Genomic DNA, 225,967 nt, shown 5'->3' on the forward strand with positions numbered 1-225,967 from the left:
CGTTGGTGATGTCGTTTCGACGTTTGACGCTGGAGGCGCCGCATTGTTTGCAGCGCCATCTGGTGGTGCCTTTGCTGGTGGTGCCGTTGCGTTTCATTTCACCGCCGCAGTGGCAGCGTGGTTGGTTCTTCGACATTGCGACACCACACCACGCCGCGCATAGCACATCACGGCTGCCACACCGAGGATTTCCCGTCGGGGGCTAGATATATGCTTCCGGAGCATATACTTTCCGGAAACCTACAGGTCAATCCGTGAAAATCCGCGATTCCGGACACACTTTTTGACCCTTAACCCCCGAAAGGTCTCCGGATACATGATCCGGAGACCTTTCGGCACATAAGAGGGACTCGCGTGCCCGTTTCGCCAAAGACTGGAAATAGAAAAGAGCCCGTCCTCTTGAAGGAGTCGGGCTCTTTGTGACTGCGCTGAGCTAATCAGCGAGTCCGCGTACTAATTAGCGGCGGAAGATCGGGTCCAGCACGTGTGCCGGGATGATGTGGTTGTACACAGCGAAGTTGTACGCAGCGAACAGGGCACCTGCAATGGCGGAGCCGATAGCAGCGTAGGTACCCTCACGCCAAGCCTTAGCCCAGGTCGGGTTGGTGGTGTCATCAGCGGTGTTCTCGCCGAAGAGGTCGGCGCCGGTGACCTTCTTGTCACCCTCGGTAGCGTCGCCCCACTTGGAGGACAGGGTAGCGTCGCTGTCGTCCTCCTTGACCTTCTCGTTTGCGGAGGACAGCTCGGAGGAGAGGGAGGTCTTCTCGGTGTTGTCCTCAGCAGCGAAAGCAACGGAGGTGCCAGCGAAAGCAACGGAAGCGGCGGTTGCAGCAGCAACAGCGGCGGTGCGGAAGTTACGCATGAAGTTTAAGCCTTTCGGAAAGTGTGAGTGGGGCGTCTTAGAAGGACGGGCCGTGGACGAAGAAGTTGTAGACCACGCCGATGAGGCCGGCGATGGAAGCGACGGCACTGGCAACGCCTACGCCGTAGAAGGTCTTGGCCCAAGTCGGCTGGTCGCCGATGGTGGTGCACTCGCCAGCTTCGCCCTCATCGCAGTGCTCAGACTTGGAGGAACCAAAGATGGCACGGCCGTCAGCCTCGGTGCCGATGTTGTCGTCCTCGTCGACGTTGAACCAGCCGCCAACCTTGGAGGACAGGGAGCCCTCAGGCTTGTCGTAAGGCTGACCGCCCTTTGCGTCTTCGACAGCTTCGGTGGTGTTGGAGCCGTCGAAGGTGGCTGCGGTGGCAACGGTGGAGCCGCCGAAGGCAACTGCGAGAGCGGTAGCGCCGGCGAGGGCTGCATTGCGGATACGCATATCAAAATTCCTTAATGTCGTACGTGCAAGGCCTCCTGGCGGAGGAGCCTCGATTCACAGGGATAGGGATGAGTTTGGTATCCCCAAAACACACTGAGCCGACAGAGACCATCGACTCGTTCCGGTGTCTGTATAAAACCTATCCAACGGTCAGCCAAAATGCACGCTAGTTGGAGCGTTCTTTTACGCGAGCGGCAGAGGTACCCCCAAATTGGGTTAAACCCTGAAAGCTGGCTGAGTGATGTTGCGGGCGTTAAGGCGGTCTTGTAATGCCAATAGGTAAATAAGGGGAAATTAGTTCAATCGCAGTGTGAAATAAATCACTGAACTATCTGTAACGATCACTCTAGCCACTCTAGTCCCAAAACGGCATTTTCGACGACCTCCGGCAACGCCGGGTGGATCCAATACTGTGAACGGGCGAACGTGCGCATGTCGAGGCCGCAGCTCATTGCGGTGATTAACTGTTGTATGAGAGTGGAGGCTTGCGGGCCCATGAGGTGAGCGCCGAGGAGCTGACCGGTCGAGCGGTCGGCCACGAGCTTGCAGACGCCCGTTGAATCCTCCATGGCCCAGCCATAGGCGACATCGCCGAAGTTCTGTACCTTCACTGTGACGTCGTAGCCCTGCTCGCGGGCCTGGGCTTCGGTGAGGCCCACGGTCGCAATCTGCGGGTGGGTGAAGACGGCGGCGGGAACGTGCTCGTGGGGCATGGGCTGAAGATCCTCTGGGTGCAACAGATTGTGCTGCACTGCTCGCTGCTCCGCGTTGGCGACGTGCTTGAGCATGTAGGGCGAGGAGACGTCGCCCAGCGCCCACACGCCCTCACAAGTGGTGCGGCCGTACTCGTCGACCTTGATGCGTCCGTCCTCGTGCATCTCGATCCCACTGGCGGAGAGATCCATCAGGTCGCCGTTAGGCTGGCGGCCGGTGGCGACAAGGATTGCCTCTGCTTCCAGGACGTCACCGTTATCCAAGGTGAGGCGCACACCGTCTGCGGTTTCTTCCACCGCCGTGGCGCTACCGATGCGGACATCGAAACGCTCTCGCAGGATGTCGTTGAAGCGTGAGCGTAGCTCTTCATCGAGGAAGCGGAGGAATGTCTCCGAGCGGTTGACCACGGTTACCTTGGTGCGCAGGCCGTCAAAGACATGGGCGAACTCCATAGCGATGTAGCCACCGCCGACAACGATGAGGCTGCGGGGCTGCTTATCCAGGCGCATGATGTCTTCGTTGGTATGGATCGGGGCAGTTGCGCTGGCATAGGGCTCAGGTAGTACCGGGCGCGAACCGGTAGCGATGACGATGTTGTCGCCAGTGATAATGTCATCGCCCACCTGCAGGGTCTTTGGTCCGATGAACCGCGCGTGTTGGTCAAAGACCGTAATATTTGGGGTCTCCTCGCCGCGGCGGTACTCTTCGCCGCCTTGGGCGATCAGATCAATGCGGTTGTCGAAGACGCGCTTGACAATGCCCTCCCAGTCCACAGCGTCCACGTGGGCGCTGACGCCAAGGCGCGTGGCTTCACGCGCAGCAAGCGCAACGTCGGCCGCATAGACGTACATTTTTGTAGGGATGCAGCCTACGTTGAGGCAGGTGCCTCCGAAGGTTCCCTTTTCAATGATGGCAATAGATTTATCGTCAAACTCGGGGGAGGGGATGGAGTTTCCCGACCCGGTGCCGATGATGACGAGATCAAAGTGCTGTGCAGAAGTCATGGCGACCATTGTAAAGGTTCTACAGCCGCGGCTTCTGGAGGTCGAAGAGCGCGCAGTGCGCACACTTACTGAGCACGCTGTTCTGCGTTTATCGGCGCAACGACGCGAAGCCACTCGGCCGCGGCATTCAGCGCGTCCTCCAACGGTTCGGGCCGAGAGAGGAAAAGGTCGTGGCGGCCATCTTGGACGACGTGGAGGGTGTAGCGCGAGCTCAGCTCCTTAGCCCAGCGCTGACTTTGCCGGACATCGACGACGACATCGGCCGTGTTGGAGGACTCGCTATAGGGCTGATCAAGTTGTGAGCGCGCCGAGGTCATCGTCAGCAGTGGAACTCCAATGGTGATACGCCCGGAATGGATGGCGTCGAAGCCGTGGAAAACAGCAGCGACCCAGCCCAAGTATTTCGCGTGCCCGCCCAGCGGTTTCAAGCGGCGATCAAAATCCCACTCGCCCTGTTCGTGGGAATGGATGGATTCCCCGTAGGTGGTGAGATCCCCGGCGGGTAGCTCGACGCGTGGAGCGATAGCAGCGCCGGCATAAACTATGCGCTTGACCACCTCATAAGCGCCGTCCGACATTCCCATCATGGCCAGCCAAGGGCTGTTGAAAACGACACCGGCGATACGGCTGAAACGCGCGGGGTCGTGGCGGCGAAGACGATCAAGCCACAGAGCGATGATGGTGCCGGCTGTGGAGTGTCCCATGATGACGACACGTGGGTTGGGGAGGGCGTCGAGGGCCGCGTTGAGGTCGGCATCGTAATACTGCACATCACTGATGTAGTGCCAGGTTTGTCCCTCCCGGCGGGAGCGACCACATTTGCGCAAATCGACTGCATAGAAGGCGTAGCCGAGCTCATAGAAGTAGCGGGCAACGTGCTCGTGGAAGAAGTAGTCTGTCATGCCGTGGACCCACACTAGAGCGGGGCGATCGTCGTGGGCGTTGGCGGCGGGGCTGTAGCGCACGAGAGTCGCGCAGACATCGCCTTCGCCATCGGGATCGGTGCCGAGCTCGAGCGTGGCAGCCTGAAAGTCTGGGCCGAGAAGATCTTCTGACCATTCGAGTTTGTCAAATGTCATGGAGTTCATGATAGGTCGTGCGGTCAGATCCGTTCGGATGGGCGGGGAGCTGAGCTGATATGCCCTGCACCTCAAAAGGGGTGGTGGTTTGGGATTCGGGCATTTATGTTTCGAGGAATGCCTATTTCGCAGGAAGGGGCGTAAGGTGGAATTAATGCTTGACGGATCTTCCTGAGTGGAGGTCTGTATGCCGGCTTGGCCTTAGCATCGTCGAGCGCTTTCTCACCGCGCCCTGCGCACCCACATGCGCAGGGCATTTGACCACATCGAATACATCGACTCTAAGAGGTAATAAGTACAGTGTCCTCCGATAAGAAGACAGCACAAGTAGTAGACGAGGTTGAGGTCGCACTCATTGGTGCAGGTATCATGAGCGCCACCCTCGGCGCCATGCTGCGTGAACTCGAGCCCAGCTGGACTCAGATGGTGTTCGAGCGCTTGGACGGTCCTGCTCTTGAGTCCTCCTCCCCGTGGAATAACGCCGGTACGGGCCACTCTGCACTGTGCGAGTTGAACTACACCCCGGAGAAGAACGGCCGCATTGACGTTTCCAAGGCCCTGAACATCAACGAGAAGTTCCAGGTTTCTCGCCAGTTCTGGTCCCACCAGCTCAACAACGGCATCCTCACTGACCCGAAGGCCTTCATCAACCCGGTTCCGCACGTGTCCTTCGCGCAGGGTTCCATTCAGGTGGATTACCTGAAGCGCCGTTTCGACGCGCTGAAGGACAATCACATGTTCCCCAACATGCAGTTCAGTGATGATGACGCCACCTTCCAGGAGAAGCTGCCCCTGATGTCTGAGGGCCGCGATTTCGGCTCCCAGAAGGTGGCCATTTCGTGGACCGATGCCGGTACTGACGTTAACTTTGGCGCCCTGGCTAAGCAGTTCTTCACCGCAGCTAAGGCTGCAGGCACCGAGATCCGCTACGGCCACGAGGTCGTCGATATTAAGCGTGACGGTTCCAAGTGGCGTGTGGTAGCAAAGAACCTGCACACCGGTGATTACGAAGCTGTCCACGCCAAGTTTGTCTTCGTCGGCGCGGGCGGTTATGCGCTCGATCTGCTGCGCAAGGCAGGTGTCCGTGAGGTCTCTGGTTTCGCGGGCTTCCCGGTCTCTGGCCTGTGGCTGCGCTCCAAGAACCCGGAGCTGGTCAAGCAGCACCACGCCAAGGTCTATGGCAAGGCTGCCGTCGGTGCTCCGCCGATGTCCGTGCCGCATCTGGACACCCGTGTCATCGACGGTGAAGAAGGCCTGCTGTTTGGCCCCTATGGTGGCTGGTCCCCGAAGTTCCTGAAGAAGGGCTCTTACCTGGACCTGTTCAAGTCCATCCGTCCGGACAACATCACCTCCTACCTGGGCGTGGCAGCACAGGAGTTCGGCCTGACCAAGTACCTGGTTACTGAGGTCCTCAAGGACTTCGACAAGCGCGTCGAAACCCTCAAGGAATACGTCCCGAGCGCCGATCCGGCCGATTGGGAGACCGTCATCGCTGGCCAGCGCGTCCAGGTCATTAAGCCGGCGGGTGCACCGCAGTTCGGCTCCTTGGAGTTCGGTACCACCCTCATCAACAACCCCGAGGGCAGCATCGCCGGCCTGCTCGGCGCTTCCCCGGGTGCCTCCATCACCCCGGCCATCATGGTCGAGCTGCTGGAGCGCTGCTTCGGTGAGCACATGATTCAGTGGGGCGACAAGATTCAGGAAATGATTCCGTCCTACGGCACCAAGCTCTCCAAGGACAAGAAGCTCTACGAGGAGATGTGGGAGTACACGCAGAAGACCCTGCAGCTTGAGTCCAAGTAGTCCCGCTTTTCGCTTCGCAGGTAACTCTCAGTAACTGGCAGGAAGCGTCCAGTGCATCGGAACGCTTCGCCAAGGAGGATGCTCCATACTTATGTTGTGCGTTTGAGAGAGCGCATGCGAGAGATAGAGAGAACCCCAGCCGCGCGGGGCGGTCGGCCTGAGAAACCGACTGGGAGCGTGGCAGTGAAAGATAGAGACACACCACCGCCCCGAGACTCCGTTTCCTTTCCTACGGAGAACTCGGGGCGGTGGTGTGTTCCCTTCTGTTTTGCACTCTTAGGTGCCGCAGTAGGTGAGATACCCCTCCGTGCCACCGGGCTGTTCATAGTCCGGTGCGGGGTCGAAGGGGTGGGTCGTGGCCTGGAGAAGGCGGGAGAACTCATCAAGATCGCCCAGCGCGGCTTCGACCAGACGCGGGCGGGGAATCACACGCGGCACGCTTCGCTCGAGTCGCGCAACGTCGGGGCCACTCGCGCAGTAGGCGTCAACGAACTGCGTGCCCGCGAACGCCTCATAAGCGGCTGCCGGTGTACCTGCCGCGGCGCTGACGAGAGCTCGGTGGGCCTGAGTGAGGTCTGGGCTCGCCTCAGTGAGTGCGGTGCTGTAGTCCCGAAAAAGCTCTTCAGGCATCTGCAAGCGCTGCAGTGCTTCGGCTCGCCGTGCTTTCTCGAAGCGTTCCGCAAAGGAATTGATGGCTTCCTGGGCCCAAGCGAGGGCGGAGTCAGGGGAGTCGTCGAGAAGCGGCAGCAGGGATTCAGCGAGCCGCGCGAGGTTCCATCCCACCATGTCGGGCTGGCGGCCAAAGCGGTAGCGGCCCTGCGTATCGATGGAACTAAACCAGGTATCGGGATCATAGTTTTCCAGGAATGCGCAGGGGCCGTAGTCGATGGTCTCGCCCGATAGCGTGGTGTTATCCGTATTCATCACGCCGTGGATAAAGCCCAGCTGCATCCATCCGGCGACCGTAGCGGCTTGCGCATCCATGGCACGGATGAACAATTCCTGATAGTCGGCACCGGGGTAGTGGCGTTCAATGGTGTAGTCAGCGAGCTGTTCGAGCAATCCGGGCCGCTGAGACTGCGCGGCGAAGTGAAAGGAGCCGACGCGAATGTGGCTTGCGGCCACGCGCACCAGCACGCCCGCCTCCTCCACCACTTGGCGTTGAATGGGGCGGCCGGTGGCAAGGACCGCGAGGGGCCGAGTAGTGGGTACCCCCAGGGCATGCATCGACTCGGAGAAGAGATACTCGCGCAGCATCGAGCGCAGTGTGCCACGACCATCAGAGCCGAAGCGCGAGTACGGTGTGGGTCCCGTCCCCTTGGCGTGCAGATCCCACAGACCTGCCGGGTTATGGGGAGCGGTGGGGCCTGTGACCTCTCCCAGTAGGAGAGCGCGGCCATCACCCATGGATGGGTTGTACTGCCCGAACTGAAAGCCGGCGTAGGCCATGGCGTGGGGAGCGATGGGGCCGCGGCCGAGGAGAAACTCCACGCCTTCGTCGCTGCGCAGCCAGTCTGGGTCGAGCCCGAGCGCAGAAGCCAGCTGTTCATTGAGCACCACGATCCGCGCCGCGGGCTGTTCCTCCCCTCGGGCCTCGGAGACGAAGTGGGGCAGGCGGTGGGCGAACTCAGTGTGCAGCTCGAAGGGAAGGGAAGGTTTAGGCATCGCAGGACTCCAGAGTGCCGCGAACGCGCACGTGGACGTTGCCGCCCACCCAGATGTTCCCGCCGTCGTCATCGATGAAGACTCGACCAGCGCGTCCTACCTGGCGACCTTGGGCCGCGGTGTAGCGAGCAGGAACTGCATTCTTGGCGCGGAGGAATTGGGCAGCCCCGCCGTTGAAGGACCCGGTGACGGGATCCTCGAAGTGCCCGGTAATGGCTCGTACTTCATACGCGGGGGCATCACCACCGGTGAGGCCGACCACGCCGACCTTCACGCCAGGCGTGGGTGTGGGGTTGAGTTCGCGTACTGCCTCGGCGGAATCCAGCTGGATGAGGCGCCATCCGGGGCCGTTGTCTACCCAGCCGGAGTCAACGATGCGGTCGACGTCAACTCCGAGAACTGCAGCTGCATCGGCTCGTTCGGCATCGCTGAGAGCCCCCTCGCGCACCAAGGGTGGGGTAGCGAAGGCGAAGCGTCCGTCCTCCTGGCGTACGGTGACTAGGCCTACACCGCATTCCTGAATTAAGGTGCCGCTTTTTTCAAGCAGCTCTGCTGCCACCCGGGCGGTGCCCAGCGTGGGGTGGCCGGCGAAAGGAAACTCTTCGTAGGGGGTAAAGATCCTCACCCGGTAGTCCGCGCGTGGATCCGTAGGCGAGCACAGGAACGTCGTCTCAGAGAAATTGGTCCAGTGCGCGATGCGCTGCATCTCTTCGGTGCTCAAGTCATCGGCATCCGCGACCACGGCGAGGGGATTTCCGCTGAACGGACCAGTGGCGAAGACATCTACTTCAAAGAATCGGTGCTGCATGGACCCCAAGCCTAGTCGCACCGGTGGGTGCGGAGGTCTACGCTGGGCTGCATGAGCGAAGCACTCTTTAGCCGCGTCGAGCCCATCCAAACCATGGCTGATGGGACCGTCAAGCAGGTCAACCCCTTCTCCGGAACGGAGGTGTGGACGGTGCCTGGCCGCGGCAACCGCCCGCTCGCGCATCCAGCACAGGACCCACAACCGCTGGCGGCCGATGCTTTCACGCACACCTGCGCCTTTTGCTCAGGCCGCATGCTGGATACCCCACCGGAAAAGTCCCGTATTCTGGCTTCGGGGGAGATTCAGCGCGGCCTCCTTCCTCACGAGCTGGATGAGTCCGTACCAGCCTTTCGCCGCGTGCCCAACCTTTTTGAGATCGTGTCCTATGACTATTGGCACGAGAACTATGGCTTCACCATGGACCCCGACGTGGCCCGCCACAAGGAGCGCTACGAGTCCGACGAAGCTGGGCGCCTGCATGTGCTCAATGTGGTGCGCACCAAGCTCAAGGCGGCGGGGAAGGATGCCGCGCTGGACGACGAATCCCTGCTCGCCCTCGCCGATGGCTTCTTCGGAGGTGGCCACGACGTCATCATTTCTTCGCGCCACTTTGTGGAGGGTGCGGTCGATGATAGTCAGCTCGCGTCCTCCGGCACGCTGAGCCCCGATGAGCACTTCCTGCTGACAACATTCACTGCGGAATCGACGCGCGAGCTCTACCAGCGCAACCGCTATGCCTCTTATGTCGCCGTGTTCCAGAACTGGCTAGCACCGGCGGGCGCGTCCTTCGATCACCTGCACAAGCAGCTCGTCGCTATTGACGCCTTAGGTATGGCTGCCCACCAAGAAAACGCGATTCTGCGGGCGCACCCGAATATGTACAACGATTGGGCGGTTGGCTACGCGGCAAAGCGCAACCTCGTTATCGCCGAAAACGACTATGCGGTTCTCTTCGCCGGCTTTGGCCACCGCTATCCCACACTGGAGATCTTCTCCAAGTCGCCGCGCTGTGAGCCCTGGGAGCAGACCCCCGGTGAGGTTCGCGGGATGTCGGACCTTATCCACGCAGCGCATGCCGCTGTGGGTCCGGATGTGGCCTGCAATGAAGAGTGGCACCACCGCCCGCCCAGCGTGGATCTGCCGCAGCCGTGGCGTGTGATGATCAAGCTCAGGGTATCGACCCTGGCCGGTTTTGAGGGCGGCACGAAGGTGTACATCAACACCATCGATCCCTGGGGATTGCGCGATCGCATCGTGGATGCCATGTTCCGCCTGCGCGAGCGCGGCAAGATTGCCTCCGGTATCGCGATTGCCACTGAGTGCGAGCTCAAGCGCAACAGCTTGCGCTATAACCCATTGGTTTGAATGGCCCCGCTTCTCCGGAGGCAGATAAATTGATAAATAGATAAATCGGCGAGCGTTGATAAATTGATAAATAGATAAATCAGACCACGAGCACGAGCTCGGTGCCGCGCAATTCGGTGCTCATGCCTGCCTCCTGCGCAATACTGGCCGCATCCTTGAGGGAGGAGACACGCTCACCACTCAGGGCCAGCACGCGTGCGAGCTCCCCTTTGTAGTGCTTGTTGAAGTGAGAGACCACCTTGCGGGAGCCATCCTCTTGCACCGTCTCCACGCGCACGGTGGCGGCGTCCTTGAGCTTGCCCAGTTGCTGGTAGGTGCCCGAGCGCATATCGATGAGGAACTCGTCGGCGTCGACAAGCGCGCGCAGCTCCTCCGTAATGGCCGTACCCCAGCGCGACTTCAGCGTCCGCCCGTCCAGTTTCGTACTACCGGAGAGTCGGTAGTGCGGGATGAGGTCATCGGCTCGCACCAGACCAAATAGTGCATCGCCCACGGCGAGGTAGCTCCGCGCTTCCGGGGGAAGGGTGGGGGCGTCGAGGGCGTCGTACAGCACGCCGGTGAAACGCTCCAGCGCGGGCATGGTCGGGGAGGATGCCAACTCGCGGTTAGACTCGGCTTCCCCACGCAGCTTCTCAGAGAGTTTGAGCACTTCCAGCGCTTCATCGACGTCGAGGGACGACAATTCTGCAGCGATTTCTTGGCGGATCGGATTCAACGCGGGAAAAGAAAGCTCGTCCCAATTCAGGGCCGCGCCGTTGCCGCCGTGTGCTTTGGTCTCAGAAGGAGGGAGGATGATCAGCATGGCTACATGCTAGCGATGTAAACTGAGCAACCATGATTACACGTCTTTCTGAGCTTTTCCTCCGCACTCTTCGTGAGGATCCGGCTGATGCCGAAGTCCCCAGCCACAAGCTTCTCGTCCGCGCAGGCTATGTGCGCCGCGTTGCGCCGGGTGTGTATACCTGGCTGCCATTGGGGCTGCGCGCCATGCGCAAGATTGAAGACGTTATCCGCCAGGAGATGAACGCCATCGGTGGCCAGGAGATGCTGTTCCCGGCGCTGCTGCCGCGCGATCCTTATGAGCAGTCGAACCGCTGGACGGAATACGGCGATAACTTGTTCAGGCTTAAGGATCGCAAGGGCGCAGACATGCTGCTGGGCCCGACCCATGAGGAGATGTTCGCCACCGCGGTGAAGGATATGTACTCCTCCTACAAGGACTTCCCGGTCACGCTGTACCAGATTCAGACTAAGTACCGCGATGAGGAGCGCCCGCGCGCTGGCGTGCTGCGCGGCCGCGAGTTCACCATGAAGGACTCCTACTCCTTCGACATGACGGATGAGGGGCTCGATGAGTCCTATGCCCGCCACCGCAAGGCCTACCAGAACATCTTTGACCGCCTGGAGATTGATTACGCGATCTGTAAGGCCACCTCCGGTGCGATGGGTGGCTCGGCCTCCGAGGAGTTCCTGGCTGTGTCCGAGGTGGGCGAGGATACCTTCGTCCGCGCCACCGAGGGTGATTACGCGGCCAACGTGGAAGCGGTGGTGACCCAGGCGCCGGAGGAGATTCCCTTCGATGGTCTGCCGGAGGCCCAGGAGCACGAGACTCCGAAATCCGAGACCATTGAGTCCCTGGTGGAGTGGGCTAACAGCGCCGGCATTACTGTCGACGGCCACGAGGTTACCGCAGCGGACACCCTCAAGTGCATGATGATCAAGGTGGCCGCCCCCGCAGCTACGGAGGAAGAGAAGGAATGGGAGCTCGCCGCCGTCCTCATTCCGGGTGACCGCGAGCTGGATGAAAAGCGCCTGGAGGCCTCTCTTGAACCGGCTGAGTTTGAGCTCGCCGGTGAGGGGGACTTCAAGAAGAACTCTTTCCTGGTCAAGGGCTATGTTGGACCGCGTGTCCTGAATGCTCACGACGTGAAGGTCTACGCAGACCCACGAGTGGTTTCTGGTACCTCCTGGATTACCGGTGCCGATGCCCCGCAGCGTCACGTCGTTGGTTTGGTGGCTGGCCGTGACTTCACCGTGGATGAGTTTATCGAGGCCGCCGAGGTCAAGGAAGGGGACCCGGCACCGAACGGCCAGGGCACTCTGACCCTGGAGCGCGGCATCGAGCTGGGCCACATCTTCCAGCTGGGCCGCAAGTACACCGAGGCTTTCGACGTCCAGATTCTGGATGAGAACGGCAAGCGCGCCGTGCCGACCATGGGTTCCTATGGCATTGGTGTTACGCGCATGCTCGCGGTGCTGGCGGAGCAGCGCCACGATGAGAAGGGCCTCAACTGGCCGGTGGCTGTGGCCCCGTACCAGGTGCACGTGGCCGTAGCGAACAAGGATGCCGCTGCCCTCGAGGCAGGCCAGAAGCTGGTGGAGGATCTGGACCGTGCGGGCGTGGAGGTGCTTTTCGACGATCGCCCCAAGGTTTCCCCGGGCGTGAAGTTCAAGGACGCGGAGCTTCTGGGCATGCCGTTCATCGCCATCCTGGGCCGCGCCTTTGCCGACGGCATCATTGAGCTGCGCATCCGCGGCGGCGAGACCCGTGAGGTCCCCGCAGACTCCATCGTGGACACCTTAACGGAGCTCATCCGCGGCTAGGTGCGTTAAGCGCGTAGGCTCGCGGGTATGAGTTCTCACAACCCCGCAGTGACATATTCAATGGCTGCAGCACTCTCTGCCATGGGAGTGCTGCATTTTGCTAAGCCGAAGCCCTTCGAGTCCATCATCCCGCCACAGCTTCCAGGGTCGGCTCGCTTCTACAACTTCACCTCTGGCGCCTGGGAAGTGGTGACCGGTGCACTCCTGTCGAACCCATCGACGCGGCCTGCAGGCGGCCTTTCAGCCCTAGCTTTGCTCGCTGCCGTGTGGCCGGCGAACTTCTACCAGGCCTACAGGGACTTAGAAAGCGGCAAGGCATCAACCGGCAAGAAGATCTACCACGCGGTGCGTCTGCCGTTGCAGATTCCGGTCATGCGCTATGCCTGGTCGCTGTACGCCGAAAAGAACGCCAAACGTCGGTAGCTCAGGAAAATCGAGCTCGCGAGGGAGGAATTAAGCTGCACTGATGCGGTGAGATTGGGCGGCTACAGAAATAAGCCAGCTTCGCCATTCAGCATTGGGTGCCGCTTGGTCGGGCACCTCCTGTGAAGCGGCGGAGGCCCATGTCACCGTGTCACTATGCGCGACGTCGTCAAGGAACGCGCGCGCTGAGGCGGCGTCTACGGGCAGCTCACCGGAGGTCGAGGTGTAGGCCGCTGCGGGCTGTGGCACTGGTCCGATTTTGGCTACTGCTTCTTGGAGCGCGAGGACGCGGTTCTCGTGCAGAGCGAGGCGCTCATCAACCAGCTCTTCGACGTCAGGTGTGACATAGGAACGAGCAAAGTCCAAGGCATACACCTGCCGGTATTCCCAGTCCAAGAGTTCGGTGGCGAGGTCAGCGTCATCCTCCGTCAGCTCCGGCACAGCGCCCGGTTCATCGGTGGAGCGGGCCTCCATTGCGATGGCTTGGGCGACGAGCAAGGGCCGAGATTCCGGGGAGACCGCGTCAAGTTGCTCTTCAATCGATGAAGAAGCTGCGGCAAGCACGGCAGCCGCATCAGTGGCCTCGTATGCTTCACCCTCACGATTCACTTCGCAGGAGCGCGGAACGTGTCCTTCCTCGTCGCGGCCGCAGAGGCGCTCAATTTCGGAGTAAAGCTCGTCTGCGTGCTGCGCGCGCAGGGACGCGGCATCGGGATCGAGTTCCTGCAGTGCGTGGGCGTCGGCGCTGGCATCGTGAGCCAGAGAGGTCAACGTAGGGTCCGCGTGGGGGCCAAAATAGTCCACGATCGCGTCGGTGGCTTGGCAGCCGCCCAACCATGGGGCGGCGCAGACAAGGAGGGCGGGCACAACTACTCGGCGGTTCACGCGATAGACCCTACCCGTGTGACCTAGTCTAGAGCGCATGGCATTCCCAACACCCGCACAACTGACCGAAATCCTCCAGCCTGTTGCCGCCGCACGCGGCCTCGACATCGAAGATGTGAAGACTACACGAGCTGGTAAAAAGTCGCAGGTTATCATCCGCATTGATGGTGATGAGCGTCCGAGCTCCGATCTCATCGAGGAACTTTCGCAGGAGATTTCCGAGTTTTTTGATGCACAGGAGGAAGCGGGCACTCTTAACTTTGGGGCAGGCTACACCCTAGAGGTCTCGACCCCCGGCGTGGATTTTCCGCTCAGCGCACCACGCCATTGGCGTCGGAACCAAGGAAGGCTGGTCGGCTATGCGTTGAGCGACGAGCCCGGCACCACCCGTGTCGCCAGAATCGGTGCTCTCTCCGCGGACGAAGAATCAGTGGCGCTCATCACGACCGTGAAGAAGGAGGTGCGCTATCAGGTCGAGCGATTGGAAAATGTGAGCCGTGCAGTGGTAGAAATTGAATTTGCTCAACCTTCAGCACAGGAGCTGGAGGCGGCAATGCAGACGTTCGACTTCGCCGAGCAGAACTCGGCAACCCGAGAGGACTAACAAGTGAATATTGATCTAGAGGCACTCCGCACGATTCAGCGCGAGCGAGGCGTCCCGGTGAAGGACCTGCTCGAGGCAATCGCGGGTGCCCTTTTGTATTCCTACCTGGATCACCGTGCTGAGTCCGCTGAGACGAAGGCGGAGGGGACAAAGTCCCGCGTGGATATCGACGCCGATACCGGCGCCGTTGCCGTCATCGTGACGGAAAGCGATCTGGAGACCGGAGAGGTCGTCAGCGAGTACGACGACACCCCGGATAACTTTGGGCGCATCGGCGCCCAGGCTGTCCGCGATGCCATCCTGCGCAAGCTGCGCGAAAACGAAGCGGAGCGGACCTATGATTCCTATTCAGAATTGATCGGCACGGTGGTGTCGGGCGTCGTCCAGCGCGATATCCATGCCAACAAGCGCGGCGTTATCGTGGTGCAATTGGGTACCGAGCACGATTCGCAGGATGCTTTCCTGTTGCCGGCCGAGCAGCTGCCGGGGGAGAAGCTTGAGCACGGTGACCGCGTTAAGGCTTATGTCGTGGGTGTAAACCGCAACGGGGCGAAGGTGCAGATTACGCTGTCGCGTACCCACCCAGAGCTGGTTCGCGGCCTCTTCGAGCTGGAGGTCCCTGAGGTGGCCGACGGCGCAGTAGAGATCATCGCCATCGCCCGTGAGGCAGGGCACCGCTCCAAGATCTCCGTTCGCGGCCAGGCCAAGGGCCTCAACGCCAAGGGTGCATGCATCGGCCCGAAGGGTTCCCGCGTCAGCAACGTGATGCGTGAGCTCGGCGGTGAAAAGATCGACATCATCGATTACAACGAAGACCCAGCCGTCTACGTGGGTAATGCTCTCGCACCGTCGAAGGTCGTGCGCGTAGAAATCCTCGACGAGGAAGCACAAGTAGCCAAGGTAACCGTACCGGATTACCAGCTCTCGCTCGCTATCGGCAAGGAAGGGCAGAACGCTCGCCTCGCAGCTCGCCTGACCGGATGGAAGATTGATATTCACTCCGATGCCGCTCGTGACTAGCTTTCCAACCAGCCTGCGGTGGGATTAAAGGTTTGGCCTATTTTCGCGTAGACTAGACAACGGCCCACATGCAGGAATGCTGTGGCGTAGTAGTAGTGGTGATTCGACGTAAGGAGTGGGATGTCTCAGGGACAGCGACTCCGCACCTGTATCGCCACGCGTCAAAAGCATCCCGACACGGAATTGCTCAGGGTTGTCGTCGATAGGGACGATCCCACAGGAAGCCGTGTTGTTCCGGATCCGTGCCGCCGCCTCCCCGGCAGGGGGGCGTGGATTAGGCCAGATCTGGAGGCAGTAGAGCTGGCGGAGCGAACCCGTGCCTTCAGGCGCGCGCTCCGATTGTCCACAGACGTGGACACAGGTCACGTACGTGAGTACCTCGCTGCTCAGCAGCAGGTGCAGTCGGCGGGCAACAGCCCGTTCGACCCAGAGTTAAAAAGGAAGACCGAACACTGATGAGCGCACAACCATGAAGCAGCATCAGCGATGAAAGTCCATAGCCATTAACTAGGGGTCAAGCCGTATTCCGCGGCCTTGGCTCCTAGAAAGATTAAAGAGGAGACAAGTGCCCGGAAAGCTACGTGTACACGAGTTGGCAAAGCAGCTCGGGGTAACCAGCAAGGAACTGCTCGCCACGCTGAAGGAACAAGGCGAGTTCGTCAAGACCGCATCCTCGACCATCGAACCGCCGGTGGTCAAGAAGATGCGCGCACATTATGAAGCTAAGGGTGGCAACGACAAGCCGGCGGAGAAAACCGCGCCGGCAGCCTCCCCGGCCTCTGCTGCCAAAAAGGCGGCAGAGAAGAAACCAGCAGAGAAGCAGCCGGCTACCGCCGCTAAGCCTGGTCCGAAGCCGGGGGCAGCGCCGAAGCCGGGTGCCGCTCCCAAGCCGGGCGGCGCCCCGAAGCCGGGAACTGCGCCTAAGCCGGGCGGTGCCCCGAAGCCGGGTGCACAGCGCAAGAATGCGGACAAGCCTGGCGAGCGCGCAGTTACACCGCGCTCCATGCCGAAGCCTGGTGGTACCCGTCGCGTCGCCAATAACCCGTTCTCCACGGGCGGCTCGAGCGATCGCCCCAGCCCCGGACCACGTCCGGGCGGCAGCAAAGGGCAGCGCTCCGCCGGCAAGCCTGGTGATAACCGCGGTGGCAAGGGCGGAGCACGCCCGCAGGGTGATGGCAATCGCAGCGGCGGACGCCGCCCATCGCCGGCCATGATGCCTTCGCACCCGAACCCGGCCAGCATGCCGTCGAAGGCCGCAGGCAGCGGCGGTGGCGGTCGCGGCCGCGGTGGTCGTGGCGGCGGACCGGGCCAAGGCGGCCCAGGCCACGGTGGTTTCCGTGGCGGACGCGGCGGTCGCCGCGGTGGTACCGCGGGTGCATTCGGTCGTCCCGGTGGCGCACCGCGTCGCGGCAAGAAGTCGAAGCGTCAGAAGCGCCACGAGTTTGAAGAGCAGCAGAAGCATGAGGTAGGCGGCGTACGCCTGCCTGACGGCGGCGGCAAGGTAGTTCGCCTGCGCCGCGGTGCTTCCCTGGCTGACTTTGCCGAGAAGATCGGTGCGGATCCCGCAGCATTGGTTCAGGCACTGTTCAACCTCGGCGAGATGGTGACGGCTACGGCCTCCGTATCCGAGGACACCCTGCAGCTTTTGGGCTCGGAGATTAACTACGAGGTCCAGGTCGTCTCGCCGGAGGATGAGGACCGCGAGCTGCTCGAGTCCTTCGACCTGCAGTTCGGTGAGGACGAGGGCGGCGAAGAAGCCCTTGAGAAGCGCCCGCCAGTCGTTACCGTGATGGGTCACGTTGACCACGGTAAGACCCGCCTTCTGGACACCATTCGTAAGACCAACGAAGGTGCGGGTGAGGCCGGTGGCATCACCCAGGGCATCGGTGCCTACCAGACCACGGTGAATCTCGAGGATGGCCCGCGTACCATCACCTTCCTGGATACACCGGGCCACGAGGCGTTTACCGCCATGCGTGCCCGTGGTGCCAAGTCCACCGACTTGGCCATCCTGGTGGTCGCCGCTGATGACGGCGTGATGCCGCAGACGATTGAGGCGATTAACCACGCGAAGGCAGCGGACATCCCAGTCGTTGTCGCGGTCAACAAGATTGATAAGCCGGAAGCTTCCCCGGATAAGATCCGTGGTCAGCTCACTGAGTACGGTCTGGTGCCGGAGGAATACGGCGGCGACACGATGTTCGTGGACATCTCCGCGAAGAACAACATCAACATCGACGAGTTGCTGGAGGCTGTCATCCTGACGGCGGACGCTGCACTCGAGCTCACCGCTAACCCGGATATGGATGCGCAGGGTTCTGCCATCGAGGCTCACCTCGACCGTGGCCGCGGTCCGGTGGCTACCGTCATCATTCAGCGCGGTACGCTGCGCATTGGTGATTCCATCGTGGTTGGCGATGCGCACGGACGTGTGCGTCGTATGCTCGATGAGTTTGGCAACGACGTGGAAGAGGCCGGCCCGTCCCGCCCGGTCCAGGTGCAGGGTCTCAACGGCGTGCCTGGTGCCGGCGACAACCTCTTGGTTGTCGAAGATGACCGCGTCGCTCGCCAGATTGCCGCACAGCGTGACGCGCGTAAGCGTTCTGCTCTGCAGGCCAAGGCCCGCAAGCGCGTCTCCCTCGAGGATCTGGATGCAGTGCTCAAGGAAACTTCGACGCTCAACCTCATCCTCAAGGGCGACAATGCCGGTTCCGTCGAAGCTCTGGAAGATGCCCTGCTGGACATCGAGGTCGACGACGAGGTTCAGCTCAACATCATCGACCGTGGCGTCGGTGCTGTGACGCAGACCAACGTCAGCCTGGCTGCGGCTTCCGACGCCGTCATCATCGCCTTCAACGTTCGCGCTGAAGGCAAGGCGACGGAGGAAGCGAATGCCGAGGGCGTTGACATCCGCTACTACACCGTGATTTACCGCGCCATTGAAGAGGTTGAGGCAGCTCTCAAGGGCATGCTCAAGCCCATCTACGAGGAGCGGGATACCGGTGCGGCGGAGATCCGCGCGCTGTTCAAGTCCTCCGCCGTCGGCACCATTGCCGGTTGTATGGTCACCGAGGGCAAGGTCAAGCGCAACGGCAAGGTCCGCCTCGTGCGCGACGGAAACGTCATCGTCTCCGATGCCAAGATCGAGTCCCTGCGCCATGAGAAGGATGACGCAAACGAGATCAACGCTGGCTACGAGTGCGGTATGGTCCTGTCCTACCCGGACATCCAGGTAGGCGATATCATCCAGGCCTACGAGGAAGTCGAGGTCCCGCGCGACTAATCACATCCGAGCTCTCAGTTCACTAAGAGCGCTCAGATGATAAAGCCCAGCCAGGAAACTTTCCTGGCTGGGCTTTAATCATTTCGGCCGAAAGGTGCAGAATCGGTATCCTAGACTAGTTGCCAGTACCCGTACGCAAAGGAGCTTCACCATGGTTGATCACGCACGCGCCGCGCGCATGGCAAAGCGCATTCAGACAATCGTTGCCAGCGCTATTGAACGCCAGATTAAGGATCGTCGCCTTGAGCTTGTGACTATCACGGATGCCCGCGTTACGGGTGACCTGCACGATGCCACCGTGTACTACACGGTGCGCGGCGCGGATATCGAATCCGAGCCGGATTACGATCAGGCTGCCGAGGCTCTCACGCGAGCTAAGGGGCAGTTGCGCAAGATCGTGGGCGACGAACTGTCGGTTCGCTTTACGCCGACGCTGTCCTTTGAGCTTGACACTGTCCCCGAGGCGTCCGCTCACATGGAGGATTTGCTCGCCCGCGCCCGTGCCCGCGATGCGGAGTTGGCCAAGTTGAAGGAAGGCGCGCAGCCGGCTGGTGATGCGAATCCGTACAAGACCTCGGATAAGGAAGAGGACTAAGTGTCACGAACCAACTACGAAGCCGCAGTTGATGCGCTGGTGCAGGCCAGCAGTATTTGCATTATCACGCACTTGCGCCCAGACGCCGATGCTGTCGGCTCTGCGGCGGCCCTCACCTTGGCGCTGCGCCAGCGCGGGAAGCAGATCCGCACCGTGATCGGGCAGCGCCGCGATATTTCCGCCAACCTATTCTCCATTCCTACCGTGGACGAGATTGAGTTGGTGGATGAGCTTCCGCAGGGCTACGACCTTTATGTCACTGTGGACTGCGGCTCGATAGATAGGACGGGTTCGGTGGCCCGGGAGATCGAGAAAATGGCCGCCGTCGGCCGCGTCCTATGTATCGATCACCATGCTTCTAACGACGGCTTCGGCGCCATCAACGTGGTGGATCCAGTGTGTGAGTCCACCACGGTGGTTCTTCTCGATATCCTGGATAGGCTTTCCATCCAGATCGATCGCGTCATCGCGCACTGCCTGTACGCGGGCCTTGTTACCGATACCGGTAACTTCCGGTGGGGCCGCCCAGCGATGCATGATATCGCTGCGCGCCTGATGCTCTATGGGCTCGACACCAAGCAGATTGCGCTGGAACTCATGGACTCCAGCACGGCCGATGACCTGCAGATGATCGGACGCGTGCTCTCAGGCCTCAGGATTGAGGAAGCAGGGGAGCACCGCCTGGCTGTTCTCTTCGTGCCGCATGAGGAAGTCGCGTCTCATGCCGATTCCGCCATTGAGTCTTTTGTCGACTATGTACGCGCATTGAAGGGCACTGACATTGGAGTGGTCTTCAAGGAACAGGCGCCCAATGTGTGGGCAGTATCTTTGCGTTCCTCTGCGGTCAACTGCGCCGAAGTGGCCCTCACCTTCGGCGGCGGTGGGCATGTTCCGGCGGCTGGCTATACCGCGCACGGAACGCCCGAGGAGGTTATCGCGCAGCTGGTAGGTGCGTTGTCCTAAATGGCTTCCGAGCAACCAGTCAAGGTATCTGCCGCGGAGGTTTTCCGTCTTGCCGTGCCCGCTCTGGGAGTTCTCGCGGCGATGCCGCTTTATTTGCTCCTGGATACCGCGGTGGTGGGCCGGCTAGGGGCGGAGGATTTGGCCTCGCTAGGGGCTGCGGCCACGCTGCATTCCGTGGTCACTACACAACTGACCTTCTTGTCTTATGGCACGACCGCGCGAGCCTCTCGTTTATTCGGGGCGGGTAAGCGGGAAGAGGCCGTGGCGGAGGGCGTGCAAGCAACGTGGGTTGCCGTGGGCGTGGGGTTGGTGCTCGCTATCATCATGTGGCTCTTTGCCGGCGTCTTCGCGATGTGGTTGACTGGCAATCCAGATACGGCGCGGGGGACAGCACAGTGGCTGCGAATCGCGGCCGTCGCTATTCCTTTTACCCTCATCAACATGGCTGGCAACGGCTGGATGCGCGGTGTTCAAAACACCCGCAAGCCTCTCTACTTCACCCTTGCAGGTATGGTTCCTGGCGCCATCGCGGTGCCTATTTTCGTGCACTTCTGGGGGTTGCCGGGCTCAGCTCTGGCCACGGTGCTGGGCATGGGGATCATCGCGGCGTTCTTCGTGGCGGAGCTGCGCCGCGAGCATGTCGGTTCGTGGGAGGTCCGCTGGAGCGTTGTGCGTCGGCAGCTCGTGTTGGGGCGTGACCTCATCGTGCGTTCGTTGAGTTTCCAAGTGGCATTTTTGTCGGCGGCAGCGGTGGCCTCGCGTATCGGAACCGCCCAGTTGGCTGCGCATCAAATCATGATGCAGATGTGGAACTTCCTGTCCCTCGTTCTGGATTCCCTCGCTATCGCTGCCCAAGCATTGACCGGCGCGGCATTGGGGGCAGGGTCAGCGCGCTATGCCCGCACGGTGGGAACCAAGGTGACGCTCTACTCGACGTCCTTCTCCCTCGCGCTCGCAGCGGTACTAGGCCTCGGCGCCGGTGTCATCCCGCAGATTTTTACTACGAGCCCGGAGGTCCTCGAGGTCATTTCCGGCCCGTGGTGGGTTATGACTTTCCTCGTCATTATTGGCGGCGTCGTTTTCGCCCTGGACGGCGTCCTCCTAGGCGCTGGGGACGCAGCCTTCCTCCGCACGCTCACCCTCGCATCGGTGCTCTTGGGCTTCCTCCCCGGTGTCTGGTTGGCCCTGGTTTTCGGCACCGGCCTGACCGGGGTGTGGGGCGGAATCGCCGCGTTCATCCTCATCCGCATGGTGGGCGTGGTGTGGCGCTTTTACTCCATGCGGTGGGCGCAGGTCTAGCCCTGTGGTAAAAGTAGAGAGAATGTTTGTGTGAAGGAGGCGCTATGACCACGTTGTGGGCTGTCTCCGATCTCCACGCGGCGGTGCGAGTCAACGGGGACCGTATCGAGGAACTCGTTCCGCCGAATCCGAATGACTGGTTGATTGTGGCGGGCGATGTGGCCGAGCGCATTGACCTTGTCATCAACACCTTGGCGCGGCTGAAAAACCGCTACGCCACCGTGATCTGGGTGCCCGGCAATCACGAGCTCTTTTCCCGCGGCCAGGACGCGTATCAGGGACGTGAAAAATACGATCGGCTCGTGGAGGGCTGCCGGGAGATTGGCGTGGTTACCCCAGAAGACCCTTTCCCGGTTTTTGGAGGGGTTACTGTCGTCCCGCTTTTTACGCTGTATGATTACAGTTTTCGTCCGCCGGGAACAACGGTAGAGCAGGCGCTCGCGAGCGCGAAGCAGAAGCAGATCATCATGACCGATGAATTTGCTATCGCCCCGTTCGTCGATGTCCGCGCGTGGTGCTGGGACCGCTTGGCGTATTCCATCAAGCGCCTATCACGGGTTGAGGGCGAGACCGTCCTGATCAATCACTGGCCGCTGGTGCAGGAGCCAACCTTGTACCTGCGCTGGCCCGAGGTGGCGTTGTGGTGTGGAACCCGCCACACGCGTTCCTGGCCGCGGCGCTACAACGCCAAGGCGGTCATCTACGGTCACCTCCATATGCCTAACCGAGCCAACATTGATGGAGTAGACCACATTGAGGTGTCTTTGGGCTATCCGCGTGAGTGGCAAGCGCACGGACATCTCCAGCCGTGGCCATATCCGGTGCTGAGTATTGATGAGAAGACAGGGAGGGCAGAGCATGCTTGAGCCGTCCCTCTTCCCGGAGTCAGCGCGATATTGCTATGTGCGTACAGACGAGTCGATGACCGATCTGCTCAATTACAACCACCTATCCCCGGAGGAGCGCTCCGTGGTCTCCCAAGCCGTGGACGTGCGCAAGTCCGAATTTGGGGATGCACGCTGGTGTGCCCACCAAGCCTTGAAGGAGCTCAACTACACCGACAATGAGCCGATTCTGCGCGGCGAGCGAGGCATGCCGCTGTGGCCGGAGGGCTATACCGGATCGATGACGCACACCGAAGGCCTGCGTGCAGCGGTAGCAGCGCCAACCACCCACGTGCGCTCGATGGGGCTGGATGCCGAACCCGCGGAGCCTTTGCCGGAGCATGTGCTGACGATGATCGCTCGGCCGGGGGAGATGCCGCAGCTGGCTCAGTTACAAGCGGCGGGTATTTCCTGCCCGGACCGCCTGTTGTTCTGTGCCAAGGAGGCCACCTACAAGACCTGGTTTCCCATGACCCGGCGGTGGCTTGATTTTGACCAAGCGGAAATTGACCTGCGCCTAGACGGAACGCTCGTCTCTTACCTCTTGGCGCGGCCGACTCCAGTGCCGTTCATTACGGGGCACTGGATCATCCGGGATGGCTATGTCATCGTTTCTGCTGCCGTTCCAGCGCTCAACTTTGACAGGTAAACCGGGTCATTAAAGCGTCGAGGGCCGCGCGACGAAAACCGTGGCTAAGCGCTTTCCTTTCTCCTTGATCAGGGCGATCGAGCGTCCCTGCGGATCGACGGCCGCGTACGTGCCTTTCAACCCACGCGGCTCTAGCCACTTGCCCATAGCCAGGGCCTGGGCCTCGTCATCGGTGACTTCTAAAACCGGATAGCTGCGAGCGAGAGCCTCATCGAGGCTGAGGGACAGGGTCGGAGAGTCCTCGAGAGTAGAGAGGGGGAGGGCGTCGTCAAGCGTGAAAGGGCCCACCTCCGTGCGGCGCAAGGCGGTGAGATGCCCGCCGACGCCGAGGGCCTCACCCAGATCCCGAGCCAGCGAGCGGATGTAGGTTCCCGAAGAACACGCGACCGACACGTCCAAATCTACGAATTCGCCGCAGCGCCGCGTATCGAGGATATCGAAGCGGCTGACCGTCACTGGGCGCGCGGGGATCTCAACCTCTTCGCCTGCCCGCACCCTTTCGTGCGCGCGTTTACCATCGATCTTGATAGCGGAGACCGCTGCCGGCCGCTGCAGAATATCGCCGGTCAGCGCAGCAACCTCGTGCGCAATGGCAGAATCTTCCACACTGGTTGCCGGTTTGCCCCACGTAGCTTCACCTTCCGCATCGTCGGTGTGGGTAGCCATACCCAGCCGAATCGTCGCGTCGTAGGCCTTGGTGGAGGCCACCATGTGCGCGAGGAACTTGGTGCCACGTTCGAGGCCTACAACGAGCACTCCCGTGGCCATCGGATCAAGCGTGCCCGCGTGGCCCACCTTGCGGGTGCGGAAGAAGCGGCGGAGTTTTCCCACGACGTCGTGCGAGGTCATGCCGGCGGGTTTGTCGACGACCACGAGGCCGGAACGTTCGAGCGGATCAGTCATGCCCTGCAGTCTAGGGCACCGGCTGCGGTGGGATAGCATGGTGGCCGTGGATATTTGGTACGGAATCAATAGCATCCCCGCTGACCTTGGTCCGACATCAGTGACGATTGGTGTCTTCGATGGCCTGCACCGCGGACACCAACAGTTGGTCACAAAGGCCGTCGAGCATGCGCGCACGCATGGCCAACGCCCAATCATGGTGACCTTTGATCCGCACCCAGTCTCCGTGTTCTTGCCGGAGCGCGCGCCGCTCTCCGTGATTACTTTTGAGCGCCGCATGCAGTTGGCGGAAGAGATGGGCATCGAGGCCGTGCTCGTCATCGACTTCACCGAGGAACTCCAGGGCGTCGAGCCGCGCGAGTACGTGACGGAACTCCTGGTGGGGCGTTTGCACACAGAACACGTCGTGGTGGGGGAGAACTTCACCTTCGGCGCAGGTGCATCCGGCACCGCGGAGGCGCTAGCGAAATTCGGTGCCGAGTTCGGGTTCGACGTTGACATCGTGCCTTTGCTTGACGACGAGGGCGAGCGCATCTGCTCCACCAACATCCGCGCCGCTCTTGCTAAGGGCGATATTGCGCGCGCCAATTGGGCGCTGGGACGCCACTTTACGGTGACCGGGCCCGTTGTGCGCGGTGCAGGACGCGGCGGAAAGGAGCTTGGTTTCCCGACCGCCAACCAGTATTTCCCGGAATCCGTCGCCATCCCGGCCGATGGCGTCTACGCGGGCTGGTTCGTGGTTGAACCCACCGGCGCTCCACTCGAAGGCGACATGGAGCCCGGCGTTCCTTATCCAGCCGCTATCTCGGTGGGTACGAACCCCACCTTCGGCGACGAGGAACGCTCGGTGGAGTCCTTCGTGCTGGACCGTGACGCAGACTTGTACGGGCACGAGGCCACCGTGCACTTTGTCGACCACGTGCGAGACATGGAGAAATTCAACTCCGTGGAGGAACTCCTGACGGCTATGGAGCGAGACGTTGCTCGAGTTCGTGAGATTCTGGCACGCGAGGCCTAAATGAAGATCATCCTCGACCTCGACACCGGAATCGACGATGCCCTCGCTCTCGCCTATGCCGTAGCGCACCCTGATCTCGAGTTGATCGGGGTCACCGGCACCTATGGCAATGTGCCGGTGGCGCTGGGCGTGCGTAACTCGCTGGCGTTGCTGGAGCTTCTCGACGCCGAGGATGTCCCCGTCTTCATTGGGCCGACACGCCCGGGCTTTAACGTTGCCCCCATTTCAGCGTTCATCCATGGCCGCAATGGACTTGGGGAAGTGCTTCTGCCTCCTCCGCGCCGCAAAGCATATGAGGATGCAGTGGGCTTTCTTATCCGTTCGGTCCGTGAGCATGGTGAGGATCTGGTGATTGTGCCGACGGGGCCGTCGACAAGCATCGCAGCTGCCATGCGCGAAGACCCGGACTTCGCCCGCAACGCCCGCATCGTCATGATGGGCGGCGCGCTGACCGTGCCCGGGAACGTCACGCCCTATGCCGAGGCCAATGTCTTCCAAGACCCGCAGGCTACGGACTATGTCTTCCGGCATGCTCGCGATCTCACCATGGTGGGGCTCGACGTCACGTTGCGCACGTTGCTCACCAGGGAGCATACGAAGCAGTGGCGCGGCACGCGGACGGGCCGGATCTACGCGGACATCGTGGACTACTACATTCGTGCCTATAAGACGACCTCTCCGCACCTCGGCGGTTGTGGGCTCCACGATCCCTTGGCGGTAGCCGTGGCTGCAGATCCCTCACTGGTCACATGCCTCGACCTCAATCTGCGGTGTGAGGATAATGGCCGCACTATTGGGGATCCGGAACGACTGGATAACCCCACCGCCCGTGTCGCCGTTGCGGTGGATGATGCGCGCTTCGTTGATGATTTGATGTCGAAGCTGGGCAGCCTCTATACTTCTACTTCGGCTTGCTGACTGCGGTCCACAGTAGTCACGGGCAGCGCCTCACGGCGCATCATTTCATGTGGACTGAAATACAATAGGAGATTTTCCATGGCTTTGAGCACCGAGAAGAAGGCTGAAATCCTCAAGGAGTACGGCCTGCACGAGACCGACACCGGCTCCCCGGAGGCACAGGTTGCCCTGCTGACCACCCGCATCAACAACCTGACCGAGCACCTCAAGGATCACAAGCATGATCACCACTCCCGCCGTGGTCTGCTGCTCATGGTTGGTCGCCGTCGTGGCCTGCTGAAGTACCTGGCCGCTAACGACGTTGACCGTTACCGCGACCTGATTTCTCGCCTGGGTCTGCGCCGCTAAGCGCTTAACTTTTCAACCCCCGCACCTGTGTGCGGGGGTTTTCTCGTCTCATCTGCTAAAATTCTTGGGCGTTGTCAGAAAACATCGAAGAAGAGGCGGCACCGAAGATCGCCATGACAGCTCCAAGGAGAGTTACATCCATGAGCGCTAAAAACGCTAAGAACCAACCGAACAATTCCGTCGAGTTCCTTATCGACGACGATTACGGCATCACCGAGGCCATCGCCACCCTGGACAATGGCGATTTCGGCACGCGTACCATCCGTTTTGAGACGGGCCAGCTGGCTCGCCAGGCCGGTGGCTCCGTGACCACTTACCTGGACGAGGACACCATGCTGCTGTCCACGACCACCGCTTCAAACCAGCCGCGCGAAGGTTTCGACTTCTTCCCGCTGACCGTGGACGTCGAGGAGCGCATGTACGCCGCAGGTAAGATCCCGGGCTCCTTCTTCCGCCGTGAGGGCCGTCCCTCTACTGAGGCTATTCTGGCCTGCCGCCTTATCGACCGCCCGCTGCGCCCGACCTTCGTGAAGGGCTTGCGCAACGAGGTCCAGGTCGTCGTCACGGTCCTCTCTATGGACCCGGAGGAGTACTACGACGTCGTCGCCATCAACGGCGCTTCCGCCTCCACCCAGCTCTCCGGCCTACCTGTGTCTGGCCCGGTGGGCGGCGTGCGCATGGCACTGATCGCTGATGATAAGCACCCTAAGGGCCAGTGGGTGGCCTTCCCGAACAACGAGCAGCACGAGCGTGCTCTCTTCGAGATAGTCGTTGCCGGCCGCATCGTGAAGAAGGGCCGCAAGGATGACGTTGCCATCATGATGGTGGAGGCCGGCGCTGGTGTGAACGTAGCCGAGCGCATCAAGGAAGGTGCACCGGCTCCGCAGGAGTCCACCGTGGCTGAGGGCTTGGAGGCTGCGAAGCCTTTCATCAAGTCCCTGTGTGAAGCGCAGGCAGGTCTGGCGGAGCGTGCAGCCAAGGAGACGCAGGAGTTCCCGCTCTTCCCGTCCTACGGTGATGATGTTTACGCGGCCGTCGAAAAGGCAGCCGCCAAGAAGCTGGAGAAGCTCCTCACCATCCCGGGTAAGCAGGACCGCGATGACGCCACCAACGAGTTCATGGAGCAGGTCGAGGCTAAGCTCATCGACGATTTTGATGACCTCGATGAGGCCGATGCATCCAAGCAGATCCGCAACGCTTTCAACGCCGTGATGAAGGACATCGTGCGCACCAAGATCCTCACTGAGGGCTTCCGTATCGATGGCCGTGGTGTGACCGATATCCGTGACCTCGGCGTAGAGGTTGACCTCATCCCGCGTGCTCACGGTTCCTCCCTGTTTGAGCGTGGCGAGACCCAGATCCTAGGCGTGACCACCCTGGACATGCTGAAGATGGAACAGCAGATCGACTCCCTGACTCCAGTGGAGTCCAAGCGCTACATGCACCACTACAACTTCCCGCCGTACTCCACCGGTGAGACCGGCCGAGTGGGCTCCCCGAAGCGCCGCGAGATTGGTCACGGTGCGCTGGCCGAGCGCGCCCTGCTGCCGGTGATCCCCTCCCGTGAGGACTTCCCCTACGCCATTCGCCAGGTGTCTGAGGCCCTTGGTTCCAACGGCTCTACCTCCATGGGCTCCGTTTGTGCGTCCACCCTGTCCCTCTACAACGCGGGCGTTCCGCTGAAGGCCCCAGTGGCGGGTATCGCCATGGGCTTGGTTTCTGGTGAGGTTAACGGCAAGGAAAAGTTCGTGGCACTCACCGACATCCTCGGCGCTGAGGATGCCTTCGGCGATATGGACTTCAAGGTTGCCGGTACCTCCGAGTTCATCACCGCCCTGCAGCTGGACACCAAGCTGGATGGCATTCCTTCGCACGTGCTTGCCGACGCCCTCGAGCAGGCCCGCGACGCCCGTGCCGCCATCCTTGACACGATGTCTGAGGTTATCGAGGGCCCAGACGAGATGTCTGGTCTGGCTCCGCGCATTACCTCGGTGACTATCCCGGTGAACAAGATTGGTGAGCTCATTGGCCCGAAGGGCAAGACCATCAACGCCATCACCGAGGAAACTGGCGCCGATGTCTCCATCGAGGAAGACGGCACCGTCTACATTTCGGCCGCTACGGGTGAAGCCGCTGACGCTGCCATCGACCGCGTGAACAGCATTGCTAACCCACAGCTGCCGAAGGTGGGCGAGCGCTTCCTCGGCACCGTGGTGAAGACAGTGGCTTTCGGCGCCTTCGTATCCCTGACCCCGGGCCGCGACGGCTTGGTGCACATCTCGAAGCTGGGCGGCGATGAGCGTATCGAAAAGGTCGAAGACGTGGTCAACGTCGGCGACAAGATCCAGGTCGAAATCGCGGACATCGATAACCGCGGCAAGATTTCCCTGGTCCCGGTTGAGGAAGACTAATTCCCAAACCTCATAAGCCAGAGCCCCGCTCTCCAGCTCGTTCATGGGCTGCGATGGCGGGGCTCTTAGCTTGTTGGGTGCTAGCTGCTAGTCCTGGAAATCAAGTACAAGTCGTTTGGGGTCCTCGAGAAATGTCACCGAGTACGGAGTCCTCTTCTGCAGACCAATGATGAATTGCGATTGTGACTCAAATGAGCTGGTGTAGACGACCTCACTCACGACTCCAGTTCCAGGAGTAGTTCCCTGCTGAATATGCCGTTCCTCGAGCTCAGGCGTAGATGGCCAAGGAGTTCCCTCGATTCCGACGTCGAGAAAAGCATTTCCTTCTGCCTCAACGGGGTAACCGGAGGCCTGCTGAGTTGGGCTGTCTGTGTAGGTGGTAAACCAGCCCGGTTCGCCGTTTCCCTCGAGATCAATAACTACGCGGGTAAAGCCATTGTGAGCCCCCACACGCACCGTAGTTGGCGTGAGATCTCCAAGCCGTTCGGGCATGTGATGCCGATTATCCAGGGCTGCTGTACCCATGCCCGCAAACTGTGCTGCAGTCATCGCCTCCGAGCTGCTTTGCGCGCCCGAGTCCTCTGAGGCCATTTCTTCACTGGCTGGTGCTTCAGCAACTCGCGGGCTGGATTCAACCGAACTAAAAGCAGGTGAATTTGTGGAGTGCGAACCTCCCTCAGAGCATGCGGTGATGGTCAACGCACATCCGGCAATGATGACCCCGAAGACGGTGGTCGGTGCAATAGAGCGAGTCATATTTTCCCTTCAGCTGTGACAGCAGGATCCAGCTTCCTAGACCATCATAACGAGCAGCAACACGTGGGCATCACTGCGTAACCCCGCTGGACCCCGAGGGGCATTCTCAAGCCATCTAGCCTCCCTAACTCTTAAAAGTTCCGCTCAGTTCCAAAAACTGCGCCGACCTTTTACCATTAGGGAGGCTTTTCTTTATCTCCCTCCGGCCCCGGCTCCCGCGACCCTTCGTCGTTTGATTCGACGGCTTGGGGTTGTGCGGGGTGAGTTTTGGGTTCATCGTTTGTTTCGACGGCGCGGGGCTTATCCGTGTGTTCATCCTTCTTAGTTATGCGTACCGAACGGAGGTTCTATGGATTTGAGAGGACTTTCCATCTACTGTCATGAGTGAAGTGCATTCCCAACGCTAAGTAAGGTAAAGAATATGGTTAAAAAGTCTGCAAGAAAAGTTCGTTTGGCATTGGTTTGTGGTGCTGTCTTGGCTCTTGCCGCCCCCAGTAGCGCGTTTGCTCAGGATGCAGAAGCGACCTTGGATGGTGATACGGTTCCTGCTGCAGACAGTGAATCGGGATTTGAGTTGTCTTCCGGAGAAACCAAGACTGTAGACCTGTCGGATGCCAAGGAGAAACAGTCAGCGGAAATCCATGTGGAAGGTGAGCCGACTATAAGCTTCTATGATGCATCAAACACTGCCCCTGCGTGTGTGTCTGCTGAGCATCATCAAGCTGAGATCAAAATTCGGAATAATTGCCCTACACCTGTTCGGGTGAAAGTCATCATGACGGGTTGGGTGGGTTCTCAGGATATTGAGTGCACAGGGGTTGCCCCGGGCGCTGAAGAAACCGTTTCCAAGTTGAAGGTTCCAGGTATTACTCGCATCGATCGAGTGGAGAATTGCTAATGAAGAAATTACGTGCTTTGGCGCTTACACTCGCTCTTCCTTCTGCAGTGTTTGCTCAAACGCAAGTCGCGCAAGCAGCGGGTGTTGTTAAAAATGAACTAGGCATGATCACCATGAAATGCCAGGTAGTGGAGAATGCCCCCGGCAATCCTATTGTGGGCTTTGTCATAGGTAATCATCCAACAGATCCTAATGCTGCCAAATCCGATGCAAATTTGTATGAAAGCAAGTTTAACAATGCCCATAAGAGGCATTGCTATCCTCAGCGGAAGTACCGTCCGTCGGGTGCCTATGACACGAGTTGGAACCCTAAATGATGTCCAGCGAAATTACCCTGACAAAGACCTATTTCCTTGCGAGAGAAGAGGATTTGCCTCGGTTTTATCAGCGCTATCTTGAACGAGTGGAGCGCGTGAAACAGTTCACGACCGTCTATCTGGTCGCTGATGTGGAGATTGATGAGTCGGATTCCGTTGTGAAAAAGAACTTGCTCCATGATCTCCAGGCTCAGAGTGATGAACCGGTTAACGAGGATGAATGGAATATGTATAGCTATTCCACCGCATTAGGGACGATCGACGAGCCTATTGAGCCTGGGGCGGCTGTGTCACGTTTGTGGGAGGACATGCTTTTGACCGACGATGAGGAGTGGCCTCGGTCTTTTATCAGCTCTGTTGATTTCGCGTCGTTTATGTCACGGCCGAAGTAACGGACTGGAAGCCGTTCGGTGCAGGTGGTGAAGTTTTGTCGAGGGAGTCACGCTTAACGTGACTCCCTGAGCTATTGTTCTCTATTTTTGTGAAGCTAACCCGTTAAGAACATTTGTTCCATCTTTCCAGAGAGTGTGTCTCCCTCCTGTTATATAATCAATAGTGCTTCGCGGGTTGAGCTAAGCAGTGATCTAGGACTCGACATCCTAGGTACCTTAGCAATAGCAGTGTTATACCTGATTGCTCTTTGGATTATTGAAAGTGTAGGTCAGCCTTTTTCAAAGAAGTTTCTTGTTCGCATAAATAAAGAAAAGGAGCAGAGAATGGGTCATAACAATCGCAGTCGCATTATCGCGTCAATTGAAAATATAGGTACTGGAGCAATCGGTAGCTCACTGCTCATGCTGAACTCGTGAAGCAAAGGTTAGAAGCCCTAGAACCGTTTATACGAATCTAGGGCTTCTTTGTCGTTTTAGAAATTTCGTGCGAGATCTTCCGGGTTATGATTGCGAAGCCTTCATGACCTGATGTCCAACGAGCCGTAGGCGAGGCGGGAGAAGGATACTCGTCATGCTCCTTCAAAGCGCGTGATAATCTGTCGTTTCGTTGGCGCATTAGGGTTTGCACACTCTAACGCGACCATTACTACATGGTGAAGATTATTCATGTTTCAGACCAGAGGTTACGACCGTTTCGTACGGCCAAGCAATTTGAGTTAACTGAGCGAGATCGGCTCCTCTTGACTGTTTGGTTGCGTTTGAAGCTATGGCGCGCGACCACGTTGCCAGGCTGTGGGGAATTTACGATTCGGGAGCTTGTAAGCGTCTTCGATTGCTCCGGGACAAAGGGGTCATTGACGATAAAAGCGTTTTCACGGGCTTCCCCAGCATTCTCACCATCACCAGCAAAGGCTGCAGGCACAGTAGATGGACGCACATTACTGATAAAGGAAATGTTGTCGGGGATTTCAAGCCTCCTCGCTTTAGCGCGGGTGGAACCCTGGCACACACGCTTTTGGTTATGGATTCAGCTCTATCCTGGTCAATTTATGCGCACACGGTCGTAAGCGAGCGAGTGATAAAGGCCCAGGACCGGTAAGCATCTCAGTAAAGGAAACCACCACCCGGTAGATGCTATCGATAGGTAAAAGGCGGATGCTAGGTGCTGTTAATATCCGGATTTTTTTATCCCTACCGGACTGAAGCGTCCTGATGCTAAAGAAGGCGTCCGGCAGGATGGTGGTGCTCATTGGCGTATCCCCCGAGAAAATAGTGTTAGAAGAAGTGTTCTACAACTAATCCTAGTGCCGGCACAAACCAAGGTCTATAGCCTGCGGGGATAAACTTCACAAACCAAGAAGCATGGGGGTGTTGAGTAATGCTTTAGGTTGTGTGTTCGACTCTTGCCGAGCTGGGGGTATAGGTTTTACTCATACACAACAACGGGGGTAGGTGAATGGTGCAGGCGAGGGGAGTTAGCGCCGCGTGCCCCGTTCTGAGCCCTGGATGTCGACAGGGATAGACTGGTCGTGGCTAACAGAACGAACATAGATGAAGGGATTGTGAATGACTATCAAGGTGGGTGTCCTCGGCGCTAAGGGCCGCGTGGGACAAGCAATCGTGGAGGGCGTCAACGCTGCAGAGGATCTGGAGCTTGTTGCTGAAATCGATCGCGATACTCCGCTTGAGAAGCTAGTCGAAGCTGGCGCGCAGGTAGCCGTTGACTTCACCCAGCCTGCTTCCGTTATGGGCAACCTTGAATTCTGTACTCAGCATGGCATTCACGCCGTCGTGGGGACCACGGGCTTCGACGCCGAGCGTCTGGCGCAAGTGGAGGAATGGACAAAGGGAGACGGTGCGGGCCACGTGTTGATCGCTCCGAACTTTGCTATTTCGGCTGTGCTGACCATGGTCTTCGCGGCACAAGCTGCAAAATTCTTCGACAGCGCTGAGGTGGTTGAGTATCACCACCCGAACAAGCTCGATGCGCCGTCCGGCACCGCGGTTCATACCGCACAGGGCATTGCGAAGGCTCGCAAAGAGGCTGGATTGGATGCAATGCCGGACAAGACCGAGCAGTCCCTCGACGGAGCGCGCGGCGCGGATGTTGACAGCGTCCATGTTCACGCAGTCCGCATGCAAGGAATGGTGGCGCATGAAGAAGTTATCTTCGGTACCCAGGGCCAGTCGCTGACGATCCGTCAAGATTCTTATGACCGTTCCTCTTTCACTCCAGGCGTGCTCATGGGTGTGCGGGAAATTGAGTCTCATCCAGGGCTGACCGTGGGCCTGGAAAAGTACTTGGAGCTGTAATGGCTAAGGTCACTGAGCTTGATGTCCAGCTCATCGCGGCCACTTCTTTCCACGCGCCGCAGGGAGTGGACTGGGAGGTGGACGGGGAGGCGTCGGAAAGCGAGGCTCTTGTCGAGTTCGCTGGGCGAGCTTGTTACGAGTCCTTCGATAAGCCGAACCCACGAACTGCTTCGAACCAGGCTTATCTGCATCACATCCTCGAGGTTGGGCATGATGCGCTGCTCGAGCACGCAACCGCGACGCTGTATATCCGTGGCTTGTCGCGTTCGGCAACACACGAGCTAGTTCGGCACCGACATTTCTCTTTTTCGCAACTCTCGCAGCGCTTTGTTCATTCTGAAGAGGCTGAAGTGGTGCTGCCGAAACTCATTGCGGAGGATGAACAACTTACCCGATTGACTCTGCAGGCAGCCGATGATGCGCGTTTCGTCTACGAAGAGCTTCTCGATGCTCTTGAATCGAAGCTCGAGCAGGAACCGAATGCATTGCTGCGCAAGAAGCAGGCACGCCAGGCCGCCCGTGCAGTGCTACCCAACCTGACGGAGTCTCGCATCGTCGTGACCGGCAACTACCGGGCGTGGCGTCACTTTATCGGCGCGCGGGCGACGGAACAGGCGGATACGGAGATGCGGCAGCTAGCGGTGGCATGTCTGAAGCTGTTGAGGAAGCAATCGCCGGTGCTTTTCGACGATTTCAATATCACCACCCTGAGCGATGGCACCGAAATGGCGTCGAGTCCTTACGCCTAAGGAGAAATTTAAGACTCGCGCAACGCCCCGATTCAGCTAATAAGGTGCAAAGCGGGTAATCTTGACGCCTATGAGCACAGGTATGACAGCACAGACAGGCGTCGACACTTTCGGACGCGTGGGCGTAGCGATGGTCACCCCGTTTGACCAGGACGGTGCGCTGGACGTGTCTGCAGGGCGTCGCCTAGCAGCTCATCTTGTTGATAACGGCGTCGACTCGCTCATCCTCTCGGGTACTACGGGTGAGTCACCTACGACGTCGTTGGATGAAAAGCTGGAGCTGTTTGCGGCTGTGAAGGAAGAGGTAGGGGACCGAGCCGCCCTCTGTGCTGGTGCGGGAACCAACAACACCGCTACCAGCATCGAGGCGGCACGCGCCTTTGCTGATGCAGGTGCGGATAGCCTTTTGGTTGTTACCCCGTACTACTCCAAGCCCTCCCAGGCTGGTGTGTACGCGCACTTCACTGCCGTGGCTAACGCCGTGGATCTTCCGATTTGTCTGTACGACATTCCTGGCCGCTCGGGCATCCCGATCGAAACGGAGACGATTCTCCGTCTCGCGGACGTGCCGAACATTCAGGCCGTCAAGGACGCTAAAAGCGACCTTGTTGCGGCCGCACCGCTTATCCAGGAGACCGGTTTGGCATGGTACTCCGGGGATGATGGCCTCAACCTGCCCTGGCTTGCCCTTGGCGCATCGGGTGTCATTTCCGTGATTGGCCACCTTGCACCGCGCGCCCTGGCTGATCTCTACGTGGCCTTCGAAGAAGGCGATATCGCACGTGCACGAGAGATTAACGCGAAAACTTTAACCCCGCTCATCCAGGCGCAAAGCCGTCTGGGCGGAGCAACTCTTGTTAAGGCTGCCCTGCGTCTGCAGGGTATTGAAGTAGGGGACCCTCGCCTTCCGGTATCCGCGGCTGACGCGGAGGAGGTTGAGGCTCTCCGCCACGATTTGGAGAAGGCTGGAGTCCTTTAAGAATGACTGAATCCCGTAACCGTTCCCGCAAGGTAACCCGCAAGGCGGGTCCGCCTGCGGAGACTGAGACCGCCTCGAATGAGGCGGCTTCGCCGGTTTTCCAAGCGCCGAATGAATCGGCTGCGACTGGCACTAATTCGAACGAGTCTGATAACTCGAATAACTCGAATTCTGAGGACGGCAACCGCCGCTCCCGCTCCCGTGGTTCCCGCGGCGGCCGTGGCCGTGGTCGCGGTGGCAATGGCGGCGCTAACAACAACGGTAACAACGGCAACAACAATGGTGGCCGCAACAACGGCCGCAACCGCAATAACAACCGTGGTCGCCGCAATGTGCCTAAATCCATGCAGGGTGCGGACCTGACCAAGCGTTTGCCGGAACCGCCGAAGCAGCAAAAGGATGCCCTGCGCATCTACGCTCTGGGTGGTATCTCTGAGATCGGTCGCAACATGACCGTCTTTGAGTACCAAGATGAACTGCTCATCATCGACTGTGGTGTGCTTTTCCCGTCCTCCGGTGAGCCGGGCGTGGATCTCATCCTGCCGGACTTTGGTCCGATTGAGAAGAAGATTCACAAGGTTAAGGCCCTCGTGGTGACCCACGCGCACGAGGATCACATTGGCGCTATCCCGTGGCTTTTGAAGCTGCGCCCGGATATCCCGATCGTGGCGTCGCGCTTCACCATCGCGCTCATTGCTGCAAAATGTAAGGAGCACCGCCAGAAGCCGAAGTTCGTTGAAGTCAACGAGAAGTCTGATGTGAACTACGGTCCGTTCCGCTGCCGCTTCTGGGCAGTGAACCACTCGGTCCCGGACGCGCTTGGTGTCATGCTTGGTACTCCGGCAGGCAATATCATTCACACCGGTGATATCAAGCTGGACCAGACCCCTCTCGATAACCGCCCGACTGACCTCCCGGCACTGTCGCGCTACGGTGATGAGGGCGTGGACCTCATGCTGTGTGACTCCACCAACGCCAACATCCCGGGTGTTTCTGCCTCTGAAGGTGACATTCCGGCGACCTTTAAGCGTTTGGTTTCTGGAGCCAAGCAGCGCGTGATCATCGCGTCCTTCGCGTCGAACGTGTACCGCGTGCAGGCGGCTATCGACGCTGCCGTGGCTGCCGGCCGAAAGGTCGCATTCAACGGCCGTTCCATGATGCGCAACATGGAGATCGCGGAAAAGATGGGCTTCCTCAAGGTTCCGCGCGGCACCATCATCCCGATCGATGAGGCAGCCAAGATGGCTCCGCACAAGGTTCTGCTCATCACCACGGGTACCCAGGGCGAGCCGATGGCTGCTTTGTCCCGCATGGCTCGTCGCGAGCATCGTCAGATCACGGTCCGTGATGGTGACCTCATCATCTTCTCCTCCTCCCTCATTCCGGGTAACGAGGAAGCGGTATTCGGTGTCATCAACATGCTGTCCCAGATTGGTGCTGAAGTTATCACCAATAAGGAGGCCAAGGTTCACGCCTCTGGCCACGGCTACGGTGGTGAGCTGCTGTTCCTGTACAACGCAGCACGCCCGAAGAACGCCATGCCCGTGCACGGCGAGTGGCGCCACCTGCGCGCGAACAAGGAATTGGCTATCTCCACTGGTGTGGCACGGGACCGCGTGGTCTTGGCCCAGAACGGCGTCGTCGTCGATCTGCGCAATGGTCGCGCCGAGGTTGTCGGCCAGATCCCGGTGGGCAACCTCTACGTCGATGGCGTGTCGATGGGTGATGTCGATGCCGATACTCTTGCAGATCGCACCAACTTGGGCGCGGGTGGTGTCGTTTCCATCACCTGTGTCATCGACAACCGCACCTCCCGTCTGCTCGAGCATCCGACGGTGTCCACGACGGGCTTCTCCGACGATGACCGCGGTATCGTGCCCGAGGTAGCTGAGATGGTGGAAAACACCATGAATGACCTCGCCGCCGAGGGGGAGAACGATACCTACCGCATGGTGCAGAAGCTGCGCCGTAAGGTCTCGAAGCTCATGGATTCCAAGTACAAGCGCGAGCCGGTCATTCTGCCGACCATCGTGCCGACGAACTCGGATGTCCTTATGCCTGACGACGACGAAGTTCACGCTTCCCGCGAATCGCTATAGCGTCACGGGTTTCAGCGCCCCAGCGTTCCTACCGACCGTAGGTATGCTGGGGCGCATGTCGTTTTCTTCAGCAGAGCGCACCAAGATGGTGGCGTTATTCCATGAACTAGGCCCTGATGCCCCAACGTTGTGCGAAGGGTGGACGGCCCGCGACCTCGTGGCGCATCTCTGGATCCGCGAGAATCGCCCAGATGCCGCCATTGGCTTCTTCGTCCCAGCGCTGTCGTCCCATGCGGATAGCGTCATGACGGAAGTTCGTGCGCGAGAATTTGAGGAACTGGTGGACGCCTGGGGTAGGGGAGCAGGCAAGCTAAACCCGGCACGCTATATCGATTCAATACTTAACACTGCAGAACACTTTGTGCATCATGAAGATCTGCGCCGCGCCAATGGTCATACTGAACCGCGTGATTTCTCGGAAGCGGTGCAGAAGGAGTTGCTCACACCGCTGAAGGTGCTGGGGCTTAGGCTGTTGGCGAACTCTCGCCTTCCAATCGTTCTGGAGCCGGCTGGATTTGCGCCACTCGTCGCGGCGGATAAACATCGTGTGGCAGCAAAGGGGGACAACGTGGTGCGGGTCCGTGGGGCAGTTTCCGAGTTGCTCCTATGGGCGTTCGGCCGCGAGGCGGCTCGCGTTGAGATTGACGGGGATTCATCCGCCGTCGCCTGGTCAAGCCTGTAGGCTGAACTGTCCAAATTCTTCAGCGTACGCGTGTGGCGCATGTTGTTAATGGTGTGTTTGCTACTAAAGTGGCAGGCATGTCTGTCAAGAACGCTCCGTCTCGCGCCTCCGGCCGAGGTCGCACCGCCAATCGGTCGCGGCCGTCCGGCCGCACAAGCTATTCGCTGACCTCCGCCACCCGCGCTGCCGAGACCTCCGAAGAGAGGACCGGCAGCGCCTTTCGTGCCGTTGGCCGCGGACTGGGAACCGTTTTTGGCGCTACCGCCCGAGGCGTGGGAAGCATGGCGCGGGGGGTCGGGCACGGCCTTGCCGGTCTCAAGCCGGTAGATGCGGGGAGTCGAGATGACGACCTCTATGACTCCGCCTACGATGCTGCTCATGACGAGGGTGCCTACGATGATTACGACGAGTTGAGGGAGCCAGGGGAAATTTCTGGACGCGCGAAGAACAAGAAAAAGAGCAACAAGGCCGATAGCGCTGCTCCGGCAAAGAGCAAGGTAACGCGGGCGCGTGACGTCGAAAGCGAGATGCCCACGACGGTCATGGAGCGCCCAGCTCACACTGAGAAGAGTATCCGCGTCTCCAATCCAGACGCGGTCGCTCTTGTGCTAATCGGCGTGGCCATCATCCTTGCTTGCGCCACGTGGTTCCAGGTGGCCGGCATTATCGGTGAGTACCTCACCAACGCCGTGCGCTATGTGATTGGCGCGGGCGCCTATGTTCTTCCCGTCGCGCTGATCGCCGTCGCCATTGCGCTCATGATGGACTTGTCCGGTCCGGCGGGCCATTTCAAGCCGCGAGTGGTGGGCGGCACGGCCCTCATCGTGGTGTGCATGCTGAGCCTCATCCACATCTTTGCCGGCCTTCCGAAGCTGACCTGGAATAACAATGCTGCCGGGGAGGCAGGCGGTGCCATCGGCTTTGGAATCGGCGAGCTGCTCGTGGCGGCTTTTTCCAGCTATGTGGCGGTGCCGCTGCTCTTCCTGCTCATTGTGTATGGGGCGCTCAACATCACGGGCATTACCTTGCGCGAAGCTTATGACTTCGTGGCAGCCCAATTCTCCGCGCTCGTCGGCGGCCTGCGTGATCGCAAGAACCGTTCGGCCCAAGATGAGCTGCTTGACGACGCCCCAGCGGACGACTACGACTACGTCAGCGATGACATCGACGCCATTGCCGAAGGCCGCGAGCGCCCTGCGCGCCCGGCATATACTCCGCGCCCGCGCCCGAAGCAGACCCCGAAGCAGCCCCCAAGGCAGATGCCGGATGAGAATGTCACGGTGTCCTTTGACTCTGCGGCGCAGCCTGTAAACCAGGAGCCGGTGCAGCACGGCCGTCCGAGCTTTGATAGCCGCGTCGATGACACCGACGAGATTCCAGTGGTCCAGGATGCTGAGCCCACTGCCGTTCTGGAACCTGAACCAGCGCCGAAACCGGCGCAGAAGAAGCGCCCGCGCGTCGACGTCGGCGGTGCCGCCGGTGCGGCTCTGGGCGCAGCGGCTGCGGAGGCGTCGACAAGCGCAGTGTCTGCTGGGGCTGCCGGGGAGGACGTCGTCTCTGCCGCACATTCCGAGGCAGTGCGCATGTTCCAGGAACGTTCTGGACGTGATGCACGAACGGGCGCCAAGGTTGAAGAGGAGGCTCAGAGCGTAGCCAAAGAAGCGCCCACAGCCCCGAGTGGTGCGGAAGACACTGCCCTGGGCGGCGGCTACGATGTGCCGACGACGGACCTGCTCACCGCCGGCAAGCCAGCGAAGGCACGCACGGAGGCCAACGACCGCATCATTGAGGCCATCACCGAGGTCTTTGAAGAATTCAAGGTTGATGCCCAGGTCACCGGTTTTAGCCGTGGTCCGACAGTGACGCGCTACGAGATCGAGCTGGGCCCAGGCGTTAAGGTTTCGAAGATTACAAACCTCCAGTCCAACCTGGCTTATGCTGTGGCGACGGATAATCTGCGCCTGCTGACCCCGATTCCGGGTAAGTCCGCCGTCGGTATCGAGGTTCCCAATGCGGACCGCGAGATGGTGCGCCTGCGCGATGTGCTGGATTCCCCGGCGCTGCGCGCCGACCATGACCCGATGCTGATTGGCTTGGGCAAGGATATCGAAGGCGAGTACACCTCCTTCTCCGTAAAGAAGATGCCTCACCTGCTCGTGGCTGGTGCTACTGGTTCCGGTAAGTCGGCGTTCGTGAACTCCATGCTCGTCTCGCTGTTGACCCGCGCGACGCCGGAAGATGTTCGACTCATCCTCGTGGACCCGAAGATGGTGGAGCTCACACCGTACGAAGGTATTCCGCACCTCATCACCCCGATCATTACGCAGCCAAAGAAGGCTGCGGCGGCCCTGCAGTGGCTGGTGGAGGAGATGGAGCAGCGCTACATGGACATGCAGGCTGCCCGCGTGCGCAAGATTGAGGACTTCAACCGTAAGGTCCGCAGTGGCGAATACCAGGCTCCTGCCGGTTCCCAGCGGGAGATGCGCCCGTACCCGTACATTGTGTGTGTCGTGGACGAGCTCGCAGACCTCATGATGACGGCACCGAAGGAGATCGAGGACTCCATCGTCCGCATTACCCAGAAGGCCCGTGCGGCGGGTATCCACCTCGTGCTCGCAACACAGCGCCCGTCCGTGGACGTGGTCACCGGCTTGATCAAGACCAACGTTCCTTCCCGCCTGGCGTTCGCGACGTCTTCGCTTACGGACTCCCGAGTCATCCTGGATCAGGGTGGTGCCGAGAAACTCATCGGCATGGGCGATGGCCTTTTCATCCCGCAGGGCGGCCGCCCAGTGCGTATGCAGGGTGCGTTCGTCTCAGACGAGGAGGTGCAGGCGGTTGTCGACGCCGCGAAGGCACAGGGCTCACCGAACTACACCGAAGGTGTGACGGACGATAAGGCGTCGGAGGCCAAGAAGGAGATCGACGAGGAGATCGGCAAGGATATGGATGACCTCTTGGAGGCCGTCGACCTCGTGGTCACCTCCCAGCTGGGCTCGACGTCGATGCTCCAGCGCAAGCTGCGCATCGGCTTTGCTAAGGCTGGCCGACTCATGGACCTCATGGAGTCGCGCGGTGTGGTCGGACCTTCCGAAGGCTCCAAGGCCCGTGAGGTGCTGGTTAAGCCGGAGGAACTCGACACCATCATCTGGATGATCAAGGGTGCTGACCCAGCCGAGGCCCCGAAGGAGGTCCAGGACGCTGAAGGCTCCGGCGGCACGGACGACGCTGCAGGCGATACCCGCACCGTTGAAATCTCCGCTAACCCCTCCACAGGTGCGTTCTAAGTTCCGTGTAGGATAGGACGAGTCTTGGAGGGGAGTACCCCAATCCACGGCGTCGATCGTCAACACGGCAACTGCGGTACAGTTCCCGGTCGCGCCGGCTAGTGAGGCTTTGCATAGAGCCCGTTAGTGGGGGAGACCTCCGGTCTTTATTGTCTCGTCGACCGGAGGGATAACTCATTATGCATGTGCCACTATGGGTCTGGGCCATCACCATCGCGGTGATCTTGGGCTTCTTTATTTTCGATTTTTATAGCCACGTCCGCTCACCCCACGAGCCCAGCATCAAGGAATCTGGTGGGTGGACACTGTTCTACATGGCCGTCGCCGTTGTCTTTGGCGGAGTTGTGTGGGTGCTGTGGGACAGCGAACACGCGGCACAGTTCTACACCGGTTGGGTGACGGAACAGGCCTTGAGCGTGGATAACCTATTCGTGTTCTCGCTCATCATGGGGTCATTCAAGATTCCCCGCAGGTACCAGCAGAAGGTCCTGCTCATCGGTATCGTCCTTGCGCTGGTTTTCCGCCTCGCTTTCATCTTGATGGGAGCGGCCATTATTGCGGCATGGTCAGATGTCTTCTACCTTTTTGCCATCTTCCTTATTTACACCGCAGTCAAACTGCTCATCGATGAGATCAATGGGGCGCCCGAGACCGATCCCAATGACATGTTGGTGGTCAAGTGGCTGCGCAAGGTGGTTCACGTGACCCCGCGCTACCACGGTGACAAGCTCACCCACCGTGAGGAATCCGGTGAGAAGAAGGGCAAGTTTGCCTTGACTCCGCTTTTCGTTGCCTTGGCGGCTATCGGGCTGATCGACGTCATGTTTGCCTTCGACTCCATCCCAGCCATCTACGGCATTACTTCGGAGCCTTTCCTGGTCTTCACCACCAACGCCTTCGCTCTTATGGGTCTGCGCCAGATGTTCTTCCTCATCGACGGCCTGTTGGATCGCTTGGTCTACTTGCCTTATGGCCTCGGTATCATCTTGCTGTTCATCGGTGTCAAGCTGCTCTTCCACGCCCTGCATGAGAACAACTTGCCCTTCATTAACGGCGGCGAGAATGTCAGTGCGGTACCGGAGATTACGACCCTGGTGTCGCTGCTGGTCATCGTTGGCGTCCTCCTCGTGACGGTGTTGTTGTCGGTGTGGAAGGACAAACGCGACCAAGCCCAGGGCGGTGTGGTGATTTCCCACAACCACTACGACTGGGACGATTATGGCAATAAGATCGTTCGTAACAAGGAGGGTGAGCTCGTCGGCAAGGCGGACGAGCTTCCCAAGTCCGAGCTGCCCTAACCAAGCAGCGGGGTTTAGAAGGAATTGATAACGGGATTCCACTCGCGGAAGGCGCGTCCAGTGACAGCGCCTTCGGTGTAGAAGGGATCCTGGTCCATGAGAGCGATGACATCGGCCACCTTGACGGACTCGTCCTCAAATTGCAGCACGATGAGCGCCCCGCCCTTGGAATCGGTGTAGGGACCAGAGCCACAGATCTGGTCCTTGTCGTGGAGCGCGCCGATGAACTCGCGGTGCTGTGGGCGCACCTCAGCAATGACCGGGTTGGATGGATTGTATTCATAGGAGACTGCGAAGTACTTCATAACGACCATGGTAGTGCTCACCCGAGTGGCAGGGAGGCCACGGTAGGATGAAGAGCGTGAATGATTCTCAGGCTGCGCACAACCAATCTCGATCCACGGATGTAAACCCCGAGGTCTCCAATTGGAACCTGCCCAACATCCTGACTAGTTTGCGCATCCTCTTTATCCCGCTGTTTGCTTGGCTGGTGCTCGGCGGGCATGAGTGGTGGGCCTTCGGCTGCTTCGCGCTCCTCATGCTCACCGACAAATTGGATGGCGATATCGCGCGCTCGCGCGGGCTGATTACCAACTTTGGCAAGATTGCGGATCCGATCGCGGATAAGGCTCTGATGACCGCGGCTTTCGTGTGTCTCAACATCACTGGTGCTTTGCCCGTGTGGATTACCGTCGTCATTTTGTTCCGCGAGTTCGGCATTACCATCTGGCGCTTCTACTTGCTCCGCCAAGGCAAGGTAGTTCCGGCCTCCCAAGGCGGCAAACTCAAGACAGCTCTGCAGACGCTAGCGGCGGCGCTGTACCTGTGCCCACTTCCAGGATGGATGGACACCCCCAGCTTCCTCGTCATGCTGGCAGCTGTCGTCGTCACCGTAGTGACCGGTATTCAGTACCTTATCGATGGCCACAGGGAGAACAAGTGACTCAACCCGCAACCGTTGAAGAGCAGCTCGTGGCTAAGCTCCGCGAACGCGGAGAGACCGTGGCGTTCTGTGAGTCCCTCACAGCTGGATTGGCGGCAGCCACCGTGGCCAACGTGCCGGGTGCTTCCGCGATATTGCGTGGTGGGCTCGTCACCTATGCCACTGAGGTTAAGGCGCAGTTCCTCAACACCACCGTGGATTCGCTAGAGGCTCAGGGAGTGGTGTCGGCTGCCACCGCGGCGGAGATGGCCGAGGCGGCGCTCGTGGAGACGCGAGCTGACTGGGGGATTGGGCTCACCGGCGTGGCCGGTCCGGACCTCCAAGAAGGAAAACCTGCGGGCACGGTGTACGTGGGCTTGTGTGGGAGAATCAGCGGGGACGTCGCCAAGCGTGGCGTTCTCTATCAGCTTCCAGATGAGGGACGTAACGCGATTCGCGCTGCTGCGGTTCAGGCGGCATTGAGCCTTCTACTATCAACTCTTGAAGAAGAGTAGCTGTTTGTGGGAACAAGTAGGGGCGCTGGGCCGTTGTACAGAGTGATGAACACTTCAGTTGCACTACTTGATAAGCCCACTCAGACCACGGCGCGATCGACGCGGACTCCAGAGCCACTTTTGCGCGAGGCCCTCGGATTGACGCTTCGCGCCTTCCGTGCTGATAAGGGAGTAACACTTCGCGAACTCGCCGCCGCTGCGCGTGTGTCCCCAGGATATCTGTCGGAGTTGGAGCGCGGCCGCAAGGAGGTTTCCTCCGAGCTTCTGGCTTCCGTGTGTCATGCCCTTGACGCCAGTGTTTCCGATGTCCTCATCGAGGCGGCTGGATACATGGCGCTGCCATCGATGGATGAGGAGCTCGCATCCACCGCACCCGCTGCATCGGAACTATAGAACCGCAACGGAATACTGTCTGCTTCGCTACTATTAGGCAGGCAGGAAATATTCTTGTTACACACCTTATTGACACAACGAACTGCTGAGAAAGGCACCTCCTGTTATGGCGAACCCATTCGTAAAAGCCTGGAAGTACTTGATGGCTCTCTTCGATTCCAAGATCGAGGAGAACGCCGACCCGAAGGTTCAGATTGAGCAGGCTATCGAGGAGGCGCAGCGCCAGCACCAGGAGCTGTCACAGCAGGCTGCTGCGGTTATTGGTAATCAGCGCCAGCTGGAGATGCAGCTGAACCGTCGTTTGAGCGAGATTGAAAAGCTGCAGCAGAATACCCGTAACGCCCTAAGCCTTGCGGACAAGGCCCGTGCCGAAGGCGATGCACAGAAGGCGACCGAGTACGAGAATGCAGCTGAAGCCTTCGCCGCCCAGTTGGTTACCGCTGAGCAGTCTGTTGAGGACACTAAGAAGCTCCACGATCAGGCTCTGCAGCAGGCGGAGCAGGCCAAGAAGGCCGTTGAACGCAACGGCATGGCGCTTCGTGAGAAGGTCAACGAGCGCTCCAAGCTGCTGTCGCAGCTCGAGCAGGCCAAGATGCAGGAGAAGGTCTCCGAGTCCCTCAACTCGATGAACGAGCTCTCCGCAAACGGTAACTCGCCTTCCCTGGATGCTGTGCGTGACAAGATTGAGCGCCGCTACTCCAAGGCCCTGGGCCAGGCAGAGCTCGCCGAGAACTCAGTGTCTAACCGCATGCAGGAGATCGAGCAGGCTGGCGTGCAACTGGCTGGCCACTCCCGTCTCGAGCAGATCCGCGCGGAGATGAATAACCCGAAGGCAGTGGAGGGAAACTCCCAGCAGGCAATCGGTTCGGCAGAGGCTAAGGCTCAGCCGAACGTGCAGGACGATGCCGTCCAGGCTCGCCTACGCGAGTTGCGCGGAGAATAAGGTTTAGTCGCCGACGCCGCGGGCTTGAAGCGCCTCACCCATCGCGCGTGCTCGGCGGATTGAGCGAATGATAACCGGGGTGCCAAAGGCAGTTAGAGATGCCGTGGCACCCCGGGCTTTTCGTGCGTCCAGTACCTCGACGACTGTTCCCAGCATGAGCGGGAGCAGACGAATGGTGAGAGACATGGCCAGCGTGATGTTCTCAACAGGGACGCCCAGCCGCCCTAGGGGTGCGAGGGCGCGGTCGAGGGAGTCCATCATCTCCGACACCTTCGTTGTCAGCGTCAGCAGCACCGCCGCGCTGATCGCTGCGTAGATGGTGAGAAACATGATCGCGGCCGACAGCAAATCCTTCTGCCACCACTGAAAAGCTGCGAGCGCAACGAGGAGGTAGAGCGGAGGAACAAGCTGTCCGAGTGCGACGCGAAACGGGATGCGGGCGACGGGAAAGAGCACGAGTGGGAGGAAGAGGCTGGCCGCCGCCCAAGGAAGCGTGTGCACGGCCAGCGAGGTCACGAGGATGAAGCCGATGAGCACGAGGAATTTCACCGCGGCCGGTATGCGATGAATGATGGTATCGGCGTCGACGTAGTAGCCGAGGGGGATGTTTTTAGGCATGACTCTAGAGCGGGCGGGATTTCATGAGTTCGGTGTAGAAGGAAATGACCTTGTCGGGAGATCCGTCGGCTACGACGTGGTGGTTATCGATGCACAGAACGCGATCGAAATCAGAGATAAAGTCAAGGTCATGGGTAACCACGATGAGTTGCTGTTCGAGCTGCGCAAATTCGCGGCGAATGCGATCGCGGTTGCGCAGATCTAGCAAGGTCGTGGGTTCGTCAGCGATGATGACGGTGGGTTCCATGACAAGCACTGCCGCCAACGCGAGGAGCTGCTTCTGCCCGCCGGAGAGAGTGTGCGGGGACTGCTCAGCTAGCGGCGTCAGGCCGAAGCGCTCGAGAACGGCGTCGACGCGCGCGGTGCGCTCCTCACGAGACAGCTTGAGCCGGCGAAGGGAGAATTCCACGTCATCGCGCACGTGCGGCATGACGATCTGGTTCTCCGCATCAGAAAACACGAAGCCCACCTGGCGGCGAATCTCCTTGCCGTGCTTGGCGACGTCCACGTTATCCACCAAGACCTCACCACGTGAAGGTTCACCAAGACCGTTGATGAGCCGGACGAGAGTGGATTTCCCGCCACCATTGGCACCGATGATGCCGATGCGCTGTTCGCTTAATGAGAGGGAAATATCCTTGAGCACCGTTGTTTCGTCAAAGGTGACGGAAACGTTGCGGAAGTCAATCTGCGGCACTGGTGCTACTTTGCCTTGGTGCGGCGACCCATTAGGTCGGGGAATGCTGCGTGGACACCGACGGCGATGACAACCATCACGGCGACCTTAATGAGATCGGGGATGACGAACGGGCCCTGAGCCACGGCGGCCGCCCCGAAGGACATGTCAGAGCGGACCATCAGGCCAACAATGCCGCACAAGTACTGCACGGCCAGGCCGACGACGCCGGCGATGGCGAGGACTACCGTCATGCCTCCTTTGCTTCTCGGCGCGCGGTAGGCGATGAGGCCGGCGATGGCGGGTGAGACGACGTAGCCGACAAGGTAGCCCACGGTGGGGCCGGCAATGGCGCTCAGGGCACTGCGGCCGCCGGCAAGGATGGGAAGGCCGACGAGGCCGAGAGCTATGAAGAGTAGACCGACGAAGAAGCCCCGGCGGCCACCAAGGACGAGGCCGGCCAGGATGATGACGGCGTTTTGAAGAACGATGGGCACGCCCACGGTAGGCGTAGGGATAGAGACGAATGCAAAGACTATGATGAGCGCGGTGAAGACCGCGACGTACGCGATATCAGTCGCGACGGAATTCTTTTTCATGGGCCAAAGTTTATCTAGTATCTTAATAATGCAGCAAATAGGTACTTTTGAACAGTGTTCAAGCACGGCTTTCAGGGCTTGAAACTACCCCGAACGGGGTAATCTCGAGGCATGGCAAATAGAAAGAAGATGGAGCATGTCTTAGGGCTTGCTCGTGTCAGTGTGGTAGCGCTTCTTTCCGGTATCGCGCTGGGGAGCGTGGCTGGATGTTCGTTGATAGGTTCCGCGAATGTCATCGAAAATATCGAAGAAGCGGCCGGGGTGGAGGAAGGGGAGCCTGGCAGCGTCGACATGCGCGTCGGCGACATCTTCGATTCCGAATATCACCGCGTGATCTTTATCTGCCCTGGGGCTGTCGAGGAGGATGTCATAAACGCTAGTGGAGGAACCTGGCAGGGCGGTACCGACGAGGATGATGAATGGGTGCCGCCAAGCTCGGGGAGTGTTGAGATTTATCGGGATGCGCAGGGGCGTGGAGCGTCGAAGTATGTGAGCAGCAGGGCCTCTCTTGATGAGCTGGATGTCTGTAGCGCGCTGGGCGGGGTAGTTGCCGTACTGCCTGCCGATGAGCAGGTGTCTTTCGTCCGTGCAGAGCAGGGCGGTCCGTGGAAACTTCACTAGGCGGCGAGGCGTTGGATTAGGTCTCAGACACGCGCGTTGCTCGAATGGGCAATCGAACACTTGTGTGTGTATTGTGGGTTGTGGTCTGGTGGAAACGTTAGGGTACTTTCGTGGCATGTGATGGAACCGCAACGATGCCGGAAAACACAATGCGACGGGCCTGGGAACCGAAGTTGCTTCATGGCAGTCTAACTAGGTGCCCCCATTTAATGACATACAGCACTGCACACTAACTGACGCACGATAGTGAGGAAATAAATGGCTACGAAGAAGAAGTCCTCGGCGGCTAGCAAGGGCGATGATCGTCAGAAAGCCCTCGATGCCGCAATGGCGATGATTGAGAAGGATTTTGGCAAAGGAGCCGTCATGCGTCTTGGTGACGATGACCGCCCGCCGATCCAGGCCATTTCCTCCGGTAATACGGCCATCGACATTGCGCTGGGCGTCGGTGGCTTCCCGCGCGGTCGCATCGTAGAGATTTATGGACCTGAATCTTCGGGTAAAACCACCGTTGCTCTGCATGCCATCGCATCGGCGCAGAAGACCGGCGGCATCGCGGCGTTTATCGATGCGGAGCACGCGCTCGATCCTGAGTATGCGCGTCTGCTTGGCGTGGACACGGATAACCTCTTGGTTTCCCAGCCGGATACCGGTGAGCAGGCTCTGGAAATCGCAGATATGCTCGTGCGCTCTGGCGCTATCGACATCATCGTGATTGACTCCGTAGCCGCCTTGACGCCCAAGGCGGAAATCGAGGGCGAGATGGGAGATAGCCACGTTGGCCTCCAAGCCCGTCTCATGTCCCAAGCGCTACGCAAGATGACGGGTGCTCTGTACAACTCCGGGACTACCGCCATCTTCATCAACCAGCTGCGTGAAAAGATCGGCGTGATGTTTGGTTCACCGGAAACGACCACGGGTGGTAAGGCGCTGAAGTTCTATGCCTCTGTGCGCTGCGATATCCGCCGAATCCAAACCTTGAAAGACGGCCAGGATGCCATTGGTAACCGCACGAAGCTCAAGGTGGTGAAGAACAAGGTGTCCCCGCCGTTCAAGATCGCTGAGTTCGACATCATGTACGGAGAAGGCATTTCGCGTGAGTCTTCCATCATTGACTTGGGTGTCGAACACGGGTTCATTAAGAAATCTGGCTCGTGGTTTACCTACGAAGGCGATCAGCTGGGGCAGGGCAAGGAAAAGGCCCGCAACTTCCTCAAGGACAACCCCGATCTGGCGGATGAGATTGAGAAGAAGATCTTCGTCAAGCTCGGCGTGGGTGCTGCCGCAGCCGAAGCTGGTGAGGACGTCGCCATGGATGTGCCGGGTGCAGACGATCCGCTGACGGATGAGGCTGTGGATCTGGTACCGAACGTCGATTTCGACGATGACTAAACAGGCGCAATGGCACAACCTTCACCAGAGAAGCTAGAGAAGCTACGTCAAGCTCTCGAGTCCTATGAATCGGGGGACGCGGGTGGCCAGCTTGTTGATGCGAATGCTGAAGCAGCGAAGGCGCCCGTGCGCTCCCGAGCATTAGGCTTGCTAGATCAACGTGCACGTTCCCGCAAGGAACTGCGTGACCGGCTTGTCGCGGCGGACTTTGAGCCCGATGTGGTCGAAGACGTGGTCGATGACCTTGCAGGGGTGGGGCTCGTTGATGATGAAACCTTCGCCAAGGAGTGGGTGCGGCAGCGCCACGCGCGGCGCGGTAAGTCGGCCCGTGCCCTCAATGTGGAACTCAAGGAGAAGGGTGTTGAGGCCGCCGATCGCGCAGCGGCCCTAGAGCAGATTACCGAGGAATCTGAGGAGGCCGTAGCGCGCCGCGTAGCGGAGAAAAAGGCGCGAACCTTGAAGAGTGTTCCCGCCGACCGCCATGAGAGGGACAAATTCCTGCGTCGCATTGTAGGAACACTCGCGCGGCGCGGCTATCGCCAGGAGCTGGTGATGCGTATTTCCATCGAAGTGCTGGATGCGCGCATCGCCGAGCTCTCCTAGCTGTTTCTATTCGTCCGGGTTGCGGATTTCTGTATAGCTTTCTGAGTGCCAATCAACGTTGACCTGGTCTTTGGTGTCCAAGCCTTGGTCTGGTTGCTCCGGAACTTTAGCGATGATGTTCCGGCGCGCACGGCCCGCTCGAAGCTGACGTTCGATGCGTTCGGCCAGGAGGCCCAGCCCCCAGTTGATGAGGATCATGATGATCGCAACGACGATGAGCGAGGCCAGGTAATTCTTGTTGTAGGACGCCGATTGGATACCGGAGCGCACCACCTCGACATAGCCAATCTGGTAGCCCAACGCAGAGTCCTTGAGCGCAATAACCATCTGGGCGATGAGGGCCGGAAGCATTGCGGCTACTGCTTGCGGGAGCAGAATTGTACGCATCGTTTGCCCATGCGACAGCCCCAGCGCTCGAGCGGCTTCAGTTTGCCCCTTGGGCAGCGACTTGATTCCGGAGCGCAGAATCTCTGCGACGACAGAGCCGTTGTAGAGGGTCAACGCGAAGACCACGGCGCTAAACGCCAGCTGTTTCGACGGAACTACGTTATAGATGGCGAAAAGCTGATAGGCAAAAATCATGAGCAGCAGGACGGGGATGGCGCGGAAGAATTCCACGACCACACCACATACGCCGCGTACGATGACGTTCTCGCTCAATCGGCCGAGGCCGAAGATGACGCCGAACACGATGGCCAAGATGATGGATGCTACTGCGGAAAGGATCGTTCCGCGCAGGCCAGGGAGCAGGTACGTGGTCCACGTTTGGCTGTTAAGAAAAGGGGTCCATAACGCGGAGTCGAGTTGCCCGCGTTCGCCCAAAGTAGAGAGAACCCAATACAAAACCGCGACTGAGAGCACGACGGTGATGACGGTATAGATGAGGTTACGCCGCTTGCCCTTGGGGCCGGGGGCGTCGTAAAGCACGGTTGCGCGTACAGCCATTATTTCTTCACCGCCACAGTTTCGGAGAGTTTGCCTAGGCCCAAGCCCATGGGCAAGGTCAGGATGATGAAGCCCAACGCGAAGATAAAGAAGATGACAAAGAGCTGGCTCGCGTGCATCTCAATGGTGGATTTCATCAGTAGGGAAGCTTCCGCCACACCGATTACGGAGGCGATCGTGGTGTTCTTCGTCAACGCGATGAGCGTGTTTCCCAGGGGGACGATTGCCGCACGTACCGCCTGAGGGAAGACGATCGTGCTAAAGGTCTGTGAGAAGCTCAAACCCAGCGATCGTGCGGCCTCGGCTTGACCGAAGTCCACGGTGTTGATTCCCGAGCGCAAGGATTCCGCAACGAATGCCGAGGTGTACAAGATGAACCCGACGATGGCGAGGCGGAAGTTGTTATCCACTAGGAAGGTCGCAGAGTCCCGGCTAGCAAGCGTGAGCCCTAGGTTCTGGTACAGGCCAAAAGAACAGAAGAGGATAATGAGAGTCAAGGGAGTATTGCGCACCGTCGTGATGTACGTCGTGGCAATCCACCGCAGGATTCTTACGGGGGAGACACGCATGGCAGTGAGGATGGTGCCGAGGATCATTGCGCCGATGGCAGACCAGAACGTCAGCTGGATGGTGAGCCAAAAGGCTGGCCATAGTTCGGGGCCTAGTGCGGCCCACATGGATTCCATAGAAATCTCCTACTAACAGGCCTGCGCCGAGGCTGAATGTCCTCGGCGCAGGCTAGGTGGGGGCTAATCGAGCGTTTAGGAGTTGAGGAAGGAGAGGTCACCGACGGTGGCCTCGTCGATGCCCTCGCCCTTGTCCAAATTCTTGGCTACGAGCTTGTCGAATTCGCCGGAGGAATGAAGCTCTTCCAGGGCCTTGTTGACAGCGTCTGTCGCCTCTTGATCATCCTTCTTCAGACCCGCGCCGTAGTACTCATCGGTGAAGGGCTTGCCGTCCTTCTCCAACTCGACGACCTGGAACTTGCCAGGATTCTGAGCGGCGTAGCCGTTAAGAATCGTCGCGTCGGTAGTCATGGCGTCGACGTTGCCCTGGCTCAGTGCCTCCACACAGGAGGAGTAGGTGTCGTACTCCTGCAGCTGCACACTGGGCAGAGCTTCCTTCACCTTCTGTGCCGGGGTGGAGCCGGTGACAGAGCACAGGATCTTGCCGTCGAGGCCCTCGAGCCCGGTGATCTCCTTGTTATCAGCCTGGGTAAGAAGCGCTTGGTGGGTGATGAGGTACGGACCAGCGAAATTGACCTTTTCCGCGCGGGAAGCGTTGATGGAGTACGTTGCGGTGATGAGGTCAACCTCGCCGTTTTCGATCAGAGTTTCGCGCTGCGCGGACGGAGTCTCGCGCCACTCGATCTCCGGCTCCTCCCACCCCTTATCCTTGGCAATGTGGTTGACCACGTAGGTGGCAATGTCAACGTCGAGGCCGGTCATAGAACCATCGCCCTCGCGCAGGCCCAGACCCGGTTGGTCGAACTTGGTGCCTAGGGTGACAGAGCCAGACTCGATAGCGCCGAGAAGGCCCTCGCCTCCGCTGGCGGAGTCAGAGGAATCACCACACGCAACGAGCAGAGCGCTGGATGCGGCGATGGCGGCGGCGGTGGCAGTAATGCGGTTGAAAGTGCGGGACATGAGATTCTCCTTGATGAGGTGAGTGGAAAATGAATGAAGGTAGAGAAAAGAGGTGAACTGGTAACCGTTTAGTGCTGCAGGATCTTGCCCAAGAAGTCCTTTGCTCGTTCTGATTGTGGGTTGGTGAAGAAGGATTCCGGGTCGGTGTCCTCGACGATGGCCCCGTCGGCCATGAACAGGATGCGGTCGGCCGCGCGCCTGGCGAAGCCCATCTCGTGGGTCACCACGACCATGGTCATGCCTTCTTTGGCCAAATCCGTCATGACGTCAAGCACCTCGTTGACCATCTCAGGGTCGAGAGCTGAGGTAGGTTCATCGAAGAGCATGACTTTCGGGCGCATAGCCAAGGCACGGGCAATGGCGACACGTTGTTGCTGGCCGCCGGAGAGCTGTGCAGGGTATTTTTCTGATTGATTAGCAATTCCAACGCGGTCAAGCAGTTGCATCGCACGCTCTTCGGCCTCGGACTTCTTCATCCTGCGGACTTTGATAGGCCCCAGAGTGACGTTGTCCTTGATGGTCTTGTGTGGAAAGAGATTGAATTGCTGGAACACCATGCCCACGTCCGCACGCAGCTTGGCTAGCTCGCGTCCCTCTTCAGGAAGGGGAGTGCCGTCGATCGCGATGGAACCCTCGTCGATGGTTTCAAGCCGGTTGATGGTGCGGCACAGGGTGGACTTGCCGGAGCCGGACGGACCGAGAACAACGACGACATCGCCGCGGCCAATCTCCAAGTTGATATCGCGGAGCGCGTGATAGTCACCGAAGTACTTATTGACTCCGTCCATCTTGATCATCGGGCCGGAATGGTCGGTCACATCACACCTCCTTAGATAGAGTGAGCTGAATCATATGTAGAACAATAGGCGTGTGGATAGTGGAGGCGGGGAGGTTTGTGTAACAAATCCATAACTCTTATATGCGGTCGGGGCATTATGAGTAGTGGGGTCGTCCAGTTAGAATGTCCCCACGTGAGCTCCCCCGTAACTAATAACCAGCCCCGCACCTATGAGGTGCGGACCTTTGGCTGCCAGATGAACGTTCATGATTCCGAGCGCATTTCCGGCCTGCTCGAGGAGGCCGGCTACTCGGCGGCGCCGGATGGCGCCGAGCCTGACCTCATCGTATTTAACACCTGCGCCGTGCGCGAGAACGCCGACAAGCGCCTGTACGGCACCCTGGGTGCGCTGAAGAAGACGAAGGAAAACCATCCCGGCATGCAGATCGCGGTTGGCGGCTGCTTGGCGCAGAAGGATAAGGACACCGTCTTGGACCACGCGCCGTGGGTGGATGCGGTTTTCGGAACCTATAACATGGCGGCGCTGCCGGCACTGCTTGAGCGTGCACGTCACAACAATGAAGCGCAGGTGGAAATCGTCGATGCCCTCGAGGCTTTCCCCTCCGTACTGCCGGCAAAACGCGAATCCGCCTATGCTGGGTGGGTCTCGGTCTCCGTGGGCTGTAATAACACCTGTACTTTCTGCATCGTCCCTTCGCTGCGTGGCAAAGAGGAAGACCGCCGCCCCGGCGATATCCTCGCAGAAGTTCAGGCCCTGGTAGATCAAGGCGTGTCCGAAGTGACCCTATTGGGGCAGAACGTCAACGCCTATGGCGTCAACTTCGCGGACCCAGACCTGCCGCGTGATCGCTTCGCCTTTTCCAAGTTGCTGCGCGAGGTAGGCAAGATTGAGGGTCTCGAGCGCTTGCGTTTTACCTCGCCGCACCCGGCCGAGTTCACCTCCGACGTTATTGATGCCATGGCGGAGACATCGGCTGTGTGCCCGCAGCTGCATATGCCGCTGCAGTCTGGATCTGACAAGGTCCTCAAGGACATGCGCCGTTCCTATCGCACGAAAAAGTTCTTGGGGATTCTCGACGAGGTCCGTGAGAAGATGCCACACGCGGCAATTACCACCGACATCATCGTGGGCTTCCCAGGCGAGACCGAGGAGGATTTCGAAGCCACGATGGACGTGGTTCGCCGCGCACGTTTCGCCTCCGCTTTCACTTTCCAGTACTCGCCGCGCCCCGGCACCCCGGCCGCAGAAATGGATAACCAAATCCCCAAGAAAGTTGTGCAGGAGCGCTTCGAGCGCCTCGTCGCCTTGCAGGATTCCATTCAGGCAGAAGAAAACGCCAAGCTTGTCGGCACTGATGTAGAGCTGTTGGTGCAGGCGGAAGGCGGCCGCAAGGCCGCCGAGACCCACCGCCTCACCGGACGCGCGCGTGATGGTCGCCTTGTTCACTTTGCACCAGTCGATGCCGCGGGCAAGGACATCTCTGCGGAGATTCGCCCCGGTGATGTTGTGCACGCTACCGTGACGGATGCAGGCTCCTTTTTCCTGGTGGCTGATTCCGGCGTGAGCGAGCACCGTCGCACGAAGGCCGGCGATATGTCGGCGGCGGGGCAGACGCCCACGACGGCACCAATTGGGGTGGGTCTGGGTCTGCCGGGCGTCGGAAAGCCCAGTGCTCCTGCCGATTCCTGCGGCTGCTAAAAGGGGGTAGGCTCCGTTTTATGAGTGATGACTTGAAGTCCGTTCACGATGCCGTTGCTGCTGAGAAGCGCGCAGCGCAGACTCTCGAATTGGGAAAGCACAAATATGCGCTCATCGTGGCCGTCGTGGCGTGGGTTGCTTACTTGGTTTTGCCCTATGCCGGTGATGCCCGCGGCTGGGAAGCTCTCTTCGTCGGTGGAACGGCCGAGGGCGTGCGTATCTCCCTCATGGAAACCGTCAGCGCATGGCTAGCGCTGGGTGGAGTGGGGATCTTAACCACCGCCACGATTATCACTCGCCGGACCAAGCTGGCTCTCGTAGCGTGGATGATGACGACGATCTCTTTCTTCGCTAACCTGTGGGGATTTTGGTACAGGGACAGCGCATCGGATGGCGCTGCCATAGGTATGTACGTGGGCGTCTTCTCAACGTTGGTCGCCTTTCTTGTGTACTGCCAGGTAGCACTGCGCCGCAGTCCCGAGCAGTTGGCCGCCGCAGAACGCGTGCGGGAAGTCGCCGGCCAGCTCGATCACGTGGGAGTCCTGCAGACCGAAGCCGCTACCGAGCTGCCGGCAGAACAGAATCCGCTGCTTATCGACGACCGCCGCTCCCGCGCGGCCTCCCGCCACCGGCGCCAGCAGGACGAGGAATAAGCGCTACGAGATTCGTGTTGTGGAGTGCATGACTACACTCTTCGACTCACTTGAATTGGGACGACTGACCCTGCCAAACCGCGTGACCATGGCAGCGTTGACCCGCTCACGGGCAGGTCGCGATGGCGTCCCCACGCCCCTGCACGAGACGTACTACACGCAGCGCGCTTCAATGGGTCTTATCGTGACGGAGGGCGTATTCCCCGCAGTGACCAGCCGCGCTTTCCCCGGCCAGCCCGGTATCGAAACTCCGGAACAGATTTCCGGCTGGCGGCGAGTGGCCGATTCCGTCCACGAAGCTGGCGGACGCATTTTCATGCAGGTGATGAACGGCGGGCGCCTTTCTCATGCCAGCCTCCTCGAGGGTGCAGAACCGGTGGCACCCTCTGCGCTGGCATCGGGCACTGCGGTCCGAGATTTCGAATCCCGCAAGGAGTGCCCAGTGCCCCGCGCCCTCGACATCGAGGAGCTACCGCGCATTGTCGATGAGTTCCGCCAAGCTGCCCGCAATGCCATCGATGCTGGCATGGATGGCGTGGAGCTTCATGGTGCGAACGGTTATCTGCTGCACCAGTTCCTTTCTCCGAGCTCCAATCACCGAGAGGATGCCTACGGCGGAACCCCGGAGAAGCGCTACCGCCTGGTAGTGGAGATCCTGCGTGCCGTGGCCGAGGAGATCGGAGCCGACCGCGTAGCGCTGCGCCTGTCCCCGCAGCACAATATTCAGGGCATTGAGGAAACCGACGCTGCGGATGTGCGTGCCACCTATGGTGGGTTGCTGCGCGCTGTCGCAGACCTTGGTTTGGCCTACGTCTCCTTCCTGCATGCAGCGCCTACGGGTGAGCTCATTACTGAGCTGAGCGCCGAAGCGCGTGCTAACGGGCGTACCCGTGTCATCCTGAACTCGGGGTTTGGACAGGTGACCCAGCGCGCGGAAGCCGAGGATCTAGTACACCACGGTGATGCCGTGGCCGTGGGCCGGTTGGCCATCTCCAACCCGGATCTCGTTGGCCGCTGGCAGGAAGAGCTTCCTGTCACTGCGCCGGATGAGACCACGTTCTATGCGGGTGGAGCGCACGGCTACACCGACTATCCGTTCTCCACGGTCAACTCGTAGGCGCTGCTCGCCGAGATGACGTGCGCGCCGAGGCGCTTGTAGAGCGCATTCATCGCCGGATCCGCCTGGGCGACTGAGCAGTAAGCTCGGCGGACGTCGGGCCAGTGGTGCGCCACCGCATACTGGGCATGCTGCTTGGCATGTGTAGCCAGGCCACGGCGGCGCTGTTCGCGTTCTGTCACGGTAAGAGTCCACTCGCATACCTCAGGGTCCGCATCGCCGTGGCGGGAGAGCTCGGTGAGTGCGACGACGCGTCCCTGTTCGACAATGCCGACGAGGAGCGTATGCGCTTTGCGGGAGCGCAGCCGTGCGTGCGCTTCGTTCAGGCGCTGTCGTGTCCACACGATGGGCTCGACGCTTAAGTCACCGTAGACCGCGTCGGTGGAGGCTAGGGTGAGCAGGCGCAGGACATCATCAAGCAGCTCTTCCGGGATGTCGTAGTCGGGCCACACCTGCGCACCAACCACTGGAGGAGTGGGGGCTATTTCGACGAACATTTGGCGCTCGGCATGCTTGCGACGAAACCCGAGCTCAAGGTAGGCCTGCGACATTGGGTCATAGGTATGGTCCGCGTCTGGCGGGTACAGCATGCCAACCTGGGCAGTCGTGCGGTCCAGCTGGCGGGTAATCCGGAGTGCCTCGCGGGCGAGGGCTCGCGTCACGTCGAGAGCCTCTGGCTCTAGTTCCTCCCCAGGCAAGGGGAGGAGATCCGCGGCGAGGACGCATTCGATATCGGCGTTCTCTGTTTCCTCCAAGAGTGGAAGAGAGATGTGGATGAAGCCATCGAAATCGACTTCGGGGCTGGGCTCTGCCGCTGAGATAACGGGTAGACCCAGCTCTCCAGCCGGCCCCAAGGCGGAGTCAGTCAACCCGAAGAGATAGGTGCGAGACTCTGTGGAGCCTTGCAGTCGCTGAAGCACACGGCGTGGGGAACCGCTGGCAGCGGGATCGCCGCTGGCCTCTTGGGCGGCTAGGTTGGCGTCGAAAACGAAGCTACGCAGGCAATCCGCCGGCTCAGCTGAGGCCGAACCCGGCGGCGCGACAATCTGAACGAACACTCAGACTAGGGTGCTACTTGTCGTTGACAGCAGCCGCTGCGGCATCGGCGAATTCCTGCCACTGTTTGGCCTGGGCACGCAGATCTTCCGCCTTCTTGGTGTTGCCCTTGGCCTCGGCAGCTTCTGCCTGCGCGGTGAAATCATCGACCTTGGACTGGAACTGGGCCACGCGGGCCTGGGCCTCTGGGTCCGTCCGGCGCCATTGTGAATCCTCGGCGTCACTCACGCGCTTTTCCAGCGCCGAGATCTTGGCCTCGTACTCGCGCACCTGGTTGCGCGGAACGAAACCGATCTCCTCCCACTTTTCCTGCAGCTCCCGCAGCTTGGCTTTCGCCGAGTCGATCGACTTGGCGGGATCAATCAGGGAGTCATATTCCGCAATGAGCGCATCCTTGGCGGCGGCGTTCTCTGCGAACTGCTTGTCCCGCTCGTCATTGACGGCGTTGCGGGCATTGAAGAAGTGATCCTGGGCGGCGCGGAAACGGGCCCAGAGCTTGTCGTCGATCTCACGAGGGGCACGGCCCGCAGCCTTCCACTCCGTCATGAGATCACGGTACGCGCGCGCCGTTTCGCCCCAGTTGGTGGAGTCCTTAATAGCTTCTGCGCGCTCTACCAGTTCTTCCTTCTTGGCGCGGGCGCCGCGCGGTTGCGATCCAGTTCGGCGAAGTGGGATCCGCGGCGGCGGTTGAAGGAGTCACGGGCGCGGGAGTAGCGCTTCCACAGGGCATCATCCGTCTGGCGGTCAATGCCACGGATCTGCTTCCATTCCTCCAAGATGGCGCGGATACGGTCGCCGGCAGCCTTCCACTCCGTCGAGTTGGCGGCGATGTCCTCGGCCTCGGCAGCGAGCTTTTCCTTTTTGGCAATGGCTTCTTCGCGGCGACGAGCCTTGTCAGCCTGTGCTTGCTCACCGGCTTCCACGGAGTGTTCGATGATAGTGGCTAGGCGCTTGTCCAGTGCCGCGATATCACCGATTACTGCCTGTGTAGGTAGGGACTCTCGCAGTTCCGCAGCAGTCGCCTTGATCGACGCAGCATCGCCCGGATGGGCTGTGAGGCGGGATTCTAGCAGTTCGATCTCGGTGGACAGATCGTCATAGCGTGCATCAAAGTGCGCCAAGCCCTCTTCCGGGGTGCCGGCCTGCCACTCGCCGATTTTGCGTTCGCCTTCGGGGGCCTTGACGAATACCGATCCATCAGCATCAACGCGGCCCCACTGGGCCGGATCGTTTTTTGCGGGCTGCACGGGACGTGCTGCCGGAGCAGAGGAAGACGGGCCGGGACGAGCGCCCTTGCGAGGCATGGCTCCAGGGGAAGGAATAGCGGACATGCTAAGAAACCACCTTCGGTATTATCGCGCCGCGCGACACGGCTGCCAGAACTTATGTGACACAACACTACCGTTTCCGCCGCGCAGCCGCGTGTTAACCCCGAAAAACTAACCTTATAGGATGGGAGTTGATGCAAAATCTCATGGTTATGCCAGCCTCACCGGCCTTGGCGGAAGAATTGTCACCGAGCGATGACGCTTCGCGCGCGCTCCTTAGCGCCGCCTGCGAGCTCACACGTGATGCCGCACGCGTCAACGGTAGGGCACCGCTTAAGGTCGACATCGTGGGATCGCGCGATGCGCGCTGGCGTACCGAGCACACGGGAAGTTTGAGAGCGTGGGGCGCACCCCAGGTCGACGTCGGCGGCGGAAACTACCTGCCCGAAATCATGGCCCGCTACGTACTCACTAACGCGCTCGGGGCAGAAAGCAGTCACCACGCTTTCACGGTGGAAGACTCCCGCGCCTCCCTAGGGGAGGTGCGTTCCGGACGTTTCACAATAGTGTGCGTTGATGGCTCTGCAGGCTTGACGGAGCGCGCGCCGCTCGCTCTTGTCGAGGGTGCGCGGGACACTCACCTGTGGTGCGAGAGCGTGCTGGCCGGCGCGGAGGAAGACTGTGACGAAGAGCTGCTCCATTCGACGGGAGTGCTCGAAACGGCACTGTGGGCGCAGCTAGCAGGCGTGCACCCGCATCATGCAGAACTCCGGGCTGCAGATTCGACGTTGGGCGTGGGCCGCTATGTGGCGGGGTGGCAGTGCTAATGCCAGAGACTCTCAGTAGCGGCCCAACCCCGATTGCCGTCGTAGGGCCGACGGCCTCCGGAAAATCAGCACTCGGAGTCGCCTTGGCGCACGAGCTCGACGGGGAAGTAGTCAACGTCGATTCGATGCAGCTTTACCGGGGCATGGACATCGGCACGGCCAAACTGACGCTGGAGGAGCGCGAAGGTATCCCGCACCACCAGCTCGATGTCTGGGATGTGACCGAAACAGCGTCTGTAGCCCGCTACCAGTCCTCCGCCATCGCGGATATAGACAGCATTCGTGCCCGCGGCAAGACCCCGATTCTGGTCGGTGGATCCATGCTCTACGTCCAATCGCTCGTGGACAACTGGCAATTCCCACCCACTGATGCGGAGGTGCGCGCTCGCTGGGAGGCCCGGCGCCAAGAGATCGGCACCGATGCCCTGCACGCAGAACTTGCCAGCGTGGACCCGGCAGCCGCGGCCATCATCGAAGACAAGGACCCGCGCCGTACCGTGCGCGCACTGGAGGTCATTGAGCTCACAGGCAAGCCGTTCAAGGCCAGCCAGCCGCCGAAGAACGCACCGCCCCGGTGGGGGACAAGAATCCTCGGGCTGCGCACGGAATCCAGTTGGCTGAATCCGCGAATCGAGCTGCGCAGTCGCCTCATGTTCGACAAGGGGTTGGTCGAAGAGGTCGAGAACCTTCAGGCGCACGGCCTGAAGGCTGACTCGACGGCGGGGCGGGCCATCGGTTATGCCCAAGTCCTCCAAGCCCAGCGTGGAGAGCTCACCTGGGAAGAAGCGGTGGAGCGTACCATCACTGGAACCCGTCGTTATGTGCGTCGCCAGCGTGCCTGGTTTAACCGTGATAAGCGTATCCACTGGCTGGATGCCGCGGCTGATACGACAACGCAGGCTTTGCGTGTCCTCGAAGAGAGTTAGACTCTACACCTATGAAGTTTGCTAAAGGCCACGGAACTGAAAACGACTTCGTCATTGTGGAAGGAACCGAGCCGCTACCGCCGGAAAAGGTAGTGGCACTGTGTGATCGCCGCGCAGGGATCGGCGCCGACGGCGTCTTGCGCGTCATACGTGCAGGTGACTTGCTCGCCTCTGGAGAAATCGATGAGCTCGCGCCGGGTATTAACACCGATGACTGGTTCATGGACTACCGCAACGCGGACGGTTCGGTGGCGGAAATGTGCGGCAATGGTACCCGCGTTTTCGCGCATTGGGTGCGCTCCCGTGGGCTGGTGAACACCGATACTTTCACCGTCGGCACGCGCGCTGGGGCCAAGCAGGTCACCGTCCACTCCTTCAACGAGACTGAAGCCGAAGTCAGCGTGGAGATGGGACCTGCACAGGTGCTCGGTGTCTCCACCGCTTCGATGGCGGGGGAGAGCTTCGCCGGGCTCGGGGTAGATATGGGAAACCCTCACCTAGCGGCCGTTATCCCGGGACTGACCGCGGAGGATTTGGCGGCGAAGCGCCTTGAGCAGCCCGTCTTCGATACTGACTTCTTCCCGGCAGGCGTCAACGTGGAGCTGGTTACTCCGCTGCACGATGGCGTGATTCACATGCGCGTCTTCGAGCGCGGCTCAGGGGAGACACGTTCGTGCGGTACCGGAACGGTGGCCGCAGCGTGCGCCGCGCTTGCCGACGCCTCCCACACCACCGGCCGCGTCCGCGTCGTCGTCCCCGGCGGCGAGGTCCAGGTAGAAATCACTGAGGACGGATCTACGCTGACGGGGCCTTCGCGCATCGTAGCCACAGGCGAAACCTCGCTATAGGGTTTTCGGGACGGCGTTTAGCGTCCGTCCCCCTTTTTGTAGTTGGTCCCTAGCGCCAAGGCGGCGCGGCGGGCAGCGAGCCACGACTCCTTGAGCTCGGCGGCCCGATCATCGGCCACCTTGAGCAAGGATTCGAGTTCGCTGGTGCCAGTATCTGGCGAGTTAACCCGCGCATCGAGGCGGCGCAAGAAACGCTGCGCGCCATGCATTTTATAGTGGAACGCTTCGATAGTGGGGTTCGTGCAGTCGACGTCGGCAAGCGCTGGGCGGTGGAGCGTGCGGTCCGCCAATGCTTCAGCGTCGTCGCTCGTAGCAAATGTGGCGTAGTCCTCGAGGACGCCCGTGATGTCTTCCACCGTGAGCGCAATGGAAGCCCGCAGCGCCGCATGTTCCGAGGCATCGGGGCGGGCGCCGACAAACAGCCATAGCGCCCCGCAGATAAAGATAGCGAGAATAACTCCCGGCAGCTTCAGCGTCAGAACCAGTACCGTAGCGGTAACCCCGGCAAGGAGCAGGGCAAAACCCTGACGCTGAGATGCGGAAAAACTCATGCTTACGACTCTACGGTATGCCTAGTGGCCGCCGCAGCCTCCAGAGCCGCAGGCGCAGCCGCCGTCGCTGCCACAGCCGCCGGTGGGTAGCGCGATAGAGGCGGTCAGCATCGCCGAACCCGCAAGCACGGAATCCTTCGGCGGCAGCTCGCCAAAGCTCTCCGGCAGACACAGATCGAAGGGGAAGGTGCCATCCATGACGAGGTGCATGAAGCGCTCACCGGTGAGCTGGTTGTGGCGCCACTCGGACTCCATAACCCGAGCGGAAAAAGTGCAGCCCGGGGTAGGGGATTCGGCGCCGGAACCGGCCGCAACAACTGCCGCACCGGTGGATTCAAACGTGGCTGGGTAGGTGCCCTTCTCGGCTTCGTAGGCATCTGCGTTGTCGAACGCGGTGACATCGAGACCCATCGCAGTAAGCTCTACCTGCTGCCACTGCTGGGTGTCCTCATCAGCCAAGAGCGGGCCCTGCGCCAAGTTCGCCGTCGCTTGCGCGAGAACGTTTCCGAAAGGATCGATGATGTCCAGGTAAGCCAAGACATCGTTGATCATAGAGACGTGGGCGAAGCCTTGGGTGACGCCCTCAAACCCAATGAAGGTGGCGAAAGGTTCGACGGCAAGGATATTGAGTTGCGCCCCGGAAGGATCCGAGAACTGAATGAGTTGTCCTCCGCGAACCTCCCCCGTGACTGCCAGCTGGTTGGTCGAAATGGCTGCTTCGACGGCGTCCTGCCAGCGCTCGTAGTTGAGGCCAATGGCCTGCATCTCTGGGTGAGTGGTCTCTTTGACGGTCATGCGGCCCATTGTATCTGGCGCCGCGATGACTCAAAAATGTTGTCGGTGAGCCTTGCCGCCGGGATCGGCACAAGGTCGTGTGCAACGGAGATTCCCTGTTAAGAGGCGTGACGTGCAAGAATAGAAAGCATATGACAAAAGAAACCCATGATGATCTCCTCGCGCAGGCTTTTGGTGAGCCCGCGCCCACCTCACCGGAGCCGACTACCGGTGATCTCGACCTAGCTGAGCGCAACGCCTTCCGCCGAGTAACCCGCGAGACCACCATTCGCGCAGAAGACACCACCGACGGCTACGAAGTGGAGTACCGCAAGCTGCGCCTTGAACAAGTAGTCCTCGTAGGAGTGTGGACTGAAGGCACCGTGGCCGAGGTTGAGGCCACGATGTCGGAGCTCGCGGCGCTCACGGAAACCGCGGGAGCCGAAGTAGTAGAAGCCCTGTATCAAAAGCGCGATAAGCCGGACCCGGGTACCTATATCGGCTCCGGCAAAGTGAACGAGCTCAAGGATATCGTGGCTGCCACTGGCGCGGATACCGTGGTGTGCGACGGCGAGCTAACCCCCGGCCAGCTCTCTGCCTTGGAACGCGCTCTCAACACCAAAGTTATCGACCGCACCATGCTCATCTTGGATATTTTTGCGCAGCACGCCAAGTCCAAGGAAGGCAAAGCCCAAGTCTCGCTCGCGCAGTTGGAATACCTCTATACGCATACCCGTGGTTGGGGCGGCAACCTCTCGCGCCAGGCGGGCGGCCGTGCTGGTTCCAACGGCGGCGTCGGTCTGCGCGGCCCCGGTGAAACCAAGATTGAGACGGACCGTCGGCGTATCCGCACGCAGATGGCGCTGCTGCGTAAGGAGCTTAAGGCGATGAAGACGGCGCGTGAGATTAAGCGCTCGCGCCGTGCGTCATCGACGATCCCGCAGATTGCGATCGCCGGCTACACCAACGCTGGTAAGTCTTCGCTCATCAACGCGATGACGGGCGCTGGCGTGCTGGTGGAGGATGCACTGTTCGCTACCTTGGACCCCACCACCCGCCGCGCCGAGCTTGCTGATGGCCGCCAGGTCGTCTTCACCGATACCGTTGGTTTCGTCCGCCACCTTCCCACACAGTTGGTGGAGGCCTTCAAGTCCACCTTGGAGGAGGTCCTCGCAGCAGATCTGATGCTGCACGTCGTGGACGGCTCAGATCCTTTCCCGCTGAAGCAAATTGAGGCGGTTAATGCGGTCATCTATGACATCGTGAAGGAAACCGGCGAGGAGGCCCCGCCGGAGATCATCGTCATCAACAAGATCGACCAGGCCGATCCGCTGGTGCTGGCGGAGCTGCGCCACGCCCTCGACCGCGACAACGTGGTGTATGTCTCCGCCAAGACGGGGGAGGGTATCGATGAGCTCACCACGCGCGTGGAGCTCTTCCTCAATTCTCAGGACGAGCATGTGCAGTTGCTCATTCCGTTTACTCGCGGGGACGTGGTCGATCGCGTCCATACCCAGGGTACGGTGCGCAGCGAGGAGTACACGGGGGAGGGCACGCTTGTCGACGTCCGCCTGCCTGCCTCCATCGCCGCCGAACTCAGCGAATTTCGCGTGACTGGTGAGGACGCTTAGGTTTCGGTGCCCGCGTGAGCCATAATTATGGTTCGTGAGTAATTTTGGCTGGGCCGTCCACGGGGACGGAAAGACGATTAAGCCGGGCGCGGTTGTCGCACCCGAAGAACGATTGAGCTGGGGCCGCACCATCGGCATCGGCATGCAGCACGTGGTGGCCATGTTCGGTGCAACACTGCTGGTGCCCACCCTGACCGGATTCCCGGTCAATACGACGCTGCTGTTTTCAGGCCTGGGAACAATCCTATTCCTCCTGATCACCCGCAACCGCCTGCCTTCCTACCTGGGCTCCTCCTTCGCGTTCATTGCACCGCTGAGCGCCTCCCAGCAGTACGGCATTGGTGCGCAGGCAGGTTCTGTCTTAGTGACTGGCCTAGTCTTGGTGGCGATTGGTTTCGCGGTGAAGGCGGCGGGCCGCAAGGTCCTTGACGCCGTCATGCCACCGGCCGTGACCGGCGCCATTGTGGCGCTGATCGGCCTTAACTTGGCACCCAATGCTGCCACCAATTATTCGAGCCAGCCTCTGGTTGCCACGGTGACGCTGGCGGTCATCATCCTTGCCACCGTCGCTGGTCGCGGCATGGTTTCGCGTCTGTCGATTCTTATCGGTGTCGTCGTCGGCTGGGCTTTCGCGGCGGCCACGGGCAACCTTGGCGAAGGCGCTGTGGAATCCATCCGTGAAGCAGCCTGGATTGGCTTCCCGCAGTTCCATGCGCCGGAGTTCCATGTTTCTGCCATCGCGGCAGCCCTGCCGGTGCTGGTTGTGCTGATTGCAGAGAATGTCGGCCACGTCAAAGCGGTCTCTGAGATGACTAAGCGTGACCTCGATGATCTGGCCGGTGACGCTCTCATCGCCGACGGCCTGGCCACCTCCTTAGCCGGTGGGTTCGGCGGCTCCGGTACAACGACCTATGCGGAGAATATCGGCGTCATGGCCGCGACCCGCGTCTATTCCACGGCCGCCTACTGGGTAGCTGCTATCACAGCCATCGCTCTGGCCTTCATCCCGAAGTTTGGCGCGCTTATTTTCACCATCCCCACTGGCGTGCTAGGCGGTGCTTGCATCGTCCTCTACGGCCTCATCGGCATGCTCGGCGTGCGCATCTGGATGGACAACAAGGTCAACTTCAACAACCCGGTTAACCTCACGGCGGCGGCGGTGGCGCTCATCGCGGGTATTGGCAACCTCACTCTCGACGTCTTCGGCGTGACGCTTGAGGGCATTGCCTGGGGCTCTGTCGGCATCATCGTGCTCTACCCAGTGATGAAGAAACTCTACGGCACCGTCGGCGAGGGCCGCGGCGCGAAGTACTAGAGGCGCTTCCGCCGACTAGCGAGGATAAGGGACCGGAGTAAAGGCACCATCTGGAGGCTTTGATTTAGAAAGCCCCAGGTGAATTCGTGCAGGAATCTGCATAAGGTGCTTTTACTCCGGTCCCTCTGCGGTATGAAGACGCGCATACACATGGTTCCATTCAAACGGTTTGGCTCAGAAGGTTCTCCTGTGGCCAAACAAACCTTCAAAGCCCCACCACATGGTTTCCTTGCCCCCAACAGAACCGTTTGAGTAGAGCCTGATGACTAGAACCTTGTGCTGACAACCAAGCAACATAAAGCTCCCGCCACCCTCAGTACAAGAGGGAAGCGGGAGCTCTGCCGTTCTATAAACGGAAAGTGCTTTAGGAAGCGTCGAGGTCCTGCTCGATGAGGCCGGCGATCTTCTCGACAGCCGCCTCGTTCTCGGAGGTCACGGTGACTTCGTCGCCCTGCTCGGCGCCGAGAGCCATGATCATGAGGGAAGAAGCGGCATCGGTCTCATCCTCGTCCTCATCGCCAACGAGGGTGAGGAAGATGTCCTCGTCGAACTCAGCGGCGGCGTCAGCGATGATGGAGGCCGGACGTGCGTGCAGTCCGACGGAGGAGCCAACCTTGACGGTCTTAGAAGCCATGATGATAATCCTTTCGAATTACGGTATTTCGTGCTTACAAGTGTACGCGGCTTAAGCGCTAGGCGGCGGCCTTGGCCTTGTCTGCCTTCGCAGCAGCCTCCTCAGCAGCCTTGTTCGGCCAGAATTGCTTCATCGCGATGACTGCAATGGCGGAGACGATGACGCCAGCGAGGATGGCCACGAAGTAAGCCCACGCAGGTTCGATAGCGAAGATAACGAAGATTCCGCCGTGCGGGGCGCGAGACATGACGTCCAGGGACATCGACAGCGCACCTGTTACTGCGCCACCGAGCATCATCGAAGGGATGACGCGCAGCGGGTCGGCAGCAGCGAACGGGATAGCGCCTTCGGAAACGAAGGACAGACCCAGCAGCCAGGCCGACTTGCCGTTCTCCTGTTCCGCGGGCGTGAACAGGTTCTTGCGTACGAAGGTAGCGATGGACAGCGCAATCGGCGGAACCATGCCGGAGGCCATAACGGCGGCCATGATCTTCATGGAAGCCTCATCACCCGTGGACAGGCCAGCAGTAGCGAAGAGGTAAGCAGCCTTGTTGACCGGGCCACCCAGGTCGGAGCACATCATCAGGCCGAGGATGATGCCCAGAAGGACAGCGGAGGAACCAGACATCGAGGACAGCCAGTTCTGCAAGCCTTCCATGATAGCGGCCAGCGGGGCACCAAGAAGCAGATACATGAGCAGGCCAGTAATCATCGTGGCGAGCAGCGGGATGATGACCACAGGCATGAGGGAGCCGATCCAGCGCGGGACCTTCCACTTGCCAATCCACATCGCAACAAAGCCAGCGATGAGACCGGTGACCAGACCACCGATGAAGCCGGCGCCCAAGGTAACAGCAATAGCACCGCCGGCGAAGCCCGGCGCGATGCCCGGGCGGCCTGCCAGTGCGAAGGCGATGTAGCCGGAGAGCGCTGCGACGATGAATCCCATCGCCGCTTGACCGATAGCGAAAAGCACGGCGCCGATGTATAGGGCGAATCCTGCCTTCTGGAAGGTCATCATTTCGCCATCAACCATGACGTCATGGCCCGGCAGGTTGGTCAGCGAGTAATCGGTGGTGATGGCCTGCCAGCCGTTTGCCATGTCGTAGCCGCCGAAGAGGAAGCCCAAGGCCAAGAGGAGGCCACCGGCGGCGACGAAGGGAACCATGTAGGACACGCCGGTCATGATGGCCTGCTGAATGCGCTTGCCCCAGCCCAGTCCTTCGCCTTCTTCCGCGGAACTAGAGGAGGCTGCGCCTGCAGTGCCCGCAACCTTGTGCGCGTTAGGGTTCTTGGACGCAGCGATAGCCTCATCGAGCATCACACCCGGCTCGTTGATGGCGCGCTTGACGCCCGATTCAATGACGGGCTTGCCGGCGAAGCGCTCCCGGTCGCGAACACCGACATCGGTGGCGAAAATGACGGCGTCGGCAGCCGCGATGGTGTCTGCAGAAACAGCGGTGTTATTGGAAGATCCCTGGGTCTCTACGGTGAGCTCGACATCGTCGCGCTCCTCAGCAGTTTGGGTGAGGGCGTCTGCCGCCATGTACGTGTGGGCAATGCCGGTCGGGCACGCGGTGACGGCGACGATGCGGGTCTTCTTTGAATCTGCAGCCTTGCTCGAAGCAGGAGCCGCAGCCGCTGCACTCGTATCTGCAGGGGATGCTGATTCGTTAGCCGCAGCCTTCTTCGGCTTTTCGGCGTTAACCACGTCGAGTACCAGGGAGACGATTTCCTCCTTGGTCTGCGCGGTGCGCAGAGCCTCCAAGAAGTCCTTCTTCACCAGTGCACGAGCCAGCTTGGAGAGGATCTTCAGGTGTGCTTTACCGCCACCTTCCGGGGCAGCAATGAGGAAAACCAGGTGGGCGTCCCCATCGGGGCCAGAGAAGTCCACACCGCGGGAGAGACGGGCGAAGGCCAGGGTGGGTTCAGACACGGCAGCAGAGCGGCAGTGTGGGATGGCAACGCCGCCGGGGACACCGGTGCCGGCTTTGGCTTCACGCGCGATGGCCGGGCCTGCCAGCTCGTCCACGGAGGTAGCGCGGCCGGTGTCGTGAACAAGCGAGGCCAGATTGGTAATGACTGATTCGATGCTGCCACCGAAGTCGGCGTCGAGCGCCACAAGGTCGGTGGTGATGAGTTCTGATGACATCGGGTACGTACTCCTCAGTACTGCTAAAGGTCGGTGACGGCCTGAACCGTCGTGTGTTCAATATCGAGTTCTTCAGGGGTTGGTATTTGGGTTCCTGGGAGCGCTGCGGCAGCCGAGCCGTAGGCCACGGCCTGGCGCAACGCTTCGGGGTAGGAGGCGCCGGAGCGGCGGGCGAGGATATAGCCGGAGAGCGAAGAATCTCCGGCGCCTACGGTGGAGCGCAGGGTAATCGGCGGGGGAGTAGCGGCCCATGCTTCCTCGGCGGTGACCAGCACTGCGCCAGCGACACCTAGGGTGACGAGAACCTCGGGAATGCCGCGCTTGACGACGACCCTCGCGGCCTCGACCACACCGCTGAAATCACCGTTCTCGGCGGCAGCTTCGAGGGCCTGGCCATCAACGTTGGCTAGCTGTCCAAGCTCAAGGCCATTGGGCTTGATGAGATCGGGGCTGGCTACCTCGAGGTTCTCTCCGAGAGCCACCATAGGGGCATCGGAGGTGTCGACGGCTACATGGATGTTGGGGTTCGCCTCGCGAGAGACAGTGATGAGCTGCGTGTACCAGTCGGTGGGAACCCCCTTGGGCAGGGAGCCTGCCATGACGATCCACTCGGCGTTGGCGCAGTGTTCAGCGACGGCCTGTGCCACGTCTTGCTGAACTGACTCATCGAGCGTGGGGCCGGGACCGTTGAGTTTGGTCGTCCGGCCGTCTGGCTCGGTCAGAGTGGTATTGGTGCGCACCGCGCCGGCCGTGTGTACTGCATGTACGGGGATGGACGCGTCATCAGCAAGGGCCAAGAAAGGATCAGCGGGGGCGGCGGGAAGCAGCGCCAAGCTGTCGACGTTGGCGAGCGTTACGGCATGCGTAACGTTGACGCCTTTACCGCCAGCAACGCTGGAGACAGACTCGGCGCGGTGGACAGCACCGGGTTCGAGCGCCTCGTTCAGGCGCACCGTGGCGTCGATGCTCGGGTTGGGGGTCAAAGTAAGGATCATCGTGGACAATGTCCCCTTTCGCGGAGTGCGTATATTGGGGGCAAACGCGCCTCGGCGGCTCGAACAAGAACTTCGGTGCAGATTGCCCGTGGTCAGCGTGAAACTAATGTTGCTTAATGTTGATTATTGCCCGTATGTGTCCGAATGTCAACGGAATCACTGTGGTTTTCGTTGCATTTTTGACCGACTTGTGATGATCTGGATAGAGAAAACATCGTCTCCGTAAGGATATGTGTCATGGAAAACGCATCCCCATCCACCATTAAAGGCACCGGCGTTGTCGCCGGCGTTGCATATGCTGAGGCGGTGTGGGTCCGCCCACGCCCAGAACTGCCCACGGCGGGAGAAACCGTGCCGGAGGAGCAACGTGATGCTGAGTACGATCGCTTCCTCGAAGCGGCGGACATTGTTGCCAGCCGCCTTGAGCAGCGTGCAGCTGGGGCTGAAGGCCAGGCTGCTGAGGTTCTCGGTGCTACCGCCGGAATGGTCAAGGACCGAGGTTGGCACAAGGCAGTGCGCAAGGGTATTCGTAGCGGCAAGAACGCCGAGTATGCGGTCGTCGGCGCAACAGACAGGTTCGTCACCATGTTTGAGGCAGCCGGCGGCGTGATGGCAGAGCGCACAACCGACCTCAAGGATGTGCGCGATCGCGTGATTGCACAGCTACGCGGTGAACAGGAACCGGGCCTGCCCCTGGTCGAAGGCGAGGCGGTACTGCTGGCGGATGACCTCGCTCCAGCGGATACCGCTACCTTGGACACTACGCATATCAAGGCACTGGTCACCGAGCTTGGTGGGCCGACGAGCCATACCGCAATCATCGCCCGCCAGCTGGACCTTCCGTGTATCGTCGCAGTTGGCGCTGATCTCCGCTCGATTGAAGCGGGAACCCAGATCTTCGTAGACGGTTCGATGGGCACCGTGGCGCTGGGCGCGGATCGCGCTACCTCCCTCAAGGCGGTAGAAGAATACCGCGAGAAGGCAGCGCGAGTGGCCGAGTGGCGTGGCCCTGCCCAGACGAAGGACGGTCACCGCGTGCAGCTGTTGGCCAACGTGGCCGACGGGAACGCAGCTCGCATCGCCTCGGATTCGCAGGCAGAGGGGATCGGCCTGTACCGTACGGAGCTTTCCTTCCTCTCTGCCAGCGAAGAACCGACCGTGGAGGAGCAGGCACGCATCTACGGCAAGGTTTTCAACGCTTTCCCCGAATCCAAGGTCGTCGTTCGAACGCTCGACGCCGGATCGGATAAGCCGATTTCCTACGCCACGTTGGACTCTGAGGAGAACCCAGCCTTGGGTGTGCGCGGCCTGCGCATCGCCCGAAACAACGAGGCGCTTCTCACCCGTCAGCTCGACGCCATCGCACAGGCCGCCGAAAAGCGTGCTGATGGCGCTACCACTTGGGTCATGGCGCCCATGGTGGCCACGGCAGTAGAGGCGAAGTGGTTTGCCGAACTGTGTCGTGAGCGCGGGCTCATCGCCGGCGCGATGATTGAGGTGCCTGCAGCGGCCCTGATGGCCGATACCATCATGCCGCACCTCGATTTCGTGTCCATTGGTACCAACGATCTCACGCAGTACACGATGGCCGCGGACCGCCTATCGCCCCAGCTGGCCTACCTGACCGATCCGTGGCAGCCGGCCGTGCTGCGTTTGATCCAGCACACGTGCGTAGTGGGTCGCGATAATAATGTGCCGGTTGGTGTCTGTGGCGAGGCCGCCGCCGATCCCATGCTCGCTTGCGTGCTGACTGGCCTTGGCGTCACCTCGCTGTCCGCAGCGTCGACCGCAGTTGCGGGCGTTGGCGCACAGCTGGCTGAGCTCACACTCGAGCAGTGCCAGAAGATGGCGGAGGCGGCTATCAACGCCGAAAGCCCAGCAGATGCGCGATCCGCAGTGATTGCGCTGCTGGAGGAATACCAGACTGCCTAGTAGCTCTAGCTTGGTTTAGGCCGCTGCTGAAACAGGGAGGTGTGGTTCCCCGAGAGGCCCCTCGGGGAACCACACCGCCCTTACGCGGTCGTGGGATGAAACCGCCTATTTCTCCGAAGCGATAATCACGTCGATGCCGTGCTCGCGCAGGGCTTCGACGTAGGCGGCTGGAGCAGCGGCGTCCGTAATGACGACATCAATCTCATCGAGCGAGGCAAAGCTGACCAGATAGTCATTGCCGAGCTTCGACGAGTCACACAAGACGACGACGCGATGCGCGTTGGTAACAAAGGCCGACTTGATAGCTGCTTCCTGTGAGTCCGCCGTGGATAGCCCATGGTCGATGGTCAGGGCGTTGGTGCCGATGAAAGCAACATCTGCGCGCATCAGCGCCATGGTGCGAAGGGCGGTATCGCCGACGACGGCTTGGGTGATCGCGCGCACCGTGCCGCCTAGGAGCTGCACCTCGGAAACACCATTGCTGGCCAACGAGAGGGCGATCGGTAGGCTATTCGACACAATGCTGAACTGGCCAGCAGAATAGCGCTGTCCGATGAGGTCAGCGAGGGCGTTGGTGGTAGTTCCAGCGTCGATGAAGATACTGCCCCCGTCGGGAAGCTGCTCTAGTGCGGCGCGGGCGATAGCCATTTTCGCGCCCGTGGCGGAACGCTGACGAGTATCGAGTGTAAATTCTGCAGTCTGGAACGATTGGGAAGCAACCGCACCGCCATGAACGCGGTGGACAACTCCTTCCCGGTCTAAGACCGCGAGGTCGCGGCGAATCGTCTCAGCGGTAACATCGAAGCGTTCGGAAAGCTCAGTGACATTGACTCGGCCTTCGACGGCGGTCAATGACGCAATTTGTCGGCGACGCTCTTCTGCGTACATAGTTCCTCCCAGTGAAGTTTGCCTGTGGTAGTCGCTGCGCCCGGCGGTGATAATAAGTGGGGCCGGGGCATGTGAGCGAAGAGAGCAACGAATGTTGCGGCGATGCTTCTATTGTCCCACTGAATGCGAACAAAACGGAACCAAACAAATAAAAGCTCACATTGCTGGCGGCAAACGTGCGAGAAAAACAATGTTTATACTGCATGTTTGCAAATGTGTGATGTCGGACGCTTAAACGGCGCGATTCGGACATGTACACACACAAGGGGGTAAAAAGAAAAAATCCCTCCCTCCAGTTCGCCCGCACCGAGTGGAAATAAGCGGTGGCGTGGGCAACCGGTTGGGGGAGGGATAGTTGTGGCTTAGGGGTGCCTAAAGCTTGCGGAACACCGATACAACCTTGCCCATGATTTCGGCCTCATCGCCCTTGATGGGAGCGTAGGCGTCGTTGTGGGGGAGGAGCCACACTCCAGAAGAATCGCGGTGGAACTCCTTTACAGTTGCTTCTTCGCCTTCGAGGAGTGCAGCGACGAATTCGCCTTCTTCGGCGACGGACTGGGAGCGGATAATAACCCAATCGCCATTGAGGATTCCGGCGTCCTGCATAGAGTCGCCGACGACCTGCAGCATGTAAAGCTCGCCGCTTCCCAGGATCTCACCTGGCATGGGGAAGTAGCCGTCGATGTTTTCTTCGGCGGTGATAGGAGAGCCCGCGGCGATGCGGCCGACTACTGGGATGTAGTTCGGCGTTGCTGCATCCTCGGGGACGTCGGGAGTGGACTGCCCTGCTGTGGTGTTGGCCTGCCCGGCTTTGCGGCCCGGCTTCTTTGGATCGTCGGCGCCGGGGAAGTGGCGCACATCAACGGCGCGCGGCTTGTTTGGATCGCGGCGAAGAAAGCCCTTCTCCTCTAGTTGCTTCAACTGATAGGCCACGGAAGACGTGGACTGTAGGCCTGTTGCATCGCCGATTTCTCGAATGCTTGGCGGGTACCCGCGCAGCATGACAGCGTCATGGATGACTTCCAAGATGCGGCGCTGACGGGCGGAAAGTGAGTCGAGGGTAGGTTGGTCGCTTCGCTTCGGCTTGCGGGGCATTCTTACTCCTTGGGCTATCGGTGTGCGCAAAACAGCGCGTCGGGTTGAGGCGTGCAGGACGCTGGTGGGCATCGCGGTGACGTCTCGTTGGTTGCTCATCGTGGCGTGCGCCGTATTGGTGTTTCCGTTTCCTTTTTAGCACGTAAAGAAAAAATGTTCGACTAACGCCGCTTGGATGTGGACAAACTTTCGAGCGCCTGCTATAAATCGAACATACAGACCAAATCGAACGGTTGGTCGATGGAAGTGTTCGACGATGTCGAACCTCGCTCTTACACTTCAGGCATCACCACAATGAAGAAGAAGTCCTGGAAAGGAACTGTCATGGCCATTGCACTTAATACCAGCTCTGCTCTGCATGGAGTAACTCCCGAGAAGTCCGGAAAGGGTCCTGTGCTCGTCCCGCCCGCGGCCGTGTGGGAACCTGAGCGGTGTCACTCGTTCGCGTTAACGCGTGAAAGTGGTTTGTCGCGTGTTCGAACGCTCGAGCCGAGAGATAGAACACAGGGGCGCACAGATCGAATAGGGGATTCCTCAGTTTCATACCAGCGTGCTGCGTCCCTACCTCGCCGTAGCGGCTCGAACGTAGGTAACTATGTTCTTGGAGCAGTTTTCGGTGCAGCGGTATTTATCGGCACCGTGTGGGGTGGTCTTAGTATTGATGGTGAGGCCCCTAGCGCTAGCGGTGCATCAGCCACAGCGGTTGTTTCTTCGCGCTAGACTTCCCGAGGGGCCGGAAGGCGTCTGCGCAGCGGTCGAGAGGAAGGATACGGCACAGTGTATTGCCCGTTCTGTCACAACGAACAGTCACGAGTGATTGACTCCCGAGTGATCGACAGTGGAACGTCAATTCGCCGACGTCGCGAGTGTGCTGCGTGCCGAGGCCGGTTTACCACCATCGAGAAGGCTGTCTTGTCGGTGGTCAAACGTAATGGCTTGGCCGAGCCTTTCAGCCGGGACAAGCTAATCCGCGGCGTGAAGCGCGCGTGCCAGGGGCGGGATGTTAGCGATGATGCCTTGAAAAAGCTTGCGCAAGAGGTCGAGGAAACCGTGCGCAGTCACGGATCGTCACAAGTCAACGCCAACGATATCGGCCTCGCTATCTTGGAACCCCTGCGTGACCTCGATGAGGTGGCCTATCTGCGCTTCGCCTCGGTATACAAGTCTTTTGAGAGCGCCGACGACTTTGAATCCGAAATTCGCCTCATGCGCCGGCGCGACCGCGACAGCTTCTAACGTTTTAGCGCAGCTTGTCCGCGGCTTTTTGGATTCTCCGCACGGACACCGCATGCGCGGTACCCAGGCGTTGTGCGAAGAGCGATACGCGCAACTCCTCGATCATCCAGTAGATGTCCTTGACCTCACGGGTCTTCTCGCGGCCGGCGGGCAGCGTGCGTAAACGATTGTTCAGATATGCCTTCGCTTCGTCGACATCGGCTTGGCGGTCGGCATCCCGATCCGTGTCTAGATTCATGTCCTCGAGCCTGATGCGCGCGGCTTGGATATAACGCGGCAGGTGGCGAAGGTGCTGCATGCCGTGCATAGTGATCGCATTCGGGGGCAACAAGAACTTCAGCTGATCGCGAATATCATCGATTGCCGGCCCCTCCCACTGTTTGAGCTCAGCGTTGAGGTTCGAATACTCTGCCAAACCAGGTGCGATCGCGACCACCGCCTGGCGGACGCGGCCTGGCACCTCCGGTTTAACCGCGTTGAGAAGAGTGGTGAATTCACCAGGACTTCGTACCGGCCCGCCCTTCTCCATCATGATGTCGCGTACTGCGGCGACCCGAGCATCGTTGACGAGACCTTCGGCCCCGCCGTGCGGGTAGGCGTCGACAGCAACCCGCTGCTGCAGGGGTAGACCCTTGACCATATGCTGCGTGTTTACGGAAATCTCTCGGAGTAGCAGCGTCAGGGTGGTGGTGATCATGGAGGCGTCGGCAGCCGCCTTGGTTGGATGCACCTTCAGCGCCACGCCCTCCTTCGTAGCCACAAGCGCAGGATAAGCGGTGACCTCATGTCCATCGACCACCGTGGTCACTTCCTCATCGATAGCGCCCAGCGTGTCTTCCGACCATTCCTTGACGGAAGCGGATTCGGCGGCGCGGCCGACGCGCGACACGGAGGAAGAGATATGCCCGGCTTGGCGTTGCACGAGCGCCGTCAAATCGCGGTCGGAATCGATAATCTTGCCCCGCTTGTCCACTGCGGCATAGTTCATGCGCAAATGGGGCGGGAGCTGATCAGGGCGGAAATCAGCCGCGTTGATACCCTGGCCGCCCATGTCCCGCAACACCGCTGCGAGCTGGTCGATGAGCGCTCCTTCATAGGGAAGGAGCTTGGGCAAGGCCCGCTCAGCGAACTCGGGGGCCGGAACCACAGTACGGCGCAGCGCTTTCGGTAGCGAGCGGATCAGCTCAGTGACAAGCTCTAGACGCAGGCCCGGCACGAGCCAGTCGAATCCCTCAGTATCCAATCCAGCCAGCAGGGGAACTGGAACCCTGAGCGTGACGCCGTCAAGCGGGTCACCTGGCTCGAACTTATAGGTCAGGTCGTAATCGATGCTTCCCTTCAACCACCGATCCGGGAAGGCGTCCTCGGTGACATCGTGGTCATCCTCGAGGAGTGCTTCTGGGTCGAAGTCCAGAGAATGCTTGTTTTTCTGTTTCTTCCACCACGAGTCAAAGTGCCGGGCAGTGGTCACAGATTCCGGGATGCGCTGATCGTAGAAGTCGAAGAGCGTGTCCTCGTCCACAACGAGGCCGCGGCGCCGTGCTTTTTCCTCGTATTCGGAAGCCTCGGCAAGCTTGCGCTTGTTGTCGTGGAAGAAGTTATGGTGGGTGGTCCAGTCGCCGTCGACAAGCGCATTGCGGATGAACATGTCACGTGCCGCAACGGGATCGACGCGATGGTAGGGAACGGTTCGATCGGCCACCACAGTGACACCGTAGAGGGTCGAGCGCTGGGTGACTACCGCAGAGCCTCGCTTGCGCGACCATGTCGGGTCCGAATAGTTGTGCTTGAGCAGGTCCTTGGCCAGCTTTTCTACCCAAGCGGGGTCGATGGCCGCTACGTCGCGGGCCCACAAACGTGAGGTCTCCACCAGCTCGGCCGCCATGAGAAACTCTGGCGGTTTCTTTGCTAGTGCTGATCCGGGGAAGATGAGGAAGCGGGTATTTCGTGCGCCAATGAACTCCTTAGAGTTTCCATCGCGTGCGCCGATATTGGACAGCAAGCCAGACAGCAGGGACATGTGGATGTCATCCGCGCGGCGCTCGGTGCTCTCCTGGGTCGTCCACCCGAGCTGCTTAGCGACATCCCTGAGTTGTCGAACCAGATCAAACCACTCGCGGATGCGCATGTAATGCAAGAAGTCAGCCTTCATCCGCTTACGGAAAGCATTGCCGCTCATCTCATCGCGAGCTTCTTGGACAAAGTCCCACAGGTTGAGCATCGCCATAAAGTCTGAGGACTTGTCCTTAAAGCGAGCATGGGCCTGGTCGGCTTGGGCCTGTTTGTCGATGGGGCGCTCACGCACATCCTGGATTGTCATGGCGGCAACGATGACCATGACGTCGTGGAGGCATCCGGAGGTGTTGGCTTCAACGAGCATGCGAGCCATGCGCGGGTCGACGGGGATGCGGGCAAGATCCCGCCCAATGCGTGTCAGCACCGGCAGCCCGTCCTTCTCTTTTCCTTCTAGGGCGCCCAGCTCGTGGAGGAGCAGCAGGCCGTCGCGTACGGCTTTGGGCTCTGGGGCCTGGACGAAGGGGAAATCAGCGATGTCTCCGAGACGCAGCGAAATCATCTGGAGAATAACGCTGGCTAGGTTAGTGCGCAGAATCTCAGGGTCGGTAAACTCCGGCCGGGAGAGGAAATCCTGCTCGCTATACAGGCGGATGGCAATGCCATCGGCCACGCGACCACACCGGCCTGAACGCTGGTTAGCGCTGGCTTGGGAAATCGGCTCGATGGGCAATCGCTGAACCTTAGTACGGGTGGAGTAGCGCGAGATACGTGCGGTTCCGGTATCCACAACATAGCGAATGCCCGGCACCGTCAGGGAGGTTTCGGCGATATTGGTGGAGAGCACGATGCGGCGCCCCTTGTGTGAGCGGAAAACGCGATGTTGCTCTTGGTTGGACAGGCGCCCAAAGAGCGGAGTGACTTCCACGTTGCGCCAATGACGCCCCTCAATCGCTTCCATTGCATCGCGGATATCGCGCTCGCCCGGGAAGAAGCACAGGATATCTCCTTCCCCTTCCGCCATGAGCTCCTCGATGGCTTCACACAGGGCGTCCAGTGGATCGAGATCAATAGTCTTTCCCCCCGACTCGACTTCGAGGGGACGGTAGCGGATTTCTACCGGGTAGGTGCGCCCCGACACCTCAATGATCGGCGCAGGCTTCCCTTCAGCGTCAGCGAAGTGTTCGGCGAAACGCTCCGGATCGATCGTCGCGGAGGTGATAATGACCTTGAGATCCGGGCGCTTGGGAAGCAGCCTCTTGAGATAGCCGAGGAGAAAATCGATATTGAGGGACCGCTCGTGGGCCTCATCAATAATGATCGTGTCATAGGCGTTGAGGAAGCGGTCGCGTTGCATTTCCGCCAGCAGGATGCCGTCGGTCATGAGCTTTACGGCTGTGGTCGAGGAGACACGGTCATCGAACCTGATGGCGTAGCCAACGGAGTCCCCGATTGATTGGCCGAGTTCCTCCGCAATGCGCTCGGCGACGGTCCGTGCTGCGAGTCGTCGCGGCTGGGTATGGCCGATGAGACCCCGGCGTCCACGGCCGAGCTCTAGACAAATTTTGGGAATTTGAGTGGTCTTGCCCGAACCAGTCTCGCCGGCAATGATGACCACCTGATTATTCTCGATGGCCTCGGCAATATCGTCCCGCCGTCCGGTAACGGGAAGCTGCTCGGGGTAGGAAATCGACGGCACGTTTACGTCGATGGCGCTCACTTTTTCCTGGGCAGATGCAATATCAGCCCCGATAGCTGCAAGCGCTTTGGGGGAGCGAGCCTTGCGGAGGCGGCGGCGGAAAGCACGCTCATCACTCGAGGAAACTGTCGTGAGGGCGTTGTAGAGGTCTTCGCGAGTAGCAGTCATAATCGACCTAGAAGTCTACTCGGAAGTGCTTTTCGCTCACAGGTCGAGGTGGAGAAATTGGTACTCTCGTGGTGACCGTGTGAAAAGAGATTAAAGAAGGGCAGAAGTGTATGACCAATCCTTTTGATCCGAAACCGGATGACAACGGCTCCCACGGCGGGTTCGGCAACAATCCGGGAAACAACGCCAATAACTCCTCGGGAAACAATGGCGGCCTGCCGCGGTATGAACCCACCACGCACCCAGAGGATCAGGCTGGCTTCGGCCAGTCCGGCAGTTATGGCAATTACGGTGGCGAGTCCTACGGCGCTCAGCCCTATGGTGGCAATTCCTATGGCGCCTACAACGCCGGTCAGCCGGGATACGCCGGGGCAACCTACGGAGGCGATTCCGGATATGAGGGCCCTGGTCCGGGCGCCGGCCCTGCCTACACGGGCCCAGTCAGCGCCCTAGAGGCGATCAAATGGGGCTTCAAGGCTGCGCTGGGTAATGCGATGCTGTGGGTGCTGGGTGCCGTCGTGGTGTTCTTTATTCAGGTTATTCCACAAATTGGCATCAGCGTTGGCGAGCAGAACGCCGATGGTACGGGCGCGAGCGTCACGGTGAGCTTCTTCTCCTTTGCCGTGTCTATCCTCGCCATCGTTATCTCTTTGATTGTGTACCGCTTGGCCTATCGCGAGATCGATAAGCCAAGCCCCACGTGGGCACTCTTTTCCAAGGTGTTCGCTGGGTGTCGCCGCTTGTGGTGAACCTGGTCCTGGGTATTCTTGGCGCTATAGCCCTCGTGATTGTTGTCGTCATTGTGTTTGCTGTGGGCTTCGGCGGGGCCTCTGCAATGGATATGCAGAACGTCGAGAACCTCGGAGACGGGGAGATTCTCGCGCTCGTCGGTTCCATTTTCGGTATTCTCGCCGTGCTCATGCTGATCGGCCTGTTCATCCAGCCCTTCTTTACCCTCATGCCCTGGTTGGCAGCGGATACCTCCTCAATCGGTGAGGCGTTCTCGCAGGGGCTCAAGCTAGGCAAACAGAATTACAGCCACATCCTGCTGTTCATCGTTCTTAACGCACTTATGTTTGCCGCGTCCTTCATCACGGCGGGCCTGGCGCTGGTAGTCATCGCACCGGCTATGCAGCTTGCAACCGCGCACCTGTGCCGCCAGTGTCAAGGGCGTTATGCCCCCGCAGCCTAAACGCTAAAGGCCACAGGTAGCGCATTTAGCGCGCGCCGCCGCCCTGACTGTCCTCTTCGGATAGCCCTTTCACAGAGGAGGGCCTAGACAAGGAGGCCGGTCAGTGGCGGCTTTGGCGTTTTGAGAGTCGCGCTGGGGCAGGCGTGTTGATCAGAGGGAGCTGACTAGGGAGACGAAAAGAGGTCCCGAGAGCGCTCGACGGCGTCCTCAAATGCGCTGGTGACCAGGGTCCCGAAAGCGCGGTATTCATCGGCGCGGGCGGCAGAAGAGCGAAAAACGAGCCCCACCTGGCGCTCTGCTGTTACCGAAGGGGCAAAGCGAGCAACGGCAAGCTGCGGGTTCTGGCATTCCGTAACGAGTGCGGATTCAGGTACGAGTGTGGCGCCGAGGTTTCCCATGACAAGCTGCAAAATAGTGGTCAATGACGAGGCGCGCGTGACGGCGTTGGTGGCCTCGGAGGGGTTCACTTTCGCGCGGCGGCACAGGTCGAGGACTTGGTCGCGGAGGCAGTGGCCGTCATCAAGCAAGAGCAAATCGAGATGCTCGAGCTCCGACAGCGTGAGGTCATCGCGCCCCGCGAGTGGATGCGCCGCTGGAGTTACTGCGGTGAAGGCCTCGGTGTAGAGAGGGATCTCCACCATGCCAGGAGCCTCAGTGGGTAGCGCAGCAACGGCTAAGTCAAGGTTTCCTTCGCGCAGCTTATCCAGAAGATGCTGGGTTTGCTCCTCGACGAAGCGGGGCTCCAAATCGGGGTAAGCGTCATCGATGGATCGCAACAGGCCCGGCAAGATATAGGGCGCGATGGTCGGGATGATGCCGATGGTGAGGGGACCGGTGAGCGTGCCGTTGGCGCCGCGGGCTTGGCTCAGGAAGGCATCGGAGGCTTCGAGGGCCGCCTTTGCATAGGGCAGGAGCATCTCGCCGGTGGACGTCACGATGACCTTGCGGGTGGAGCGTTCAATGAGCTGCACTCCCAGTCCTTGCTCGAGCGCGACGAGGGCTTGGGAGAGCGAAGGCTGAGAGATATCGAGCTTGGCGGCCGCGGAGCCAAAGTGCTTGTTCTCTGCGATCGTGACGAAGGTGCGCAACTGGGCGAGAGTCGGACGATACTCCTTATTGTTCATGCCTATAACTGTAACACTTCTAATTCGTCGGTCCTATTGACGCGCGAAGCCTTCCGTGGCATACTTGGCAGGTGAGCGACCGCGTACCTGCTAAAAGGCAGATTGGCGTATGGTCGTAGAGATTTGCATCACAGTTATGCATTGTTGTGACACTATAAGGAGTTGAGCCTTTAATGCCTATCCTGACCGTTGGCGAGAAGTTCCCAGAGTTCGAGTTGACCGCACTGAAGGGCGGTGACCTCCACGACGTTAACGCTAACCAGCCGGAGGACTACTTCGAGCAGGTATCTCTGGACAAGTACCAGGGAATGTGGAAGGTCGTGTTCTTCTACCCGAAGGACTTCACCTTCGTGTGCCCGACCGAAATCGCCGCCTTCGGCAAGCTGAATGAGGAGTTCTTGGACCGCGATACCCAGGTGCTTGGCGGCTCCACCGATAACGAGTTCGCTCACTTCAACTGGCGTGCAACCCACCCGGAGCTGAAGGAAGTTCCGTTCCCGATGTTCTCTGACATCCGCCACGACCTGATCCGTGCCCTCGGTGTGGAGAACGCCGACGGTGTTGCTGACCGCGCAACCTTCATTATCGACCCGGACGGTGTCATTCAGTTCGTGTCCGTGACCCCGGATGCTGTCGGCCGCAACGTTGATGAGGTTCTGCGCGTGCTGGACGCCCTGCAGTCCGAAGAGGTCTGCGCCTGCAACTGGGAGGCTAACGACCCGACGAAGAACATCGACAAGCTCGAGGTTGTTCAGTCCGCTCTGTAAACCAGCAGTAAGCACAACCGCCCAACCTTAAAGGAGTTACATCAGTGTCTATCGAAAACCTGAAGTCCGCGCTTCCGGCATATGCTAAGGATCAGAAGCTCAACATCGGTTCCCTTACACGCACCACCGAGCTGAATGAGGAGCAGCTGTGGGGTAGCTTGGTCGCTGCTGCCGCTGCGACCCGCAATGATCTGGTGCTGTCGGAGATTCTCGAGGAAGCCCGCGAGCACCTCAGTGAGGAAGCAATTGACGCAGCTCTTGGCTCCGCCACGGTGATGGCTATGAACAACGTGGCCTACCGCGCAAAGAGCTGGTTGGGCGATGATTTTGCCCAGGTTAAGTTTGGTCTGCGCATGAATATCATTGCTAAGCCCGGCGTCGACAAGGCTACCTTCGAGCTGTGGAGCACCGTTGTCTCCGCCATCAACGGCTGCGAGCACTGCCTGTCCGCACACGCTAATACTCTCCTCGAGGAAGGCGTGACCAAGGAGCAGATCTGGGAAGGCATCAAGGTAGCTGGCGTCATCGAGGCCGTGGCCCAGGCGCTGCAGGCCGAGGCTGTGCGCACCGCTGAGTAAAGCCAGCTAGCACTTTCCTAGCTAAACGTAGAGTCCCACTGCCCGCATTTGGCGGGAGGTGGGACTTTCTGTTTTGGGGCCCGTCGGGGAGGGGCGTCGGTGCGCAGAGGGCGCGTGGGACAGCTCTCTTCCTGCCTTTAGCCGACGACCCCGCCGAACGCGACGCCGATGCCATAAGTGACGGCCAGGCCCAGTGCACCACCGATGACCAGGCGGAGCACGGAACGTCCAGTGTTCGTGTCGGCGAGGCGGGCGGAGACGTAGCCTGTGATTGCAAGAGCGACCAAGGTAACGATGGCGACTGTTGCTGCAGCCATGCTCATGGGGGCGAGGAAGATCGACAATAGGGGAAGTGCGGCGCCGGCGAGGAAGGATACTGCGGACCAGAAAGCCGCATGCCAGGGATTGGTCAGGTCTTCGCCGTCGATGCCCATTTCAAGCCGGAGGTGTGCCTCGAGAAGTCTATCCTCGGCGGCGATTTCGCGCGCTGCGGTGTCCGCGGTTTCGGTGTGCATGCCGTAGCTGGCGAGCATGGAAACGAGCTCGGCATGCTCTTGTTCGGGGATTTCCGCCAGCTCGTGGGTCTCCTTGTCGATCATCATCCGCTCGGAGTCACGCTGAGCGGACACCGAGACGTATTCTCCAAGCGCCATGGAGGCGGCACCAGACACGGTGGCTGCCAAGCCGGCGGTGAGGATGGCGCTTGCCGACGCCCCCGAACCCACCACGCCGAGTAGAAGCGCGGCGACAGAAACGATACCGTCGTTGGCGCCAAGAACGCCTGCCCGCAAAGAGTTGAGGCGCGCGTTGTGTGAAGATCCGTGGGGTTCGTTGCCATGGTGGGGCATTGCCAGCTCCTCGATGTCCAGAGTGTCCACGTCGTGCTCTAGTGCTCTCGCAATTGTCTAGAGAACTTCTTATACTCCAGTATCAATGCTGGTCAACGCCCTGTAAAGCGTGTGTAGGCTTAGCTGAATGCAGGGAGCGAAGGCTTAGATAATAGTGCCAGTCCATTCGCCACAGGCGGCACCATCCACGGACAGCCCCATGGTGAAAACCTGGTCGGTGAGTTCAAAATGAGCCGTTGGCACGGTGACAACGAGCTCCTCGGGGGTGTACGTATAGGGATAGTCAACTGGACGGTGGGCATCCCTGGTGTCCTCACCAAAAGACGCGATTTCCATGGAGACGAGCTGGTCTCGCTCGAAGTGGATGATGAGTTGAAGATCGAGGGTGTGCAGCTTAAACACGACGTCACGGTGGTGGGGAAGGCCTCCGAGAAGCCAGTGGACCGTGACGACGTCATCCTGCGTTTCAAAGTGAACGCCCGCGAGGCGAATACTGGTGGCTGGGGAGTCTGGGGTATTCATAGCGCCACCCACTGTACTCCCCACGTGGCTATGTGAAATCGAGAGAAAAGTATTCAGATTTGGTGAGATGCAGGACCTTCTCGAAGAGCCAGCAAAAGAGCAGCGCAAGGGCGAGCGGCAGGACGAGGTAGACAAAGGTGATAATCATTACGTTGCCAGCGCTCCAGCCCCAGCCTTCGTAGTTGAGGGCGGCCAAGGGGCCCATCAGGCCGGAGATGCCGAAACCAGCGGAAATCGGGGTACCGGAAATCCCTAGGGCGCCGCCGACCCCGCCCAAAACTGCCGCGGAACAAATTACCGGGAGGAAGGTCACTGGCTTGGACAGCATATTGGCCATTTGCACCTTGGGGGAACCGAGGACGTGCAGGATGGAGGTGGCGAAGCCGTTGACGCGCCAACCAGCAACCAGAAGGGTAAATCCGGCGGCCACGGCACCCAGGTTGGCGGTACCGGAGGCAACGCCGTCAATGAAGATGGCAGTGGCAATGCCAACGGTGGAGACTGGGGAGACAATCATGATGGCGAAGAGGATAGCGAGGACCACGCCCATAAGGACCGGCTGCAAAGTGGTTGCGCCGTTGACCAAGTTGCCCAACCACAGGGTGAAGACCTTAACAATGGGGTAAGTGACTACCCATCCAATCGTGCCCGCGACCAGAGTCACAATGGTGGAGAGCAGCAAGATTGAATAGTTCTTGAGTTTATCGCCGATGAAAATAAGCAGGCCCACCGCGATGGCTGTGGTAAGTCCTGAGTTAATCACAAGGCCAGTACCTTTGAGGAAGAAGCCGCCCTCGGGATTCACTGTGGCCACGCCGGAGCCGCAGAAGGAGGCAATACCCACCGCGGCGGTTTGGATGGGTGTCATCTTGAATTCGATGCCAATGAGGACACCGATCATGACGGGCAAAAGGCTAGCGGCCAAACCGGTAAGGGCCATGACGGTGGCGGCGCCAGACCAGAAGGGCAGCAGAGCCTTTGCTAGTTCGCCCAGTAGAGCTTGCGGAACCAGCGACACCACGACGGCAATGGAGATGCCGTTGAGGACCTTCATAGTGAAGGAACCGGGTGTGAGGCGCTCGGCCGCGGGGGCTGCGCTGGCGTGAGGAATTGGGGAAAGCTTGCGTTCGTCTATCTGTTGTGCCGTGCTCATTACCCAATCATACGAATAATATGCGATGAACGGAAAATATTAATGCGAAGAAGGGGGTATTAATATTCCCTGCTGATGCGCCCTAGTACTCCACGCGCAGTTCAGATAGCCGTACTTCCCCGGCTTCATCGGAGGCATCGAGATCTACGGTGCCAACCAGCTGATAGGAGTTATCCCCCTCTGGGTCCTTAAGGATCTGACGCACGGTCCACGCCCGCGAGCCGCCAACGCCACGAACGCCCGAGCCCGTGTCACCCTTATCCAAGACAAAGTATTCCTGGCCCCTAGCCGCTGGCCCAGTGTCAATGTCATCGTAGTCATCGAAGTAGTCATCGAGGGCGCGGCCGAAGTCGGGGATCTCCTCCAAGTAGTCCAACAGGTCCGCCAAGCGTTCTTCCTTCTCCAACGCAAAGAGTTGGGCAAGGCGGAAGAAGTAGTTGCGCACCATGATGCTGAAAGCCCGCTGATTCGCGGTCAAGGCCGTGGGATCCTCAACTCCAAAGGCCAACTCGCGGTCCAAATCCTCCTGGGAAATGGGGGAGTCCTCGCCAGCCATCTCAGCCCACTCGTCGACAAGCGAAGAATCTACTTGGCGGATAAGCTCCCCGAGCCAGACGATGATGTCCTCGAGTTCTTCTGTGAGGAACTCCGCGGGAATCGACTGCTTGAGCGTGCGCCAGGCATCCGTCAGGTAGCGCAAAATGACGCCTTCCGAGCGGGCAAGACCGTAGGTGGCGACGAGATCGGAAAAAGTCATGGCGCTCTCCAGCATGTCGCGCACTACAGACTTAGGCCGCAGCTCGAACTCCTTAGCCCATGGGTTGGTCTGGCAGAAGGTCTCATAGGATTGTTCGAGGAGTTCTTCCAGGGGCTTTGGCCACGTGATGTCTTCCACGATGGCCATGCGCTCGGTATAGTCCACGCCCTCCGCTTTGAGAGCTGCTATCTCCTCACCGCGCCGCTGCTTCTGTTGAGCAATAAGCACCTGGCGTGGATCATCCAGCACCGATTCAAAGACAGAGATGACATCGAGGGCATAGGTCTCGGACTCGGGATCCAGCAAGGTGAGTGCCGCTAGCGCGAAGGGGCCTAAAGGCTGGTTGAGGGCGAAATCGCGCGGCATCTCACGGACCACGTGGTAGGGGCGGCCGTAGATATCGAGCCCCTTCGTAGACTTTTGCACCACGCCCGAATTGAGGAGGCCTCGGAACAGACTCAACGCTGTGAGGATGTCCTCGTTCTGGCGGGCGCGCGTGTTGTGGCTCGTGCGGAGCAGGTGCTTAAGGTGCTCGTAGCCGTTGCCGTGGCGGGCGAGCACGTTGAGCAACATGGAGTTGGACACTCGGAACTGGGACGTCAGTTGTTCCGGCTCGGCGTCGATAAGCCGGGCGTAAGTCTGCTCCGACCACGACACTTCACCGTCGCGCGCAGACTTCTTCTTCAGCTTCTTGAGGCGGGCCGGGTCATCGCCCACACGACGCCGCGCTTTGGCGTTCTCAATCTCATACTCCGGCGCCTGCACCACGACGGTGCCTTCCGTGTCATAACCGGCGCGGCCAGCGCGGCCGGCAATCTGGTGAAACTCACGGGATTTCAGAATGCGTTGGCGGGTCCCGTCGTACTTGGCCAAACCCGTCATCAGCACTGTACGGATGGGGACGTTGATGCCCACACCCAAAGTATCGGTGCCGCAAATAATCTTGAGAAGGCCCTTCTGGGCCAGGCGCTCAACCAAGCGCCGGTACTTCGGCAGCATGCCAGCGTGGTGGACACCGATTCCCTTACGCAGAAGCTTAGAGAGGTCTTTGCCAAACGTCGTGGTGAAGCGGAAGCCCGCGAGCTCCGCGGCAATGGCCTCCTTCTCCTCGGCAGTGATGATCTTCGACAGCGAAGTGAGCGCCTGCGCACGCTCTGAGGCTTCGCGTTGGGAGAAGTGGACGACGTAGATGGGCGCCTTGCCATCGGCGAGCAATTCTTCGATTGTTTCGTGGACCGCGGAAAAAACATAAGAGAAGTCGAGGGGCACTGGGCGAGTTGTTCCCGCTACCAGAGTCGTCGTGCGGCCGGTACGCTCCGTCAAATCCTTCTCCAGCCAGGCGGTGTCACCCAGGGTGGCGGACATGAGCAGGAACTGGGCCTTCGGTAGCTCCAGGAGCGGTACCTGCCAGGCCCAGCCGCGATCGGGCTCGGAGTAGTAGTGGAACTCGTCCATGATCACTTGATCGATGGCGGCTTCCGCGCCATCGCGTAGCGCAATATTGGCCACGATCTCAGCGGTGGCGGCGATAATCGGGGCGGAGCCATTGACCGTGGCATCGCCGGTCATCATGCCGACGTTCTCGGGGCCGAAAATCTCGCAGAGAGCGAAGAACTTTTCGCTCACCAAGGCCTTGATGGGAGCGGTGTAGAAGCTGCGCTGGCCGCGTGCTAAAGCAATGAAGTGGGCGGCGTTGGCCACCATGGACTTACCAGAACCGGTGGGGGTGGCCAAGATGACGTTATCCCCGGCGAGAACACCAAGGGAGGCCTCTTCCTGCGCCGGGTAGAGCGAGATACCGCGGCCAGAAGTCCAGGACAAAAATGTGTCCCAGATGGCCTCATCAACCATCGACTCGGGGACTTCGGCGAGATCGGGCAACATCTGAGAAAGGTTCACCCGTCCCACCTTAGGCGAAAATCTCTATTAACCAGAGCGTCGGCCCTGCGCCCCAACTTCACTGCCCTGCCGCTAATTGTGCGGCTGGGTAAGACATGCTTAGACGTCGTCATCCATGTCTGAGCCGGGACCTTCATCGCGGCCGTAGTTGTCTTCGCGGTCATCGATATCTTCGGACAGAATGTCCGAGCTGTCATCGAGGCCAGCAAGAAAGGCCTCAAAGTCCGCACCGATCTCCTCGCCGGTGGGCATGTGCTCCTCACCTGGCATGATGGCCTGCGGGTGGCGGGAGCGGTAGCGCTCCATGTAGGCATCGTACTGCTCTTCTAGCTGACGTACGACGCCAGCGATCTCCTCAGAATCGGTAACCTGCTCCTCCAACTGCTGGTTGATGCGAGCAACGTCCGCTTCCAGGCTGCCCAGCGGAATGTTGAGGTCAGCCGCCGAGGCGACCGAATCCAACAGCCGTAGCGTGGCGGCCGGGTAAGGAGACGCCGCAAGGTAGTGCGGAACATGAGCGGTGTATCCAGCAACGCGGCGGCCCTTCTTATCCAAGGCTCGCTCAATATACAGGGCGGCGGCGCCCGGGACCATCATGGTGGATTCCATGCGCACCATGGAGTTAAGGAGCTCCGGCTCATTGCCGTGCGCCGTGACCACGGTGGGGCGGGTGTGCGGCACCGGCATAGGGGCCGAGTACAGCATGATGGTGTTCTTGATATCGAACTTTTCCACCAAGTTCACCACCGCGTCCGTAAATGCCTCCCAGCGCAAGTCCGGTTCCGGTCCAGAAAGCAGCAGGAAAGGTGTGCCGGAGTTATCCCGGAGCACCTTGATGCCCAGATCGGTGTTCTCAATTTCTACTGTGCGGTCGTGGTCAATGGTGACGGCGGGGCGGCGAGAGCGGTAGTCAATAAGCTCGTCATTATTAAACGAAGCCAGCTGGCGGTTCTCCAACGCGGCTTTGAGGTGATCAGCACTGGCTTCGACGGCCTGGCCCGCATCGGCATAGCCATTCATGGCCACGATCATCGTAGGGCCATTGCCTGGGGCGGAATCGTCCTTGACCACTGGTGCGGGATACTCCAGCTCATACATGCGGCCCTGTTCTTCCTGCATGATTGTGACTCCTCCTTCTATCCGTGCGTTTCTTTAGAAGCGTACGGACTTAATCAGCGTTCTGTGCCTTGCAACGCTGTAGGGCTACTACCTATTCCCAGCAGCGATTGTGCGTTCCTTGCCAAGCCGAGCTGGGATTGCTCATGGGCACTGGTGATGATCGTTCAAGCATGCCACATGGCCATCCGTTGTGCCAGCATGTCGAGTGGGTGGGTGTGAATAACTCGGCTCTTTCCCTCGGATTACAGACCAGTCCGGACTAGTTATCCACAGATTCTCCGTGTGTGGCGTGATCCCCCTAGCGTCCTGTGGCAGCCCTGGTTCAGGGTACAAGTATGAGCACATTCTCAACGCACACAGATAACACCCCACCGATTACGACACCTGGTCATCTCCTTGCTAACATCCCCGGACTCCTTGGCTTCTATCCCACCGAATCGGTGGTATTCATGGCCATTGACACCACCCCGCGCGGCCCGGCCATGGGTCCGCTCGCCGCGTCGATATCCCCGATGCCGCCGGAGCCCTGCCAGACATCGCGGCGATGCTGGCAGAGAATGCCCGCGAAGGCGTCTTCGCCTTCCTCATTTCGCAGCGCCCGCTTACTGAATTACGGGAGGTGACCCACTGGCTCTATGGCCTGGATCGTTCCTGTGACGGGTTGGAGATTGACGCGGCCTGGTACGCCAAGGAAATCACCAAACATGAGCCCTACGTTCTGTTGCACGGAACCGTCAACGCAGATGGGAGCGGGCCGATGAAAAAGTGGGTAGAAGGCACTATACCGGCGCTTACCGACGCCTCCTCGATGCGTTCCTGCGTCAATCACAATGTTGTTCCAGAGCTCAATAGGGAAGAATTCTTTGCCATTTTCGCGCCGGGAAACCCACACCTGGATTCTGCCGAAGCCGAAGCCCTGAGCCGGCAAGCACGCGATACCGCGACTCAGTTTCGCGCCCAGGTGGCCGCGGCGAAAGGGAAGAAACGCAAGGAACTCCTTGAGCACTTTGTGGATGATGCTCAGTGGGCGCTTCACCAGGTGGCGTCTGTGGAGGAAGCCGAAGAAGATGTAGAGCTGTTGGCATCATGCGCCGTGTGGCTGTCGACGACGTGGACGCGCGACCTCGTGGTGGGTGTCTGTGCGGAGGCTGGCGAAACCGGTGCGTACCTTCTCCTAGCAGCAGCGCGCACATTTGGCGAAGATTTACGGGCGAATGCGCTAACTCTGTTCGCTTTGGCGCACATGAAACAGGAGTGGGACATCCTGGCTGGACCGGCACTGCAGCTCGTCACGGAAGAGTTCCCCAGCCATCGCCTAGGCTCGCTGTTGTGCCAGGCCTATCGCCACGGATTGCACGAAAAGATACGCGCTTCGATCTACACGGGCGCGCGCAAAGCTTTTGACAACGCGGTAGGGGATACGGCTGGGGAGGGCAGCACTAACGCCGCGCGGAATGAGCCCGCTCGCCGAGCTGCCGGGTAAAGTTCCACGCATCCGTCACGATGGTGGTCAAGTCGGTGCGGCTCGGATCCCATCCGAGCTCGGACTTAATCTTGTCCGAGGAGGCCACGAGGGTTGCGGGATCTCCTGCGCGGCGTGGCGCCAGCTCAGCCGGGATGGGGTGTCCGGTGACTTCACGGCAGGCCTCAATGACCTGCTTGACAGAGTAACCGTCCCCGGAGCCGAGGTTATAGATGCGGTGTGTACCCGCAGCGTTGCTTTCAAGCGCGAGCACATGAGCGTCGGCCAGGTCACGGATGTGGATGTAATCGCGGACGGCGGTGCCGTCGGCAGTGTCGTAGTCATCGCCGAAAATGAAGATCTTGTCGCGATGGCCAAGTGCTACCTGCAATACAAGCGGAATGAGGTGGGTTTCCACCTCGCGGTTCTCGCCAATGCTGCCGTAGGCACCGGCGACGTTAAAGTAGCGCAACGACGTCGCCCCCAAGCCGTAGGCCTGGGCATAGGAGGTGATCATGTAGTCGATTGCGAGCTTGGATGCGCCATAAGGATTCGTCGGCTGCGTAGGCATCGTCTCTGTGATCGGAACCTGTGCAGGCTCGCCGTACGTTGCCGCGGTCGAAGAAAACACAAGGTTGGTGACGCCGAATTCGCGCATGGCGTTGAGCAACTGCAGCGTCGTGACGACATTGTGCTGCCAATAGTCAGCCGGAGCCTCAACGGATTCGCCAACGAGGGAGCGAGCGGCAAAATGCACAACGCCGTCGAAGCCTCCTTCAGATAGCACTTCACGAGCGACATCGGCCACGTCACCCTCGACGAGGCGGGCCTGCTCTGGGATAGCTTCGCGGTTGCCGGTGGAAAAGTTATCGATGATGGTGACGTCGTGCCCCTTCTCCACGAGGACGGCCGCGCACACGCTGCCGACATAGCCGGCACCGCCAGTAACAAGTAGCTTCATCGCCTTAGTTCTCCTTGACTCGGATAGCGTGCGCGAGGTCGTCGACAAGCTCGACGGTGTGGCCCGACTCCGTGGTCAGCGTAATCGTTCCGCTTTCATTGACCACGGTAACCTTCGAACCAACCTGAATACCGCACGAGTAAAGCTCGTGGAAAGTCGAGTTATCCGCCTGCAAAACCTCGTTGATCTGGACGATGGTGGCTGCAGTCTTTTGCCCGGTGGGAAGATCGATGGCGCGAGTCCCCAGGTCGAGTTCCGCGGGGGTCATGCCAAGCTGCGCCAAACCTGGGATGGGGTTGCCGAAGGGGGAGCGGGAAGAATCCTCAAGAACGGCTATGACTCGCTTCTCTACCTCTTCGCTCATGACGTGCTCCCAACGGCAGGCCTCATCATGAACCTTGTGAATATCGAGGCCCAGGACGTCCGTGAGCAAGCGCTCAGCGAGGCGGTGCTTGCGCATGACATTGGTGGCCAGTTCGCGACCTTGCTGGGTGAGGTCGAGGCTGCGGTCCGTGCGCACGTGGAGCAGGCCATCGCGCTCCATGCGAGCCACAGTCTGGGACACAGTCGGCCCAGATTGCTCTAGGCGCTCTGCAATGCGAGCACGCAGTGGGGTAATTCCTTCCTCTTCGAGCTCATAAATGGTTCGCAGATACATTTCCGTGGTGTCAACTAGATCCCTCACGTGGGCTTACCTTTCTGCGTTGTCGGCGGTCCGTAGCCACATAGGTTTAGGCGCGGTAATAGGAGTGTATTAAGAGAATATCTTAAACAATAGCGTATTTTTTCAGGGCTTAGCGCACGCAGCGCTGCACGCTGCGCGGGGTGAATAGGAAGATATGGACAAAGAGATTCACGGCCCTCGAGAAATGACGAAAGCCACCGAGCATCGACCTCCCCGAGCCCAGCACACAATTTAGGTGGGCAGGAGGGATGAACCTCGATGGCTAGCGCCAAGCTATGAAACAGAACTTAAAGCGCGTATTCGCGGAGACGATCGGCGCGGTTGCCCTCCCGCAGCTTGGCCATGACCTCGCGCTCAATCTGGCGAACACGCTCGCGGGAGAGACCGAACTTGCGTCCAATCTGATCGAGGGTGCGCGGAACACCATCGTCCAAGCCATAGCGCAGGCGGATGACATCCTGCTCACGCTCCTCGAGGGAGCCGATGACGGAGCGAATATCAGAGTGGCGCATGGATGCCACCACGGCGGTCTCCGCATCGGTTGCCTCGGCATCCTCAATGAAGTCACCCAACGGTGCTTCTTCATCGGTGCCCACAGGCATATCCAGGGAGACGGGATCGCGGGACTGGCGCAACAGCATTTCGATCTTGGACTCTTCGATGCCGGATTCCTCGGCCAGCTCCTCATTCGTAGCCTCGCGGCCCAGGGACTGATACATCTCGCGCTTAATGCGGGAAAGCTTATTAACCTGCTCTACCAGGTGCACCGGGAGGCGGATGGTGCGGGACTGGTCAGCCATGCCGCGGGTAATGGCCTGGCGGATCCACCACGTGGCGTACGTGGAGAACTTGAAGCCCTTGGCATAGTCAAACTTCTCCATCGCACGAATCAGGCCCAAGTTTCCTTCCTGGATGAGGTCCAGCAGCGGCATGCCGCGGCCGGTATAACGCTTAGCCAGGGAGACCACGAGGCGCAGGTTGGCCTCGAGGAGGTGGGAGCGTGCCTTCTTGCCTTCGCGGGCGAGAATCTTGAGGTCGCGCTTCTCGGCGCGGGTCAGCTTCTCGGCATTGGCGAGCTTGTACTCGGCGTACAGGCCCACCTCGATTGCCTGTGCGAGCTCAACTTCGTCTTCGGCGCTCAACAGCGCAGTCTTGCCGATTCCGTTGAGGTAAACGCGGACCAAGTCCGCGGAGGGATTGTCATTAGTCTGGTTACGGCGTGAGCCGCGGTCAACTTCCTGTCCGTCCTCGTCCTGGACGCTAGCAGCGGATGATGTGGCCATCTCATGCCTCCTAAGTTGCGGCTTGGTTCATCTCCTACAACGGACCTTCGGCGCAGATAGTTCCCACGGTTTGAAAAATGTTCACGCATCCCGGTCTGCGAGGTGGGTTTTAGGCCTTTTTGGGGGAGGCGCGCCGAGGCTACACCTCAACGAGCACGGTAAACGGCCCCTCATTGACGGAGGAGACCTGCATCATGGCTCCGAAGCGACCTTCCTCCACGGTGATCCCGCGCTCCCGCAGGCGAGCGACAACCCCTTGGATCACCGGTTCCGCCGCGTCCCCGGGTGCGGCATCTGACCACGATGGCCGGCGGCCCTTCGCAGTTCGCCCGTAGAGAGTGAACTGGCTTACCACTAGCACTGGAGCTCCACTGTCAACCACGCTGGTTTCGCCCTCGAGAATGCGCAGCTCGGCGATCTTGCGTGCCATCGTGTCCATCCGCTCCTCCAAGGATGGCCCGTCGGCAAGACCAGCTTCGGCGCCTGCTGTGACATCTTCACGAGATACACCAATGAGCGCTAGAATGCCGCCGGTGTCGGGACAGCTGATGGAACCGACAACGTCGCCTTCTACCGTAACGGAAGCTTCAGAAACGCGGGTGAGAACAGCACGCATGGACGGGGATACACAACCTTTCTTGTGGAGAAGTTTTCAGTACGCAAGGAGGCTCCTGGGGATACAGCTAACGCGAACTACTTGGTCTACTCGGTGTTGCTAAAAGCTAGCAGCTCCGTGGGGATCAGCAGACCATGGCGGATGAGATCCACGATGGCAGGAAGCGCAGCACTCACCAGTGCGGTCTCATCAAAGCCTTGTGCGGCGGCGTAAAGCTCGATGGTTTCGCCGATGCTCAACCCATGCGGATTGAGCCCAGCGACGATAGCCGCGAGGTGCTCGTCGACATCATGCTGCCAGCGCGGACCGTCGGTCCGGCTCAAACGTAGCGCTGCGCGCTCAAAGCCCATGCCAAGCTCAGCATCTGGCAGGGCCACGTCCTCCCGAGCAACACTGGGGCGCAGCTGAACGTGCTTGGTCTCCAGCTCACCCGGCACCAAAGCGCGCAGCCACTCGACGCGCGCAAAGTATTCTTCCACCTCGGGCCCGAGCGGATCGATGACCGGCTGTGACATTGTCTCCGCCAGAATGTCCGAGGGCTCGTCGTCCCCAATCCGCTGGATGGCTACGAAACCAAACCCAATGCCGGTGACCTCATGGTCGCGGAAGTGTTCGAGCCAACGGCGCGAACGCTCCCTTCCTGCAGGGCTGCGAACATCCACGGACTCATCGCTTAACCAGGTGGACACATACAGGGCAGGATCTGCCACGTCGCGTTGAATGATCCATGCGGCTACACCGGTGTCCGGTAACCACGAGGCAACCCGCTGTTGCCAGGACTCCTCGCCTTGATGAACCCACGCGGCGAGCACGTGCGCGGTTCCTCCAGGGGTGAGGTGTTCCACGGCTTGGGACACCACGAGCTCACTAGCACCATCGAGGTTGAGTCCGGAATCTCGGTACACATGGCCGACCTCAGGAAGGCCCACCACGAATGGAGGATTGGCCACGATGCGGTCGAAGCGCTCGTGTTGTACCGGCTCGAACCACGAACCCTGGCGCAGTTCGACCCGTTCCTTTGCGTCCGCTGCAGCAACGGTAGCGCGGGCGAGCTCGAGGGCTCGCTCATGGACATCAGTAGCGACGATGCGCTCTGCAGAATCCAGCTGCCCCAGGACCTGCACGCCAGAGCCTGTGCCCAGATCCAGCACCGATGACACCGGAGTAGTGGGAGTCGAATGAAGTAGGGAAAGGCTGGCAGAGCCGACACCCAAGACGTGCTCGGGACCAGGAACGTGGTCCACGAGGGAAGCATCAACATCGGAAAACACCACGCGATTCTTGCCCACGATGACGTGCGGCCGAATGTCGTATGCCACGTAGACAGTGCCGTGATCGTCGGTAAGCGCGACACCGCTGTCAAGCAATTGGGTGGCTAGGCGGGCACCGAGGACGTCGGAAAGCAGCGTGGCCGGCACGTGCTCGTGCAACACAAAGATGCGGATGAGGCGGTCGAGACGGGAGTCGCCGCTAGCACCCAGCGCCACGGCCTCGGGCTCCCCGCGATGTAGGGCTTCGGTGTACTCCGGCCCTAAGTGTCCCGCGATGCCGTCCGCGGTGAATCCCGCGTCAGCAAAGACACGGGCGAGGTCGGCCGCGACATCCGCGACGGGGTGCTCTGGGTTCATCTCCGGGCCAAAAGGAGAAGGCTGTTGTGTGCTCACAAAAGTGTCCTTACATTGCTTCGGGAGGTAAACGGTAAATGTCTAGTCTTCGTGGTCGATGGTGTTTTGCTTCGCCGTATCGTCGTGTGATGACGGCGCGCCGGGAAGCGCTCCATGGGACCGGCTTGTCAGTTGCTCGCGCTGGGCCTGCGCCATTTGCCGGGCCATAGCGGGCTTATAAACAGCCTTCTCGCGCTTGTCTTTCTTTTGACCCCGACCATTGCCAATGACCACAGCGATCCAGGGCAGTGGGAAGGTGACGGCCACGACGAGGGCAGCGGGGATCCACCACTGCCAAACATAAACCATGGCCCCGGCTATCAGGAGGGATGGAACGCGCAAAAACTGCAGTATTGAGTAGATGATCTCGCGGCGATGCCGGTCTTGACCGGGGGCGAGCTTGGCAGTCGTGATGAGGTGCGTCTCGCGGCCGAATCCGCGCCCGCGCCGCTGCCCTGAACGTGGGGTATGGCGGGGGTTATCGCGCGAGTTCGAAGGGGTCATGCCTACTAGCGTAGCTGCAGGACTCGCCAACTTCGATACCGATGCGGCATGATAGGGGGCGTGAGTACGACGACTAAGACTATTGAACGCCCTGATGTCCGCGAGGATACGTCGACCAACGACGACACCCCGAAGTTCTTCCACTACGTGAAGAAGAACCAGATCCTCGATTCCGCGGTCAACGGCAAGTACGTCGTTGCCCTGTGTGGAGAGACCTTCCCGGTGACCAAGCAAGCGAAGCCCGGCTCACCCGTGTGCCCAGACTGCGAGCGCATATATAAGAGCTTGCGCCGCCGTTAAGTCTGACGTCGACGCTCATCCTGCGTCGGCGTAAACCGAAGCGTACGAAAAACTTCACAAGAGCGGGATGTTGGGATAACTAGAGGGGGAAAGTCGCTGACCGTGTCTACTCAGACTCCAGCACAGAGATTTGCCAATAACGGTTCGCTGCGCGTATGGCAACGCGCGGCTTTGGATAAGTTCCTAGCCACCAAGCCGAAGGATTTCATGGCGGTGGCAACGCCAGGCGCAGGTAAGACCACCTTCGCCCTGCGGGTAGCCACAGAGCTCATGGCGGACCGCACCGTAGAGCGCGTCATCGTGGTGGTGCCCACCGAGCACCTCAAAGTGCAGTGGTCGGAATCCGCCTCCCGCGTAGGGCTAGCGCTTGACCCCAAGTTCACAAACTCCTCGGGAGTCAACCCCGCGATGGACGGTGTCGTGGTGACCTATGCGCAGGTGGGCATGCACCCGTACAAGCACCGCGCGGTTGCCTCAGCGCGGCGCACCCTGGTGATCCTTGATGAGATTCACCACGCCGGAGATGCCAAGAGCTGGGGCGATGGCGTGCGGGAAGCCTATGATGATGCGGAGCACCGCCTCGCACTGACTGGTACGCCCTTCCGCTCCGATGACTCGCAGATCCCCTTCGTGCGCTATGAGGAGGACGGGGAAGGCCACCTCGTATCCCGCTCTGATCACACGTATGGCTATGGCGATGCGCTTGCCGACGGTGTCGTGCGCCCCGTGGTCTTCCTCAGCTACTCCGGCGAATCCCGCTGGCGCGACAGCGCCGGTGAGGAACATGCGGCCCGTCTCGGCGATATCCTCAATCCGGAGCAGACCGCCCGCGCCTGGCGCACGGCCCTCGACCCGAAGGGCGAGTGGATCCCCACCGTCTTGCAGGCGGCGCACACGCGGCTGATGCAGATGCGCCGCAACATGCCGGATGCCGGCGGTCTGGTACTTGCTACCGACACGACAACCGCGCGCGCCTACGCCAAGATCCTCAAGCAGATCTCCAATACTCCCGTCTCCGTCATCCTCTCCGATGATCCAGGCTCCTCCGCGCGCATTGCGGAGTTCTCTGAATCCACCGACGAGTGGATGGTGGCCGTGCGCATGGTGTCGGAGGGCGTCGACGTTCCCCGCCTCGCCGTGGGCGTGTACGCCACCTCTGCCTCGACCCCGCTGTTTTTCGCTCAGGCCATCGGGCGTTTCGTGCGCTCCCGCATGCCCGGCGAGACGGCCTCCGTCTTCCTGCCCTCCGTGCCGGTGCTCTTGGGCCTTGCCGAGAACATGGAAAAGCAGCGCGACCACGTCCTGGGAGGGGAGAAGAACCCCGACAAGGAAGGCTGGGACGACGAGCTTCTGGAGGATGCCAACCAGAAGAAGTCCGAACCGGACATGCTCGAGCCTTCCTATGAGTCCCTCGGAGCGGAGGCAGAGTTTTCCGGGCTGCTTTATAACGGCTCACAGTTCACCACGGGCAACATCACCGATGAAGAAGAGGATTTCCTCGGCATCCCCGGGCTTCTCGACGCCGACCAGGTCAAGGACCTTTTGCGCAAGAAACAGTCCGATGAACTGGACCGCCGCGAGGCAGAAGAGAAAGCGCGCCGAGCTGCGGAAGCAGCGGAAGAACAACGCCGCAAGCTCTACGGCACCCCGCACGCGCCCAAGCGTGGGGCAGAGGCGTCGGCAAGCAGCGCCGGTTCCCAGTCAGGTGTGGTGGATGAGATTTCCGCACTGCGTAAAGAACTCAACACGGTGGTGTCGATTACCGCCCAACGCACCGGGCGCCCGCATGGTGCCATCCACACAGAAGCCCGCAAGGCCTGCGGTGGCCCGCCGACTGCGTTGTGCGACGCCGAGCAGCTGCGGGAGCGCATCGATTACCTGCGCAAGTGGTAGCCGGCGCGGCCGCGCTATCAACTAGTTGGTTGATGAGAAACTCAACCGGCTACGCGATGGAAACGCTGTGAGCGCGAAGCAGGATGGATAGCAGATGGTCTAAAGGCCAATCACCATCCTCGACGCAATCGCCACAGCAGCGTGGCTAGGAAGGAACACACAATGCAGTCCCTCTATAGAGCAGCCATCTTCTACCTTGTCATGGGGTTGAGCGCCGGCGTGTTCTACCGCGAGTTCACGCGCGCGAACGATTTCCCGGAGGGACAGTTCACCCAGCTAGGAGTGGCCCACACCCACCTCTTGGCGCTGGGGTTCATGATGTTCCTCATCTTCCTTGTGGTGGACAAGGTCTTCGCCGTGTCCCGCAACAAGAAGCTTTTTAACTCCTTTTTCTGGTTCTACAACATTGGCGTTGTGCTTACCGTTGGAATGCTCATCTGGCACGGTAGCTTAACTGTGCTGGGGGAGGAATCGACCGCGATGATCGCCGGAATCGCCGGCCTCGGACACATCTTCATTACGGTGGGTCTGGCACTCTTCCTCGTCGCACTTGGCCGCGCATTGAACGAGCCCGCTAACCCTGCCGCCGCAACTTCTGTGAGCGCCTAGCTATGCCCGCGGCTACAACAGAATCCAGCACGGTGGCACCAACCCGCCGTGACTGGATAAGCCTTGCGGTTTTATCGGTAGGTCTGGGCCTCATCGTCCTCGACGGCACCATCGTCGGCGTGGCATTGCCCGCCATCATCACGGACCTCAACCTGGATATTACCCAGGCACAGTGGGTCAACAGCCTCTACGCGGTGGTGCTTGCCGCACTGCTACTGTCCACAGGAAAAATCGCGGATAGTTGGGGCCGCAAACGAGCTTTCCTTCTCGGCCTCGCCGTATTCGTAGCAGGCAGCGTGTGGGCTGGTTTCTCCGAAACAGCGGGAATTCTCATCTCGGCACGTGCCGTGCAGGCAGTGGGCGCGGCTTTTATCATGCCCTCCACCCTGTCCACCGTGAACGCCGTATTCCGCGGGAAGTATCGTGCGGCCGCATTCGGCGTCTGGGGCGCCGTCATCTCAGGCGCTGCTGCCGTAGGCCCTTTAGCCGGCGGCGCGCTTACTCAGTGGGTGTCTTGGCACTGGATCTTTCTGGTCAACGTCCCCATCGGCCTTATCGTGGCCGGTGGAGCTGTCCTTACCGTCCGGGAAACCCGCAGCCCAGAGACTCGCCCTGGAGTCGACGTCGACGGCGCACAGTTGAGCGCGATTGCCTTTGGGGCCCTTGTTTTCGCCGTCATCGAGGGGCCCAGCCTTGGCTGGTGGACACCGCAAGCGGAGCTGACTGTGTTCGGGTGGACGTGGCCTGCCACCGCGCCGGTATCCGCTGTGCCGGTGGCGCTGCTCATCGCCGCGGTCGGATTCACTTTGTTTATCCGTTGGGAGAAGCACCGCGAAAAGGTTCAGCGCTCCGCACTCTTGGACTTGGGGCTATTTTCCTATCCGACGTTCTCGTGGGGAAATACCACCGCCGGTGCGGTAGCCATCGGGGAGTTCGCCATCATCTTCGTCTTGCCGTTATACCTCATTAATGCGTTGGGCTTAAGCGTAATGTCTGCCGGCCTTGTGCTCGCGGCGATGGCCGTCGGAGCCTTCATTTCAGGTGCAGCCGCACGCCACGTCGCTGGGCGGTTCGGCGCCCCTGGCACCGTACTCATCGGCCTGAGCCTCGAGGTCGTCGGTGCTCTCATACTCGCGTTAATTCTCGGTCCCGACACCAGCGGATGGCTCATCGCGCTGCCGCTTGTGATCTATGGAGTGGGCCTAGGATTCGCTTCTGCGCAGTTAACCGGAACCGTCTTGCGTGACATCCCCGTGGAAAACTCAGGCCAAGCTTCCGCGACACAGAGCACAGTTCGTCAAATTGGTTCTTCCCTGGGAACCGCGATTTCCGGTTCGGTCTTTTCCGTCTCGCTAGCGCTGTCTCTGCCGAAGGCGCTTAATACCATTGGCTTCGATGGTCCGGCTGCGGAAGGAATAGCGGAAGCAGCGCGTCAATCGGCTGGGTCGAGTATCGCTGGGCTGCGTGCGCAGGGTGCCGCCAGTCCCTTCGGAGAGGAGACTGCCGTGTTGGTCCGAGCACTCAGCGACGGTATGAGTGATGCAGCGCGTTGGTCATTGCTGACCGCAGTTGCGTTCTTAGGGCTCGGTGTTATTGGTGCGTTGCAAGTCCGCAAAGCAGCGCAGGGCTAAGCAAGGGGGCGTAGCCCACGGTGTTGGCGCAACGGTTTCAGCGAAACATCCAGCAGCGAAGGGTAGGCTCGGCAGCATTGTGAGAAGAGTGCTCTAGGCCAAAGACAACCTAAGGAGATGGATGATGAAAAAGCTCATCAACTCGCCGGACAACGTAGTAGCCGAATCAGTAGAAGGCTTCGCGTTAGCCCACGGTGACATTGTGACTCGCAACACGGAACCGCTGTTTGTTGCCCGCGCACAGAAGAAAGAACACGGCAAGGTAGCTATTGTCTCCGGTGGTGGTTCTGGGCACGAGCCTTTGCACGCGGGTTTCGTTGGCTACGGCATGCTGGACGCGGCGGTGCCGGGCGCCATGTTTACGTCGCCTACACCGGATGCAATCCAAGCAGCCACAGAGGCAGCCCATGCTGGGGCGGGCGTTCTTTACATCGTCAAGAACTATACCGGCGATGTTCTCAACTTTGATACGGCAGCCGAGCTGGCTGACTTCGATGATATTGAGGTCAGCCAGGTCATCGTCGACGATGATGTCGCGGTGGAGGATTCTACGTTTACCGCCGGACGCCGCGGCGTGGCAGGAACCTTGTTGGTAGAGAAGCTGGCAGGTGCCGCAGCCGAGCGCGGCGATGATCTTGCTGCGGTGACAGCGGTGGCTAAGAAGGTAGTGGAGAATACCGCGACCATGGGCGCGGCACTGAGCGCCTGCACGGTGCCGCACGTGGGCAAGCCCTCCTTCGACCTTGGGGAAGACGAAGTCGAACTCGGCGTGGGTATCCATGGCGAGCCGGGCCGCAAGGAAATTCCACTGGTTTCTGCCGATGACGTTACTGATCACCTACTCGACCCCGTCTTGGCAGATCTTAAGCTGAGCGAGGGGGAGCGCACCATCGTCGTCGTCAATGGCATGGGCGCCACCCCGGCCTCTGAGCTGTACGTGGTCTACCGCCGCGTGGCCCAGCGTCTCCAGCAGGCTGGCATCGCCATTGAGCGCTCCCTCGTGGGTAACTTCGTCACCAGCCTGGACATGGCTGGGTGCTCTGTTACCGTCATGCGAGCGGACGACGAGGACCTCGCGCTTTTCGACGCTCCCTGCCACACCTCCGCACTACGCCAAGGAATGTAACAATCTAACTATGACGAATTCTGAAACTCTTTCAAGCGCGTGGGCACAGGAATGGATGAAAAGCTGTGCCGAAGCCGCGCGTGAACACCGTGAGGAGCTCATCGAGCTCGACCGTGTCATCGGCGATAGCGACCATGGAGAAAACGTCGACCGTGGTTTCCGCGCCGTCGTCGACAAGGTTGCTGCGGATATCTCTTCGGATGACTCAACGGTCGCTGATGTACTCAAACTAACCGCGAAGACTCTCATGTCCACCGTCGGCGGAGCCTCCGGCCCATTGTTGGGCACCGCCTTCTTGCGTGCGGCGAAGGCCGCCGGCACCGGTGACATTGATGCTTCTACGACGGCTGCGCTTATTGAGGCCGCCCTCGAGGGAATCATGACCCGCGGCAAAGCAACGGAAGGGGAGAAGACCATGGTCGATGCCTGGGCACCAGCGGCGCGCGCTGCCCGCGACGCCGCCGATGCCGCACAGAGCCCCGCCGAGGTCCTGCGCGCGGCTGCCGACGCGGCCGCAGCCGGCGCGGACGCTACTATCCCGATGGTTGCGACTAAGGGACGCGCTTCCTACCTGGGCGAGCGCTCTGCCGGACACAAGGATCCGGGTGCTGCCTCTTCGGCACTTTTCCTCGCTGCGGCTGCTGACGCCGCCGACACTACTGGGAAGGGGGCGTAGAGCATGGCACAGCCGCGCGTTGGACTCGTTCTCGTTTCGCATTCTGCGAAGCTCGCAGAAGGATTGGCTGAGCTCGCCGCCCAGATGGCTGCCGATGTCACCATCCTTCCTGCGGGTGGCTTGGAAGACGGCAGTATCGGAACGTCCTATGACTTCATCGAAGGCGCTATCAGCCACGCCATAGGTCAAGGTCTCAGCGTTGTTGTGCTCACGGACTTGGGTTCGGCAACGATGACCGTCGAATCGGTTCTGGAGTTTCTGGACGAAGACCAAGCACTGTTCGTTGATGCCCCACTGGTCGAGGCCACTATCGCTGCGGCAACCGCCGCCCAGCAAGGCGATGATCTGGGGGCAGTTGCTGACGCCGCTAGACGAGCTATCGAGGCTTTCACTCCTCAGCAGCCTGCTGCTCTTGGGACTGTGCGCGAGCAAGACCAAGAGGAAGATCCACATCGATACTCGCTGACTGTGACCATTGCCGATGAAGCAGGACTACATGCCCGTCCCGCGTCCAAGATCGCTGAAATGGCGGCTGAAGCAGAGGGCGATATCGTCCTTACCTATAACGGTGAGGCGGTAGAAGCAGACTCCGCGATGATGCTGATGTCGCTCGGTGCTTGCCAGGGCGCATCGGTGACCATTAGCGGAGATGTCTCCGATAAGGAAGTCATCGACCGGATTGCCACGGCCATCGAGCTGGGGCTCGACGGTTAGAAGCGTGCGGGCACTGTCCCCCGTACGGAAGGACGCTCCCACTGCCTTCGAATAGGGTAAAAGGCAGCGTCCTAGTTGAGTTCTCTTGAAAGCGGGGAATCCATGAACCAGCCCGATTACGTACAGGCTTATCCGAATACTTCCCCTTACTCCTCTGCGGGGTCGTACACGTCTCCGATAGAACACCCTTCCACGCCGAATCCCCTCGCGCCGTGGGTACTGGGGCTGGCGGTGCTTCCGCCACTCGTCATCATCGTGCTGACGCTCTTGTGGGGTGCAGTGGGATTCTTGTCGTCGATGCTGACGATCTTTACCGGTTGGTGCGCGGTGGGGCTGGGGATCGTGGCGCTCATCCTCGGATCAGGGCGAAGCCCGGAGCATAGGCGAACCGGCATCACAGTGTCCGGGATGATCATCGGATTCTGTTGGAGTTGTATCGCACCGTTCGTTCCCATGGCCATGATGGTGGTCATGGGACTCAATCCCTAGAGCCGCTAGGAACCCCAGAGCCCTGGAACATACAGAAAGAAAAGTGGCGGCGAGGAAAAGATTTCCTCGCCGCCACTGTCGTGTCCGCGGGCTTAGTCGAGATAGTCTCGCAGCACCTGGGAGCGCGAAGGGTGGCGCAGCTTGGACATGGTCTTGGACTCGATCTGGCGAATACGTTCGCGGGTGACACCATAGACTTGGCCGATTTCGTCTAAAGTGCGCGGCATGCCATCGGTGAGGCCGAAGCGCAGACGAACCACGCCCGCCTCACGTTCAGACAGGGTCGTGAGCACGTCCTGCAGCTGGTCTTGCAGCAAGGTGAAGGAGACCGCGTCGACAGCAATGACGGCCTCGGAGTCCTCAATGAAGTCACCCAGCTGGGAGTCACCCTCATCACCGATGGTCTGGTCCAAGGAGATGGGTTCACGAGCGTACTGCTGGATTTCCAGCACCTTTTCCTCGGTGATGTCCATTTCCTTCGCCAGCTCCAGCGGCGTGGGCTCGCGGCCCAAATCCTGCAGCAGCTCTCGCTGGATGCGGCCCAGCTTGTTGATGACCTCGACCATGTGCACAGGAATGCGGATGGTGCGTGCTTGGTCTGCCATCGCGCGGGTAATAGCCTGACGGATCCACCAGGTGGCATACGTGGAGAACTTGTAGCCCTTGGTGTAGTCAAACTTCTCAACAGCGCGGATGAGACCCAAGTTGCCCTCCTGGATGAGATCCAAGAAGGCCATGCCGCGGCCGGTGTAGCGCTTGGCCAAGGACACCACGAGACGCAGGTTTGCCTCGAGAAGGTGGTTCTTCGCCTTGCGGCCATCACGAGCGATGGCACGCATGTCACGCTTTTCCATGGGGGAAAGCTTGGCGGCCTTGTCGCCTTCGGCACGGGCCTTTTCCATCTCATCCATGCGGTACTGAGCGTAGAGGCCAGCCTCGATTCGCTTGGCGAGGGAGACCTCTTGCTCGGCATTGAGCAGGGCGACCTTACCGATTTGCTTCAGGTAGGCGCGGACAGAGTCTGCCGACGCGGTCAGCTCCGCATCCTTGCGGGCTTGGCGCAGGGCTGCGGACTCATCCTCGTCCCAGACCGAGGAACCATCGTCCTCGTCCTCATCAGCGTCGTCGCCCTCGAGGTCATCATCGTCGTCGCCGAACTCGTCTTCATCATCCATCTCGGCGTTGTCCGGATCGAAATCGATATCGGCATCGTCAGTGGTGTCGGCGTCCAACTCGTCGGTCTGATCCTCGGCGAGATCCTCGGAAGACTCGGCAGCTTCAGGCGACGTTGCCTTTGTGGCTGCTGACTTACGCACAGTCTTCTTGGCCGCCTTTTTTGTGGCCTTTTGTGCAGACTTGCGGGTGGTCTTCTTTGTTGCCTTCTTGGCCGTCTTTTTAGCCGTTTTCTTGGCTGTCTTTTTGGCGGTCTTTTTCGCGGTTTTCTTGGCCGTTTTCTTAGCGGTCTTTTTTGCCGTCTTTTTGGCGGTCTTCTGTGCAGGTGCAGATGCCTCGGAGGTGCTCTCGCCCGCGCCGAGTACCTGGTCTGAAGAATCAGTGGCTGCCACGTACGCCCTTTCGACTTGCTCTCTGAGTGGAAACTATGGGGACGCGCAAGTTAGTCGCGACTAGTCCCCGATGCTAGCCCGCCTCCGAGATGAGCAGGGGAGGCGCGCCGCTGGATATTGGATAATCGACAGCCCAGTATAGATCATTTCTTGCACTAGGCGGTGACTGGGGTCAACTCGGAAATGCTGGCCCCGGTTGCCTTATGGGCGAATACCTTCTTGTGCTGCCATGGCTGCGCCTACTATACCGGCGCGATTACGAAGCTGAGCTGCAACGACCGGCGTTTCAATGCGGAGGTGCTCTCCCCACTTGTCAAACTTGCGGGAAATTCCTCCGCCGATGACGAAGGCTGAAGGGTTAAACAGGGCCTCATACTCGTGGAGTACTCGGTTGACGCGCTTCGCCCACTGCTTGGTTTTGAGCCCCTCGCGGTCCTTGACGGCTGAAGAAGCTTGGTGCTCCGCCTCCTTCTCGCCAACGATGAGGTGCCCAATCTCCGTATTGGGGAAAAGCTGGCCATCTAGCAGGAAAGCGGAACCAATACCAGTGCCCAAAGTGAGGAAAATGACGGGGCCGGAGCGCGCAATCTCGTCGCCATAAGCCACCTCGGCGAGGCCGGCCGCGTCGGCGTCGTTAAGCACGGTAAAAGGAACGTTGAGGTATGAGCTCAACAATTCCTGTGCATCCGTGCCGATCCAGGATTTATCAATGTTTGCCGCGCTGCGGATTACCTGGTCCTTTACCACCGCTGGCATGGTAATGCCGACGGGACCGTCCCAGTTCTTCTCTTCGATGATCTGGGCAATCACCTTGGCGACGGCGTCCGGCGTTGCGGGCTGGGGAGTAGCAATCTTGAGGCGGTCACCAACGAACTCTCCCGTTGCGAGGTCGACCTCGGCACCCTTGATGCCAGAGCCTCCAACATCGATGCCGAAGGCGTGGCCTTCGTGCTGCGGGCTCGGTTTCGTGTCCTGGTGCTGTGATTCATGGGCGGTCATACCGACAGTCTATGTGCACTCGCGCGATGATGTGGCACGATCTCAGCGATGAAAAGGGCAGCGTCGGTAATGCCCTGCGGTGTCCGGTGCGTGACGTGCTCCTTGGGCTGGAGGTAGGTGCACATTGTGACGAAATCTTCGCGGCTCGCTAAAGGGCTGGAATCAGCAGGTCACAGGGGTGAAGGAGACGTAATAGGGGGTAGGATAGTGCAGGGTTTGGTGCCCCCACGGCGGGGCGAGTGTGACACAGAGGCCAGTCTGGTTTAGGATGCCGTCGATAAATACACATACCTATCGATCTGACTCACAGGGGCAAGCATTATGGCCACGGATTATGACGCACCGCGTCGCCGCGCTGAAGACGACCTCGAGGCCGATTCCCTCGAGGGCCTGAAGGCGGCTGAAAACGATAACAATGGCATGGATGACGATGGAGAAATCGTCGAGGCCTTCGAACCGCCGTCAGTGGACCTGACCGGTGAAGAGCTCAACGTCACCGTCGTTCCGCGCAAAGAAAACGAGTTCACCTGCTCTGTATGTTTCTTGGTGCAGTCCAACAAGCGCCTTGACCATGAAGAGGACGGCGAGCCAGTCTGCATGGACTGCGCCTAACAGGCCAGTTTCACCGAGGCGTGGCTGAGGCCTTAATTCAAGCCTTAATTGCTGCGCCTTGTAGCTGCTGCGGCCTGCTCGGGGACAAAGGCTGCGAGGAGTTTTTCGGGGTTGGTGGATCCGATGAGCCAGTAGGGCGTTGGATCTTCGGGGTCATCGAGGACGAGCATGACGTGTTCGGGTACCCAGCCGTGTGTGACGAGGAAGGCAGCCGGATCGAGCTGTGGACCGAGCGCGTTGCGGCGTGCAGTGGCCGGCACCGCGGTACTGCGGGCGACAACATCGTTCGGCAGCTGCGCGTCCTTGACGGTGAGCCACCGTGTGCCGTCGGCATCCTGTTCCACCTGCACCACCGTGTTGGACCATGTCAGTAGGACCCACGCGGCGATGGCACTGAGCAGGATGGCGGGGACGATGACCCACATGATTCCACGGTTGAGGCTGACTGTGGCGGTGGAGATCGCTACAACAAAGGCCGCCATCAGCCACCAGTACCACGGCACCCATTGGCGCTCACGGTAGAGGATCACTGGGGAAGCGGCTGTTGCCGAGGGAGAAGCAGACGAAGAACTCGAAGTCATGACCTTCGAGTCTAGCCGTCGGGGAAGGGGAGAGCCCAACACGCAGAGTAGGCGCGGCTGCCAGGCCGACGCGGCTTCCGGCCCTGACGGTTGGGGATGGAGGGGACAAGGTAGGCTGGGCCGCGTGAATGAGCAACACCCTCTCGTAGATCCAGTTAGTCCCTTCGGCGACATTCAGGTCAAGCGCCTTGATAAGGAGCTTCCGATGCCGCATCGCGCTCACGGCGGCGATGCGGGCGCGGATCTCTACGCTGCTCACGACGTTATTTTGCGGCCCGGCGAGCGCGCTCTTGTCGGTACGGGCATTGCCCTTGCCCTGCCGATGGGCACGGTAGGCTTGGTCCACCCGCGCTCGGGCCTGGCGGCCAAGCACGGCATTTCCGTCGTGAATACCCCCGGCACCATTGACGCCGAGTATCGCGGTGAGATTAAAGTATGCCTCATTAATCACGACCCAGAGGAGACCTTTGAGGTCACGCGGGGAATGCGTATCGCGCAGTTGATTGTCCAACGCGTGGAGCTGGTGGGCTTCCAGGAAGTCGAGGAACTTGATGACACCGCTCGTGGCGACGGCGGGTATGGATCAACCGGCGTTAACTAAGTTCAACAAAGCAGACACGGAATGAGGAAGGCTTAAACTATGGCGATGTGGCCCTTTGGAAAAAAGAAGAAGAACCCTGCCGTCCACCAGGAAGAGGCGGCTACCGAGGCCGTGGCCGAGGACACCACCACAGTGAACCCGGCAGCGGAGAACGCAAACGATGGCGCCGCTGAGGCCGCTCCCGAGCCAACCGCTGGTCTTGTCCGTGAGGATGAAGATGATGCTCAGGCTTCTCTAGCCGTGAAGGCTGTGGCTCACGATGCCATCAACGGCGACATGGGTCCCTACGATGGCGATAATGTCGACATCGCTGAGTTTAACTTTGAGGACTTCTCCGTAGGCCTGTTGGATCTGGGCTCACTGCGCATCCCGCTGCCGAAGGGCTCACAGGTCCAGGTGGAGATGGGTCAGGAAGGCCCGCGCATGCTCCACATTCTCACCCCACACGGCCGTATGACCCCAGTGGCCTTTGCCGCGCCGCGCACGCCGGGGCAGTGGGCGGAGTCTGCGGAGGACATCATCAAAGGCTTGGAAGCCGATGGTTTCGCTGCCCACCCGGAGGATGGCCCGTGGGGTTCTGAGATCGTTGGCAGCAGCGAGAAAGGCGGCATACGCATTATCGGTGTGGAGGGGCCGCGGTGGATGTACCGCTTGACCCTGGCTGCACCTGCCGGCAAGGAAGAGGAATTGGCGCAGCTAGGGCGCGAAGTCGTTGCCCGCACCTTTGTCTACCGCGGTGAGGATCCCATCCTGGCAGGCAGCTCCCTGCCTGTCACGCTTCCGCAGCAGCTGGCTGAGCAAGTTCAGCAGGCGCTGAAGGAACGCCAGCAGCAGGCCGCGCAGGCAGACAGCGCGGATAGTGCAGCGGCAGCGGACACGGCCACGGATACAGAGAAGACCGCGGAGTCCCAGGCCCGCGAGCAGTTGCGCGACCTCGAAGACAACGAGAACAAGTAGCGCACTTCAGCCTGCCGGTCCAGACCCCTCCGGCACTACCGAAAAGGACCCCTTAAGCACGTGACCAGCCCTACTCCCGAAGAGCGCGAGCCTTACCGCACCCCGGCGTCTGCGCATGACCACGATAGCGCCGAGCGCGCTACTGAACCTGCCCCTGAGCCATCCTCGAATCCTGGCGCCGACATGGCGGCGGAACAAGCGACGGTGTCGCCAGAAGCTGATCCGGAGCCGTCGTTGCTCGACCAGATGGGTGGGCTGACCGGGCTGGTGTCTGCGACCCTGCCCGTGCTGGTTCTCATCCCGGTCAACAACGTCTGGGGGTTGGGGCCGGCGCTTGTTGCGGCACTGGGCGTGGCGCTGGCTATCAGCCTGTGGCGCCTGGCCCGCAAGGAAACCCTGCAACCAGCTTTTTCTGGTCTGCTGGGCGTGGCCATCTGCGCCGGAATCGCGTGGTTTACCGGGGATGCCAAAGGCTATTTCCTCTACGGAATTTGGATGTCGCTCGTGCTGTTCATCGTCGCGATCGTTTCCATTATTCTGCGCTGGCCGCTTGTCGGCGTGGTATGGAAAGGCCTCAACGGTGAGGACATGGGGTGGCGCACAGTGCCACGGGCGCGACGCTCCTATGCCTATGCCACCGCCGGATGGGCGACGGTGTTCATCGCCCGTTTTGCGGTGCAACGCGCGCTCTACGATGCCGACGCCACCACAACGCTTGGTATCGTCCGCATTCTCATGGGCTGGCCGTTAACGGGTATTGTCACCCTCCTCACTATCTGGATGGTGCGCCGCGCGAATGCCGCCGTGGAGGAAGCACAGGGCGGCGACACTACGTCGCAGGGCGGCGACAACTCTAAGGAGAAGATCCATGACCGCGACTGATCACAACTCTGCGAAAGATCAGAGCGCCGCTGCTGGAAGCCTGAGCAAAGGGCAGTCATTCGACACCACCATCGAACATATGGGGCACGGCGGTGTCGGAATCGGGGCGGCCCCCGACGGACGCGTGTGCTTCGTCTCGGGTGCCTTCCCCGGCGACCATGTCACGGTGACTGCGACCAAGGTGAAGAAGTCCTTTGTGGAAGCCGCGCTGAGTTCCGTCGTACAACCTGGGCCCTACCGTGTCGAATCTGCGTGCCCGGCCGCGCAGCGTGGCGCCGGCTGTTGTGACTTCGCTGAGCTCGATCCCGCGGCGGAGCCAGACATCAAGGTCGCAGTCTTGCTCGATCAGCTGCGCCGCGTGGCTCACATCGAGGATGCTCCCGACGTCGAGACCATCGATGTGGCACCGCATCGCGGGTGGCGTACGCGGGTGCGGTTGGGCGTCGACAAGCAGGGCCGTGCTGGTCTGCGCAAGCGTGGCTCCACGGAGCTCGTCACCGACGTTGCGTGCAGCCAGCTGATTCCGGGGCTCGTCGACGGCCTAGTGGGGCCTGATGCCCGTACGTTTAATCCAGGTGCAGAGGTAATCGCGGTCATGGATAGCGACGGCAATAGGCACGTCGTGGAAACCCGGAAGGCGCCGCGGGGGCGGCGAATCGAGACCATTCGAGAGGTCATCGAGGCGCCAACTGAGAATGTGGTGCAGCGTGCCGACGGCCACGAGTTCCGCTTCCCGCCCACCGCTTTTTGGCAGGCGCACGTCGGAGCACCGGACGTTTACACCAGCCTTGCACGCGAGTGGCTCGGCGCAGAAGGCCACGGGAACGGCGGTGAACCTGAGGCAGCGGACGAGTCCGCTGTACATGCAGTGGCCTGGGATCTGTATGGCGGCGTTGGCCTGTTCGTTCCCGCGCTCGCAGAGGCCACCGCACCCCAGGGCGGGCACACAACCGTGTATTCCGTCGATTATTCGCCCGCAGCAGCGGCGCCGCAGCCGGGGCTCGCAGGCATTGACGTGCACTTCCGCACCGTCAAGGTGGAGCAGGTGGCCAGCCAGCTTCCGCAGCCGGCGTCGGTGATTTTGGATCCGCCGCGTACCGGTGCTGGCAACGACGTGGTGGCCGCTGTCGCCGCGGCAAAGCCGCAACGCATCCTGCATATCGGTTGCGATCCCGCTACGTTCGCCCGGGACTTGGCTGCTTGGTCGGAGCATGGTTACCGCGCGAAGCACCTCGCCATGGTGAATGCTTTCCCCGGGACGCATCACTTTGAAACCCTGGCTCTCCTGGTTCCACTGGCCTAGGGCGCACAGGGGGCGCCGCGGGAGTGGTCGGGCAATGATTGACGCGTCACGCGTGTCAACGGGTACGGTGGTAAAGAAGAAAACGATCGATGAAGGGGTTTAAGGCAAGCTCTATGGGCATTCTGGATTCCATTCAATCACCAGGCGATCTTAAAGCCCTGAGCAAGACGCAACTGGTTGAGCTCGCGGCGGATATCCGTCAGCGCCTTATTGAGAAGGTGTCCGCTACAGGCGGCCACCTAGGCCCTAACCTGGGCGTCGTGGAGCTCACGGTGGCGATCCATCGCGTCTTCGATTCCCCGCGGGATCCCATCGTCTTCGACACGTCACACCAGTCCTACGTGCACAAAATGCTCACGGGCCGCGCCTCCCAATTCGATACGCTGCGTCAGAAAGGCGGTTTGTCCGGCTACACGGACCGCGCAGAGTCAGAACACGATTGGACCGAATCCTCGCACGCCTCGGCAGCGCTATCCACGGTGGACGGGCTCTCCAAGGCTTTCAAGATTCGGGGTGAATCCCACCGCAATGCCGTGGCGGTCGTGGGCGATGGCGCCCTTACCGGCGGCATGTGCTGGGAAGCCCTCAACAACATTTCTGCCGACAAGGACCGCAACGTTGTCATCATCGTTAATGACAATGGGCGTTCCTATTCGCCGACCATCGGCGGCCTCTCAGAGAATCTGGGGCGCATTCGTGCGCAGCACGGCTACGACGAGTTCATGGCGCTGGGCAAGAAGCGCCTCAAGTCCATGGGCTGGGTAGGCGAGCGCACCTTTGATGCATTGCACGCGGTCAAGGAGGGTGTGAAGTCGACCGTCATGCCCACGGAGATGTTCCCGGAGCTGGGTATCAAGTACATTGGCCCGATTAACGGCCACGACATTGAGGCAGTTGTGCGGGCGCTGAGCTACGCCCGCGACTATGACGGTCCCATCATCGTGCACACGGTCACCGAGAAGGGGCATGGCTTTGCTCCTGCGGTCAACGAGCCGAAGGACCAGATGCACTCCACCGGCGCCATCGACCCGGTCACCGGTGTATCCAAGGGACAGAAGCAACCGGGGTGGACTGCGGCGTTCTCGGAAGAATTGATCAAGGCCGGCCACGCCCGCGAGGACATCGTCGCCATTACTGCCGCCATGGCTGGGCCGACGGGGCTAACTCCCTTCCAAGAGGAGTTCCCGGAGCGCTTCTTTGATGTCGGCATCGCTGAGCAGCATGCCATGGCTTCTGCATCCGGTCTGGCGCTGGCCGGGATGCACCCGGTGGTGGCGGTGTACTCTACGTTCCTCAACCGTGCGGTGGACCAAGTCATCATGGACATTGCGCTGCTCAAGCTGCCAGTGACCATTGTCCTCGACCGCGCCGGTGTCACGGGCTCTGATGGTGCTTCACACAACGGTGTGTGGGATATGGCGCTCATGAGCATCGTTCCCGGCATGCGCATCGCCGCCCCGCGCGATGGTGCCCGCCTGCGGGAACTCTTTAACGAAGCCATCGCAATCGAGGATGGCCCGACCGTGGTGCGCTTCCCCAAGGGCAACCTCCTTGATGACCGCGACGAACTCAAGCGGCTCGATGACGGGGTAGACATCCTGAGCTATTCCGATGCCGCTGCTTCTGCGGAGGAAGCTACTGATGTGCTTATCGTCGCCGTCGGTGCCATGAGCGCGCGTTCCCTGGGTGCAGCTGAGCTGCTCGAAGCCCAAGGCTTCAACGTGACCGTCGTGGACCCGCGCTGGCCGGTACCGGTACCGCAATCCATCATCGCGTTGGCGGCCGATCACGATCTCGTGGTGACGGTGGAGGATGGCATCCTGCGGGGCGGTGTGGGGTCCATGGTGGCCGAGGCCCTCGACGCCGCCGATGTGGACACTCCAGTACACAGGCTCGGCGTACCCGGCTGCTTCCCCAAGCATGCCAGCCGTGGAGAAATCCTCGAGGACTTTGGCTTGACCCCGGAAGGCATTGCGAACTCAGTGCGTGAGTGGGTAGCTGCACGCGATGCTGAGGAGTCTGCTAAGAGCGCGGGCGAGTAGGGCGCATCCGGGCTAACCCGCGCTGCAGGAGCGGCGTGGCCAGTTCGACTTGCCAGTCGCGCGCGCCCTGGGAGCGCAGGAAATCGGGGATATCGGCATCTTCCGCGATCTCCCCCGCGACGCCGCCTTCTGGCCCGAACGCTGCCCACACCGCTGTACGTATCAGACTGGGTTTGAGGATCAATTCGTAGCTCATGCGCAGTTCGTCACCGAGGTCCTCGAAGTCATGGCGGATCTCGCAGTAGAGCTGCCACAGCTCGGGAAAATCCCGGTTAAATACTGATTTGGAGGGCACCGGGCGGGGGCTGCGCAGCGGCTTTGGCCACTCCTGGCGCGGGCTATCCAGCGCAGTCGTGACGGCATCGAGCCAGCGCAACGTAGCCCCACCGCGGCGGCGGGGGAAACCTTTAATCTGATTGATGTCGTGCGGGGTGCGAGGCACGCGGCGCGCTATGTCCACGAGCACGCGGTGCGGCAGCACCCGGTTGGGGGCGATGTCCTGGGAACGTGCGATGGATTCGCGGCGTTGCCACAACTCGCGAGCCACGGCGAGCTGTTCGCGTGTGCGTAGCGAAGACACACCTTTCAGCTCCCGCCACGTTCGAGGCTCAGGGCCGGTAATCCCGGCATGCTCGTCGACGATCCGGTCGAATTCTTCAAAGGCCCAGTCGAGTTTGTCTTCTTCCGCAAGGATGTCTCGCAACGTCACAGCAAGTTCGTTGAGCAGCTCCACGTCGAGCGCCGCGTAGTTGCGCCATGTCCGGGGAATGGGGGTTTGGGACCAATCGGAATCGCCGTAACCCTTTTCCAGTTCGACGTCGAACAGCTCCAGCACCATCGCCCCCAGGTTGGGATGCGCAAAACCAGCGAAGCGGGCGGCAAGCTCGGTATCGAACAGTGTTCCGGGGTGTAGCCCTAGCCAGGCCAGACAGGGGAGATCGGAAGGAGCGGCGTGGACTACCCAGTCCTGGCCGTTGAGCACCGGCGCTAGCGCGGAACTCAGTTCATGCCGACGATTCTCCGGGGCAAACAAAAGCGTGCCTGCGCCTTCCCGGCGAATTTGCACTAGAAAGGCGCGGTCATCGAAGCGGTAGGCCGACGCGCGTTCGGTATCAATTGCGAAGGGTCCAGTCCCCGCGGCCAGGCGCGCAGCACCCGCCTGGAACTCACGGGGAGAAAGCAGGACTTTTGGCGTGCCGTCGACGGGGACCTGGCGCAGTTCGCTCATGTTAGCGCCCGAGCTCGGTGACGCCCTCGGGCGGCAGGCCTGCGACGAGAGAAAGCACTTGTGCAAAAGCCTCGACGTGTGGGGCAAGATCCAGGTCGGCTGCAGTCCAGGACGCGCGCATTTCCAACTGATAGGCGCGCGGAGGGCCTCCGATCTCGCCGAAGCGCACCGAAGCAGTCGAGGTGACAGTACCTCCGAGGTTGGTGTGTGTTGCCTCGCGCACGTCGAGGGATTCGGTGAGCCACTCCCAGGCGACGTCGGGAAGCAGCGGGTCCCCGGCTACGGCATCCTCCAAGTCTGCCTGGATGTAGGCCACCAGGCGCATCGCACCTTCCCAGGCTTCCTCAGCGCCTGGGTCGTGCAACAGGATAAGGCGGCCGAAGGCATCACCCTCAGAGTCGGTGGGGATAGCCTCCTCCTGCTCGTGACGCTCAACCTCCAGGCCAATGGCATGGCTGAACGGGGCCAGTCGCTGCGGGGGTCGGATGGTGCCCAAGGTGATTTCTGGGCGCAGCTGCGCAGCGTGGAGGGACTCGACGGCCTCCGTGAAGGCAGCCGGAGTGCTCGGTTCTGCGGGGCGCGATTCGGCGGGAGAGGCGGCGGCGCGATCGTGCAGGTTGGTCGGTGCCCCTGCAAGGTTGCGCGAAGAAACGTCGGAATTGCTCACGGGGATCAAGGTATAAGCTCCGCCCGTGTGGCGGTGGAAGGCGCGCCGAAAGGCTAGTGGCGCGCGAGGGCGTCTCCAACTTATGATGGATAAGAAACTTTGTCGGTTGAAAAAAGGAGAGAGGCATGTCGAAGGTCAACTTCGCCGAGCTCAACAAGGTCCAGCGCTACTCGCAGCACGCGGTGTTCCAGGTCATCCCGGGGGCGCTGGGCACTGAGCGCGAGGAGATCGTCGCGCAGGCGCAGAAGTTCTTCTCTGAGCTCGAGGAAGCAGGCGTGGTTACCGTGCGCGGTATCTACGATCTGTCCGGAATGCGGGAGAGCGCTGACTTCATGATCTGGTGGCACGCTGAGGAATTCGCCGACATCCAGAAGGCCTTCGCGGACTTCCGCCGCGAGACCGTCCTGGGCCAGGTCTCCGAGGTGACGTGGGTAGGAAATGCCTTGCACCGCCCAGCGGAGTTCAACAAGTCCCACCTGCCGTCCTTCATTATGGGCGAAGAGCCCGGCGAGTGGATTTCCGTTTACCCCTTCGTGCGCTCTTACGACTGGTACACCATGGACGAGGAAAAGCGCCGCCGCATCCTCATGGAGCACGGCATGCAGGCGCGTGATTATCCGGACGTGCGCGCGAACACCGTGCCGGCCTTCGCGCTGGGTGACTACGAGTGGATCCTGGCCTTTGAGGCCCCGGAGCTGCACCGCATCGTGGATCTGATGTACCTCATGCGCTACACCGAGGCGCGCCACCACGTGCGCGAGGAGATTCCCTTCCACACCGGTCGCCGCGTGAAGGATGTGGCTGAGCTCATCGCGATTTTGCCTTAAAGGGTCGTTATAGCGCCGGAAGCCGGTTGAGGGTTTAGTCCTCGACCGGCTTTTCTTCTAGGTTGAGGCAGATGGAATTGATGCAGTAGCGCAGGTCCGTCGGCGTATCGTATCCCTCGCCTTCGAAGACGTGGCCTAGGTGGGACTCGCAGTTGGCGCACAGCACTTCAATGCGGCGCATGCCCAGTGAATTGTCCTCGCGCTCAATGACGGCGTTGCCAGCCAAAGGGGAGAAGAAGGACGGCCATCCGCAGTGCGATTCAAACTTTTCCGTGGAGCGGAAGAGCTCGGCGCCGCAGGCTCGGCAGGTGTACACGCCTTCGGTGGTGGTGTTGGTGTATTCGCCGACGTGCGGTGCCTCGGTGCCGGCCTCGCGCAGGACGTGGTACTCCTCAGGGCTTAGGCGCTGGCGCCATTCGGTATCGGCAATGAGCTTGAAATCAGTCATGCGGGAATCTTATCGCTCGACTGAGCTTGCCGGCTAGCCCCTCGTTCCGCGCTCCACCAGCCGGCCACGGAGGCAGCGGTCACGACGATGAGCAGGCCCCACCCGATGGTGGCGATGAACACGCTCATCCAGTGTGCGGCGGTGGGCATGCTTGTCGACGTCCACTCGAGCGGCGCCAAGAATAAAAATGCCGCGAGCCATGCTCCCCACGAATGGAACACTGAGCGGCCCAGCACCACCGTAAACAGCATGGGGATAAGCCACATGGAGTAGTACTGCTGTCCCAAGGAGGAAAGGAAGAAGATCCCGACCATGATGGCGCCACTGGTGCTCAGCGCCCAGAAGGTCGGCGCGCTGTCGCGCCAGTGCAGCAGACCGAGGATCGCCACTGCGGCTAGCGCCGCGAAAAGGATCCAGATGGGGTAGTAGATGACGCCGGGGAGATCGAAGTAAGCGCGCACACCCGGCCATGAGGCGTTGGCATAGTCGCGCGTGGTGGACAGGTAAGGAAGAAGGTTGGCGCGGAAGCCCTCCACGCCGGGGACGAACGGCCAAGCTGCAAGGTTGGCTACCAGCGGTACAGCCACACCCAAGCCTAAGATGAGCCAGCGCTTGCGCACCAAGGCGAGGAAGAGCAGCGGGGCAAATTGTGGCTTGACCAGAATTGCCAGACCGATGCACAGCCCGGCGGCCCATCCGTGCTTGTCCAACAAGACCAGAAACGCCACCATCGCGAGCAGCAACAAGCCATTGATGTTGGTAAAGACCAACGTGTTGATGACTGATTCGGTAGCGAAGGCAGCGGCGATGCTCACCGGTAACAGCGGGCCCCGCAGGCTGTGACCTACGAAGCGGGTCAGCAGGGCCAAGGCAGCGACGATGGCAGCGGCGTTGGCCAGAATGAAGGCGATGCGCGCGTGTTCCTCAGACACGAGCCCTAAGGGAGATAGCAGGACGGTGGCCCCTGGGTTATACAGGTAGAGCGGTTCCACGAAGGAATAGTTCTGTTCATAAACCGGGTTGCCTTCCCACAACCTCCGGATCGCGTGGTAGACGGTGCCGAAGTCATCAGTCACCGAGCCGTTAACAGCGAGCACGAACACGCGATGAAGGACTAAGACGATGGCGGCGGGCCACGCGGCGGCCGTCCACAGTCGCGCGGAAGCTGGGAATGAGGGAGCCGGAGAAGTCACGGCAGCAAAGTTTACGGGGTTTGTGCGCGCCGGTAGCGCAGAAACACCGTGCTGTCGACGGTGTCGATGTTCTCCAGCTCGAGCTTGAGTGCGGGGGAGGTGGCCTCGCCGTCGACGACGGGCTTTTCGACGGAAGGGGAAAGGTGCGGATCGAGCGTCAGATAAAGCTGGTCGACGAGGCTCTCTGCGATAAAGGCGGAATAAACGGATGGGCCACCTTCGCAACTGATGCGGCGCGCGCCTAGAGCGTGAAGAGCTGAAACAGCCTCGCTCATGGTTCCGGTACCTGTGCTGATGACTTCGGCGCCGGCGTCGGCCAAGCGCTGTGCCTCGGGCGAAGACGCGCGCTCTGCCGGGGTAAGCACGATGGGGCCTGCTGCAATGAAATCCTCGAAACCGGCAAAATCGAGGGAGTGGCTAAGCACGGCGAGGCGCGTGCTTGTCGACGGCCCATATTCCTCCGCCTTCACCGTGGCTGAGCCGACGACGGCAATATCGGCCCACTCGCGTAAAGCCGCCAAGAGCTCGGCGTCAGTGTCGTTACCCATGGGACCGGAAGTGCCATCGATGGTGGCGGAGCCGTGGAGCGTACTCACCGCAATCAAGCGGATTCCTTCTCGGTCTGGCCCCAGTAGGCGTTCTATCAGCGCAGTGTCACTCATGGCGCCCCACGGTACCGCAAAGGGTGGCTACTGCCTGGGGAAGTGGATCTCATGCCATTAGGCGCGCTGGAGCCGCCAAGCGCTGAAGCGCAGCGCGCAGGCTCCCCAATGGAGCAATAAGAGCACCAAGAGAACGAAGGACAACCGGTGCCAGCCTTCATCCCATGAACCTAGGCACAGTGTTCCGACCGGGAAGGTCGAGCCCCACCAGCCGGGGCTGTAGGGAGTCCACTCGAAGACCGCTCGGTAGAAGCAGTACATTGCGAATGCGACGCAGGGTGCTCCAATCGTGAACATGATGATGCCGTAGAGGTGGGCGTCAAAAAGCAGTGTCGAGGCTGCCGTTGACTGTCCAACCACGCCGAGCGGGATCCACGCTGTACCTGCAGCTGCCCCGCGCGGCCTTTCTCGGCGTTGTACAAGGGACCAGTAACAGTAGACGAATAGTGGAATTGCGGTGATGAACGTGAGGAAGAAGCATAACTCGCCGGCAAAGTGGTAGAACTGCCCGTGGTTCATAGCCAACTGACCTGCGGAGGTCGCCGCCACCATGGGGGAAACCAGCGCTAGGCCCCATGGAAAAGCGGGCTTGTCGTAGAGGCGCGGCTGTTTGAACAACCCCCATAGCTGCCACAAACAGACCACCACCGATAGCGGTGCACCAATCCACCAACTCGCCAACTGGAAGGCATTGCTTCCAGTCAACGCGGTCCATGCCGAGCCGCACGCCAGCAGCCCCATCGTGTACATGCCCCAAGCCGCCATGTTCTGGTGCCGGGGAGGCTCATTCTTCGTCCCCGCGGTAAAAATCACCAGCAGCACCGCTGCGATAAAAGCGAAGACGAACTGCGCTACGCCTAAACCATGCAACCCCGACAAAGTCGATGCAATCGAGGTACCCATCAAGGCACCGGCCCAGGCCGGGCCACACTTTGGCAACCGCACAAAATCACCCTATTCCTGCACTTGTTGCTATTGAACCCTTATGGAGCAATCGGATAAGTGTGCGAGGGGGACAGGTTCAATGTCATGCAGGCTTGTGTAACCGTGCCGTGTCCCCAACGCGTTGAGGTTTTCGTCTAGCCCTTGTGGCCAAGATGAGGCACAATGAGAAAACGCCCCCGCGAGAAACCATTAATGTAGATTTATAATCCACATAGTATCCACGCGAAGGCTTGTGCCACATGCTGCAAGTCTCTGGCCTGCAGTTATGATGGTGGTTCTAGCTGGGATTGAACCAGCGACCTTTCCGGTGTGAACGGAACGCTCTCCCACTGAGCTATAGAACCTCGGTGCAGCACTTAAGGTACACCGCGCGTGTGGTAACCCCCTAATCGTCCAGCTCAAACGCGCTTTAAACTGTCTGTGTGGGTGTTAGTGTCGTGGTGGGGTCGGTCCAGGGCTTCCTGTTGCCATCGCTGCCGCTCGCTGTAACCGCAGTCTCAATCACACTGATGTAATCCGCAGGCTTTGGGGAGTCTGGGGATTAGTGCCGTGGGCTGCGGATTTGGAAACTACGGCGGCGCACGATAAAGTTTCTTCTCGCACCACGGCATACCGGCCGGGAACGTGCAATGCGGATGTAGCGCAGTTGGTAGCGCATCACCTTGCCAAGGTGAGGGTCGCGAGTTCGAGTCTCGTCATCCGCTCCAAGACTTTCTTGACGCCAAACTTTTGGCATAAGTGAGTGGAGGGTCTTGATAAATGCATAAGCGCGATTAGCTCAGTGGGAGAGCGCTTCCCTGACACGGAAGAGGTCACTGGTTCAATCCCAGTATCGCGCACAAGGACTTTGTCCTAGAAACCGGGCCTGGTTTCGAATGCGGATGTAGCGCAGTTGGTAGCGCATCACCTTGCCAAGGTGAGGGTCGCGAGTTCGAGTCTCGTCATCCGCTCCAGCACATGTAGTGTGTGAGGCGGTATCGCCACGGTGGAATGGCCGAGTGGTGAGGCAACGGTCTGCAAAACCGTGCACACGGGTTCGATTCCCGTTTCCACCTCAAATGCTGGCGCCCAAACAGGGCGCTGCGAGCGCGTTTAGCTCAGCGGGAGAGCGCTTCCCTGACACGGAAGAGGTCACTGGTTCAATCCCAGTATCGCGCACAGGGTTTCCATTTGGAGCCCGCGACGAGCGAGAGCTCGTCACGCGGATGTAGCGCAGTTGGTAGCGCATCACCTTGCCAAGGTGAGGGTCGCGAGTTCGAGTCTCGTCATCCGCTCCGGCGAAAGTGCCCCTCCGCCATGGAGGGGCACTTTTTCAATTTCTTCGCCCTTGCGTTTGGGGGTAAGGTTTTGCCTGGGTTCGGGGCCATTCACGGTAGATAGTGGCACAAAATCGCAGATTTTTGAGGCCTTGTTTACCGTGAGCGCTCAGGTTGGATAAGTTTGCCCGGGAGGTTGCCTGGGAGATGTCCAGGTTTGAGGTGGGGGCGTGTTGGAAGGGGACTTTTCCCCGTCGGTGGCCGAGCTTTTCGCCAGCCATTTATGATGTTTCTCACAGACTTGTCATCTCAAAGAAATGGACATCATGAGAGCATTCGCCCCGTTTTTGCCTTCCAGGCAGAGCGCAGTACGCACCTTTTTCGCCGTTTTCGCCGTTGCGCTTCTCGCATCTCTTAGCACGATAGCCGTGCCAGCGTTTGCACAGAATCCCACGGGCGTCACGCGCAGTGAAGAGCCTAGTTCGGCGTCCGCGGCTGACTCCGAGTCTGCACCGAGTGGAGATTCAGCAGAGGCACAGAGCGGTGCGACGATGCTTGTGCTCGACTCCTCGGGCTCTATGAATGTCCAGGATGCTGGCGGGCAGACCCGCCTTGATGCCGCGAAGGACGCAACGAAGAAGTTCGTCTCCGAACTCGGCGGCACCATTCCGTTGGGACTCGTCACGTATGGTGGCACGGTCGACGAAGCCCCTGAGAATCAGGAAGCCGGATGCCGTGATATCCACGTGGTGAGTGGGCCTAAGGAGGACGTGGGGGATTCTTTCACTGGGCCAATCGATGACCTTCAAGCTAAGGGCTATACCCCGATTGGTGATTCCCTGAAGAAGGCCGCCGAAGAGCTAGGCGGTCAGCACGGGACGATCGTCTTGGTATCGGACGGCATTGATACCTGTGCGCCGCCGCCAGTATGTGAAGTAGCCAAGGAACTCCACGACCAAGGTATCGACCTTGTCATCAACACCATCGGCTTCAATGTCGACGAGGAAGCTCGCAAGGAGCTTTCCTGCATCGCAGATGCCGCCGGCGGCGAGTATCTCGACGCCGGGGACGCAGATTCACTGGCAGCGATGATTAAGAAGGCAGCAGGGCGCGCCGCAGACATTTACAAATCCGATGTCGAGCAGATTGAAGGCAGCGAAGATATTAGCCAACCAACGCAGCTTCCTCGCTGGGAATCCGGAGAGGACTTCATCTTCCGTGCGCAACTGGAGCCGCCGACTAACGGCGGCGAGGATACTCACAAGGATTTTCACGCTGAGTCATGGTCTATTCCCGTCAAGCCTGGGGAGCGCTATGTAGCGACGATGTACAAGACTTTGGACGGCGCGGTGGTGAGGCCGCGAAGTCTCGGAATGAAGGTTTTCTTCGGTGACGGTGCCGAGCCACCAACCGGAAATCATGGCGGTGAACAAGGCTCCATTGAGTGCACAGCCGATCAGGACTCTTTCCATACTTCCATTCGCTCAGATGCTTTGCCTAGCGCGAGTGCCTTTACCCGGGAGATGGGCTCCGAGAAATGCCCTGACGATGAAATCGTCTTAACCGCGATGCGAGCGATGACCTATAAGGCCGATGAGCCTCTAGATGTGGAGATCCTTGTTCGTCGAATCGACCCAGTGACCAACATTGATGACCTAGTCAGCGGGCTGGACAGCGAAATAGAGGGAGAACTTCACGCCAATTTTGAAGGAGCAGAGAAGGTCCGCGCGGCCAGCTGGTTCGCCGATGCCATTGAGCTGGAAAGCGGAAACACCATCGAGACCGACATCGTGCTCGGTGAGGCGCAAGTCTTCAAAGTTCCCATGAAGGAAGGTCAGCAGCTAGCCGCTGCCCTAAAGGTGGGGGAGGTCTCCGATGAGGATGCTTTACAGTACACGCACATGAATGTGGAGATCCTCAACCCCGTGCGGGAGCGTGCCGGTAAGAGTGAATCCATGACGTGGCCAAAGGAAGGCGATGAAGCCAGTACCCACTCGGAGAGTCCGACAGCCTATACGAATCGCTTCGGTGACAGTGCCCCCAACGGAGCGCAAGCTCGCGCCAACTGGCTAGAGGGTGACTACTATGTCCTAGTTACTCTGGATGCGGGATCGGATTCCAATAAAGAAGATGACGTGCTTAACGGCAAGCGAGCCACGATGAAGTACGCCCTCACCACCAAGGTCTTGGGAGACCCAATCCAAGGTCCCATCTATGAGCCGGTTAAGGACGAGACTGAGGCCCCAAAGAGCGATGAAGAAGGAGCGAAAGACAAGACGGACCAAGCAGCAAGCGCCGACGAGGATAAAGGCTTGGGTCTTGGCACCCTAGGTTTTCTCTTGGCCGCAGCCTTGGGCATCATTGCGCTTGCCGTCATCATCTTGGTGGTCATCCTTCTTCGTGGCCGCAGCCGCTAGCGTTACCTGCGGGAAGTGCGGCAGAATCCACGCTTGCGTAGGCATAGGGAACTTTTCTATCGCGTGCAACGACTACTTGATAACCCCACGCACTCCACGTGGGGTTAAGGATTGGCTAGGAGATCCCTCCCAGCGATAGGATGAGGGAACCTTCAATCAAAAGTTTCATCACGCCATCAAGGAGTCATCCAAGAAATGCAGTTGCGTCAGGTCACCACAGTAGTCGCCGCTGGGGCCGTGAGCCTCGTGATTGGGCTGTCCGCGCCACTAGCCGCGGCACATGACTCAGTCATTGGCGGCAACGTGGTGGGTGACGCACCGCTGGAAGAATTCCCCCGTGAAATCACGCTGGAGTTCTCTGGCATTCCTCGGGATGACTTCAACACTTTCGCCGTGAGCGACACAACCTCCGGCGACGTGCTCTTTGATGCCACACCCACCATTGACGGACGAAACCTCACCATTGAGGTTCCCCAGGACATCGAACCTGGTGACGGCGAATACCAAGTAGGTTTTCGCATTACCTCCTCCGATGGTCACTCCACACTCGGCTCGGTGCCGTTCAGCGTAGCTTCCGGTGCTGCCGGAGGGGAGGCAGGCAATGGGTCGTCTGGAGCCTCTGGCCAAAGTGACGCGGATGCTGCCGCGGAAGACGGCGGTGCAGAGGACTCCCAGGACCCCCTGAGCTCCCTGCCCGCAGCTGCTAAATGGATCATTGGTATCGGGGCAGTTCTCGTCGTCGGTGCGGCAGTCTTCGCCTTCGGGGCGAAAACACGTCGCTCCGATGGCGCAGGCTAGGCCACACAGGGCCTCGATGACGCGCGAGCCAATCCACCTCATCCCCTTCAGGTAATTACTCCAGAAAGGCATGTTCCATGCTGAAATCCCGTTCTTTCTTCCGTACCTCCGTAGTTGCTATCGCGGCTGTCAGCCTCACCTTGGCTGGTTGCTCGCCGAGCGAGGAGGACTCGACAGCTACCGCGACGAGCACCGCGGCCAGCGCTGACAGCAGCGCAGAGAAGGGTGCGGAAACCAGCACGTCGGCTTCTTCCTCCGCTGAGTCTGGCGTAACTTTCGAGGATGCTGTCGTGCGCGCCATGGAGAAGGACTCCGATATGACCGCTATCTTCGGCACGCTCCACAACAACACGGACAAGGACATCAACGTAGTTGGCTTCAGCTCTTCGGTGAAGGCGAAGCACTACGAGATCCATGAGGTTGTCGATGGCGTCATGCAGGAGAAGGAAGGCGGCTTCGATATTCCCGCTGGCGAATCCCTCGAGCTCGCGCCGGGTGGCTTCCACTTCATGCTGATGGGCGTGACCGAGCCCGTCATGGCCGGTGAGACCGCAACCCTGACGCTGGAGCTTGCCGACGGCTCCACGATCGAGCTCGGCGATATCCCGGTGCGCACCATTGGTGCCGGCGATGAAGACTACGGCGACATGGGCCACATGAACCACGGCGATATGGACCACGGATCCATGGATCATGGTGAGCGCATGGACCACTCGGACTCCGCAGACATGTCTGACATGAAGAAGGAAGAGCACGAGCACTAGAAACCAGCGTGCTCCGGGCCAAGGTAGGAAAGAAATCGGTTCTCACGAGATAGGGAGATATCAAAGATGAGCGGGTTCGCGGAACCTGTCAGCCGGCGTGGACTGCTCGCCGGAAGCGCTGTGGCGGCAAGCGCGGTAGCGCTTGCAAGCTGTGCGAAAGGGGATGAATCTGGACAGGCATCTGCGGATGCCTCCGCGGATGCCTCTCGCGCAGCGCAGGCTGGGGACGCCGGAAGCACCGGCCCGGAAAACCGCGAGGAGACCATGGGTGGCGATATCGTCGCCTTCGACGGCAAGCACCAAGCAGGCATCCAAACTCCGGTCCAGGCGCACGTGGAGCTGGTGGGCTTTAACCTCAAGAAGGACACCACCGCTCGCGGCGCGGCCGCGTTGATGCGCCTGTGGACGGAGGATGCCCGTCGCCTCTGCACCGGTGAGAACCCGTTGGGCAGCCTCGAACCCGAATTGTCTACCACCCCAGCAAACCTCACCGTCACGTGCGGTTGGGGAGAGGGATTCTTCGACACGGTGGACGTCGCCAAGCCCAGCTGGCTGCGCGATATCCAGGCTTTTGACCATGATGACCTCCGCCCGGAATGGGGCCAGACAGATATCGTCCTGCAGATCTGTAGCGATGATCCTTTCACTGCCGCCTTCGTGTTGCGGCATATGACCCGTGCGGGCAAAGATTACGCCGACGTTGCGTGGATCCAGCAGGGATTCAGCCATGCCTATGGATCTGCACCGAAGGGTGTTACTCCCCGCAACCTCTTCGGGCAAAAGGACGGAACGGTTAATCCCCGAAGCGAGGAAGACTTCAACGAGCAGGTGTGGATCGAAGACGGCCCCTTCGCCGGCGGCAGCGCCATGGTGGTACGCCGCATCCACATGAACCTGGACACATGGGAGCAGCTTGATCGCGCAGCACGTGAGAACTCGACTGGGCGCACTCTCGATACCGGAGCTCCTATAGGTGCTAACGACGAGTTCGACCCGGTGGATTTGGACGCCCGCAACGAGTTTGGGCTCAAAGCCATTGATGAGAACTCTCATGTCGCCAGAGCGCATCCGCCGGCGGAGCATCCAGAGCAAAAACTGTTGCGTCGCCCGTATAACTACAACCTGCCGCCGACTCCGGAGACCACCCAGCGCGGTGAGCTCAGCAACGCCGGGTTGATCTTTATTTGCTACCAGAAGGACCCTACGACCCAGTTCGAGCCTATTCAGGCGCGCCTTGACGAAGCTGATCGGCTCAACGAGTGGATCACCCACATTGGTTCGGCCGTGTACTTCATGCCAGCCGGAACTGAAGGCGAAACCTTCTGGGGCGAGTCGCTCATACGCAGTTAAGAGGGGTAGACTAAGCCGCTGTAACTTTCTCGATGAGTGCTGCTCGGCCAGGTATGTCGAGCGGCGCGTGAGCGCAAAGGAGCGCACCAAGTCATGGCGGAAATGATTCCAGCAGTCCCGGTGAACTACGACCCGATCACGGTCCCGGCCGGGACTGCCGTGGGAGCAGCGATGCGCGAGCATGAGCTGCCCAACAAGGGCCCCGAAGCAGTTGTCGTCGTCCGCGGCGCCGACGGCACCCTCTACGACCTTTCCCACACCCCGGACACGGACGCCGAGTTCACCCCGGTTGCTGCCTGCGAAGAAGATGGCCGCGCTGTTATCCGCCACTCCTGCGGACACGTCATGGCCCAGGCAGTACAGGCGGAATTCCCCGGCACCAAGCTGGGCATTGGCCCGGCCATCGAGAATGGCTTCTACTTCGACTTCCAGACCGCTGAGCCCTTCACCCCAGAGGACCTCAAGGCCATTGAGAAGCGTATGAAGAAGATCATCAAGGGCGGCCAGCGCTTCGAGCGCCACGTCTATGCCACCACCGAGGAGGCTGAGGCGGCATTGGCCAACGAGCCCTTCAAACTGGAGCTGGTCCAGGACAAGGGCAACGTGGACCCAGATTCCGATGAGGCCGCCGAGGTGGGTGCCGGAGATCTGACCCACTATGACAACGTCAACCCGCGCACCGGCGAGGTGGAGTGGTTCGATCTCTGCCGCGGCCCGCACGTGCCGACCACCAAGTACATCCCGGCATTCACCCTGACGCGTTCCTCTGCTGCCTACTGGCGCGGTGACCAGTCTAAGGCTGGTTTGCAGCGCATTTATGGCACCGCCTTCGAATCCAAGGAGGCCCTGGAGTCCTACAAGACCATGGTGGAAGAGGCCGAAAAGCGTGACCACCGCCGCTTGGGTGCTGAGCTGGACCTATTCTCCTTCCCGGATGAGATTGGTTCCGGTTTCCCCGTCTTCCACCCCAATGGCGCTACCGTTCGCATGGAGATGGAGGAGCACTCCCGCCGTCGCCACATCGCGGATGGCTACTCCTTCGTGTCCACCCCGCACCTGACCAAGGGTGATCTTTTCAAGAAGTCTGGCCACCTGGATTTCTACGCGGATGGTATGTTCCCGCCGATGCAGCTCGACGGTGAGTGGGATGAGGACGGCAACTGCACCAAGCAGCCGCAGGACTACTACGCCAAGCCGATGAACTGCCCAATGCACAACCTCATCTTCGCCTCCCGCGGCCGTTCCTACCGCGAGTTGCCGCTGCGCCTCTTCGAGTTCGGAACGGTCTACCGCTACGAAAAGTCCGGCGTTATCCACGGCCTGACCCGCGCTCGCGGCTTTACCCAGGATGACTCGCACATTTACTGCACCCCGGAGCAGCTCGAAGAAGAGTTGACCAAGGTTCTGGAGTTCATCATTTCCTTGCTCAAGGACTACGGCCTGGATGACTTCTACCTTGAGCTGTCCACCAAGGACCCGAACAAGTACGTTGGCTCGGATGAGATCTGGGAGCGCTCGACGGCCATCCTGCAGTCGGTGGCGGAGAAGTCCGGCCTTGAGCTGGTCCCGGACCCGGCAGGCGCGGCCTTCTACGGCCCGAAGATTTCCGTTCAGGCTCGCGATGCCATCGGCCGTACCTGGCAGATGTCCACCGTGCAGCTGGACTTCAACCTGCCTGAGCGCTTCGAGCTCGAGTACACGGCGTCGGATGGCTCCAAGCAGCGCCCGATCATGATTCACCGTGCCCTCTTCGGCTCCATCGAGCGTTTCTTTGGCGTGCTCCTAGAGCACTACGCGGGTGCATTCCCGGCGTGGCTGGCCCCGCACCAGGTGGTGGGCATTCCAGTCGCTGATACCTTTGCCCCGCACCTCGAGGAAGTTTGTGCGCAGCTGCGCGCACGCGGCCTGCGCGCTGACGTGGATACCTCCGATGACCGCATGCAGAAGAAGATCCGTAACCACACCACCGGCAAGGTGCCATTCATGCTCCTGGCCGGTGAGCGTGACGTCGAAGCGGGTGCGGTCTCCTTCCGCTTCCTCGACGGCACCCAGGTCAACGGTGTGCCGGTCGAGGCGGCAATCAACGTCATCGAGGCGTGGGTTCGTGAGCGCAATAACGAACAACCGACCAAGGACAGCATCGCCGAGCGCGTCTAGATGCATATGCATCTAGACAGAGGCTAGAAAGGGAGAACATACAGAGTGGCAGAGTACGTCGATACCGGCCTGGGAACGCCCGACCGCTTAGAGCGCCTATGGGCGCCGTACCGCATGAGCTACATCAAGCGTGAGGGCGGCGCCGGCGACGTGCCGAAGAAAGCCCACAATCCGTTCGTGGAGATTCCACAGATGTCGGACGAGGACGGGCTCATCGTTGCCCGCGGCGAGCTTGTCTACTGTGTTCTCAACCTCTATCCCTATAACGCAGGGCACATGATGGTGATCCCATACCGCCAAGAATCTGAGCTGGAAAACCTCACCGAGGAGGAATCCCGTGAGCTCTTCCAGTTTGCCCAAGCAGCTATCCGGGTTCTCAAGAAGGTCTCCGGCCCCGATGCCGTCAACGCTGGATTCAATCTGGGGCGCGCCTCCGGTGGATCGGTGGGGCAGCACCTGCACATGCACATTGTTCCGCGCTGGAGCGGGGACTCTAATTTCATGACTATCGTGGACGGCGTCAAAGTGCTGCCGCAGCTCCTCAAGGACACCCGCTCCCTGCTGGCGCAGGGGTGGGCAGAGCTCGCCGCCGAGGGAATCATCTTAGGAGAAGCGCATGCTTAGTGTTCATGGGCGCAAGCCCGCCGCCGTGGTTGTGGTCCCAGTGGCCAAGCTCTTCCTCAAGATGGGCCTGACCCCCAATATCGTCACCATCGTGGGGACGATTGTCACCATTGCTATCTCGGTCATCCTCATCCCGCTCGACCACCTTTTCGCCGCAGCGCTACTCTCGGGGCTTTTCGCAGCCTTCGACATGCTCGACGGCACCATGGCACGCCTGACTACGGGCGGTTCCAACTTCGGAGCTACTCTCGACGCCTCCTGTGACCGCATTACCGACGGCGCATTGTTCGCAGCGATTGCCTTTTGGATGGTGTACGTCGACAATGCTCACCCGCTTAACTTCGCCGCCTGCATGGTGGTGCTCGTGAGCTCCCAGGTCATTTCCTATGTCAAGGCGCGCGGTGAGGCCTCCGGCTTTAAGATGGTCGGCGGACTCGTCGAGCGCCCCGAGCGCCTGATTCTGGGCCTCGGCGGCGTGGGTCTGGAGGGACTGGGGGTTCCTTATGCCCTAGAAGTCTCGCTCTGGCTCCTAGCTGTCGGTTCTGTCTTCACCATTTACCAGCGCATGCGCCAAGCGGCGCGCCAGGACACTAAAGCGCGTTTCAAGAAGGATCTTTAGCCTAAGTAATCGCTCCGCTCAGCCGGCACCCGACCCCGGCCCGCACAGAAAGGCTTCTCAACCGTGGCTCTAGTGGATCGTGAACGCCTGACGGCCGCCGCGTACATCGCGTGTTGGAAAGTTGTACGTTTTCTCCCACAGCCACTGGCTGCCTGGCTGTTTGAGCGCGGCGCGGATCTGGCCAGCGACAATGGCAAGGGCATGGAGCAGCTGCGCCGCAACCTCAGCCGCGTGGTGGGCGCCGAAAACGTGACGCGCGAGCTGGTGCGTGACTCGATGCGTTCCTACATGCGTTACTGGCTCGAGGCCTTTCGCTTGCCTGCCATCCACTCGGACCCCGAGCTGCAGAAACGCCTATTGGCAGGGCTGCGCGGCAAGGAGCACGCGGACGCCTCCGTGGCATCGGGCCGCGGGGTGATCTTCGCCCTTCCACACTCCGGCAATTGGGACATGGCGGGTGTTTTCTGCGTGGGTCATTATGGCGGATTCACCACCGTGGCCGAGCGCCTAAAACCCGAGGCGCTTTTCGACGCTTTTGTGGACTACCGCGAGAGCCTTGGCTTTACCGTCTTGCCGCTGACCGGCGGAAGTTCCTCGCCTTTTCCGCGTTTGAAAGACACCCTGGAGCGCGGTGGCGTGGTGTGTTTGTTGTCCGAGCGTGACCTCACACGCACTGGTGTGCCGGTAGACTTCATGGGCGAAGAAGCCAACGTTGCCGCAGGCCCCGCCCAACTCGCCATCGAGACGGGAGCGGCCCTCCACGTGGTGCACTCGTGGTTCGATGGTAAGGAATGGGGCTTGTCCGTCAGCCCCGAGGTGGAAGTTACCACTCTTCACGAGACCTGCCAGCGGCTCGCAGAAGGCTTCGCAGAAAACATCCGAGCGCATCCAGAGGATTGGCACATGCTGCAGCCGCATTGGAACGCCGACGTAGAACGTCGGCGGGCGGCGCGCGCGAAGAAATAGAAAGGCAGAACACATCATGCGGATCGGTATCATCTGCCCCTATTCCTTCGACGAACCTGGCGGCGTTCAGGCCCACATCCTTGACTTGGCTACTGTTTTTATTGAACAGGGCCATTATGTGGAGGTGCTGGGGCCGTCGTCGGCAAGCACGCAGGTCCCCAGCTTCGTGCGCAAGGGAGGCTGGGCGGTGCCGATCACCTATAACGGATCTGTGGCCCGCCTGTCCATCGGCCCGCACGTGCGCCGCAACATCAAGCGCTTCATCCGCGAGGGCAACTTCGATATCCTCCACATTCACGAACCGAACTCCCCAAGCTATTCCATGGCAGCCTTGGCACTGGCGCGCGGGCCGATCGTGGCGACGTACCATGCATCCGCCTCCAGTTCTCTCGCGCTGACTCTGGCCAAGCCTTTCCTGCGCCCATATCTGGAAAAGGTCCGGGGTGGGATCGCGGTCTCGGAGATGGCGCGGCGCTGGCAGGTGGAGCAGCTTGGCGGTGACCCGGTGCTTATCCCCAATGGCGTGGATACCTCCGTGTATGCCCGCGAGCGGGAGCGGGCTGAGCGTGAGCGACGCGATTCGGAGATTGAAATTGTGTTTTTGGGACGCCTCGATGAACCGCGCAAGGGGTTGGACATTCTTCTCGAGGCCCTGACGCTCCTCCCAGAGCCCGTCCGCGTGACGGTCATGGGCGGAGGGCATCCGCGAAGCGCCCCAGGGGTTGAATTCGTGGGCCGGGTTAGCGATGCTGAGAAAGCAGCCATCCTCGGGCGCGCCGATATCTATGTGGCTCCCAATACGGGCGGCGAAAGTTTCGGCATCGTCCTCGTTGAGGCGATGGCCGCCGGCTGCGCGGTCGTGGCTTCAGATTTGGAGGCCTTCGCCGCGGTGTGCAACGTCGATTCGGATACACCCGCCGGTGCTTTGTTCCGTAACGGTGATGCCACGGATCTAGCCCGCGTGCTGCACGATGTGGTGAGCGATTCCGGCAAGCGGCACGCCTTGACCGCAGCGGGAATGGAGAGGGCTCGCGAATACGATTGGGACCATGTGGCCGCAGCCGTAATGCGCGTCTATGAAACGGTAGCGGACGGAACAAAGGTGCGTGTGTCTTAAATGCCGATCGAAGTTGTCATCATCCTTGCTCTGGCGATTGTGCTCGGAATGTGGGCCCTGTACACAGCACAGCGGCTCAACTCCCTCCACATCCGCACCGATGCGGCGTTAGCGCAGTTGGAGTCCACGCTCGACCGCCGTGCGGCGGTCGTGAGCGCGCTGGCGCCGGAGCTCGAGGGCATTGCGGCGAGGGCGGAGTCTACCGACCTGGCGCAGGGGAATTTCGATGAGCGTGCCACCCGGGAGCGAGAGTTGTCCGCAGCCATCCAGCAGCGCTTTGAATCACGTCCGGCTTTGCTTGCCGACGCGGAAGGGCGCATTCACCTAGCTCACCGCTTCTACAACGAAGCAGTCAGCGATACTCGTGCGCTGCGGTTGCGCCCCGCTGTCAAGCTGCTGCGCTTGGGGGGAACAGCGAAGCTGCCTGAGTTTTTCGAACTAAGTCAGATCGACATGTGAGCTGCTCGCGCTGCGCGATACTCGAGGCGGTGCCAGTAGAGAGCCAGTACAGCCATCACGAGGATGAGCTGGTTGCGCAGTACGAGGGCATACACCGGGTTGGGGTCCTCACCGACATAGAACCAGATGTAGTCATAGCCATAGGGGTAGATGACGGTTCCCAAAGCCGCTGTTCCCACGGCGAGGACGGCCATGATGGTGCGGACCCCTTTGATATCGGCGGCCCTCTGCCGTTGCCCGGCGGGTGACTTGGGGACGGGGGAGCGAAGCGCCACCGCTAGTATCGGCCCGAGCCACACGATGTACTGCGGGGAGAAGACTTTATTCGTTGCGATGAGAAGCAGAATCGCCGCGATGAAAAAGACCACGGTGGAATGTGGGCTCCAGAACCCCCGTAGAAAGTGCGCGAATGCTACGCCCACGATCCACACGAGGGCCGCGCCCGTCGCGATGGTGCTGATAGCGAGTGCCGTGTCGACGCCGGGACCGGAGATCTCATAGCTCTTCGAGGCCGCGTATCCCATCGTCCACACATTAGGATGGCGATGCGCCTGGTACACGAACCACGTAGCGGCTAGAGACTCAATCTGGAGACCACGCTCACCTTGATACGTCAACGGGGATAGAACCCTATCCACGCTGGTCATCGCTGCTACACCGAGGCACAGGGCAAGAAGGCTTCCAAAGAACGCGGCGAGCCGCCGCCAGGTATCGCGGGAGCTTGCTCTCCCGACGAGCCCGCAGCGAGGACCCCCGGCCACAGCTTCGCGGCGGTGGCCCACGCCAACAAAGCTGAGGCGAGCCGCGGGCGGGTAGCTAGTAGCGCGCCCGCACCGGCAACCAGCAAGGCAGGATAGAGATCGAGCCGCCACGCGAAAACGTGGCCCGCCGCGGTGCCAAAGAACACCCAAAACCATCCGGCGCTATATGCCCCAGGGGTGGAACGGTGATGGCGTAGGAGAAGGGCGAGGAAGGCGCCGTCGGCAAGCAGCACCATTGCCGTAAAGCCGATGGCATAGGCCTCGAAGTCGTCGCCGGTAATCCACGCAAGGAGGACGCTGGGCCAGGTGCCCACCTGGGGATATTCCGTCATGTCACGGGGGTTATCTCCGTATACGCCCGCGAGGTAGTACCGGACATCCCCGAGCGGACCCGTTTCGTTGACCAGTAGGTAGATAAGGAAAAGGCGTGCCAGCACCCATCCAGCCCAGATAGTCGGGACTTTAGCGATTATTTTCAATGGCGGATTCGACGTCGACGGGTGGGCCCAAAAAGAGAAGGATGCTAAACACTACGGCAACGACGAGCAGCGCGATGAGCGCGGTGCGGACGGGGTGGCGCACTGCCTGGGCTAAGAGCTTGTCGAAGAAACTCTGCGGCTCCGCGTCATCGCTAAACCGCCACGGACCAGCAACGAGCCCGCGCCGCGACACCCACAGCGCAAAAGGCAATGCTGCGAAGGGAATCACGGTGACAACCAGGCCCAGGATCCCGATGCCCATTGGCCATCGGTTGTTAATCCACACCAGGGCCGTCATGAGCAAAAAGCACAGGAAGCCAAAGCCGTGGATACCTCCCGCAAGTGGGGTGAGTGCTGCGGTGGTGCCCGAGTACTTGAGGATCATCGAGACGATCAGCAATCCCCACGTGACCATTTCCAGGTAAGCGGCTACGCGGTGCACGCTGTGCGGCGTGGTTGAAGTCATGCGGAATATAGTACGCAACCTCCGGGGGTGGATCAGCACGTGAGTAGGATAGTCGGGGTTAGTGTGGCGGGCGCCATATCGCGGCGAACGCCACAACGCACAAGGAAGGGAGCAAGACATGGCAACGGTGGCCCAGGCGGTCGACCTCGAGCGAATCGGCGACGACGAGTTCCGCGGCCCCGTGGTTCCATCGCTCATTACGCGCACCTTTGGCGGGCAAACCATGGCGCAGGCGCTCCGCGCGGCGCAGCTCACCGTTGACGACAAGTTTGCCCACTCCATGCATTGCTACTTCGTGGGGCCGGGCGATTCTGGCGCTCCCACCACCATCCGGGTCGAGCGGATTAGGGATGGCCGCTCTTTTGCGCATCGACACGTGCGGGTCTTTCAAAACGATCGCTTGATCTTCATGCTCAGCGCTGGTTTCCAAGCGCCAGGGGACAGTGGCCCTGAGCACCAAGCAGACATGCCGCAGGTGCCGCCACCGGAGAGTATTAAGGACTCGCCCTATTCCACCCGAATCATCTTGAAAGAGTGGGAAGACTGGGATGTGCGGCTTGTCCCGGATGCGGACCGCGACGCGATTGCCGCGGAAACCACCGGAGCCGGGTTTAGGAATATTTGGTTCCGTAACACTGGTGACTTTCTTACCACTGCCGACCAGTCCCTCCACCAGGCGGCGCTGCTGTATATGTCGGACATGACGCTGATTCGTACAGCATTGCTTCCGCACCAGGGCGAGAGGATTCAGCTAGCCAGCCTGGACCATTCTCTGTGGTTCTTGCGGCCAGTTCGAGTGGATGAGTGGATGTTGTATTCGCAGTCCAGTCCGTCAGCACAAACGGGGACGGGGCTCGCAGAGGGCAAGATTTTCAATCAGCGCGGCGAGCTACTGGCCGTGGCGATGCAGGAGGGCCTGACGCGTATCCTGCACCCGGACGCCGAAGGCTCAAGTGCCAACGGGAATTGGCAAAACGTCTAGCCCCCGGGGTCAGCAACACGGCGTGCGAGACCTACGCGCGGACCCCTGTTCCTGTGGATACAGGACAAGGCCGTATAATTGCAGCAGTTTCTACAAGCTTTTTATATAGCCACATCGAAAGGGATGACATGGCAGGCCACTCTAAATGGGCAACAACGAAGCACAAGAAGGCGGCGAACGATGCCAAGCGTGGCAAGGAATTTGCCAAGCTGATTAAGAATATCGAGGTGGCTGCCCGCACCGGCGGCGGTGACCCGGCGGCGAATCCCACCCTCGATGACATGATTAAGAAGGCCAAGAAGGCCTCTGTTCCTAACGACAACATTGAGCGCGCCCGCAAGCGCGGCTCCGGCGAAGAAGCCGGCGGTGCCGATTGGGAAACCGTAATGTACGAGGGCTATGGACCGAATGGTGTTGCCATGCTCATCGAGTGTCTGACGGATAACCGCAACCGTGCAGCCACCGATGTTCGTACCGCGATGTCCAAGAACGGCGGCAACCTCGGCGAGTCCGGTTCCGTCGCATACATGTTCGCCCGCACCGGCTTGGTGTTGGTGGAAAAGGGCGAGCTTAGTGAGGACGACGTCCTGCTCGCCGTGTTGGAAGCCGGCGCTGAAGAGGTCAACGACAACGGCGAGAAGTTTGAGATTACCTGTGCACCGGGTGATATCCCCGCCGTGCGCGAGGCGCTCGTGGCTGCCGATATCGAGGTCGATGACACCGATACCGACTTCCGCGCCTCGGTCGAGGTGCCGCTGCAGGCAGATGATGCCCGCAAGATCTTCCGCCTCATCGACGCTCTTGAGGATTCGGACGATGTCCAGAACGTTTACACCAACATGGACTTGAGCGAAGAGGTCCTCGCCCAGCTGGACGAGGACTAACGCGGCTAGTCGAGCTTGAGGCCATCCATGCCATGAGCAGTTACCGTCTCTGACAGCGGGGCACGGCCCGGGGATGTGTTGAACACAGGGCTGGACTCGTCTGCAATGCCGAAGGTCAGGGCGGTGACAAGCTTGTGCTCCTCGTCCACTCCGAGGAATTCACGGACGGTTGGGGCGAGGAGCGAAATCATGCCTTGCGGGACGCCGTGGTACCCGTGTGCCTCGAGCGAGAGTAAGAAATTCTCTGCATAGGTACCTTGATCAAAGGCAGCGCGGATACGATCGCCCATTGGGGGAATGAAGAGCAGAGCCGTGTGTGGGGCGCCGAAGAAGCGAAGGTTCTCACGGACAAATTCCGAGCGCGCTTCCTTATCCTCGCGCGCAATACCGAGGAGCCCGTACATCTTGGCTGCTAACGCCTGCGAGCGCTGCGGGTGAACGCCTTGACCGTAGTCAATCGTGAAATCCGGATTGATTCCACTCTTATCGAACTCAGCAATGAGAGCCGTGCTCAAGTCCTGCAATGCCGTACCGCCAACCAGGTGCACATTCCAGGGTTGGGTATTGGAGTTGGAGGGGGCGGATTGGGCGTCGATCAGCACTTGCTCTATGACTTCTGCGGGGATGGGGTCCGGAAGGAACGCGCGCGCGGAATGGCGGGAACGGATGAACTCAGAAAAGCCATTAGGATGTTGAGGCATGCGCGCCACTCTACGACCCACGATCTGAGGGAGTGTATTCGGCTTGGGGGACTGCTTGCACTAGAACACATGTGTGTACACTGTTTCTAGATAAACAAGTGGTTGTATAGGGTGAGAATAAAAAGGCGAGGAGGCAGCCGTGAACTTGGAGGGGTTGCGCGTTATGGGTATTGATCCCGGTCTAACGCGTTGTGGTCTGTCTGTTGTCCAAGCCGGACGTGGGCGCGCGGTCATTCCCATCGCCGTGGGTGTCGTCCGCACGCCCAGTGACAAGGAGCTGGGAGAGCGCCTTAAGCGGCTGTCAGTTGCGGTTCGGGAATGGATGGATGACTATAAGCCGGATGTCGTGGCACTCGAGCGAGTATTCGAACGCGGTGAGGTATCAACGGTGATGCAGACCGCGCACGCAGTCGGCGTCTTGGTGCTTGCAGCCGCAGAGCGCGACATCCCAGTGCACATGTACACCCCGTCGGAGGTGAAGAAGGCGGTGTCGGGCAACGGGCGCGCTGATAAGAAGCAGATGACCGCCATGATCACCCGCATTCTGGGGCTCAGCGAGGCGCCCAAGCCAGCGGACGCTGCGGATGCCTTGGCCCTTGCCGTCTGCCACTGCTGGCGTGCGCCGGCTCTGGCATGGATGAGCGGGGGTGATCCGAGTGCTGGGGTGGGGGCTGGGGCACGAACGAGCGGTGTGCGCGGCACCTCACCACGCACCGCGTCCGTCTCTCGGGCGGCGAAGACGACCTCTTAAGCTATGTGGTACATCCACTCGAACCAAGGAACCTAGGTAATGATTGCATCTTTGCGCGGAACCGTCCTCGACATCCAGCTTGATCATGCCGTGCTCGAATGCGCCGGCGTGGGATACAAGGTGCTGGCCACCCCAGCCACGCTGGGCACGCTCCAGCGTGGTGAGGAAGCCCGAGTCATGACCACGCTCGTGGTGAAAGAAGATTCGATGACGCTGTACGGGTTCACCAGCCAGGATGACCGCGACATGTTTCACGTCCTCCAGACGGTCTCTGGGTTGGGGCCCAAACTGGCGCTGGCCGCGTTGTCCGTGATGGGCGCAGGTGATTTGGCCCAAGCAATCGCGGGGGAGGAGGCTGCACGGCTGCAGAAGATTCCGGGGGTAGGAAAGCGCGTGGCGCAGCGTTTGATCCTAGAACTCAAGGACAAGGTGCAGGCGTTTGCGCCCACGGACGGTGCTGATCCTGCGGCCTCCGCCCCTGCAGCTGCCGGCCCCGTGGTGGAGGATGTCGTTGAGGCGCTCATTGGGCTGGGCTTTACGGACAAGATGGCTCGTCCGGTGGTGGAATCGGTAGTGGCTGAACAGCCCGATGCAGCGACGCCGGTGGTGCTGCGGGCAGCGCTGAGCCAACTGGGCGCGAAAAAATAGGGGAGAGTGGGTGACATGTCAGACGTAGAACGCACTGAGTTTAAGCTGCCGGAGGGGATGGATCTGAGCTCGCCTCCGCAGCGAAACCAGGATGTGGACGCCACCGAACAGCAAGGCGAGCACGATATTGAGCGCTCGCTGCGCCCGAAATCCCTTGATGAATTCATCGGCCAGCCCAAGGTGCGCGAACAGCTATCGCTCGTGCTCAATGGTGCGAAAAACCGCGGGGTAACCCCGGACCACGTGTTGCTCTCCGGCCCGCCTGGGCTGGGCAAGACCACGATGGCGATGATTATCGCTCAAGAACTGGGAAGTTCCCTGCGCATGACGTCCGGCCCCGCACTGGAGCGGGCCGGAGACTTGGCCGCGATGCTGTCGAATCTCATGGAAGGTGACGTGCTCTTCATCGACGAAATTCACCGCATCGCCCGTCCCGCGGAAGAAATGCTCTACATGGCAATGGAGGATTTCCGCATCGATGTCATCGTGGGCAAGGGCCCGGGGGCGACCTCCATCCCGCTGGAAATCCCACCTTTTACTCTGGTGGGAGCGACGACGCGCGCGGGCATGCTGACTGGTCCGTTGCGTGACCGCTTCGGTTTCACCGCGCAGATGGAGTATTACGATACCGAGGACCTCACCCGAGTGATTACCCGAGCAGCGCGAATCTTGGAGGTTGATATCGACCAGGATGCCGCGGTGGAGATCGGCTCCCGATCGCGCGGGACGCCGCGTATTGCTAACCGGCTGTTGCGTCGTGTGCGCGACTATGCCGAGGTCAACGGAGATGGGCACATTAATGTGGCAGCTGCCCAGGCAGCGCTTCGGGTCTTCGACGTTGATGAACGTGGGCTGGACCGTCTTGACCGCGCGGTGCTCGAGGCCCTCATTAAGGGACACGGCGGTGGACCCGTGGGGGTTAATACGTTGGCTATTGCGGTGGGCGAGGAACCGTCAACCGTCGAGGAGGTCTGCGAACCCTACCTCGTGCGCGCCGGAATGATCTCCCGCACCGGGCGTGGCCGTGTTGCCACGGCAGCGGCCTGGCAGCACCTGGGCCTTGAGGCGCCCGAAGGAACTGTCGGCGGGACACTCTTCTAATCGTCCCGGCAATTGGCCGGGAGGCGGGCAGGTCTGGCACACTGGCCTTTTATGAACGGAACCCAACTTATTCTTCTCCTTGTTCTCGCCGTCCTCGTCATTTTGCCGAGCTTCATGTCCATGCGCGCGCAGCGCAAGCGCCAAGCGCAGATGAAGGAGCTCCAGTCCTCGTTGCGCCCAGGCTTAGACGTGATTACGGCCGGTGGCCTGCACGGAACCGTGGTGGAGGCCCGCGGTGAACAGGTTGATTTGCGAGTCAAGGACGGCACGGTGATGACCTTCGACACCATGGCCATCGTGCGCTCCGCGGAGCCGATTGCTTCCCAGAACGAAGCAGCGGCTGAGCCGGAGGAGGGTGAGGACGAACGCTTTCCGAAGCTCTAAAACAAGTTGCACTCGTCACACTGCGGGTGCCTCACCTTAAACCTGTTAAGGATTATGCCGGTCCATGACGTACGATGATGGACTGTGCTTTAGTCATGGTGGCGCCGCGACACTCAGCACGTGCGTGGCAGTGGCTGCCATGACCCATGATTTTTAGCCCTGTTCCTCACAACACAGGAGATCTTTGTGTCCGCTTCGAAACGTGGTGGCGTTAGCAGCCGTCAACGGCAATGGCCCAGACGAGCAATGGCGCTCTTTGTGCTCATCGTCATTGTGGTTTACGCCCTTATCTTCCTAACCGGCGATAAATCGCCGACTCCCAAGCTCGGCATTGATTTGCAGGGCGGTACGCGAGTAACCCTCGTTCCGCAGGGCGAAGACCCCACCCAGGATCAGCTGCAGCAGGCACGCAACATCCTGGAGCAGCGTGTCAACGGTATGGGCGTCTCCGGCTCTGAGGTCGTTATCAGCGGCTCTAGCCTGGTCATTACGGTGCCGGGCGAAGACGCTTCCCAGGCGCAGGCTGTAGGCCAAACCTCGCAGCTGCTGTTCCGCCCAGTGGGTGAACAGCCGATGCCGGACTTGGACAAGCTTGAAAAGACCATGACGGATATGGCGAACCGCTGGGTCAAGTTCGGCGTCGTGGCACCGGAGCAGGCGAATGACGCACTGGCCTCTATCCACGACGCGCTTAACCAGAGCGCCGATGCTGCCCAGGGTGAGGATAAGAAGGAAGAAAACAAGGACGCGAAGAAGTCTCCGGCCCCGACCGTGAGCGAAAAGCCGCTTCCGGACCCAGCAAACTCTCTGGAAGAAACCGAACGTCGCGACCAGGTTAACGAGGTTCTTCTCAAGGACCGTCAGTCCGAGGATCCCACCGTTCAAACCGCGGCCCTGGGCCTGATGCGGTGCGATGCCGATTCCGATCCGCTGGCCGGCACGGACGATCCGGCAAAGCCGCTCGTGGCGTGTGACTACTCGAACCAGCAGCCCTATATCCTGATGCCGGCTCCGCTGCTGGATGGCATTGAGGATCCACACGGTACCCGCCTGACCGGTAACGAAATCGATACCCAATCCCCAATTCAGGGCGGTCTCAACGGCCAAACCGGCCAGATGGAGATCAGCTTCGCATTCAAGACTGGCGACGGCCCCAACGGCTCTCAGACGTGGTCCACCCTGACGCAGGAGTACCTGCAGAAGCAGGTGGCCATCACTCTTGACTCCGCCGTTATTTCCGCACCGGTTATCCAGGGTGCGACTCCGGTGGGTTCTGCCACGTCCATCACGGGTGATTTCACGCAGGAAGAAGCCCAGAACTTGGCCAACAACCTCCGCTACGGTGCGCTCCCGTTGTCCTTTACGGGCGCTAACGGCGAGCCGGGCGGAACGGTGGAAACCGTGCCTCCGTCACTGGGTAAGGCAGCTCTTGAGGCAGCGCTTATTGCGGGTATTGTCGGCCTGATTTTGGTCTCCCTGTATTCCATCTACTACTTCCGCGCACTGTCCGCCGTGGCCTTGCTGGTGCTCATCGCCACCTGTGTCCTGCTCTATGGCGCTCTGGTTCTGTTGGGCCGGTGGATTGGCTACTCGCTGGACCTGTCCGGCATGGCGGGCTTGGTCATCGGTATCGGCGCCACGGCTGACTCGTTCGTGGTCTACTACGAGCGCATGAAGGATGAGCTCTTGGGCGGCCGCACATTCCGCTCCGCTACCCGCACGGGTTGGGAACGCTCCCGTGCAACGATCGTCACGGGTAAGGCAGTTACCCTGATCGGTTCCGTCGTGGTCTACTTCCTGTCCATCGGTGCGGTCAAGGGATTTGCCTTCACCATGGGGCTGACCACGATCTTCGACCTCGTCGTATCCTTCCTGATCATGGCACCGCTCATGCAGCTCCTCGGCAGCCGCCCGGCCTTCGCTAAACCATCCATGAATGGCCTTGGTGGCATCTACAACCTTGTGGAGGAGCGCCGTGAACGCGGCTTTTATGCCAAACCGGCCAAGAACCCCGTTGCTACCGCTGCGGATGAGGAGAAGTAAACATGGCTGTCGAAACCACTAACCGCAAGATTTCCCGCTTTGACCGTCTCTACGTGGACGGCAGCGGATTCGACTTCGTGGGCCGGGCCAAAACCTGGTACACCATCGCCGGCGTGCTGCTCATCGCGTCCATTTTGGCCATTGCGCTCCGCGGCTTTAACTTGTCCCTTGACTTTGAAGGCGGTACGAAGCTCAACATGCCGGCGGGAGACCTCAGCACCGAGCAGGTGGAGGAAACCTTTACGGATGCCACCGGTGTCACACCGGAGCTGGTGCAGATTGTGGGCGCCGGTTCCTCGGAGACATTGGAAATCACCTCCGAGCGCCTGTCCCAGGATCAGGTGAATCAGGCACGCCAGGCCATCTTTGAAGAGTTCCAAGTCAAGGATGAAAACGGCAAGCCCAGCCCGGACGCGATCGGTTCTTCGACGGTCTCGGAATCGTGGGGTGCGTCGATTACCAAGCGAATGGTCATCGCCATGGCGGTCTTCCTGGTGCTCGCCACTATCTACGTGGCGGTTCGCCTGCAGCGTGATATGGCTTTTGCCGCCATCCTCGCCCTTATCTTTGACGGTGTTTTCATCTCGGGTATCTACGCCCTCTTCGGAATTGAGGTTTCACCGGCGGTCATTATCGGCCTGCTGACCGTGCTTACTTTCTCCCTCTACGACTCCGTCATTGTCTTTGACAAGGTCGACGAAAACACGACTGGGCTGGAGGGCCAGCGCAAGAAGACCTATGCCGATCTCACCAACCTAGCCATCAACCAGACCGTGATGCGTTCTATCTCTACCTCGGTCATTTCCGCGCTGCCGATTATCGCCTTGTTCATCGTCGCTGTGTGGCTGATGGGTATCGGTACCCTGCGCGATCTGGCCTTAGTCCAGTTCATCGGCGTTATCGAGGGCGTCTTTTCTTCCATCTTCCTCGCAACGACGCTGCTGGTGACATTGTCGAACCAGCGCAAGAGCGTCAAGAAGCATAACGCTGAGGTCGCCGCTTATCGGGCGGAAGGCGGGGACGCAGACGACGCCGACGATGATTCTCCGAAGCCCGCGCGCACTGTGGTATCCCCGGCAGCAGTTTCCCCATCCACGGCCTCCGAGCCAGCAACGAAGCCGCGCGGCGAGGAGTCCGGTGGCGCGTCCTGGCGCCCTGGGCGCTAAATCGTGCGCGCCTCATTAGTCGCGGCACTGCTCGCTGTTGCTCTTACCGTTTCCGCGTGCGGAGCGAAGGAGGACAAGGCAGGCAAGGATGTCCCGCCGCCGCGCTTCGCAGTGCTGAGCGACGCCCGAATCGCTACCAGCAATGCGGCTTCTGCCTGGGGCGAAGCTGCGGGCGCCGCACAGCTTGCCAGCCGCGTGTTCCCTGCGTTGTACGTGCCAGGCCCAGCTGGGCAAATGGTTCCGAACTCGGATCTGGCAGATGCTGAGTACGTTCCGGCCGAGAGCGAGGGCGTTGGCGCTCGTGTGGACTTCACGCTCACGGAACAGGCACGCTTTGCCGACGGCGAACCGGTGACGTGCGATGACTACCTTTTGGCATATACCGCCGGGCAGTTGAGCGAAACCTTTGGCTCTCACCTCCCGCTGGCGGAAGACATAGCCGAGATGGAGTGTGCACCGCATAGCAAGAAGTTCACCGTCTGGTTTAACCCAGATGCTGGTTCGCGCTGGCGCTACCTGTTTGGGACGGGCACGGTGGTGCCCGCCCACGCGTTAGCTAAGCGAGCAGGGCTTAGCATGGAGGAGCTCAACGCGGCGCTTCACGCCTACGACGTGACGACCTTGCAGCCTGTGGCGGAGGCGTGGCGCGAGGGGTTTTCTACCGAACCAGGCCGTTTCGATCCCGAGCTACAGATTTCCTTTGGTCCTTACAGCATTGATCGCGTCGAGGACGACGGCGCCATCGTACTCACCGCCAACGACAACTACTACGGCGACAAGCCGTCGCTGAAGGAGATCGTCATGCTGCCGAACACGGCGGATGCGGCTGCATTTGTGGCCTCGGACGAGTTGCGCGTGGCCGAGTCACCTACCGCGGCACCGTCGTGGCTGAATCGGGACGCAGAAGGAAAACCGGTCGACGTTAACTCCGTTGCGGGAGGCATGACCGATACTCTGGTTTTCTCCGAAGCCGGCACCTTCGCGCAGCCGTGGGCACGCGCCGCTTTCGCTGCCTGCGTCGATGCACAACGCATGGCAGAAGTTTCCGCAAAGGAATCCGGCGTGGAGGTACCCGCCGTCTCCGTGCGGACAGTGAGCACCAGTGATTCGGTGGCATCACACATGGCGTCGCTCACCACAGTCCCTGTAGACACCGCCACTGCTTCCGGCCTCGCTGGCTATACGGTCGGCGTCGGATACCTGGCACCTAACCCGCGCTATAAAGCGATGGTGGAGGAGCTACGCGCAGCCTGCGAACCAGCCGGGATTACGGTGGAGGATCGTTCGGGGGATCGTGTATCCCGTGCCCAACTGGACGCCGACCCCTCGACGGGGTTGCCGGAGATCGACGTCTACCTTGGAGCCGTAGACCCGATGCGGGAGTATTCCGCGCCCACTGCCAGTGTGAAGAACGCTGCGGCTTTACGCACACTGGAACAAGAGCTTTGGGAGGAGCTGCCGTCTATTCCCATCGCCGCGCAGCCCCGAACCTTCATCGTTGATCGCGCTGTGACTGGCGTGGTGCCCTACACTGGCCCTGCGGGTATCGGGTGGAATCTCGACCGCTGGGGCTATACCCGAAATGAAGCAACCGAAACAAAGGAAGAGTCGTGAGCGAGATTTACGTCGCAGCAGCACAAGCCCTGAAAGACAAGGTTCGCCTTGTCCCGGATTTCCCGGAGGAAGGAATCCTTTTCGAGGACCTGACTCCGGTGTTGGCCGATGCTGAATCCTTCGCCGCCGTTGTCGATGGCTTGGCTGAGGCCTGCAAGGAGCTCGGTGCTGACATGATCGGCGGCCTCGATGCGCGCGGATTCCTGTTGGGTTCAGCCGTCGCGTACAAGTTGGGGGTAGGTATTTTGGCCATTCGCAAGAAAGGCAAGCTGCCGCCACCGGTGCTGACCCAGGAGTACGAGCTGGAGTACGGTACCGCCGCGCTGGAGATCCCTAACAGCGGCATAGACATCAAGGGCAAGCGCATTGTGCTTGTCGACGACGTCCTCGCCACCGGCGGCACTCTCCACGGCGCTACCTTGCTCCTGGAGTCCGCAGGAGCAGAGGTCGTGGGCAATGTCGTGGTTCTGGAGGTTCAGGGACTGGAGGGCCGCGAGCGCCTGGAAGGTTCTCCGCTGATTGTGCTCAACCAGATGGGGACAAAGGACTAAGGTTGTATGCCTAAGCTACTTCGCGGAGGCAGACATGACGACTGAAAAGCAGGACAAGACTGCATGGCGGCCAGGCGGCGTCCGCGGCATGTCCGCCCGCCTGGCTCGTTCGCTGACGGGCGGCAGAGTAAAGATCAATCCGGCGCTCGACCCGCTGATGTCCATTCACCGGGAGTTTCACCCGAAGGCCGACGCGGAACTACTCAACAACGCCTACACCACGGCACAGCGTCTGCACGAAGGCGTTTTCCGCAAGTCCGGTGAGCCATACATCACGCACCCGCTGGCGGTAGCCACCATCGCCGCGGAGATAGGTATGGATACCACGACCGTCGCAGCAGCGTTGCTGCATGACACGGTGGAGGATACCGACTACTCGCTCGAGGATCTGACTCGTGATTTTGGTCCTGAGGTGGCTCGCCTTGTCGATGGTGTTACGAAGCTCGACAAGGTTGCACTCGGCGCCGCTGCGGAAGCGGAAACGATCCGCAAGATGATTGTGGCAATGGCTACCGATCCGCGCGTGTTGGTTATCAAGGTGTGCGACCGTCTCCACAACATGCGCACGATGCGCTTCCTCCCACCGGAGAAGCAGGCGAAGAAGGCACGCCAGACTCTCGACGTCATCGCGCCGCTGGCTCACCGCCTCGGAATGGCCAGCGTCAAATGGGAACTTGAGGATTTGGCCTTTGCCATCCTGTACCCGAAGAAGTACGACGAAATCGTACGCATGGTGGCCGACCGTGCACCCTCGCGCGATCGAGCGCTCAAAGAAATCAAGGCTCAGGTTAGCCAGGCGCTGAAGGCCAACGGCATCGAGGCCGAGGTGATGGGCCGCCCGAAGCACTACTGGTCGATTTACCAGAAGATGATTGTGCGCGGACGTGACTTCGCTGAGATTTTTGATCTCGTCGGTATTCGCATCCTTGTCGATGACATTAATTCTTGCTACGCGGCGATCGGCGTGGTGCACTCGCTGTACCAGGCTCTTCCGGGGCGCTTCAAGGACTACATCTCCTCACCACGCTTCGGCGTGTACCAATCGCTGCATACCACCGTAATTGCGGAGGGCGGATCCACCCTTGAGGTGCAGGTGCGCACGCACGAGATGCACTACAACGCGGAGTTCGGTGTGGCGGCGCACTGGCGTTACAAGGAAACCAAGGGCAAGAATTCCGGCCACCAGGAAGAAGTCGACCAGATGGCGTGGATGCGTCAGCTTCTGGATTGGCAAAAGGAAGCAGCTGATCCCAATGAGTTCCTAGACTCCTTGCGCTATGACCTGACCGCCAAGCAGATCTTTGCGTTTACGCCGAAGGGCGACGTGGTGAACCTGCCTGCTGGTTCCACCCCCGTAGACTTTGCCTACGCTGTGCACACCGAGGTGGGGCACAGGTGTATCGGCGCCAAGGTTAACGGCAAGCTCGTGGCCCTAGAGTCTGAACTCAAGTCCGGTGACAAGGTGGAAATTTTCACCTCCAAGGACCCGAACGCAGGACCGTCGCGGGATTGGCAGGAGTTCCTGGTATCGCCCCGGGCGAAGACGAAGGTGCGGCAGTGGTTTGCCAAAGAACGCCGTGAAGAGCATCTTGAAGCCGGGCGCGATGCCCTGGCCGCTGAGGTGCAGCGCGGTGGTTTGCCCATGCACCGCTTGTTCACCGCCAGCTCGATGAAGCAGGTGGCCGAGCAGCTGCACTATCCCGACGTGGATGCGTTGTACACCGCTATCGGCGCGGGCCACGTATCGGCGCAGCACGTTGCTAATCAGCTCATGGCTCTCTTTGGGGACCAAGACGATGCAGTCGATGCCTTGGCCTCGCGGACCCCGCTGAGTGAGCTGGAGAACTCCCGCGCGCAGCATACGAAGGATTCCGCATCCGGCACCGGCATTCTGGTGGAGGGAAGCCCAGACGTCATGGCGAAGCTGGCGAAGTGCTGCCAGCCCGTGCCAGGAGACGCCATCTTTGGCTTCGTTACCCGCGGCGGTGGGGTGTCTGTGCACCGTGCTGACTGCACCAACGCTGAAAAGCTGAAGTCCGAGCCGGAGCGCATGATGCAGGTGGAGTGGGCCGGTGGGCCGAAGTCTTCTGGTGCTTTCTCCGCAACGCTGCAACTTGAGGCCATCGACCGCCAGGGCCTGCTCTTTGAGCTGACTCGTATCTTCAGCGAGCAGAGCCTCAACGTGCTGTCGATGACGTCCAACCGCGGCGATGACCACATCGCGACCGTTCGCTTTACCTTCTCGGTGTCCGATACCAAGCAGCTGGGGCAGCTCATGACGACGCTGCGCAACACCGAAGGCGTCTTCGACGTCTATCGCGTCACCGCCTAGGCGAACTGAAGCCCACGGCTAAACCACCACCCCCTCAACCGGGGGTGTGTGGTTGAACGCTGGGTAGCGCAGGGATGAAAACGGGGAAGACACTAGGTGAACCTGCAGGTGGCAGCGTTAGCGATCCCTGCGCCACCGTGATGGATGCGTTATAAACGCGTGGACAAGATTCCTCTCATCTTCAGGAGTACCACGTGAATTTCCGCCGCTTTGGCCAGCTGTTGGCCGCCACCACAGTCACCGCCGTTGCCGTCTCCGGCGCACCTGCCTTCGCCGCTGAGGCCGACCAGGTGACCATCTCCGTCACCAACTTCACCGACTTCCACGGCCACCTTGAGCTGGCCGAAAACTTTGACAAGGAATCCGAGGAACTGGTTGGTTACTCCGAGATGGGCGCTGCTCGCATGGCTGCGCTCATCAAGGCCGTCAACAAGGACCAGGAGTACGCCTTGACCTCCTCCGGTGATAACGTTGGCGGTTCCGCTTTCGTGTCTGCGATTTCTGAGGACAAGTACACCAACGAGGCCCTCAATGCTATGAATCTCGATGTCACGGCCGTGGGCAACCACGAGTTCGACAAGGGCGATAAGGATCTTATGGGCCGTATCAAGGACCAGTCCAACTTCCCGATCCTGGGCGCCAACGTCACCAAGGATGGCAAGCCCTTGCTCGATGCTTCCTTCGTCAAGGAGGTAGACGGCGTGAAGGTGGGCTTCGTTGGTACCGTCACTGAGAACACCAAGTACAAGGTGTCTGCTGCGTCCATCCCGGGCGTCGAGTTCTCCGACCCGGTCGAGGCCACCAATAAGGAAGCCAGCCGACTGAAGGAATCCGGCGAGGCCGAGGTTGTTGTGGCGCTCATGCACGAGGATGCTCAGCAGTTCGCTGAGGGCTTCAACAAGGATGTGGACATCCTCTTTGGCGGTGATACTCACGTCAAGACCCAGGGCGAGGTTGCCCGTGAGGGCGCATTGCCGCTGTACTGGGCACAGGGCTACGAGTACGGCAAGGTGCTTAACGACGCCGACATCACCTTCGACAAGGCCGAGAAGAAGATCACCAAGATTGATCTCAAGCAGTACGACGTGGCCGACGCAGAGGTCTTCGCCCAGCTGCAGGGCCTCGAAGACGACCCCGAGGTAGCTAAGGTCGTCGAGGAAGCAAAGAAAGTAGCGGAGATTGAGGGTGCCAAGACTGCTGGTACCACCGAGAAGGCCATGTACCGCGGCTCCGATGAGGGCAAGGACACCGGTTCCAACCGCGGTGTGGAGTCCACCCTTAACAACTTCATTGCGGAAGGTCAGCGCTACGCTCTAGCCAAGCCGGCGGGCAAGGACATCGAAATTGGCGTCATGAACGCGGGCGGTGTGCGCGCCGACCTCAAGGAAGGTGACGTTACATACCAGGACATCTTTGCTGTTCAGCCTTTCGGAAACTCCGTGATTACCGCTGAGGTCAGCGGAGCTGACTTCATCACCGCACTGGAAAACCAGTGGAAGCCTGGCCAGTCCCGCCCACGTCTGGCTCTAGGCCTGTCCAACAATGTCACCGTTGTCTACGACCAGAAGGCTGAGCAAGGCAAGCGTGTTAAGTCCGTCACCATTAACGGTGAACCGATTGACCCGAACAAGAATTACAGCATTGCTCTGTCCTCCTTCCTCGCATCCAGCGATACGGAAGCAGGCGGCGATGGCTTCTTCGAGCCCGGTTCCATCAAGAACCGCAATGACGTTGGCCACATGGACACCCAGGCGATGATTGACTACATTGCGTCCGGAGAGTCCAAGGTCCGCACCGGCCAGGGTCAGATCGGTGCTCACATTGAGGGGGACCTGAAGCCGGGCAGCGAGATTACCATTGACCTGTCTTCCCTGAACTACTCCAACGCTGAGGAGCCGCAGGCTAAGAAGGTCACCGTTGCACTGGGTGACGCTAAGGCTGAGGCAGGCATTGATAACGCAGCACAGCCGGGTGATGAGCAGTTTGGCGAGCGTGGCCGCGCAACCGTCAAGCTCACCATCCCGGAGGGCCTAGAGGGCGAGCAGAAGCTGTCCATCACCACGGATGCTGGTACTAAGGCTGTCCTGCCTATCACCCTTGAGGGCGCGGGTAATGACGAGGATCCGAAGGGCAATGGCTCCAACAAGGATGTAGCGTCCTCCGTCGGCCTGGGCGTGGGGATCACCGTAGCGATTGCCGCTGCCATTGCCGCTGTGATTGGCGCTATTAACCTGCCAGCAGGCGCGCTACCGGCTCCGGTACAGCAGATGATTGAGCAGCTGCGCAAGCAGTTCAACATCTAGTCAGTCTCGTTCCTAAAGCCCGCACTGAGGTGCGGGCTTTTCGCATGCGGAAGGTATGGTGGGAAGCTGTGGATACACTGAGGCTATTTGGACGCGAGGCAATGTATCAGCTCGGCATCGAGCCTCACCGCATCCCGGTGGTGATGTTCGCAACGCTGGGTATTTACTTGGCTTTCATGCTCTTGGTCAAACTCTTTGGCAGCCGTGTGCTGACATCTATCACTGCCTCAGATGCTGTCATCATCATTATGTTTGGCGCGGTCTCGGGACGCGTCATCGTAGGCAACCCACCCACGCTTGCCGCCGGCATCATCGGACTGTTTACGCTCATGTTGTTGGAGGCCGCTTTCGGCACCTTCAGGCAGCTAGTGAGGTGGTCGAGGTTCATTGACCGAAAACCGGTCCTTTTGGTGTACAAGGGGGAACTGCAAGAGGACAACATGCATTTTGCGCACATCACCGAGAGGGATATCAATTCCGCTGTGCGCAAGGCGGGGCTCGGACGGCGTAGCGACGTCCAGCTTATGATTCTGGAACCGACTGGTCAGATTTCGGTCATCCGCCGTGGCCAGCTTGTCGACGCTTCAGTGTTTAAGGATATCCTCGGCGCCGAGCGCATCGAAGAAGTCGAAGAAGACTCGCAAAAGGGTAGCCAATAGATTCTCGCCAGCTGTTAGACCTGCTAACCACTGTGAAGGTTGGAGTCCTGGAGGACGTGCCGAGACACCTTTCTCCATTCCACACGAGAGCGCGAGCCTCATGGGGTGGGGACCAGACTGCCCTACGTGACGAAAACGTAGCCCGATCCCCGGGGCGGGAGGAAAAACTTTGGCAACTAAGGCAGCACGTCCAGGGCAGCAGTGTCTAGGGCAGTAACGGTCAAACGGGGGATGGCCAGCCCGCAAAACGAAAAATCTCCTCCGGCGCGTTGAACGCGGGAGGAGACTTACGTGCTTGCGGCTTAGTTGCCAGCGAGCTTGTCGCCGAGACGCAATGCGTCATCCATGGCGCCGATGATGGAGGTGATAACCTTGATCCACTCGCGGATCTCCTTCGGGCTGACGTTGCCCTCATCGTCGGAGGAGAGAGCGAAGAATGCAGCGGAGGAGCTATCGTTCTCGACCGGAGCAGCGGAAGCAACAGCGGTGCCGGAGAAGGTGATGGTCGCAGCGGTAGCAACGGCAACGAGGGACTTACGGGAGAAGAACTTCATGGTGGAGTGTCCTAATCTTTGGAGAGGGTGGAAAGAGAAACCGAATTACTTCGCGTTAGGAGCGAAGTTCTTCTGGTAGAAGGCGAAGACGGTGCCCAGAGCGCCGATGATGGCGGTGAAGACTGCGATCCAGTCGCGGATCTCAGACGGCTTCATGTCGGTGATGGAGGAACCCTCAGAGTCGTTGGAGGAGGAAGAAGAGGACTCCTCTTCCTTCTCCTTGTCGTTCTCGGACTCGGAGTTGTCGGTCTCCTTGTTGTTGTCCGTGGTGGACTCGGAGTTGTCGGTCTCCTTGTTGTTGTCCGTGGTGGTCTCGGAGTCTGCGGACTCGTTGGTTACGACTGCGGTGTCCTCAGCGGTGTCCTCAGCGGAAGCAACGGACACGCCGGACAGGGAAACGGTTGCAGCGGTAGCGGCAGCAACAAGGGCCTTACGGGAGAAGAACTTCATTCTCGTTCCTTAAGATCTCGGGAATTTCAAAGACCTCACAGATGCTACTGAGACATTGTGCGATTTGCAAGAGATTTGGCAATTAGTTGGTGAGTCTGTGTATCTGCTGGCCGCCGTATGTGAGCTGGGGATATTAAACAGAGGTGCCTGTGGTGGGTGAGTGGTTTGCCAAATGAACTGCTCAAGGCTAAGAAATTCTTAGTACCGGGCGGGGTGGGGCGGAGTGGTAAAGAAATAGCCCCGCTCGCTGAACGCGAGTGGGGCTAGTCACCGTAAAGGGGGTAAAACTTATCCCTCGATGGTTGCCTTGGTGATGCGCACCTCTTCGGCAGGCTCTCCGTCAGACTGTCCATCCTTGACGCCCTTAGCAGCGATAGCGTCGATGGTCTTCTGACCCTTCTCCGTCAAATCACCAAAGTAGGTGTAGGAGGGAGGAAGCGTCGAGTCCTTGTAGTTAATGAAGAACTGCGAACCGTTGGTATCTTCGCCGGCGTTAGCCATCGCGATGGAGCCCTTCGGGTACAGGGCAGGCTGGGCCATTGCGGCATCGTCAGACTCATCGGTGGGGTACTCGTTGGCAAACTGGAAGCCCGGTCCACCGGCACCCTTGCCGGTCGGGTCGCCACACTGCAGAACGAAGATGGTGCCATCGGTCATGCGGTGGCACACGGTGTCGTCATAGTACTTGGCCGAAATCATGTCCGTGATTGCATTGACGGTACACGGAGCCAGAGAACGGTCGAGGGTCATCTCGATGTCGCCCTGCTTGGTGGCGAAGTTGACGGTCACCTCACCCTTGGCTGGAACGTCCTTGCCGTTAGGCGTAGGCACCTCACGGGAGGCGTCACCTGCCTCTGGGTATTCACAGGTCACGGTGTTACCCAGCGGTGTGGCACGCTTGCCGGTCAAAGGCTCGGCGGTGGGGGCTTCGGTTGTGGTCTCCGCGGCCGAGCTCTCCTCGGCCTGAATCTCCTCTTCCTCCGACGAGCGGGTAGCCAAGAACCAGATTCCGCCGACGAGGGCAATAATGACGACGGCTGCCATCACAACAACGCCAAGTGGGCGGCTCTTCTGTTTACGGTCGCGGGACTTCAGCTCGCGATCGAGCTGGTTGAGCGCATCATCCAAGCGCTGGCTGTTAGTAGACACCTACGTTTCCTCCACTGTGGTGGTTCACAACTTTCGACTCACCTATCCTAACCGCACCGTCCTACATCATGGCGCGACGCCCCGCGCGTCAGTACGCTTGGGTGCCATGGCTACAACGAATTTTCAGAATGAACCCGTCGAAACCAACGCCGAGCTGCCCAAGGTAGGTGAGGTCCTGCCGGGCTTCACCCTTGTCGGTACCGATCTGGCAGAGCTGACCAAGGCAGACTTCGCTGGCAAGCGCCTAGTTGTTTCATGCTTCCCTTCCGTAGACACTGGTGTGTGCGCGGCGCAGCTGCGCAAGTTCAACGAGGAGGCGGCTGGACTGGAGAACACTGTTGTTCTTTCCGTCTCCCGCGACCTGCCGTTCGCGCAGGAGCGTTTCTGTGCGGCCGAGGGCATTGAGAATGTCGTCAGCGCCTCTGACTTCCGCTCTGATTTCGCGGATAAGCTGGGCCTCGTGCTGGAGGGCTCCCCGCTCAAGGGCCTGTTCGCCCGCGCCGTCATCGTCACCGACGAGGACCACAAGGTGACCTACACCGAGCTGGTTCCGGAGGTCACGACTGAGCCGGACTACGACGCAGCTTTGGCAGCCCTCAAGTAATGAGCGCTCCCGAAATCTACGGTTTCGCCGCCGGGCCCTATAAAACCAACACTTATGTGGTGGCTAACGGATCCCGGGCGTTCATCGTGGACCCAGGGATGCACACGCGCGAGAAGCTCGAGCAGCTCGCGCGTGAGAAGTCCTTGGAGTTTGAGGCCGTCGTGCTCACTCACGGTCACATTGACCACACACGAGATGCTGCCGAGTTCGATCTACCGGTCTACATCCACCCGGATGACGCGTTCATGCTCGTGGATGGCTCCGGTGTGTCTCCCGAATCGCAGATGCTCTTTGCTGCCGCCTCCATGAAGCAGGTAGCGGACCGCCGCGACTTGATCGGTGGAGAAACGTTGAATCTGGTTGGCCTTGAGCTCAAGCTGCTCCATGCACCAGGTCACTCGCCCGGATGCGTCATTCTCGTGGCTGAGGGGGTTGCCCTAACGGGCGACGTGCTGTTTAAGGGTTCCATCGGGCGCACCGACTTGCCGCACTCCGACCACGCCGCGATGCAGCGTTCCTTGCGCGGCCCGGTGTGGGGCCTCGATGACTCCCTCGCTATCTTGCCGGGCCATGGCCCGACCACGACGATGCGCCGTGAACGTGCGACTAATCCGTTTCTGCGTGCAGCGGGGGATGTACTCTAAAGGGCGTGAGTGATAAGAAGCAGTTCAAAGCCCTGTCCGCGCCCAAAGGTGTGCCGGACTACGTCCCGCCGCAATCGGCCATCTTTGCCAAGGTGCGCGACACCTTCGTGCACCAGGCACACCTGTCCGGCTTCCAACACATCGAACTCCCAATCTTCGAGGACACCTCGTTGTTCGCTCGCGGTGTGGGGGAGTCCACGGATGTCGTGTCCAAGGAAATGTACACCTTTGCCGATCGTGGCGATCGTTCCGTGACACTGCGCCCAGAAGGCACCGCTGGTGTCATGCGTGCGGTCATTGAACACAACCTCGACCGCGGCCAACTGCCGGTCAAGCTGAACTACTATGGTCCTTTCTTCCGCTACGAGCGCCCGCAGGCGGGCCGTTACCGCCAGCTGCAGCAGGTCGGAGTGGAAGCCATCGGCGTGGATGATCCGGCGCTGGACGCGGAAATCATTGCGCTGGCGGACCGCTCCTACCGCAGCCTAGGCCTGAGCCAATTCCGCCTTGAGCTGACCAGCTTGGGTGACCACGACTGCCGCCCGGCCTACCGCGAGAAGCTGCAGGAATTCCTGTTCAAGCTGGACCTCGACGAGGAAACCAGGGCCCGCGCGGAGATGAACCCGCTGCGCGTGCTCGATGACAAGCGCCCGGAGGTCCAGGAGCAGCTTGTCGAAGCCCCCCTCATGCTCGACCACCTCAATGCCGAGTGCCGCGAGCACTTTGAGACGGTCACTGGCCTGCTCGATGACATGGGCGTGCCCTACACCATTAACCCGCGCATGGTCCGCGGTCTCGATTACTACACGAAGACCTGTTTCGAATTCGTCCACGATGGCCTCGGCGCGCAGTCCGGCATTGGCGGCGGCGGCCGCTACGACGGGCTCATGGCTCAGCTCGGCGGACAGGAGTTGTCCGGTATCGGCTACGGCCTCGGAGTGGACCGCACGGTTTTGGCCCTGGAAGCCGAGGGCGTGGAGCTCGACGGCGTCGAAGAGCGCGTGGCCGTTTATGGCGTTGCTTTGGGCGCTGCGGCAAAGAAGAAGATGGTCAGCATCATTGATGACCTCCGCAAGGCCGGTATTTCCGCGGACATGTCCTTCGGTGACCGCGGCCTCAAGGGAGCGATGAAGGGCGCTGATCGCGCCAACGCCCGCTTCGCACTCGTCCTCGGCGACCAGGAGCTAGAGTCTGGCACCGTGGCGCTCAAGGATCTGCGCGCGCACGAGCAGCACGACGTCCCCGTGGGGGACGTCGTCAAGCAGCTTCGTCAGCTGGTTTAGCACTCCACCTGGGAGACGGTGAAGCCCATCGTCTTCGCTAGACCACCGAGCGAGGTCTCCTTGTACTTGGAGAGCATGTCGCGCCCCGTTTCGGCCATCGTGCGTACCGCGTTATCGAGGGTAACGTGGTGCGTTCCCTCTCCCATGCGGGCCAGGCGTGCGGCGTTGATGGACTTGACGGCACCGATGGCGTTGCGCTCGATGCAGGGAATCTGCACGAGGCCGCCGACCGGGTCGCAGGTCAAGCCGAGGTTGTGCTCAAGCGCGATCTCGGCAGCATTCTCTACCTGCTCCGGAGTCCCCCCAAGCAGTTCGGCCATGCCGGCCGCCGCCATAGAGGAGGCGGAGCCTACCTCACCCTGGCAGCCCACCTCGGCGCCGGAAATGGAGGCATTGGACTTGATAATGATGCCCACGGCACCCGCAGTGAGCAGGTAGCGGCGAGCATCGGCGCGCGTAAAGTCCGCCATGAAGTCGCGGGCGTAATGGAGCACTGCCGGGATGATGCCACAGGCGCCATTCGTCGGCGCAGTAATGACGCGGCCGCCGGCGGCGTTCTGCTCGTTGACGGCGAGCGCGTAGAGGTTTACCCATTCCATCGCGGAAAAGCCACAGGACTCGTCGTCCTGCTTGGCCAACAACTGTTGGTACATCTGCGGCGCACGGCGGTTGACGCGGAGGCCACCAGGCAAGATTCCCTTGGTGGAAATTCCCTCCGTGACGCATTCGCGCATAATGTCCCAGACGAGGTCAAGGTGCTGGTAGACGTAATCGAGACCGCCCTCGGCGCGGTGAAGCACAGCCTCGTTCGCCGCAACGATCTCCCAAATCGCCATGTCATTGGCAGCGCAGAGGTGAAGCAGGTGCTCGCCCGACTGGAACTCATAGGGGACTACGTCCTCGGCGGTGGCTGCTGCGACGCCAGCGGGGACACCGCTTTCCGTCTGCAGCTGGGCATCAAACTCCTTGCGGGACAGGATAAATCCGCCACCGACGGAGAAATACTCCGCGTTCTCGGCGAGGATGGAGCCGTCTTCGTCCCAGGCAGTGAAAATGAGGCAGTTCGGGTGCTCGGGCACCGGCTCGTTGTTGAATTCGATGCTGTATTCCACCTCACCTGCTGGGCCGCTGATGCTGCCCTCGGTGGGGATGAAGGCATCTGCGCGTGGCTCAGCATCGAGCGGAACGGAGAGCGGATCCCACCCGGCGAGGCCTAGAATGACGGCCCGGTCCGTAGCGTGTCCACGGCCGGTAGCGGACAAAGAGCCACGCAGTTCGATGTGGACCTTTGCCGGGTGTTGCTCAAGGGTCTCGAGGAAGGCCTTAGCAGCACGCATCGGGCCCACGGTGTGGGAGGAGGAGGGACCGATACCGATCGAGAAGATGTCGGTCACGCTAATTGTCATGGGGGGTTAAACCTCCTTAGAAGCGTTAGATAAGTTACGCCTTACGATAGTACCGAGCGCCTCCAGTAGTTGCTTAGCCCGGTTGGCCGTCGTGGCGGGACAGGAGTTCGCGGAATCCCCCTGAGCCCGAATCAGGTGCCTTCCCGGTAGAACCCTGGTGTGTGTTGTGCGGTTCGCCGAGAGAGCCGGCAAGGCCAGCTACGCGGTCGAGCGGGCGCACCATGAGGTCTGCGAGCTCGCCCGTGGCGCGCTCGATGCGCTTTTCATTGCGCGCGCCCTCAGCAGTGCCAAAGTCTTCCGTGGCCTGGAAGATCCCGGTGGGGACCACCGTGGCATGCAGGTAATTGAGTAGTGGGCGCAGGGCATAATCCAACACCAAGGCGTGACGGCTGGAGCCGCCCGTGGCCGCGATGAGGGTTGGAAGCCCCTCCAGGGAATGTGGCTCCAAGGTGTCGAAGAACATCTTGAACAGTCCCGAGTAACTGCCCTGGAACACGGGACTGACCGCGATGAGGCCGTTGGCATCCAGTACCGCGGACTGTGCCGCGGTGAGACGGGGCGTGGGCGAAACCCAGTTGGTCATGGCCTCAGCTAGCTCGCTCGCGAGGTCCCGGAGCTCGACGACGGTGATGTCGGTGCCTTCGCCCCGCGCGGTGACGTGGGCGGAGGTGGCGGCCGAGAGGGCGTCGGCAAGCGCGCGCGTCGAGGACGGCGATGACAACCCGGCCGTAACGACAACGAGTGACCGCATCTACTTCTCCTCTCCAGGGTTGACCAGCGCGTGTGGTTCATAACTACCGAGCGTGGCGTGCGTTGGTGGGTCAGAAGGTACATGATCCGGGCGGCGCTCCTCAAAGCGCCGGCGCAGCTCAGGGACGACCTGCGTACCCAGAATCTCAATCTGCTCTAGCACCACCTCTTGCGGAAGGCCGGCATGATCGATAAGGAAAAGCTGGCGCTGATAGTCGCCCACCCAGTCAGCAAACTGCAGTGTGCGCTCCACCACTTGCTCTACGGTGCCTACCGTCAGCGGGGTTTGTGCGGTGAATTCTTCTAAGGAAGGGCCGTGGCCGTAGACCGGGGCGTTGTCGAAGTAGGGGCGGAAGAAATCCTTTGCCTCCTGCTCGGTAGACCCGATGAAGACATGCCCGCCGAGGCCCACGATGGCCTGATCCCCGCGACCATGACCGTAGGATTCGTAGCGGTTGCGGTAGAGGTTCACCATCTTCGCGGTGTGTTCCTTGTTCCAGAAGATGTTGTTGTGGAAGAAACCATCGCCGTAATAGGCCGCCTGTTCGGCAATCTGTGGGGAACGGATAGAGCCGTGCCACACGAAGGGCGGGATACCGTCGAGCGGCGCCGGTGTGGCGGTGAATCCCTGTAGCGGGGTGCGGAATTTTCCTTGCCAGGACACGACCGGTTCGCGCCACAGGCGGCGCAGCAGGTGGTAGTTCTCCACCGCCAGAGGGATACCTTCGCGGATATCTTTGCCAAACCACGGGTAAACCGGACCGGTGTTACCGCGGCCCAACATGAGATCGATGCGCCCGTCGGCGAGGTGCTGGAGAAAAGCGTAGTCCTCTGCAAGCCGGACGGGGTCGTTGGTGGTGATCAGCGTGGTGGCAGTGGAGAGGTGCAGGTTCTTCGTCTGTGCCGCGATGTAGGCCAGATGAGTGGTGGGTGCGGACGGGACGAAGGGTGGGTTGTGGTGCTCGCCGGTGGCGAAGACATCGAGGCCCACCTCCTCTGCCTTGAGGGCGATCTCTGTCATAGCGCGGATGCGCTCAGCCTCGGTGGGGGTGCGACCGGTGGTGGGATCTTGCGTGACGTCACCGATGCTAAAGACTCCAAATTGCATGCCATACTCCTCTCCGTGACATGTCAACAAAGTGTAGCCGGGTAATTATTCCCACTCAAGGGCATCGACCAAGACAGCGAGATCCGCTGGCGTTGCGATAGCGAGCGGGCGCTGCGAAGGCTTGCCGTGCTCGGTAAGGAGAACAGCACTAGGATGCGTGCCGTCCGCCGCGGGTTCGGTGAGGGCATCGATGACCTCTTGCGCACTGGCGGTGCGGGGGAGGAACTCGGCCCTGTCCTTCTTCTCTGCAAACTCTAGAACGGCGCTAATCGACGCCGCGTTGATCACGCCATCGTCTCCCAAATCTGCTGCGACCCAGCGGGCGATGACATTGGTCGTGAGGAGGGCTTGGTAAGCGCCGGAATCGTAAATCGGGATCTGCGAATAACCGGTCCTATTAATGAGCCGGAGGGCGTCCATGATCGGGGTATCGGGGCCAAGGGTGGTGACCTCACGGTCGGCGAGTAAGGACTGCGCCGTGGGCGGATCGGTGAGAAGCCGCTGCAAGTTTTCTAACTGCGCTAGCACTTGTGGGTGCGGGGTGGCGATGGGTTCGCCGTCGAAATAGCGGCCGTGGGCGATGGCGTTGCGTAGATTACCAAAGTCCTTGAGCTGCTCTGCCTGGCGCTTGCTAAGCAGGTGTTTGTCGTGTGCGCGGTCGACAATCCACCAGAAGGAATCGGAGTTCTTGGCTCCGACGGCCTGGCGGAGAAACTGCTCAATGTCGTTGAAGGCGGAAAAGAATCTGGCCAGGGAGTTATCGCTCATGGAGCCCCAGTGTACGGGGGCTCTGAAACCCGGTGGTTGCTGGAGGGAAGAGAAAACAAAGACGCCGCGAGTATCCCAAGGTGGCGGGAGACTCGCGGCGGCTGGGTGCGACGCTTTGTGCGTGTGCTGTGTTGAGACTAGAACACGACGCGCAGGATGGAGACCGTCACGGCAGCGATGGCAGCGGCGGCTGGAAGGGTGATGACCCATGCGAGGGCGATGGGCTTCATTAGGTTCCAGTTAGCAGCGCGGTTGACGATGCCGACGCCAAGGACAGCACCGATGAGGATGTGCGTCGAGGAAACCGGGAGGCCTAGGAGGGAGGCTGCCATGACAACGGCAGCGGCAGCCAGCTCAGCGGCGAAACCGGAGGAGGGGTGCATCTGGGTCAGGCCGGAACCGACGGTCTGGATAACGAAGCGGCCGATGAACCACAGGCCAGAAACGAGGGCAATGCCCATAGCCACCATGACCGGCAGCGGGACGGTGACTTCGTCAGAAATCCGGTTGGTCTGCAGGACATCGAAGACGGCGGCGAAGGGGCCGATGGCGTTGGCGATGTCGTTCGAGCCGTGCGAGAACGCGAAGGCGGAGGCGGTGAAGACCTGCATCCAAGAGAAGAGGAGGAAGGTGGAGCGGGACAGGGACTTCTTCTTCAGAGAGCGGGCGAAGATGAAGACGGCCATCCAGACCACGGCACCTACCATGCCCATGACAAGGAGGTTCTCAAGTGTGGAGAAGTCAACGCCGGTGTTCTTGAGGCCCTTGAAGAGCATCATCGCGGAGATGATAACAGCGCCCAATGCTGCCAGCAGCGGGACCCAGTTCTCTAGTGCGCGGTGCGCGTTGACGTCCTCGAGATCCTTGTTGAGGTTGTGCAAATCTCGGTAGTAGTCGGACTCGAGCGCCTCTGGATCGTAATCATCTTCCGCGGTGAGGGCGGCATCACGGGCCATGGCGTTGGTGTAGGAAATCTGCTGCAGCTCGTTCATGCGCTCGAAGCGGGTCTTGTGCTCCTTGCGCAGCTCAGCGCGGCGAACCTTGATGTCGCGCAGACGCTCGTCTGCGGCGTCGTTGTAGACGAGGATGGAAGCCTTAATCCACCTAAACAGAAGGTAAGCGGCAACACCGCCAAGAACTGGTGAAAGTACCCAGGAGAAAGCAATGGTGCCAATGCCGCCCCACTGCACCATGTCCATTCCGCCCTTGCCGGTGACGAAGCCGACGGTCAGCGCGGCGCCGACGATACCGCCGACGATGGAGTGGGTCGTAGAAACCGGCCAGCCCATGCGGGTAGCGACGAGCAGCCAGATGGCAGCGCCGAGCAGCGACGCCATCATGATGTAGACGAACTCCATGGGGTCGAGCCCGTCAATGGCGTCGAGGTCCACAATGCCGGAGCGGACGGTGTCGGTAACCTCGCCGCCGGCGAGGATCGCGCCGGATACCTCAAAAACCGCCGCAACAGCGAGGGCCTGCTTCATAGAGAGGGTTCCCGCACCCACGGAGGTACCGAAAGAGTTGGCGACGTCATTGCCACCAATGTTGAAGGCCATGAATACGGCGAAGATGATCGCGGTAACAAGGACGATCTTGTTAGCGCCCTCAGCAACCTCTCCGTTGCCCCAAATGATGAAGAGGACAAGAGTAACAGCGGTGATGGCGCCGAAGAACAAGTGCCAAATCCAGTCCTTGTTCTTGCCATTCATCGTTTCGAGATCAGGCATCGTCGGCGTGGCGGTGCTCAAAACGTCGTTCCTTTCATGAAGAGAACGCTGCGTGATGAGGAAGCGCGGGCTGCCGCGGGCAGGGTAAAAGCATCAATAATGATGGGGATTAACGTACCTGCTGCGGGGCAGGTGATGACATCACGCGCAGTTCTTTTATGTTTTTAAAGACAGAGCGGATCCCACCACGAACCGGCGGGAACTTGATTAGGGTAAAGCATCAAGATTACCGGCAGGTAAACACCTCATGTATTTGAATTTAATCTGCATATTTTGTGGCACATTTGGGGGTGGTGTGGCCTTTCGGTGGTCACACCAACATTTTTGACGCTCGGTATTAAGACTTATATACGCCTCGACCCAAGGTGTCGCACTGCTCCATCTTGCCGCTGTTATATCCAGCGAGGAAGGATTGTGCCCGGTCCTCGGAGGAGCCGTGCGTCCAAGTATCGGGGCGTACCTCGCCGCCAGAGCGGCGCTGGATGTTGTCGTCGCCCACGGCGCGGGCAGTGTTGACGGCGTCGGTGACCTGCTGTTCGGTGATCGTTTCGAGCAAAGCATCCTCACCCTTGTCGGCGTAGTGCGCCCACAGTCCGGCATAGCAATCCGCTTGCAGCTCAATCTTCACTGCGTTGGAGTTCTCGCCGGGTTCGTTGTAATTGGACAAGCTGAGTGTGCCCTCTAGCTTCTGAATGTGGTGGCCAAATTCGTGGGCGACGATATACATCTGTGCCAGAGGTGCATTATCCCCACCGAAGTTGCGGAGCTGATCGAAGAACGCGGTGTCGAAATAGGCGGACTCATCGGCCGGGCAGTAGAACGGCCCGGTGGCGCCGGAGGCTTGGCCACAGCCGGACATGGTGGTGTTGTTAAAGATGACGCGGCCGGGTTCGACGTACTCGATGCCTGCCTGATCCGGCAGCTGCTGGGCCCAGACCTTGTCGACGGACTGGGCGGCGAACATGACGCGGCAGTCGTCGTACTTATTGCCGTCCTCGGCAGTTTGGCAGTGTGCGAAGGCATCCTCTCCGCTTTCCTCTGGGCCGACCTGGGTTTGGTCGGGCTGGGGGCTGCTTTCGGTGATGTCACCAAGATCGCCGCCAAGCAAGAGATAGAGGCCAATGAGGAGGAGGGAGCCGATGCCGCCGCCGGTAGCGATCATGCCGCCGCGGCCCCCGCCGCCGGAGCTTGCTCGCTTGCCATCAAAGTTGGCGCCAGATTTGAAAGTCATGGTCCAGATTTTGCCATATGCGGGCGGTGATGTGCGTGTGATGAGGGGAGCTGCGTCAAGCGGGGGTACCAGTGCTCGACGTTCGGCGGCGCTCGGTGTTTACCCCAGCGCTGAGCAAGTCTGGTGCGGGCGGTAGACTTGGGCCGTTCAAGTTCTTGCATCCCTCGGCGCGTGCTGTCTACGCGTGGCGTGTGTGGGTGCGAGCGTCAACGATGAGAAGGGATTGAACGAGAGTGCTGCGTACACATTTGGCAGGCGAACTGCGCAAAGAGATGGCGGGGGAGACCGTCACCCTGACGGGTTGGGTGGCGCGCGTCGCGACCACGGCGGTGTTATCTTCATTGACCTGCGTGATCGCTCCGGCGTTGCCCAGGTGGTTTTCCGTGAATCCGAGGTGGCTGAGCGCGCCCACGATCTGCGCTCCGAATACTGCGTTAAGGTCACCGGCGTGGTGGAGCCCCGTCCGGAGGGTTCCGCTAACGCGAACCTGGCCTCCGGTGAGATTGAGGTCAACGTTACGGATCTGGAAGTGCTCAACAAGTCTGCAGCGCTGCCATTCCAGATCGATGATCCTTCTTCCTCCGGTGAGGTCGGCGAAGAGACTCGTCTGAAGTACCGCTACCTCGATCTGCGTCGGGAGCGCCAGCACGAGGCTCTGCGCCTGCGCTCGGCAGCTAACCGCGCCGCTCGCCAGGTCCTGGATAGCCATGATTTCACTGAAATCGAAACCCCGACCCTGACCCGTTCCACCCCGGAGGGCGCTCGTGACTTCCTCGTGCCCGCCCGCCTCAAGCCGGGCAGCTGGTACGCACTCCCGCAGTCGCCGCAGCTGTTTAAGCAGCTGCTCATGGTGGCCGGCATGGAGCGTTACTACCAAATCGCTCGCTGCTACCGCGATGAGGACTTCCGCGCGGACCGTCAGCCGGAGTTTACGCAGCTCGACGTCGAGATGTCCTTCGTTGATCAGGACGATGTGATCGCTCTCGCGGAAGAAATCATCTCCGCCCTGTGGAAGCTCATCGGCTACGAGATCAAGACACCGATTCCGCGCATGACCTACGCAGACGCTATGAAGTACTACGGTTCCGATAAGCCGGACCTGCGCTTCGACATCAAGATCGTGGAATGCACCGAGTTCTTCAAGGACACCACTTTCCGCGTTTTCCAGAACGAGTACGTTGGCGCCGTCGTCATGGAAGGCGGAGCTTCCCAGCCGCGCCGTCAGTTCGATGCGTGGCAGGAATGGGCAAAGCAGCGCGGTGCGAAGGGCCTGGCTTACATCACCACCGCTGAGGACGGCACCTTGGGCGGCCCGGTGGCCAAGAACATTACTGATGCCGAGCGCGAGGGCATTGCTGAGCACGTCGGCGCCAAGCCGGGTGACGCCATCTTCTTCGCGGCTGGTGACACCAAGTCTTCTCGCGCTCTTCTGGGTGCAGCACGCGGCGAGATTGCAAAGAAGCTGAATCTCATCAAGGACGGCGACTGGGCCTTCACCTGGGTTGTGGACGCACCACTGTTCGAGCCTGCCGCTGATGCCACCGCCTCCGGCGACGTGGCTCTGGGCCACTCCAAGTGGACTGCGGTACACCACGCCTTCACTTCGCCGAAGCCGGAGTATCTGGACAACTTCGACGAGAACCCGGGTGAGGCGCTGGCCTACGCCTACGACATCGTCTGCAACGGCAACGAGATCGGCGGCGGATCTATCCGTATCCACGACCAGGACGTGCAGAAGCGTGTCTTCGACGTTATGGGCATCGGTGAGGAAGAAGCACAGGAAAAGTTCGGCTTCCTGCTCGACGCTTTCCAGTTTGGTGCCCCGCCGCACGGTGGTATCGCGTTCGGTTGGGACCGCATTGTCTCCCTGCTGGGCGGTTTCGACTCCATTCGTGACGTCATCGCCTTCCCGAAGTCCGGTGGCGGCGTGGATCCATTGACCGATGCTCCGGGCACCATTCCTGCCGAGCAGCGCAAGGAGACCGGCGTGGATTTCAAGCCGGAGAAGGCAGCCAAGGCCGCTCAGGGCGACAAGGCAGGGAAGGAGTCCTAGGTCGCTCAACTCGGTGATGTAGTTGGGCCTTCGATATGTGGAAGCAGGCAAGCAAGTGAATCCGATGGGACACGAGTCCAAGAAAAAATCTGTGGCGGATGCCGTGGTGGCGGAAGCCTCACAGATGCTCTCGCGCCGCTTTGGCGGGGAGCCTGAGCTTAGTGACGTCGAGCAACTCACTGGTTCGGGCAACGCCGTGGTGCTTCGTGCCCGCACGTCACCGAGTGCCTTTTTCCCGCATCGTTCGGTGGTCATCAAGTACAACCCAGTCACCGGGCACACCATTGATGACGCCGCCCTTCTGCGTGAGGTGGTGGCCTATCAGTTCACCACAGCGTTGTCCGAAGAGGTTCGCCCAGGCCCAGTACTGCTCGCACACGACGTCGAGAAGCGCATCTTGGTGCTGTCTGACGCCGGCGATGGCGACACCCTGGCGGACACTCTTGCCCGCAGCAATGACGAAGAACGCGGAGAGCTGCTCAGGTCCCTGGGCGGCGCGCTGGGCAAAATGCACGCGGGCACGGCTGGGCGCGAAGAGGATTACGAGGCTCTGCTGAACCGGCAGTTGCGCCGGCATCCCGAATACGCCGAGCACCAAGCCCTGCGGGATGAGTCTCTGAAAAGCTCCATCCTGATCGGTGCGGACATCCTCAGCGAAGCAGGACTGGAGCCACCAGAGCACGTCCGCGAACTAGCCCGCACCGCCATGCAGAGCTTTAGTTCTGGCCGCAACCGCGCTTTTACGCCCTTCGATCTGTCCCCAGACAACATCATCGTGGGGACAACACTGACCTTCCTGGATTATGAGTGGGCCGGTTTTCGCAACGTGGGCTTTGATGTAGCCTGCGTTGTCGCCGGCTTCCCACAGTTCCTCTTCAGCCGCCCGATTACGGACGCTGAGGCGGACGTCTTCATCCAAGCCTGGCAGCGCCGGGTCGTCGACGTGTGGCCGCAGCTGGCGGATGAGAAAACACTGCATGAGCTGATAGTCGCTTGTCTCATTGGTTGGGCTTTGTCGAGCGTGACCACCATGTATGCCGGTGGGATTGAAGGGGTAGTAGCACTGGCGGAGGGTAACGCCGAGATTTATCGTGACCCGCGTCGCTCGCTGCTGCGCCGCTCCGATCACGGCCCGTTCAGCGAGGATGAGCTCTTGATTCGGCGCGACCTTTATGAAACTTTCGAAGCGCTCTCACGTTTTGCCGCGCAGTGCAAGCACGATGGGTGCTCGACTGTTGCCGCTTTCGGTCGCGCTGTGGCCTCCCGTCTCCGGGAGTCCTGATGGGGCAGGAGTCACTCTTCGGCGACGACCAATCAGCGCCAAGCCTGCCGGGTGGCCCCGATATTTTTGCGACTCATTCGGGGGCACCGCTGGCCGCACGCATGCGGCCGCAAAGCCTCGACGAAGTAGTGGGGCAAAAGCACCTTCTGGAACCCGGGACTCCGTTGCGCCGCCTCGTCGAGGGTTCCGGCGAGGCCTCCGTCATCCTGTACGGCCCACCAGGCACCGGAAAAACGACCCTGGCTTCGCTGATCGCGTCCTCTCTGGGGGATAACTTCATCGGCCTGTCCGCCCTCGACTCCGGCGTCAAGCAGGTACGGGAAGTCATCACGCATGCCCGCCGCGAGCTGATTGAGGGCCGCCGCACAGTGCTCTTTATCGATGAGGTGCACCGCTTCTCCAAAACCCAGCAGGACGCATTGCTGGCTGCGGTGGAAAACCGGACGGTGCTACTCGTGGCAGCTACCACCGAGAACCCCTCCTTCTCCGTGGTGGCGCCTCTGCTCTCGCGTTCGCTGCTGCTGCACTTGGAGCCGCTTGACGACGCCTCCCTGCGCACTCTCGCCGAGCGAGCGCTGACGAGCGAGCGCGGCTTAGCCGGGCGAATCACCGCAACGGAAGACGCTCTGGACCAATTGGTGCTGCTTGCCGGGGGAGATGCGCGTCGCACGCTGACCTACCTCGAGGCTGCGGCTGAGGCGGTGCCGGATGGTGGCGAGCTCACCGTCGACATTCTCAAAGACAACGTCAACCGCGCGGTGGTGCGCTATGACCGTGATGGCGACCAGCACTATGACGTAGTCTCCGCGTTTATCAAGTCCATTCGCGGTTCCGACGTTGATGCTGCGTTGCACTACCTCGCCCGCATGATTGAGGCTGGCGAGGATCCACGCTTCATCGCGCGCCGGCTCATCGTGCACGCCTCAGAGGACATTGGGATGGCCGACCCGACCGCTTTGCCCACTGCCGTGGCCGCCGCGGAGGCCGCTGCGCTGATCGGCCTGCCCGAGGCGCGCATCCCGCTGGCTCAGGCCACGATCCACCTGGCTACTGCGCCGAAGTCGAATTCCGTTATTAATGCCATCAATTCTGCTCAGGCCGATGTCCGGGCCGGTAAGAGCGGTTACATCCCGCCGCACTTGCGCGACGGGCACTACGAGGGTGCTAAGCGCCTAGGTAACGCCGTCGGCTATCAGTACCCGCATGATGATCCACGCGGTGTTCTAGCCCAGCAGTATCTGCCGGAGACGCTGGCCGATGCCGAGTATTATCAGCCCACCGACCACGGAGCGGAAAAGCGCGTGCGCGAGTACCTGGGAAGGTTGCGGGACATCATCCGGGGGCGGCGTCGCTAAGCACAGCACCGGACGGGTAAAGTTGAGCGCTGACTAGAAACCTCTCAACAGTGAAGGACTTTTGCTCGTGAAGACTCATGAGATCCGGGAACGCTTTACCCAGCACTTCGTCAAGGCCGGCCACGAGGCCGTCCCCAGCGCGTCGCTGATCCTGGATGACCCGAACCTGCTCTTCGTCAACGCCGGCATGGTTCCCTTCAAGCCCTACTTCTTGGGCCAGCAGAACCCGCCTTTTGCTAACGGTACGGCGACCTCCATCCAGAAGTGCGTGCGCACCTTGGATATCGAGGAAGTAGGCATCACCACCCGCCACAACACCTTCTTCCAGATGGCAGGCAACTTCTCCTTTGGCCAGTACTTCAAGGAGGGTGCTATCACCCACGCCTGGAACCTGTTGACGAACTCGGTAGAGGATGGCGGCTTGGGGCTAGATCCCGAGCGTTTGTGGGTCACGGTCTACCTCGATGACGATGAGGCAGCCGATATCTGGCACAACAAGATCGGTGTTCCCCGCGAGCGCATTCAGCGCCTCGGCATGGAGGATAATTACTGGTCCATGGGTATCCCCGGACCGTGTGGTCCGTGTTCTGAGATTTACTATGACCGTGGTCCGGAATATGGTCAGGACGGTGGCCCCGTCGCGGACGATAACCGCTACATGGAGATCTGGAACCTGGTCTTCATGCAGAACGAGCGCGGCGAAGGCATCGGCAAGGGCAACTTTGAGATTCTCGGCCCGTTGCCTAAGAAGAACATCGATACCGGCATGGGCATCGAGCGCGTTGCCTGCATCCTGCAGGGCGTGGACAACGTCTACGAGACGGATCTGCTGCGCCCGGTCATTGACGTTGCCGAGGAACTCACCGGGGCGAAATACACGCCCGATGCACCGAAGGAAGACTTGATCCGCTTCCGCGTGGTGGCGGACCACTCGCGCACCGGCATGATGCTCATCCTGGATGGCGTTACCCCCGGTAACGAGGGCCGTGGCTATATCCTGCGCCGACTGCTGCGCCGTATCATCCGCTCCGCCAAGCTGCTGGGTGCGAAGGGTGAGACCATGGAACGCTTCATGAACACCATCATGGACACCATGACTCCGTCCTACCCGGAGATTGCGGAGAACCGTGAGCGCATCCTGCGCGTCGCCGTGGCGGAGGAGAAGGCCTTCCTCAAGACCCTGGAGTCGGGCACCAAGCTTTTCGACGAAGCTGTCGACGAGCTAAAGAGCACCTCCCGCGCGGCCACCCCGAAGGTGCTGTCCGGTGAGAAGGCTTTTGAACTGCACGATACCTATGGTTTCCCCATCGACTTGACGTTGGAGATGGCCCAAGAAGCTGGCCTTAGCGTGGACATGGAGGGCTTTGATGCCGCCATGGGCGAGCAGCGCCGCCGTGCCAAAGCTGACAACCAGGCTAAGAAGCATGGTCACGCCGACTTGTCGCTCTACCGCGAGTGGGTGGATAACCATCCGACTCTGTTCACGGGCTACGAGACCTTGGAGTCCGAAGCCAAGGTACTCGGCCTCGTCCGCGATGGCGAGAAGGTCTCTGAAGTCCAAGCAGGCGACACCGTCGAGGTAATTCTGGACCAGTCGCCGCTCTACGCCGAAGCCGGTGGCCAGACCGCCGACCGAGGCCGGATCATTGCCGGTGAAACCCTCCTTGAGGTCAATGACGTGCAGAAGATCGGCAAGAGGCTGTGGGTCCACAAAGCTACGGTGACCGCTGGTGGCCTTGAACTGGGCACTGGCGTAACAGCCGAGGTAGACCAGCAGTGGCGCCACGGTGCCGTGCAGGCGCATTCCGCCACGCACCTCATTCACGCCGCGCTGCGCCAGGTGCTGGGGCCGACCGCTGTCCAGGCTGGCTCCTTGAACCGACCGGGTTACCTGCGCTTTGACTTCAACTACACCGACCAGCTCACCCAGGTGCAGCTCGATGAGATCGCTTTGGTGACTAACCAGGCGGTAGACCAGCACTTCCCGGTCAATACCATCGAGACTTCCTTGGACAAGGCCAAGGAGATGGGCGCGATGGCCCTGTTCGGTGAGAACTATGGTTCCGAGGTCCGCGTCGTGGAGATGGGAGGGCCCTTCTCCATCGAGCTCTGCGGCGGTACCCACGTCAGCAATACTGCTGAGATTGGGCCGGTTTCGGTCCTCGGCGAATCCTCCGTGGGTTCGGGCGCGCGCCGCATCGAGGCCTATTCGGGCTTGGATGCCTTCCGTTACTACTCCAAGGAAGCAGCCCTGGTGGAAGGTGTGTCTCGCGAGCTGAAGGTCCAGACTGAGGACCTGCCGGAACGCATCGCACAGCTGACGGAGAAGCTCAAGGCCGCAGAGAAGCAGATTGCAGAGCTGCACAAGGCCCAGCTCATGTCCCAGACTGGAGAGATGATCTCCACTGCGAAGACTGTCAACGATTTCACCATCGTGGCCGTCAAGCTCCCTAAGGGTGTGAACGGCGGTGACCTGCGCACGCTGGCTTCCGACATTAAGAACCGCCTCGGTGATGTCGCTGGTGTGGTCGTCTTGGCATCGGAGAATGAGGGCGGCAAGCTGCCATTTATCGTGGGTGCTACGAAGGCCGCCATCGAGCGTGGTGTCAAGGCTGGTGACTTGGTTAAGCTGGTTTCCGGCTACGTTGATGGCAAGGGCGGCGGCAAGCCAGATATGGCTCAAGGCTCCGGCGCAAACGCCGAAGGCCTGCAAGCTGCCTTCGACGCCGTCCGTGATGAGCTCGAAACCCACTAATGGATGCGCACGAGTAGGTGTGCAGCAGTAGCTGACTCTCAGGACCAGGAGGAACACCATGGCCGTAGAGCCCGATAAGCCAGGAGCAGACGATCCCGGATCCGGGCGCCGGTTGGGTCTCGACGTCGGAACTGTCCGCATCGGCGTGGCGGTTTCCGATCGGGATGCCCGCCTGGCAATGCCGGTCGAGACCGTCCGCCGCGAAACCGGCTTTAAGGACCGCGACAAGGGTGACATCGACCGACTGCTTGAGCTTATTCACGAGTATGACGTCGTCGAGGTGGCAGTCGGTTTGCCGCGTGATCTCAAGGGCAACGGCTCATCAAGTGTTAAACATGCCAAAGAAATCGCGTTTCGTATCCGCCGCCGCTTGGCAAAAGATGACACGATAAACACACCTCCGCCTGTGCGCATGGTGGATGAGCGCCTCACCACAGTGGTGGCATCATCTGCACTGCGAGCCTCTGGCGTGTCAGAGAGACGCGGCCGTTCGGTTATCGACCAAGCGGCCGCGGTGGAAATTTTGCAATCCTGGCTGGATGCGCGCCATTTCGCGTTGAACGGCCACAGCCCTTCAAACCTAGGAGACGAAGTACGTGAGCCGTAAACCTTCACGCATCGGACGCTCGATGGAACCCCAGTACGTCAAGCGCCGCCAGCGCGGCATGGCCGTGCTTATTGCCAGCCTTGTCCTCATCATCGGCGGCCTCGGCTACATCGGTTTCCGCCTGTTGGGAGGGGGCAATACCTTGGACTATGAGGGACAAGGCAATGGTGTAACACAGCTCGTTCAGGTCCCGGAAGGCTCATCCATGGGAGAACTGGCACCTGAGCTAGCAGAAAAGAATGTGGTGAAGACGCCTGAGGCTTTCTCTTCGGCGGCCAATTCCAATCCGCGCGCGAGCCAAATCAAGCCCGGGTTTTACCGTCTCCAAGAGGAGATGAGTGCCAAATCCGCCGTGGAGGCACTGCTTGATGACGCCAACATGGTGGACTTGCTCGACGTGCACGGCGGAGCGACGTTGCTGGACGTCAACGTACTGGGGGGCGATGTCCGGTTTGGTATTTACTCCCTGATCTCGCAGGTCTCCTGTAAGGAGGGTGGTTGCGTATCCGCCGAGGAACTAGAGAAGATCGCGGCCACGGTAGACCCAGCCGAACTGGGTGCGCCGGACTGGGCCGTGGAGGAAGTCCGTGCCCGCGGCGAGGATCCCAAGCGTATTGAGGGGCTTATCGCCCCGGGACAGTACGTGCTTGACCCGAACATGGATGCCCAGGAGATCCTGACCGATCTCATCACTCGTTCGACGAAGAAGTACAACGACACCAACATTGTCGACCGCGCCCAGGCCATTGGCCTGAAACCCTATGAGCTTCTGACCGCAGCATCCCTGGTGGAGCGTGAGTCGCCGGCCGGTGAATTCGACAAGGTTGCGCGCGTCATCCTCAACCGCCTCGACGAGCCGATGCGCTTGGAGTTGGACTCCACTGTGAACTACGGGCTCGAGGACGTCGAGCTGGCCACCACCGATGAGGACCGTAACCGCGAGACCCCGTGGAATACCTATGCGAAGGATGGTCTTCCGGATTCCCCGATCGCCTCGCCGTCGGAGGAGGCCATCCAGGCTATGGAGAACCCGGCAGAGGGCAATTGGCTCTTCTTCGTCACGGTTGATGACAAGGGCACGACGGTCTTTACCGACAACTATGATGAGCACCTCGCCAACGTCGATGATGCGGTGCGCTCTGGCATCCTGGACAGCCAGCGCGAAGGCGCCGGCGAGCCACCAGCAGAGGAGCAGTAATAGGATGCCGCGCGCCGCAGTTTTAGGCAGCCCCATCGAGCATTCGTTATCCCCGGTCCTCCATAAGGCCGGCTATGATGCGCTGAATCTGAAGGACTGGGATTACACCAGGTTCGAGGTGACCGACTTGGCTGCCTTCCTCGCCGAGGTAGGGGAAGAGTACCGAGGTTTCTCGGTGACCATGCCATTGAAGTTCGACGCCTTGGCTTGCGCAGACATCGTGAGCGAGCGCGCCAAGCTCATCGGCTCTGCGAATACCTTGGTGCGCACCGCGGAGGGGTGGCGCGCGGACAACACGGATACGGAAGGCGTGCTGGGCGCACTCGATGAGCTGCTGGGCCCCTCTCAGCCCGCGACGGCTTTGCTCATCGGTGCAGGCGGTACCGCGCGGCCGGTCCTGTGGGGACTAGCCCAGCGTGGTGTCACCGATGTCACCGTGCTCAATCGCTCCGACCGCCTCGACGAGCTACGCCCGCTGGGCGACGCTCTTGGCCTCTCCCTCCACTCGGCATCTTTTGGCGAGGATCTCGCGGGGTTAGCGCGTTCGGTGGACCTCATCGTCTCCACTGTTCCCTCCGCCGTAGTGGAAGAGCATCTGACCCAGTTGGCCAAGGCTCCGGTGTTCGACGTTATCTACGATCCCTGGCCCACCCCGTTAACTGTGTATGCGGCTGCTGATGGCTATCCGACCGTCGGCGGGCACATCATGCTGGCCAACCAGGCTTATTCGCAGTTTGAACAATTTACTGGGCACACCGCGCCGCGGGCGGAGATGCTGGCTGCCCTCAACGCTGCGCTCAAGCTGCCTTAATCAACAGCATGCGCGGCAGCACCCCGCACGGTAGGCTGCGCAGTCATGGGGGATGTGCTTTTCCTGGCGTGGGGGTGCGCCTTAATCGTTTATGACCTGCGTTTCAAACGCCTGCCCAACTATCTGACCCTGCCTGCCGCCGTGCTGTCGCTGTGGTGGTTCGACCCAGCCGGGCTGCTATGGCCGGGGCTTTATATTCTGGTTGCATTGCTGAGCCGTGCCGGAAGCGTGGGCGGGGGTGATCTCAAGCTGGCGTTGCCACTGGGCATGGTGACCGCCCATGCGGCGGGAGTACCAGGGGTAGCGTTCGCGATGGTAGGGGCGTCGCTGAGCACGCTGCTCTGGGGATTCATAACGCAGGATCGGAAACCCGCGCACGGCCCCGGCATGATCATTGCCGCAGCACTCGTCGTTCTCTTTAGCCCCGACACGGTGTGATAGGCGGCCCAGTGCCCCCGAAAGAACCCCTAGCGTGTGATAATAGTCCGCATGCTTCGTTGGACTACCGCAGGTGAATCTCACGGCCAGGCACTCGTTGCACTCATCGAGCACATGCCCGCCGGGGTTCCCGTTTCCCAAGACGACATCGCTCTCCAGCTCTCTCGCCGCCGCCTCGGCTATGGCCGCGGTGCCCGCATGAAGTTCGAGGCCGATGAACTCACCTTGCTCAGCGGCATTCGCCACGGCCTGACCCTGGGCAGCCCGATTGCCATCATGATCGGCAACACGGAGTGGCCGAAGTGGACCACCATCATGTCCCCGGACGCGCTCGATCTCGATGACCCGGAGACCGCTAAGGCGATGGCATCTGGCCGCGGCGCCCCGCTTACTCGTCCCCGCCCGGGGCATGCCGATTTCGCCGGCATGGTGAAGTTTGATCACGCGGAGGCCCGTCCCATTTTGGAGCGCTCCTCTGCACGCGAGACCGCTGCTCGCGTCGCCGCGGCCACGGTCGCGCGCAACTTCCTCCGCGAAACCCTGGGAGTCGAGGTGCTGTCCCACGTCATTTCCATCGGTGCCTCAGAACCGTATGAGGGCCCGCATCCTAGCTTCGCGGACCTTGAGGCTATCGACGCTTCACCGGTACGCGCCTGCGATAAGGCGGCGGAAGAGTCCATGATCGCAGAAATCGAAACCGCGAAAAAGCAGGGAGACACTCTGGGCGGCATTGTCGAGGTGATCGTGGAAGGCCTGCCGATTGGCTTGGGCTCGCACACCTCGGGTGAAGACCGCCTCGACGCACAGCTCGCCGCCGCCTTGATGGGGATTCAGGCGATCAAGGGCGTCGAGGTCGGCGATGGCTTCGCTGAGGCCCGCCGCCGCGGGAGCGAAGCGCACGATGAAATGGTCCGCACCGACAATGGCGTGGATCGTGAGACTAACCGCGCTGGTGGTTTGGAAGGCGGCATGACCAACGGCCAGACGCTGCGCGTGCGCGCGGCGATGAAGCCGATTTCCACGGTCCCGCGTGCGCTCAAGACGGTTGACATGGCCACAGGTGGGGCGGCTACCGCTATTCACCAACGTTCCGACGTCTGCGCGGTACCGGCTGCCGGTGTCGTGGCAGAGGCGATGGTGGCGCTCGTTCTCGCGCGTGCGGTGCTGGAGAAATTCGGCGGCGATAGCCTCGCCGAAACCAAGCGCAACATCGCTGCCTACCAGGACTACGTGGCAGGCCGACTGGAGTGGGGTGACGCATGAACTCCCCACACGTCGTCCTTGTAGGACCTCCCGGTGCCGGCAAAACCACGATTGGTCGCCGCCTGTCGCGGGCACTGAATTGCGACGTTGTTGATACCGACAGCCTCATTGAGGCGCGCTATGGAAAGAAGTGCGGCGAGATTTTCTCCGAGCTGGGTGAGCCGGAATTCCGCGAAGTGGAAGCCGAGGTCGTGCGCGATGCGCTGGCTACCACCGGGGTGGTGAGCCTAGGTGGCGGTGCCGTGCTGACAGAATCGACGCGGGACTTGCTCGATAGCCTGACCGTCGTCTACCTCGACATCACACCCGAAGAAGGCGTCACCCGCACGATGGGGGGTACCAACCGCCCGATTCTCGTGTCGGCGGATCCTCTCGCGCGTTATTCGCAGCTCTTGGAGGAGCGACGGCCGCTCTACACCAAGGTTGCAGATTTAAAGGTACGCACAGGCGTGCGCTCCCCGCAGCAGGTGGTGGGCGATATTTTGAGCTTCCTCGAGACTCTCTAAAACATTTGGTGTGCTGCCATTCGCACCCCACGACGACTAATGAAGACGACTACTAGCGCTGCAGAAGGAGCCGCTCACATGCACACCATTCCCGTTAATGGACCATCCCCCTACGAGGTCACGATTGGCAGCGGCCTCAGTGCTGCGATGATTGAGCGCGCCGCGAGCATTGGTGCAGCGAAGGTAGCGATTATCCACCAGCCGCCGCTCGCCGAGGCTGCCCGCAACCTTGCTGAGCAAGCCAGCGCACAGGGCATCGACGCCTGCCCAGTCGAGGTTCCCGATGCCGAGGCTGCCAAGCAGCTTGATGTGTTGGCACGTCTGTGGGATGTGTTCGGTGACGCTGGGTTTAGCCGCCGCGATGCAGTCATCGGCCTCGGTGGCGGAGCCGTCACAGATTTGGCGGGTTTTGCCGCGGCGACGTGGATGCGCGGCATCCCGGTTATTCAGGCTCCGACGACGCTGCTGGCGATGGTTGATGCTGCCGTGGGCGGGAAGACTGGGATCAACACGGCCGCAGGAAAGAACCTCGTTGGGGCGTTCCACGAGCCGGATTCAGTCTTCGTCGATCTGGACCACTTGCGCACGCTGCCCGAAGACGAGATCATCGCTGGCTCTGCAGAAATCATCAAGACTGGCTTCATCCACGATCCACGCATCATCGAGCACTATCTAGCGGACCCCGCCGCATGCCTAAAACCGGAAGGCCTGCTTCCCGAGCTCATCGAGCGGTCCATTGCCGTCAAAGCGCACGTGGTGGGCCAGGACTTGAAGGAGTCTGGTCTGCGCGAAACCCTCAATTACGGCCACACCTTCGGTCACGCCGTGGAGCGCCGCGAGAACTATTCGTGGCGCCACGGCCGTGCGGTGGCGGTGGGCATGATGTTTATTGCGCACCTGTCCCACGCTCGGGGGCTTATCGACGCCACCCTCGTCGCCACCCACCGAGACATCCTCACCCGGATTGGGCTGCCCACCACCTATGAGCAGGGGCACTTCGAGGAGTTGCTCGACGGCATGCGGCACGACAAGAAGAACCGCGAGGGTCGCATCCGCTTCGTCGCGCTCACTGGTATTGGGGAAACAACCCGCCTCGAAGACGCCACAGAGGAGGAGTTGCGCGCAGCTTACGCGCAACTGGCCTCGTAGAGTTTCAGCTGACCCCCTAAAGCTTCAAGGAGTTCGCCATGACCATCCTCGTTCTCAACGGCCCTAACCTGAACCGTTTGGGCAAACGCCAGCCAGAGATTTACGGAAGCGAAAGCCTAGCGGATATCGAAAGCCGCGTGCGCGCCGCGGCGGGGGAGGAAGAGATCGTCTTCTTCCAGTCCAACCATGAGGGCGAACTCATCGAGCAGGTGCATCGAGCCGCCGACGAAGGCTGGCCCGTCATCATCAACCCAGGCGGCTTTACCCACACCTCGGTGGCGCTACGGGATGCCTTGGCCGAGGTAGCCGATGGCGCCGGTTTCGTCGAGGTTCACCTCTCCAACGTGCATGCACGCGAGGCTTTCCGCCAGCACTCGTACCTCAGCCCCATCGCGCGTGGTGTTATCGCAGGGCTGGGCTCCTATGGCTACGTCGCGGCACTGGGGTACTTCCTGGCAAATTAGCTATCATGGAGTATCGCTTGACAATGATTGGAGTGGTTCTCTCATGGCATTAGCCGATACTCGTTATGGCAACCGTCGCCGCAAGCTTATGACCGAGCTGTCCGGCCAGCGTATTGACGCCATTATTGTTACCCACTTGACGCACGTGCGCTACCTGACAGGTTTTTCCGGCTCGAATGGCGGTTTGTTGCTCCGCAAGGATCTCTCCGCGCTCATGGCAACTGATGGCCGCTACACCACCCAGATTGCCCAGGAAGTCCCGGATATCGAAGCCAGCCTTGGCCGCGATGTGGGCCCGCACCTGTTGGAAAAGGTATCCGATGATCTGCGGGTTGGCTACGAGGCGGACTATGTCACTGTCGCACAACTCGAGCGTCTGGAGAAGGCAAAGCCCGAAGGCGTGACGCTGGTACCCGTCACCGGGGTGATTGAGAAGATTCGCCTGGTCAAGGACAACATTGAACTCCAGAAACTGGAAGAAATTGCCGCTTTGGCAAACCAGGCGCTCACCGAGCTCATCGAGGCTGGTGAGGTAGCTGCTGGCCGCACGGAGCGACAGGTCGCTGCTGACCTGGAATACCGCATGCGCATGCTCGGTTCGGAGCGCGTGAGCTTTGACACCATCGTGGCCTCCGGCGAAAACTCCGCTAAGCCGCACCATGGTGCAGATGACCGTGAGCTGCGCAAGGGTGACTTGGTCACGATTGATTTCGGCGCTCACCTGCGCGGTTTTAACTCCGACTGCACACGCACCTTTGTCATCGGTGAGGTCACCGACTTCGCCCGCGAGATCTATGACGTCGTGCTGCGGGCCCAGGAAGCAGGCGTCAAGGCTGCGGTGCCGGGCGCGAAGCTTGTCGACGTCGACGCGGCCTGCCGCGAAATCATTACCGAGGCCGGCTATGGCGAGTACTTCGTCCACTCCACCGGCCACGGCATCGGGCTTGACGTGCACGAAGGCCCCTCCGCAGCAAAGACCGGGAAGGGCGAGTTGGCTGAAGGTATGACGCTGACCATCGAGCCAGGCATTTACGTTCCGGGCAAGGGCGGCGTTCGTATCGAGGACAGCCTTTTCATTACCTCCGGTGCGCCGAAGATCATTACGCCCTACCCGAAGGAACTTCAGGTGCTGTAGCCAGCACCCCTTCGCTCCGCTGGTGCCGTGCGTACGGTATGCTTAGACACTGTTTTCATAGTTTCGACTACAAGTAATTTGGGAGAGTCATTTCATGGCAGATACCACTGATTTCAAGAACGGTCTCGTTCTGAAGATCGACAACAAGCTGCAGCAGATTGTTGAGTTTCAGCATGTGAAGCCGGGCAAGGGCCCAGCTTTCGTGCGTACCAAGCTCAAGGACGTGGTCTCTGGCAAGGTAACGGACAAGACTTTCAACGCTGGCGTGAAGGTGGAGACCGCTAACGTCGACCGCCGCGACATGACCTACCTGTACAACGATGGCCAGAACTACGTGGTCATGGATGATAAGACCTACGAGCAGTACGAGCTGCCATTTGACAAGTTCGGCGACGCCGGCAAGTTCCTTTTGGAAAACATGCGCGTCCAGGTCTCCTTCCACGACGGTGAGGCTCTGTTCGGTGAGCTGCCGATCTCCGTCGACCTGAAGGTGGAGCACACTGAGCCGGGCCTGCAGGGTGACCGCTCCAGCGGCGGCACTAAGCCGGCGACGCTCGAGACCGGTGCTGAGATCCAGGTTCCGTTGTTCATTGAGACCGGTAACACCCTCAAGATCGATACCCGTACTGGCGAGTACCTGTCTCGCGTTAACAACTAAGATGACCCAGCCAGAGCCTAACTATAAGCGTCACACGGCGCGTTACCGTGCGCGCCGCCGAGCCGCAGATATCCTCTTCGAGGCAGAGTCGCGCGATGTTGATCCGGTAGCAATCGTGGAGGACCGCGTCGAGCTTGCCCGCGATCCGGAAAATGGTGTGGCGCCGATCGCTGAGTACACCCGCGAGATCGTCAGCGGCGCAGCTGAAGAGTTGGACGCTATCGATGACGCCATCGCCCGCTACCTTTCCAGCGAATGGTCCCTCGAGCGCATCCCTGCTGTTGACCGCGCGATCATGCGCGTAGCGGTATGGGAAATCCTCTTCAACGCGGATGTTCCCAACGCGACTGCGCTCGTCGAAGGCGTAGAGCTTGCCTCGGAGTACTCCAATGACAAGGCCGCGCCCTACATCCACGCGGTGCTGGATGACGTCATCCAAGCCCAGTCCGCGGATAGCCCGATGGCCTCGGCCTCTGCCGAGGACTCTGAGGAGCCCGCTGAGACTGCGGAAACGGAAAGGGACACCGAATAGAACCCCACCGCTAGCGTTAGCTGTTTCGCTAGCTCTCTTCAGAAAAACTCCGGCCAGCTATCCTTTGTGAACTGGCCGGAGTTTTGTCTTGGACGGGTTCAAATAGAAAACTGCCCTAGTTGACGAAGTTATTGCCAGATCTTGAGTCAGAGGCAATAACTTTGGCAACTAGGGCAGTTGCGGCGGTGGTGCTCCGTGCTATAGCAGCGAAGAGAGAAAATCCTTCGTGCGCTGGTGCTGCGGGTTGTCCAAGACCTGCTCCGGGGTGCCGGTTTCGACGACGCTGCCGCCATCCATGAAAACAATGGTGTCGGCGACCTCCCGGGCAAAGCCCATCTCGTGGGTAACAACGAGCATGGTCATGCCATCGGCGGCAAGCTCCTTCATGACGCGGAGAACCTCACCGACGAGCTCGGGGTCGAGGGCGGAGGTGGGCTCGTCGAAAAGCATCAGCTTCGGGTCCATGGCAACCGCACGGGCAATGGCGACACGCTGCTGCTGACCACCAGACAGTTGCACCGGGTAGGCCTCCGCCTTGTGCGCGAGGCCAACCTTTTCCAGCAGCTCCATGGCCTTCTTCTTGGCTTGCTCTGGGCTCTGCTTCTTTACCTGGACCGGTGCCTCGATGATGTTTTCCAGCACGGTGCGGTGGCTAAACAGGTTGAACTGTTGGAAGACCATGCCGATATCCTGGCGCTGGGCGGCGGCTTCCTTCTCGGAGATCTCATAGAGCACGCCGTTGCGCTCGCGGAAACCGATGAGCTCGCCGTCAATGTAGAGGCGGCCTGCCGTGACCTTCTCTAAGTGATTGCAGCAGCGCAGGAAGGTGGACTTGCCGGAACCGGAGGGACCCAAGAGACAGGTGACCTCGCCGGGCATGACGGTGAGGTCGATTCCTTTAAGAACCTCGAGCTGGCCGAAGGATTTGTGCACATTCTGCGCGGAGATCATGGGGGTGGTCATTAGTTCTTTACCTCCGGGATGACAGAGACGTTGCGGGGGATAGTTCCTTCGGCATCCGCTAGCGCGGCCAGCTGGCGGCCGGTGAGCTCGCGGGTGGCGCCGCGCTCAAAGCGGCGCTCCAGGAAGTATTGGCCCACCATGAGCAGAGAGGTGATGGCCAGGTACCACGTCGCGGCCACCATCAGAAGTGGAATGGGCTCGAAGAGCGCAGCGGAGATATCCGTAGCGCGGCCAAAGATTTCGGCGGTGTAGGGAATGGCAACCACAAGGGAGGAAGTCTTGAGCAGAGAAATGAACTCATTGCCGGTCGGCGGGATGATGATGCGCATGGCCTGCGGCAGCACCGTGCGGCGCATGGTCATCCACCAGCCCATTCCCAGGGCCTTGCTGGCTTCCTTCTGGCCTTCCGGAACGGAGGAGATACCGGAGCGGACAATCTCCGCCATGTATGCGGCCTCGTTCAAGCCCAAGCCCAAAACGGAAAGAAGGAATGCGTTATTGAGAACCTCGGTGAGGGAAATCTCCGCGAATCCTAGGTTGATGGATTGGTAGAGGGCTGAAAGTAGACCCCAGAAGACGAGCTGCACGTAGATTGGCGTGCCACGGAAGAGCCACAGGAAGACCCACGACACGCCACCCAGCACAGGGTTGGGGGACATGCGCATCACCGCGAGGGCAGCGCCGCCCACGACGCCGATGATCATCGCCAGGATCGTAATGGCAATGGTGTGCAGTGCAGCGGTGGCAATCCGAGTATCGAAAAGATACTGGAAATACGTTCCCCATCCGAAAGCCTCGTTGCGTGCCGAGGAGATGATGAACCACACTGCAAGCAGCGCGAGGAGGGTAGCGAAGACCCAGCGCCAAGGGTGGCGCAGTGGGCGGGCTTCGATCTTTTCTGGGGTAGTCGAAGCCGACGACTCCGACGCTGCCGGGAGAGAGGAGTTAGTCATTGATCGGCCTTTCATTAATCATTGCGTGTTCGACGAGGCCCTCGTCGACGCCCCACTTATTGAGTATCTCTGCATAGGCTCCGGTGTCGATGAGGTGTTGGAGTGCCGCGGCCACGGCGGGTCCGAGGTCAGAATCCTTGGGCACGGCGAAGCCGTAGGGTGCCGCGTCGAACATTTCGCCGACCATGGACATACGTCCATCTGAGCGGTTGACAGCCCAGGCAGAAACGGGGGAGTCCGCTGAGAGAGCATCAGCGCGCCCCATAAGTACGGCAAGAGCGGCATTGTCGCTCGTGTCATAGGGAAGAATAGTCAGGTCGCCGTCGCAGGCCTCCTGCTTGGGGCGCAGATCGTCGGTCTCCGATACCGTGGTGCGCTGCACCGCGACGGTGAGGCCACAGGGGTTGGATGGGTCCACCTCATTGGGGCCATCGGTGAGTTTCGCCCACTGAATGCCGGCGTAGAGAATATCGACGAAATCGAAGTTCTCGCGCCGCTCATCGGTATCGGTGAATCCGGAACCGCCGAGATCAATTTGTCCGGCTTGGACCGCCGGTAGAATCATGGAGAAGTCTTGCTCCACCGGCTGAAATTCAAGCCCCAATACTTGGGCGACGGCATTGGCCAAGTCCATCTCTAGGCCGATGATCGAGCCATCGGAATCCTTGAATTCAAAAGGCGCAAAAGGCGGGTTCGTGCCTACTGTAAGGACGCCATCGGCATCCTCGTACATCGCGGCAATCTCGGGAACTTCGTCCACGTTGGGCGCGGACCAGCCTTCCGGCAGCGCCGGCTCCACGTTGGTGACACAGCCGGAGAGGGTTGAGGATGCTAGCAACCCGGCAGCGCCCACGATGGCCGTTTTCTTTCTCATGCTTTAACTCTCTTGGTAGCTAGCGGCTTTGCGCCGGTCCACAACGATGAAAATGGCCACGATAATGCCACCAATCGCGAACATAAGCAGGATCAGTGGTGTGGAGGCGTCTTGGTCAGCGCCCCACGGCCACAACGCACGCAGGGAGCCGAGCATGAAACCAGCCATGGCTGCAAGGGTGATATCGCGGTGATTATCCAGCAGGTAGTTCAACACCTTGACGAAAGCTGCGAGGCCACACACCGCGCCGAGCGCGAAGACACCCACGACGACCATGTTGCGGTCTGAGACCGCACCGATAATCGGCGCGTAGAGGCCCATGGTCAGCAAAATAAGGGAGCCTGAGACACCGGGAAGAACGAGCGCGCACACAGCCACCATGGCCGCTAGGAAAACCACGAGCAGGTTGGGGTCTTCCACTGGGGTGGAGGTGAAGCCGGTGACGAAGAAGATTGCGACGGCGGCGATAACAAGCGCGGCGATGGACGCGGGTGAAACGCGCGACATCATGCTCAGCGGCACGATGATAGACACGGCGACCATGCCGAGGAAGAGCGCGCTGGATAGCGAAACCTGGCCCTCCACAAAGTTATGGAGGATCGTGGAGAAGCCGAAAACGGCGACGAACATGCCGACGGCAACGGAGACGAGGAAGCCCCATTCGACCTTCTTGAAACGGCCGGAGATGAGATCATTGGCGTTATGCAAAGCGCGCTCATAGATGCCGACGATGAGCGCAACGGTGCCGCCGGAGATTCCGGGGACTAACTCGGCCATGCCAATAAGGGCGCCGCGAATGGCGTTGAAAAGATAATGCATAAACCGAAAGTAACCTTGACTGTCTACCCGGTGGGATTGCCGTGCCGGGAAGAGCGGGTGAGCAGATGACTTTTTATTCTCTCACCTCAACGCAGGCTTATGCAAACTATTCAATCAGTAGAAGGATATACGCCTTTTACATCGGCAGGCGCTTGGATACTTCGCCGTAGATCGATCCCAGGATGGCGAAGACAGTGAGGCCGACGAGGCCGTCGAGAAGCACTGCGTAGAAATTATTCAGCTGAGGATCGTTGGAGGAAGCCGTGGACTTGCGCAGTTCTTGATAGTAAGAAGATCCTTCAACCTTGGTGGATATCTGCTTGTCCGCGCTAGATTCGGCGGCAGTAGCAGCGGCGGTGCCGCCTACGGTGAGGGCAATGGCGGTGCTCACAGCGATGATAGTGCGACGCATGGCGACGGGTTCCTTTCCGTTGAAAACGCTAACACCCCACAACAAGCTCTGTTGTGGGGTGGAATTGTGCCCCTGGTGAGACTCGAACTCACACTACACGGGTTTTGAATCCGTTGCCTCTGCCAATTGGGCTACAGGGGCGCACAAGCAACGATACTAGCGCAGCGGACCAATTCGAACCTAATTGCCTGCCTGTGGCCCTCGACGGTGTCATTGAGCGCAACACGTTAGGATGGGCCGGGTGACTACTTCTCAGCCTCGACTCCTGCTCATTGATGGCCACTCCATGGCCTTTCGCGCATTTTATGCACTGCCCGCAGAGAACTTCTCCACCTCGGGCGGTCAGCACACTAATGCGGTGTATGGCTTTCTTTCCATGTTGGCGAACATTCTGACTGAGGAAAAGCCGGACTTTGTCGCGGTGGCCTTCGATGTGGGGCGAAAGACCTTCCGCACGGAGATGTTCCCGGAGTATAAGGCGCAGCGTGAGGCCGCCCCCGAAGAGTTCCGCGGCCAGGTCGAGCTCATCCGTGAGGTTTTGGAGACGCTTGGAATCACTACGCTGTCGCGCGATAACTTCGAAGCTGACGACATCGTGGCGACGTTGTCCACTCAGGCCGGCGCGGATTATGAGACCTTCCTGGTCACTGGTGACCGCGACTATTTGCAGCTTGTCGACGACTCCACGACCGTCCTCTATCCCATGCGCGGAGTCTCCAAGCTGCACCGCTTTACCCCGGAGGCAGTAGAAGAGAAGTATGGCCTCAGCCCCGAGCAATACCCAGATTTCGCAGCCCTGCGCGGGGACCCCTCCGATAACCTGCCGTCTGTCCCGAAGGTGGGGGAGAAGACCGCCACGAAATGGATCACGCAGTACGGCTCTTTGGATGGCCTCATCGAGCACGCCGAGGAGATAAAGGGCGTGGCGGGGCAAAACTTCCGCGATCGCATCGAGCAGGTCGAGCTCAACCGACAGCTCACACAGATGGTGACGGATATGGACCTCGAGGTCGGCCCGGCGGACCTCGGCTTTAAGGGTGCCGTGTCTAGCGAGGTGGCAGCTCGCTTTGATGAATTGGAATTCGGCACGAATCTGCGCGAGCGGGTCCTCAACGCCGTACCGCATGACGCAGCAGCTGAAGCCGCGGCGGCTGAGGAGGCACCAGACGTATCGGTGACCGTGGTAGACACTCCGCTGGCTGAGTGGCTCGAGGACAAAGAACACGTAGCGGTCTTCGTGCAAGGCGACGGAACACCGGGCGCGGGTGATGCCGCCGCACTAGCACTCGTCGATTCCTCCTTCGAGGGACTCCAGATTGAATTGGCGGACCTGGACGCGGCCGATGACGCCGCACTGGCTGCCTGGTTGGAATCGGATGCGCCGAAGTACCTCCACGAGGCAAAGGCGGCATGGCATATGTTGTCCGGCCGGGGAATCGAGCTGCAAGGAATTGCCCACGACACCGCTCTCGCCGCCTATCTCTTGCGGCCGGGCCAGCGCACCTACGCCTTGACGGATGTGTACCAGCGCCATCTGCAGAAGTCCCTTGGGGCCGCCACGGAGCAGCTCTCCCTCTTGGATGACAATCAGCTTGTGGAACAGGCCGGCGCCATCATGGAGCTGGCGGCAGAATTGACGAGTCAACTCCAGGAGATTGATTCCTTCGAGCTGTATACCGACCTCGAGCTGCCTCTGGTGAGCATCCTGGCGCGCATGGAAGCCGCCGGCATCGCAGTGGACCGAGACGTCCTGGAGACGCAGCGCGATGCCTTCATCGAGCAGGTTAACGAGCAAGAGCGCGCTGCCCGCGAGCTCGCTGGTGACGATTCCCTCAACCTGAACTCCCCGAAGCAGCTGCAGGCAGTGCTTTTTGAGACCTTCGATATGCCAAAGACGAAGAAGACCAAGACCGGCTATTCCACCGCGGCCAAGGAAATCGAGCAGCTCGCTGCTACCCACCCGCACCCCTTCTTGGACCACCTGCTGGCGCACCGCGAATATCAGAAGATGAAAACGACGCTGGAGGGGCTCATCAAGACCATCCAGCCGGATGGCCGCATCCACACCACGTTCAACCAGACTGTGACCTCAACGGGCCGGTTGTCCTCCACGGAGCCGAACCTGCAAAACATTCCGGTGCGCACGGAGGCGGGGCGCCAGATCCGCTCGGCCTTCGTGGTGGGGGAAGGCTATGAAACCCTGATTACGGCGGACTACTCGCAGATCGAGATGCGCGTTATGGCGCACTTGTCTGCAGATCCGGGCCTTATCGAGGCCTACCGTGAGGGCGAGGATCTGCACAACTACGTCGGCTCCAAGGTCTTTGACGTTCCGGTGGATGAGGTCACGCCGGAGCTGCGCCGCCGCGTCAAAGCCATGTCCTATGGCCTTGTGTATGGTCTTTCCGCTTATGGTCTGTCGCAGCAGCTAGGTATCCCGGCACGTGAAGCCAAGGAGATCATGGAGAGCTACTTCGAACGCTTCGGTGGCGTGAAGCGCTATCTCGATGAGGTTGTCGTGCAGGCCCGCAAGGATGGCTACACCTCCACGGTCTTCGGGCGCCGCCGCTATCTACCGGAGCTCAACTCCGATAACCGTGTGGCGCGCGAAAACGCCGAGCGCGCGGCCCTCAATGCGCCCATCCAGGGCACAGCGGCAGACATCATCAAGGTCGCCATGATCCGCGTGGACAAGGCCTTGGAAGGCATGGCTTCACGCGTGCTCCTCCAAGTTCACGACGAACTCGTTGTGGAGGTAGCTCCAGGTGAAACCGAGAAAGTCCAGAGCATCCTAGAACGCGAAATGGACAAGGCTATCGAGTTGACCGTGCCCCTCGAGGTTTCCGTGGGGGAGGGGAAGAACTGGGACGCCGCAGCGCACTAGGGAGCGCTTTAGGGATTTAAGTCAAGCCCACCGCGCGCTCGTCCTCGGTGGGCGTGCGGCGCTCCACCAAGCACCCGGCGAGGAGATCGAAGGGAGTTTGTCCCAGCAGTAGGACGCTCAATCCGAGGATGGCCAAAATGGTTGCCTCAACATAGGGGAGTCCTGTCAGTGCAACAAGGGTGAGGAGTAGCCAGCTGTTGCGAATTGCAGCGCTGGCGATTCCGGGACGCTCGGCGATGACCTCCAGCTTCAGCGACCACTTGCCCAGGGAGGTTTGCTTTGTCGCCTCCGCCCACACCCGGTAGACGTAGAAGACGAGGGCGAGGGCGACGATGTCATATATGGCGCCCGCCCTGCCTGTGAGTGCGGCATCGGTGCTGAGGTTGATGAGCCACTTGAGCACCACGATGACGGCGGCGGCGAGGAAAGCGTCGATCCACCACGCCACCGTGCGGCGCAGAAAAATCCCGAGGCGTTCTAAAAGCATGGCTGCCAGCTTAGTTCGCTGCGGCCGGCAAACTCCGCAACAGGGTGGGCGGTGCCGGCCTAGCGCGCTTCGCAGACGAAGATGGCGGTACCGGGGAAAATGGCTCCCCTTTCAGGAGACCACTGGCCCCAAGTGATGTCGAGGCCCTCTGGCCACTCGGGCTCGATGAGGTTGTAAATTTCAAATGAACCACGCACCTGGAGCGCTCGCACCCAATCGCCCATCGTGCGGTGAAACTCAGCATAGGTGAGCTCGCCGTTGGCATCCTGCTCGAGGTAGGCGCGCTCGAAATAGGACAGCTGTGCAGTGAGGTCCTGTGGATCATCGGGGAAGACCCAACGCATGGGGTGTGGCACAGAAAAGACGAAGCGGCCACGAGGGCGCAGAACGCGGTGAACTTCGTACAGTGCCTGGTCAAGGTCGGCTACGAAGGGAAGGGCCCCGAAGGCAGAAAAAGCGATGTCAAAGACTTTATCGCGATAGGGAAGCGCCAGGGCATCTGCTTGAACGAGCGGTAGGCCAGTCTCGGCATGGGAGAGCATTCCAGGCGAGAGATCGAAGCCCGTCGCAAAGCGCGCGCGTCCTTGCAACCACTGCGTACACGGCGCGGAGCCGCAGCCGAGCTCGAGGACGGTAGCGGAGGAGACGTCGCCAAGCAGCTGCGCTTCAGCCTCATGCAGCATTTCCGGACACCAGTAGAAAGAGGATAGATACTCGGGATGATCTGCGTGGTAGGAGTCGGCGTCATCATCCCAGAAATTACGATTGGCTGCGGATGCAGAAAACGATGCTGAAGACATTGTTCCTCCCCCAATTTCTTTTTCGTGTCGTATTTGCCGTTTTAGCTGCGAGGATGTAGGGTTGTACGGGCGTGTCTATGACTCGGGACGCGCTGGGCTACTGTAGGAGAGCTTGGCACGGCTGCGAGTCGGGATTGAAATCCATCTTAAGTCTTGCGTATGTGCGCTGCTTAATGACGCTTTTCAAGAGACGCGTAACTGTCCAATTACGATCTCCTACGTTTATTCGGAGCATAACTACATGCCAACTTCTAACACCCCTCAGGTTGCGATCAACGACATCGGAACCGCAGAGGACTTCCTCGCAGCTGTCGACGCCACCATCAAGTACTTCAACGATGGTGACATCGTCGAGGGCACCGTGGTCAAGGTTGACCACGACGAGGTCCTGCTCGACATCGGTTACAAGACCGAAGGCGTCATCCCGTCCCGCGAGCTCTCCATCAAGCACGACGTCAACCCGGATGAGGTTGTCGAGGTCGGCGACGAGATCGACGCTCTTGTTCTCACCAAGGAGGACAAGGAAGGCCGTCTGATCCTGTCCAAGAAGCGCGCACAGTACGAGCGCGCTTGGGGCGCCGTCGAAGAGCTGCACGCCAAGGAAGAGCCGGTTACCGGTACCGTCATCGAGGTTGTCAAGGGTGGTCTCATCCTGGACATCGGCCTCCGTGGCTTCCTCCCGGCTTCCCTCGTTGAGATGCGTCGCGTTCGCGACCTGGAGCCGTACATCGGCCAGGAGCTCGAGGCCAAGATCATCGAGCTGGACAAGCAGCGCAACAACGTTGTCCTGTCTCGCCGCGCATACCTCGAGCAGACCCAGTCCGAGGTCCGCTCCGAGTTCCTGCACCAGCTGCAGAAGGGCCAGGTCCGCAAGGGCGTTGTCTCCTCCATCGTCAACTTCGGCGCCTTCGTCGATCTCGGCGGTGTCGACGGCCTGGTTCACGTTTCCGAGCTGTCCTGGAAGCACATCGACCACCCGTCCGAGGTTGTCACCGTGGGCGACGAGGTCACCGTCGAGGTCCTCGACGTCGACCTGGACCGCGAGCGCGTGTCCCTGTCCCTGAAGGCAACCCAGGAGGATCCGTGGCGCGTCTTCGCCCGCACTCACGCTGTGGGCCAGATCGTCCCGGGCAAGGTCACCAAGCTCGTCCCGTTCGGCGCCTTCGTTCGCGTCGAGGAGGGCATCGAGGGCCTCGTCCACATCTCCGAGCTGGCTCAGCGCCACGTGGAGGTTCCGGACCAGGTTGTCAACGTTGGCCAGGAAGTCATGGTCAAGGTCATCGACATCGACCTCGAGCGTCGCCGCATCTCCCTGTCCGTTAAGCAGGCAGACGAGGACTACACCGACGAGTTCGATCCGTCCAAGTACGGCATGGCTGACTCCTACGACGAGCAGGGCAACTACGTGTTCCCGGAGGGCTTCGACCCGGAGACCAACGAGTGGCTCGAGGGCTACGACGAGCAGCGTCAGGCTTGGGAGGCTCGCTACGCCGAGTCCGAGCGTCGCTTCAACCTGCACACCGCTCAGATCGAGCGCAACCGTGCTGCAGCTGCTGAGGCCGCCGAGTCCGCTGCTAACTCCAACTACTCTTCTGAGTCCCAGGATGCAGCTCCGGCATCCGATTCTCAGGCAGAGGTTGGCGGCTCCCTCGCATCCGACGAGCAGCTCGCTGCTCTGCGCGACAAGCTCGCTGGCAACTAAGGACATTGCTTCTTAGGAAAGGCCGTCTTTCCCCGCTGGGGGAGAGGCGGCCTTTCGCGTATCCTAAGCCGGTATGAAACTGATTGGACTTACCGGCGGAATCGGCAGCGGAAAATCGACCGTAGCGAAACTCCTCGTGCAGGAAGGCTGGGTACTGGTGGATGCAGACCGCATCGCCCGTGACATCGTTGAACCGGGTCAGCCGGCACTCACTGAACTGGCGGAGGCCTTCGGACAGGACATTCTGCTCCCCGATGGGAGTCTTGACCGCGGGCTCTTGGCCTCCCGTGCTTTCGCCAGCCGCGAGAAAACCGATCTCCTTAATTCCATTACCCACCCGCGGATTCAGGAGGAAACCCAAGCACGCTTCGAGGCAGCGCGCCAAGGCGGTGCCGAGTTCGTGGTTTATGACATGCCGCTCCTCGTCGATAAAGGGCTCCACAGAGACATGGATGCCACCATCGTCGTCGACGTCGACGCAGAGGAGCGAGTGCGCCGACTTGTCGAGTACCGCGGCCTGGAGGAAAGCGATGCGCGCCGACGGATAGCCGCGCAGATCCCGGATGATGTGCGCCGCGCCGCCGCCGACTTCGTCATTGATAACAACGGCCCCCGCGAAGCGCTCGATGGGCAGGTCGCGGGGGTCGTCGAGAAGCTGCGTGCACTCCTAGGCTCACCCGATAGCTAAGAATCTCTTTCTAACTATCGCGTTGCTACGACGTCTGAGACGGCGATGTGGTCATTGTTTTCCATGTCTTCACCCACAAAATCGAGGTCCGTGCGCATAAGCATGGTGTTGTAGTCGCGCCACGACGTTAGCGTGTAATACAGGTGCTGATCATCCTGGTTTGGCAGCACGAAGGGCGCGTAGGTGTCGTTGAGAGGTTGGCCGCTGACGACCTTTGTGGTCTCGGCGCTGACTAGCATGCGGCGTGGCGACCACGGTCCCTCCGGACTATCCGCAGTGCGCATGACGATGCCTTCACCTTCCACCCCGTACATGGTGACGAACTTGCCCAAGTACTGGTTGTAGGCGACGGAGAGCTCTGAGACCTTACCGTCAAGCACTTCGCTAGCTTGTGCGGGGTCCTTTACCCAGGAGCCATCAGAGTAGTAGCTGAAGGCACGTTCGTTGGGGAATTCCGACTTTGGTGCGCGCGATAGGTAAGCGGGGCCGCGGCGGCCGTTGCCCGTGGTGAAGCGGTAGACATAGTCCCCGTGCTCGATGTAGGCCGATTGCTGTAGTTTCTCAAAACCGGCGCGATAGTTGGCCCCGCCAGGGATGGGCGCGTTCGCACCGTGGCTAGCGTTGGTGCGTGTGGCCTCCGGAACCGCGCGCCACGTGACTCCGCCATCGGTGGACTTCACCGTCGCGGCATAGTTGGTGGACCAGCCTGTGTTCGGGTCGTGCCACGAGCGCACGGACATGTAGTCAACGTAATGCACGCCGTCAACAACGATGCCCGCGGTGGGGATCGTGGTGCGCTCACCGTTGGTATCGGCATCCCCAACCTTTTGTGAAGGAATGAACTCCTTTGCCCGGCCATTGTCGGACCAGCCGCCAGTAGTCAGTGCCTCCTCGAGACGTAGGCCGTCGCCATAATCGTGGTCCGTCGTGCGCAACAGGAGGTTAGAACGCCAACCATCGCCCTGGCCGACGCAGTCCATGGAGTCACCGAAGACGTAGTAGGAATTACCTGCGTCATCAGAGTAGGCGATGCCCAGATCGGTCCCGGAGATGCCAAACTTTTGATCCGTGCGGTTGGGTGAACCGGAACCGGTGATCAGCTGCATGATCTGGGTGGGCCCGCCAGTGATTTGGCGCTGGTTATAGTTGCTGCGCTGCCCATTCGCAGACTCTCCCGGCTTTCCCGAACGGGAGGAGCTGCCGAAGAGCGCATCGAGCCCACCGAGAGAGGATCCACCGGCTGGACCGGAAGCCTTCGGAGTGGAGGTAAAGCTACCAGACTTCGAGTAGGGCGTACACGGCGCGGCGAAGGCCGAGGGTGTCTGGGTTAGTACGGCGAGGGGGAGCAGCCCGGCAATCGTCAGGGTGCTGGCAAGGGAACGGAACTTCATGCCAGCCGATTCTAAAGGAAGGCGGGAACTTTTAAAGGATATGGCGGATAAAATTTACCTGCTGCTCTCATCCCGTTCATGTCTGCGGTTTATTCTCCCCCTTCATGGGAACCTGGGACGTTGGGCCTTTTGATAATCATGCCGCGTGCGAAGTGCTCGCGGATATTCGTGACGGTTCCTTCGACCTCGATGCATTCAAAAAGAGCTGCGTGGATTCGCCCATTGATATCGACGACGCCGAGATTGTCATCGCCTTGGGAGCGCTGGCCACGGCGCCGGCCGACAAGCTGCCTCCGGGGATCAGCGCTGACGCTGTCAAGGCGCTGCGCACACCGCAGACTCGGGCGTGGTTGCGCAAGCGGATCAACACGGCGATGGAGCCGGACAAATCCGCAATCTATGCGCTCTGGGAGACCACCGGTGAGCTTGAGCTGTGGCTGCGCACCACGCGTGCGGCGCTGCCCTAAGCCGCTGTCCTAGCAGGTTTCGTCCGCGCCGCGTTAGACTGGTCGGCATGGCTTTTGCTGCTGAACACCCTATCCTGCCGGTCTCTGAACACCGCCCAGTCGGCGAAGTTGAGCGCCGCTCGGCCGAGTTTCGTGTTGAGTCCGAGTACCAGCCCGCCGGTGACCAACCTGCGGCGATCGCGGAACTCAACGAACGCCTCAACCGCGGAGAGCGCGACGTCGTCCTCATGGGTGCCACGGGCACCGGTAAGTCAGCGACCGCTGCGTGGCTCATTGAACAGCAGCAGCGCCCGACACTGGTGATGGCACCAAATAAAACACTGGCAGCACAGCTGGCAAATGAGCTGCGCCAACTCCTGCCACACAACGCGGTTGAGTATTTCGTATCCTATTACGACTACTACCAACCGGAGGCCTATATCGCGCAGACGGACACCTACATTGAGAAGGATTCCTCTATCAACGAGGACGTGGAGCGCCTGCGCCACTCGGCAACGTCGGCCCTGCTCTCTCGCCGTGATGTCGTCGTCGTCTCCTCAGTGTCCTGCATCTATGGCCTTGGCACCCCGCAGTCCTACCTTGACCGCTCCGTCGTGCTCGAGGAAGGGGAGGAAATTGACCGCGATCGCTTCCTGCGTCTGCTCGTCGATATTCAGTATGAGCGCAATGACGTGGGCTTTACGCGCGGAACCTTCCGCGCCAAGGGCGATACCGTGGATATCATCCCCGCCTACGAAGAGCGTGCGGTACGCATCGAGTTCTTTGGTGATGACGTGGACGAGCTCTATTACATCCATCCGCTCACGGGTGATGTTCTGGAGCGGGTCGATGAGGTGCGGATTTTTCCCGCGACCCACTACGTAGCAGGCCCAGAGCGTATGGCCCGTGCCATTGAGGACATCAAGGAGGAGCTCGCGGAGCGCCTCGCCGAGCTGGAGAACCGCGGCAAGTTGCTCGAAGCGCAGCGCCTGCGCATGCGTACCGAATACGACCTCGAGATGATTGAGCAGGTGGGCTTTTGCTCCGGCATTGAGAACTACTCGCGCCACGTTGATGGCCGCCCCGCCGGTTCCGCGCCGGCGACGCTCTTGGATTATTTCCCAGAGGACTTCCTCACCATCATCGATGAGTCTCACGTGACCGTCCCGCAGATCGGCGGCATGTTTGAGGGCGATATGGCGCGCAAGCGCAACCTCGTGGAGTTTGGCTTCCGTCTTCCTTCTGCCGTAGACAACCGGCCGTTGACCTTCGATGAGTTTGAGGAGCGCGTCGGCCAAACCGTCTACATGTCGGCCACACCGGGCGATTTCGAAATGACGGCTTCCGGCGGCGAGTTCGTGGAACAGGTTATTCGCCCCACCGGCCTCGTAGACCCCAAGGTGACGGTCAAGCCCACCAAGGGCCAGATTGATGATCTCATCGATGAGGTTCGCGCCCGTACCGCGAAGCAGGAGCGCGTCCTAGTCACGACCTTGACCAAACGTATGGCGGAGGACCTCACAGATTACTTGCTGGAACACGGCATCAAGGTGCGCTACCTCCACTCGGATATTGACACGCTCCAGCGCGTGGAGCTGTTGCGCCAGCTGCGCTTGGGTGAGTTCGATGTCCTCGTGGGCATCAACCTGCTGCGTGAGGGCCTCGACCTTCCTGAAGTTTCACTCGTTGCGATCTTGGATGCCGATAAGGAAGGTTTCCTGCGCTCCACCACCTCGCTTATTCAGACGATTGGCCGCGCCGCCCGAAACGTCTCCGGTGAGGTCATCATGTACGCGGATAAAATTACGGACTCGATGCAGGAGGCGATCGAGGAGACCGAGCGTCGCCGAGAGAAGCAGATTGCGTATAACAAGGAGCACGGCATTGACCCGCAGCCGCTGCGCAAAAAGATCGCCGACATTTTGGACCAGGTCTATGAGAACGCCGATGAGCAGGGGCAAGACGCGGATCCCACGGCCATCGTCGACAAGCCGGATGTGTCCTCCATGGCAGCCGACGAGGTGCAGGCGCTTATCGACGACCTGACGACCCAAATGCGAGAGGCTGCCCGAGAGCTCAAGTTCGAGTTGGCGGGGCGTTTGCGCGATGAGATCGCTGATCTGAAAAAGGAGCAACGCGGTCTTAAGGAGGCCGGGATCTAATGGCGCGCCCAGTGCTGAAATTTGCCTACTCAATATGCGGGTAAAACCAATCTCTGCGTAGAAGGCCGTGTCATACTGTTAAGGATTAATCGCTACTTATAAGGAGAATCATGCTGAGCTACAACGTCATCGCCGTCGGAACCGATGGCTCTCAGACTTCCATGCGCGCTGTCCGTTCTGCCGCATCCATGGCGCGCGCCTATGACGCGACGCTGATTATCGTGTCCGCTTTCTACAACCACTCTGGTTCGATGCTCGGCGCCCCGAACTCGGAGGACGCACGAGTACCGGTGGTGAGCGAGGAGATGTCGGAAAGCTTCCTCAGCAATGCTGCGGAGATCGCGCACGGTGAGGGTGCGAAGCGCATTGAAATCATTGCTAAGTCTGGTGACCCCGTGAATTCGCTCCTCGAGGTGGGCAAGGACTACGACGTGGATATGTTCGTCGTGGGCAACAAGGGAATTCACTCGGTGCGCGGTCGAGTGTTTGGCTCCGTAGCGACGGAGCTCACGCGCAAGGCCCACGCCGACGTCGTGGTGGTCAACACCACTGACTAGGGCAGTGCACCGCGCGCGTATCCTCGTGCGCGCTGATCGACGTGAACGCGCCAGCGTTGTTAGACTAGCTGGTGCGCAAAAGCTTTAAAATTTTGTCAAGCGGTGGCCCCACGGTTGGGGCCAGCGAAGAAAGGTCATCATGAGCGATTACAACAAGATCGTGGTCGGTACCGACGGTTCCAAGTCCTCCTTGCTCGCAGTGGAGCGTGCCGCCAAGATCGCCGCAGCCTTCGATGCCACCCTCATCATCGGTTGCGCCTACTACGAGAATCAGGAGCAGGCTTCCAAGACGCTGCGCCAGGATTCCGTGACGATTCTCGGTGATGAGAAGGCCCAGGCCAACCTCGCTTCCGGCAAGGAACACGCAGAGAAATTCGGCGTGACGAAGGTGGAGACCGCTGTGCGCCCGGGAACCCCGGTTCAGGCCCTGATGTCCATCGTCAACGACAACAAGGCAGACCTGCTCGTCGTCGGTAACCGCGGAATTAACTCCCTGACCGGCCGCCTCCTCGGTTCGGTTCCGGCGGATGTCGCACGTCAGTCTGACTGTGACGTTATGATTGTTCACACTGTGAGCTAGGACGCTAGTCGTCACGGCGCGCATGCTCCGGAGAAGTCCTTAGCATTGAGGAAGTCTCTGGGCCTGCGCGCCGTTTTGTTTCTAACGAGCTTTAGTCGCTCAATCGCAGCTCGCGGTAAGCGCGGGCAAGAACGTTGCCATCCGTCCCCTGAATGAGTGGGATATCGAAGGAGGTCTGCTCGTTGACCTTCACCAAAGGCGCGAGCGAACCGTGTGCGAGCAGCTGCTCCTGTGGGCTGAGGTTGCGGATCGCCACGGCCGCTACGTGGTTGGGGTGCTCCGCCGCCGCGTCTGCATAGGTAAGAGGATCGTGCTGACCGTCGTCGCCGATGAGCAGCCAGCGGAGCTTCGGGAAAGCAATGAAGAGGTTGCGGAGCTGCACGCGCTTGTGCTCCTGACCATTGCGGAAGAGGCCGGTGGGGGTAGGACCCCAGTCTGTCAGCAGCAGGGGACCACGCGGGAAGCCCTTCTCCGCCATGAAGTTAACCAAGGTGTCGTAGGTGTTCCAGGCGCCGGTGGAGAGGTAAATGAAGGGGATATCGGGGTGATGTTGGGCGATTTCCCGGTAGAACCGTGCCATACCTTCGACGGGGGTGCGGGTATTGGTGCGTTTAACCCACGAGTTCCATGCTGCAATCATTGCGCGCGGGAGCCACGTCACCATGATGGTGTCATCTATGTCGCTGACCACGCCGAACGTGGTGTCCTTGTCCACGATGAGCACTTCCGAGGTCACCGCGTCCGCGCCTTTGGCACGGATGGTGACCTCGTGCCAGCCGGGCTCTAGGCCGTGGTTGTAGACGAGGATATCGATGTAGCCGTTGTCGTTCGTGGTTCCCGATACCGTCTTCCCACCAACCGTGACTTCGACCTCGTGGTCTGTGACCTGAATGGTGAAGAACTGGCGGTAGCCACGCTGCGCCCAGGTATCCGTTTCTTCAGCCGTCGGGTCATGCATGAGGACACGGCCCAGAACACGGACGAATTCTTCATTGCCGTAACCGGCATAGCCAGTGATGCTGGGTTGCCACCCTTTGCGCGCCGAGCGCTTGAGCGAGAGGGAATTTACAGTGAATTCGACTTTGCGGGCGATATCGGAAAGAGCCATGGGCACCAGACTATCCGAAAACCTCCGCATAACGGCCGGTGATGGTCAAGGACTGCGTCGCACGCGTGAGCGCAACATAGAGGTTGTGCAAACCCTGTGGGGAGGCTGCCACGATGTCATCGGGGTTGACCACCGTGACGTGATCAAACTCGAGGCCTTTGATCTCCTCGACGTTGGCAGCCGTGATCACGGCGCGCAGGCGCCCGTCCTCATCCTCAAATGTCCTCGGCTCCGCATCGGTGGCGTCGTCGTGCCAGACAACGTCAACACCATCGCGCACCGCGATGCTCGGCGTGGCCTCAGGGTTGATTTCTTCCAACAGCCGATTGGCTAATTCCGTAACCGGGCGTGGGGTGCGGTAGTTGACCGTCAACCCGTGCAGTCGGAAGCGCTCTCCAACAAAAGGCTCGAGCGTCTCGCCCCAGTCATCCACACCGGCGGGCGCTCCAGTCTGGGACGTATCGCCCACGAGCGTCATCCATCGCGAGGGGCTACGCCGGAAAATCATGCGCCATTCCATGGGGGTAAGTTCTTGGGCTTCGTCAACGATGACGTGCCCGTAGGCCCACGTGTAGTCTTCCCGGGCCCGCTGGGCGGTGGTGCGAGAATCCCGAACCTCGTGACGGCGAGCGAGGTGCTCGGCGTCGATGACATCGTGCGCAGAGAGGATCTCGGCTTCGAACATGTCATCATCGTTGTCAGTGGAATCAGAGGAACTCAGGATATCGAGGGCGTCTTCTGCCTCCGCGACCTGTTCGCGCCATTCCTTCTCCTCGGCGGCGCGCTCTGCTTCGGGGTCAGGCATGCCGATGAGGACCGCGAGCTCGTCGAGAAGCGCGGCGTCGGAGGCCGCCCATGACGTACCCTCTTCGCGGTAGAGGGCACCGCGGGTTTCGTCATCATAAGCGTAGGCTGCCGTATCGATTCGTTCGGCGCTACTCAGGAGATTGGCGAGTACCTCGGTAGGCGTGAGATGGGGCCAGAACTCGTCGATGAGTTCTGTGACCTGTGGTTCTTCGGCGAGGTCATCGTGGAGCTGATCCACGTCCGCGCGGGAGAGCAGGTTGACACCACCCAGCGGGTCAGAACCGATGCGTTCGGCCATCTGCTGGGCCAGAGACTCGATGAGGTGTTCCGCAAACGCCGCTTGAGCGTCGTTGTGCGGCTTCCGCGAGCGTCGCGCGCGGGTACGCGCCGCTTTGACCATAGCTGGGGTGACGGTGAGCTCGAGCCGATCGATCTCCACCGTGCGCGGCTGCTCCGGTAGGCGCTGATAATCCTTGACCGCGTTGCCGAGGATTTCCACCATGGCAGCGGAGCCCTTGATCTCGCGGGCGAGCAAGGACTCCGAGTGAGTGGCCTCGATGCCGGGGAAGAGGGAAGAGATGGTGGAAAGCACGACGCCGGTTTCACCAAGTTCCGGGAGCACGCGGGAAATGTATTCCAGGAAGGTGGAGTTGGGGCCCACGATCAGCACGCCCGTGACGGCGAGCTGTTCACGGTAGGTGTAGAGCAGGTAGGCCACGCGGTGCAGTGCAACAGCGGTCTTGCCGGTTCCTGGTCCGCCTTCGACCACCATGACGCCCCGCGTGCTGTCACGGATGATTTCGTCCTGTTCGCGCTGAATGGTCTCCACGATGGAGGGCATGTGCCCGGTGCGGGCGCGCTGCATCACGTGGTGGAGGGCGGACTCGCTTGCGACATCGCTGCTGTCAGCAGAGGATTCTCCCTCCAAGACCTCGTCGCTGATTCCAGTAACCGTGCGCCCAGTGGTCCGGATATGCCGGCGGACATGGACGCCTTCAGGGTGCGCTGTAGTGGCGAGGTAGAAGGGGCGCGCCATCGGCGCACGCCAATCCAGAAGGAGGGTCCGGTAGTTCTCCTCCCTGGCGTCGAGCCCCATGCGGCCGATGTAGCGCCGGTCCAGGCCTTCCGGGGTGGGGTTATCACCGGGTGCATCAATGTCGATGCGGCCAAAAACTAAGCCGAGCTGGGCGACGTTAAGCCGATCCAACTTTGCTTGCAGTCCGTGGTATTCGGTTTCGCGCCGCACGAGTGCATCGGCGTCCGGGGTATGCGGATCGACGGCAGCTTGTACTTCGTTCAAGCGCTCGTTGGCCGCTTGGACCTCGTTGTCCAGACGCTCGAAGAGGCCATCGACATATGCTTGCTCGCTAGCTATTTCCGCGCTCTGCTCGTTCGTGTGGGCGCCGGGTTTCCCGGTGTGAGTCGCGGGTGAAGATTCAGACACAAGGCTCCTTGGGTGCGTATGAAGGCTTCTCGTGGACAGACGGGAAGTAAGGGAGATGGGGAAGAGTGGACAGGAAAAAGAACAACGGCCCAGCATACTAGCTGAGCCGTTGTTCTCTCCACCGCGGCGATTGCCGTGGTGTGTTGCGGAGCTATCCGCAGCGAAGGACGGAGAGCTTAGAAGCGGTCACCGAACTTCTTGAAAGCCTTATCCAGCTTCTTGGAGGCTTCCTTCTGCAGCTTCTCGGCGCGCTTGCGAGCCTTCTTCTGGGCACGCTTGCCATCGAGCGAATCTACCTTGGCTAGGGCTTCATCGGCACGGTCCTGTGCCTTGCCAGCAGCCTTGACCAGTCCCTTGCGGGCGGTATCGGTGTTGTCACGGGCCGCGTCGAGCCAGTCATCCTTGTTGTCCTCAAAGAACTCGCGTGCCGTCTCAGCGGTGTCCTCGACGAAGGAACGCGCGGAGTCGATGAAGTCGCGGCCGGCAGACTCCCAGTCATCCCGGTTGTCCTCGACGTAGTCCTTGGCGGTCTCAAACCAGTCATTGGCCTTGGCCGTGACATCGGAAGAAATCTCGTTTGCGCGATTGGAGAAGTCCTCCGCAAATTTCTGCTGTTCGGACTTGCCCGGCAGCGCCTGCTGAATCTTCTTGTTTGCACGCTCAGAGGCCTTAGCGGCGCGCCACCGCACGGAGGGCTTTCCTTCGGTGTCCTGCGTAACGATGGCGAGGGCACCAAGCAGAGCGGTGTTGGTGATGAAGCTGTTGCGCTGTGCTTCCTTGTCCTTCTTGGAATCCGCGGTCCAGAAAGCATTGCCGACCAGGTTGGGGACGTGTGTCAGCGCGAGCACTGCAGCCGAGGTGCGCGGAGCCTTGCCCAGCGCGAGGCTCGTGCCCGCAGCGGTCTTCGCGCCGCCGAGCGCGCGGGTAACCAGCTCTGGGTCATTGGGGATGTAACCCGCGTATTCACGGGGCAGCACCTTGCGCAGGCGCTTGAGCACGGACTCGGTGTCCGCGACGTGCTCCGAGGTGTTGCGGAGCGTATCCACACCATCCCAGACAAACACGGAGGCCAGCATAGGACGGGCAAATTTACGAATCATAACGTGCTCCATTCAATAGATTTGTAAAGACGTTCGCCACACCATAGTACGCGCGTTAAACAACTGCTGCCGTGAGCGCAGCAGTTAACACGTAGTTACCAGCGGCGCTCCCACCACTCGTCCATGTGCGGGCGTTCCGCGCCGAGCGTGGTGGGAGCCCCGTGCCCGGGGCGGACAATTGCGTCGTCCGGATAGACGTCAAAGAGCCGCTGCGTGACATCTTTGTAGAGGCGCACAAAGTCCCCTTCGGAGGTGGTCTTGCCCACGCCGCCGGGGAAGAGGGAATCACCGACGAAGAGGTTGGTAACGCCATCAATCTCCGCTGCAATTGCTGCTCCGCCCGGGGTGTGTCCGCGCAGAATAATGACGGGCAGATCGTAACCGGCGAAAGGAAGCGTATCGCCATGCTCCAGTTCCACGTCGACGGGCGCGGGCAAAGCGGGGGAGTCCAAGAAAGAGGAATAGTGAACGGCACCGGTTTCATTCAAGACTTCCTTGAGTGCGCGTACGTGATCCCAGTGGCGGTGTGTGGTCAGCACCGTGGTGATCTTTACTCCGTGGTCGGCGGCTAAGGCGAGCAGCGCGGGGGCGTCAGCGGAGGCGTCGATAAGCAGCGCCTCGTCACCCGCGCACAGCAGGTAGCAATTGTTGTCCATCTCGGACACGGAAATTTTATGAAGCTCAAGCGCGTTGTTCATAAGTCCAACCATACGGGTACATTCTGAGTGAGAACTCTCTGAACACACATTCTTTTGTGTAGGAAGGCAACAACTAGTGGCTGATCGTTTGGTCGTACGTGGTGCGCGTGAGCACAACCTCAAGGGCGTGGATATCGATATCCCGCGCGATAACTTGGTGGTGTTTACCGGCCTATCGGGCTCAGGCAAGTCCTCACTCGCCTTTGACACCATCTTCGCCGAGGGTCAGCGGCGCTACGTGGAGTCTTTGAGCTCCTATGCGCGCATGTTCCTTGGCCAAATGGATAAGCCGGACGTTGAGTTCATCGACGGTCTATCCCCAGCGGTGTCCATTGACCAAAAGTCCACCAACCACAACCCGCGCTCGACGGTGGGAACCATCACCGAAATCTACGACTACCTGCGTTTGCTTTTCTCCCGCGCGGGCACTGCGCACTGTCCCGAGTGTGATGCCGTCATTGAGCGCCAAACCCCGCAGCAGATTGTTGATGAAGTCTTAAGCCACGAGGAAAAGCTGAAATTCCAGGTCCTCGCACCGGTCGTTCGCCGACGTAAGGGCGAGTTCGTTGACCTCTTTGCTGACCTCGCGGCCCAGGGTTACTCCCGTGTTCGGGTAGATGGGGAGCTTTACCAGCTCAGTGACCCGCCGAAGCTGAAGAAGCAGATCAAGCACGACATCGATGTCGTCGTGGACCGCCTGCAGGTGAAAGCTTCCCAAAAGCAGCGGCTGACGGATTCTGTCGAGACGGCGCTACGCTTGGCAGACGGCCTAGTCACCCTGGATTTCGTAGACCGCGAAGAGCTCACGCACACCTACTCGGAAAAGGCTGCCTGCCCCAACGGCCACACGCTGACCATTGAGGAATACGAGCCCCGCGCGTTCTCGTTCAACGCGCCTTTCGGTTCCTGCCCGGTGTGTGATGGCTTGGGTACGCGCCTTGAGGTGGATGTGGATCTGTTGATCCCGGACCCGGATGCCCCAGCCGTTGAGGCCATCCAACCGTGGACCTCGAGCCCCAATGCGCGGTACTTTGTCAAGCTGGTCGAAGGCCTAGCGAAAGCCCTGGACTTTGATCCCCACACTCCGGTTTCCGAGCTCACCGAGGAGCAGCGCCACGCCTTGATCCATGGCACAGATGTGGAAGTCAGTGTGCGCTACAAGAACCGCTATGGCCGCCAGCGCAACTGGTCCGCGCCGTTCGAGGGAGCTATCGGCTTCTTGGAGCGCAAGCTCGATCAGGCGGATTCCGAGTCGCAGAAGGACCGTCTCCTTCAGTACACCCGCCGTGTGCCGTGTAACGCTTGTGGCGGTACCCGCCTGAAGCCGGAAATCTTGGCGGTGCGTTTGACCTCCACCGCGCATGGCGAGCAGTCCATCGCTGGCTTGACGGCACTGTCCATCGAGGATGCGGCGGAGTTCCTCGACTCTCTCGTGTTGGGCCACCGCGAGGAGATCATTGCCGGTGCTGTGCTCAAGGAGATCCAGGCTCGCCTGCGCTTCCTTCTCGACGTCGGCCTGAACTACCTCACCCTTGACCGCGGCGCCTCCACGTTGTCTGGCGGCGAAGCACAGCGTATTCGCCTCGCCACCCAGATTGGCTCCGGCCTGGCGGGAGTCCTCTACGTGCTGGATGAGCCCTCCATTGGTCTGCACCAGCGCGATAACCAGCGCCTCATCGCCACGTTGAAGCGCCTGCGTGATATCGGAAACACCTTGATTGTGGTGGAACATGATGAGGACACCATCCGGGAGGCGGACTGGCTTGTCGACGTTGGACCGCGGGCCGGCGAATTCGGCGGAACGGTGGTCTATCAGGGCGAGCCCGCCGGCATCGAATCTGTGGAGGAGTCCCTGACGGGGCAGTACCTGTCAGGAAAGAAGAAGCTTGCGGTCCCGGATACGCGCCGTGAGATTGACCCTGAGCGCATGCTCAAGGTGGTCGGCGCGCGCGAAAATAACCTCAAGGGTATTGACGTCGAGATTCCGCTGGGCGTCCTCGTCTGCGTCACTGGTGTGTCTGGCTCCGGTAAGTCCACCGTGGTCAACCAAATCCTGGCCAAGACCTTGGCGAATAAACTTAACCGCGCCCGTCAAGTACCTGGTCGTGCCAAGCGCGTTGAAGGCGTGGAGCACCTGGACAAACTCGTGCAGGTGGACCAGAGCCCCATCGGGCGCACTCCGCGCTCCAATCCGGCGACGTACACGGGTGTCTTCGACAAGATCCGCAATCTTTTCGCGGAAACCCAGGAGGCGAAGGTCCGCGGCTACAAGCCCGGCCGGTTCTCCTTCAACGTTAAGGGCGGGCGCTGTGAGGCCTGCCAAGGCGACGGCACCATCAAGATTGAAATGAACTTCCTGCCCGATGTTTATGTGCCGTGCGAGGTTTGTGACGGTGCCCGTTATAACCGCGAAACCCTGGAGGTCCTCTACAAGGGCAAAAACATCGCCGAGGTTCTCGACATGCCGATCTCGGAGGCAGCCGAGTTCTTTGAACCCATCACGTCGATCCACCGCTACCTCAACACCTTGGTGGAGGTGGGCCTGGGATATGTTCGCTTGGGTCAGGCCGCCACGACGCTTTCCGGTGGTGAGGCGCAGCGCGTGAAGCTGGCCTCCGAACTCCAAAAGCGCACGAATGGGCGCACGGTTTACATCCTGGACGAGCCAACCACCGGACTGCATTTCGAGGACATCCGAAAGCTCATGCTCGTCATTCAAGGCCTGGTTGATAAGGGCAACTCGGTGATCATCATCGAGCACAACCTCGACGTCATTAAGGCCGCCGATTGGATCGTGGACATGGGCCCGGAAGGCGGCTCGTGCGGCGGCACCGTCGTGGCCCAAGGCACGCCAGAAGACGTGGCGCAGGTGGAAGGCTCCTATACGGGAGGGTTCCTCAAGGAGCTGGTGTGATGTTGGGCCACAGAAGTACCCGCACGGCAGCACTAGCCATCAGCATTGCTGCGACAGCCACCATGACGGGGTGTTCCGGCCCAGCGGAAGACACATCGCCGCCGGCTCCCGAAGAATCATCAGGCGTGGAAGCACCCGCCAGCTATGACGTGCGCGCCGAATTACGCGATGTCGTCTCTGAAGTAGAGAAGGAGTTCAATGTCCGCGCCGGCGTGGCGGTGGCGGATAGGGAAGGGACTGTCAACGCCGGATTACGCGGTGAGGAGCCTGCGTGGTCGACGGTGAAGGTTCCTATCGCGATTGCCGCGCTGCGCGACGGCGCTAGCCCGGAGCTCGTCGACCTCGCGATTAAGGAATCCGACAATGATGCTGCCTACGCGTTGTGGTCCCACGTGCGATGGACTGAGGGCGATGCTGGGAGCGCAGTAACGGCGCTCTTGGAAGAGTATGGTTCGACCGGGGAGTTCGAGGAACCTTTTGGCTACTCCACGTGGCTGCTGGAAGACCAGGCAGAGTTTGGCGCACACTTACCGTGTATTCCGGAAGCAGAACAGGTCTATGACGCAATGGATGACATTGTGGAGTGGCAAGACAACGGATTGGACAAGCTCCCGAACACCCGCGCCAAGGGCGGGTGGGGACTATCCGAGTACGACGACGGTTATACCCACCGCCAAATTGGTGTGCGGGAAACCACCCCATCGGGCTCGAGTAAAGAGTCCACGGTGGGATTGGCCATTGAAGTCACTATGCCGGGTGAGTACGCCGAAGAAGCAATTCCTGCGCTCAACGTTCTTGCTGCTGGAGTGGACCGAGTCGTAACTGAGGCCTTGGAGGCTGGCGCGCTTAAACCGGTGGAGGGCTGCGCACCGCCCACGGCAACGCAGACTGCAGGAACGACATCGGCACGCCGATTTGGTTCCTGAAAAACCAGGTGTTAAAGTAGTGCGCACTACCGCCCGTAGCGCCTCCTCCAGGAGGTACTTGGGCCGCAAGCGGAGTTTCTCCCACCCGAAGCCGCGCCGGACACTAGTTTCGCCGCAGGATAAAGGTTAAGAGTAGGCGCCATACATTGGCGCGTGCTTGAAAAGAAACTCCCGGATGCCTTTGGCACCGGGATTTATTCGTTTGTGGTCACGGTAGGCACACTACTAGCCCCCACAATCGAGGAGAACCACAATCAGCGCTGAAGCTCGCATTAATGAGCGCATCCGAGTACCCGAGGTCCGTCTTGTTGGCCCCGGTGGTGAACAGGTGGGCATTGTCCGTACAGACGATGCTCGCAAGCTTGCGTACGAAGCCGATCTCGACCTGGTCGAGGTTGCCCCGAACGCTAAGCCGCCCGTAGCCAAGATCATGGATTACGGCAAGTTTAAGTACGAACAGGCTCAGAAGGCCCGCGAGTCCCGTAAGAACCAGCAGCAAACCGTGGTGAAGGAGCAGAAGCTCCGTCCGAAGATTGATGATCACGATTACGAGACCAAAAAGGGCAACGTGGTGCGCTTCCTGGAGAAGGGCTCCAAGGTCAAGGTGACCATCATGTTCCGTGGCCGCGAGCAATCGCGTCCGGAGCTGGGTTTCCGCCTGCTGGAGCGTTTGGCTGACGATGTCGCAGAGGTCGGCGTCGTGGAGTCGCGCCCCAAGCAGGATGGTCGCAATATGACCATGGTCCTTGGGCCCGTCCGCAAAGGCAAGAAGTAGACCACGCTCCACTTAGGATTTAAGGATTTAATTCTCATGAAGCAGAAGACTCACAAGGGCACCGCCAAGCGCATCAAGGTGACCGGCTCCGGCAAGCTGCGTCGCGAGCAGGCTAACCGCCGCCACCTCCTGGAAGGCAAGCCTTCCAAGCGCACCCGTCGTCTGAAGGGCACCGAGGACGTCGCCAAGGCAGACACCAAGCGCGTCAAGCGCCTTCTCGGCCGCGCATAGTCAGCGCCGAAACACTCCATCCCCACACACTCACAATCAAGATAAGGAAGTATTACTGTGGCACGAGTAAAGCGCTCAGTTAACGCCAAGAAGAAGCGTCGCGCGATCCTGAAGTCCGCTAAGGGCTACCGCGGCCAGCGCTCCCGCCTCTACCGTAAGGCCAAGGAGCAGTGGCTGCACTCCATGACTTACGCTTACCGCGACCGTCGCGCCCGTAAGTCTGAATTCCGCAAGCTGTGGATCCAGCGCATCAATGCTGCCGCTCGTATGAACGACATCACCTACAACCGCCTCATCCACGGCCTGCGCCTGGCTGAGATCGAGGTCGACCGCAAGATTCTCGCGGAACTTGCCGTCAACGACTTCGAGGCTTTCTCCGCACTGTGCGAGGCCGCCAAGGCCGCACTGCCGGAGGACGTTAACGCACCGAAGGCTGCGTAAGCGTCGAGCGTAGAAACGTCACGAACCCACCGCCCTCTTATGGAGGACCGGTGGGTTTCTTGTCGTGGGGAGTAGCACCCGCTAGGTCGGCGGGCGTACTGCTCCTCTTTGTGGTTTGTGTTACATTGCTCGTTGTTGTGTAAATCAAGGTAGCCGTTGGCTTCTGGGCCTGCCCTAGGGGCACATGGTGCGAAGGAGAGATAGTTATGACCAACCCGAATAGCGCGTATCAGCCCAATGGCGATGCTTATGGCGGTGGCTCTTATGGCGGACAGTCGCAGCAGTCGAACCCCTTCGGATCATCCAGTGATCAGTACGGTTACAGCTCGGCTCCGTATGGCGGTTCGCAGCAGTCCCAGAATCTGCCCGCACAGCAGGATGCATACCAGTCAAACTATGGCCAGCAGCCACCCCCGGGAGGCGAGCAGAAGTCATGGTTGGTAGCACTGCTCCTGTGCTTCTTCTTGGGCGAATTGGGGGTTCATAACTTCTATATTGGTCGCACGCAGCGCGGCATGTGGCAGTTGGGCCTTGCAATCGTAGGATTCGTTACCTCTTTTATCCTCATTGGCTTTATCCTCATCGGTGCCTTGGTGATCTGGAAGTGGGTCGAGCTCGTATTCATCGCCGGTGGCTTCTCCGGCTTTGATAAGGACGCCGACGGAGTTCCGCTAAAGAAATAAAGCCCACCCGTATCCGCGGAGATGACGTGGAGACCAACCGTCCCGCTACCCACTCAAACTTGCTGGGGGAGCGGGACTTTTCAATGTCTGGTTCGGTGGGTACCGTCAAATGCATGAATCTGGATTTTTCCTCTGCCTTTACTGAACGCACGCCGCGCGTGGTTAATGCCGCCAAATTGCACCGGGCGGCCAGCCGCCGAAAGGCGGAGCGTTTCATCATTGAGGGCGAAAACGCCGTGGACGCGGCCGTGTCCACCGGTGCCGCTACGGATGTTTTCGTGACGGAGAAGGCCGCCGAGCGCTTTGCACACATTGTTCAAGCCTGCGGCTACATGGACGTGTATGTGCATCCCATTACGGATAAGGCGGCAAAGCACCTGTCTGACACCGCCACGAGCACCGGGCTCTTTGCCGTGTGCCGCCCAGTGTTGTGGACCGCCGGGAAGATTTTGGCCGGCAAGCCGAAGCTGGTGTCGGTTCCTGTCTTGACGGCGGAGCCGGGCAACGCGGGAACACTGATCAGGACCTCGGATGCCATGGGCGCCGATGGCGTCATCTTTGCCGGGGAAACCGTGGATCCCTTGGGCTGTAAGGTAGCGCGCGCGTCGGCCGGATCACTTTTCCATGTGCCCGTAGCCCGAGACCCCAACATCAAGGATGTACTGGGCAAGCTGCGCTCCTCTGGTCTGCAAGTGTTGGCCACCGCAGCCGACGGCGAGGTGGACCTCGCCGATGCGGACCTGTCCCAGCCCACCGCGTGGCTCTTTGGCAACGAGGCGCACGGCCTGGGTGATTTACAGGATGAGGCGGACATGCGTGTGCGTATCCCGATTCTTGGCCGCGCGGAATCTCTGAACCTTGCTACGGCCGCCAGCATTTGCCTCTATGAGTCTGCGAAGCAGCAGAGCAGCTAGCGCCTCCGATGTGCCAGGGTTGGTGGCCACAGAAGTCAGGCGGCACGGTAAGATAGCTCGCGTTAGTTTTTGTGCGAGAAGAAGGTAATCAAGGCACGTGTCCGATACACCTCAGATCGAATTGACCGAAGAGGCCCTCGAGGCCGCCGCGCAGAAGGCCATCGCCGCCTTCGAAGCTGCAACCAGCCTCGACGAGCTCACCTCCGCCCGTCGCGAGCACCTTGGTGATAGCGGCTATATCCCGCAGGCCCGCCAATCGCTCGGACAGCTGCCGAAGGACCAGCGCAAGGATGCTGGACGCGCAGTGAACATGGCCCGCGGCAAGGTGGAAAAGCGCTTTGCCCAGATTCGTGAAGTGCTGGAGCAGGAGGCCCGCGCCGCGCAGCTGAAGGCGGAGAAGGTCGATGTCACCGTCCCTACCACCCGCGCGCAGACCGGTGCCCTGCACCCCATCACAGCGCTGTCGGAGCGCATCGCGGACATCTTTGTGGGCATGGGATGGGAAATCGCGGAGGGCCCTGAGGTAGAAGCAGAGTACTTTAATTTCGACGCTCTGAACTTCAAGCCCGACCACCCAGCCCGCACCTTGCAGGACACGTTCCACGTGGGCAAGGAAGGCTCCAAGCAGGTTCTGCGTACCCATACATCCCCGGTGCAGGTGCGCACGATGCTTGACCGCGATGTCCCGCTCTACATTGCGTGCCCGGGCCGTGTTTTCCGTACCGATGAGCTCGATGCCACCCACACTCCTGTCTTCCACCAGGTGGAAGGCCTTGCCGTGGACAAGGGGCTGACGATGGCCCACCTGCGCGGCACCTTGGAGCACTTGGCCAAGGTGCTCTTCGGCCCGGAGACTACCACCCGCATGCGCGTGAACTACTTCCCGTTCACCGAGCCCTCCGCTGAGGTCGATGTCTGGTTCCCCAACAAGAAGGGCGGCGCCGGCTGGATCGAGTGGGGAGGCTGCGGCATGGTCAACCCCAACGTCCTGCGTGCGGTAGGCATTGACCCCGAGGAATACACCGGTTTCGCTTTCGGCATGGGCCTCGAGCGCACCCTGCAGTTCCGCAATGGTCTGACCGATATGCGCGACATGGTCGAAGGCGATGTCCGCTTCACCCTGCCATTTGGCGTGCAGGCATAGGAACCCAGAGAAAGGATAGAAAGAAAAATGCTTATTTCCCAAGACTGGGTTACCCGAATCCTGGGCACCGCTAATTCCGGCTGGACCGTGTCCTCTGAGGAACTGGACTCTGGCTTTGTCCGCGTAGGTTTTGAAACCGAGGGCTACGAGGTCCTTCCGGAAACCACGGGCCCGCTGGTTATCGGTCAGGTTGTAGAGATCGAAGAACTCACCCAGTTCAAGAAACCAATTCGCTATTGCCAGGTCAACGTTGGCCAGGCCAATGGCACGGGGGAGCTGCAGGGCATTATCTGCGGCGCCCGCAACTTCCGCCTCAACGACTACGTCGTGGTCTCCCTTCCGGGCGCTGAGCTGCCGGGCGGCTTCAAGATTGCTGCCCGCGAGACCTACGACCATATCTCCAACGGAATGATGTGCTCCGCAGCTGAGCTGGGCTTCGGCCCCAAGGCAGACGGCATCATCGTGCTAGGGGAGGAGGTTGCCGACAAGATTGGTGAGGATGCCCGCCCCCTTATTGGGCTGTCCGATACCGTCTTCGACGTCAACATCACCCCGGATCGTGGCTATGCCTTGTCTGCGCGTGGCCTGACGCGTGAAATTGCCTCCGCATTTGATCTCACTTTCCCCGACGTGGCGCAGGATCCGAGCGTGGCTGGCATCGACACCTCCGTCGTGCCGGCTCCGGAGGGCACGCTTATCGACGTTGACCTGAGGGAGGAAACCAAGGCGCAGCGATTTGGTCTGCGCAAGGTGACCGGTATTGACCCGGCAGCGCGTACCCCGTTCTGGATGGAGCGCGAGCTCATGCTCTCCGGTCAGCGCGCCGTCAATGTGGCGACCGACGTCACGAACTACGTCATGCTGCTTCTGGGCGCGCCGATGCACGCCTTTGACGCCGACGTGATCAAGGGCAACCTCGTTGTGCGCAATGCCAACGAGGGCGAGAAGTTCGAGACCCTCGACCATGTCAAGCGGGAGCTTTCGGAGGGCGACGTGGTCATCTGCGATGACAACGGTATCCAATCCTTGGCGGGCGTCATGGGTGGCACCACCTCCGAAATTTCTGACGAGACGACTGATGTCTACTTCGAGTCAGCCATTTGGGATCCGATCACCGTGGCCCGCACATCCCGCCGCCACAAGCTCTCCTCGGAGGCTTCTCGCCGTTTCGAGCGCGGAGTAGATCCGGCCATCGTTGAGGTAGCGCTGGACGTGGCGTGCGTGCTGCTTCAGCAGATTGCTGGCGGCACGATCGAGGCTGGGCGGACGCTCGTGGGAGACGTCGCCAAGCGCGAGCCCATCTCCCTGCGTGCGGCGAAGCCGAGTGAGTATGCCGGTATCGAATACTCCCAGGAGACCGTGGTGAAGCGCCTTACGGAGGTCGGCTGCGAGGTGTCTGGCGGGGAGGAGCTTTCCGTCGTCCCCGCCTCTTGGCGCACGGACATCGAAATGGACGTTGATCTCATCGAGGAGATCCTGCGTCTGGAAGGGCTTGAAGACATTCCGACCATCCTGCCCACTCCGGTGGGCGGCCGCGGCCTAACTCCGGCGCAGAAGCGTCGCCGTGCGATCGGACATGGGTTGGCTTACGCGGGCTACGCCGAGGTCCTCCCGTCGCCGTTCATCGCGAACGACACCTTCGACACGTGGGGCTTGGACAAGGAGGATGCGCGCCGCCAGACCGTGGCCGTGCAGAATCCGCTCGAGTCAGACAAGGCGATCCTGTCCACGACGTTGCTGCCCAATCTCCTTGAGGCTATCGCCCGCAACGTTGCCCGTGGCCGCAGTGATCTGGCCTTGTTCGGCCTCCAGCAGGTGGCCTTCAAGCGCGCTGATTCTTCTCCCATGCCGTCGGTGGAGTCGCGCCCGGAGGACTCCGTGGTCACCGACCTGCTGGATTCTTTGCCGCTGCAGCCGTTGCACGTAGCCACGGTGGCCACCGGAAACATTGAACACGAAGGGCCGTGGGGAGCGGGCCGCGCCTACAGCTACGCGGATGCTATTGAGTCTGCGCGCCAGGTTGCTCGTTCCGCTGGCGTGGACATCGCAGTGAAGGCAGCTGAGCAGCTACCGTGGCACCCGGGTCGCTGTGCTGCAATCGTCCTCGCAAGCGATGAGGAGACGGTCGTCGGCTACGCGGGTGAGTTGCACCCGCAGGTCCTTGAGGCCTTGGAGCTGCCAGCACGCACGTGTGCGATGGAGCTCGATGTGTCAGCCCTGCCGCTGGATGAGAAGTTCCCCGCCCCCGTGCTGTCCTCCTTCCCGGCTTTGCACCAGGACATCGCCTTGGTGGTGGACGAGGAAACCCCGGCGGAGACGGTTCGCCGTGTGGTCGAGGAGGGTGCTGGTGATCTCCTCGAGTCCGTGGAGCTTTTCGATGTCTTCCGTGGCGAGCAGCTCGGCGAAGGAAAGAAGTCCCTAGCCTTCCAGCTTCTCTTCCGTGCTGGTGACCGCACTCTGACTGATGAAGAGGCCAACGAGCACCGCCTCGCTGCTGCGGAGTTGGCCAAGCAGCGCCTTGGTGCACAGATCCGCGCCTAAGACTTTGTTGCTTCGCTAGTGCTTTAAGCCCGGTTAGCCCTGTGGGAGGTTAGCCGGGCTTTTGTTTTGCCGGGTTTGCGCGCGTTGGGGCAGGTGCTGATGTGGGGAGAGATCCCCTAGCGCTGGAAGGGGTGTGCTCTGCCTCATAACCTCAAGGGTGCAGCAAAGGTGCTGAGTTTCCAGACCAAGCCACACCGAAAGGATTGTTCACACCATGCGTCTTATTTCTCGTCTCACAGCCACCGCCGCCGTTGTCGGCGCACTGACCATCGCCCCACACGACTCCGCTGACTTGTCCCAAGGCTTCTCCAACGCCGATGGCACCGTCAACTGTGAAGCTTCGAACATCGAAGGAACCTACGTCGCGTGCCTGTCCGAAGGGGCACGTGCCACTAGCCCGCAGTGCAACCCGCCAGGCCAGTTGGCGCCGCGCTTTATCTACCACGCAGGTCGCTCCAAGGCTGACTGCTTCAACCAGGGCTTGACAACCACGAGCTTCAAGCGCCTTCAGCCAGGCCAGGTTCACCAGTTCAATGAGGTTGTAGCCATCGCGGATGCCCAGGGCGGTATCCACTTCGTCGGCCCGCATGGCTACCTAGGCTATGCAGGAAAGACCGCCGTATCGGGTGCGGAGGGACTGGGGAACGTCTCGTCCCGCGTCATGTAAACCTTCCTGAACCCTACTTTTCCTCACTTGTGCGCCGAGGTCTTCGGCGCATTTTTTCTGAATAACATACGGCGGACTGCATTGTTTGCTAGAGTAGCTGCATGACTATTTCAGTAGCAATCGCCGGAGCTACGGGCTATGCAGGTGGCGAAATCCTCCGTCTCTTGCTGTCGCACCCAGCGTACCTCTCCGGGGAGTTGCGTATCGGCGCGCTCACCGGGCACTCCAACGCAGGTCAGCGAGTTTCTGAGCTCATGCCGCACCTGCCGCAGTTGGCGGACCGCGTCATTGAGGAGACCACGCCGGAAATCTTAGCTGGCCATGACATCGTGTTCCTCGGTTTGCCGCACGGGCACTCCGCGGAGATCGGCCGCCAGCTGGGGGAGTCCGTCACGGTGATTGACTGTGCGGCTGACTTCCGCCTACGCAGCAAGGAAGACTGGGACGAGTTTTATGGTGGTGCGTACGCCGGTGCTTGGCCTTATGGAATTCCGGAGGTTCCCGGCAACCGTGAGCAGCTTAAAGGCAGCAACCGCGTTGCTGTTCCTGGTTGCTTTCCCACCACGATTACCCTGGGTGCGCTGCCGGCCGTGGCGCAGGATCTGATTGAGCCAGATCTGTCGGTGATAGCAATCACCGGGGTGTCCGGGGCAGGCAAGAAGGCCTCCGTGGCACAGCTAGGTGCGGAAACTATGGGCAACCTCAAAGCCTATAAGCCAGGCGGGACACACCGGCATACCCCGGAGGTCCTGCAAAACCTACAGCCTTTTACGCAGCAACCGGTGTCTGTGAGTTTCACTCCGGTGCTGGCGCCGCTGCCGCGTGGCATTCTGGCGACGATTACGGCGCCGTTGAAGGGGGACGTCGACAAGCGCACAGTCGCCGAGGCCTTCCGTGACTTTTATGCTGATGAACCATTCTGCCTCGTCCTGCCTGAGGGCCAACAGCCAGAAACGCAAAACGTGGTGGGCAGCAACATGGTCCATATCCAAGCACACGTGGATGAGCGCGCCCGCCGTCTCGTGATTACCGCGGCTCTGGACAACCTGTGCAAGGGCACCGCCGGCGCTGCTGTCCAGTGCATGAACTTGACTTTGGGATGGGAAGAAACCCTGGGCCTTCCACAGGCAGCAGTTGCCCCTTAAGGGGCACCCCTACTTTCCCAAGCGTTCCGCGCCGCCTTCCTCAACTCACTTCCACACGAACTAGGAGAAACTCGACATGATTACCGCCCCTGCAGGATTCCTGGCTGGCGCCACGACAGCCGGAATCAAGCCCTCCGGAAAACCCGACATGGCCCTCGTAGTTAACCAGGGTCCTAATTTCGACGCCGCTGCGGTCTTCACGCGCAACCGCGTGGTGGCCGCACCCGTAAAGCTTTCCCGCGAAGCAGTTGCGGACGGCACTATTCAGGCCGTCATTTATAACTCCGGCAACGCGAATGCCTGCAACGGCGAACAGGGAGACAAGGACGCCGCCGCGATTGTGGCAGCCACCGCTGAGCACACGGGTATCCCTGCTGCCAACATCGCGGCGTGCTCGACGGGACTTATTGGAGAGCTCCTTCCCATGGATAAGGCATTGGCTGGCGTCGAAGTGGTTGCCGGAGACCTTGGCGCGGATGCAGCTCACGGCAAGTCCGCGGCGGAGGCCATCATGACCACCGATACCGTAGCTAAAGAAGCACTCATTGAGGCCGAGGGCTGGAGCATGGGTGCGATGGGCAAGGGTGTAGGCATGATGGCGCCGTCACTGGCCACCATGCTGGTGTGCATCACCACCGACGCTGTTGCCTCCTCCGAGGCCTTGCACTCGGCGCTGCAGGCAGCGAGTGATCAGACTTTCAATACGCTCGATGTGGACGGCTCCACATCGACGAATGACACGGTCATCATCATGGCTTCCGGTGCTTCCGGGAAAGAACCTAGCCAGGAGGAGTTGGATGCTGCGGTTCTCGCGGTGTGCGCCGATATCGCAGATCAGCTTCAAGCCGACGCCGAGGGCGTGACCAAGCGCGTGAAGATCATCGTGGAAGGCACCGCTACCGATGAGCAGGCGCTCAACGCCGCGCGCACTTTGGGCCGCGACAACCTGTTCAAGTGCGCCATGTTCGGATCGGACCCCAACTGGGGCCGCGTGCTCGCCGCTGTCGGAATGGCGGATGCCGAGATGGATCCGGACAACATCTCCGTGTTTTTCAATGACCAAGCAGTGTGCGTCGGTTCCACTGGCGCGCCCGGCGCGCGCGACGTTGATCTTTCCGGGGCCGACATTGATGTGCGCGTGGACTTGGGCACCGGGGGAACCGGCACAGCTTTTGTCCGCACCACCGACCTGTCTCATGACTACGTGGAGATTAACTCCGCGTACAGCTCTTAAGAACGCGCGAGGAGAAATAATGCTTCAGGGACTAAGTAATGCTGACCGCGCCACTGTGCTCGCGGAGGCCTTGCCATGGCTGCAGCACTACCGCGACAAGATTCTGGTCGTGAAGTATGGCGGCAACGCGATGGTGGATGATTCCCTTAAGGCCGCCTTCGCTGCCGATATGGTTTTTCTGCGCACCGTGGGCGCCAAGCCCGTCGTGGTCCATGGCGGTGGGCCGCAGATCAACGACATGCTGGGCAAGCTGGGGATTGAAGGCGAATTCAAGGGCGGTTTCCGTGTGACCACTCCGGAGATCATGGACGTGGTTCGCATGGTCCTCTTTGGTCAGGTGGGGCGTGGCTTGGTCAACCTCATTAATTCACATGGCCCGTATGCCGTGGGTACCTCGGGTGAGGACGCTGGGTTGTTTAAGGCGCGCAAGCGGCTCGTCCAGGTCGATGGTGAGCCGACTGATATCGGCATGGTGGGAGAGATCGTCAGCGTCGATCCCACCGCCGTCATGGACATTATTGAGGCCGGGCGTATCCCGGTTGTGTCTACTATCGCGCCCGGTGATGAAGGCGAGGTGTACAACATCAACGCAGATATCGCGGCCGGGGCTTTGGCGCGAGCGTTGGGCGCCGAGCGCTTGGTGATTCTCACAAATGTGGAGGGCCTGTACACCGATTGGCCGAACCGCGACTCCTTGGTGTCGAAGATCGAGATTGACAAGCTCAGGGCTCTTCTCCAGGCCTGGATTCCGGAATGATCCCGAAGATGGAGTCCTGCCTCATGGCCGTGGAGGGCGGAGTCAACGCCGCGCACGTCATCGACGGGCGCATCGCCCACGCCGTGCTGCTGGAGCTGTTGACTATGGGAGGAATCGGCACGATGGTGCTGCCCAATGACTATAACCGCGAGGACTACCCGGAGGGAACGGTCTTCAGGAAGGACGATGACAAGTGACCGCGCAGACCAAGTTGACAGAGCGTTGGGGTCAGGTGCTCAGCAACACCTATGGAACCCCACCCGTTGCCATCGTGTCCGGTAAGGGGGCCACGGTGACCGATGAAGACGGTAAAGACTACATCGACATGCTCGCCGGTATCGCGGTGAACTCGCTGGGCTACGCCCACCCAGCGATCGTCGACGCGGTGAGCGCCCAGGTGGCCGCCGTAGGCCACGTGTCCAATCTTTTTGCCAGCGAGCCCGTGGTCGAAGCCGCCGGGAAACTCCTAGACAAGGTGGGAGATAGCGAGGCACGTGTCTTCTTCTCTAACTCCGGCGCGGAAGCTAATGAGGCGGCCTTTAAACTGGCTCGTCTGACCGGCCGTCGCCGCGTCCTTGCAGCGCACCACGGTTTCCATGGCCGGACAATGGGTTCTTTGGCCATGACTGGGCAGCCCAGCAAACGCAAAGCCTTTGAACCTTTCCCGGGCGGAGTGGAGTTTTATACCTATGGCGACATCGACTACCTGACCGCTTTGGTGGAGCAAGATCCGGAGGACACCGCCGCCATTATCTTGGAGCCCATCCAGGGGGAGACGGGTGTCATCCCGGCACCTGAAGGTTTCCTGACGGCGGTGCGTGAGCTCTGCACCAAGCACGGCATCCTCATGGTCGTGGATGAGGTGCAAACGGGTGTGGGGCGTACCGGTGACTTCTTCGCCTTCCAGCATGAAGGCATCCTCCCGGATGTCATCACCATGGCGAAGGGGCTGGGTGCTGGCATGCCTATCGGTGCCACCATTGCGCGTGGTCAGGCCGCAGACCTTTTCACTCCGGGCTCCCACGGCACGACGTTTGGCGGCAATCCTGTCTCGTGTGCGGCGGCGTCAACGGTGCTGGAGCTTGTCGACGTCCCCTTCCTCGCCGAAGTCACCCGCAAGGGCGAGTGGTTGCGGCAGGAGATTGGTAAATCCCCTGCGGTGCAGTCGGTGAGGGGCCGAGGGCTTATGCTAGGTGTTGTATTAAATAAGTCGGTGGCCAAGGAAGTCGTGGCTGCAGGTTTGCAGCATGGACTAATCCTCAACGCCCCAAGTAGCGAGGTCGTACGCTTGACCCCGCCGCTGGTGATCACCGATGAAGAACTCACCCAGGCGGTGGAACGCCTGCATAAGGTACTGGAGGAAGTTGCATGAGTGTGCGCCATTTCTTGGCCGATGATGACCTCACGCCGCAGGAGCAAGCCGAGGTTCTCGACCTGGCTCTAAGGCTCAAGAAGGATCCCTTCTCCGAGCGCCCGTTAGAGGGGCCGAAGTCGGTGGCGGTGCTCTTTGACAAGACGTCGACGCGCACGCGTTTCTCCTTTGAGGCGGGAATTGCTCACCTGGGCGGCCACGCCATCGTGACGGAAACTAAGTCGACGCAGATGGGCAAAGGGGAGACCTACCAGGACACCGCAGCGGTGCTCTCCCGTTTCGTTGAGGCGATCGTGTGGCGCACATATGCGCATCAAAACCTTCTGGACATGGCGGTGACTGCGACGGTACCAATTGTCAACGCCTTGTCCGATGACCTCCATCCCTGCCAGATCTTGGCGGACTTGGTGACCTGCCGTGAGAACTTCGGGGACCTTACTAGACTGAAGGCCGTCTACCTAGGGGATGGCAACAACAACATGGCAAATTCCTACATGCTGGGGTTTGCTACCGCTGGCGTGGAGATGACCATTGTTGCCCCGGAGGGTTTCCAGCCGCAGGCGGAGTTTGTTGAGCGTGCCCGAAAGCGCGGTACGGTGACGGTGACCGATTCCCTTGACGGCGTGGACGGCGCTGATGTTGTCATTACAGACACGTGGGTGTCCATGGGCCAGGAGGATGACGGCAAGGACCGCCGCACACCGTTCTTGCCCTATCAGGTGACCGCGGATGTGATGTCCCGCGCTAAGGACGAGGCAATCTTCCTGCACTGTTTGCCTGCCTACCGCGGCAACGAAGTAACTGCTGAGGTAATTGATGGGCCCCAGTCGCGCGTTTTCGACGAGGCAGAAAACCGCCTCCATGCGCAGAAGGCGCTGCTGGTCTGGCTCCTTGCGGCTCAAAAGGAGAACTAAACGAATGACTACGACCCCAACTACACGCAATGCCCGCCAAGCCAAGATCTTGGAGATCTTGGATCGCACCCGGGTCACCAGCCAAGTTCAGCTCTCAGAGCTCCTGCTCGATGAGGGGATTGATATCACGCAGGCTACGTTGTCGCGTGATCTCGATGAGCTGGGAGCCAAGAAGGTCAAGCGCGATGGCGGGCGGTCCTTCTACGTGGTGGGCGGTGAGTTGGAGCAATTCGAAGATCAGCTCAACGGCCCGCGAGAGAAGCTCCGGCGCATGCTTGATGAACTGGTGGTGTCCCATGACTTCTCTGGCAACATCGCCATGCTGCGCACCCCGGCGGGCGCTGCGCAGTACTTGGCCTCCTTCATCGACCGCGTGGGACTTCCAGACGTGGTCGGCTGTATCGCGGGCGATGACACGATCTTCGTCCTCGCGCGCGAAGGGTTGACCGGCCGCGAGCTTGGTGAGAAACTCACCAACCGCAGCATTTAACATTTATACGTAAGTCTGTATAATATAAATAAGTTCGATTTTTTAGCACCTGTTTGTCTTAAAGGAGCAAATTACTATGACTGCACGCGTTGTGCTTGCCTACTCTGGCGGTCTCGATACCTCTGTCGCCATTCCTTACCTGGCCAAGATGACCGGCGGCGAAGTCATCGCCGTCTCTCTTGACCTCGGCCAGGGTGGCGAGGACATGGAGTCCGTGCGCCAGCGCGCCCTCGACTGCGGTGCGGTCGAGTCCATCGTCGTTGATGCCAAGGATGAGTTCGCAGAAGAGTACTGCCTGCCCACCATCAAGGCAAACGGCATGTACATGAAGCAGTACCCGCTGGTATCGGCCATCTCCCGCCCGCTCATTGTCAAGCACCTCGTTGAGGCTGCTCAGACACACGGCGGCACCCACGTCTCCCACGGTTGCACCGGCAAGGGTAACGATCAGGTGCGCTTTGAGGTCTCTTTCCGCGCGTTGGATCCGGCTCTGGAGATCATCGCCCCGGCGCGTGACTACGCCTGGACCCGAGATAAGGCTATCGCCTTCGCCGAGGAAATTAACCTTCCCATCGAGCAGTCCGCAGCATCCCCGTTCTCCATTGACCAGAACGTCTGGGGCCGCGCGGTAGAGACCGGCTTCCTAGAGGACCTGTGGAACCCGCCGACAAAGGACCTGTACGCCTACACCGAGCAGCCGGACCTGGGCAATGCCCCGGACGAGGTGACCATCACTTTTGACAAGGGTGTTCCCACTGCTATTGACGGCAAGCCGGTGACCGTCCTCCAGGCTATCGAGGAGCTTAACCGCCGCGCTGGTGCCCAGGGCATTGGCCGCCTCGACATGGTGGAGGACCGCTTGGTAGGCATCAAGTCTCGCGAGGTCTACGAGGCCCCTGGTGCCATGGTGCTCATCAAGGCTCACGAGGCGCTGGAAGACGTCACCGTGGAACGCGAGCTGGCCCGTTACAAGCGCCTCACGGACGCTCGCTGGTCCGAGGAGGTCTACGATGGCCTCTGGTTCTCGCCGCTGAAGCGCTCCCTGGATGCTTTCACCGAGTCCACCCAGGAGAACGTCACCGGCGATATCCGCATGGTTCTGCATGCTGGCACCGCCACCGTCAACGGCCGTCGCTCTGGCCAGTCGCTGTACTCCTTCGACCTGGCTACCTACGACACCGGCGATACCTTCGATCAAACCGCGGCCAAGGGCTTTGTCCAGCTGCACGGTCTGTCGACGCAGATCTCCAACCAGCGTGACCGCGACGGCGGTTTCCCCACCGGTAAGTAAACCAGCACAGCCAAGGTCAAGGTAAGGAATCGATGCACAAGACTAACGAGGGTGCGCTGTGGGGTGGCCGCTTTTCGGGCGGCCCCTCCGAGGCGATGTTTGCCCTGTCCGTATCCACCCACTTCGACTGGGTCCTCGCCCCCTATGACGTGCTGGCCTCCAAGGCTCACGCCAAGGTCCTGCACAAGGCCGGATTGCTATCCGACGCTGACTTGGACACCATGCTTAACGGCCTGAGTGAACTAGGGGAGAAGGTCGCTTCTGGTGAATTCACCCCGCTGCCGACGGATGAAGACGTCCACGGTGCGATGGAGCGCGGTCTCATCGACATCGTAGGACCTGAGGTCGGCGGCCGCCTGCGCGCTGGGCGCTCCCGCAATGACCAGGTGGCAACGCTGTTCCGGATGTGGATTCGCGATGCCATTCGCGATATCGCACTTCAGGTCACGGATTTGGTGGAGGCTCTGGCCAGCCAGGCCGAGGCCCACCCGGATGCCATTATGCCGGGCAAGACCCATTCCCAGGCGGCGCAGCCGGTGCTGCTGGCACACGAGCTGCTCGCTCATGCCCAGCCGCTGCTGCGCGATATCGAGCGCCTGCAAGATCTGGATAAGCGCTTGGCGGTGTCCCCTTATGGTTCTGGTGCGCTTGCGGGCTCCTCGCTGCACCTGGATCCGGAGGCGATTGCCGAGGAGCTGGGCTTCGATTCTTCCGCGGAGAACTCGCTGGATGGTACGGCGGCGCGTGACTTCGCCTCCGAGACGGCCTTCGTGCTCACCCAGATCGCGGTGGACATGTCCCGGCTGTCGGAAGAGATCATCTACTGGTGCACCCCGGAGTACGGCTACGTCACCCTGGATGATGCCTGGTCGACTGGTTCCTCGATCATGCCGCAGAAGAAGAACCCGGACGTTCCGGAGCTGACCCGCGGTAAGACCGGCCGACTCGTCGGTAACCTCACCGGCCTGTTGGCAACGCTCAAGGCGCAGCCTTTGGCCTATAACCGAGACCTGCAGGAGGATAAGGAGCCCATCGTGGACTCGGTGGCGCAGCTGAACCTCTTGCTGCCTGCCATGACTGGGCTGGTGGAAACCCTGACCTTCCATGAAGACCGCATGCGTGAGCTGGCCCCGCGTGGCTTTACTTTGGCCACCGACCTGGCCGAATGGATGGTGCGCCAGGGTGTGCCATTCCGTGAGGCGCATGAGGCTTCCGGTGCCTGCGTGCAGATCGCGGAGTCTCGCGGTGTGGATCTGGTGGATCTCACGGACGAGGAACTGGCGGGCGTCGACAAGCGCCTGCTTCCGGAAGTTCGTGAGGTGCTGACCATTGATGGGGCAGTGGCATCCCGCTCCACCAAGGGCGGAACCGCTGGCGTTCGCGTGGCGGAGCAGCGCGAAAAGGTTCGCGAGCGCGCTGGCGCAGCGCGGGAGTGGGCCAAAACTTCCCTGCGCTAGTCCGCACAGAGAATGAATAACCGCATGGTCTTTTCAGGCCATGCGGTTCTTTTGTGCGTGGGGGTAGAAAACAAATCTATTACTACTGGGCATCGATGTGCTGGGTTGCACTGTGGGGGTATTGAAGTGACGGAAGTCTCATTAGGTTGTTATAACGTTTTCTTAGGGAATGTGAAGAAAGGCACGTTCGCAACTTTGAAAGGACTACCTTCCTAATGGCTGATACACTTCGCCCGCCCAACACGGAGTCTCACGAGAAGGAGAAAGCGGTCTATGCTTCGGAAGACCACGGACTTCAGAAGGGGATGGGCAATCGCCAGCTCCAGATGATTGCCATCGGCTCTGCGATCGGTACCGGTTTGTTGCTCGGTACCGGCAGCCGTTTGCAAACCGCTGGACCATTTCTCGCAGTTTTGTATCTGGTCTGCGGTTTCTTCGGTTACATTATCTTGCGCTCGCTCGGCGAACTCATCGTCTACCGCCCAAGTTCGGGTTCTTTCGTGTCCTATGCGCGCGAGTTTTACGGCGAAAAGACTGCCTTCGTTACCGGATGGCTCTACTGGGGCAACTGGGCTGCGACCCTGGTGGCCGACGGCACAGCCGTGGCCATCTACATCAAGTGGTTTGGCCAGTACACTTCCTGGCTCGACGCTGTCCCGCAGTGGTTGCTCGCTCTCGGCGTGGTGTGCAGCATCCTGTTGTTCAACATGTTGTCGGTGAAAATCTTCGGTGAACTGGAGTATTGGTTCTCCATGATCAAGATCATCGCGCTGTTGATTTTCATGGTCGTGGCTATCGGCGTGGTGATTATGGGTCACCCGAATGGTGACCCGACGGGCTTTAGCCTGATATCCGATGCCGGTGGCTGGCTGCCCAATGGCCTGCTTCCCGCCGTCATCGTCATCCAGGGTGTGGTCTTCGCCTACGCCGGTATCGAGCTGGTGGGCACCACCTCCGGTGAGACCAAGGACGTGGAGAAGCACATCCCACGCGCGGTCAACAGCGTCCTGTTCCGCATCGTGGTCTTCTACTTCGGTAGTGTGCTGCTGCTGACTCTGGTGCTGCCGTACACCAGCTACGTTGCGGAAGTATCGCCGTTCGTGACCTTCTTCGAATCCCTCGGCGCTGGTTATGCCGCACCGATCTTCCAGCTGGTGGTCATCACCGCGGCAATTTCCTCGCTGAACGCCGGACTGTATTCGACGGGCCGCATCATGTACAACATGTCTACTGCCGGCTCCGGGCCGAAGTTCGGCGCGCGCATGTCCAAGTCCGGTGTGCCCTATGGTGGCATCGTGATGGCCGCCTTCGTCGGCCTTGCCGGTGTGTTCCTCAACTATGTTGTGCCTGAAATGGCCTTCGAAATCGTGCTGAACTTGGCGGCGCTGGGCACACTGGCGTCGTGGGCTGCAGTGGCCTTGTCACACATCAAGTTCGTGCAGCTGGCCAAGAAGGGGCGCTATACCCGTCCGAACTACCGCTCGCCATTCGGCCAAGCTGGTGACTGGTCCGTTCTCGCTTTCATCGGCGTGGTCATCATCCTCATGGCTTTCGATTACCCCATCGGAACCTTCGCTTTGGCCTCAACGCTACTTCTCATCCCAGTGTTTGCGGCGATGTGGTTTGCCTGGCGTGAGCGAATCTATGCGATTGCGGCGGAGAGGAAGGCCAAGCACCTGCCGACCTCGCGCTTCCCGGCCGCACCGCAAACGGACCTTCACCCAAGGAACCGAAACGCACAGCACAGCAAGAACCAAGACAAGAACTAAGAATGGAGACTTTGATGAAGCCTGTAGTTAAGTTTGTTGATGTAGAGAATATGGCGCGCTGGATTCAGCGCGAAGGCGTCGAGAACATCATCACCGGGATGGTGGACTACCTTGAAGCCGACTACCGCGAATGGGAGCGCTTCGACAAGGTTGCGCGCGTTGCCTCCCACACCCCCTTTGGTGTTATCGAGCTTATGCCGACCTCCAATGGCAAGGAGTATTCCTTCAAATACGTTAACGGTCACCCGTCCAACCCCGCCCGCGGCTTTCAAACGGTTACTGCCTTCGGCGTGTTGGCGGACGTTGACAATGGATACCCCACCTTCGAAGCTGAAATGACGCTTCTTACTGCACTACGCACGGCCGCGACCTCCGCCATGGTGGCCAAGTACCTGGCCCGGAAGGATTCTAAGCGCATGGCCATGGTGGGTGCCGGCTCCCAGTCCGAGTTCCAGGCCCTTGCCTTCCGTGGAGTGATGGGAATCGATGACATTGCCATCTACGATATTGACCCTGAGGCCGTAGAGAAATTCCGACGCAATCTGGAACCGCTGGGTTTCAACATTACGGCCGCCTCGAGCGTTGACGAGGTAGTTGTGGGCGCGGATATCATTACCACCTGCACCGCGGACAAGGCTCAAAACCAGATTCTGGCCGAGCGCCACGTTGCACCGGGCGTGCACCTCAATGCCGTCGGTGGTGATTGCCCGGGCAAGACCGAGCTCGAAAGCTCCATCCTGGATAAATCCAAGGTCTTTGTTGAATTCCCAGAGCAGACACGCGTCGAAGGAGAGATTCAGCAGAAGCCGGAGGACTTCCCGGTTGTCGAGTTCTATCAGGTACTCACCGGCCAGGCCACCGGGCGCGATAATGATGAGCAGATTACGCTCTTCGATGATGTCGGATTTGCCATCAATGATTTTTCTGCACTGCGCTACCTGCGTGATTCCGTCAAGGGTACAGATTTGGAATCCGAAATCGACATCATCGCGAACCCCGACGACCCGAAGGACCTTTTCTCGTTGGTCGCGAACGTACCTTCTCTTCTTTAACCAGAGCGCACGGAAAGGGGGGAGCCTGTTTCTCCCCTTACCCCGCCGCGAATCCAGCGGTGAGAAGAAAATCACTTTATGATTTAGAACATGAGCAGCTCATCATCGAAGAAGCGCACCAAGTCCTTCGTGATCGCCGCGGTTTTCCTTGCGCTCGCTGTGGTATCCGTCGTGATAGGTCGCGGAGGTAGCTCCCTTCCGAGCTTTGGCTTTTCGACAACTACGCACCACGTTAAGGGCGCCATTAGCCCAGAGCTGGAGGCTGTTTTTAAGGACCCGGCCACAACGAAGGCGATGGAAAAGCACGATATCGAGCTCGAGCTCGATGTCCTACCGGCACGGGACTTCGTTGAGGGAAGCAGTAGCTTGGACAAAGATTATGACTTTGTGCTCGCGGATCCTAACGGCGCTACATGGACCTCCGATGTGCGCGATGCCCATCCGGAACTAGCCGGAAGGGATGACCTATCCCCGATGTTTTTTGGTAAGCCGCTGTTGGTTCTGGTGCACAGCGAGCTTGTCGAGGACATGAGGGACCACGGCTTGGTTGCGGGATACGACAACCAGGCGGCTTTGGACATGGAGACGCTGGTGGAGATGTCCCAGAAAGACACTCGCTGGCGGGACATCAGCCCGTCCTTCGGCTCGCCGCGCGTGGTGGATGTGGCCGTGCCACAGGTGGACCAGTCCTTTGCCGCACTGCGCTATGCCCGGGTCGTACACACCGCGGCCGCGAACTATGCGGAAAAGGAACTGGGCAGCGATAACAAGGAGAAGATCAACGCGCAGGCGGATGACATCATGCGCCGCCTCGTTGCTGATCAGGGGTATGGCGAAACCACCGATCAGGGCATCCTCGATGCTTTCCTCCGTGTGGATAAGGGCGAAATGCCTATGGTATTGACCACCGCGGAGCAGTACGTGTATCTAGAACGTGCGGGCAAGGATCTATCCGGCTATACGCTGTTGGCGTTGAAACCGGCGACGAAACTAAGCAGCATCGTCCTTCCACGCACTGACGAGGGCGCATTGTTCGCCACAGCAATGAATGACGCAATCCCAGCGGTCGCGGAGAGCTTAGGCTTGGGCTCGCAGAATTCGGACTTCATTGCCAAAATTGAGCCTTCAGATAACTACCAGATCCCGGTGGATGGTGGCGATACCACCCCACTGCGGTGGGCGGATTATGAAGAGATTTTGCGAGTGGTTGGCTAAGGCCCCGCAAGGAAAGCATCAGGAAGGTACAAGGGAATGTTGCGGTCTTTAAAAGTCCTGCTCGTCATGCTGAGCGCCATGGCGCTGACGGCTTGTTCGGCAGGTGACTTGTTCGATGATGTGGATATGCCGGGTTCCGGCTCGTCCTTCAGCGGTGGCCTCAACATTGTGGCGGCCACGGAGCTTAAGCCTCTGGAGCCGGTGCTTGACGACGCCTCCCAGGACCTCGGCTTCGATATCACCATGACCACCGAGGATGGGACGCTGGCGAATTCCCGCAGCCTGAAACAAGGCGGTTTCGACGGATCCTATGATGCCACGTGGTTTGCCACCAATCGTTATGCGCGCATCATTGGTGCCGATGAGAAGCTGCGCAAAGAACACAGTGTGGCGCGATCCCCCGTGGTACTCGGTGTGCAGCCTTCCGTGGCTAAGGAAAAGGGCTGGACCACGAAGCAACCAACGTGGCAGGAGATTGCTGACTCGGGGATTACCTTCGGTATGACCGATCCTTCGACCTCAAACTCGGGCTTCTCCGCGCTATCGGCTGCGACCACTGCTTTCGCGGACACCGGGCGCGCGCTTACGGAGAAGGATATCCGCCAGGCCACGGGCAAGGTCCAGAAACTCTTCAGTAACCAGACTTTAACGTCGGGATCGTCGGGTTGGCTGGCTGATAGGTTCCGCGAGCATCCGGAGCAGGCCGACGCCATCCTTAACTATGAATCAGTGCTGTACCAGCTCAAGGATGAGGGCGTCGATCTTGAGGTGGTCATCCCCTCCGACGGCGTGATTTCGGCGGACTACCCTTTGTCGGCTCTCGCCAGCTCCCCGGACCAGGAGGCTGAAGGTAAGGTGCAGGCACTTGCCGAATGGTTTGCTGAACACCCAGAGAAGCTGAGGAGCTACCACCTGCGTGTGGACGATTCTGACATGCCCGGGACCATCTTCGAGCTGCCGTACCCGGCCAATGAACAAACCGTAAGCGCACTGGAGGATGCCTTTGCTCACGAGCTGCGTAACCCTGGCAACACGGCGCTGGTCTTGGATACCTCGGGCTCCATGGAGGGCGAGCGCATTGATTTGCTCAAGAATAGTCTGCGCCCGCTGATCGACGGCTCAGCTGACGGCTCTCCAGACGGCGAAGGCCAGGTAGCCTTCCGTAACCGTGAGCAGATCAAGCTCATCCCATATTCTTCTGAGCCGCAGCAGCCGACTCGCGCGCGAGTCGATTTGCAGAACCCGGCAACCACAAAAGAGCTTGCTGATCGCGTAGATCGACTCGTGGCGGATGGCGATACGGCGACGTTCGAGGCTGTGCTCAATGCCTTCAACGAGGTAGACACCAGCAGCGGCGAGATTGGGACCGTGGTGCTCATGACTGATGGCGAAGTGACGCGTGGGCGTACTTTTGCACAATTTAAGGAGGCCTATGAGCAGCTTCCCCCAGAGAAAAAGGAGATCCCGGTCTTTGTCATCTTGTATGGTGAAGCCAACATTCAAGAGATGGAGGAGCTTGCTCAGCTCACGGGCGGCAAGACATTCGATGCGCTCAACGGTGACCTCGCCGCGGCCTTCGAGGAAATCCGCGCTTACCAGTAAAAATCTCCACCTATCCCCAGGAGGACCTACACCTTATGAACACACTGAACTCGCGGAAGATCGTCGTCGGCGTTGCGGTAACGGCGCTCGTTATCGTCCTTCACGTGTTGACTGGTGGCGGTTTAGGTTTCTTGTGGCCACTGGTCGCGGTCTGCACAGGTGCGGCTGCGGGATTCGTGACGCCGCCAAAGCAGGAGAAAGCTATTGAGGCCCCCACCTCGGGTGCAGGTCAACTGATTAGCTCATTGGAGGGCGTCCGATACAACCTGAAGCAGTCCAAAGTGCCCGGACCTGTTCAGAAAGCGTGGGACTCGTTCGATGACTCGGCCGTGTGGGTCCTAGACAATTGGCACCGCCTCGACGATGCCCCACACCAGCAAGCCCTCGTGCGGGACATGATTGAAGAACACTCTAAGGAGCTGGTGAATTCTTACCTCGACGTCACGGACTTGAAGAATCGAGTGGCTGTCGAGGAAATGAGCGAATCGCTGGGGATCCTAGGCCGAGAGATGGGCGAGATTCGAGACGCCATTGCTCAAAACTCAGTACGCAACCTGCGCAACCATTCCATGGCTCTCAAACTCGAATACGGCGGGACCCTTCCATCCATCGAATCCAAGGAGGTGTAGGGTTAGCGGTTATGAGTCTCGATTCGAAGCTGCTCGACATCTTGGTATGTCCGCAGGATAAAGGTCCGCTGAACTATCTGGCCGAAGAACAGGTTTTGGTCAACGAACGCCTCGGCGTGGCCTATCCCATTGAGAACGACATTCCCGTCATGCTGGTAGACCACGCAGTACCGTGGCCACCCCAGAACTAATTCTCACAGCACCGAATCGACTTTCCAAGGAGCATTCATGAACATCATCGATGAGCTGCAGTGGCGCGGCCTTATTAACCAGTCCACCGACCTTGACGCACTGCGCGAGGCTTGCGAAGAGCCCATTACCTTGTACTGCGGTTTTGATCCAACCGGTGACTCCCTCCATGCTGGTCACCTCGTTCCGATGATTATGCTGCGCCGCTTCCAAAAAGCTGGCCACCACCCGATTGCTTTGGCCGGTGGCGCGACGGGCCAAATCGGTGACCCACGCGACGTAGGGGAGCGCACCATGCTGTCGCAGGAGACCATCAACGAGAACATGGTGGCTATCAAGAAGCAGCTGCGCCAGTTTATTGACTTTGAGGGCGAGAACGCAGCCACCATGGTCAACAATGCTGACTGGACCTCGCAGATGACCGTCATTGATTTCCTGCGTGATGTCGGCAAGAACTTCTCGCTGAATACCATGTTGGACCGTGATACCGTCAAGCGCCGCTTGGAGTCCGATGGTATTTCCTACACCGAGTTCTCCTACATGCTCCTCCAGTCCAATGATTACGTTCACCTCCACGAGGAGTACGACTGCGTCCTGCAGATTGGCGGTGGCGATCAGTGGGGCAACATCGTGTCTGGCGTCGACCTCAATCGCCGCGTTAAGGGCATCAAGGTTCACGGACTCACCGTTCCGCTGGTGACGGATGCCCAGGGGCAAAAGTTTGGCAAGTCTACCGGTGGTGGAAAGCTCTGGCTCGATCCGGAAAAGACGTCGCCTTACTCGTGGTACCAGTACTTCCTCAATGCCGGTGACTCCGTGGTTATTGACTACCTTCGGTGGTTTACCTTCCTGTCGAAGGAGGAGATCGCTGAATACGAGGAGAAGGTTGCTAATGAACCTTTCCGTCGCGAGGCACAACGCCGTCTCGCCCAGGAGATGACCACGCTGGTCCACGGCGAGGAAGCCACCAAGGCTGTGGAGCTTGCTGCTCAAGCGCTGTTCGGTAAAGCAGAGCTTGCTGACCTTGATGAGCAGACGCTGGCGGGTGCGCTTTCTGAAACCACCGTGGCCGAGGTGGCTGCCGGTGAGCCGCGCACCATCGTTGATCTGCTAGTTGCTTCTGGTCTGGCAGATTCTAAAGGTGCGGCTCGTCGCACCATCAAGGAAGGCGGCGCCTACGTCAATAACCAGCGTATTGAAGCCGATGACTGGGAGCCGGCGGACGAAGACTTGCTTCACGGTAAGTGGCTGGTGCTTCGTCGCGGTAAGAAGAACTTTGCCGGTGCCAAGCTGAACTAATTAGAGCTCTCGACTTCGCTAGATGACTGCATGCGAATCCCGTCGCCTTGTGCGGCGGGATTCGTCGTTTCTGGGACAGAGTATCTGCACCGGCCGCCGAAGGTTAAGGAAAGTGCTGTTAACCAGGCGATTTGTTGAAGCTTGGGGCTGTGCGTATATTTATCGAAGTCGCCGCGAGGTAGCCGGGAGGTTAACTGGTGGTAGATGTTCGGGCAATGTTTGTTCGGCGGGTTTGACTTTGGTTGAGCTTGTTGGGTAAGGTTGTTCGGGCCGCCGCAAGAGGGTTAACGTTTGGTTAATTTTTGTTGTGGTGTGCGGATGATGTTTGAGAACTCAATAGTGTGCCAATGTACTTTTTGTGTTGGTTGATTTTTATTGTTCTGGCCGTGATGCGTTGTATGTGTGTTGCGGTTGGTGTATGCCGGATGGCGCTTTTCCTTTAAGCGGCGTCATTGTAAATAATATTAAGTTGTTTGGGCGTATTGATTTAAATCTTCTAACTAGGCCAGCCTCCTTTTTGCCCCGTCGGGTTGGGGGTTGGTTGGATTTTTTCTTTATGTAATTTTTGGATAGCCAGTCCGTGCTGTGCACGGTTTGGTTTGTCTGTTTGTTAGGTTTGGGCTTTTCACGGCCTTTTTTGTGGAG

The 225,967-nt window shown here is 60.2% G+C and carries 209 protein-coding genes, 8 tRNA genes and 4 pseudogenes; 142 read left to right on the plus strand and 79 right to left on the minus strand.

Going from position 1 to position 225,967, the window contains the following annotated elements; genetic code table 11:
• The 5 genes from FME68_RS05250 to FME68_RS05270 all read right to left on the minus strand — a co-directional run.
• The coding region (locus FME68_RS05250) for a transposase-like zinc-binding domain-containing protein (RefSeq protein ID WP_439329288.1) at nucleotides 1-136 on the minus strand (136 nt) is incomplete at its 3' end.
• 321 nt (nucleotides 137-457) lie between these two features.
• Complete coding sequence (locus tag FME68_RS05255) at nucleotides 458-862, minus strand: hypothetical protein (protein ID WP_158396501.1); 405 nt, start codon at nucleotides 860-862, stop codon at nucleotides 458-460.
• Between the two features lie 37 nt (nucleotides 863-899).
• Nucleotides 900-1,316, minus strand: coding sequence for a hypothetical protein (locus FME68_RS05260; protein ID WP_049155406.1), 417 nt, complete (start codon nucleotides 1,314-1,316; stop codon nucleotides 900-902).
• Nucleotides 1,317-1,657: 341 nt separating this feature from the next.
• Nucleotides 1,658-3,043 (minus strand): mycothione reductase, encoded by a 1,386-nt coding sequence (gene mtr / locus FME68_RS05265; RefSeq protein WP_046648067.1) that lies wholly within the window; start codon nucleotides 3,041-3,043, stop codon nucleotides 1,658-1,660.
• 56 nt (nucleotides 3,044-3,099) lie between these two features.
• Nucleotides 3,100-4,113, minus strand: coding sequence for an alpha/beta hydrolase (locus FME68_RS05270; protein WP_049155451.1), 1,014 nt, complete (start codon nucleotides 4,111-4,113; stop codon nucleotides 3,100-3,102).
• Nucleotides 4,114-4,413: 300 nt separating this feature from the next.
• Between FME68_RS05270 and mqo the strand changes: the two genes are divergently transcribed.
• Entirely contained in the window at nucleotides 4,414-5,916 is a 1,503-nt protein-coding gene (mqo, locus tag FME68_RS05275; protein ID WP_046648068.1) for a malate dehydrogenase (quinone), read from the plus strand.
• Nucleotides 5,917-6,192: 276 nt separating this feature from the next.
• On the opposite strand, the gene FME68_RS05280 is transcribed toward mqo, so the two are convergent.
• Together FME68_RS05280 and FME68_RS05285 are read right to left on the minus strand one after the other, a co-directional pair.
• Nucleotides 6,193-7,581 carry a protein adenylyltransferase SelO family protein gene (locus FME68_RS05280; RefSeq protein ID WP_070512658.1) on the minus strand — a complete coding sequence of 463 codons (1,389 nt, stop codon included), beginning with the start codon at nucleotides 7,579-7,581 and terminating at the stop codon, nucleotides 6,193-6,195.
• Nucleotides 7,574-8,389 carry a PhzF family phenazine biosynthesis protein gene (locus FME68_RS05285; RefSeq protein WP_070512662.1) on the minus strand — a complete coding sequence of 272 codons (816 nt, stop codon included), beginning with the start codon at nucleotides 8,387-8,389 and terminating at the stop codon, nucleotides 7,574-7,576. The genes FME68_RS05280 and FME68_RS05285 overlap by 8 nt, the downstream gene beginning before the upstream one ends.
• Nucleotides 8,390-8,440: 51 nt before the next feature.
• Here FME68_RS05285 and FME68_RS05290 point away from each other — a divergent pair, with 51 nt between their 5' ends.
• Nucleotides 8,441-9,754, plus strand: a complete 1,314-nt coding sequence (locus FME68_RS05290) for a DUF4921 family protein (protein WP_180963892.1) — start codon at nucleotides 8,441-8,443, stop codon at nucleotides 9,752-9,754.
• Between the two features lie 79 nt (nucleotides 9,755-9,833).
• Here FME68_RS05290 and yaaA read toward each other — a convergent pair whose 3' ends face one another.
• A complete protein-coding gene (gene yaaA / locus FME68_RS05295) occupies nucleotides 9,834-10,556 on the minus strand; it encodes a peroxide stress protein YaaA (protein WP_070515640.1) in 723 nt (240 codons plus the stop codon).
• A gap of 32 nt (nucleotides 10,557-10,588) precedes the next feature.
• Here yaaA and FME68_RS05300 point away from each other — a divergent pair, with 32 nt between their 5' ends.
• Both FME68_RS05300 and FME68_RS05305 read left to right on the plus strand, forming a co-directional pair.
• Nucleotides 10,589-12,358, plus strand: a complete 1,770-nt coding sequence (locus FME68_RS05300; RefSeq protein ID WP_158396503.1) for a proline--tRNA ligase — start codon at nucleotides 10,589-10,591, stop codon at nucleotides 12,356-12,358.
• A 27-nt stretch (nucleotides 12,359-12,385) separates the two neighbouring features.
• A complete protein-coding gene (locus FME68_RS05305; RefSeq protein ID WP_158396505.1) occupies nucleotides 12,386-12,781 on the plus strand; it encodes a DoxX family protein in 396 nt (131 codons plus the stop codon).
• Nucleotides 12,782-12,811: 30 nt separating this feature from the next.
• On the opposite strand, the gene FME68_RS05310 is transcribed toward FME68_RS05305, so the two are convergent.
• Nucleotides 12,812-13,666: a hypothetical protein gene (locus tag FME68_RS05310; RefSeq protein ID WP_070515635.1), complete on the minus strand. Its 855-nt coding sequence runs from the start codon at nucleotides 13,664-13,666 to the stop codon at nucleotides 12,812-12,814.
• A 37-nt stretch (nucleotides 13,667-13,703) separates the two neighbouring features.
• On the opposite strand from FME68_RS05310, the gene rimP reads away from it, so the two are divergent.
• From rimP to FME68_RS05355, 9 genes are all read left to right on the plus strand, one after another.
• Entirely contained in the window at nucleotides 13,704-14,270 is a 567-nt protein-coding gene (gene rimP / locus FME68_RS05315; RefSeq protein ID WP_070515633.1) for a ribosome maturation factor RimP, read from the plus strand.
• Nucleotides 14,271-14,273: 3 nt separating this feature from the next.
• Nucleotides 14,274-15,290: a transcription termination factor NusA gene (nusA, locus tag FME68_RS05320; protein ID WP_328287727.1), complete on the plus strand. Its 1,017-nt coding sequence runs from the start codon at nucleotides 14,274-14,276 to the stop codon at nucleotides 15,288-15,290.
• A gap of 120 nt (nucleotides 15,291-15,410) precedes the next feature.
• A complete protein-coding gene (locus FME68_RS05325; RefSeq protein WP_158396509.1) occupies nucleotides 15,411-15,746 on the plus strand; it encodes a YlxR family protein in 336 nt (111 codons plus the stop codon).
• A gap of 109 nt (nucleotides 15,747-15,855) precedes the next feature.
• Nucleotides 15,856-18,573, plus strand: a complete 2,718-nt coding sequence (gene infB / locus FME68_RS05330; protein WP_070512680.1) for a translation initiation factor IF-2 — start codon at nucleotides 15,856-15,858, stop codon at nucleotides 18,571-18,573.
• 151 nt (nucleotides 18,574-18,724) lie between these two features.
• Nucleotides 18,725-19,168: a 30S ribosome-binding factor RbfA gene (rbfA, locus tag FME68_RS05335; protein ID WP_046648080.1), complete on the plus strand. Its 444-nt coding sequence runs from the start codon at nucleotides 18,725-18,727 to the stop codon at nucleotides 19,166-19,168.
• Entirely contained in the window at nucleotides 19,169-20,131 is a 963-nt protein-coding gene (locus FME68_RS05340) for a DHH family phosphoesterase (RefSeq protein ID WP_328287728.1), read from the plus strand.
• Nucleotides 20,132-21,430: an MATE family efflux transporter gene (locus FME68_RS05345; RefSeq protein WP_144012980.1), complete on the plus strand. Its 1,299-nt coding sequence runs from the start codon at nucleotides 20,132-20,134 to the stop codon at nucleotides 21,428-21,430.
• Between the two features lie 44 nt (nucleotides 21,431-21,474).
• Nucleotides 21,475-22,296, plus strand: coding sequence for a metallophosphoesterase family protein (locus FME68_RS05350; protein WP_049155431.1), 822 nt, complete (start codon nucleotides 21,475-21,477; stop codon nucleotides 22,294-22,296).
• Entirely contained in the window at nucleotides 22,289-22,963 is a 675-nt protein-coding gene (locus FME68_RS05355) for a 4'-phosphopantetheinyl transferase family protein (RefSeq protein ID WP_046648085.1), read from the plus strand. Before FME68_RS05350 ends, FME68_RS05355 begins: the two co-directional genes overlap by 8 nt.
• Nucleotides 22,964-22,972: 9 nt before the next feature.
• Here FME68_RS05355 and truB read toward each other — a convergent pair whose 3' ends face one another.
• Nucleotides 22,973-23,866, minus strand: coding sequence for a tRNA pseudouridine(55) synthase TruB (gene truB, locus FME68_RS05360; RefSeq protein WP_158396511.1), 894 nt, complete (start codon nucleotides 23,864-23,866; stop codon nucleotides 22,973-22,975).
• A 37-nt stretch (nucleotides 23,867-23,903) separates the two neighbouring features.
• On the opposite strand from truB, the gene FME68_RS05365 reads away from it, so the two are divergent.
• From FME68_RS05365 to FME68_RS05380, 4 genes are all read left to right on the plus strand, one after another.
• The gene (locus FME68_RS05365) at nucleotides 23,904-24,884 is read left to right on the plus strand and encodes a bifunctional riboflavin kinase/FAD synthetase (RefSeq protein WP_158396513.1); all 981 of its coding nucleotides are present in this window, start codon (nucleotides 23,904-23,906) and stop codon (nucleotides 24,882-24,884) included.
• On the plus strand, nucleotides 24,885-25,802 hold the full coding sequence (locus tag FME68_RS05370) for a nucleoside hydrolase (RefSeq protein WP_102234197.1): 918 nt from the start codon (nucleotides 24,885-24,887) through the stop codon (nucleotides 25,800-25,802).
• 78 nt (nucleotides 25,803-25,880) lie between these two features.
• Nucleotides 25,881-26,150 carry a 30S ribosomal protein S15 gene (gene rpsO, locus FME68_RS05375; RefSeq protein WP_046648089.1) on the plus strand — a complete coding sequence of 90 codons (270 nt, stop codon included), beginning with the start codon at nucleotides 25,881-25,883 and terminating at the stop codon, nucleotides 26,148-26,150.
• A 140-nt stretch (nucleotides 26,151-26,290) separates the two neighbouring features.
• A complete protein-coding gene (locus tag FME68_RS05380; protein ID WP_158396515.1) occupies nucleotides 26,291-28,561 on the plus strand; it encodes a polyribonucleotide nucleotidyltransferase in 2,271 nt (756 codons plus the stop codon).
• An 87-nt stretch (nucleotides 28,562-28,648) separates the two neighbouring features.
• On the opposite strand, the gene FME68_RS05385 is transcribed toward FME68_RS05380, so the two are convergent.
• The gene (locus FME68_RS05385) at nucleotides 28,649-29,317 is read right to left on the minus strand and encodes an AMIN-like domain-containing (lipo)protein (protein ID WP_158396518.1); all 669 of its coding nucleotides are present in this window, start codon (nucleotides 29,315-29,317) and stop codon (nucleotides 28,649-28,651) included.
• 421 nt (nucleotides 29,318-29,738) lie between these two features.
• On the opposite strand from FME68_RS05385, the gene FME68_RS05390 reads away from it, so the two are divergent.
• The 10 genes from FME68_RS05390 to FME68_RS05435 all read left to right on the plus strand — a co-directional run bounded on the left by FME68_RS05390 (nucleotide 29,739) and on the right by FME68_RS05435 (nucleotide 42,331).
• Complete coding sequence (locus FME68_RS05390) at nucleotides 29,739-30,215, plus strand: alpha-amylase inhibitor (RefSeq protein ID WP_070672192.1); 477 nt, start codon at nucleotides 29,739-29,741, stop codon at nucleotides 30,213-30,215.
• On the plus strand, nucleotides 30,215-30,532 hold the full coding sequence (locus FME68_RS05395) for a hypothetical protein (RefSeq protein WP_141754606.1): 318 nt from the start codon (nucleotides 30,215-30,217) through the stop codon (nucleotides 30,530-30,532). The genes FME68_RS05390 and FME68_RS05395 overlap by 1 nt, the downstream gene beginning before the upstream one ends.
• Entirely contained in the window at nucleotides 30,529-30,924 is a 396-nt protein-coding gene (locus tag FME68_RS05400; RefSeq protein WP_042531285.1) for a hypothetical protein, read from the plus strand. Before FME68_RS05395 ends, FME68_RS05400 begins: the two co-directional genes overlap by 4 nt.
• 1,566 nt (nucleotides 30,925-32,490) lie before the next feature.
• Complete coding sequence (gene dapB / locus FME68_RS05405) at nucleotides 32,491-33,237, plus strand: 4-hydroxy-tetrahydrodipicolinate reductase (RefSeq protein ID WP_049157587.1); 747 nt, start codon at nucleotides 32,491-32,493, stop codon at nucleotides 33,235-33,237.
• On the plus strand, nucleotides 33,237-33,986 hold the full coding sequence (gene thyX, locus FME68_RS05410) for an FAD-dependent thymidylate synthase (protein ID WP_070754114.1): 750 nt from the start codon (nucleotides 33,237-33,239) through the stop codon (nucleotides 33,984-33,986). Before dapB ends, thyX begins: the two co-directional genes overlap by 1 nt.
• Before the next feature lie 70 nt (nucleotides 33,987-34,056).
• Entirely contained in the window at nucleotides 34,057-34,965 is a 909-nt protein-coding gene (dapA, locus tag FME68_RS05415) for a 4-hydroxy-tetrahydrodipicolinate synthase (protein ID WP_158396520.1), read from the plus strand.
• Between the two features lie 2 nt (nucleotides 34,966-34,967).
• Nucleotides 34,968-37,064: a ribonuclease J gene (locus tag FME68_RS05420; RefSeq protein ID WP_180963891.1), complete on the plus strand. Its 2,097-nt coding sequence runs from the start codon at nucleotides 34,968-34,970 to the stop codon at nucleotides 37,062-37,064.
• A 43-nt stretch (nucleotides 37,065-37,107) separates the two neighbouring features.
• Nucleotides 37,108-37,746 carry a TIGR03085 family metal-binding protein gene (locus FME68_RS05425; RefSeq protein WP_158396522.1) on the plus strand — a complete coding sequence of 213 codons (639 nt, stop codon included), beginning with the start codon at nucleotides 37,108-37,110 and terminating at the stop codon, nucleotides 37,744-37,746.
• Nucleotides 37,747-37,823: 77 nt separating this feature from the next.
• Nucleotides 37,824-41,033 carry a DNA translocase FtsK gene (locus FME68_RS05430; protein WP_158396524.1) on the plus strand — a complete coding sequence of 1,070 codons (3,210 nt, stop codon included), beginning with the start codon at nucleotides 37,824-37,826 and terminating at the stop codon, nucleotides 41,031-41,033.
• Between the two features lie 179 nt (nucleotides 41,034-41,212).
• Nucleotides 41,213-42,331, plus strand: coding sequence for a TerC/Alx family metal homeostasis membrane protein (locus FME68_RS05435; protein WP_158396526.1), 1,119 nt, complete (start codon nucleotides 41,213-41,215; stop codon nucleotides 42,329-42,331).
• A gap of 14 nt (nucleotides 42,332-42,345) precedes the next feature.
• Here FME68_RS05435 and FME68_RS05440 read toward each other — a convergent pair whose 3' ends face one another.
• The gene (locus tag FME68_RS05440) at nucleotides 42,346-42,636 is read right to left on the minus strand and encodes a YciI family protein (RefSeq protein ID WP_158396528.1); all 291 of its coding nucleotides are present in this window, start codon (nucleotides 42,634-42,636) and stop codon (nucleotides 42,346-42,348) included.
• 47 nt (nucleotides 42,637-42,683) lie between these two features.
• On the opposite strand from FME68_RS05440, the gene pgsA (FME68_RS05445) reads away from it, so the two are divergent.
• From pgsA (FME68_RS05445) to FME68_RS05460, 4 genes are all read left to right on the plus strand, one after another.
• Nucleotides 42,684-43,274, plus strand: coding sequence for a CDP-diacylglycerol--glycerol-3-phosphate 3-phosphatidyltransferase (gene pgsA, locus FME68_RS05445; RefSeq protein ID WP_158396530.1), 591 nt, complete (start codon nucleotides 42,684-42,686; stop codon nucleotides 43,272-43,274).
• Nucleotides 43,271-43,768 (plus strand): nicotinamide-nucleotide amidohydrolase family protein, encoded by a 498-nt coding sequence (locus FME68_RS05450; protein WP_328287729.1) that lies wholly within the window; start codon nucleotides 43,271-43,273, stop codon nucleotides 43,766-43,768. The genes pgsA (FME68_RS05445) and FME68_RS05450 overlap by 4 nt, the downstream gene beginning before the upstream one ends.
• Nucleotides 43,769-43,813: 45 nt before the next feature.
• Complete coding sequence (locus FME68_RS05455; protein ID WP_070700510.1) at nucleotides 43,814-44,161, plus strand: helix-turn-helix domain-containing protein; 348 nt, start codon at nucleotides 43,814-43,816, stop codon at nucleotides 44,159-44,161.
• A gap of 106 nt (nucleotides 44,162-44,267) precedes the next feature.
• Nucleotides 44,268-45,104, plus strand: coding sequence for a PspA/IM30 family protein (locus FME68_RS05460; RefSeq protein ID WP_046649352.1), 837 nt, complete (start codon nucleotides 44,268-44,270; stop codon nucleotides 45,102-45,104).
• A 3-nt stretch (nucleotides 45,105-45,107) separates the two neighbouring features.
• Here the strand turns inward: FME68_RS05460 and FME68_RS05465 are convergent, their stop codons facing one another.
• From FME68_RS05465 to FME68_RS05475, 3 genes are read right to left on the minus strand one after another with little or no spacing between them, the layout of a single operon-like run.
• Nucleotides 45,108-45,722: an energy-coupling factor transporter transmembrane component T family protein gene (locus FME68_RS05465; RefSeq protein WP_070700507.1), complete on the minus strand. Its 615-nt coding sequence runs from the start codon at nucleotides 45,720-45,722 to the stop codon at nucleotides 45,108-45,110.
• Nucleotides 45,723-45,726: 4 nt separating this feature from the next.
• On the minus strand, nucleotides 45,727-46,419 hold the full coding sequence (locus FME68_RS05470) for an energy-coupling factor ABC transporter ATP-binding protein (RefSeq protein WP_070700504.1): 693 nt from the start codon (nucleotides 46,417-46,419) through the stop codon (nucleotides 45,727-45,729).
• Nucleotides 46,420-46,424: 5 nt separating this feature from the next.
• On the minus strand, nucleotides 46,425-46,997 hold the full coding sequence (locus tag FME68_RS05475) for a biotin transporter BioY (RefSeq protein ID WP_070516853.1): 573 nt from the start codon (nucleotides 46,995-46,997) through the stop codon (nucleotides 46,425-46,427).
• Between the two features lie 111 nt (nucleotides 46,998-47,108).
• Between FME68_RS05475 and FME68_RS05480 the strand changes: the two genes are divergently transcribed.
• The 3 genes from FME68_RS05480 (at nucleotide 47,109) to recX (ending at nucleotide 49,613) form a co-directional block, all read left to right on the plus strand.
• The gene (locus FME68_RS05480) at nucleotides 47,109-47,618 is read left to right on the plus strand and encodes a hypothetical protein (RefSeq protein ID WP_128081875.1); all 510 of its coding nucleotides are present in this window, start codon (nucleotides 47,109-47,111) and stop codon (nucleotides 47,616-47,618) included.
• 258 nt (nucleotides 47,619-47,876) lie between these two features.
• On the plus strand, nucleotides 47,877-49,010 hold the full coding sequence (gene recA, locus FME68_RS05485; protein WP_049157561.1) for a recombinase RecA: 1,134 nt from the start codon (nucleotides 47,877-47,879) through the stop codon (nucleotides 49,008-49,010).
• Between the two features lie 9 nt (nucleotides 49,011-49,019).
• Nucleotides 49,020-49,613, plus strand: coding sequence for a recombination regulator RecX (gene recX, locus FME68_RS05490; protein WP_046649358.1), 594 nt, complete (start codon nucleotides 49,020-49,022; stop codon nucleotides 49,611-49,613).
• A 6-nt stretch (nucleotides 49,614-49,619) separates the two neighbouring features.
• Here recX and FME68_RS05495 read toward each other — a convergent pair whose 3' ends face one another.
• The 4 genes from FME68_RS05495 to gluA all read right to left on the minus strand — a co-directional run bounded on the left by FME68_RS05495 (nucleotide 49,620) and on the right by gluA (nucleotide 53,001).
• Nucleotides 49,620-50,558, minus strand: coding sequence for an amino acid ABC transporter permease (locus FME68_RS05495; RefSeq protein ID WP_158396534.1), 939 nt, complete (start codon nucleotides 50,556-50,558; stop codon nucleotides 49,620-49,622).
• On the minus strand, nucleotides 50,558-51,244 hold the full coding sequence (gene gluC / locus FME68_RS05500; protein WP_158396536.1) for a glutamate ABC transporter permease GluC: 687 nt from the start codon (nucleotides 51,242-51,244) through the stop codon (nucleotides 50,558-50,560). Before gluC ends, FME68_RS05495 begins: the two co-directional genes overlap by 1 nt.
• 75 nt (nucleotides 51,245-51,319) lie before the next feature.
• A complete protein-coding gene (locus tag FME68_RS05505) occupies nucleotides 51,320-52,204 on the minus strand; it encodes a glutamate ABC transporter substrate-binding protein (RefSeq protein ID WP_144012960.1) in 885 nt (294 codons plus the stop codon).
• A gap of 68 nt (nucleotides 52,205-52,272) precedes the next feature.
• The gene (gluA, locus tag FME68_RS05510; protein WP_046649369.1) at nucleotides 52,273-53,001 is read right to left on the minus strand and encodes a glutamate ABC transporter ATP-binding protein GluA; all 729 of its coding nucleotides are present in this window, start codon (nucleotides 52,999-53,001) and stop codon (nucleotides 52,273-52,275) included.
• Nucleotides 53,002-53,139: 138 nt separating this feature from the next.
• On the opposite strand from gluA, the gene miaB reads away from it, so the two are divergent.
• From miaB to FME68_RS05525, 3 genes are read left to right on the plus strand one after another with little or no spacing between them, the layout of a single operon-like run.
• The gene (gene miaB, locus FME68_RS05515) at nucleotides 53,140-54,702 is read left to right on the plus strand and encodes a tRNA (N6-isopentenyl adenosine(37)-C2)-methylthiotransferase MiaB (protein ID WP_158396538.1); all 1,563 of its coding nucleotides are present in this window, start codon (nucleotides 53,140-53,142) and stop codon (nucleotides 54,700-54,702) included.
• A gap of 20 nt (nucleotides 54,703-54,722) precedes the next feature.
• Entirely contained in the window at nucleotides 54,723-55,355 is a 633-nt protein-coding gene (locus FME68_RS05520) for an Rv2732c family membrane protein (protein ID WP_049157551.1), read from the plus strand.
• Nucleotides 55,356-55,383: 28 nt separating this feature from the next.
• The gene (locus tag FME68_RS05525; protein ID WP_049157550.1) at nucleotides 55,384-56,472 is read left to right on the plus strand and encodes an alkene reductase; all 1,089 of its coding nucleotides are present in this window, start codon (nucleotides 55,384-55,386) and stop codon (nucleotides 56,470-56,472) included.
• Here the strand turns inward: FME68_RS05525 and FME68_RS05530 are convergent.
• Both FME68_RS05530 and FME68_RS05535 read right to left on the minus strand, forming a co-directional pair.
• Nucleotides 56,445-57,530, minus strand: coding sequence for a GNAT family N-acetyltransferase (locus FME68_RS05530; protein WP_328287730.1), 1,086 nt, complete (start codon nucleotides 57,528-57,530; stop codon nucleotides 56,445-56,447). The genes FME68_RS05525 and FME68_RS05530 overlap by 28 nt on opposite strands.
• Nucleotides 57,531-57,543: 13 nt before the next feature.
• Nucleotides 57,544-58,859 (minus strand): annotated as a pseudogene (locus FME68_RS05535) (DUF349 domain-containing protein).
• A 131-nt stretch (nucleotides 58,860-58,990) separates the two neighbouring features.
• On the opposite strand from FME68_RS05535, the gene FME68_RS05540 reads away from it, so the two are divergent.
• The 3 genes from FME68_RS05540 to dapF are packed head-to-tail and all read left to right on the plus strand — an operon-like array spanning nucleotide 58,991 to nucleotide 61,397.
• Entirely contained in the window at nucleotides 58,991-59,623 is a 633-nt protein-coding gene (locus FME68_RS05540) for a hypothetical protein (RefSeq protein ID WP_071407117.1), read from the plus strand.
• Nucleotides 59,623-60,549 (plus strand): tRNA (adenosine(37)-N6)-dimethylallyltransferase MiaA, encoded by a 927-nt coding sequence (gene miaA, locus FME68_RS05545; RefSeq protein ID WP_158396540.1) that lies wholly within the window; start codon nucleotides 59,623-59,625, stop codon nucleotides 60,547-60,549. The genes FME68_RS05540 and miaA overlap by 1 nt, the downstream gene beginning before the upstream one ends.
• Nucleotides 60,550-60,560: 11 nt before the next feature.
• On the plus strand, nucleotides 60,561-61,397 hold the full coding sequence (gene dapF / locus FME68_RS05550) for a diaminopimelate epimerase (protein WP_144012953.1): 837 nt from the start codon (nucleotides 60,561-60,563) through the stop codon (nucleotides 61,395-61,397).
• Between the two features lie 17 nt (nucleotides 61,398-61,414).
• Here dapF and FME68_RS05555 read toward each other — a convergent pair whose 3' ends face one another.
• Nucleotides 61,415-61,948: a hypothetical protein gene (locus tag FME68_RS05555; RefSeq protein WP_046648243.1), complete on the minus strand. Its 534-nt coding sequence runs from the start codon at nucleotides 61,946-61,948 to the stop codon at nucleotides 61,415-61,417.
• Between the two features lie 21 nt (nucleotides 61,949-61,969).
• Nucleotides 61,970-62,752: a hypothetical protein gene (locus FME68_RS05560; protein WP_046648241.1), complete on the minus strand. Its 783-nt coding sequence runs from the start codon at nucleotides 62,750-62,752 to the stop codon at nucleotides 61,970-61,972.
• 122 nt (nucleotides 62,753-62,874) lie between these two features.
• Between FME68_RS05560 and hflX the strand changes: the two genes are divergently transcribed.
• Together hflX and FME68_RS05570 are read left to right on the plus strand one after the other, a co-directional pair.
• Nucleotides 62,875-64,353, plus strand: coding sequence for a GTPase HflX (hflX, locus tag FME68_RS05565; RefSeq protein WP_158396542.1), 1,479 nt, complete (start codon nucleotides 62,875-62,877; stop codon nucleotides 64,351-64,353).
• A gap of 34 nt (nucleotides 64,354-64,387) precedes the next feature.
• Nucleotides 64,388-65,668 carry a uracil-xanthine permease family protein gene (locus tag FME68_RS05570; RefSeq protein ID WP_328287731.1) on the plus strand — a complete coding sequence of 427 codons (1,281 nt, stop codon included), beginning with the start codon at nucleotides 64,388-64,390 and terminating at the stop codon, nucleotides 65,666-65,668.
• A 364-nt stretch (nucleotides 65,669-66,032) separates the two neighbouring features.
• Here the strand turns inward: FME68_RS05570 and FME68_RS05575 are convergent, their stop codons facing one another.
• Genes FME68_RS05575 through FME68_RS05585 form a run of 3 tightly spaced genes read right to left on the minus strand, consistent with a single transcriptional unit; the run spans nucleotide 66,033 to nucleotide 69,449 of the window.
• A complete protein-coding gene (locus FME68_RS05575) occupies nucleotides 66,033-66,302 on the minus strand; it encodes an HPr family phosphocarrier protein (protein WP_010190265.1) in 270 nt (89 codons plus the stop codon).
• A gap of 58 nt (nucleotides 66,303-66,360) precedes the next feature.
• A complete protein-coding gene (locus FME68_RS05580; RefSeq protein WP_158396544.1) occupies nucleotides 66,361-68,454 on the minus strand; it encodes a PTS fructose transporter subunit IIABC in 2,094 nt (697 codons plus the stop codon).
• A gap of 23 nt (nucleotides 68,455-68,477) precedes the next feature.
• Nucleotides 68,478-69,449 (minus strand): 1-phosphofructokinase family hexose kinase, encoded by a 972-nt coding sequence (locus FME68_RS05585; protein ID WP_158396546.1) that lies wholly within the window; start codon nucleotides 69,447-69,449, stop codon nucleotides 68,478-68,480.
• A gap of 237 nt (nucleotides 69,450-69,686) precedes the next feature.
• Between FME68_RS05585 and ptsP the strand changes: the two genes are divergently transcribed.
• Complete coding sequence (ptsP, locus tag FME68_RS05590; protein ID WP_158396548.1) at nucleotides 69,687-71,381, plus strand: phosphoenolpyruvate--protein phosphotransferase; 1,695 nt, start codon at nucleotides 69,687-69,689, stop codon at nucleotides 71,379-71,381.
• A 105-nt stretch (nucleotides 71,382-71,486) separates the two neighbouring features.
• On the opposite strand, the gene sugR is transcribed toward ptsP, so the two are convergent.
• Both sugR and lexA read right to left on the minus strand, forming a co-directional pair.
• The gene (gene sugR / locus FME68_RS05595; protein WP_046648229.1) at nucleotides 71,487-72,269 is read right to left on the minus strand and encodes a transcriptional regulator SugR; all 783 of its coding nucleotides are present in this window, start codon (nucleotides 72,267-72,269) and stop codon (nucleotides 71,487-71,489) included.
• Between the two features lie 372 nt (nucleotides 72,270-72,641).
• A complete protein-coding gene (lexA, locus tag FME68_RS05600; protein ID WP_046648227.1) occupies nucleotides 72,642-73,364 on the minus strand; it encodes a transcriptional repressor LexA in 723 nt (240 codons plus the stop codon).
• Between the two features lie 777 nt (nucleotides 73,365-74,141).
• Here lexA and nrdR point away from each other — a divergent pair.
• Nucleotides 74,142-74,600: a transcriptional regulator NrdR gene (gene nrdR / locus FME68_RS05605; RefSeq protein ID WP_046648225.1), complete on the plus strand. Its 459-nt coding sequence runs from the start codon at nucleotides 74,142-74,144 to the stop codon at nucleotides 74,598-74,600.
• Between the two features lie 4 nt (nucleotides 74,601-74,604).
• Here nrdR and hrpA read toward each other — a convergent pair whose 3' ends face one another.
• A complete protein-coding gene (hrpA, locus tag FME68_RS05610; RefSeq protein WP_158396552.1) occupies nucleotides 74,605-78,480 on the minus strand; it encodes an ATP-dependent RNA helicase HrpA in 3,876 nt (1,291 codons plus the stop codon).
• A gap of 110 nt (nucleotides 78,481-78,590) precedes the next feature.
• Between hrpA and FME68_RS13215 the strand changes: the two genes are divergently transcribed.
• Nucleotides 78,591-79,229 (plus strand): hypothetical protein, encoded by a 639-nt coding sequence (locus FME68_RS13215; protein WP_230308907.1) that lies wholly within the window; start codon nucleotides 78,591-78,593, stop codon nucleotides 79,227-79,229.
• A complete protein-coding gene (locus FME68_RS13220; RefSeq protein WP_230308908.1) occupies nucleotides 79,211-79,672 on the plus strand; it encodes a hypothetical protein in 462 nt (153 codons plus the stop codon). Before FME68_RS13215 ends, FME68_RS13220 begins: the two co-directional genes overlap by 19 nt.
• 164 nt (nucleotides 79,673-79,836) lie before the next feature.
• On the opposite strand, the gene FME68_RS05620 is transcribed toward FME68_RS13220, so the two are convergent.
• On the minus strand, nucleotides 79,837-80,796 hold the full coding sequence (locus FME68_RS05620; protein WP_158396554.1) for a hydrogen peroxide-inducible genes activator: 960 nt from the start codon (nucleotides 80,794-80,796) through the stop codon (nucleotides 79,837-79,839).
• A gap of 173 nt (nucleotides 80,797-80,969) precedes the next feature.
• Between FME68_RS05620 and FME68_RS05625 the strand changes: the two genes are divergently transcribed.
• The gene (locus FME68_RS05625) at nucleotides 80,970-81,563 is read left to right on the plus strand and encodes a peroxiredoxin (protein ID WP_046648222.1); all 594 of its coding nucleotides are present in this window, start codon (nucleotides 80,970-80,972) and stop codon (nucleotides 81,561-81,563) included.
• A gap of 44 nt (nucleotides 81,564-81,607) precedes the next feature.
• On the plus strand, nucleotides 81,608-82,141 hold the full coding sequence (gene ahpD / locus FME68_RS05630; RefSeq protein ID WP_328287732.1) for an alkylhydroperoxidase, AhpD family: 534 nt from the start codon (nucleotides 81,608-81,610) through the stop codon (nucleotides 82,139-82,141).
• A gap of 137 nt (nucleotides 82,142-82,278) precedes the next feature.
• Here ahpD and FME68_RS05635 read toward each other — a convergent pair whose 3' ends face one another.
• The 5 genes from FME68_RS05635 to FME68_RS05655 form a co-directional block, all read right to left on the minus strand.
• Nucleotides 82,279-82,989: a VIT1/CCC1 transporter family protein gene (locus tag FME68_RS05635; RefSeq protein ID WP_158396657.1), complete on the minus strand. Its 711-nt coding sequence runs from the start codon at nucleotides 82,987-82,989 to the stop codon at nucleotides 82,279-82,281.
• A 144-nt stretch (nucleotides 82,990-83,133) separates the two neighbouring features.
• Complete coding sequence (locus FME68_RS05640; protein WP_158396556.1) at nucleotides 83,134-83,511, minus strand: hypothetical protein; 378 nt, start codon at nucleotides 83,509-83,511, stop codon at nucleotides 83,134-83,136.
• Between the two features lie 28 nt (nucleotides 83,512-83,539).
• Nucleotides 83,540-84,664, minus strand: coding sequence for a PTS sugar transporter subunit IIC (locus FME68_RS05645; protein ID WP_158396558.1), 1,125 nt, complete (start codon nucleotides 84,662-84,664; stop codon nucleotides 83,540-83,542).
• An 82-nt stretch (nucleotides 84,665-84,746) separates the two neighbouring features.
• Nucleotides 84,747-87,320, minus strand: coding sequence for a DEAD/DEAH box helicase (locus tag FME68_RS05650; RefSeq protein WP_328287733.1), 2,574 nt, complete (start codon nucleotides 87,318-87,320; stop codon nucleotides 84,747-84,749).
• Between the two features lie 99 nt (nucleotides 87,321-87,419).
• Entirely contained in the window at nucleotides 87,420-88,439 is a 1,020-nt protein-coding gene (locus FME68_RS05655; RefSeq protein WP_158396560.1) for a PAC2 family protein, read from the minus strand.
• A gap of 335 nt (nucleotides 88,440-88,774) precedes the next feature.
• Here FME68_RS05655 and FME68_RS05660 point away from each other — a divergent pair.
• Nucleotides 88,775-89,922: pseudogene (locus FME68_RS05660) on the plus strand (DUF4192 domain-containing protein).
• On the opposite strand, the gene galE reads toward FME68_RS05660, so the two are convergent.
• The 6 genes from galE to FME68_RS05690 form a co-directional block, all read right to left on the minus strand.
• Nucleotides 89,879-90,862: a UDP-glucose 4-epimerase GalE gene (gene galE / locus FME68_RS05665; RefSeq protein ID WP_158396562.1), complete on the minus strand. Its 984-nt coding sequence runs from the start codon at nucleotides 90,860-90,862 to the stop codon at nucleotides 89,879-89,881. The pseudogene FME68_RS05660 and the gene galE sit on opposite strands and share 44 nt — an antisense overlap.
• 4 nt (nucleotides 90,863-90,866) lie before the next feature.
• Nucleotides 90,867-91,547 carry a metal-dependent transcriptional regulator gene (locus FME68_RS05670; protein WP_144012942.1) on the minus strand — a complete coding sequence of 227 codons (681 nt, stop codon included), beginning with the start codon at nucleotides 91,545-91,547 and terminating at the stop codon, nucleotides 90,867-90,869.
• A gap of 287 nt (nucleotides 91,548-91,834) precedes the next feature.
• Entirely contained in the window at nucleotides 91,835-92,830 is a 996-nt protein-coding gene (locus FME68_RS05675) for a sigma-70 family RNA polymerase sigma factor (protein WP_046648202.1), read from the minus strand.
• 139 nt (nucleotides 92,831-92,969) lie between these two features.
• Entirely contained in the window at nucleotides 92,970-93,446 is a 477-nt protein-coding gene (dtd, locus tag FME68_RS05680; RefSeq protein ID WP_158396564.1) for a D-aminoacyl-tRNA deacylase, read from the minus strand.
• An 86-nt stretch (nucleotides 93,447-93,532) separates the two neighbouring features.
• Nucleotides 93,533-95,074 carry a DUF7782 domain-containing protein gene (locus FME68_RS05685; protein WP_158396663.1) on the minus strand — a complete coding sequence of 514 codons (1,542 nt, stop codon included), beginning with the start codon at nucleotides 95,072-95,074 and terminating at the stop codon, nucleotides 93,533-93,535.
• Between the two features lie 78 nt (nucleotides 95,075-95,152).
• Nucleotides 95,153-95,614 (minus strand): DUF3099 domain-containing protein, encoded by a 462-nt coding sequence (locus tag FME68_RS05690; RefSeq protein WP_141759832.1) that lies wholly within the window; start codon nucleotides 95,612-95,614, stop codon nucleotides 95,153-95,155.
• A 48-nt stretch (nucleotides 95,615-95,662) separates the two neighbouring features.
• Here FME68_RS05690 and FME68_RS05695 point away from each other — a divergent pair, with 48 nt between their 5' ends.
• From FME68_RS05695 to dhaM, 7 genes are all read left to right on the plus strand, one after another.
• Nucleotides 95,663-95,914, plus strand: coding sequence for a DUF3039 domain-containing protein (locus FME68_RS05695; RefSeq protein WP_046648196.1), 252 nt, complete (start codon nucleotides 95,663-95,665; stop codon nucleotides 95,912-95,914).
• 102 nt (nucleotides 95,915-96,016) lie between these two features.
• Nucleotides 96,017-97,807, plus strand: a complete 1,791-nt coding sequence (locus FME68_RS05700) for a DEAD/DEAH box helicase (RefSeq protein WP_328287734.1) — start codon at nucleotides 96,017-96,019, stop codon at nucleotides 97,805-97,807.
• A gap of 162 nt (nucleotides 97,808-97,969) precedes the next feature.
• Nucleotides 97,970-98,416, plus strand: a complete 447-nt coding sequence (locus tag FME68_RS05705; RefSeq protein WP_046648191.1) for a DUF2871 domain-containing protein — start codon at nucleotides 97,970-97,972, stop codon at nucleotides 98,414-98,416.
• Between the two features lie 2 nt (nucleotides 98,417-98,418).
• Nucleotides 98,419-100,047: an MFS transporter gene (locus tag FME68_RS05710; protein WP_158396568.1), complete on the plus strand. Its 1,629-nt coding sequence runs from the start codon at nucleotides 98,419-98,421 to the stop codon at nucleotides 100,045-100,047.
• A gap of 124 nt (nucleotides 100,048-100,171) precedes the next feature.
• On the plus strand, nucleotides 100,172-101,173 hold the full coding sequence (gene dhaK, locus FME68_RS05715; protein WP_158396665.1) for a dihydroxyacetone kinase subunit DhaK: 1,002 nt from the start codon (nucleotides 100,172-100,174) through the stop codon (nucleotides 101,171-101,173).
• Nucleotides 101,174-101,183: 10 nt separating this feature from the next.
• Entirely contained in the window at nucleotides 101,184-101,849 is a 666-nt protein-coding gene (gene dhaL / locus FME68_RS05720) for a dihydroxyacetone kinase subunit DhaL (protein WP_158396570.1), read from the plus strand.
• A 3-nt stretch (nucleotides 101,850-101,852) separates the two neighbouring features.
• Nucleotides 101,853-102,563 carry a dihydroxyacetone kinase phosphoryl donor subunit DhaM gene (gene dhaM, locus FME68_RS05725; protein WP_158396572.1) on the plus strand — a complete coding sequence of 237 codons (711 nt, stop codon included), beginning with the start codon at nucleotides 101,853-101,855 and terminating at the stop codon, nucleotides 102,561-102,563.
• Nucleotides 102,564-102,709: 146 nt separating this feature from the next.
• On the opposite strand, the gene FME68_RS05730 is transcribed toward dhaM, so the two are convergent.
• From FME68_RS05730 to ppgK, 3 genes are all read right to left on the minus strand, one after another.
• Nucleotides 102,710-103,036: a hypothetical protein gene (locus FME68_RS05730; protein ID WP_070821292.1), complete on the minus strand. Its 327-nt coding sequence runs from the start codon at nucleotides 103,034-103,036 to the stop codon at nucleotides 102,710-102,712.
• A 108-nt stretch (nucleotides 103,037-103,144) separates the two neighbouring features.
• Nucleotides 103,145-104,617, minus strand: a complete 1,473-nt coding sequence (locus FME68_RS05735) for an RNA polymerase sigma factor (protein ID WP_049157501.1) — start codon at nucleotides 104,615-104,617, stop codon at nucleotides 103,145-103,147.
• A gap of 201 nt (nucleotides 104,618-104,818) precedes the next feature.
• Complete coding sequence (ppgK, locus tag FME68_RS05740; RefSeq protein WP_070679690.1) at nucleotides 104,819-105,616, minus strand: polyphosphate--glucose phosphotransferase; 798 nt, start codon at nucleotides 105,614-105,616, stop codon at nucleotides 104,819-104,821.
• A gap of 321 nt (nucleotides 105,617-105,937) precedes the next feature.
• Between ppgK and FME68_RS05745 the strand changes: the two genes are divergently transcribed.
• A complete protein-coding gene (locus FME68_RS05745) occupies nucleotides 105,938-106,228 on the plus strand; it encodes a DUF4193 domain-containing protein (protein ID WP_046648179.1) in 291 nt (96 codons plus the stop codon).
• Between the two features lie 44 nt (nucleotides 106,229-106,272).
• Here FME68_RS05745 and FME68_RS05750 read toward each other — a convergent pair whose 3' ends face one another.
• Nucleotides 106,273-106,809, minus strand: a complete 537-nt coding sequence (locus tag FME68_RS05750) for a DUF3093 domain-containing protein (RefSeq protein WP_158396574.1) — start codon at nucleotides 106,807-106,809, stop codon at nucleotides 106,273-106,275.
• Between the two features lie 124 nt (nucleotides 106,810-106,933).
• Between FME68_RS05750 and dut the strand changes: the two genes are divergently transcribed.
• The 5 genes from dut (at nucleotide 106,934) to dxs (ending at nucleotide 112,594) form a co-directional block, all read left to right on the plus strand.
• The gene (gene dut / locus FME68_RS05755) at nucleotides 106,934-107,410 is read left to right on the plus strand and encodes a dUTP diphosphatase (protein WP_175973081.1); all 477 of its coding nucleotides are present in this window, start codon (nucleotides 106,934-106,936) and stop codon (nucleotides 107,408-107,410) included.
• A gap of 39 nt (nucleotides 107,411-107,449) precedes the next feature.
• Nucleotides 107,450-108,367, plus strand: a complete 918-nt coding sequence (locus tag FME68_RS05760; RefSeq protein ID WP_158381278.1) for a DUF3710 domain-containing protein — start codon at nucleotides 107,450-107,452, stop codon at nucleotides 108,365-108,367.
• 183 nt (nucleotides 108,368-108,550) lie between these two features.
• Nucleotides 108,551-109,249 (plus strand): DUF3159 domain-containing protein, encoded by a 699-nt coding sequence (locus tag FME68_RS05765; RefSeq protein ID WP_118783626.1) that lies wholly within the window; start codon nucleotides 108,551-108,553, stop codon nucleotides 109,247-109,249.
• A complete protein-coding gene (locus FME68_RS05770) occupies nucleotides 109,236-110,552 on the plus strand; it encodes a class I SAM-dependent RNA methyltransferase (protein ID WP_158396576.1) in 1,317 nt (438 codons plus the stop codon). Before FME68_RS05765 ends, FME68_RS05770 begins: the two co-directional genes overlap by 14 nt.
• A 113-nt stretch (nucleotides 110,553-110,665) precedes the next feature.
• Nucleotides 110,666-112,594: a 1-deoxy-D-xylulose-5-phosphate synthase gene (gene dxs, locus FME68_RS05775; RefSeq protein ID WP_158396670.1), complete on the plus strand. Its 1,929-nt coding sequence runs from the start codon at nucleotides 110,666-110,668 to the stop codon at nucleotides 112,592-112,594.
• Here the strand turns inward: dxs and FME68_RS05780 are convergent.
• Together FME68_RS05780 and FME68_RS05785 are read right to left on the minus strand one after the other, a co-directional pair.
• On the minus strand, nucleotides 112,575-113,822 hold the full coding sequence (locus FME68_RS05780) for an HRDC domain-containing protein (RefSeq protein ID WP_070821298.1): 1,248 nt from the start codon (nucleotides 113,820-113,822) through the stop codon (nucleotides 112,575-112,577). The genes dxs and FME68_RS05780 overlap by 20 nt on opposite strands.
• A 1-nt stretch (nucleotide 113,823) precedes the next feature.
• Nucleotides 113,824-114,489 carry a DUF3000 domain-containing protein gene (locus FME68_RS05785; RefSeq protein ID WP_175973075.1) on the minus strand — a complete coding sequence of 222 codons (666 nt, stop codon included), beginning with the start codon at nucleotides 114,487-114,489 and terminating at the stop codon, nucleotides 113,824-113,826.
• Nucleotides 114,490-114,614: 125 nt separating this feature from the next.
• On the opposite strand from FME68_RS05785, the gene hemQ reads away from it, so the two are divergent.
• Nucleotides 114,615-115,316, plus strand: coding sequence for a hydrogen peroxide-dependent heme synthase (gene hemQ / locus FME68_RS05790; RefSeq protein WP_046648171.1), 702 nt, complete (start codon nucleotides 114,615-114,617; stop codon nucleotides 115,314-115,316).
• Between the two features lie 34 nt (nucleotides 115,317-115,350).
• Here the strand turns inward: hemQ and msrB are convergent, their stop codons facing one another.
• From msrB to FME68_RS05815, 5 genes are all read right to left on the minus strand, one after another.
• Nucleotides 115,351-115,764, minus strand: a complete 414-nt coding sequence (msrB, locus tag FME68_RS05795; protein WP_158396578.1) for a peptide-methionine (R)-S-oxide reductase MsrB — start codon at nucleotides 115,762-115,764, stop codon at nucleotides 115,351-115,353.
• On the minus strand, nucleotides 115,761-116,957 hold the full coding sequence (locus tag FME68_RS05800) for a glycosyltransferase family 87 protein (RefSeq protein WP_328287735.1): 1,197 nt from the start codon (nucleotides 116,955-116,957) through the stop codon (nucleotides 115,761-115,763). Before FME68_RS05800 ends, msrB begins: the two co-directional genes overlap by 4 nt.
• Before the next feature lie 11 nt (nucleotides 116,958-116,968).
• Entirely contained in the window at nucleotides 116,969-117,619 is a 651-nt protein-coding gene (locus FME68_RS05805) for a dihydrofolate reductase family protein (RefSeq protein ID WP_158396580.1), read from the minus strand.
• Between the two features lie 57 nt (nucleotides 117,620-117,676).
• Complete coding sequence (locus tag FME68_RS05810) at nucleotides 117,677-118,564, minus strand: TDT family transporter (protein WP_328287736.1); 888 nt, start codon at nucleotides 118,562-118,564, stop codon at nucleotides 117,677-117,679.
• A 269-nt stretch (nucleotides 118,565-118,833) separates the two neighbouring features.
• A tRNA-Val gene (locus FME68_RS05815) sits at nucleotides 118,834-118,908 on the minus strand.
• Nucleotides 118,909-119,195: 287 nt separating this feature from the next.
• Between FME68_RS05815 and FME68_RS05820 the strand changes: the two genes are divergently transcribed.
• From FME68_RS05820 to FME68_RS05895, 16 genes are all read left to right on the plus strand, one after another.
• Nucleotides 119,196-119,271 (plus strand) — tRNA-Gly (locus FME68_RS05820).
• Between the two features lie 60 nt (nucleotides 119,272-119,331).
• A tRNA-Val gene (locus FME68_RS05825) sits at nucleotides 119,332-119,403 on the plus strand.
• Between the two features lie 38 nt (nucleotides 119,404-119,441).
• Nucleotides 119,442-119,517: transfer RNA gene (locus FME68_RS05830), tRNA-Gly, on the plus strand.
• 31 nt (nucleotides 119,518-119,548) lie between these two features.
• Nucleotides 119,549-119,619 (plus strand) — tRNA-Cys (locus FME68_RS05835).
• A gap of 31 nt (nucleotides 119,620-119,650) precedes the next feature.
• Nucleotides 119,651-119,722: transfer RNA gene (locus tag FME68_RS05840), tRNA-Val, on the plus strand.
• Between the two features lie 43 nt (nucleotides 119,723-119,765).
• Nucleotides 119,766-119,838, plus strand: a tRNA-Gly gene (locus FME68_RS05845).
• Nucleotides 119,839-120,248: 410 nt separating this feature from the next.
• Complete coding sequence (locus FME68_RS05850) at nucleotides 120,249-122,237, plus strand: vWA domain-containing protein (protein ID WP_328287737.1); 1,989 nt, start codon at nucleotides 120,249-120,251, stop codon at nucleotides 122,235-122,237.
• A gap of 195 nt (nucleotides 122,238-122,432) precedes the next feature.
• Nucleotides 122,433-123,035: a copper resistance CopC family protein gene (locus FME68_RS05855; protein WP_046648167.1), complete on the plus strand. Its 603-nt coding sequence runs from the start codon at nucleotides 122,433-122,435 to the stop codon at nucleotides 123,033-123,035.
• Nucleotides 123,036-123,112: 77 nt separating this feature from the next.
• The gene (locus FME68_RS05860; protein WP_144012929.1) at nucleotides 123,113-123,799 is read left to right on the plus strand and encodes a copper chaperone PCu(A)C; all 687 of its coding nucleotides are present in this window, start codon (nucleotides 123,113-123,115) and stop codon (nucleotides 123,797-123,799) included.
• Between the two features lie 66 nt (nucleotides 123,800-123,865).
• Nucleotides 123,866-125,149: a Dyp-type peroxidase gene (locus tag FME68_RS05865; RefSeq protein ID WP_070516912.1), complete on the plus strand. Its 1,284-nt coding sequence runs from the start codon at nucleotides 123,866-123,868 to the stop codon at nucleotides 125,147-125,149.
• Nucleotides 125,150-125,242: 93 nt separating this feature from the next.
• Nucleotides 125,243-127,306 (plus strand): threonine--tRNA ligase, encoded by a 2,064-nt coding sequence (gene thrS, locus FME68_RS05870; RefSeq protein WP_158396584.1) that lies wholly within the window; start codon nucleotides 125,243-125,245, stop codon nucleotides 127,304-127,306.
• Between the two features lie 45 nt (nucleotides 127,307-127,351).
• Nucleotides 127,352-127,930 carry an ATP adenylyltransferase gene (locus tag FME68_RS05875; RefSeq protein ID WP_328287738.1) on the plus strand — a complete coding sequence of 193 codons (579 nt, stop codon included), beginning with the start codon at nucleotides 127,352-127,354 and terminating at the stop codon, nucleotides 127,928-127,930.
• Entirely contained in the window at nucleotides 127,923-128,549 is a 627-nt protein-coding gene (gene pgsA, locus FME68_RS05880; RefSeq protein WP_046648162.1) for a phosphatidylinositol phosphate synthase, read from the plus strand. The genes FME68_RS05875 and pgsA (FME68_RS05880) overlap by 8 nt, the downstream gene beginning before the upstream one ends.
• 63 nt (nucleotides 128,550-128,612) lie before the next feature.
• The gene (locus FME68_RS05885) at nucleotides 128,613-129,515 is read left to right on the plus strand and encodes a phosphatidylinositol mannoside acyltransferase (RefSeq protein WP_046648161.1); all 903 of its coding nucleotides are present in this window, start codon (nucleotides 128,613-128,615) and stop codon (nucleotides 129,513-129,515) included.
• Between the two features lie 16 nt (nucleotides 129,516-129,531).
• Nucleotides 129,532-130,632, plus strand: a complete 1,101-nt coding sequence (locus FME68_RS05890) for a glycosyltransferase family 4 protein (RefSeq protein WP_158396586.1) — start codon at nucleotides 129,532-129,534, stop codon at nucleotides 130,630-130,632.
• Nucleotides 130,633-131,091: a LemA family protein gene (locus tag FME68_RS05895; protein WP_071409732.1), complete on the plus strand. Its 459-nt coding sequence runs from the start codon at nucleotides 130,633-130,635 to the stop codon at nucleotides 131,089-131,091.
• On the opposite strand, the gene FME68_RS13225 is transcribed toward FME68_RS05895, so the two are convergent.
• From FME68_RS13225 to FME68_RS05905, 3 genes are all read right to left on the minus strand, one after another.
• Nucleotides 131,076-131,708, minus strand: coding sequence for a hypothetical protein (locus FME68_RS13225; protein WP_230308909.1), 633 nt, complete (start codon nucleotides 131,706-131,708; stop codon nucleotides 131,076-131,078). The genes FME68_RS05895 and FME68_RS13225 overlap by 16 nt on opposite strands.
• A 35-nt stretch (nucleotides 131,709-131,743) precedes the next feature.
• On the minus strand, nucleotides 131,744-132,184 hold the full coding sequence (locus FME68_RS13230) for a hypothetical protein (RefSeq protein ID WP_230308910.1): 441 nt from the start codon (nucleotides 132,182-132,184) through the stop codon (nucleotides 131,744-131,746).
• 130 nt (nucleotides 132,185-132,314) lie between these two features.
• On the minus strand, nucleotides 132,315-132,797 hold the full coding sequence (locus tag FME68_RS05905; protein WP_158396588.1) for a DUF3817 domain-containing protein: 483 nt from the start codon (nucleotides 132,795-132,797) through the stop codon (nucleotides 132,315-132,317).
• Between the two features lie 118 nt (nucleotides 132,798-132,915).
• Here FME68_RS05905 and FME68_RS05910 point away from each other — a divergent pair, with 118 nt between their 5' ends.
• A complete protein-coding gene (locus tag FME68_RS05910) occupies nucleotides 132,916-133,779 on the plus strand; it encodes an acyl-CoA thioesterase (protein ID WP_144012923.1) in 864 nt (287 codons plus the stop codon).
• A 128-nt stretch (nucleotides 133,780-133,907) separates the two neighbouring features.
• Nucleotides 133,908-134,663, plus strand: coding sequence for a YebC/PmpR family DNA-binding transcriptional regulator (locus FME68_RS05915; RefSeq protein WP_102234139.1), 756 nt, complete (start codon nucleotides 133,908-133,910; stop codon nucleotides 134,661-134,663).
• Nucleotides 134,664-134,668: 5 nt separating this feature from the next.
• On the opposite strand, the gene FME68_RS05920 is transcribed toward FME68_RS05915, so the two are convergent.
• A complete protein-coding gene (locus tag FME68_RS05920; protein WP_158396591.1) occupies nucleotides 134,669-135,364 on the minus strand; it encodes a nitroreductase in 696 nt (231 codons plus the stop codon).
• 139 nt (nucleotides 135,365-135,503) lie between these two features.
• On the opposite strand from FME68_RS05920, the gene ruvC reads away from it, so the two are divergent.
• From ruvC to FME68_RS05975, 11 genes are all read left to right on the plus strand, one after another.
• A complete protein-coding gene (gene ruvC / locus FME68_RS05925) occupies nucleotides 135,504-136,115 on the plus strand; it encodes a crossover junction endodeoxyribonuclease RuvC (RefSeq protein ID WP_049154893.1) in 612 nt (203 codons plus the stop codon).
• A 39-nt stretch (nucleotides 136,116-136,154) separates the two neighbouring features.
• A complete protein-coding gene (gene ruvA, locus FME68_RS05930) occupies nucleotides 136,155-136,763 on the plus strand; it encodes a Holliday junction branch migration protein RuvA (RefSeq protein WP_158396593.1) in 609 nt (202 codons plus the stop codon).
• A 15-nt stretch (nucleotides 136,764-136,778) separates the two neighbouring features.
• Nucleotides 136,779-137,864, plus strand: a complete 1,086-nt coding sequence (gene ruvB / locus FME68_RS05935) for a Holliday junction branch migration DNA helicase RuvB (RefSeq protein ID WP_049154902.1) — start codon at nucleotides 136,779-136,781, stop codon at nucleotides 137,862-137,864.
• A gap of 51 nt (nucleotides 137,865-137,915) precedes the next feature.
• Nucleotides 137,916-138,248, plus strand: coding sequence for a preprotein translocase subunit YajC (gene yajC / locus FME68_RS05940; RefSeq protein ID WP_046648149.1), 333 nt, complete (start codon nucleotides 137,916-137,918; stop codon nucleotides 138,246-138,248).
• A gap of 246 nt (nucleotides 138,249-138,494) precedes the next feature.
• A complete protein-coding gene (secD, locus tag FME68_RS05945; RefSeq protein ID WP_158396681.1) occupies nucleotides 138,495-140,291 on the plus strand; it encodes a protein translocase subunit SecD in 1,797 nt (598 codons plus the stop codon).
• Nucleotides 140,292-140,293: 2 nt separating this feature from the next.
• Nucleotides 140,294-141,457, plus strand: coding sequence for a protein translocase subunit SecF (gene secF / locus FME68_RS05950; RefSeq protein ID WP_158396596.1), 1,164 nt, complete (start codon nucleotides 140,294-140,296; stop codon nucleotides 141,455-141,457).
• A 3-nt stretch (nucleotides 141,458-141,460) separates the two neighbouring features.
• Entirely contained in the window at nucleotides 141,461-143,071 is a 1,611-nt protein-coding gene (locus FME68_RS05955; RefSeq protein WP_328287739.1) for an ABC transporter substrate-binding protein, read from the plus strand.
• Complete coding sequence (locus FME68_RS05960; protein ID WP_046648146.1) at nucleotides 143,068-143,622, plus strand: adenine phosphoribosyltransferase; 555 nt, start codon at nucleotides 143,068-143,070, stop codon at nucleotides 143,620-143,622. Before FME68_RS05955 ends, FME68_RS05960 begins: the two co-directional genes overlap by 4 nt.
• A gap of 34 nt (nucleotides 143,623-143,656) precedes the next feature.
• Nucleotides 143,657-145,954 (plus strand): RelA/SpoT family protein, encoded by a 2,298-nt coding sequence (locus tag FME68_RS05965; RefSeq protein WP_046648145.1) that lies wholly within the window; start codon nucleotides 143,657-143,659, stop codon nucleotides 145,952-145,954.
• A 194-nt stretch (nucleotides 145,955-146,148) separates the two neighbouring features.
• A complete protein-coding gene (locus tag FME68_RS05970) occupies nucleotides 146,149-148,257 on the plus strand; it encodes a bifunctional metallophosphatase/5'-nucleotidase (RefSeq protein WP_328287740.1) in 2,109 nt (702 codons plus the stop codon).
• Between the two features lie 68 nt (nucleotides 148,258-148,325).
• Nucleotides 148,326-148,916: a DUF421 domain-containing protein gene (locus FME68_RS05975; RefSeq protein ID WP_439329286.1), complete on the plus strand. Its 591-nt coding sequence runs from the start codon at nucleotides 148,326-148,328 to the stop codon at nucleotides 148,914-148,916.
• A gap of 302 nt (nucleotides 148,917-149,218) precedes the next feature.
• Here the strand turns inward: FME68_RS05975 and FME68_RS05980 are convergent, their stop codons facing one another.
• From FME68_RS05980 to FME68_RS05990, 3 genes are all read right to left on the minus strand, one after another.
• On the minus strand, nucleotides 149,219-149,470 hold the full coding sequence (locus FME68_RS05980) for a hypothetical protein (RefSeq protein ID WP_046648585.1): 252 nt from the start codon (nucleotides 149,468-149,470) through the stop codon (nucleotides 149,219-149,221).
• A gap of 45 nt (nucleotides 149,471-149,515) precedes the next feature.
• Nucleotides 149,516-149,920, minus strand: coding sequence for a hypothetical protein (locus FME68_RS05985; protein ID WP_144012917.1), 405 nt, complete (start codon nucleotides 149,918-149,920; stop codon nucleotides 149,516-149,518).
• A gap of 288 nt (nucleotides 149,921-150,208) precedes the next feature.
• Nucleotides 150,209-151,069 (minus strand): peptidylprolyl isomerase, encoded by an 861-nt coding sequence (locus FME68_RS05990; RefSeq protein ID WP_328287741.1) that lies wholly within the window; start codon nucleotides 151,067-151,069, stop codon nucleotides 150,209-150,211.
• Nucleotides 151,070-151,175: 106 nt separating this feature from the next.
• Here FME68_RS05990 and tpx point away from each other — a divergent pair, with 106 nt between their 5' ends.
• The 3 genes from tpx to hisS are packed head-to-tail and all read left to right on the plus strand — an operon-like array spanning nucleotide 151,176 to nucleotide 153,600.
• Nucleotides 151,176-151,673 carry a thiol peroxidase gene (gene tpx, locus FME68_RS05995; protein WP_158396598.1) on the plus strand — a complete coding sequence of 166 codons (498 nt, stop codon included), beginning with the start codon at nucleotides 151,176-151,178 and terminating at the stop codon, nucleotides 151,671-151,673.
• Nucleotides 151,673-152,317, plus strand: coding sequence for an MBL fold metallo-hydrolase (locus FME68_RS06000; RefSeq protein WP_046648577.1), 645 nt, complete (start codon nucleotides 151,673-151,675; stop codon nucleotides 152,315-152,317). The genes tpx and FME68_RS06000 overlap by 1 nt, the downstream gene beginning before the upstream one ends.
• Before the next feature lie 5 nt (nucleotides 152,318-152,322).
• Entirely contained in the window at nucleotides 152,323-153,600 is a 1,278-nt protein-coding gene (gene hisS, locus FME68_RS06005; protein WP_328287742.1) for a histidine--tRNA ligase, read from the plus strand.
• Here the strand turns inward: hisS and FME68_RS06010 are convergent.
• From FME68_RS06010 to ypfJ, 6 genes are all read right to left on the minus strand, one after another.
• Entirely contained in the window at nucleotides 153,597-155,006 is a 1,410-nt protein-coding gene (locus tag FME68_RS06010; RefSeq protein ID WP_158396600.1) for an L-serine ammonia-lyase, read from the minus strand. The two genes, hisS and FME68_RS06010, sit on opposite strands and share 4 nt — an antisense overlap.
• A 73-nt stretch (nucleotides 155,007-155,079) precedes the next feature.
• Nucleotides 155,080-155,757, minus strand: coding sequence for an FMN reductase (locus FME68_RS06015; RefSeq protein WP_158396602.1), 678 nt, complete (start codon nucleotides 155,755-155,757; stop codon nucleotides 155,080-155,082).
• Nucleotides 155,758-156,864 carry an LLM class flavin-dependent oxidoreductase gene (locus FME68_RS06020; protein WP_158396604.1) on the minus strand — a complete coding sequence of 369 codons (1,107 nt, stop codon included), beginning with the start codon at nucleotides 156,862-156,864 and terminating at the stop codon, nucleotides 155,758-155,760.
• Between the two features lie 45 nt (nucleotides 156,865-156,909).
• Nucleotides 156,910-157,632: a CBS domain-containing protein gene (locus FME68_RS06025; RefSeq protein WP_144013639.1), complete on the minus strand. Its 723-nt coding sequence runs from the start codon at nucleotides 157,630-157,632 to the stop codon at nucleotides 156,910-156,912.
• A gap of 137 nt (nucleotides 157,633-157,769) precedes the next feature.
• Nucleotides 157,770-159,359 carry an inorganic phosphate transporter gene (locus FME68_RS06030; protein ID WP_198525934.1) on the minus strand — a complete coding sequence of 530 codons (1,590 nt, stop codon included), beginning with the start codon at nucleotides 159,357-159,359 and terminating at the stop codon, nucleotides 157,770-157,772.
• A 337-nt stretch (nucleotides 159,360-159,696) separates the two neighbouring features.
• A complete protein-coding gene (gene ypfJ / locus FME68_RS06035; RefSeq protein WP_158396606.1) occupies nucleotides 159,697-160,590 on the minus strand; it encodes a KPN_02809 family neutral zinc metallopeptidase in 894 nt (297 codons plus the stop codon).
• 233 nt (nucleotides 160,591-160,823) lie between these two features.
• On the opposite strand from ypfJ, the pseudogene aspS reads away from it, so the two are divergent.
• From aspS to nusB, 15 genes and pseudogenes are all read left to right on the plus strand, one after another.
• A pseudogene (gene aspS, locus FME68_RS06040) lies at nucleotides 160,824-162,643 on the plus strand (aspartate--tRNA ligase).
• Between the two features lie 64 nt (nucleotides 162,644-162,707).
• Nucleotides 162,708-163,925 (plus strand): phosphotransferase family protein, encoded by a 1,218-nt coding sequence (locus FME68_RS06045; RefSeq protein ID WP_158396695.1) that lies wholly within the window; start codon nucleotides 162,708-162,710, stop codon nucleotides 163,923-163,925.
• Nucleotides 163,925-165,280, plus strand: a complete 1,356-nt coding sequence (locus FME68_RS06050; protein WP_158396608.1) for a replication-associated recombination protein A — start codon at nucleotides 163,925-163,927, stop codon at nucleotides 165,278-165,280. The genes FME68_RS06045 and FME68_RS06050 overlap by 1 nt, the downstream gene beginning before the upstream one ends.
• 67 nt (nucleotides 165,281-165,347) lie before the next feature.
• On the plus strand, nucleotides 165,348-168,035 hold the full coding sequence (alaS, locus tag FME68_RS06055) for an alanine--tRNA ligase (protein WP_328287743.1): 2,688 nt from the start codon (nucleotides 165,348-165,350) through the stop codon (nucleotides 168,033-168,035).
• Nucleotides 168,036-168,093: 58 nt separating this feature from the next.
• Nucleotides 168,094-168,642: a Holliday junction resolvase RuvX gene (gene ruvX / locus FME68_RS06060; RefSeq protein ID WP_070513249.1), complete on the plus strand. Its 549-nt coding sequence runs from the start codon at nucleotides 168,094-168,096 to the stop codon at nucleotides 168,640-168,642.
• A gap of 22 nt (nucleotides 168,643-168,664) precedes the next feature.
• Nucleotides 168,665-169,840, plus strand: a complete 1,176-nt coding sequence (gene mltG, locus FME68_RS06065; protein WP_070513327.1) for an endolytic transglycosylase MltG — start codon at nucleotides 168,665-168,667, stop codon at nucleotides 169,838-169,840.
• A 4-nt stretch (nucleotides 169,841-169,844) separates the two neighbouring features.
• Nucleotides 169,845-170,651, plus strand: coding sequence for a shikimate dehydrogenase (locus FME68_RS06070; protein WP_070513252.1), 807 nt, complete (start codon nucleotides 169,845-169,847; stop codon nucleotides 170,649-170,651).
• A 45-nt stretch (nucleotides 170,652-170,696) separates the two neighbouring features.
• Nucleotides 170,697-171,089, plus strand: coding sequence for a prepilin peptidase (locus FME68_RS06075; RefSeq protein WP_070513254.1), 393 nt, complete (start codon nucleotides 170,697-170,699; stop codon nucleotides 171,087-171,089).
• A 51-nt stretch (nucleotides 171,090-171,140) separates the two neighbouring features.
• Complete coding sequence (aroC, locus tag FME68_RS06080) at nucleotides 171,141-172,352, plus strand: chorismate synthase (RefSeq protein WP_070513255.1); 1,212 nt, start codon at nucleotides 171,141-171,143, stop codon at nucleotides 172,350-172,352.
• Nucleotides 172,349-172,858 (plus strand): shikimate kinase, encoded by a 510-nt coding sequence (locus FME68_RS06085; RefSeq protein ID WP_158396613.1) that lies wholly within the window; start codon nucleotides 172,349-172,351, stop codon nucleotides 172,856-172,858. The genes aroC and FME68_RS06085 overlap by 4 nt, the downstream gene beginning before the upstream one ends.
• Nucleotides 172,859-172,936: 78 nt before the next feature.
• The gene (gene aroB, locus FME68_RS06090; RefSeq protein ID WP_046648553.1) at nucleotides 172,937-174,007 is read left to right on the plus strand and encodes a 3-dehydroquinate synthase; all 1,071 of its coding nucleotides are present in this window, start codon (nucleotides 172,937-172,939) and stop codon (nucleotides 174,005-174,007) included.
• Between the two features lie 38 nt (nucleotides 174,008-174,045).
• On the plus strand, nucleotides 174,046-174,471 hold the full coding sequence (gene aroQ / locus FME68_RS06095) for a type II 3-dehydroquinate dehydratase (RefSeq protein WP_158396615.1): 426 nt from the start codon (nucleotides 174,046-174,048) through the stop codon (nucleotides 174,469-174,471).
• 43 nt (nucleotides 174,472-174,514) lie between these two features.
• Nucleotides 174,515-175,606 carry a M24 family metallopeptidase gene (locus FME68_RS06100; protein WP_158396617.1) on the plus strand — a complete coding sequence of 364 codons (1,092 nt, stop codon included), beginning with the start codon at nucleotides 174,515-174,517 and terminating at the stop codon, nucleotides 175,604-175,606.
• A gap of 94 nt (nucleotides 175,607-175,700) precedes the next feature.
• Nucleotides 175,701-176,264 carry an elongation factor P gene (efp, locus tag FME68_RS06105; protein WP_046648551.1) on the plus strand — a complete coding sequence of 188 codons (564 nt, stop codon included), beginning with the start codon at nucleotides 175,701-175,703 and terminating at the stop codon, nucleotides 176,262-176,264.
• Between the two features lies 1 nt (nucleotide 176,265).
• Nucleotides 176,266-176,796, plus strand: a complete 531-nt coding sequence (gene nusB / locus FME68_RS06110) for a transcription antitermination factor NusB (RefSeq protein WP_046648550.1) — start codon at nucleotides 176,266-176,268, stop codon at nucleotides 176,794-176,796.
• Nucleotides 176,797-176,994: 198 nt separating this feature from the next.
• Here nusB and FME68_RS06115 read toward each other — a convergent pair whose 3' ends face one another.
• The 6 genes from FME68_RS06115 to FME68_RS06140 all read right to left on the minus strand — a co-directional run bounded on the left by FME68_RS06115 (nucleotide 176,995) and on the right by FME68_RS06140 (nucleotide 180,958).
• Nucleotides 176,995-177,759: an amino acid ABC transporter ATP-binding protein gene (locus FME68_RS06115; protein WP_049154586.1), complete on the minus strand. Its 765-nt coding sequence runs from the start codon at nucleotides 177,757-177,759 to the stop codon at nucleotides 176,995-176,997.
• Nucleotides 177,759-178,712: an amino acid ABC transporter permease gene (locus tag FME68_RS06120; protein WP_046648548.1), complete on the minus strand. Its 954-nt coding sequence runs from the start codon at nucleotides 178,710-178,712 to the stop codon at nucleotides 177,759-177,761. Before FME68_RS06120 ends, FME68_RS06115 begins: the two co-directional genes overlap by 1 nt.
• Nucleotides 178,705-179,586 carry an ABC transporter substrate-binding protein gene (locus FME68_RS06125; RefSeq protein ID WP_158396619.1) on the minus strand — a complete coding sequence of 294 codons (882 nt, stop codon included), beginning with the start codon at nucleotides 179,584-179,586 and terminating at the stop codon, nucleotides 178,705-178,707. Before FME68_RS06125 ends, FME68_RS06120 begins: the two co-directional genes overlap by 8 nt.
• 3 nt (nucleotides 179,587-179,589) lie before the next feature.
• Nucleotides 179,590-180,405: a DUF368 domain-containing protein gene (locus FME68_RS06130; protein ID WP_158396621.1), complete on the minus strand. Its 816-nt coding sequence runs from the start codon at nucleotides 180,403-180,405 to the stop codon at nucleotides 179,590-179,592.
• Between the two features lie 136 nt (nucleotides 180,406-180,541).
• Nucleotides 180,542-180,817 carry a hypothetical protein gene (locus FME68_RS06135; RefSeq protein WP_046648545.1) on the minus strand — a complete coding sequence of 92 codons (276 nt, stop codon included), beginning with the start codon at nucleotides 180,815-180,817 and terminating at the stop codon, nucleotides 180,542-180,544.
• Nucleotides 180,818-180,884: 67 nt separating this feature from the next.
• Nucleotides 180,885-180,958 (minus strand) — tRNA-Leu (locus FME68_RS06140).
• A 91-nt stretch (nucleotides 180,959-181,049) separates the two neighbouring features.
• Between FME68_RS06140 and polA the strand changes: the two genes are divergently transcribed.
• Complete coding sequence (polA, locus tag FME68_RS06145) at nucleotides 181,050-183,701, plus strand: DNA polymerase I (RefSeq protein ID WP_158396623.1); 2,652 nt, start codon at nucleotides 181,050-181,052, stop codon at nucleotides 183,699-183,701.
• Between the two features lie 16 nt (nucleotides 183,702-183,717).
• Here the strand turns inward: polA and FME68_RS06150 are convergent, their stop codons facing one another.
• On the minus strand, nucleotides 183,718-184,188 hold the full coding sequence (locus FME68_RS06150) for an RDD family protein (protein WP_102234420.1): 471 nt from the start codon (nucleotides 184,186-184,188) through the stop codon (nucleotides 183,718-183,720).
• Between the two features lie 59 nt (nucleotides 184,189-184,247).
• Nucleotides 184,248-184,988, minus strand: a complete 741-nt coding sequence (locus FME68_RS06155) for a class I SAM-dependent DNA methyltransferase (protein WP_070516962.1) — start codon at nucleotides 184,986-184,988, stop codon at nucleotides 184,248-184,250.
• 241 nt (nucleotides 184,989-185,229) lie between these two features.
• On the opposite strand from FME68_RS06155, the gene rpsA reads away from it, so the two are divergent.
• Nucleotides 185,230-186,690 (plus strand): 30S ribosomal protein S1, encoded by a 1,461-nt coding sequence (gene rpsA / locus FME68_RS06160; protein WP_010190105.1) that lies wholly within the window; start codon nucleotides 185,230-185,232, stop codon nucleotides 186,688-186,690.
• A gap of 73 nt (nucleotides 186,691-186,763) precedes the next feature.
• Entirely contained in the window at nucleotides 186,764-187,378 is a 615-nt protein-coding gene (gene coaE / locus FME68_RS06165; protein WP_158396625.1) for a dephospho-CoA kinase, read from the plus strand.
• A gap of 14 nt (nucleotides 187,379-187,392) precedes the next feature.
• Here coaE and FME68_RS06170 read toward each other — a convergent pair whose 3' ends face one another.
• Nucleotides 187,393-188,769, minus strand: coding sequence for a glycoside hydrolase family 183 protein (locus tag FME68_RS06170; RefSeq protein WP_158396627.1), 1,377 nt, complete (start codon nucleotides 188,767-188,769; stop codon nucleotides 187,393-187,395).
• A gap of 104 nt (nucleotides 188,770-188,873) precedes the next feature.
• On the opposite strand from FME68_RS06170, the gene FME68_RS06175 reads away from it, so the two are divergent.
• From FME68_RS06175 to FME68_RS06190, 4 genes are all read left to right on the plus strand, one after another.
• A complete protein-coding gene (locus FME68_RS06175; protein ID WP_046648539.1) occupies nucleotides 188,874-189,236 on the plus strand; it encodes a DUF4259 domain-containing protein in 363 nt (120 codons plus the stop codon).
• A gap of 47 nt (nucleotides 189,237-189,283) precedes the next feature.
• Nucleotides 189,284-191,377 (plus strand): excinuclease ABC subunit UvrB, encoded by a 2,094-nt coding sequence (uvrB, locus tag FME68_RS06180; RefSeq protein ID WP_070513278.1) that lies wholly within the window; start codon nucleotides 189,284-189,286, stop codon nucleotides 191,375-191,377.
• A 110-nt stretch (nucleotides 191,378-191,487) separates the two neighbouring features.
• The gene (locus FME68_RS06185) at nucleotides 191,488-191,934 is read left to right on the plus strand and encodes a universal stress protein (RefSeq protein ID WP_010190093.1); all 447 of its coding nucleotides are present in this window, start codon (nucleotides 191,488-191,490) and stop codon (nucleotides 191,932-191,934) included.
• Nucleotides 191,935-192,073: 139 nt separating this feature from the next.
• The gene (locus tag FME68_RS06190; RefSeq protein WP_046648537.1) at nucleotides 192,074-192,514 is read left to right on the plus strand and encodes a universal stress protein; all 441 of its coding nucleotides are present in this window, start codon (nucleotides 192,074-192,076) and stop codon (nucleotides 192,512-192,514) included.
• A 91-nt stretch (nucleotides 192,515-192,605) separates the two neighbouring features.
• Here the strand turns inward: FME68_RS06190 and FME68_RS06195 are convergent, their stop codons facing one another.
• The 4 genes from FME68_RS06195 to FME68_RS06210 form a co-directional block, all read right to left on the minus strand.
• A complete protein-coding gene (locus FME68_RS06195; protein WP_070513280.1) occupies nucleotides 192,606-193,622 on the minus strand; it encodes an App1 family protein phosphatidate phosphatase in 1,017 nt (338 codons plus the stop codon).
• 10 nt (nucleotides 193,623-193,632) lie between these two features.
• A complete protein-coding gene (locus FME68_RS06200; RefSeq protein ID WP_439329287.1) occupies nucleotides 193,633-195,873 on the minus strand; it encodes a HelD family protein in 2,241 nt (746 codons plus the stop codon).
• A 176-nt stretch (nucleotides 195,874-196,049) separates the two neighbouring features.
• Nucleotides 196,050-196,973 (minus strand): DoxX family protein, encoded by a 924-nt coding sequence (locus FME68_RS06205; RefSeq protein ID WP_070545661.1) that lies wholly within the window; start codon nucleotides 196,971-196,973, stop codon nucleotides 196,050-196,052.
• A 95-nt stretch (nucleotides 196,974-197,068) separates the two neighbouring features.
• A complete protein-coding gene (locus tag FME68_RS06210) occupies nucleotides 197,069-197,671 on the minus strand; it encodes an MBL fold metallo-hydrolase (RefSeq protein WP_158396699.1) in 603 nt (200 codons plus the stop codon).
• A gap of 76 nt (nucleotides 197,672-197,747) precedes the next feature.
• On the opposite strand from FME68_RS06210, the gene uvrA reads away from it, so the two are divergent.
• The 25 genes and pseudogenes from uvrA to tyrS all read left to right on the plus strand — a co-directional run bounded on the left by uvrA (nucleotide 197,748) and on the right by tyrS (nucleotide 225,322).
• Complete coding sequence (gene uvrA / locus FME68_RS06215) at nucleotides 197,748-200,585, plus strand: excinuclease ABC subunit UvrA (protein WP_328287744.1); 2,838 nt, start codon at nucleotides 197,748-197,750, stop codon at nucleotides 200,583-200,585.
• Entirely contained in the window at nucleotides 200,585-201,511 is a 927-nt protein-coding gene (locus FME68_RS06220) for a serine hydrolase (protein WP_158396629.1), read from the plus strand. Before uvrA ends, FME68_RS06220 begins: the two co-directional genes overlap by 1 nt.
• A 253-nt stretch (nucleotides 201,512-201,764) precedes the next feature.
• The gene (infC, locus tag FME68_RS06225) at nucleotides 201,765-202,286 is read left to right on the plus strand and encodes a translation initiation factor IF-3 (protein WP_080975058.1); all 522 of its coding nucleotides are present in this window, start codon (nucleotides 201,765-201,767) and stop codon (nucleotides 202,284-202,286) included.
• 36 nt (nucleotides 202,287-202,322) lie between these two features.
• Nucleotides 202,323-202,517, plus strand: a complete 195-nt coding sequence (gene rpmI / locus FME68_RS06230; RefSeq protein ID WP_010190075.1) for a 50S ribosomal protein L35 — start codon at nucleotides 202,323-202,325, stop codon at nucleotides 202,515-202,517.
• A gap of 57 nt (nucleotides 202,518-202,574) precedes the next feature.
• Nucleotides 202,575-202,958, plus strand: a complete 384-nt coding sequence (gene rplT / locus FME68_RS06235) for a 50S ribosomal protein L20 (protein WP_005323264.1) — start codon at nucleotides 202,575-202,577, stop codon at nucleotides 202,956-202,958.
• 206 nt (nucleotides 202,959-203,164) lie between these two features.
• Entirely contained in the window at nucleotides 203,165-203,641 is a 477-nt protein-coding gene (locus FME68_RS06240) for a TM2 domain-containing protein (RefSeq protein WP_046648530.1), read from the plus strand.
• 113 nt (nucleotides 203,642-203,754) lie between these two features.
• Nucleotides 203,755-204,555 carry a TrmH family RNA methyltransferase gene (locus FME68_RS06245; RefSeq protein ID WP_046648591.1) on the plus strand — a complete coding sequence of 267 codons (801 nt, stop codon included), beginning with the start codon at nucleotides 203,755-203,757 and terminating at the stop codon, nucleotides 204,553-204,555.
• A 97-nt stretch (nucleotides 204,556-204,652) separates the two neighbouring features.
• Nucleotides 204,653-205,699 carry a phenylalanine--tRNA ligase subunit alpha gene (gene pheS / locus FME68_RS06250; RefSeq protein WP_046648529.1) on the plus strand — a complete coding sequence of 349 codons (1,047 nt, stop codon included), beginning with the start codon at nucleotides 204,653-204,655 and terminating at the stop codon, nucleotides 205,697-205,699.
• A 27-nt stretch (nucleotides 205,700-205,726) separates the two neighbouring features.
• Complete coding sequence (gene pheT, locus FME68_RS06255) at nucleotides 205,727-208,240, plus strand: phenylalanine--tRNA ligase subunit beta (protein WP_158396631.1); 2,514 nt, start codon at nucleotides 205,727-205,729, stop codon at nucleotides 208,238-208,240.
• Nucleotides 208,241-208,454: 214 nt separating this feature from the next.
• Nucleotides 208,455-208,907 (plus strand): hypothetical protein, encoded by a 453-nt coding sequence (locus FME68_RS06260; RefSeq protein ID WP_158396633.1) that lies wholly within the window; start codon nucleotides 208,455-208,457, stop codon nucleotides 208,905-208,907.
• A gap of 101 nt (nucleotides 208,908-209,008) precedes the next feature.
• Nucleotides 209,009-210,052, plus strand: a complete 1,044-nt coding sequence (gene argC, locus FME68_RS06265; protein ID WP_158396635.1) for an N-acetyl-gamma-glutamyl-phosphate reductase — start codon at nucleotides 209,009-209,011, stop codon at nucleotides 210,050-210,052.
• Between the two features lie 76 nt (nucleotides 210,053-210,128).
• Nucleotides 210,129-211,286 (plus strand): bifunctional glutamate N-acetyltransferase/amino-acid acetyltransferase ArgJ, encoded by a 1,158-nt coding sequence (gene argJ / locus FME68_RS06270; RefSeq protein ID WP_158396637.1) that lies wholly within the window; start codon nucleotides 210,129-210,131, stop codon nucleotides 211,284-211,286.
• A gap of 19 nt (nucleotides 211,287-211,305) precedes the next feature.
• Nucleotides 211,306-212,240 (plus strand): annotated as a pseudogene (argB, locus tag FME68_RS06275) (acetylglutamate kinase).
• Nucleotides 212,237-213,415 carry an acetylornithine transaminase gene (locus tag FME68_RS06280; RefSeq protein WP_328287745.1) on the plus strand — a complete coding sequence of 393 codons (1,179 nt, stop codon included), beginning with the start codon at nucleotides 212,237-212,239 and terminating at the stop codon, nucleotides 213,413-213,415. Before argB ends, FME68_RS06280 begins: the two are co-directional and overlap by 4 nt.
• A complete protein-coding gene (gene argF, locus FME68_RS06285; protein WP_102234432.1) occupies nucleotides 213,412-214,329 on the plus strand; it encodes an ornithine carbamoyltransferase in 918 nt (305 codons plus the stop codon). The genes FME68_RS06280 and argF overlap by 4 nt, the downstream gene beginning before the upstream one ends.
• Nucleotides 214,330-214,333: 4 nt before the next feature.
• Complete coding sequence (locus FME68_RS06290) at nucleotides 214,334-214,819, plus strand: arginine repressor (RefSeq protein ID WP_046648521.1); 486 nt, start codon at nucleotides 214,334-214,336, stop codon at nucleotides 214,817-214,819.
• Between the two features lie 76 nt (nucleotides 214,820-214,895).
• Nucleotides 214,896-216,110 (plus strand): argininosuccinate synthase, encoded by a 1,215-nt coding sequence (locus FME68_RS06295; RefSeq protein WP_046648520.1) that lies wholly within the window; start codon nucleotides 214,896-214,898, stop codon nucleotides 216,108-216,110.
• Between the two features lie 32 nt (nucleotides 216,111-216,142).
• Nucleotides 216,143-217,567, plus strand: a complete 1,425-nt coding sequence (argH, locus tag FME68_RS06300) for an argininosuccinate lyase (RefSeq protein ID WP_158396639.1) — start codon at nucleotides 216,143-216,145, stop codon at nucleotides 217,565-217,567.
• Between the two features lie 215 nt (nucleotides 217,568-217,782).
• Complete coding sequence (locus tag FME68_RS06305; protein WP_158396641.1) at nucleotides 217,783-219,336, plus strand: amino acid permease; 1,554 nt, start codon at nucleotides 217,783-217,785, stop codon at nucleotides 219,334-219,336.
• Nucleotides 219,337-219,350: 14 nt separating this feature from the next.
• Nucleotides 219,351-220,388: an ornithine cyclodeaminase gene (gene ocd / locus FME68_RS06310; protein ID WP_070545696.1), complete on the plus strand. Its 1,038-nt coding sequence runs from the start codon at nucleotides 219,351-219,353 to the stop codon at nucleotides 220,386-220,388.
• A 90-nt stretch (nucleotides 220,389-220,478) separates the two neighbouring features.
• Nucleotides 220,479-221,603: a hypothetical protein gene (locus tag FME68_RS06315; RefSeq protein ID WP_158396643.1), complete on the plus strand. Its 1,125-nt coding sequence runs from the start codon at nucleotides 220,479-220,481 to the stop codon at nucleotides 221,601-221,603.
• Nucleotides 221,604-221,639: 36 nt separating this feature from the next.
• Complete coding sequence (locus FME68_RS06320) at nucleotides 221,640-223,205, plus strand: vWA domain-containing protein (RefSeq protein ID WP_158396645.1); 1,566 nt, start codon at nucleotides 221,640-221,642, stop codon at nucleotides 223,203-223,205.
• 35 nt (nucleotides 223,206-223,240) lie between these two features.
• Nucleotides 223,241-223,834, plus strand: coding sequence for a hypothetical protein (locus FME68_RS06325; protein WP_144013623.1), 594 nt, complete (start codon nucleotides 223,241-223,243; stop codon nucleotides 223,832-223,834).
• 11 nt (nucleotides 223,835-223,845) lie between these two features.
• Complete coding sequence (locus tag FME68_RS06330; protein WP_049154615.1) at nucleotides 223,846-224,025, plus strand: Trm112 family protein; 180 nt, start codon at nucleotides 223,846-223,848, stop codon at nucleotides 224,023-224,025.
• Nucleotides 224,026-224,062: 37 nt separating this feature from the next.
• Nucleotides 224,063-225,322, plus strand: coding sequence for a tyrosine--tRNA ligase (tyrS, locus tag FME68_RS06335; protein WP_144013622.1), 1,260 nt, complete (start codon nucleotides 224,063-224,065; stop codon nucleotides 225,320-225,322).
• A gap of 372 nt (nucleotides 225,323-225,694) precedes the next feature.
• On the opposite strand, the gene FME68_RS13235 is transcribed toward tyrS, so the two are convergent.
• Nucleotides 225,695-225,967, minus strand: a 273-nt coding sequence (locus tag FME68_RS13235; RefSeq protein WP_230308911.1) for a hypothetical protein, incomplete at its 5' end; no start/stop codon positions are given.

It is taken from the genome of Corynebacterium hiratae, from assembly GCF_009708045.1.
GTDB lineage: Bacteria > Actinomycetota > Actinomycetes > Mycobacteriales > Mycobacteriaceae > Corynebacterium > Corynebacterium hiratae.

Bases quoted from the DNA above. Each gene is read 5' to 3' on its own strand.
- FME68_RS05525 (WP_049157550.1), top strand. From the start codon at position 55,384: ATGACTACACTCTTCGACTCACTTGAATTGGGACGACTGACCCTGCCA.
- FME68_RS06075 (WP_070513254.1), top strand. From the start codon at position 170,697: ATGGGGGATGTGCTTTTCCTGGCGTGGGGGTGCGCCTTAATCGTTTAT.
- FME68_RS05915 (WP_102234139.1), top strand. From the start codon at position 133,908: ATGGCAGGCCACTCTAAATGGGCAACAACGAAGCACAAGAAGGCGGCG.
- FME68_RS05645 (WP_158396558.1), bottom strand. From the start codon at position 84,664: ATGAGCACGGCACAACAGATAGACGAACGCAAGCTTTCCCCAATTCCT.
- FME68_RS05865 (WP_070516912.1), top strand. From the start codon at position 123,866: ATGAGCGGGTTCGCGGAACCTGTCAGCCGGCGTGGACTGCTCGCCGGA.
- FME68_RS05305 (WP_158396505.1), top strand. From the start codon at position 12,386: ATGAGTTCTCACAACCCCGCAGTGACATATTCAATGGCTGCAGCACTC.
- FME68_RS05580 (WP_158396544.1), bottom strand. From the start codon at position 68,454: ATGTCATCAGAACTCATCACCACCGACCTTGTGGCGCTCGACGCCGAC.
- ptsP (WP_158396548.1), top strand. From the start codon at position 69,687: ATGGAAAACGCATCCCCATCCACCATTAAAGGCACCGGCGTTGTCGCC.
- FME68_RS06045 (WP_158396695.1), top strand. From the start codon at position 162,708: ATGGGACACGAGTCCAAGAAAAAATCTGTGGCGGATGCCGTGGTGGCG.
- FME68_RS06175 (WP_046648539.1), top strand. From the start codon at position 188,874: ATGGGAACCTGGGACGTTGGGCCTTTTGATAATCATGCCGCGTGCGAA.
- gluC (WP_158396536.1), bottom strand. From the start codon at position 51,244: ATGGAATCCATGTGGGCCGCACTAGGCCCCGAACTATGGCCAGCCTTT.
- truB (WP_158396511.1), bottom strand. From the start codon at position 23,866: ATGACTGATCCGCTCGAACGTTCCGGCCTCGTGGTCGTCGACAAACCC.
- FME68_RS05395 (WP_141754606.1), top strand. From the start codon at position 30,215: ATGAAGAAATTACGTGCTTTGGCGCTTACACTCGCTCTTCCTTCTGCA.
- FME68_RS05325 (WP_158396509.1), top strand. From the start codon at position 15,411: ATGTCTCAGGGACAGCGACTCCGCACCTGTATCGCCACGCGTCAAAAG.
- FME68_RS06315 (WP_158396643.1), top strand. From the start codon at position 220,479: ATGAGCAGCTCATCATCGAAGAAGCGCACCAAGTCCTTCGTGATCGCC.
- FME68_RS05585 (WP_158396546.1), bottom strand. From the start codon at position 69,449: ATGATCCTTACTTTGACCCCCAACCCGAGCATCGACGCCACGGTGCGC.
- dapB (WP_049157587.1), top strand. From the start codon at position 32,491: ATGACTATCAAGGTGGGTGTCCTCGGCGCTAAGGGCCGCGTGGGACAA.
- FME68_RS06210 (WP_158396699.1), bottom strand. From the start codon at position 197,671: ATGAACAACGCGCTTGAGCTTCATAAAATTTCCGTGTCCGAGATGGAC.
- argH (WP_158396639.1), top strand. From the start codon at position 216,143: ATGCACAAGACTAACGAGGGTGCGCTGTGGGGTGGCCGCTTTTCGGGC.
- FME68_RS06135 (WP_046648545.1), bottom strand. From the start codon at position 180,817: ATGCGTCGCACTATCATCGCTGTGAGCACCGCCATTGCCCTCACCGTA.
- FME68_RS06260 (WP_158396633.1), top strand. From the start codon at position 208,455: ATGCGTCTTATTTCTCGTCTCACAGCCACCGCCGCCGTTGTCGGCGCA.
- rpsA (WP_010190105.1), top strand. From the start codon at position 185,230: ATGCCAACTTCTAACACCCCTCAGGTTGCGATCAACGACATCGGAACC.
- FME68_RS06190 (WP_046648537.1), top strand. From the start codon at position 192,074: ATGAGCGATTACAACAAGATCGTGGTCGGTACCGACGGTTCCAAGTCC.
- FME68_RS06100 (WP_158396617.1), top strand. From the start codon at position 174,515: ATGGCATTAGCCGATACTCGTTATGGCAACCGTCGCCGCAAGCTTATG.
- dtd (WP_158396564.1), bottom strand. From the start codon at position 93,446: ATGCGTGCTGTTCTCACCCGCGTTTCTGAAGCTTCCGTTACGGTAGAA.
- FME68_RS06325 (WP_144013623.1), top strand. From the start codon at position 223,241: ATGAACACACTGAACTCGCGGAAGATCGTCGTCGGCGTTGCGGTAACG.
- FME68_RS05355 (WP_046648085.1), top strand. From the start codon at position 22,289: ATGCTTGAGCCGTCCCTCTTCCCGGAGTCAGCGCGATATTGCTATGTG.
- FME68_RS05370 (WP_102234197.1), top strand. From the start codon at position 24,885: ATGAAGATCATCCTCGACCTCGACACCGGAATCGACGATGCCCTCGCT.
- argF (WP_102234432.1), top strand. From the start codon at position 213,412: ATGAGTGTGCGCCATTTCTTGGCCGATGATGACCTCACGCCGCAGGAG.
- aroQ (WP_158396615.1), top strand. From the start codon at position 174,046: ATGACCATCCTCGTTCTCAACGGCCCTAACCTGAACCGTTTGGGCAAA.
- FME68_RS05770 (WP_158396576.1), top strand. From the start codon at position 109,236: ATGACCGCGACTGATCACAACTCTGCGAAAGATCAGAGCGCCGCTGCT.
- FME68_RS05760 (WP_158381278.1), top strand. From the start codon at position 107,450: ATGGCGATGTGGCCCTTTGGAAAAAAGAAGAAGAACCCTGCCGTCCAC.
- FME68_RS06010 (WP_158396600.1), bottom strand. From the start codon at position 155,006: ATGACAATTAGCGTGACCGACATCTTCTCGATCGGTATCGGTCCCTCC.
- FME68_RS06070 (WP_070513252.1), top strand. From the start codon at position 169,845: ATGCCGCGCGCCGCAGTTTTAGGCAGCCCCATCGAGCATTCGTTATCC.
- FME68_RS06290 (WP_046648521.1), top strand. From the start codon at position 214,334: ATGACTACGACCCCAACTACACGCAATGCCCGCCAAGCCAAGATCTTG.
- FME68_RS05980 (WP_046648585.1), bottom strand. From the start codon at position 149,470: ATGAAGTTCTTCTCCCGTAAGTCCCTCGTTGCCGTTGCTACCGCTGCG.
- uvrB (WP_070513278.1), top strand. From the start codon at position 189,284: ATGGCTTTTGCTGCTGAACACCCTATCCTGCCGGTCTCTGAACACCGC.
- FME68_RS05710 (WP_158396568.1), top strand. From the start codon at position 98,419: ATGCCCGCGGCTACAACAGAATCCAGCACGGTGGCACCAACCCGCCGT.
- FME68_RS06120 (WP_046648548.1), bottom strand. From the start codon at position 178,712: ATGACTAACTCCTCTCTCCCGGCAGCGTCGGAGTCGTCGGCTTCGACT.
- FME68_RS05290 (WP_180963892.1), top strand. From the start codon at position 8,441: ATGAGCGAAGCACTCTTTAGCCGCGTCGAGCCCATCCAAACCATGGCT.
- msrB (WP_158396578.1), bottom strand. From the start codon at position 115,764: ATGACTGATTTCAAGCTCATTGCCGATACCGAATGGCGCCAGCGCCTA.
- FME68_RS05895 (WP_071409732.1), top strand. From the start codon at position 130,633: ATGCCGATCGAAGTTGTCATCATCCTTGCTCTGGCGATTGTGCTCGGA.
- argJ (WP_158396637.1), top strand. From the start codon at position 210,129: ATGATTACCGCCCCTGCAGGATTCCTGGCTGGCGCCACGACAGCCGGA.
- FME68_RS05685 (WP_158396663.1), bottom strand. From the start codon at position 95,074: ATGAACCCAGAGCACCCCGTCGCGGATGTCGCGGCCGACCTCGCCCGT.
- miaA (WP_158396540.1), top strand. From the start codon at position 59,623: ATGCCAGAGACTCTCAGTAGCGGCCCAACCCCGATTGCCGTCGTAGGG.
- FME68_RS05540 (WP_071407117.1), top strand. From the start codon at position 58,991: ATGCAAAATCTCATGGTTATGCCAGCCTCACCGGCCTTGGCGGAAGAA.
- FME68_RS06115 (WP_049154586.1), bottom strand. From the start codon at position 177,759: ATGACCACCCCCATGATCTCCGCGCAGAATGTGCACAAATCCTTCGGC.
- FME68_RS05920 (WP_158396591.1), bottom strand. From the start codon at position 135,364: ATGCCTCAACATCCTAATGGCTTTTCTGAGTTCATCCGTTCCCGCCAT.
- FME68_RS13230 (WP_230308910.1), bottom strand. From the start codon at position 132,184: ATGACGGAATATCCCCAGGTGGGCACCTGGCCCAGCGTCCTCCTTGCG.
- miaB (WP_158396538.1), top strand. From the start codon at position 53,140: ATGAGTAGTGGGGTCGTCCAGTTAGAATGTCCCCACGTGAGCTCCCCC.
- FME68_RS05435 (WP_158396526.1), top strand. From the start codon at position 41,213: ATGCATGTGCCACTATGGGTCTGGGCCATCACCATCGCGGTGATCTTG.
- argC (WP_158396635.1), top strand. From the start codon at position 209,009: ATGACTATTTCAGTAGCAATCGCCGGAGCTACGGGCTATGCAGGTGGC.
- FME68_RS06030 (WP_198525934.1), bottom strand. From the start codon at position 159,359: ATGCCTGATCTCGAAACGATGAATGGCAAGAACAAGGACTGGATTTGG.
- FME68_RS06170 (WP_158396627.1), bottom strand. From the start codon at position 188,769: ATGAAGTTCCGTTCCCTTGCCAGCACCCTGACGATTGCCGGGCTGCTC.
- secD (WP_158396681.1), top strand. From the start codon at position 138,495: ATGGCGCTCTTTGTGCTCATCGTCATTGTGGTTTACGCCCTTATCTTC.
- FME68_RS05890 (WP_158396586.1), top strand. From the start codon at position 129,532: ATGCGGATCGGTATCATCTGCCCCTATTCCTTCGACGAACCTGGCGGC.
- yajC (WP_046648149.1), top strand. From the start codon at position 137,916: ATGAACGGAACCCAACTTATTCTTCTCCTTGTTCTCGCCGTCCTCGTC.
- dapF (WP_144012953.1), top strand. From the start codon at position 60,561: ATGAAGTTTGCTAAAGGCCACGGAACTGAAAACGACTTCGTCATTGTG.
- FME68_RS05455 (WP_070700510.1), top strand. From the start codon at position 43,814: ATGAACACTTCAGTTGCACTACTTGATAAGCCCACTCAGACCACGGCG.
- dapA (WP_158396520.1), top strand. From the start codon at position 34,057: ATGAGCACAGGTATGACAGCACAGACAGGCGTCGACACTTTCGGACGC.
- FME68_RS05365 (WP_158396513.1), top strand. From the start codon at position 23,904: ATGGTGGCCGTGGATATTTGGTACGGAATCAATAGCATCCCCGCTGAC.
- pgsA (WP_046648162.1), top strand. From the start codon at position 127,923: ATGCTTAGTGTTCATGGGCGCAAGCCCGCCGCCGTGGTTGTGGTCCCA.
- FME68_RS13215 (WP_230308907.1), top strand. From the start codon at position 78,591: ATGACCAATCCTTTTGATCCGAAACCGGATGACAACGGCTCCCACGGC.
- coaE (WP_158396625.1), top strand. From the start codon at position 186,764: ATGAAACTGATTGGACTTACCGGCGGAATCGGCAGCGGAAAATCGACC.
- ocd (WP_070545696.1), top strand. From the start codon at position 219,351: ATGAAGCCTGTAGTTAAGTTTGTTGATGTAGAGAATATGGCGCGCTGG.
- FME68_RS05270 (WP_049155451.1), bottom strand. From the start codon at position 4,113: ATGACATTTGACAAACTCGAATGGTCAGAAGATCTTCTCGGCCCAGAC.
- FME68_RS05745 (WP_046648179.1), top strand. From the start codon at position 105,938: ATGGCCACGGATTATGACGCACCGCGTCGCCGCGCTGAAGACGACCTC.
- FME68_RS05805 (WP_158396580.1), bottom strand. From the start codon at position 117,619: ATGAGTGACACTGCGCTGATAGAACGCCTACTGGGGCCAGACCGAGAA.
- FME68_RS05385 (WP_158396518.1), bottom strand. From the start codon at position 29,317: ATGACTCGCTCTATTGCACCGACCACCGTCTTCGGGGTCATCATTGCC.
- FME68_RS06085 (WP_158396613.1), top strand. From the start codon at position 172,349: ATGAACTCCCCACACGTCGTCCTTGTAGGACCTCCCGGTGCCGGCAAA.
- FME68_RS05690 (WP_141759832.1), bottom strand. From the start codon at position 95,614: ATGACCCCTTCGAACTCGCGCGATAACCCCCGCCATACCCCACGTTCA.
- FME68_RS05350 (WP_049155431.1), top strand. From the start codon at position 21,475: ATGACCACGTTGTGGGCTGTCTCCGATCTCCACGCGGCGGTGCGAGTC.
- FME68_RS06125 (WP_158396619.1), bottom strand. From the start codon at position 179,586: ATGAGAAAGAAAACGGCCATCGTGGGCGCTGCCGGGTTGCTAGCATCC.
- FME68_RS05730 (WP_070821292.1), bottom strand. From the start codon at position 103,036: ATGACCACCATCATGGCCATGGGAACGAACGGTGCGATACAACTCCAA.
- tpx (WP_158396598.1), top strand. From the start codon at position 151,176: ATGGCTACAACGAATTTTCAGAATGAACCCGTCGAAACCAACGCCGAG.
- FME68_RS05765 (WP_118783626.1), top strand. From the start codon at position 108,551: ATGGCGGCGGAACAAGCGACGGTGTCGCCAGAAGCTGATCCGGAGCCG.
- FME68_RS05420 (WP_180963891.1), top strand. From the start codon at position 34,968: ATGACTGAATCCCGTAACCGTTCCCGCAAGGTAACCCGCAAGGCGGGT.
- efp (WP_046648551.1), top strand. From the start codon at position 175,701: ATGGCAGATACCACTGATTTCAAGAACGGTCTCGTTCTGAAGATCGAC.
- gluA (WP_046649369.1), bottom strand. From the start codon at position 53,001: ATGATCAAGATGGACGGAGTCAATAAGTACTTCGGTGACTATCACGCG.
- FME68_RS05905 (WP_158396588.1), bottom strand. From the start codon at position 132,797: ATGACTTCAACCACGCCGCACAGCGTGCACCGCGTAGCCGCTTACCTG.
- recA (WP_049157561.1), top strand. From the start codon at position 47,877: ATGGCTACGAAGAAGAAGTCCTCGGCGGCTAGCAAGGGCGATGATCGT.
- FME68_RS06015 (WP_158396602.1), bottom strand. From the start codon at position 155,757: ATGCGGTCACTCGTTGTCGTTACGGCCGGGTTGTCATCGCCGTCCTCG.
- FME68_RS06320 (WP_158396645.1), top strand. From the start codon at position 221,640: ATGTTGCGGTCTTTAAAAGTCCTGCTCGTCATGCTGAGCGCCATGGCG.
- lexA (WP_046648227.1), bottom strand. From the start codon at position 73,364: ATGCCCCGCAAGCCGAAGCGAAGCGACCAACCTACCCTCGACTCACTT.
- FME68_RS06245 (WP_046648591.1), top strand. From the start codon at position 203,755: ATGAATCTGGATTTTTCCTCTGCCTTTACTGAACGCACGCCGCGCGTG.
- sugR (WP_046648229.1), bottom strand. From the start codon at position 72,269: ATGTACGCAGAAGAGCGTCGCCGACAAATTGCGTCATTGACCGCCGTC.
- FME68_RS06330 (WP_049154615.1), top strand. From the start codon at position 223,846: ATGAGTCTCGATTCGAAGCTGCTCGACATCTTGGTATGTCCGCAGGAT.
- nusB (WP_046648550.1), top strand. From the start codon at position 176,266: ATGACCCAGCCAGAGCCTAACTATAAGCGTCACACGGCGCGTTACCGT.
- FME68_RS05860 (WP_144012929.1), top strand. From the start codon at position 123,113: ATGCTGAAATCCCGTTCTTTCTTCCGTACCTCCGTAGTTGCTATCGCG.
- hemQ (WP_046648171.1), top strand. From the start codon at position 114,615: ATGTCGAAGGTCAACTTCGCCGAGCTCAACAAGGTCCAGCGCTACTCG.
- hflX (WP_158396542.1), top strand. From the start codon at position 62,875: ATGACAAAAGAAACCCATGATGATCTCCTCGCGCAGGCTTTTGGTGAG.
- ppgK (WP_070679690.1), bottom strand. From the start codon at position 105,616: ATGACCGCCCATGAATCACAGCACCAGGACACGAAACCGAGCCCGCAG.
- FME68_RS05705 (WP_046648191.1), top strand. From the start codon at position 97,970: ATGCAGTCCCTCTATAGAGCAGCCATCTTCTACCTTGTCATGGGGTTG.
- FME68_RS05380 (WP_158396515.1), top strand. From the start codon at position 26,291: ATGAGCGCTAAAAACGCTAAGAACCAACCGAACAATTCCGTCGAGTTC.
- aroC (WP_070513255.1), top strand. From the start codon at position 171,141: ATGCTTCGTTGGACTACCGCAGGTGAATCTCACGGCCAGGCACTCGTT.
- FME68_RS05390 (WP_070672192.1), top strand. From the start codon at position 29,739: ATGGTTAAAAAGTCTGCAAGAAAAGTTCGTTTGGCATTGGTTTGTGGT.
- FME68_RS05345 (WP_144012980.1), top strand. From the start codon at position 20,132: ATGGCTTCCGAGCAACCAGTCAAGGTATCTGCCGCGGAGGTTTTCCGT.
- ruvX (WP_070513249.1), top strand. From the start codon at position 168,094: ATGGCCGTAGAGCCCGATAAGCCAGGAGCAGACGATCCCGGATCCGGG.
- FME68_RS06195 (WP_070513280.1), bottom strand. From the start codon at position 193,622: ATGGCTCTTTCCGATATCGCCCGCAAAGTCGAATTCACTGTAAATTCC.
- FME68_RS05750 (WP_158396574.1), bottom strand. From the start codon at position 106,809: ATGACTTCGAGTTCTTCGTCTGCTTCTCCCTCGGCAACAGCCGCTTCC.
- pheT (WP_158396631.1), top strand. From the start codon at position 205,727: ATGCTTATTTCCCAAGACTGGGTTACCCGAATCCTGGGCACCGCTAAT.
- FME68_RS05965 (WP_046648145.1), top strand. From the start codon at position 143,657: ATGACGACTGAAAAGCAGGACAAGACTGCATGGCGGCCAGGCGGCGTC.
- FME68_RS06000 (WP_046648577.1), top strand. From the start codon at position 151,673: ATGAGCGCTCCCGAAATCTACGGTTTCGCCGCCGGGCCCTATAAAACC.
- FME68_RS05475 (WP_070516853.1), bottom strand. From the start codon at position 46,997: ATGAAAAAGAATTCCGTCGCGACTGATATCGCGTACGTCGCGGTCTTC.
- FME68_RS05625 (WP_046648222.1), top strand. From the start codon at position 80,970: ATGCCTATCCTGACCGTTGGCGAGAAGTTCCCAGAGTTCGAGTTGACC.
- dhaM (WP_158396572.1), top strand. From the start codon at position 101,853: ATGGCACAGCCGCGCGTTGGACTCGTTCTCGTTTCGCATTCTGCGAAG.
- FME68_RS05460 (WP_046649352.1), top strand. From the start codon at position 44,268: ATGGCGAACCCATTCGTAAAAGCCTGGAAGTACTTGATGGCTCTCTTC.
- FME68_RS05300 (WP_158396503.1), top strand. From the start codon at position 10,589: ATGATTACACGTCTTTCTGAGCTTTTCCTCCGCACTCTTCGTGAGGAT.
- FME68_RS05465 (WP_070700507.1), bottom strand. From the start codon at position 45,722: ATGCCTAAAAACATCCCCCTCGGCTACTACGTCGACGCCGATACCATC.
- FME68_RS05480 (WP_128081875.1), top strand. From the start codon at position 47,109: ATGGCAAATAGAAAGAAGATGGAGCATGTCTTAGGGCTTGCTCGTGTC.
- rimP (WP_070515633.1), top strand. From the start codon at position 13,704: ATGGCATTCCCAACACCCGCACAACTGACCGAAATCCTCCAGCCTGTT.
- FME68_RS06155 (WP_070516962.1), bottom strand. From the start codon at position 184,988: ATGTCTTCAGCATCGTTTTCTGCATCCGCAGCCAATCGTAATTTCTGG.
- FME68_RS05425 (WP_158396522.1), top strand. From the start codon at position 37,108: ATGCTGGGGCGCATGTCGTTTTCTTCAGCAGAGCGCACCAAGATGGTG.
- FME68_RS05675 (WP_046648202.1), bottom strand. From the start codon at position 92,830: ATGGCCACATCATCCGCTGCTAGCGTCCAGGACGAGGACGGACAGGAA.
- FME68_RS05285 (WP_070512662.1), bottom strand. From the start codon at position 8,389: ATGCAGCACCGATTCTTTGAAGTAGATGTCTTCGCCACTGGTCCGTTC.
- FME68_RS06305 (WP_158396641.1), top strand. From the start codon at position 217,783: ATGGCTGATACACTTCGCCCGCCCAACACGGAGTCTCACGAGAAGGAG.
- FME68_RS05430 (WP_158396524.1), top strand. From the start codon at position 37,824: ATGTCTGTCAAGAACGCTCCGTCTCGCGCCTCCGGCCGAGGTCGCACC.
- FME68_RS05520 (WP_049157551.1), top strand. From the start codon at position 54,723: ATGAGTGATGACTTGAAGTCCGTTCACGATGCCGTTGCTGCTGAGAAG.
- FME68_RS06220 (WP_158396629.1), top strand. From the start codon at position 200,585: ATGTTGGGCCACAGAAGTACCCGCACGGCAGCACTAGCCATCAGCATT.
- dxs (WP_158396670.1), top strand. From the start codon at position 110,666: ATGGGCATTCTGGATTCCATTCAATCACCAGGCGATCTTAAAGCCCTG.
- FME68_RS06205 (WP_070545661.1), bottom strand. From the start codon at position 196,973: ATGATTCGTAAATTTGCCCGTCCTATGCTGGCCTCCGTGTTTGTCTGG.
- rpmI (WP_010190075.1), top strand. From the start codon at position 202,323: ATGAAGCAGAAGACTCACAAGGGCACCGCCAAGCGCATCAAGGTGACC.
- FME68_RS05620 (WP_158396554.1), bottom strand. From the start codon at position 80,796: ATGAACAATAAGGAGTATCGTCCGACTCTCGCCCAGTTGCGCACCTTC.
- FME68_RS05575 (WP_010190265.1), bottom strand. From the start codon at position 66,302: ATGGCTTCTAAGACCGTCAAGGTTGGCTCCTCCGTCGGACTGCACGCA.
- thrS (WP_158396584.1), top strand. From the start codon at position 125,243: ATGGCGGAAATGATTCCAGCAGTCCCGGTGAACTACGACCCGATCACG.
- FME68_RS05985 (WP_144012917.1), bottom strand. From the start codon at position 149,920: ATGAAGTTCTTCTCCCGTAAGGCCCTTGTTGCTGCCGCTACCGCTGCA.
- ruvA (WP_158396593.1), top strand. From the start codon at position 136,155: ATGATTGCATCTTTGCGCGGAACCGTCCTCGACATCCAGCTTGATCAT.
- mtr (WP_046648067.1), bottom strand. From the start codon at position 3,043: ATGGTCGCCATGACTTCTGCACAGCACTTTGATCTCGTCATCATCGGC.
- FME68_RS05495 (WP_158396534.1), bottom strand. From the start codon at position 50,558: ATGGCTGTACGCGCAACCGTGCTTTACGACGCCCCCGGCCCCAAGGGC.
- FME68_RS05440 (WP_158396528.1), bottom strand. From the start codon at position 42,636: ATGAAGTACTTCGCAGTCTCCTATGAATACAATCCATCCAACCCGGTC.
- polA (WP_158396623.1), top strand. From the start codon at position 181,050: ATGGGCCGGGTGACTACTTCTCAGCCTCGACTCCTGCTCATTGATGGC.
- hrpA (WP_158396552.1), bottom strand. From the start codon at position 78,480: ATGACTGCTACTCGCGAAGACCTCTACAACGCCCTCACGACAGTTTCC.
- FME68_RS05640 (WP_158396556.1), bottom strand. From the start codon at position 83,511: ATGAATACCCCAGACTCCCCAGCCACCAGTATTCGCCTCGCGGGCGTT.
- FME68_RS05560 (WP_046648241.1), bottom strand. From the start codon at position 62,752: ATGGGCCGCATGACCGTCAAAGAGACCACTCACCCAGAGATGCAGGCC.
- FME68_RS06185 (WP_010190093.1), top strand. From the start codon at position 191,488: ATGCTGAGCTACAACGTCATCGCCGTCGGAACCGATGGCTCTCAGACT.
- FME68_RS06020 (WP_158396604.1), bottom strand. From the start codon at position 156,864: ATGCAATTTGGAGTCTTTAGCATCGGTGACGTCACGCAAGATCCCACC.
- FME68_RS06295 (WP_046648520.1), top strand. From the start codon at position 214,896: ATGACTGCACGCGTTGTGCTTGCCTACTCTGGCGGTCTCGATACCTCT.
- secF (WP_158396596.1), top strand. From the start codon at position 140,294: ATGGCTGTCGAAACCACTAACCGCAAGATTTCCCGCTTTGACCGTCTC.
- rpsO (WP_046648089.1), top strand. From the start codon at position 25,881: ATGGCTTTGAGCACCGAGAAGAAGGCTGAAATCCTCAAGGAGTACGGC.
- FME68_RS05505 (WP_144012960.1), bottom strand. From the start codon at position 52,204: ATGTCCCGCACTTTCAACCGCATTACTGCCACCGCCGCCGCCATCGCC.
- FME68_RS05635 (WP_158396657.1), bottom strand. From the start codon at position 82,989: ATGCCCCACCATGGCAACGAACCCCACGGATCTTCACACAACGCGCGC.
- FME68_RS06150 (WP_102234420.1), bottom strand. From the start codon at position 184,188: ATGCTTTTAGAACGCCTCGGGATTTTTCTGCGCCGCACGGTGGCGTGG.
- FME68_RS06130 (WP_158396621.1), bottom strand. From the start codon at position 180,405: ATGCATTATCTTTTCAACGCCATTCGCGGCGCCCTTATTGGCATGGCC.
- thyX (WP_070754114.1), top strand. From the start codon at position 33,237: ATGGCTAAGGTCACTGAGCTTGATGTCCAGCTCATCGCGGCCACTTCT.
- tyrS (WP_144013622.1), top strand. From the start codon at position 224,063: ATGAACATCATCGATGAGCTGCAGTGGCGCGGCCTTATTAACCAGTCC.
- FME68_RS06240 (WP_046648530.1), top strand. From the start codon at position 203,165: ATGACCAACCCGAATAGCGCGTATCAGCCCAATGGCGATGCTTATGGC.
- yaaA (WP_070515640.1), bottom strand. From the start codon at position 10,556: ATGCTGATCATCCTCCCTCCTTCTGAGACCAAAGCACACGGCGGCAAC.
- rbfA (WP_046648080.1), top strand. From the start codon at position 18,725: ATGGTTGATCACGCACGCGCCGCGCGCATGGCAAAGCGCATTCAGACA.
- FME68_RS05855 (WP_046648167.1), top strand. From the start codon at position 122,433: ATGCAGTTGCGTCAGGTCACCACAGTAGTCGCCGCTGGGGCCGTGAGC.
- FME68_RS05910 (WP_144012923.1), top strand. From the start codon at position 132,916: ATGGCAACGGTGGCCCAGGCGGTCGACCTCGAGCGAATCGGCGACGAC.
- FME68_RS05780 (WP_070821298.1), bottom strand. From the start codon at position 113,822: ATGAGCGAACTGCGCCAGGTCCCCGTCGACGGCACGCCAAAAGTCCTG.
- galE (WP_158396562.1), bottom strand. From the start codon at position 90,862: ATGAAGCTACTTGTTACTGGCGGTGCCGGCTATGTCGGCAGCGTGTGC.
- FME68_RS05400 (WP_042531285.1), top strand. From the start codon at position 30,529: ATGATGTCCAGCGAAATTACCCTGACAAAGACCTATTTCCTTGCGAGA.
- dhaK (WP_158396665.1), top strand. From the start codon at position 100,172: ATGAAAAAGCTCATCAACTCGCCGGACAACGTAGTAGCCGAATCAGTA.
- FME68_RS06050 (WP_158396608.1), top strand. From the start codon at position 163,925: ATGGGGCAGGAGTCACTCTTCGGCGACGACCAATCAGCGCCAAGCCTG.
- FME68_RS06025 (WP_144013639.1), bottom strand. From the start codon at position 157,632: ATGAGCGATAACTCCCTGGCCAGATTCTTTTCCGCCTTCAACGACATT.
- dhaL (WP_158396570.1), top strand. From the start codon at position 101,184: ATGACGAATTCTGAAACTCTTTCAAGCGCGTGGGCACAGGAATGGATG.
- ypfJ (WP_158396606.1), bottom strand. From the start codon at position 160,590: ATGACTTTCAAATCTGGCGCCAACTTTGATGGCAAGCGAGCAAGCTCC.
- FME68_RS05255 (WP_158396501.1), bottom strand. From the start codon at position 862: ATGCGTAACTTCCGCACCGCCGCTGTTGCTGCTGCAACCGCCGCTTCC.
- FME68_RS05260 (WP_049155406.1), bottom strand. From the start codon at position 1,316: ATGCGTATCCGCAATGCAGCCCTCGCCGGCGCTACCGCTCTCGCAGTT.
- ruvB (WP_049154902.1), top strand. From the start codon at position 136,779: ATGTCAGACGTAGAACGCACTGAGTTTAAGCTGCCGGAGGGGATGGAT.
- mltG (WP_070513327.1), top strand. From the start codon at position 168,665: ATGGAACCCCAGTACGTCAAGCGCCGCCAGCGCGGCATGGCCGTGCTT.
- FME68_RS05280 (WP_070512658.1), bottom strand. From the start codon at position 7,581: ATGCCTAAACCTTCCCTTCCCTTCGAGCTGCACACTGAGTTCGCCCAC.
- FME68_RS05555 (WP_046648243.1), bottom strand. From the start codon at position 61,948: ATGAGTTTTTCCGCATCTCAGCGTCAGGGTTTTGCCCTGCTCCTTGCC.
- aroB (WP_046648553.1), top strand. From the start codon at position 172,937: ATGCACACCATTCCCGTTAATGGACCATCCCCCTACGAGGTCACGATT.
- recX (WP_046649358.1), top strand. From the start codon at position 49,020: ATGGCACAACCTTCACCAGAGAAGCTAGAGAAGCTACGTCAAGCTCTC.
- FME68_RS05655 (WP_158396560.1), bottom strand. From the start codon at position 88,439: ATGCAGGAAGAACAGGGCCGCATGTATGAGCTGGAGTATCCCGCACCA.
- pgsA (WP_158396530.1), top strand. From the start codon at position 42,684: ATGAAGAGCGTGAATGATTCTCAGGCTGCGCACAACCAATCTCGATCC.
- FME68_RS05695 (WP_046648196.1), top strand. From the start codon at position 95,663: ATGATAGGGGGCGTGAGTACGACGACTAAGACTATTGAACGCCCTGAT.